This is a genomic window from Thermomonospora echinospora (genome assembly GCF_900108175.1).
GTDB lineage: Bacteria > Actinomycetota > Actinomycetes > Streptosporangiales > Streptosporangiaceae > Thermomonospora > Thermomonospora echinospora.
The window spans coordinates 111024-341709 of the sequence record NZ_FNVO01000004.1 but is presented as its reverse complement, the minus strand read 5'-3'; the positions used below and the strand labels follow the sequence as shown (position 1 = coordinate 341709).

The window sequence follows — 230686 nt, the reverse complement described above, 5'->3', positions numbered from 1 at the left end:
CGTCCACCGGGATGATCTGGTCGACGCCCTTGGTCACGCAGTAGGAGTCCCAGTACGGGCCGCCGCAGTTGGAGCAGGCGCCGAACGAGATGACGTACTTGGGCTCGGGCATCTGCTCGTACAGCCGCCGGATCGCGGGCGCCATCTTGTCGGTCACCGTGCCCGACACCACCATCAGGTCGGCCTGGCGGGGGCCGGGCGCGAACGGGATCACGCCCAGTCTGATGAAGTCGTGCCTGCTCATCGAGGTGGCGATGAACTCGATCGCGCAGCAGGCCAGGCCGAAGTTGAACACCCACAGCGAGTAGCGCCGGCCCCAGTTGAGCACGAACTTGATCGGCTTGGGGGCCAGCCGCGACATCGGCCCGACGCCGGGGGGCGGCAGATCCACGGTGCTCACTACTGCATTCTTACAGCCCCGCCGCCGTCCCGCCGAAGCCGGACTTCACCGGGGGCGGGGCGGGCCCGCTCAGACCCAGGAGAGCACGCCCTTGCGGCCCGCGTAGACCAGGCCGGTGAACAGGAACCCCAGGAACACGAACATTTCGACCAGTGTCGTCGTCCCAAAGCCGGGGGCCGCGAACACCGTGGCCCACGGGAAGAGGAAGACGGCGTCGACGGCGAAGACCACGTACAGGTAGGCGAAGACGTAGTACCGCACGTACGACTGCGCCCAGCCCTCACCGACCGGGTCGACGCCACACTCGTAGGTGGTCAGTTTCTCCTCGGTGAGCCGGTGCGGACGCAGCAGCCGGTTGGCCGCCAGGCCCCCGCCGACGATGCCGCAGCCGAGCAGGAGGAGCACCACGACGACCAGGTACGAACCGAAGTAATCATCCATGGCCCACCTCCAGTCCGTCCGCGGCGCCCACGGACATCGCTCCCCATGCCTTCCGGGACGTCACGGTCAAGTATCGCCAATGGCGCGGAGCGGCGGGGGGCCTGCCTCCGTCCAAAGATGTATAGAGCAGAATGTCCGTCCTTTGCGCCACACTGAGGGTGCATTGCGGCAAGTCCGCCCTGGAAGGAACGCGCCTCGATGAGTAGCCCCCCGCCACCTCCCGGCTGGAATCCGCCTCCCGGCGGTCCCGCGTGGCCTCCGGCCGGGCCGCCCGGACCGCCCGGAAACACACCGCCGCCGTTCGTCCCGCCCGGCGGCACACCGCCGCCGTTCCCGCCGCCCGGGGGCACACCGCCGCCGTTCGGTCTGCCCGGACCGCCCCCGCCGCCGCGCCGGTCCAACGCCGGGGCGATGCTGGCCATCATCATCGGCGGCGGGCTCGTGGTGATCCTGATCATCGCCGCGGCGTTCTTCGTGCTGCTGGGCAACAACGACAAGTCCCCCACTGAACGGCTGGCCGCCGCCGCCCGTTCCCTGTCGTCGGCGCGCGCGCTGACCCTGAAGGGCACCTTCGGCACCGAGCGGATCGAGGGCGAGGTCAAGGTCACCGCCTCCGGCCGGGTCACCGGCCCGGTGACCTGGTCCGGCGACCGGGTGACCCTGCTGTCCACCGACGGCAACCTGTTCGTCAAGGCCGACCGGTCCTACTGGTCCAAGAACCTGACCACGACGGACGTCGACGACCTGCCCGGCAGCGGCGAGCACTGGGGCAAGGTGGAGCCCACCAAGCTGACCTTCGACTTCAAGCAGTACGCCACGCCCTCCGCGCTGGCCGCCAAGATGCGCTCGATCACCAAGTTCAGCGTGCGCTCCGACGTGGAGACCACCCTGCGGGGCCGCGACGTCATCAAGATCACCACGCTGAGCGGCACCTACTACCTGTCCGCCGACGACGACGAGCTGCTGCGGGTGGAGAGCATCAGCCCGGCCGTCAACGCCGACGTCACCGCGCAGACCGGGTCGGCCGCCAGTGCCACGGTGAACGAGCTGCGCACCCGGATCGGCGAGCTCAAGGACGCGTGGGACGCCACCAAGTCGCCGCGCCTACAGAAGATCGACGGCTGCAAGAACGAGAGCGCCGCGGGCTGCACCGTCCGCGTCCAGCTGTGGACCTCCGGCGCGTCCGGCGGCACCACGCAGGTCAACGTGTACGTGTGGATCACCGCGACCACCAAGACCGGGCGCAGGCTCGGCGACTGCACCGCCACCGCCACCACCACCGGCCTCACCTCGGTGTGGACCCAGTGCCGGGTGTCCGGTCCGCAGTGGCGGAGCTTCTACAACACCCAGAACACGACCCTGCGCTGGTGGATGCAGGGCATGCCGGTCGCCATCGGGGCCACCCAGAGCGAGATCCAGGCGATGCAGGCCGCCCTCGACCGGGAGTGAGCCGGGTGTGAGCCCGCAGTGAGCACGGCTACAGTGCCGGACGAGTCCGCCACACGCGAGCGGTTCGTCCGGCACTGTCGTGTCGGAGCGCCATGGGGTTTCCGGGCGGGCGGTCGGGCTGAGATCCTTGCTTGCCGGTCCCCGGGGCCGAGCGAGCCCCGGGCCGGTCGCGGTCCCGGCTCCGGCCCCGGTCGCCCGTGACCCCATCGCGGTGCCCCTGACGGGCTCCGACCAGCACGCAGCAGGAGGAACGTCGGCGGTGAGCTCTTCCCAACCGTGGCCGTCCGGGCAGCCGAGCCCTCCGACGCCCCAGCCCCCGCCCGCCGACGGCTCCTCGGCCCGGCGCCCGCGCGTCCCCAAGCCGGTCGTCGCGGGCCTGGCGGTCACGCTGCTGGTCGGCGCGGTGATCGCGCTCGGCGCGCTGTGGGGGGACGGCCCGGACGAGGGCGCACCGGCCGGGGCGCAAACCAGCAGCCGCCCGGCCGCCCCGCGCTGGACGGCCAAGGCCGCCGCACGGCTGGAGACCCTGCCCGCCCTGCGCTACACCGGCACGTTCACCTCCAGCGGGCGGCGCGTCCAGGCCAGGCTCTCGGTGACGCGGGCCGGCTCGGCGGTCGGCACGCTCACCTGGAACGGCCGGCAGGCACAGCTGGTGAGCGTGAACGGCACGACGTACCTGAAGGGCGGGCCGGTCTTCTGGGCGTCGGCGGCCGGCCCGACCGCCCGGCCTGAGGACTTCGCCGGGCGGTGGTCCAAGGCACCCGTCACGGTGCTCGGCTTCGACGTCAAAACGTTCCTGTCCCCGTCGTCGATCGCCGAAAAGGTGCACGACTCGGCGGCCGGGGACGCCCCCGGCCGGGTCGGGGGGCGCCCCGCGCACCGGGTCGAGACCCCGCTCGGCGTCTACTGGCTGTCAGCCGCCGAGCCGTACGAGCTGCTGCGCGTGGAGGGCGCGTCGGACGCCGGCTTCGACGTCGTGACGCTGCCGGACGCCGCCGGGGTGCTGACCGAGCTGCGCACGCGGGTGGCGGCCCTCGGCGGGGCCCGCGACCCGGGGGTGCGCTTCGAGCACGGCGAGCTGAAGTTCGTCAACTGCAACGAGAACGTCAGCGGCTGCACGGTGAGCCTGCCGGTCTCCACCCAGACGCCGGCCGTGGCGGACGGCTCGGCCGGGCCGGGCACGGGCGGCGGCACGTCCATGCGCGCCGTGCTGACGGCCACGATCAGCGCCGACGGTCGCGCGCTGGGCTCCTGTACGGCCGTCCAGCCGCTGGGACCCGCCCGGAAGGCGACGCTGAGCTGCACGGTCACCAGCGCGGGCTGGAAGGCGTGGATGCGGCGGGCGCGGGACGTGCCGGGGCGGCACGAGTACACCGCCCAGGCCCGGGTGGTGGCCGAGGCGGTCTCCCCGGGTCAGGTCGCCGACCTGCTGAGGAGCGTGGACCGGGAACGGGCGGGCTCCTGACGCCAGGGCGGTGGCCCGTACGGAAATCGGCGTAACTATAGTTCCGCCTGTGAACGCCAAGTCGCCAGGGTGGCCGGCCGCCTCCGCCGTTCCGTCCCTGGCACCTCTCGCACTTCTCGCGCTGGTCCGCCGGTTGCACGTGGACCTGTGCCGGTTGGCGAGCTGCCTGTGTCCCTCTTGAACCGCCTCAAGGGTGAACGCCGCGCATCGTCCGCGTCGTACACCTTGCATGGAGGCGCGCCCTAATCGCCCACCGGCCGCGGGCACCATGTCAACCACCGGTCGATGTGATACGTCCTGTGTCAGGGTCACGGCACCCAGGACGGGCTGTCGCATCACGGGTCGGACGCCATGGCGCAGACCGGTCGCACCGGGCGAGGGGCGGCCCATCGGCGCCCCATGTCCACCGGAATATCCACCACTGCCCGGACGTAACATGAAGGTAAGCCTAAGTAGCATCACGGTTCCGGACGCCTCCCCCGGTCCCGATGCTGCGCGTCGAGGAGGTCTTCCTCTGTGACCAAACAGGTCCAGCAGCTCGACCGCGTCATCATCCGCTTCGCCGGTGACTCCGGCGACGGCATGCAGTTGACCGGTGACCGCTTCACCCAGGAGACGGCGTCGTTCGGGAACGACCTGTCCACGCTGCCCAACTTCCCCGCCGAGATCCGCGCACCGGCGGGCACGCTGCCCGGGGTGTCCAGCTTCCAGCTGCACTTCGCCGACCACGACATCCTCACTCCGGGTGACGCGCCCAACGTGCTGGTGGCGATGAACCCGGCGGCGCTGAAGGCCAACATCGGCGACCTGCCCCGCGGCGGCGACCTGATCGTCAACACCGACGAGTTCACCAAGCGCAACCTGGCCAAGGTCGGCTACGCGACCAACCCGGTCGAGGACGGCTCGCTGGCGGAGTACCGGGTCCACGCGCTGCCGCTGACCTCCATGACGGTCGGCGCGCTGACGGACTTCGACATCTCCAAGAAGGACGCCGAGCGCGCCAAGAACATGTTCGCCCTCGGGCTGCTGTCGTGGTTGTACCACCGGCCCACCGAGGGGACGCTGGCGTTCCTGGAGCGCAAGTTCGCCCGCAAGCCCGACATCATGAAGGCCAACATCGCGGCCTTCCAGGCGGGCTGGAACTACGGCGAGACCACCGAGGCGTTCTCGGTGCAGTACGAGATCAAGCCGGCCGTCCAGCCGGCGGGCCTGTACCGCAACATCACCGGCAACGTCGCGCTGTCCTACGGGCTGGTGGCGGCGGGGGTGCGCAGCGGGCTGCCGGTGTTCCTGGGCTCGTACCCGATCACTCCGGCCTCCGACATCCTGCACGAGCTGTCCAAGCACAAGCGGTTCGGGGTGCGCACGTTCCAGGCCGAGGACGAGATCGCTGCGATCGGCGCGGCGCTGGGCGCCTCGTTCGGCGGGTCGCTGGGGGTGACCACCACCTCCGGGCCGGGCATCGCGCTCAAGAGCGAGACCATCGGGCTGGCGGTCTCCACCGAGCTGCCGCTGCTGGTCATCGACGTGCAGCGGGCCGGGCCGTCCACCGGCCTGCCGACCAAGACCGAGCAGGCCGACCTGCTGCAGGTGATGTACGGGCGCAACGGCGAGGCGCCGGTGCCGATCATCGCGCCGCAGTCCCCGTCGGACTGCTTCGACGCGGCGCTGGAGGCCGCCCGGATCGCGGTCAAGTACCGCACCCCCGTGGTGCTGCTGTCGGACGGTTACCTGGCCAACGGCTCGGAGCCGTGGCGGATCCCGGACGTGGACTCGCTGCCGACGATCGACCCCGATTTCGCCGCCCCCGGCCAGGAGGGCTTCCAGCCGTTCAAGCGCGACCCCGAGACGCTGGCCCGTCCCTGGGCCGTCCCGGGCACCGCCGGGCTGGAGCACCGGATCGGCGGTCTGGAGAAGGCCGACGGGTCCGGCAACATCTCCTACGACCCCACCAACCACGACACCATGACCCGGCTGCGCCAGGCCAAGATCGACGGCATCGCGAACGACATCGCGCCGCTGACGGTCGACGACCCGTCCGGCCAGGCCCGGGTGCTGGTGCTCGGCTGGGGCTGCACCTACGGCTCCATCGCCGCGGCGGTACGGCGGGTGCGCAGCGCCGGGGGGCACATCGCCCAGGCCCACCTGCGCCACCTCAACCCGTTCCCCGCCAACCTCGGCCAGGTGCTGCGCTCCTACGACAAGGTCGTGGTGCCGGAGATCAACCTCGGCCAGCTGGCCCTGCTGCTGCGCGGCAAGTACCTCGTCGACGTGATCGGCTACAACCGTATGCGCGGGCTGCCGTTCAAGGCCGAGGAGCTGGCCGGTGTGATCCAGGATGTGATCGACAGTGAGTGAACTCCACAACGGAAACGGCCACGGCGCGCTGTCGCTGGTGCCCAAGACCGACGTCCGGCAGACCGCCAAGGACTTCAAGACCGACCAGGAGGTGCGCTGGTGCCCCGGCTGCGGGGACTACGCGATCCTGGCCGCCGTCCAGTCCTTCCTGCCCGAGCTGGGGCTGCGCCGGGAGAACATCTGCTTCGTCTCCGGCATCGGCTGCTCCTCGCGGTTCCCGTACTACATGAACACCTACGGGTTCCACTCGATCCACGGCCGCGCCCCGGCCATCGCGACCGGGCTGGCCGCCTCCCGGCCGGACCTGTCGGTGTGGGTGGTGACCGGTGACGGGGACGCGCTGTCGATCGGCGGCAATCACCTGATCCACGCGCTGCGCCGCAACATCAACCTGAAGATCCTGCTGTTCAACAACCGGATCTACGGGCTGACCAAGGGCCAGTACTCGCCCACCTCCGAGGTCGGCAAGATCACCAAGTCGACCCCGATGGGCTCGCTGGACGCCCCGTTCAACCCCATCTCGCTGGCGATCGGCGCCGAGGGCACCTTCGTGGCCCGCACCATCGACTCCGACCGCAAGCACCTGCAGTCGGTGCTGCGGGCGGCGGCCCAGCACAACGGCACCGCGCTGGTGGAGATCTACCAGAACTGCAACATCTTCAACGACGGTGCGTTCGACCCGCTCAAGGACCCCGAGGTCCGCGACGACGTCACGATCCGGCTGGAGCACGGGCAGCCGATCGTGTTCGGCGCCGACGGGGGCAAGGCGCTGCGCCGCTCGGGCTTCGGCGCCTTCGAGGTGGTGAACGTGGCGGACGTGGACCCCTCGGAGATCGTGGTGCACGACGCCCACCACCCGGACCCGTCCCTGGCGTTCGCGCTGTCCCGGCTGGACTCCCCGGCGTTCGAGCACACCCCGATCGGGATCTTCCGGCAGGTGGAGCGCCCGTCCTACGACGAGCAGATGCGGGCGCAGCTCGACGAGGCGGTCACCGGGCAGGGCCCGGGCGACCTGGCCGCCCTGCTGGCCAGCGGCGACACCTGGCGCATCGACGGCTGAGCGCCGTCCGGCACGGGGCCCCGGCCTCCCTTCGGGGAGGCCGGGGCCCTTCCGTTTCCGGCCATACGATCTTGCGGAGACCCGGACGGTGGCGGTATCCCAGAGGGCACTGCCAGACTTGGGCCACGCCCAGCGGGGAGGTGGGGATGCGAGTCGTACCGCGCCGCGGCAAACGACGTGCCGACACTCCGGCGAAGGACGCCAAGGGCCGTCCTTCCGCCGCCGACCGGCCGCCCGTCCCGCCGCCGCCGGACTCCCCGGAAGCCTCCGAGAACGCTCCCGGCTCCCCGAAAGCCTCCGGCAAGGGTCCCGGCTCCCCTGAGGTCGCCGGTAAGGGTTCCGGCGTCTCCGGCAAGGGTTCCGGCTCTCGGAACGTCCCCGAGAAGGCTCCCGACTCCCCGAGCGCCTCCGGCAAGGGTCTCGACTCCCCGGGCGCCTCCGGCAAGGGTCCCGGCTCCCCGGGCGCCTCCGGCAGGGGTCCCGGCGCTCCGGGCACCTCCGGCAAGGAGTCCGACTCCCCGGACGCCACCGGCAAGGGTTCCGGTGGGGACACCGCGACCCGTCCGCTCGACCGTCGTGCGGCCGAGCGGGCGCGCCGGGCGGACGCCCTGCGCCGCGTTCAGGAGCAGCGCCGGGCCCGCGCCGGACGGGGTCGCCACAAGGCGGCCCGGTCGCGGCCGGCACTGCTCGCGCTGGTCATCACGCTGGGAGTGCTGATCGCGGCGGTCGCGGTGACCGGGACGCTGATCGCCACCTCGCGGGAGGAGAAGCCGATGCCGCTGGCCGCCCCGCTGCACGTCTACCCGGTCACCCAGGTGGTGTCCGGGGCGTGCCCGGCCGGCACCCAGGGCATCACCGGCCAGACCGTCTCCGGCCCGGCCTGCTACCAGCTCAGCAGCGGCATCGCGATCCGGCGGGTCACCGAGCTGCGGGTGCAGCAGGGGCAGGCCGCCGGCACCCACGACGTCGCGATCAGCCTGTCGGGGACCGACCGGCAGGCGTTCGCCGGCATCACCCGGCAGACGGTGGGCCGGACGGTGGCGTTCGTGGTGCGCGACCAGTTGGTGACCGCGCCGCGGGTGGACATGCCGATCACCGACGGCAAGGTGGTCGTCACCGGACGCTTCACCAAAAGCGACGCCGACCGTCTGGTCCGCACCCTCAAAGGCTCCTGATGGCCGCGCCCCCGCCCGGGTTCGCAGGAGCGCCGGGCTTCGGGCCGTATCCGCCGACGGCGCCGCCCCAGGGACCCCGCAGCGGCTGCTGGCGATCGTGGTCGGCGGCCAGGTCCTGTCCGCCCCGGAGGTGCAGCAGGCGCTGACCACCGGGGACGTCCAGATCAGCAGCCCCGCCGGCTCTCGGCGGCAGACCGAGGACATGGTCCGGCGGATCCTCGGATCGAACTGACCGGCTACGGGACCGCCGTGGGGTCCTGACGGGGCCCGGCGGGCCCGGCGGCCTCGGCAGCCTCGGCAGCCTTGACGGCCTCGGTGTCCTCGGTGGCCTTGGGAACGGGGACGGCCTCGGCGGGCTCGGGAACGGGGACGGCCGAGGTGCGCAGCGGCAGTTCCCGGAGCGCGAGGGCGCCCGCCAGGGCCACCAGCGCCAACGGTACGCAGACCAGGAAGGCGGTCTGCAGCGCGTCGGTGAACGACTCCAGCAGCAGGCCCTGGAAGGGCTCGGGCAGGTCGTGGATCTCCTCGGGGGTGCCCAGCTCGCTGCCCGCCCCGTTCGGCACCGGCAGATGGGCGGCCCGCAGCCGTTCGGTGAGCTCGGTGGCGAGCCTGCTGGTGAGGACGGCGCCCAGCGCGGCCACCCCGACCGCGCCGCCCAGGCTGCGGAAGAACGACACACCCGAGGTCGCGGCGGCCATGTCGGCGTGCGGCACGGCGTTCTGCGTGGCCAGGACCAGGATCTGCATGCTCATGCCCAGGCCGACGCCGATGACCGCGCAGTCGACGCCGATCAGCACCAGCGGAGAGTCCACGTGCAGCCGCGACAGCAGGAACATCCCCAGGGTCAGCAGCGCCAGCCCGGCCACCGGGTACGCCTTCCACCGCCCGGTCCGGGTGATGAACTGCCCACACAGGGTGGAGGCCAGCATCTGACCGATCACCAGGGGCAGCGTCATCAGCCCGGAGGCGGTCGGGCTCATCCCCCGCACCAGCTGGAGATACTGCGGCAGGAAGATCAGCGCGCCAAACATGACCACGCCCACCAGCAGCAGGGACGCCGCGCTGAGCACAAAGGTCCGGTCGCCGAACAGCCGGGGCGGCAGGATCGGCGCGGCGGCCCGCCGCTCGGCCACCACCGCCAGGACCAGCAGCAGCACGCCCAGCGCGACCAGTCCGTAGGTCCACGGGGAGTGCCAGGCGAACTCCTTGCCGCCCAGCGACAGCAGCAGCATGATCGCCGTGGCCCCGCCGGTGATGGTCACCGCCCCGAACCAGTCGATCTTCGGTCGGGGTGCGTTCCGGCCGGGCCGCGGCAGCCTCAGCACCTTCCAGATGATGAGGGAGGCCACCACGGCCAGCGGCACCGAGACGAAGAAGCACCAGCGCCAGCCCAGCCCGGGGGTGTCCACCAGGAAGCCGCCGACCAGTGGGCCGGCCACCATGGACACGCCGTAGGCGGCGCCCAGGTAGCCGGAGTACCGGCCGCGCTCGCGGGGCGGCACCACGTCGCCGAGGATGATCTGGGTGAGCGACAGCACCCCGCCGGCGCCCAGCCCCTGCACCGCACGGGCCGCGATGAGCCCGCCGATGTCCTGGGAGAACCCGGCCGCGAGCGAGGAGACCGCGAACAGCACCACGGCGGCCTGGAACATCGCCTTGCGGCCGAAGAGGTCCGACAGCCTGCCCCACAACGGGGTGGCGACGGTCATGGTCAGCAGCGGGGCGCTGGCCACCCAGGCCAACTGCTCCTGGCCGCCGAGTTCGCCGATGATGGTGGGCAGCGCGGTGGCGATCACCGAGGTGGAGATCATCGCGGTGAGCATGGCCATGATCAGCCCGCTCAGGATCTCCAGCACCTGCCGATGGGTGTACCCCGTGCCCGCCGCCCCGCTCCGCGCCACTCCGCCCCCTGATGACCGTTATATACACGAGTATGTATACGCGCGTTTACATGTCAAGGCGCGATACTGGCACGATGCGACTGGAGCAGACGTCCGGCCGTCCCGCCGAACGGCCCAAGCGCGACCGTGCGGCGACCCGGCGGCGGCTGCTGGAGGCGGCCCGCGACCTGTTCTCCGAGCACGGCTACGACCAGGTGACGGTACGGATGATCGCCGGCCGGGCCGGCGCCAACGTCGCGCTGGTCAACCGGTACTTCGGGTCCAAGTCCGCGTTGTTCGGCGAGGTGCTGGCCAGCGAGTCGGTGCTGCCGCACGTCCTGGAGGGCGGTACGGCCGACCTCCCCCGGCGGCTGGCCGAGCACGTCATGCGGCAGACCCACCCGGCCTCGGCCAGCCCGGTGTCGTCCATCCTGGACCGCTCGCAGGGCAACCCGGAGATCCAGCCGATCATCCGCCGCCATCTGGAACGGGTCCTGATCGACCCGCTGACCGGCCTGCTGGACGGCCCCGACGCGCGCCTGCGGGCCACCGCCGCGGCGTTCGTCCTGCTGGGCAGCGGCTCGGTACGGCGCGTCCTCGGGCTCGCCGACCTGCACGAGGCCGACCCCGCCGAGCTCACCGACCGCCTGATCACCATGTTCGAGGCCGCCCTGGCGCCTCGACCACTCCCCACGAGCCCCGAAGGCGAAGGCCTCTGACCGGGCGTTCCCGGGACAGGCCGTCCGGGAAGCCGCCGTTTCACCGGGCGCGAGACGGAACGGCTCACAGTTGGAGAGGCGGGACATCTCGCGCCCGTAGAGTCGGGAGCATGGAAATCGGGGGTGCGCTCCGGCGTCGTGGAGCGGCTTTCAGGAGGCTGGGCGGGGTGCCGAGACGGTGGGCGATCACCGCGGCGGCCGGGGTGCTGGCCGTGGGCGGGGGCTTGGTGTGGGCGGCGGCCGACGACGCCCCGCCCGTGCGGGTCGAGCACCACCGCATCCAGGTCGTGGACGGCCCGGACGACGACCAGCGGGTCACCCTGGACGCCTCGTTCTTCCCCCCGGTCGGGCACCGCAGCGCGCCCGCGGTGATGCTGGCGCACGGCTTCGGCGGCTCCAAGGACGACACCCGGGCCGAGGCCGAGGAACTCGCCCGCGCCGGGTACGCCGTGCTGACCTGGTCGGCGCGGGGCTTCGGCCGTTCCACCGGCGAGATCGCCCTCGACTCCCCCGACTACGAGGTCAAGGACACCCGGCAGCTGATCGACTGGCTGGCCCGCCGTCCCGAGGTGCAGCGCGACCCGGGCGCCGCCGACCCGAGGGTGGGGATCGCGGGCGAGTCCTACGGCGGCGCGATCGCGCTGCTGACCGCCGCCCACGACCCCAGGGTGGACGCCATCGCCCCGCAGCAGACCTGGAACGACCTGGCCGCGGTGCTGTTCCCCAACGCCACTGGGGCGCAGCCGCGGACCGGGGTGTTCAAGAAGCTGTGGGCCGGGATCTTCTTCACCGCCGGAAGCCCCGACAACGGCCCCGGCCCGGCGCCGTCCACAGCCTGTGGACGGTTCCTGCCGTCGCTGTGCGAGATGTACCAGGAGGTCGCCGAGACCGGCCGGCCCACCGACGAGGCCGTGCGGGTCCTGCGCCGCTCCAGCCCCGCCGCGTACGCGGACCGCATCAAGGCGCCCACGCTGCTCGTGCAGGGGCAGACCGACTCGCTGTTCCCGCTCGACCAGGCGGACGCCGGCGCCCGCGCGATCGCCCGCAACGGCGTCCCGGTGTCGGTCGCCTGGATCCAGGGCGGCCACGACGGCGGCGACCAGGAGACCGGCCGGGTCCGCGGCCTGGTGCGCGACTGGTTCGACCGCCATCTGCGCAGGAACGGGCAGGCCGCGCCGCCGGCCTTCGCGGTGTCACGGACGGGCGGCATCGACTCCTCGACGCAGGAGGTCGTCATCCAGGCGGCCACCGCGTCCACCTATCCGGGGCTGCGGGCGAACGTACGGGACGTTCCGCTCGCCGGGCGGGAGCAGACGGTCTTCAACCCGGCCGGCGGCACCCCCGCCTCGGTCTCGGCGCTGCCCGGCCTGGGCGCGCTCGGCGCCCTCGACGGGCTGGGCGCGGGCGGCATGCTGCCGTCCGACATCCCCGGCCAGGCGGCGACCTTCGACTCCCGGCCCCTGGACCGGCCGCTGCACCTCACCGGGGCGCCCACCGTCCGGATCCGGGTGTCCGGTGACGAGGACGCCGCCCTGTTCGCCAAGCTGTACGACGTCGCACCCGACGGCCGAGCGGCCCCGGCGCGACGCCTGGCCGCCCCGCTGCGCGTCGAGAAGAGCGGCGAGGTCACGGTGACGCTGCCGCCGATGGACTACCGCTTCGACCGGGGCCACCGGCTGCGGCTGGTGCTGAGCACGACCGACATGGGCTTCGCCACCTCGCCCAAGCCCGCCGCCCACAAGGTCGCGGTCGTCTCCGGGCTGAGCGTGCCCACCGTTCCGGCGCTGCACACGCCGGGCGCGCCGCTGCCCGGCTGGGTGTGGGGACTGCCGCTGGCGGCACTGGCGCTGGCCGCCGGGCTCCTGGTGCAGGGGCGCCGCCCGCGCCGCGACTCCCCCGACCCGGCGCTGGCCGACGTACCGCTGCAGATCACCGGGCTGACCAAGAGGTACCGCAACGGCCACCTGGCCGTGGACGACCTGTCGCTGCGCGTCGAACAGGGGCAGGTGCTCGGCCTGCTCGGCCCGAACGGGGCGGGCAAGACCACCACGCTGCGAATGCTGATGGGCCTCATCCATCCGGACGCCGGCGAGATCCGCATCTTCGGGCACCGGGTGCGGCCGGGCGCGCCCGTGCTGGCGCGGCTGGGCTCGTTCGTGGAGGGGCCGGGCTTCCTGCCGCACCTGTCCGGCCGCGACAACCTGGACCTGTACTGGCGGGCGACCGGCCGCCCGGCCGCCGACGCCCATCTGGACGAGGCGCTGGCCATCGCCGACCTCGGCGCCGCGCTGGAGCGCCCGGTGCGCACGTACTCGCAGGGCATGCGGCAGCGGCTGGCCATCGCGCAGGCCATGCTCGGCCTGCCCGACCTGCTGGTGCTGGACGAGCCGACCAACGGGCTGGACCCGCCGCAGATCCGCGAGATGCGCGACGTGCTGGTGCGGTACGCGGCCACCGGGCGCACCGTCATCGTCTCCAGCCACCTGCTCGCCGAGGTGGAGCAGACCTGCACGCACGCGGTGGTGATGTCGCGCGGGCGGCGGGTGGCCGCCGGGCCGGTGGCCGAGATCGTCGGCACCCGGCAGCGGCTGGAGGACGCGTTCCTGGAGATCATCGGAGAGGGCACCTGATGGGCACGAGGACCCGGCTGAACGGGGACGGCCCCGCCACCGCCGCCCGGCGGGAGACGGTCCCCACGGTGCGCCGCACGCTGCCGCTGCGGGTGGAGGCGGTCCGGCAGTTGCGACGGCGGCGGACCCTGGTGGCCTTCGCGATCCTGCTGGTGCTGCCCTGGGTGCTGGTGGCCGCCTTCCAGATCGGCGGCGACCCGGGCCGGGAGGCGCCCGGCCTGGTGACCGTGGCGACCGCGAGCGCCATGAACTTCGCGCTGTTCGCGCTGTTCGTGTCGGCGGGGTTCCTGCTGGTGGTGGCGGTGGCGCTGTTCTGCGGCGACACGGTGGCCGCCGAGGCGGGGTGGTCGTCGCTGCGCTATCTGCTGGCCGCCCCGGTGCCGCGCGCCCGGCTGCTGCGGCAGAAGCTGGTCGTGGCGCTGGGGTACGCGGCCCTGGCGGTGTTCAGCCTGCCGGCGATGTCGCTGCTGGCGGGCACGGTGGCGTTCGGCTGGGGGGCCGTGGAACTGCCCACCGGCGGCACCGTCCCGGCCGGCACCGCGCTGGGCCGGATGGCGGTCATCGTCGGTTACGCGCTGGTCTCCCAGCTGGTGGTGGCCGCGCTGGCGTTCCTGCTGTCGGTCACCACCGACTCCCCGCTGGGCGCGGTGGGCGGGGCGGTGGGGCTGGTGATCGTCAGCAACATCCTGGACGCCGTCACCGCCCTGGGGGGCGTGCGCGACTTCCTGCCCACCCACTGGTCATACTCCTGGATGGACGCGCTGCAGCCCCAGATCCAGTGGACGGGGATGGCCAAGGGCACCGCGATCTCGGTCGCCTACTCGGTGGTACTGCTGGCGCTGGCCTTCCGCCGCTTCCGCGGTAAGGACGTGGTCTCCTGACCACAGCCGGACACGCCGTCCTCACCTGCGGGTACGCCAGGAATTCGGTCGAAACCGGGCGATGGGGTCGCATAGGCTCGCCAACTCAGGGCAGTGAGCCCGCGTCATCTGAGATCGACGGATCAGCTCGATCGGCGGATTAAGCTCCGCCGAGAGGGGGGAGATGATCACCATGGCACGGCAGCAACTCATCAGACGCCCCAGGCCCCCACGTCAGCCGACCCCGACGGACCTCCGGACGCCATCCGGGCGGATCCTGCCGTACTGATCCCCACTGACCTGCACCGAGGCCGCGGACAGGGCGCCCACCAGGCGCCCCACCCGCGGCCTCGCCGCTTCCCCGGCACCGTCCGCCTGCTCGGCACCGTCCGCCTGCTCGGCACCGTCCGCCTGCTCGGCACCGTCCGCCTGCTCGGCACCGTCCGCTTGCCCGGCACCGTCCGCTTGCCCGGCGCCACGGCTGGCCGCATCGGTGCCCGTTCGTGGGGTAGGGCGTTCGCATGGACGACAGGCAGCAGGCCGACCACGGCCTCGTCGAGGAGCAGGGGGTGAACGCCGGGCCCGCGATCGACGAGGAGCCGGGACCGGCACCGGCCGGAGCGGACCGCGAGGGGCCCGAGCCGCCGGACGAGCCGGGGGCCGGCACCGCCCTGTCGGAGGAGATGGCCGGTCTTCCCGAACAGCGGCCGGGGTATCCCGGCCAGCAGAACTCCGTCGACACCGGCTGACCGCACCGGCCGCCGGTGCGCGGACGGCCTGACGGCGCAGGGCCGGCACCCCTACGGGTGCCGGCCCTGCGCAGATCGGGTCCGGGTCAGCTCTTGCGCGCCGCGTGCCTGGGAGCCGCGTGCTTGGGCCCGGCGTGCTTGGGCCCGGCCGGCGCGACCTGGGGCGCCTGCGCCTCGCCGTCCACAGCGGGCGGCTTGGCGGTGGCCAGGTCCAGGGTGCCGCGCAGGGTGACCGACTTGAGCGCCAACGCCGCGAGGATGCTCACGACCCCCAGGGCGGCGGAGATCAGGAAGATGTGGCCGGTGGCGTCGCCGTAGGCGGCCCGCACGACCAGCTGGACGGGAGGAGGCAGCGCGCCGATGTCCAGGCTGCCGGTGGCGTTGCCGGAGGAGCCGGCGCCCATGCCGGCCGCGGCCAGCTTCTCGGTGATGGTCGAGGAGACCTGGTTGGCCAGCACGGCGCCGAGCACCGACACCCCGATCGTCCCGCCGAGCGAGCGGAAGAACGTCACCGTGCCGCTGGCCGCGCCCAGTTCCTTGAGCGCCACCGAGTTCTGCACGATCAGCACCAGGTTCTGCATGGAGCCGCCGACGCCCACGCCGACCAGCAGCATCCCGACGCCCAGCAGCACCAGCGAGGTCTCGTGGTCCATGGTGGACAGCACCGCGAAACCGGCGGTGAGTACCACGGTGCCGAACACGATGAACGGCTTGACCTTGCCGGTCGTGGTGGTCAGCCGTCCGATGATGGTGGAGGAGAACAGCACCCCGACCATCATCGGGATGGTGAGCAGGCCCGCCTCGGTGGGGCTGTAACCGCGGCCGATCTGGAAGTACTGGCCGAGGAAGACCGAGCCGCCGAACATCGCCGACCCGACGGCGACGCTGGCGACGATGGCCAGCGCGGTGTTGCGGCGTACGACGATGGGCAGCGGCACCACCGGCTCGGCCGCCCGCGACTCGACCCACACCGCCGCGGCCAGGATGAGCAGCCCGCCGCCCACCATGGCCCCGGACTGCCACGACAGCCAGGCGAAGGAGTCGTCCACGAAGGTGACCCAGATCAGCAGGATGCTCACGCCCGCGGCGATCAGGGTCGCACCCAGGTAGTCGATCTTCACGTCCGCCCGCCGGATCACCGGCAGGTGCAGGGTCTTCTGCAGCAGCAGGAAGGCCAGAGCCGCGATGGGCACCCCGACGAAGAAGCACCAGCGCCAGCCCAGCCAGGAGGTGTCCACGATCAGTCCGCCCAGCAGCGGGCCCCCCACGGTGGCCACGGCCATCACGGCGCCGATGTAGCCCATGTACCGGCCGCGCTCACGGGGCGGGATCATCGCGCCGATCACGATCTGCACCAGGATCTGCAGGCCGCCCACTCCCAGTCCCTGGAACGCGCGGGCCGCAATCAGCTGCTCGGTGTTCTGTGCGAAGCCGGAGATCAGCGAGCCCACCGTGAAGATCGTGATGGACAGCTGCACCAGCCGCTTCTTGCTGTACAGGTCGGCCAGCTTGCCCCAGATGGGGGTGGTGGCGGTGGAGGTCAGCAGGGTCGCCGTCACCACCCAGGTGTACTGCGACTGGTTGCCGCCCAGCGCGCCGATGATCCGCGGCAGCGCGGTGCTGACCACGGTGGCGCTGAGCATGGCGACGAACAGCACCAGCATCAGGCCGCTGAGCGCCTCCAGCGTCTGCCGATGGGTCATCGGCGCCGGTGAGGACGAATCCGAAGTCAAGTACTGCCTCCCAGGGATGCGGCGTGGAACCACGGGACCGGTGGACCAGGGGGGTGAACGTCCGGCCGCGAGCAATATATTCCCGGTGGGCAAATTTACCCAATGAGCAACTTCACACGATCCCCGCTATGGTGAGTGCCGTGGGAACCATGCCCGGCCTGCGCGAGCGCAAGAAGGCCGCCACCCGGCAGGCGCTGCACGAGGCCGCGATGCGGCTGGCGGTCGAGCACGGCCTGGAGCAGGTCACCGTGGAGGCCATCGCCGACCTGGCGGGCGTCTCCCGCCGGACGTTCTCCAACTACTTCGCCGGCAAGGAGGACGCCCTGCTCTACGGCGACGAGGAGCGGCTGCGCACCCTGGTGGACGCGTTCGCCGTCCGGCCGCCCGACGAGCCCTCCTGGACCGCCCTGCGCCACGCCTTCGACGACCTCTACTCCCGCCTCGGCCGCAGCCCCGACCCCGAATGGGCCCAGCGGGTCCGCCTCGTCAAGAAGCACCCCTCGCTGCTGGGCCGCCAGATGGCCAACTACGCCACCACCGAGCAGCGCCTCGCCGAGCTGATCGGCCAGCGCGACGGGACGTCTCCCGGCTCCACCAGGCCCCGCATCATGGCCGCCGCCTTCCTGCACGGCATCCGCATCGCCTCGACCCTCTGGGTGGAGGAGCAGCCGCCGCGCCCGTTCGAGGAGATCGCCCACGAGGTCATGGACGAACTCGCCCGCCCCTTCCACTGACCGACCCCGGCATTGCCGGGCCGGGGTCAGCCCCTTGTCACCATCCGGCTGCCTCGCTCTTCGGGCCGTAAGTTTTATTCTGAATGCATGTCCGAACTCGTCATCGCCCTGGTCATCGCGTACCTCTTGACCCATTGACACCGGGACCGCCAAGCCCCGGTAAAGGTCACCCGTCCCCGTTCCCGACCCCGATCCGTTCCGCCGCGACCGACCCTCGGCGCGGACACCCTCACCACCGCTCCGAGCTGCCGCGAGCCGGGTCAACGACGCCCCGTCTCGCCCGGTCCCCCGACCGGTCGGCGGCCGGAAGGATCACGCACATCGAAAGATCGCCGCTACGGAATCACACCTCCGTCATGACCGCCCATCAGGCCCACGACGGAAATCTCGCCCTGCCCCGATAACGGGCCCCACCGGCGTCACCGAGTTCCGCCGCAGTTCTCATCGGCCTCGGCAGAGCCGTTTTCTGGAAATACCGCTTCCTCGGGACATGGTTCCCAAGCCGGCCGTCTGGTTTCATCGCCGTCACCGCCCCGCACGGACTTGTGACTTAATCCGCACTCGGCATCTGGATAGCCTAAAGTCCACAATCCAACACCCTGCGTTAGCTAGCAGGTCGGTGCCATCGCGTGGTGGCCCGGCTCTGCCGGCGCGGGGAGGGGCCGGGCCAGGGAGGTGGTGTGATGCCACCGTCAGGAAGCCGCGACGCGATGCTGATCGGGGCGGCCACGGAAAATCGGAAGGGCGCGGACTTCGAGGGCAAGAGCGCGGCGGCGGGGCCATGGACGGTGCGCCGTTCCTACACCCAACCCACCTCAGGCTGGCCGGTGGCCACGTTCGCCGAGTCCACCGCAGGGCCCGACATCGGCAGGCGCGCCTCGGTCTGGAGCGCGAAACCGCCCGTCACCGCGGTGTCGTCCCGCTCCCTGGACGCGCGGATCCGCTCGTTCCTGCGCTCCATCCCCAAGAGCCACCCCACGTTCGTGACCATCTGGCACGAACCCGACGCGAAGATCAGGCGGCGTCTGTTCACCCTGCGGGAGTACAAGGCCGGATTCCGCCGGTTCTGCCAGTTGGTGCGCGAGGTCCAGGCCGAGGGGTGGCACCGCCTCTACACCTACCAGTGCGTCACGAGCTGGGCGGGCCAGCGTCCGCGGCCCGGAACCACCTACGCCGAGATGTGGCCGGGCGACGGCCTCGTCGACGTGTTCGCCGTGGACGGCTACTCGTCGGTCGGTACGACGGGAGGGCTGTGGGGGCCGGCACTGGAGTTCGCCCGCTCCAAGGGGGTGCCGTGGGCGATCGCCGAGATCGGCTGGTCGTCGCCCGAGACCGCGACCCCCGCATGGCTGCGGGACCAGGCGGGTTACGCCGCGAGCCACGGGTCGGGCGGGCGTTCCCGCTGTGCGTTCATGTGCTTCTTCGATGTGGCCGGCCCCTTGGGCGGCATCCCCACCCCGGGCGACGACGCCGCCGGCCAGGCCGAATGCCGCCGGATCTCCGCCGCCTACCACAGCGACTACCGGCGTTTCGTCCTGTGAACGGCGGTCCAAGGCGCCACCATTCCGTCTCTCCCAGCCCCTGATCCGGACAGTAGCCGCCGTAGCAAAGAGCCCATTCCACCCCGGCTCGTGACTCTGCGTGGCCGGCGCCGGGCCCCCTGGCCCTGCCGTGGAAGCGGCCGGACCCGCAGGCCACGGCGTCGGCCCGGACACGTCCGGTGGCCCGTTGACCGACCAGGACGGCACGTTGGAAAGAACTCAGAGTACGACTAGCCCGAATATCGGCGCCGTCAGGAATTTCATTATCGGATGCACTTTCGTGCCAGGTGAGGTCGATATCGCACACCGGTCACATTGTTGATCTTTTGAACGTCTTGCCCTGGGCGACCAGGAGGGATAGTGATGAAACCGTCTGCCACTGACCGTCCTCTTCAGCCAAGTGGGGTCATATGACAACGAGCCTCCCGCCCTTCCCCGCCGCAGACGAAAAGCCGCTCGACACCTACATCCGGCTGCGGGAGATCGCTCCCGTGGTCGAGGTGGAGTTCCCCGGAGGCGTCCCCGCCTACCTGGCGCTGACCCACAACGCCGTACGGGAGATCCTCGCCGGGGACAACACGACCTTCCTACGGGATCCGCAGCGCTGGCCCGCCCTGTACGACGGGTCGGTCCCCGAGGACTGGCCGCTGCGCACCGTCACCGAGGCCAGTCACCTGTCCACCAAGGACGGCGACGACCACCGGCGGCTGCGCGGCCTGGTCGGCAAGGCGTTCACGCCCGCCCGGGTACGGGCGCTGGAGCCGCGCGTCCAGCAGATCGTGGACGGTCTGCTCGACGACGTGGTGGCCGCCGGGGACGGTGTCGACCTGGTCCCCGCCTTCACCGAGGCGCTGCCGATGTGGGTGATCTGCGAGCTGTTCGGCGTACCCGCCGAGGAGCGGCTCCGGCTGCGCGACTGGACGTCCGCGTTGCTGGCGCACACCACTTCGTCGGAGGAGGCGTTCGCGACGCAGCACGCCTTCCAGGGCTATCTGCACGAGCTGGTGAAGCGCAAGCAGCGGGACCCGGGCGACGACCTCACCTCCGGCCTGGTCCAGGCCCGCGACGAGGGTGACCGGCTCACCACCGACGAACTGGTCGGCGTGCTGTGGCTGATGCTCCTCGCCGGTCATGAGACCACCGTTCACCTGCTCGGGCACGCCATCGTGGCGCTGGCCCAGCACCCCGACCAGCTCGCCCTGGCCAAGGCCGAGGACCGCTGGGCCGACGTGGTCGAGGAGACCCTGCGCTACCGCAACTCGGTGATGATGACCGGCTTCCGCTTCACCGCCGAGGACGTGACCATCGCCGGGGTGCACATCCCCAAGGGCCGCGCGGTCGGCGTGGTCTACCAGACGACCGGCATCGACCCGGCGCAGTATGGCGAGGGCGCGGACCGGTTCGACATCACTCGGGAACAGACCGGCCACCTCGGCTTCGGCCACGGCCCCCGCTACTGCATCGGCGCCCCCCTGGCCCGCCTGGAGAGCCGTCTGGCCCTCGCCTCCCTGTACCGACGACTACCAGAGCTCAGCCTCGCGATCGCCCCGGACGACATCCCCTACTCCCCGTCCTTCTTCACCGTCGGCCCACTCTCCCTGCCGATCACCCTCGGCACCGTCAAGCCCTGACACCTCACCCCTGGCCCGGCAGCCCGAGGCCAGGCCACTCCCCCTACCCCTCACAGGCGGGTGGGGCGTTGGTGGATCCGGTGTTGGTGCTGTGCGGCGTGTGTCGGCCAGAACTCCAGCGCCCCGCGGATCTGCATGCGCAAGTCCTCGGATCGAGTGGCTTCCAGCAGCCGCCGGCCACCGGCCACCGAGACCCTCGCCCGCCACTGGCCGGAGGTCAGCCCGAACCACACCGCCACGCCAGGGAAATCGTTGCCGAACTCGCGGCGGGCCAGCAGCCAGGCGTGCTGGAGGACCTCGGCGCTCCCAGACGGCTGTGCGCAGAACCAGGCTACGAGCCCGGAACCCGAGGCGAATCGCTGAGGATCAGATCGGCCATCCGGACCAAGCGTGCGACATAACCGTGTCCTTCTCCGTGACGAAGGCGCGGCAGAAGATCTCTGAGAGCACGGGCGCAGTCGTCCAGCACGAGCCGCTGGTGGTCGCTCAACCGGCCGCCCACGTAACCGGTCACGCACCCGGCCGTATAGGCGTCGAGCAGCGCGACCGGTTCTCCGTGGATCTCCACTCCCTTGAGATCGTCAGGGAAGGCCAGCCCAAGATGCTCCGCCCACAGAACCGAGACCTCGTCGGAGGTCGCCCAGCTCACTCAGCCGGAGCGACGCCGACCGGGCAGGAGACGCCGAGGCCGCAGTAGCCGTTGGGGTTTTTATTGCTTGACAAGTACCACTGGTGGCCATGGTCGCTGGGCATGATCGCCCGGTTCATGCCGCTGGGGCGCGAAGCTGGACGACGAGCTCGGCGCCGAGGGCGTTGGCAAGGCGTTCGAGGACGGGCAGTGTCGGAACGGTGCCGCCGGCCTCGAATCTGGCCACGGCCGACTGCGTCATCTCGGCTGCCTCGGCCAGCCGGGTCTGGCTCCAGCCACGCTCCTCGCGCAGGGCCCGGACGGTACGCCCCAGTTCATAGGCCAGCCGAGTGGCCGCGTAAGCCTCGGCGGCCCCGGGCTCGGCCATGCGGCGCTCCCGCAACGCACCCCAGTCGGACCGCTCTCCCATCGGCCTCACTCCTCCTCCGCGTCCACCGTATGCACTTCAGCCATGCACAGCCGCAGCGCTCGGCGAGCCCGCTCGACCTCTCGATCTTCCCGCATGCGCGTCTTGTGGAACACCGTGAGCAGGATGATCCGTCTGCCCGGAGCTATCCAGTACGTCACGCGCACGGCCTCGCTGCCCAGATGAAACCGCAGCTCTCGCAGCTTGCCGTCGAGCTGCCGAGTGTACGGTTCGCTCAGCAGCACCCCTTGATCGGCGAGCAGATCGATGTAGAACGCCGCGGCGGCGAACTGCGCGGTCGGCAGGCGCTCCAGCCATTCCCGTACCTCCGGTTCAAGCTCCACGGTACCCCAGCTCATAGCATCGATGCTATAAAGCGGGCCACACATCCAGCCGGGCGTTCACCGGATCAAACCGCAGTGAAGTGTCAGCCGTCCGCAGGCGCGATGCCCACGGGGCAGGAGACGCCGGTGCCGCCGAGGCCGCAGTAGCCGTTGGGGTTCTTGGCGTCGGACAAGTACTGCTGGTGGTAGGGCTCGGCGTAGTAGAAGGGGGTGGCGGGGGTGATCTCGGTGGTGATGGGGCCGTGGCCGGCGGCGGTGAGGGAGCGCTGGTAGGCGTCGCGGGAGGCTTCGGCGGTCTTCTGCTGGGCGTCGGAGTGGGTGTAGACGGCCGAGCGGTACTGGGTGCCCACGTCGTTGCCCTGGCGCATGCCCTGGGTGGGGTCGTGGGACTCCCAGAAGACGCGCAGGAGCTGCTCGTAGGTGACCTTGGCGGGGTCGTAGACGACGCGGACGGCCTCGGCGTGGCCGGTGCGGCCGCTGCAGACCTCTTCGTAGGTGGGGTTGGGGGTGTAACCGCCCTGGTAGCCGACGGCGGTGGTGATGACGCCGGGGGTCTGCCAGAACTTGCGCTCGGCGCCCCAGAAGCAGCCCAGGGCGAAGTCGGCGATCTCGCTGCCCTCGGGATAGGGGGGCGTGAGCGGGGTGCCCAGCACCTCGTGGGCGGGCGGGACGGGCATCGGGGTGTCACGGCCGGGCAGGGCCGCCTCGGGAGAGACCATCTCGGTCTTGAAGAAGCCGAACACCTCTTCAGAGTATCCGGCGGTCCGGGCGACCCACAGCGTGACATTAACGTCATATATTTTCGGTGATTACCGCTGATACGGTGACCGGCGTGACCGATCGGCGTGGCTTGGTGTCCGGAATCGCGGCGTACGTGTTGTGGGGACTGTTCCCGCTCTACTGGCCGCTGCTGAAGCCCGCCGGGGCCGTCGAGATCCTGGCGCACCGGGTCATGTGGTCGTTGGCCGCCGTGCTGGTGGTGCTGGCGGTGCTCCGGCGCTGGCGCTGGATCCGCGCACTGTCGCCGCGCCGGCTGGGACTGCTGGTGGTGGCGGCGACGGTGATCAGCTTCAACTGGGGCACCTACATCTACGCGGTCAACACCGGGCACACCATCGAGGCCGCGCTCGGATACTTCATCAACCCGCTGATCAGCGTGCTGCTCGGGGTGCTGGTGTTCCGGGAACGGCTGCGGCCCTGGCAGTGGTCGGCGGTCGGGCTGGGCGCGCTGGCGGTGGTGGTGCTGGCCGTGGACTACGGACGCCCGCCCTGGATCGCGCTGGTGCTGGCCTGCTCGTTCGGGACGTACGGGCTGGTCAAGAAGTTCGCCGACATGCCGTCGGCGGAGAGCCTGGCGGCCGAGACCGCGGTGATCTTCCTGCCCGCGCTGGGGTACGTGCTGGTGCTGGAGGCCCATGGCACCGCCGCCTTCGCCCACGAGGGCACGGTGAACGCGCTGCTGCTGGTGGGCGGCGGGCTGGTGACGGCGGTGCCGCTGCTGCTGTTCAACACGGCGGCGGTCCGGATCCCGATGAGCACCCTGGGGATGCTGCAGTACCTGGCGCCGGTGCTGCAGTTCCTCATCGGGCTGCTGGTGCAGCACGAGCCGATGCCCGCCAGCCGGTGGATCGGCTTCCTGCTGGTATGGGCCGCCCTGGCGATCCTGACGTTCGACGGGCTGCGCGCCGCACACCGCAGCAGGCTCCCCGCCACCCCCGAGAAAGCACCAGGGAACGCCCCGGGGAACGCGCCCGAGGGCACGCCGGGCAGGCTCAGCCCCGCCGGCGAGACCCCCTAGTAGGGCTCGGTTAGGTGGGGACTGGTCTGGCGTGCCGGTGCAGGTGGGCGCCGCAGGTGGGGCAGCGCCCGGCCCAGGAGGCCAGGAGGGCTTGCAGTTCGGCCACCAGCTGGAACGCCCCGCAATACTGCCAGGCCACCCTCCACCCCCCGCAGCAGATCGGGACATACACACAAAAACCACCCCACCTAACCAGGCCCTGCTAGCGCACCGACCGGGCGGCCGACTCCCTGTCCGCCGCCATCCGGGAGCCGCAGGCGCGCCGCGCCGCGCGGCGCAGGACGACGGGCGCGACGACCATGCCCGCCACCGCCCACGCCACCGGCACGCAGACCGCCTGCCAGGTCCGCCAGGAGCCGCCGATCTCCAGCACCGCCGCGGCGTCCGGCAGGAACGCCGAGCGCATCCCGAGCCCGACCCAATACACCGGGAACAGTTGCGCGACCGCCCGGACCCAGCCCCACAGCGCGTCCATCGGCAGGAGGACCCCGGAGACCCCCGCCAGCGCCAGCACGGGGAGCAGGCCCCACGTCCCGACCCGCTGCGGGCCGGACGCCAGCGACCCGATGACGATGCCGACGGGCATCATCGCCGCCAGGCCGAGCGCGGTCGCCCACAGGACTGTCAGCCAGCCGGCCGCCCCGCGCGGCGCCACGCCGTCGAACAGCAGCAGGCTCGGCCCGAGGATCACCGCGAACATCGGGAAGACCTGCATGGTCTGCAGGAGCACCTGGCCGGCGACGTAGCCGGTGACACCGTGCGGAACGGCCCTGGCGCGCAGCAGCGTGCCGTCCTCGCGCTCCACGGCCAGCGCGTACGCCGGGCCGGTGACCGCGCCGAAGGCGACGAGCATGGCGAGGATGCCCGGCAGCGCGGCCGACGGCACGGGCAGCGAGGTCCCCGCGACCTCGTCGTCGCGGTTCCAGAACAGGTAGAGCAGCACCCCGGCGGCCACGAACAGGTAGAAGCCGAGATCCTGCGGATTCTTGAGGCCGAGCCTGAACTCCGTCCAGCCGCGTGCGACACCGACGCGGACCGCGTGCGCCCGGTGGCCCGTCATACAGCCCCCTCCTCGTGCTGCCGCACCAACGCGAGGTAGGCGTCTTCGAGGCCGGGACGGCGAACGTCGAGGTCGGTGATCTCCTCGCCGTGCCGGGCGAACAGCCCCCGAACGAAGGCGGCGGCGTCCGGCGTCGTGCGGGCGAAGTGCTCGCCGCCCCGGCTCCAGCGCACCAGGGCGACGCCGATGGTCCGCCGGACGAGGTCGTCGGCGACGCCGTCGGCGACGATCCGTCCCCCCGCCAGGACCAGGATGCGGTCGGCGAGCCCGGCGGCCTCGTCGAGGTCGTGCGTCGTGAGCAGGATCGTCGTCGCCTCCTCGGCGACGAGTCGGCGCACCAGGTCGTGGAACTCCCGCCGCGCCAGAGGGTCGAGGCCGGCCGTCGGCTCGTCGAGGAACAGCAGCTCCGGCCGGCCGACGATCCCGGCGGCCACGTCGAGTCGACGGCGCTGCCCGCCGGACAGCAGGCGGATCGGCCGGTCCGCCCGCCCATCGAGCCCGACCATCCCGATCAGCTCGTCCACGTCGCGGGCACGGCCCCGGCCGGGGTCGGCATAGGGCGCGTAGTAACGGCCCAGATGGCGTAGCAGCATGCGCGGCGTCCACCTGCCGTGGTCGCGCCACGACTGGAGCACGACGCCGATCCGCGCCCGCCATTCCTCACCCGCGGTGGACGGATCGGCCCCGAGCACCTTGACGTCTCCGGCCGAGCGCTCGCGGAAGCCCTCCAGGATCTCGACCGTGGTGGTCTTGCCGGCGCCGTTGGGGCCCAGCAGGCACACGATCTCCCCGCGCCGGACCTCGAACCCGACGCCCCTGAGCACGTCGTCCGTGCCGTACCGCATGTACAGGTCCCGCACCGAGACGGTGGTGTCAGCGCGCACGGCGGCCTCCGTCAGATCCCCCGCAGGCGGGTGATGAGGGCGTCGCGGTCGACGCCCGCGATCGCCAGCGCGCGCGGGACCGTGCCCAGTTCCGCCTGGAGGAGGCCGATCAGCAGGTTCCGTTCCGCACCCCGCGTCCGGCCGATGCCTAGTTCGGCGTTCTTGAGTGCGGCCTTCGCGGACGCGCCCCAGCCCGGACGCGACTGGCGCGGGCTCGCGACGAGCCGCTCCTCGTCCACCGGGCCGATGCCGGCGACGGCCAGGCTCTGCACGTGCTCCTCTCGCAGGGCGGCCTCGGTCGCCTCGTAGTCCAGACCGGCTTCGGCGAGCACCACCGTGACGGCCGGCGGGCCGTCGGCCGCCAGGGCGAGCAGCAGGTGCTCCGCCTCGACCGTCGCCGACCCGCGCCCGCGGGCCTCCTCGATCGCGCGTTCCAGCACCGGACGCAGCGACGTCCGCGACGCCGTCTCAGCCATTGCGCCTCCTCAGTTCGATGCCCGCGGCGACGAGCCGCCGCAGGTGCTTCTTGTGCACGGCTTGGCGGGTCACTCCCAGCGCCTCGGCGACCTGCGTCCACGACCAGCCCGCGCGCATGGCCCGCTCGACCGCCGCGTCCTCCAGCCGGTCGGCCAGTTCACGCAGGGCGACCACGGCGGCGAGTTCGTCGGCGAGGCCGCCGGTCGGAGGGATCTCTTTCGGGCTCATATAAGCAACTTAGATTGCTTATATGAGCTTGTCAATCTCAGTTGCTTATCTTGCGGTGAGGTCCCGCGGGGACGGCACCGCCCGGGACGCATCCCTGCACCACTGCAAGGTCGAGTGCACCACCGCAGCGGCCGTTCGGCATCGACGGCGGGTGGCATGCGGGGTGGCATGGCGATCAGGGGCGTGGCCGACTGCCCGAACTCACGCCCGAGGCCATGGCGAATTCACGACTGCGCCCGGGGCTGCTCCTGCGCCGCCGTCGGTACCCCACGTCGGCGACGAGCGGGGCCGCGGGCTCGCATGCCCTGATGGCGCAGGTTCCGCTCGCGTGTTCCGGTGAGGATCTGACGGCGCCCAGTCCGGGTGGCGCGGGTCTGCTGGGCCGACGTCAAGATCGGCGAAGACACGGCGGTCACGAGACCCCGGCGAAGGTCCGCGGCCACCGCTACGGCCGGGGCGGCCCTGCCAGGAGCCGGCCGTCCCGGCCGATCAGCCCGTCCGGGACACCACGTAGTCGCACAGGCCCGTGAACGCGTCGCGGGCGGGGATGGCGGGCAGGGTGAGCAGCTCGGCACGGGCGTCGTCGGCCCACCGCCGCAGATCGGCACGGGCCCGCTCCATCGCCGGATGGGCGCGCAGCAGCGCCAGCGCCTCGGCGTGCAGGGCGTCGTCGGTCAGGTCTCGCCCCAGCAGGTCGCGCAGCCGCGCGTCCGCCGGGTCGGTGGACGACAGCACGTGCAGGACCGGCAGGGTGCGGATGCCCTCGCGCAGGTCGGTGCCGGGGGTCTTGCCGGACTGCTCGGACTCCGAGGCGACGTCCAGGATGTCGTCCGACAGCTGGAAGGCCACACCGATCTTCTCGCAGGCCGAGGTGATGGTGTCGACCTCGTGCGGGCGGGCACCGGCCAGCAGCGCGCCCAGTTGCCCGGAGACCGCGATCAGCGAGGCGGTCTTGTCGGCCACCACCTGCAGGTAGTGCTTGAGCGGATCGGCGTCGGGGCCCGGCCCGGAGGTCTCGGCGATCTGCCCGCGCACCAGCCGGGCGAACGCGCGGGCCTGGATCCGCACCGCCTGCGGACCCAGATCGGCCAGCAGGTCCGAGGCGCGGGCGAACAGGTAGTCTCCGGTCAGGATGGCGACCGTGTTGGTCCAGCGGGTGTTGGCCGACACCTCGCCGCGCCGCATGGTCGCCTCGTCCATCACGTCGTCGTGGTAGAGCGTGGCCAGATGGGTCAGCTCGACCACCACCGCCGCGGGCACCACGCCCGCGGCGGCCGGGTCGCCGAAGTGGGACGCCAGCAGCACCAGCGCCGGGCGGAACCGCTTGCCGCCCGCCTCCACCAGATGCCGGGACGCCTCGGTCAGCAGCGGATCGTCGCAGACGATCGACTCCGCCAGCAGCCCCTCGACCGCCGTCAGGCGCTCGCGCATGTCCGCCGCGAGCGCGTCGTCGACCGGCAGCCCGAACGGCACGCCACTGTTCACCGAGAACCCCCTACGGACGGGCACCCGCGGGCGGCCCCCGTCAACGAACGAACATCTGGGAGGCGGCGGTCCCGGCCAGGTCGAGCACCGGCTGGGGCAGCACGCCGAGTACCACAGTAACCGTCAGGCCGAGCGCCACCGCAGTCGCGGTGGCCGGGCTGACCACCACCGAGGGACCGTCGGCCTCCGGGTCGCTGAAGAACATCACCACGATCACCCGGACGTAGAAGAACGCCGCGATCGCCGAGGCCAGCACGCCCACCACGACCAGCGGGGTCGCCCCGCCGTCCACCGCCGCCGAGAACACCGCGAACTTGCCGGTGAACCCGCTGGTCAGCGGAATCCCCGCCATGGCCAGCAGGAAGAAGGCGAACACCCCGGCGATCACCGGCGAGCGCCGGCCCAGCCCGGCCCAGCGGCTCAGGTGGGCCGCCTCGCCCCCGGCGTCGCGCACCATGGTGACCACGGCGAACGCGCCGATCGTGGTGAAGCCGTAGGCGGCCAGGTAGAACAGGGTGCCCGACAGGCCCTGCCGGGAGGTGGCGACCACCCCGGTCAGCAGGAAGCCCGCGTGCGCGATCGAGGAGTAGGCCAGCATCCGCTTGATGTCGGTCTGGGTGATCGCGACGACCGCCCCCACCACCATGGTGATGATGGCCACACCCCACATCGCCGGCCGCCAGTCCCAGCGCAGCGTCTCGAACCCGACGTAGTAGACCCGCAGCAGCGCACCGAACGCCGACACCAGCGTGCAGGACGCCATCAGCGCGGTGATCGGAGTCGGGGCCCCCTGGTAGACGTCCGGCTTCCACATGTGGAACGGCACCGCACCCAGCTTGAACAGCAGCCCGACCGACAGCAGCGCGATCCCGGCCAGCAGCAGCGTCTCGCCGCCGGCGCCCTGCCCGGCCTGCGCGGAGATGTCCGACAGCCGCACCGACCCGGCGTAGCCGTACAACAGCGCCGCCCCGTACAGGAAGAACGCCGAGGAGAACGCGCCCAGCAGGAAGTACTTGACCGCCGCCTCCTGCGACAGCAGCCGCCGCCGGCGGGCCAGCCCGCACAGCAGGTACAGCGGCAGCGAGAGCACCTCCAGCGCCACGAACATGGTCAGCAGGTCGTTGGAGGCCGGGAACATCAGCATCCCGCCCACCGCGAACATCATCAGCGGGAAGATCTCGGTCTGCGTGATGCCCGCCGACATGCTCTGCTGCTCGGCCTCGCTGCCCGGCAGCGCGGAGGCCTGCGCGGTGAAGTGGGCGGCGCTGCGCTCGGCGATCAGCAGCAGGCTGACCAGCGCCAGCACCAGGATGGTGCCCTGCAGGAACAGGGTGGGCCCGTCCACCCCGAGCGCGCCCATGGCCGCCACGTGGAACGGCTCGTGCCGCCAGGCCAGCACGATCGTCCACACGAACGCGGCCAGCAGCCCGGCAAAGGCCAGCGGCACCTGGATCCGGTAACGCCAGGGCCGCCCGGCGAGCGCCTCCACGAGCACGCCGAGCACGGCCACTCCGAAGACGATCAGCATCGGGGCGAGCTGGCCGTACTCGATGTGCGGCGCGGGGATGTCCCCGGGAGCCGCGATGATGTGCACTCCGGCGCTCACGGACGAGCCCCCTTCTCGGCGACGGTGGGCGTGGGATCGGTCTGCTGCACCACGCTGAGCGTGTGCTTGACCGACGGGTTGATCACGTCGAGCACCGGCTTGGGGAAGAAGCCCAGCGCCACGACGATCGCCAGGATCGGGGCGACGGCGGCCAGCTCACGCCGGGACAGGTCCTTGAACCCCGCCACCGCCTCGGTGGTGGGCCCGTTCATGGTGCGCTGGTAGGCCCACAGGATGTAGACGGCGGCCAGCACGATGCCCAGCGCGGCGATCACGGCGGCGACCTGGTAGCGGCTGAACGTGCCGACCAGCACCAGGAACTCCGACACGAACGGCGCCAGGCCCGGCAGCGACAACCCCGACAGCCCGGCGATCAGGAAGGCGCCGGCCAGCAGCGGCGCCACCTTCTGCACCCCGCCGAAGGCGTCGACGCGGGCCGAGCCGCGGCGCACCAGCAGGAACCCGACGATCAGGAACAGCGCGCCGGTGGAGAACCCGTGGTTGACCATGTAGAGCGCGGCGCCCGACTGGCCCTGCGAGGTCATCGCGAAGATGCCCAGCACGATGAACCCGAAGTGGGAGATCGAGGTGTAGGCGACCAGCCGCTTGAGATCGACCTGCCCGATCGCCAGCACCGCGCCGTAGATGATGCTGATCACCGCGAAGGTGAGCACCACCGGGGTGGCCCACTTCGAGGCGCCCGGGAACAGCTCCAGGCAGAACCGCATCATCCCGTAGGTGCCGACCTTGTCCAGCACGCCGACGATCAGCACCAGCGCGCCGGCCGGGGCCTGCCCGGCGGCGTCCGGCAGCCAGGTGTGCAGCGGCACCATCGGCGCCTTGATCGCGAACGCGATGAAGAAGCCCAGGAACAGCCACTTGGCGACGGTCGGGTCCAGGTTCAGCCCCTGCAGGTCGGCCAGCAGGAAGGTGTTCGGCCCGTACACGTACAGGGCGATCACCGCGACCAGCATCAGCAGCCCGCCGAACAGTGAGTACAGCAGGAACTTGACCGCCGCGTACGAGCGCTGCGGACCGCCGTAGGCCCCGATGAGGAAGTACACCGGGATCAGCATGGCCTCGAAGAACACATAGAACAGGAAGACGTCGGTGGCCGCGAAGACCCCGATCATCATCGCTTCAAGGGCCAGGACCAGCGCGAAGTAGGTCTTGACCGACTTGGCCGGGGCGCTCTCGCCCTCGGCGACCACGCCGCCGAACCGGTCGGCGTCGGTCCAGGAGGCCAGGATCACCAGCGGGACCAGGATCACCGACATCAGGATCAGCACCAGCGCGACGCCGTCCACGCCGACCGCCCAGTGCACCCCGAACGCGGGGATCCAGTCATAGGTCTCGGCGAACTGGAACCGCGACCCGCCGGTGTCGAAGCCGGCCGCCATCACGAAGGTGAGCACCGCCACCAGCGCCGAGACGCCCAGCGCCGCCTGCTTGGCGAGCGCGTCCCTGCCGCGCGGCAGCAGCGCCACACCCAGCGCGCCCAGGGCGGGCAGCGCGATGAGGACGCTCAGCCAGGGAAAGTCGTTCATCAAACGTTCACCACCAGCAGAGCGGCGACGACGACCGCCGCGCCGAGGAACATCGAGAGGGCGTAGGAGCGGACGAAGCCGGTCTGCAGCCGCCGGACCCGGCCCGAGGTACCGCCGACCCCGGCGGCCAGGCCGTTGACGAGGCCGTCCACACCCTTGTTGTCGAAGTAGACCGCCAGCCGGGTCAGCCACTGGCCGGGCCGCATGATCAGCGACTCGTTGATGGCGTCACCGTAGAGGTCCTTGCGGGCGGCCACCGTGAGGAACGAGCCCGCCGGGGCCTCGCGCGGCACCTTGCGGGCACCGTACTGCCGCCAGGCGATCGCCACGCCGATGACCATCAGCACGAACGCGGCGATGCCGGGGGCGGTGATCAGGTGGAACCCGTGGGCCTCGCCTCCGCCGACCACCGGCTCCAGGAAGTGCCCGAACGAGCCGAGCACCAGGAAGCCGCCGGCGAACAGCGAGCCGAGCGCCAGCAGCATCAGCGGGACGGTCATCACCTTGGGCGACTCGTGCGGGTGCACGTCCTCCTCCCAGCGGCGCTCGCCGTAGAAGGTCATGAACATCACCCGCGACATGTAGTAGGCGGTGATGGCCGCGCCCAGCAGCGCGCAGCCGCCGAGGATCATGCCGGAGGTGCCGCCCTTGTCGAAGGCGGCGGCGATGATCCCCTCCTTGGTGAAGAAGCCGGACAGGCCCGGGAAGCCGATGATCGCCAGGTAGCCGAGCCCGAAGGTGGCCCAGGTGATCACCATCATGGTGCGCAGCCCGCCGTAGTGGCGCATGTTCACGTCGTTCTTCATGCCGTGCATGACGGACCCGGCGCCCAGGAACAGCCCGGCCTTGAAGAAGCCGTGCGCGATCAGGTGGGCGATGGCGAACACGTAGCCGGCCGGGCCCAGGCCCGCCGCCAGCACCATGTAGCCGATCTGCGACATCGTCGAGCCGGCCAGCGCCTTCTTGATGTCGTCCTTGCCGCACCCGATGATCGCACCGGCCAGCAGGGTGGCCGCGCCCACGATCGTCACCGCCAGTTGGGCGTCGGGGGCCAGCTCGAAGATCGGGCCGGACCGGACGATCAGGTAGACGCCGGCGGTCACCATGGTGGCCGCGTGGATCAGCGCCGACACCGGGGTCGGGCCCTCCATCGCGTCCAGCAGCCAGGACTGCAGCGGCAGCTGGGCCGACTTGCCGCAGGCGCCGAGCAGCAGCAGCAACCCGATCGCGGTGGCGGTGCCCTGGCCGACCTGCTCGACCATGCCCAGGTGGTGGGCGCCCTCACCGAGGATCTGGGTGAAGCTCACCGTGCCGAACGTGGCGAACATCAGCGAGATCGCGATGACCATGCCCAGGTCGCCGACCCGGTTGACCACGAACGCCTTCTTGGCCGCCGTCGCCGCCGACGGCTTGTGCTGCCAGAACCCGATCAGCAGGTACGACGCCAGGCCGACGCCCTCCCAGCCGATGAACAGCCCGACGTAGTTGTCGGCCAGCACCAGCAGCAGCATCGCCGCCACGAACAGGTTCAGGTAGGCGAAGAACCGCCGCCGGTCATCGTCCTCGGCCATGTAGCCGATGGAGTAGATGTGGATCAGCGAGCCCACACCAGTGATCAGCAGCACGAAGCTGATGGACAGCGGGTCCACCAGCAGCCCCATGTCGAGCTTGAAGTGCCCGACGGTGAACCACTCGTACAGGTGGATCGTCCGCCGCCGCTCCTCGGGGTCGTACCCGAGCATCTGGACGAACATCGCCAGCCCGACGACGAACGCGCCCAGCGACATGCCGGTGCCCAGCAGGTGGCCCCACTTGTCGGTGCGCCGGCCGCCCAGCAGCAGGATCGCCGCACCCGCCAGCGGGAGGGCGATGAGAAGCCAGGCGACGGCCTGGATGCCTTCGGCCTTCATGCTCCATCGCCTCTCAGTACTTCAGCAGGTTGGCGTCGTCCACCGACGACGACCTGCGGGTCCGGAAGATCGTCATGATGATCGCCAGCCCCACCACGACCTCGGCCGCGGCGACCACCATCACGAAGAAGGCGATGAGCTGGCCGTCGAGGTTGCCGTGCATGCGGGCGAACGACACGAACGCCAGGTTGGTGGCGTTCAGCATCAGCTCGACGCACATGAACACCACGATGGCGTTGCGGCGCACCAGCACGCCCACCCCGCCGATGGTGAACAGCAGCGCCGACAGCACCAGGTAGTGTCCGGGGCTCATTTGCCTGCCTCGCCTTCGCTCGGGCCGGCGGCGCCGCCGGCGGCGGGGGTGCCCGCCTTGGCCTCGCGGGTCTCGGCGTCGGCGTCGCGGGCCGCCTCGGTGACGGCGCGCACCGCCGCCACGTCACGCTCCACGGCCTGCTCCTCGGTCTGTCCGTGCAGGTCCATGTGCATCCGGGCGGTGCCGGAGCGCTGCGCGATGACCGGGTTGATCGACAGTTCCGAGACGCTGCCGTCCGGCAGCAGCGCCGGCATGTCCACCGCGTTGTGCCGGGCGTAGGTGCCGGGGCCGGGCAGCGGGGTCGGGTGGCCGCCGGGCCGGAACCGCCGCTTGGACAGCTCCTTCTGGGTGGCCTTGGGAGAGTGGCGCTCGCGGTGCGCCAGCACCATCGCGCCCAGCGCCGCGGTGATCAGCAGCGCGCTGGTCACCTCGAACGCGAACACGTACTTGGTGAACAGCAGCCGGGCCAGCCCCTGGATGTTGCCGCCGGACTCGGCGTTGGCCGCCGTCAGCCCGATCGACTCCGACAGCGCCGCGTTGCCGAGCCCGGCCACCACCAGCACCGCGAAGCCCAGCCCGGCGATCGCCGCCCACAGCCGCTGCCCGCGGATGGTCTCCACCAGCGAGTCGGTGGAGGCCACGCCCACCAGCATCAGCACGAACAGGAACAGCATCAGCACCGCGCCGGTGTACACGATCACCTGCACGAACGCCAGGAACGGGGCGTCCTGCACCGCGTACAGCACCGCCAGCGACAGCATCACCGTCGCCAGCATCAGCGCCGAGTGCACCGCCTTGCGCAGGAAGACCATGCCCAGTGCGGCGGCCACGCTGACGATCGCCAGCAGCCAGAACACCACCGGCTCGCCCGCCTGCGTCTCGGTCTGGGCGAGCACCGGGGTCACCGATTCGATCACTTCTTCTCACCGCTCTCGGCGCGCACCGCCGCGTCGATGCTGGAGCGCCGGCCGCCGTCCTGGGACGGACTGGCCGGAGCCTCCTCGGCGCCGGCGAGGCCGAGGCGGTAGTAGTCCTCCTCGGTCTCGCCGAGCCGCATCGGGTGCGGCGGCTGCTCCATGCCCTCGCGCAGCGGCGCCAGCAGCATGTCCTTGGTGTAGATCAGGCTCTCGCGGCTGTCGTCGGCCAGTTCGTACTCGTTGGTCATCGTCAGCGCCCGGGTGGGGCACGCCTCGATGCACAGCCCGCACAGGATGCAGCGCAGGTAGTTGATCTGGTAGACGCGGCCGTACCGCTCGCCCGGCGAGTAGCGCTCGGTCTCGGTGTTGTCGGCGCCCTCCACGTAGATGGCGTCCGCCGGGCAGGCCCAGGCGCACAGCTCGCAGCCCACGCACTTCTCCAGCCCGTCCGGCCACCGGTTGAGCTGGTGCCGGCCGTGGAAGCGGGGCGCCGTGGGCTTCTTCACCTCCGGGTACTGGACGGTCTCGCTCTTGGTGAACATCTGGTGGAACGCGACACCGAAGCCCTTGACCGGGTTCAGGAAGTCAGTGAGACCCACTGGCCACCTCCTTGTGCGCAGTGACGTCGGCGCCCTCGCGAGCGACGCCGTGGTAGTGCGGGGCGTCCAGCGGCGGCACCGGGAAGCCGCCGGCGGCCTCCGGCGCGGCGCCCCCGTCCAGGTCCGGCACGATCTCGCCGCCGTCGCCACGGCCCCGGCCCACCAGGTCCCACGCGATCGACAGCAGCAGCACCGCGCCGATCACGACGGCCGCCCAGATCGCCACCTGGGTCATGTCGTGGCCCTCGTTGCGCAGCCCCCGGATGGTGGCCACCAGCAGGATCCAGCCGAGCGAGAACGGCATCAGGATCTTCCAGCCCAGCTTCATCAGCTGGTCGTAGCGCACCCGCGGCAGCGAGCCGCGCAGCCAGACGAAGAAGAAGATGAACAGCCACAGCTTGGCCAGGAACCACAGCACCGGCCACCAGCCGGAGTTGGCGCCCTCCCATACCGTGGAGATCGGCGCCGGGGCCCGCCAGCCGCCCAGGAACAGGGTGGTGGCCAGGGCCGACAGGGTGGCCAGGTTGATGTACTCGGCCAGGAAGAACATCGCGAACTTCAGCGACGAGTACTCGGTGTGGAAGCCGCCGACCAGCTCGCCCTCGCCCTCGGGCAGGTCGAAGGGGATCCGGTTGGACTCGCCCATCATGGTGACCACGTACACCAGGAACGACGGCAGCAGCATCACCGCGAACCAGCGGTCGGCCTGCGCGTTGACGATCCCGGTGGTCGACATCGTGCCGGCGAACAGGAACACCGCCACGAACGACAGGCCCATCGCGATCTCGTAGGAGATGATCTGCGCGGCCGAGCGCAGCCCGCCCAGCAGCGAGTAGGGCGACATCGACGACCAGCCCGCCAGCACGATCCCGTAGGCGCCCATCGAGGCCATCGCCAGCACCAGCAGCACCGCCACCGGCAGGTCGGTGCCCTGCAACGGGGTCTGGTGCCCGAAGATCGACACCGTCGGCCCGAAAGGGATGATGATGAACGACACGAACGCCGGGACCGCCGACACGACCGGCGCCAGGACGAACACGACCTTGTCGACCTGGCGCGGGACGATGTCCTCCTTCAGCGCCAGCTTGACCCCGTCGGCCAGGCCCTGCAGCAGGCCGAACGGCCCGGCCCGGTTGGGCCCGACGCGCAGCTGCATCCGCCCGATGATCCGGCGCTCCACCCACATGGACAGCAGCACGGTGAGCACCAGGAACACGAAGATGGCCAGCACCTTGCCGCCGATCAGCCACCACGGGTCCTGTCCGAAGGACTGCAGGGTGGGATCGGGGGCGGCCAGGGGCACGCTCATGCGGCACCTCCACTGTTGCCGTCGGCGGAGGCGATCGAGACGATCGCGCCCGTGTCGGCGCCCAGGTCGCGGTAGAGGGCGCAGCCCTGGGAGTTGGTCGGCAGCCAGACCACCCGGTCGGGCAGGTCCGGCGTGATCTCCAGCGGCAGCGTCAGCTTTCCGCCGCCGCCGGTCACGGTCACCGCCTCCGTCGCGCCGATCTCGGCGGCGGTGGCGGGCGACAGGCGGGCCACCGCCGGCTTGGCGGTGCCGGCCAGGTAGGGCTCGCCGTCCTGCAGGCGGCCCCGGTCCAGCAGCTGCCGCCAGGTGGCCAGCAGCGCCTCGCCCTCGGCCGGCTCCGGACGGATCCCGGCGGTGACCGCGGGCGCGGCGGGCCGCTCGCCCCGGTGGGCGCCCAGCGCGGCCAGCTCGCGGCGGGCCGCCTCCGGGCCGGGCAGCGCCAGGTGGACGTCCATCTCACCGGCCAGCGTGTCCAGCACCCGCAGGTCCGACAGCCGGCCCGGCACCCGCAGCGCCACGTCGAAGGCGCGGCCGCGGCCCTCCCAGTTGACGAACGTGCCGGCCTTCTCGGCGACCGCGGCCACCGGCAGCACCACGTCGGCGCGGTCGGTGACGGCACTGGCCCGCTGCTCCAGGCTCACCACGAACGGCGTCGCCTCGATGGCGGCCAGCGCGCCGGCCGGGTCGGCCAGGTCGTACGGGTCGACCCCGCCGATCAGCAGCGCGCCCAGCTCTCCGGCCGCGGCGGCGGTCAGGATCTGGGCGGTGTCGCGGCCGGGCGCGGCGGGCAGGTCGGCCACGTTCCAGGCCCGGGCGACCTCGGCGCGGGCGGCCGGGTCGGTGACCGGGCGCCCGATCGGCAGCAGGCCGGGCAGCGCGCCCGCCTCGACGGCGCCGCGCTCACCGGCCCGCCGCGGCACCCAGGCCAGCCGGGCCCCGGTGACCTGGGCCAGCCGCACCGCGCTGGACAGCGCGCCGGGGCTGGCGGCCAGCCGCTCACCGAGCAGGATCACCGCGCCGGGCGCCTTGAGCTCCTCGGCCACCGGCTCGTCCCCGGTGACCAGCGCGCCGAGCACCTCGGCCTCGGCGCCGGGCAGCGCCCGCAGCAGCGTGCCGCCCATCTTGGCCAGCCCCCGGGTGGCGAACGGGGCCACCGAGTAGACCTTCAGGCCCTTCTTGCGGAACGCCTTGCGCAGCCGCAGGAAGACGATCGGCGACTCCTCCTCCGGCTCGAAGCCGGCCAGCAGCACCACCGGGGTCTTCTCCAGGTCGGAGTAGGACACCTCGATGTCGTGGCCCGCCACCGAGGAGGCCAGGAAGGCGGCCTCCTCGGCCGAGTGCGGCCGGGCTCGGAAGTCGATGTCGTTGGTGCCCAGCGCCGTCCGCGCGAACTTGGCGTAGGCGTAGGCGTCCTCCAGGGTGAGGCGCCCGCCCGGCAGCACGCCGACCCGGCCGCGGGCGGCGGCCAGGCCCCGGGCGGCGACGGCGAGCGCCTCCGGCCAGGAGGCGGTCTCCAGCTCGCCCCGCTCGTTGCGGACCAGCGGGTGGGTCAGCCGGTCGGGCTGGGTGGCGTAGGTGAACGCCCACCGGCCCTTGTCGCAGTTCCACTCCTCGTTGACCTGCGGGTCGTCACCGGCCAGCCGCCGCGTCACCTTGCCGCGGCGGTGGTCGGTGCGCAGTGCGCAGCCGGACGCGCAGTGCTCGCAGGCGCTCGGCGTCGACACCAGGTCGAACGGGCGGGAGCGGAACCGGTAGGCGGCCCCGGTGAGCGCGCCGACCGGGCAGATCTGCACCGTGTTGCCGGAGAAGTAGGACTGGAACGGCCGGTCCTCGGCCGCCCCGACCTGCTCCTTGGCGCCCCGTTCGAACAGGTCGATGAAGGCGTCCCCGGCGATCTGGTCGGAGAAGCGGGTGCAGCGGGCGCACTGGATGCAGCGTTCCCGGTCCAGCAGCACCTGCGACGACAGCGGGATCGGCTTGGGGAAGGTGCGCTTGGTGTCGCGGAAGCGGGTCTCGCCCCGGCCGTTGGACATCGCCTGGTTCTGCAGCGGGCACTCGCCGCCCTTGTCGCAGATCGGGCAGTCCAGCGGGTGGTTGATCAGCAGCAGCTCCATCACCCCGTGCTGGGCCTTGTCGGCCACCGGGGAGGTGAGCTGGGTCTGGACCACCATGCCGGGCATCACCGTGGTGGTGCAGGAGGCCTGCGGCTTGGGCATCCCGCGGCCGTTGCCGGCGTCGGGGATCTCCACCAGGCACTGGCGGCACGCGCCGACCGGGTCCAGCAGCGGATGGTCGCAGAACCGGGGGATCTGGATGCCCAGCAGCTCGGCGGCCCGGATGATCAGGGTGCCCTCGGGCACCTCGATCTCGAACCCGTCGATGGTCACCGGGACCATCTTCGGCTGCTGCTCGACCTCTGCGGAGGTCTTGTCGGTGACCGTCACTGCTCACCTGCCCACACGGTCGACTTGGCGGGGTCGAACGGGCACCCGCCCTGGGTGAAGTGCGCGATGTACTCGTCGCGGAACAACTTGATGGACGAGGTCACCGGGCTGGTGGCGCCGTCGCCGAGCGCGCAGAAGGACCGGCCGAGGATGTTGTCGGACAGGTCCAGCAGCGTCTGGAGGTCCTCCTCGGTGCCCTGGCCCGCCTCCAGCCGCTTGAACACCTGCTTGTACCAGTAGGTGCCCTCACGGCAGGGGGTGCACTTGCCGCACGACTCGTGCGCGTAGAACTCCGACCAGCGCTGCACCGCGCGCACCACGCAGGTGGTCTCGTCGAAGATCTGCAGCGCCCGGGTGCCCAGCATGGACCCGGCCGCGCCGACGCTCTCGAAGTCCAGCGGGACGTCGAGGTGCTCGTCGGTGAACAGCGGGGTGGACGAGCCGCCCGGGGTCCAGAACTTCAGCCGGTGCCCCTTGCGGACGCCCCCGGCCATGTCCAGCAGCTCGCGCAGCGTGATGCCCAGCGGCGCCTCGTACTGGCCCGGCCTGGTGACGTGCCCGGACAGCGAGAAGATCCCGAAGCCCTTGGACTTCTCGGTGCCCATCGAGGCGAACCAGTCGGCCCCGTTGGCCACGATCGAGGGAACCGAGGCGATCGACTCCACGTTGTTGATCACAGTGGGGCCGCCGTAGAGTCCCGCGACGGCAGGGAAGGGAGGCTTGAGCCTCGGTTGGCCGCGGTATCCCTCCAGCGAGTCCAGCAGCGCGGTCTCCTCGCCGCAGATGTAGGCGCCGGCGCCGGTGTGGACCACCAGTTCCAGGTCGTACCCGGTGCCGAGGATGTCCTTGCCGAGGTAGCCGGCTTCGTACGCCTCGGCGACCGCCTGCTGCAGGCGGCGGATGACGTGCAGCACCTCACCGCGCACGTAGATGAACGCGTGGTTGGAGCGGATCGCGTAAGAGCTGATGATGACGCCCTCGACCAGCACGTGCGGGTTGGCCAGCATCAGCGGGATGTCCTTGCAGGTGCCCGGCTCGGACTCGTCGGCGTTGACCACCAGGTAGCGCGGGTTGGGGCTGCTGGGCGGCAGGAAGCCCCACTTCATCCCGGTGGGGAAGCCGGCGCCGCCGCGGCCGCGCAGGCCCGAGTCCTTGACCGCCTGCACGATGGCGTCCGGCTCCATCCCGAACGCCGTGCGCATCGCCCGGTAGCCACCCTCGCGCTCGTAGGCCGCGAGGGTGAACGAGTCCGGCTGGTCCCAGGTGCGGGACAGGACGGGGGTGAGGGTCGTGCTCATTTGTGGATGTCCCCTCGCGTCTGCGAACCCGCCGCCGGGTCGTCCGGCTCGGGCCGTGCGGCGTCCGCCGGCGGAGCCTCCCAGCCGCGCTGCTTGGCCAGCTCCAGGCCGACCAGGGTGGGCTCCCCGGCCTGCGGGCCCTCGCCCGCGCGGCCGTCGGGGAACCCGGCCAGGATCCGCGACGCCTGCTTCCAGGTGCACACGCTGTTCGGCCCCCGGGTGGGGGCGACCTCCTTGCCGGCGCGCAGGTCGTCGACCAGCTTCTTGGCCTTCTCGGGAGTCATGTTGTCGAAGAACTCCCAGTTGACCGTCATCACCGGGGCGAAGTCGCAGGCGGCGTTGCACTCGATGCGTTCGAGGGAGATCCTGCCGTCCTCGGTGGCCTCGTCGTGACCGACGCCGACGTGCTCGCTGAGCTCGTCCCAGATCTGGTCGCCGCCCATGACCGCGCACAGCGTGTTGGTGCACACGCCCACGTGGTACTCGCCGACGCGGTCGTGCTTGTACATGGTGTAGAAGGTGGCGACCCCGGTGACCTGCGCCGGGGTGATGCCCAGCTGCTCGGCGCAGAACTCCACGCCGTCGGAGGTGATGTGGCCGTCCACCGACTGCACCAGGTGCAGCATCGGCAGCAGGGCCGAGCGCGGCTTGGGATAGCGCGCGATGATCTCCTTGGCGTCCCGCTCCAGCTGGGCGAGCGTCTCGGGTGCGTAGCTCATCGGTCCACGCCTCCCATCACGGGGTCGATGCTGGCGACTGCTGCGATGACGTCAGCCACCATGCCGCCCTCGCACATGGCGGCCGTCGCCTGCAGGTTGGTGAAGGACGGGTCCCGGAAGTGCACGCGGTAGGGGCGGGTGCCGCCCTCGCTGACCACGTGGACGCCGAGTTCGCCGCGCGGCGACTCGATCGCCGCGTACGCCTGGCCGGCCGGCACCCGGAAGCCCTCGGTCACCAGCTTGAAGTGGTGGATGAGGGCCTCCATGGAGGTGCCCATGATGTGCGCGATGTGCCGGGGCGAGTTGCCCATCCCGTCGGTGCCGATGGCCAGCTGGGCGGGCCAGCCGATCTTCTTGTCCTCGATCATCACCGGGCCCTTGACCGTGCTCAGCCGGTCCAGGCACTGCTCGATGATCTTGAGGGACTCCTCCATCTCCTGCATCCGCACCAGGTAGCGGCCGTAGACGTCGCAGGTGTCCTGGGTGGCCACGTCGAACTCGTAGGTCTCGTAGCCGCAGTAGGGCTGGGTCTTGCGCAGGTCCCACGGCAGCCCGGTCGAGCGCAGCACCGGCCCGGTGATGCCGAGGGCCATGCAGCCCTGCAGGTCCAGGTAGGCGACGTCCTTGGTGCGGGCCAGGTAGACGGGGTTGGCGTCCATCAGCTTGCGCAGCTGCTGGATGCGGCCCGGCATCCGGTCCAGGAACTCGCGGACCTTGGTGAACCCGCCGTGCCCGATGTCCTGGGCGACCCCGCCCGGCCGCACGTAGGCCATGTTCATCCGCAGGCCGGTGATCTCCTCGAACACGTCGAGGGCGTACTCGCGCTCGATGAAGCCGTTCAGCATCACCGTGGTGGCGCCCAACTCCAGCCCGAAGGTGGCGATCGCGACCAGGTGCGAGGAGATCCGGTTGATCTCCATCATCATCACCCGGATGATCTGGGCCCGCTCGGGGATCTGGTCGGTGATCCCCAGCAGCTTCTCGACCCCGAGGCAGTACGCCGTCTCGTTGAAGATCGGCGCCAGGTAGTCCATCCGGGTGCAGAACGTGGGGCCCTGCGCCCAGGTGCGGAACTCCATGTTCTTCTCGATGCCGGTGTGCAGGTAGCCGATGCCCACCCGGGCCTCGTTCACCGTCTCGCCGTCGAGGGTCAGGATCAGCCGCAGCACGCCGTGGGTGGAGGGGTGCTGCGGGCCCATGTTGACCACGAGCCGCTCGTCGGAGGAGTCCTCGGCGGCGGCCACGACCTGGTCCCAGTCGCCGCCGTCGACGTTGAAGACCTTGCCCTCCGTCGCCTCCTCGGCGGCGTACGCGTCGTACTCGGTGTACTTGGTGGAGCTCATCAGAGGTACGACCTCCGCTGGTCGGGGGGCAGCAGGAACAGGTTTCCGCGCCGCGGTCCCATGACGGCGGGCCGCATCCCCGGGGCGAACCGATGTTGGAGCCTCATGTGTACGACCTCCGCTGGTCGGGGGGCGGGATTTCCGCTCCGCGGTATTCGACCGGGATTCCGCCAAGGGGGTAGTCCTTGCGCTGCGGGTGGCCCACCCAGTCGTCGGGCATCTCGATGCGGGTCAGCGCCGGATGGCCGTCGAACACGATCCCGAAGAAGTCGTAGGTCTCCCGCTCGTGCCAGTCGTTGGTCGGGTAGACCGGCACCAGCGACGGGATGTGCGGGTCCTCGTCGGGGCAGGTGACCTCCAGCCGGATCCGCCGGTTGTGGGTCATCGACAGCAGGTGATAGACGGCGTGCAGCTCGGCGCCGGTGTCGGCCGGGTAGTGCACGCCCGACACGCCGGTGCACAGCTCGAAGCGCAGGTCGATCTGGTCCCGCAGGGTCTGCGCGAGCTGCGGCAGGTACCGGCGGCGGACGAAGAAGGTGATCTCGCCACGGTCCACCACGACCCGCTCGACCGCCTCGCCGAAGTCGGGGAAGGCCCGTTCCAACGCGTCGGCGACCTCGTCGAACTCGCCGTGCTCACCGCCGCCCTCTGGCCCGCCGTAGGGGCGGGGGCTGGAGACCTTGGGGCTCTGCCGGATGACCAGCCCGCCGTATCCGGAGGTGTCGCCGCTGGTCTTCGCGCCGAACATGCCCCTGCGGACGACCGGCTGCGCCAGCCGGTCCTGGGGCGCCTGGGCGGGCAGCCGGTCGGCGGCCTGCTCGGCCTGCTGCTCGGGGTTCTGGCTGGACATCTCTAGATCGCTCCCTGCTGTCCCAGCAGCGGCAGCCGGCGGCGCTTGGCCTCTTCCAGCTCCTGGATCTGCTTGCGGCGCTGCGGGCCCAGCTTGGTGTTCTGGATCTTGTCGTGCAGCTTGAGGATGGCGTCCAGCAGCATCTCCGGCCGCGGCGGGCAGCCGGGCAGGTAGATGTCCACCGGGACGATGTGGTCCACGCCCTGCACGACGGCGTAGTTGTTGAACATGCCGCCGGAGGAGGCGCACACGCCCATGGCGATGACCCACTTGGGCTCGGTCATCTGGTCGTAGATCTGGCGGAGCACCGGCGCCATCTTCTGGCTCACCCGGCCCGCCACGATCATCAGGTCGGCCTGTCGGGGGGTGGCCGAGGCGCGTTCCATCCCCCACCGGGAGAAGTCGTGCCGGGGGTCGCCGGCGGCCATCATCTCGATCGCGCAGCAGGCCAGCCCGAAGGTGGCCGGCCACACCGAGCTCTTGCGGGCCCAGCCCGCCACCTGCTCGACCGTGGTCAGCAGGAACCCGCTGGGGAGTTTCTCTTCAAGTCCCATGTCAGTCCCACTCCAGACCACCGCGCCGCCAGATGTAGGCGTACGCGACCAGCACGGTGACGATGAACAGTGCCATCTCGACCAGGGCAAAGATCCCCATGCTCTCGAAGGCGACCGCCCACGGGTACAGGAAGATGATCTCGATGTCGAAGACGATGAACAGCATCGCCGTCAGGTAGTACTTGATCGGGAAGCGGCCGCCCCCGACCGGCTGCGGGGTGGGCTCGATGCCGCACTCGTAGGCCTCCAGCTTGGCCCGGTTCCAGCGCTTGGGGCCGGTGAACGCGGCCATCAGCACCGAACCGGCCGCGAAGGCGAATGCCAGCGCTCCCAGTACGACGATCGGAACATAGAGATCCATGGGTCCCTACACCCCCTTCTCGGTTCGTACGGCGTTGTACGGGGCGGACGCCGCCGAGAAGTTCGCCTCCAGCGAGGCTCGGGGCGGGCGCACCATCGTGGCGTGACGCATCACACCGACATGACATCGGTCATGGTCACGGGTCGCCACCTTAGTCAGGGTGGTCATCTCAGCATCCCCCCGGGGGGTGACCCCACGTTCGTCGATCGCGCTCATGCCGCTGGGGCCACCTTCGACATGGCGTTGATGATCCGGTCCATCGCGTCACCGTCCCGCGGGTCGGTGAGGTTGGCCATCAGTTTGAGGGCGAACCGCATCAGGGTGGGATGGGGCAGGCCGTGCCTGGTCAGGAACTTCATCACCTTCGGGTCGCCGATGGCCTTGACGAAGAGCCGGCCGATGGTGAAGTAGCCCCCGTGCTCATCCTTGAGGATGCGCGGGTACTCGTAGAGCGCGCGTTCCCGCTGGGCGGCGGTGGGGCGGGCGAGCGCCTGCACGATGGTCTCGGCGGCCAGCCGGCCGGACTCCATCCCGTAGTCGATGCCCTCGCCGTTGAACGGGTTGATCATGCCGCCGGCGTCGCCCACCAGCAGCAGCCCGCGGGTGTAGTGGGGCTGGCGGTTGAAGCCCATGGGCAGCGCGGCGCCGCGGATCGGGCCGGTGGCGTGGTCCTCGTCGAACTGCCACTCCTCGGGCATGCCGGCGGTCCAGCCGCGCAGCATGGCGCGGTAGTCCACGTTCTGGAACGCCTTGCTGGTGTTGAGCAGGCCGAGCCCGACGTTGGACAGCCCGTTGCCGAGCGGGAACACCCAGCCGTAGCCGGGCAGCAGCCGCTGGCCGTCCCACAGCTCCAGCCACGACTCCAGGTAGTCGTCGTCGTGGCGCGGGGTGTGGTAGTAGCGGCGGACCGCCACGCCCATCGGCCGGTCCTCGCGCTTACGCAGCCCCATGGCCAGCGACAGCCGGCTGGAGTTGCCGTCGGCGGCGACCACCAGCGGGGCACGGTACTCGACCTCCTCGCCCTGGTACCTGGCGGTGACGCCGAGGATGCGGCCGGTGCGCTCGTCGAGGATCGGGCCGGTGACGTTGCAGCCCTGCTGCAGCCGGGCGCCGGACTTGGCGGCGTGCTCGGCCAGCAGCCGGTCCAGGTCGGTGCGGGCGCGGGCCATGCCGAAGTCGGGGAAGCTGGCCAGCTCGGGCCAGGGCAGCTCGATCTTGACGCCACCGCCGTAGATGCGCAGGCCCTTGTTGCGGATCCAGCCGGGGTCACCGAGGTCGACGCCCATGGAGATCAGCGCCCGGACCGCGCGGGGGGTGAGCCCGTCGCCGCAGATCTTGTCGCGGGGGAAGGTGGCCTTCTCCAGCAGCAGCACGTCCAGCCCCGCCTGTGCCAGCCAGTAGGCGGTGGACGAACCGGCGGGTCCCGCCCCGACGATGATGACGTCGGCCTGTCCGGAGGAGTCGGTCACGGCGATGTTCCTTAGCTCGTTCGCTTGTGAAGTACTTCACAAGGATCCGTGGGGGAGTCTATTCCTTCGGCGGGAGTGATGGGTACCTAGCGACCCGCCGACTTTGGACCGGTCCGGGAGGCTTTGCCCGGATCTTCCGAGGCGATTGACCCGGTTTGCCCGATCGTCCGGGGCCTACCCAGGGTTGACGGCGTGGTGCATGGCCGCTACGCCGAACGTCAGGTTCCGCCAGCGGACCGAGTCCCAGCCCGCCTCCCGCAGCCGCCGTGCCAGTTCCTGCTGGCGCGGCCAGGCCAGCGTGGATTCGGCCAGGTAGCGGTAGGAGTCGGGGTTGGAACTGACCTTCGCCAGCAGCGGCAGGCCGTATCGCAGATGGAGCCGGTGGCCGAACGCCGTCAGCATGTTCGGCGGATGGCTGACCTCGCAGACCAGCAGTCGGCCGCCCGGCCGGGTCACCCGACGCAACTCACGCAGCGCCAGATCGGTGTCGGCGACGTTACGCAATCCAAACGAGATGGTCACGGCGTCGAACGCGCCGTCCGCGAACGGCAGCCGCAGCGCGTCGCCGGCCACGAACCGCGGCCGGCGCCCGGCCGGCAGGTCCCGGGTGCGCCGTGTCCCCACCGACAGCATGCCGAGTGAGAAGTCGCAGGCCACGGTGTGCGCGCCGGCCTCGGCGAAGGGCAGCGAGGAGGTGCCGGTGCCGGCCGCCAGATCCAGGATCCGCTCACCGGGCCGGGCATCGACCGCCGCCACCACCGCGCGCCGCCACCGCCGGTCCAGCCCTCCGGTCATCAGGCTGTTGAGCAGGTCGTACCGCTCGGCGGTGCCGTCGAACATGGCAGCGACGTCGGCGGGCCGCTTGTCGAGAGAAGCGCGGGTCATGCACCCAACCCTATGAGCCGCCGGGACGGGCCCGGTCCCCAGGTGACCTCCGGCCCGCCGGCGGTGGTCTCGGGCATCGCGGCGGCACGAAACCGAGGTGGCGCGAGGTGACGCGAGGCGGTACGAGCCCGTTCGAAGGCGCGGGGCGCCGGGCGGTGCGGACGTCCCGTCAGTCCTCTTTGGAGCGGGACTCCTCGAACTTGTGGCGGCGCTTACCGATGCCGGTGACCACGGCCGACGACACCGCGTCGCGCAGGCCGGTCAGCAGCACGTAGCTGACCACGCCGCTGATGATCACCGACAGGGCCAGGATCAGCAGCATCGACTCCGGCTTGCTGTGGTCCAGTACGGGCAGCAGGTACAGGACGGCGAAGGTCGCGGCGAAGATGGCCAGCCTGGCCGCGGTGTAGGCGAGTACGGAACGCATGACGAGGCCGAGTCTATGCGAGGACCTCGGCGAACAGCGCGGGGTCCACGTTGCCGCCCGACAGCACCGCCACGTACGAGGACACCGACGGCAGCTCGTCGCGGTGGAACAGGTAGGCGGCGGTGGCCACCGCCCCCGCGGGCTCGGCGACGAGCCGGACCTGCCGAGCCAGCCGCCGCATCGCCTCGCGGATCTCCTCCTCGCGCACCGTGACGATGTCGTCCACGTACTCCCTGATGTGCGCGAACGTCAGCGCGCCGAGCCGCTGGGCGCGCAGCGCGTCGGCGATGGTCCGGCCGGTGTCCTCGGCCGTCCAGGCCACCCGCCTGCCGGTGCGCAGCGAGGCGCGGGCGTCGGCGGCCAGCTCCGGCTCGACGCCGATCACCTTGGCCTGCGGGCGCAACGCCCTGACCGCGGCGGCCACGCCGGAGATCAGGCCGCCCCCGCCGACCGGCACCAGCACCGCCCCGACGTCCGGGGCGTCCTGGACGATCTCCAGCCCGACGGTGCCCTGCCCGGCGATCACGGCGGGGTCGTCGAACGGCGGGATCAGCGTGAAGCCGTGCGCCTCGGCCAGCCGCCCGGCGGTGGCCGTGCGGGCCTCCATGGTGGGCTCGACGTACACGATCTCGGCGCCCAGCCGCCGGCAGGCGTCCACCTTCACGCCCGGGGTGGTGTGCGGGACGACCAGCACCACCGGGATCCCCAGCCGGCGCGCGGTGTAGGCGACGGCCTGCGCGTGGTTGCCGCTGGAGTGCGTGACCACCCCGCGGGCGCGCTCGGCCTCCGGCAGCCGGGCGATGGCGTTGTAGGCGCCGCGCAACTTGAACGCGCCGACGGGCTGCAGGGACTCGGCCTTGACCAGCAACGGCGGGTCGGCGAGCGGGTACGGGACGAGCGGAGTGCGCAGGCACACCCCCGACAGCCGGGCGGCCGCCTCCTCGATGTCCGCCAGGGTCACCGGCTCGGGGCCGGGCGCCCCGCGATGCCTCCCCGGCGTCGCCGGCTCCCGCCGGGTCGCCTCATCGTGTCGGGTCACTCGGGACATGCGGACGAGACTATGCGTTCGGGCGTGACGGGGCGGAAGAAGGCATAATGGCCGGTCCTGGGCGGGGCGGGGCGGACACCCGCAGGCCCCTGTGACCGGTGTGACCCAAGCTCATGTTTACTTCCCGTCATTTCTGCAGCTCGTCCCATTACTCACGGTGATGTTTTGCGAAAACAAGGGAGAAATCGGTCCCCGCCCGGCACACTAAGAATCTGTCCACCCGCACCGAGAGCGGGACAAAGGGGGAGAGAACAACGTGGAAAGTACCAGCGAGCGCCTGCTGACCCCCGGAGAGGTGGCCGCGCTCTTCAGGGTCGACCCCAAGACGGTGACCCGGTGGGCCGCGGCGGGCCGGATCAGCAGCATCCGCACGCCCGGAGGCCATCGCCGCTTCCGCGAGTCCGAGGTGCACGCGCTGCTGCGCGGGGAAGAGCCGCTGGCCGAGCACTCGGGCCGCTGAGCCGGCTCCCGGCCGCCCGCCGGGACCCCGATCTTCTCGGGGGGAGGACCCCCAGGCCCCCCGGGAGATCACCTGGTACACCGCGGGCGCGTCCGGAGTTTTTTGTAACGGTCCAAAGTACGGTTCCCCGGCCGGGTGCCGCCGGGTGCTAGTCCTCCGCCTGCGTGGCCTTCCATTCCTCAAACTCACGGAGCAGGGCCTCGTCCCCCTCCCGCCACCCGCGTCGCTTCTCCTCCAGCTCCTCCTCGGTCAGCGACTGGCGAAGCAGCCGGTCATAGTCGGGATCCCCCGGACCGACCTCCACATACCCCTGGCCGATGATCCGTCCGTCGTCCGTGGTCGCGCTCGTGGGTACGCGCAGGGTGCCGTCGGGAAGCCGGATCACGTACACCGTCGATCACCTCGGCTAGATTCCGTATCTGCGGTTGAAGAACAGCATCACATCGAGCGCCAGCCGGATGTCGCCGCCGAGCATATCCACCAGGGCGGGCCGCTGCCGGGCCGAGATCGCAGCGAACGCGTCCGCGAAAAACTCCCGCCGCCCCAGCTCGGCCGGCTGGCGGTGGAAGTCGCTGGCCAGATGCGGCAGGCACCGGTCGTACAGCGCGCGGAAGGCGGCGCTGTCGGACTGCCAGTGCCCGCCCTGCCCGTCGAGGTCGTCGAGGGCGTGCCCCACCTCGTGCATCATCACGTCCGGGGTCGGCGACGGCCGGTCCCCCACCACGATCTTGCGGTCGCCGTAGGCCCCCGCGCAGATGTCCCAGGTGGCCCGCCCCGACGGCAGCGGGCGGCCGGCCAGGTGCCCCATGTCGTCGAGCTGCGGCACGCCGCCACGGCCCACATAGATGCCGTCCAGACCGGCCGCCAGCCGCTCCTTGAGCGGCTCGGGCAGCGCGGCCAGGCTCTCCACCGCCCGGACCACCTCGGGGGTCGGCGGACCCTGGTCGGCGTCCCACTGCCGGTAGAGGATGTCCTCCAGCGGACCGCAGTGCCGCCGGCCGTCTCCGAACGAGGGCGTGCCGGGGGCGTGCGGGGCGGCTCTGGGCAGGTCGGTGTCGAGCTCGAAGTCCCGCCAGCTAGGGCCGGTGCGCTGTGCCTCGGACGGCCGTCCCCGGGCCCCGGCAGACCGCCGGTCGGCGGCGCCCTCTGGTCCGCCGCCGGTGTCGGCGGGCGTCCGCAGCGCGAAGTCGTCGTCCCGGCCGCCCTTGCGGAACCGGCCCCACCGGTCGCGGGGCTGGCTGCTGCGGGGACGGGTGGGCGCCCACCGCTGCCCGCGCTCCGGCGACGGGGACTGCTCGGGCGGGGAAGGCGCGAAGCCCTCGTCGGGCCGCTCGCGGGACCTACGGCGAATACCCCTGTACCGCATCCACCCGCCTCTCAGGAACGTCCGGCACACCCGAACGCGGCACGCCGCCGCCGGACCTGACTCTGGCAGGGTAAGCCGCGAGCCGATGTCCAGTCGACAAGCGGTCAGTGTCCAAGTCACGGGTTACGCTCAAAGCATGCTGTATGTCGTGCTCGGCCTGATCATCGTTGGCGTTTGGCTGTTCTGCCTCTTCGACGTGCTCACCACCGACGAGACCGAGGTACGGCTGCTGCCCAGGTTCGGCTGGTTCCTGGTCGTCCTGCTCGGTTTCATGCCGGGCGCGGCGCTGTGGCTGCTGCTGGGCCGTCCCCGGGAGGCCGCGGGCCATCCGGGCGCCCCCTGGTCCCCGTCCGGCAGCCCGGCCGCCCCGCGTCCGCCGGTGCCGAAGGGCCCCGACGACGACCCGGAGTTCCTGCGCAGCCTGGACCGGCGGATCCGGGGCGAGGACTGACGGCGAAGGGGGCCCGAGGCGATGCCTCGGGCCCCCTTCTCCTGGACTTCCCGCGACGGCAGGGCGCCGGTCAGCCCGCGTAGGAGTGCAGGCCGGAGAACATGTAGTTCACGCCGAAGAAGTTGAACAGCAGGGCGGCGAAGGCCACCAGGGAGATGATCGCCGCCTTGCGGCCCCGCCAGCCCGCGGTGGCGCGCGCGTGCAGGTAGCCGGCGTAGATGACCCAGGTCACGAACGACCAAACCTCCTTGGGGTCCCAGCCCCAGTAGCGGCCCCACGCCTCGTCGGCCCAGATGGCGCCCGCGATGATGGCGAAAGTCCAGATCGGGAACGCGAACATGGTGATCTTGTAGGCCAGCCGGTCCAGCGTGTCGGCGCCCGGCAGCAGGGCCAGCGCCCCGCCGCCCTCGGTGCCGCGCTCCTGGCGGCGCGACTGCAGCAGGTAGAGCAGGGTCGCCGTGCCGCCGACCGTGAACGCGCCGGTGGCGACGATGGCCGCGCTGACGTGGATGGCGATCCAGTACGACTTCAGCGCCGGGACCAGCGGGCCCACCGGGGTGTACAGCCAGATGGTGGCGATGCCCAGGGCGATCACCGCGGCGACCATCACGAACGCGCCCAGGAAGCGGGCCTTGTGGCGCACCAGCACCACCAGGTAGGCGGTGACGGCCGCGAACGCGATGGCCGACAGGAACTCGTACATGTTGCCCCACGGCCACCGCTCGGCGGCCCAGCCGCGGGTCACCAGCATGCCCAGGTGGGCGCCCCAGCCCAGCACGTTGATCAGGACCGCGAACCGGCCCCAGTCGGTCTCCCGGCGCCGGCCGCCCTCATCGGCGTCGGCGTCGGCGGCGTCACCGGCGTCGGTGCCGGCGTCCACCGCCTCGGCGCCGGCGGAGCCCACCAGCACCTTGGCGGGAGCGGCCTGTTCGGCCTGTTCGGTCTGTTCGGTCTGCCGTCGGCGTAGGCCGAAGCCCAGGTCGAGCGCGTAGCCGACCATCGCCACGACGTACAGCAGCACGGTGCCCAGCATGAGCTGGTCACTCAGGTTCGCGAGGTCGCCGTCGGCCACGCTCGTCACTCCTCGGTCTTGTCGTCGGCACCGGCCGGGGCGTCGCCGGGGCCGGTCGGGGGGACGTCACGGCGCAGCGCCGTCACCAGGTCGTCGAATTCCGCGGTCGGGTTGCCCAGCGTCAGCCCGCCGACCTCCACCACGGTACGCCCGCCCTCGCCAGGGGTCGCACGCACCCACACCCGGCGGCGCCGCACCATGAACGAGGCGACGATGCCGGCGATGGCGGCCACCGCGGCGGCCAGCGCGGGCACCCGCCCGGGGTCGTGGTTGACGGCCAGGCTGATCCACTCCTTGGTGCCCTCGAAGGTGATCGAGCCGGCCCCGCCGGGGATCTGGAAGGTCTCGCCCTGCCGCAGCAGCTTGGAGCCGTCCCGGACCGGCTGGAGCGTCTTGCCGATGCCCTCGATCCGGTACACCGACTGGGGGATGCCGGAGTCCAGGCCCAGGTCGCCCTTGAACGTCATCAGCGAGACGGTCGGGTTCAGCGGGGCCGGGAAGGCCGACACCACCTGGGCGTTGCGGGTGTCGGCGACCGCGGTGGGCCAGAACACCGCTTGGAAGGCCAGTTGCTCGGGCCGGGCGTCGGGCGCCTTGATGACGCCTTCAGAGGTGAAGTTGCGCTGCTCGATCGGCAGGAACGGCATCGCCCCCCGATAGGCGACGTTCCCCTGGCCGTCGCGCACCGTGAACTCGGGGGCGTAGCCGTGGCCCAGGATGTAGATCTTGGCGCCGCCGACCTCCAGCGGATGGTTGACCCGCAGGTCGTACGGCTTCTCCGGGGAGTCGGCGCCCTCCCGGTAGTAGACCTTGGCGGAGAAGTCCAGCGGCTGGCCGCGCCGTTCGCCCTCGGTGACGTACTCGGCCCGGAAGTCGGCCAGCCGCATCGAGAACGGGGCCAGTTGGTCGGGGCTGAACTGCCGGCCGGGCGTGAACTGGTCGTAGTAGGTCAGCGAGTTGGCGAAGGCGCCGCCTTCGGTCAGCACGATGTTGCCGCGGTAGCCGAACAGCGACCCCGCCGCCACCGCGAACAGCAGCACCAGCAGCGCCAGGTGGAAGACCAGGTTGCCGATCTCGCCCAGGTAGCCCTTCTCGGCCGCGACCGAGGCCGTCCCGTCCGCGACCCGGAACCGCCTGCCGCGCAGCAGCCGCCGGGCCGCGGCCAGCACCTCGCCGGCCTCCCGGTCGGTCTCGAACGACGCCGACTGCGGCAGCCGTGCCAGGTTGCGCGGGGCGGCCGGCGGCTGCCCGCGCATCGCCCGCCAGTGCTGCCGCGAGCGCGGGATCACACAGCCCGCCAGCGACACGAACAGCAGGATGTAGATGGCCGCGAACCAGGGGGCGGCGAACACGTCGAACAGCGAGAGCCGGTCCAGCCAGGGCCCGAGGGTGCGGTGCTGCTCCAAGTACTCGGCGACCCGTTCCGGCGCCTGGCCCCGCTGCGGCAGGATCGACCCGGGCACCGAGCCGAGCGCCACCAGGAACAGCAGGATCAGGGCGGTGCGCATGGAGGTCAGCTGCCGCCATCCCCAGCGCAGCCAGCCCAGCGGCCCCATGCCCCTGGGCTTCGGCCCGCCTGCCTGGGGAGCCGGCCGGGCCTCGGTGGCCTCGGTGGTCCCGGTGTCGGCCCGCTGTGTCTTGGTCATCTCAGATCACCGTCTCGAAGCCGCCGATCCACGACTTCAGTCCAAGGGTCGCCTCGCCCCACAGGCCGGTCACCAGCAGCAGCCCGATCGCCACGAGCATCCCGCCGCCGATCCGCATGACCAGCCGGTAGCGGCTCTTGATCGCGCCGAACGCGCCCAGCGCCCGCCGGTAGGCCAGCGCCGTCGCCACGAACGGCAGCCCCAGCCCCAGGCAGTACGCCAGCGACAGCAGGGCGCCGCGTTCCGCGCTGGCCTCGGTGAACGACAGCGTCTGGACGGCCGCCAGGGTGGGGCCGATGCACGGCGTCCAGCCGAGCCCGAACAGCACGCCCAGCAGCGGCGCCCCGGCCAGCCCGGCGGCCGGCAGCCGTCCCGACTTCACGGTGCGCTGCAGCCCGGGGATCAGCCCCATGAAGGCCAGCCCGAACACGATCGTCACCGCGCCGAGCACGCGGGTGATCGGGTCGGCGTACTCCAGCAGCCAGCGGCCGAGCCCGCCGAACGCCAGCCCGGCGCTGACGAACACCACGGTGAACCCGGTGATGAACAGCGCCGCCCCGGCCACCAGCCGCCCCCGGTGCTGCCGTTCCAGGTCGACGCCGGACATGCCGGTGACGTACGACAGGTAGCCGGGCACCAGCGGCAGCACGCACGGGGAGGCGAAGGAGACCAGCCCGGCCAGCACCGCCAGCGGCACCGCCGCCAGCAGCGACCCGCTCGCGACCGTCTCCCCGACCCCCGCCAGGATCACCGCCTCCCCCGTCGGCACCACGCGGTCACCGCTCCGCGGCGATCTGGGTGATCAGCGGGTTGAGCTGCGAGTAGGTGGTGGGGCCGATGATGCGGGCGGCGATCCGGCCCTGCCGGTCGAAGATCAGGGTGCTGGGCACCGCGCTCGGCGGGACGTCGCGGAACTCCAGCATCAGCCGGCCGTCGTGGTCGTACAGGCTCGGGTAGGTGACCTGGAAGGTGCGTTCCATGGCCCGGGCCGGCTCCTTGAAGTCCTTGAAGTTGACCCCGACGAACTCCACGCCCTTGGGCTTGTGCTCGGTGGACAGCTTCTGCAGCGTGGGCGCCTCGCCCCGGCAGGGACCGCACCAGGAGGCCCAGAAGTTCAGCACCACGACCTTGCCGCCGAGGTCGGCCAGCCGCAGCGGCTTGTCCTCCAGCGTGGTGCCCTCCACGCGCGGGGCGGCCCTGCGGTCGGTGGCCTTGATGACCTGCGCCGTGCCGTCGCCGGCGATGAAGCGGTTGTCGCCGCTGCCCGGACCGGTCTGCGCGCCCTGGGTGCCCGCGCATCCGGCCAGCAGCGCGCAGGCGGCCACGGCACCCGCGGCGACGACCCTGACTCGGGCCATGGGAACTCCTCTACTACACGACGTAGTACATCACTGTAGTGCGGGGTTCAGGCGCCCGGGACCGTGGGGCGCTGCACCAGCCCGGCGGCGGGCTCGTGGTAGGCCACCTCGACCAGCCGGGTGCCCTCGAACGTCAGGCTGGTCACGCTGGCCAGCTCGCACTGCCGCCGCCTGGGGTGGTGCCACATCCGGCGGTGCTCGGCGAACCGCCGCAGCGTCCAGATCGGCAGCTGGTGGCTGACGCACACCGCCTCGTGCCCGCGGGCCGCATCACGGGCCGCGATCACGGCGGCCTTCATCCGCGCCGCGATCTGCCGGTACGGCTCGCCCCACGACGGCCGGACCGGGTTGATCAGGAACGGCCAGTGCGCGGGCCGGCGCAGCGAGCCCTGCCCCACCCCGAACGTCATGCCCTCGAAGTGGTTGCCGGCCTCGATCAGCCGTTCCTCCACCGTCACCGGCAGGTCGAACAGCTCCGACATCGGGGCGGCGGTCTCCAGCGCCCGCTCCAGGGGCGAGGAGAACAGCGCGGTGACGTCGTGGTCGGCGAACCATTTGGCCACCTCCTGCGCCATGAGCACGCCGTTCTCACTGAGGCGGTACCCCGGCAACCGCCCGTACAGAATTCCCTCGGGGTTGTGCACTTCACCGTGCCGCATCAGATGAACGATCGTCTTCTCACTCATGGCGGACGCCAGACTACCCGCGGACCGGGGCGCGCCCGTCCCCGGCCCGTTCCCGCAGGCGGACGCGGGGCGCCACGGAGCTACGCCGGGGCCGCCACGGCCGGCCGGGCGGACACGCGCAGAGCGTCGAGGGCGGCGCAGATGGCCGGACGGCGGGCGGCCTCCTCGCGCCAGACGGCGTAGACGCGGCGGCTGAGGCTGTGGCGCAGGGAGACGATGCGGACGCCCTCGGGGACGTCGCAGCGGCCCAGGCGGGGCAGGATGATGTTGCCGAGCCCGGCGGCGACCAGGGCGAGCTGGGTGGCGAACTCGTAGGCCATGTGGTCGATGCGCGGCTCGCTGTCGAACGAGCGCAGGGTGTGGGTCAGCCAGTCGCAGCAGATCGAGCCCGGCGTCGAGCTGATCCAGCGGTCCCCGGCCAGCTCCTTGAGGTCGACGACCTCGCGGTGCGCCAGCGGGTGCCCGGCCGGCAGCGCGACGTCGGCCACGTCCTCGCAGATGGCCCCCTTGACCAGGCCCTCCAGCACGGGGATGGGCTCGTTGTTCCAGTCCTGGACGATCGCCAGGTCGACGTCGCCCCGGGTGACCAGCGGCAGGCTCACCGACGGGTCGTACTCCCTGATCAGCACCCGCAGCTCGGGATGGGCGGCGCGCAGCGAGGCCAGCGCGGCCGGGATCAGGCCGCGGATCGCGGTGGGGAAGGCGGCCACCGACAGCTCGCCCACCACGACCCCGCGGTGCGCCTCCAGGTCGGCCTCGGCCCGCTCGACCAGGGACAGGATGCCCTCGGCGTGCGTGACGAGCAGGTGCGCCGCGTCGGTCAGCCGCACGCCCCGGCCGTTGCGCTCCAGGAGCTTCTGGCCGGTCTCCCGCTCCAGCTTGGCCAGTTGCTGGGAGACTGCCGAAGTCGTCACGTGCAGGGCCTCGGCGGCGGCGCTGACCGATCCGTGGGTGGCCACCGCGTGCAGGGCGCGCAGCCGATCCAGATCAAGCATGAAGCAAATCTAAACCGGAATATGCGCCGCTTCCACCACTCTCTTAACAGAATCTCTCCAGATCGATGAAGGATCACTGAAGGGTTCCCTCAAGAAATTCTTGCTTGTGCTTAACATTAGGGGGCGTCAGCATCGGAGGATGCGACCTCGTGACGTGCTGCTGGCCACCCTGATCGCGGCCATCTGGGGGTTCAACTTCGTGGTGATCGAAGTGGGCCTCGACAGCTTTCCGCCCCTGCTGTTCGCAGCGCTGCGGTTCGTGGCGGCGGCCGTCCCCGCGGTGTTCTTCCTGCGCCGGCCGCGCGTACCGGTGCGGTGGCTGTGGCTGGTCGGACTGCCGCTCGGGGTCGGGCAGTTCGGGCTGCTGTTCCTGGGGATGCGGATGGGCATGCCCGCCGGCCTGTCGTCGCTGGTGCTCCAGACACAGGCGCTGTTCACGATCGTCTTCGCCGGGCTGCTGCTGCGCGAGCGACTCGGTCGCCGCCAGGCGGCGGGCATGCTGGTGGCCTTCGGCGGCGTCGCGCTGATCGGACTCGACTTCGGGCAGGGCGGCCCGCTGCCGGCGTTCGTGCTCTGCGTGGTCGGCGCGTCCATGTGGGGGCTGGCGAACGTGGCGATGCGGCGGATGAACCAGACGGCCGCCGAGCCGGTGGACGCGCTGGCGTTCATGGTGTGGATGTCGCTGGTGCCGCCACTGCCGCTGCTGGCCCTGTCGCTGGTCTTCGAGGGGCCGGCCGCGGGCCTGCGGGCGCTGACGCACCTGACCCTCACCGGGGTGGGCTCGCTGGCGTACATCGCCTACCTGTCCACCCTGGTGGGGTTCGGGCTGTGGGGATGGCTGATGCGGCGGTACGAGGCGGGGACGGTGGCGATGTACTCCCTGCTCGTACCGCCGTTCGGGATCGTGTCGGCGATGCTGGTGCTGGGCGAGCGGGTCGGCGCGGTGCGCTGGCTGGCCGCCGTGCTCGTCATCGGCGGCGTGGCCGCCGGCAGCGTCCGGCGGTCGCGGCCGGCCCCGCCGCCCCCAGCGGAGCACCGGCCGGACGGGGACCGCCTGAGCCGTGTCGCGCGGGTCTGAGGTCCGGCGTGTGCTCAGGCGGCCCCGACCGGGCCCGGCGAGAGGCTCAGTCGCCCACCTCGGCGGCCGCCCGGGCCGCGCCGGGCATGGCCGACACGACACGGTCCAGCGCCGCGTCGTCGTGAGCCGCCGACAGGAACCAGACCTCGTAGGCCGACGGAGGCAGGTAGACCCCCTGGTCCAGCGCCGCGTGGAAGAACGCCGCGTAGGCCTTGGCGTTCTGCCGCTGGGCGGCGGCGAAGTCGAGGACCGGCTCGTCGGTGAAGAAGATCGAGAACAGGCTGCCGGCGACCTGCAGGCGGTGCGGGACACCCTCCTTGGTCAGCGCCTCGGTGGCGGCGCGGGCGACCACGGAGGCGGCGCGGGCGATGCCCTCGTAGACCTCCTCGGTGGCGTTGCGCAGGGTGGCCAGGCCGGCGGCGGTGGCCAGCGGATTGCCCGACAGGGTGCCGGCCTGGTAGACGGGGCCGGCCGGGGCCAGGTGGTCCATGACATCGGCGCGCCCGCCGAACGCGGCGGCAGGCAGGCCGCCGCCCATCACCTTGCCGAAGGTCATCAGGTCGCCCGGCACGCCCTCCAGGCCGTACCAGCCCGAACGGGAGGCGCGGAAGCCGGTCAGCACCTCGTCCAGGATGAGCAGGGCGCCGTACCGCTCGCACAGCGACTTCAGCAGCCGGTTGAAGTTGGGCTCCGGCGGCACCACGCCCATGTTGCAGGGGCAGGCCTCGGTGATGACGCAGGCGATCTCGTGGCCGTGCTCGCCGAACGCCAGCTCGACCGCGGGCACGTCGTTGTAGGGCAGCACGATCGTGTCCGCGGTGGTGGCGCCGGTGACGCCGGGGGTGTCCGGCAGCGCCAGGGTGGCCACCCCGGAGCCGGCGGCGGCCAGCAGAGCGTCCACGTGCCCGTGGTAGCAGCCGGCGAACTTGACCACCTTGCCGCGCCCGGTGAAGCCCCGCGCCAGCCGGATCGCCGACATGGTGGCCTCGGTGCCGGAGTTGACCAGGCGGACCTTGTCGACCGGAGTGCGGGCCACGATCTCCTCGGCCAGCTCCACCTCGCCCGGGGTGGGGGCGCCGTAGGAGGTGCCGCGCTCGGCGGCCCGCTGGACGGCCTCCACCACCGCCGGGTGGGCGTGGCCGAGGATCATCGGCCCCCACGAGCAGATCAGGTCCACGTACTCGTTGCCGTCGACGTCGGTGAGGTACGGGCCGCGCGCGGAGGCGATGAAGCGGGGCGTGCCGCCCACCGCCCGGAAGGCGCGCACCGGCGAGTTGACGCCGCCGGGCACCACCTCACCGGCCCGGTCGAAGAGCTGCTGGGAGAGATCGATGCCAGTCACTCCGCCAGTCTCTCAGTCGCAATCCGGTGAAGGCACTTGACCCGGGCGGCGAGGGGCCGATATCCACCCAATACCGATACGGGGTTCGCCGTCGACGACGGCCGCGATGTCCGGGCCTGTGGCCGATTGCCGGGCCGCACGAGCCGGAGGGAAGACGGAGAAAGTGGTGGACGGCTGGACGGTCCCGGGCTTCACGCACGTGGAGGAACTGGGGCGCGGCGCCTCCGGACGGGTGATGCTGGCCGTCGATGACATCACCCGGACCAAGGTCGCGATCAAGTACCTGGACGAACGGCTGGCGGCGGACCCGTCGTGGCTGACGGAGTACCGGGCGCTGGCCCGGCGGCTGTCGCAGTTGGAGGACCCCGGCATCGCCGAGCTGTACGACTTCGTGGAGGGGCCCGGATCCTCCAGCGCGGTGGTGATGCAGCGGATCGAGGGGGTCAGCCTGCGGCGGGTGCTGGACACCCAGGGCCCCACCGGCCCGCTGGCCGCGCTGGCCGTCTTCGGCGGCTCGCTGGCCGGGCTGGCCGCCGCGCACGCCGCCGGGGTGGTCCACCGGGACTTCAAGCCCGCCAACGTGCTGGTCGAGGCCGACGGCGAGGTCCGGATCACCGACTTCGGGATCATCCCGCCGCGCCACGCCAGGGCCGGTGAGGAGCCGCCCGGCACGCCCGGCTACCTGGCGCCCGAGCTGTGGGACGGCGCCCCCGCCTCGCCCGCCTCCGACCTGTACGCGGCGACCGTGCTGTTCTACGAGTGCCTGACCGGCCGCCGCCCGTACGACACCGGCGGCACCGGCGGCCGGGCGCTGGCGGCGCTGGCCAGGGCGCACCGGGAGACGCCGGTCCCGATCGAGACGGTGCCGGGGCCGCTGCGCGGGCTGATCGCGGCGGGGCTGGCCAAGGACCCGGTCACCCGCCCCGCCTCGGCGGAGGAGTTCCTGGCCGGGCTGGAGGAGGCCGCGGTCGCCGCCTACGGGCCCTCCTGGCAGGCCCAGGGACGCGGCAGGCTGGCGGAGATGGCCGCAGCGGCGGCGGCGGCCCCGCCCCCCACCGCGCCCTCCAGGACGGACTCCGACGGCTCGCAGCGGCCCGCTGGGAGCGGCAGGCGGCGGCTCGGGCCCGTCGTGGGGGCCGCCGCGGCGGTCCTGGTGATCGCCGCGGCGCTGGGCGCCGTCGCGATCAACTCCGCGGGCGGGGACGACGAGGGCGCGTCCGGCCGGCAGACCGCCTCCCCGACCCCGCCGACCGCCACCGGCAGCCCGCAGCCGACCCCGTCGGCCACCGCGCCCGCCACGGGCGCGGGCACGGCGCTGGCCGCGCGGATCGAGCGGACGGCGGCGCGGCGGCCCAGCGCGTCCTTCTCCTTCCGCCGGACCGGCTGCTGCGGCCCGGCGGTCAGCGCCAGGGGCCAGCTCCGGCTGCTGAACGGCCGCGATCCCGCCTACTCGATGCTCGTGTCGGGCGCCACCCCGCAGACTCGCCGCGCGGCCCGCACGATCCTGCTGGGCGAGACCGCCTACGTGCGGATCGGCGCGGACTGGCGGCCGGTCTCCTCGGCGAGCACGCAGCGGCAGGGCTACGCGCCGCTGGCGGCCGAGGTGCGCCGGAGCACCTCCGTGACGAGCGTGACCGCGCTGGTGAAGGAGAGCACCACACTGCGTCGGTCCGGGCACGTCTACCGGGGCGTCGCGCCGGTGGCCGAGCTGACCGACGGGCCGCTCTTCGGCGACCTGGGCCGCGCCACCGGGGCCAAGGAGGTGAGCTTCGTGCTCGCCCTCGACTCGGCCGGACTGCCCCGCCAGATCCGGATCACCGTCGGAACGGGCGCCAAGAGCGTCGTACTGACCACCAGCTATGCCGGCTGGGGCAAGCGGGTCTCGATCAAGGCCCCCCGCTGACCGGGGCCCGGGGGCGCGCCCCGGGCCGGTCGCGGCGTCAGGAGGCCACGGCCTCGCAACTGTCGGAGAGGATCTCCAGCACGCGCACGGGGTCGGGCAGCGGCGAGCCGTCCGGCGGGCGCAGCCAGGAGACCTCCCCTCCCGGCAGCACGGACGGGGGCGCGACCACGTAGCTCTCGCGGCAGTGCCAGCGCAGGCCGGGCGAGTCGGCGATGGTCTCCGGGGAGCAGTCCAGATGGCACGACCACCACTCGTCCTCGTCCTCGGGCGCGCCCCGGGTGGCCACGAAGAACAGGTGACGCTCCCCGCCCACGGCGGCGACCGGCCCGACCGGGCTGGTGGGGCCGGGGGCGGTGTACCGCTCGGCGATCCGCTCCAGCGCCAGGGCCCCCGCCGCGGCCGGCACGTCGAAGACGTCGAACACCCGCCCGGTCGGCAGGATGACGTTGGCCCGCGGGTCGTCGGCCCACCAGCGTTTGACCGCCGCCGGGTCAGTGGTGGCCTGCAGCGCCCAGGTCGCCGACACCGGATGCGCGCCCGGGGCGGGGCAGCCGATCCGGTCGCACGAACAGGCCCGGTCCCCATCAGCCGGCGCGTGCGCCCCCGGCGCGCACGCCCATCCCAGCGTCACGTACTCCTTGGCAGCGGCGCCGAGGCGGCTGCGCGCCCGTTGCCGCCTGGCCGAAACCGCCAGCATCATGGCTCCCCCCAGTTCGGCGGGCCGCCGGACGGTGGTCGCCTCCAGGGGCCCGCGAATGCCGGCGCGCGCGCCGGTGCCTCCGTCCTCCGTTACCCGATAATGGCCGCCGCCATTTCGAGCGGCCGCACCAACCCCGGGAAACGACACCAAGTGACTAGGTGCGCATGATCCTCACGGGACGGAGGTGACGATCCCCGGCGGGCGTCCCGGACCCCAGGCGCCACGCGCTCAGGACCCCAGGCGCCGGGCGTTCAGGACCCGAGGCGCCGTGCGACCTCGGTGGCCCAGTAGGTCAGGACCAGGTCGGCGCCGGCCCGGCGGATGCCGGTCAGCGACTCCATGATCACCCGCTCCCGGTCCACCCAGCCCTGCGCGGCGGCCGCCTCGACCATCGCGTACTCGCCACTGACCTGGTAGGCGGCCACCGGCACGTCGACGGCGTCGCGCACCCGGCGGACGATGTCCAGGTAGGGGCCGGCGGGCTTGACCATCACCAGGTCGGCGCCCTCGTCGAGGTCGAGCATGACCTCGCGCAGCGACTCGTCGGCGTTGGCCGGGTCCTGCTGGTAGGCCGAGCGGTCCCCGAACTGCGGCGCGCACTCGGCGGCGTCCCGGAACGGCCCGTAGTAGGCGGAGGCGTACTTGGCCGAGTACGCCATGATCGCCACATCGCGGTACCCGGCCTCGTCCAGCGCCGTGCGGATGGCGCCCACCTGGCCGTCCATCATCCCGCTGGGCGCCACCACCTGGACGCCGGCGGCGGCCTGCGCCACCGCGATCGAGGCGTACCGCTCCAGCGTGGCGTCGTTGTCGACCTCGCCGGACGGGGTGAGGATGCCGCAGTGGCCGTGGTCGGTGTACTCGTCCAAGCACAGGTCGGCCATCAGCACGGTGGCCTCGCCCAGATCGGACGACAGGTCACGCAGCGCCCGCTGGACGATGCCGTCCGGGTCGTCGGCCGCCGTGCCCGTGCCGTCCTTGACGGCGGGGACGCCGAACAGCACCAGCCCGCCCACCCCGGCGTCCACCGCCTCGTGCGCGGCCTTGCGGAGCGAGTCGGGGGTGTGCTGGACGACCCCGGGCATCGAGGCGACCGGCTGCGGCTCGGCGATGCCCTCCTTGACGAACATCGGCAGGATCAGGTCGGCCGGGGCGAGCCGGGTCTGGGCCACCATCCGGCGCATGGCCGGGGTGCGCCGCAGCCGGCGAGGCCTGGCGACGGGGAAACGAGCTGTCATGGTGTCTCGTACCTTCGAAATCCGGGGGGGTGCGCCATCACCTGCGTCTGCGGGCGCCGCGGCGCATCTGGCTCGGCTTGCGGAGCGGGTCGCCCGCCTCGATCTGGGCGGCCCTGCGCTTGGCACCGTACTCGGCCAGCGCCTCGGCCAGCGCCAGCGCCGACGGCCGGTCGGCCATCACGTCCACCCGCAGCCCGTACTCCTGCGCGGTCTTGGCGGTCTGCGGGCCGATCACCGCGATCACCGTGACGTTGTGCGGCTTGCCGGCGATGCCGATCAGGTTGCGGACGGTGGAGCTGGAGGTGAACAGCACCGCGTCGAACCCGCCGCCCTTGATCGCCTCGCGGATCGGCTGCGGCGGCGGCGCGGCCCGCACCGTCCGGTAGGCGGTGACGTCGTCGCACTCCCAGCCCAGCTCGGTCAGCCCGGCGATCAGCACGTCGGTGGCGATGTCGGCGCGCGGCAGCAGCACCCGGTTGATCGGGTCCAGGTCCTTGTCGTAGGGCGGCCAGACCTCCACCAGCCCCTCCCCGGACTGCTGGCCGGTGGGTACCAGGTCGGGGGCGACCCCGAACTCCACCAGCGCCCGGGCGGTCTGCTCGCCGACCGCGGCCACCTTCAGCCCGGCGAACGCCCGCGCGTCCAGGCCGTAGTCGTCGAACTTCTCCCGGATGGCCCGCACCGCGTTGGTGGAGGTGAACACCACCCACTCGTACCGCCCGGTGACCAGGCCCTTGACGGCACGGTCCATCTGCTGCGGGGTGCGCGGCGGCTCCACCGAGATGGTCGGCACCTCCTCGGGCACCGCCCCGTAGGAGCGCAGCCGCTCCGACAGCGAGGCGGCCTGCTCCTTGGTGCGCGGCACCAACACCCGCCAGCCGAACAGCGGCTTGGTCTCGAACCACGAAAGCCGGTCCCGCCAGCCCGCCACGTCCCCTACGATGATCATCGCGGGCGACTCCATCCCCTTGGTGTCGGGGACCAGGCGCTGCAGCGTGGAGACCACGGTCTCCTGCTCGGTGGTGGTGCCCAGGCTGGTCATCGCGGCCGGGGTGGAGTCGGGGCGGCCGGCGGCGATCAGCCCCTTGGCCACCTCCGCGACCATGCCCTCGGCGCCGAGGATCACCAGCGTCGCGTCCGGGGAGGAGAAGTCCTCCCAGTCGACGCCGCCCGCGGACGCGTCGATCACGCGGACCTCACGGGTGCGCGCGTCGGTCAGCGGGATGCCCGCGTACCCGGGCACGCCGGTGACCGAGGAGACGCCCGGGACGATCTCGAACGGCAGCCCGGCCTCGGCGCACGCGGCCGCCTCCTCGGCCATCGTGCAGGCCAGCCCGGGGTCGCCGCGGAACAGCCGGACGACGTTGCGCCCGGCTCGGGCGGCCGTGGCGACCTGTGCGACGGGGTCGCCCTCGGTGGCCTCCAGGACCTCCACGTCCTGGCGGCAGTGCGACAGCAGCCCGGCGGGACAGGCCGCGCGGGACACCACGACCGTGTCGGCCTGGCCGAGCTTGGCCGCGGCTCGCAGGGTCAGCAGTTCGGGGTCCCCTGGGCCCATCCCGACGAACGAGACGGTGCCCGGCGCGGTACCGCCGGTGCTGGTACTAGCGGGGCTCAATGTGACGCTCCCCCATCAACTGATCGGCCCCCTGGGCGAGCAGCCGGGCCGCCAGCTCGCGCCCGACCTCCTCGGCCCGCTCCGGGTGGCCGCTTGCGGAGAGCCGTACCTGGCGGCTGCCGTCGACGGCGACGACGCACGCGGTCAGGCGCAGGCTCTGTTCTACATCCGTGGTGTCCTCGACGGTGGCGTAGGCGCCGACCGGGGCCGAGCAGCCCGCCTCCAGCACCGCCAGCACGGTGCGCTCGGCGGTGACGGCCGCCCTGGTGGCCGGGTCGTCGACCGTCGCGAGCAGCTCGATCAGGTCGGCGCGGTCGGCGCGGCACTCCAGCGCCAGCGCGCCTTGGCCGGGCGCGGGCAGCATGGCGTCGGGGTCGAAGACCTCCGCGACCGCCTCCCGCCGGCCGATCCGGCCCAGGCCCGCGTACGCCAGCACGATCGCGTCCAGCTCGCCGTCGGTCACCTTGCTCAGCCGGGTGTCGGCGTTGCCGCGGATGGGGACCACCTCCAGGTCCCGGCGCAGCGCGCGCAACTGGGCGACGCGGCGCGGCGAGCCGGTGCCGACCCGGGCGCCGTGCGGCAGGTCGGCCAACTTGGCCGGGCCGCACAGGGCGTCGCGGGGGTCGTCGCGCCGGTAGACCGCGGCCAGCGCGATCCCCTCGGCGGGTCCAGTGGGCAGGTCCTTCAGCGAGTGCACGGCGAAGTCCACCTCGCCGGACAGGATCGTGTCCCGCAGGGCGCTGACGAAGACTCCCGTGCCGCCCATCTGGGCCAGGTGGGCCCTGGAGACATCACCTTCGGTCGTTACCCCGACCAGCTCCACGGCATGCCCGGTGAGCCGGCTCAACACGTCGGCGACGTGTCCGGACTGGGTGGTCGCCATCAGGCTCTTGCGGGTGCCCAGGCGCAGTGCGGTCATGATGCGGGTCCTTCGATATCCGGGCGGGCCACGGCCTCGGGCGCCTTGGGATCCAGGTCGAACAGCTCGCGCAGGGCGACGGCGTAGGTGTCGCCGCCGGGCGCCGCCGCCAGTTCCTTGACGCGGACGGTCGGCGCGTGCAGCAGTTTGTCGACCACCCGCCGTACGGTCTGGGCGATCTCGGCGCGGTCCCGCTCGTCGAGGGCGGGCAGTCGTCCCGTCAGCCGGGTCAGCTCGGCCTCGACCACCTCGGCGGCCTTGCTGCGCAGCGCCACCACGGTGGGCGCCACCGCGGCGGCGCGGGCGGCGTTCAGGAACGCGGCCACCTCGGCGGCCACGATCCGGCGCACCGCCTCGACCGCCCGGGGGCCGACCGCCTGGGCGGCCTCCTCGGCGGTGCGCAGGTCGTCCAGCCCGGCCAGCGCCACGCCGGGCAGGGTACGAACGGCCGGGTCGACATCGTGCGGCAGCGCCAGGTCCAGGAAGAAGCGCCGTTCCCCCGTCGCCGGGACCTGCTCGGCGGTGATCACCAGGCCGGCGGCGCCGGTGCAGGAGACCACCAGGTCGGCCTCGGCCAGCGCGGCCGTCAGGTCCGTCAGCTCGATCGCCCGGGCGGGCACCTCGGCCGCGGCCGCCAGCCGCTCGGCCCGCGCGTAGGTGCGGTTGGCCACGACAATCTCGCCGACCCCGGCGCGGGCCAGGGTGGCCACCGCCAGGCCGCTCATGGACCCGGCCCCCACCACCAGCGCACGCCGTCCGGTCAGCTCGCCCAGGTGGCCCTCGGCCACGTTCAGGCCCACGCTGACCAGGGACGCCCCGGCCTGGTCGACCCCGGTCTCCGAGTGCGCCCGCTTGCCGACCCGCAGCGACTGCTGGATCAGCTCGTGCAGGTCACGGCCGACGGTGCCCTCGGTCTGGGCCAGCTTGAACGCCTCGCGCATCTGGCCGAGGATCTGGCTCTCGCCGACCACCATCGACTCCAGCCCGCAGGCCACCGAGAAGGCGTGCTGGACGGCGCGGTCCTCGTAGTGCACGTACAGGTGCCGGGCCAGGTCGTCCAGCGGCAGCCCGGAGTGCCGGGCCAGCAGCTCGGAGATGTCGGAGACGCCGCCGTGGAACTTGTCCACGACGGCGTAGACCTCGACCCGGTTGCAGGTCGACACGATCAGCGCCTCGGCCACGTGCGTCGACTCGTGCACCTCGTGCAACAGTTTGTTCAGTGCGTCACCGGTCGCGGCCGCACGTTCGAGCATGGCCACCGGCGCGCTCCGGTGGCTGAGCCCGACCACCAGGATGGTCATGCCTCAACCGCCTCTATGTACTGCTTGGTACCCGGGGGCCCTTCCCCCCGCGGCCGGTCGCCGGGGCCGTCCAGTTCCCCCGCCCAGCCTCCCTCGCCCGGTCCGCCGGCCTTGCGTTGCTCGTGGAACGCGAGGATCTGCAACTCGATCGACAAATCGACCTTACGCACGTCCACACCCTCCGGCACCGAAAGCACGACGGGGGCGAAGTTGAGGACGCTCGTCACGCCCGCCGCCACTACACGATCGCACAAACTCTGGGCCGCCGCCGCCGGCGTTGCGAGCACGGCGATGGAGACCCCCTGCTCGGCGACAACGCTTTCCAGGTCGTCGATATGCCGGACGGTCAGCCCGGAAATGCGTTCGCCCACGACGGACTCATCGGCGTCGAGCAGGGCCGCCACCCGGAAGCCGCGGGAGGCGAACCCCCCGTAGCCGGCCAGCGCGCGGCCGAGGTTGCCGACCCCGATGATGGCCACCACCCAGTCCTGGGTGAGGCCCAGCTCACGGGAGATCTGGTAGACGAGGTACTCCACCTCGTAGCCGACGCCCCGGGTGCCGTACGAGCCCAGGTGCGACAGGTCCTTGCGGAGCTTGGCGGAGTTGACGCCGGCCGCGGTGGCGAGCTCCTCGGAGGAGACGGTGGCCACTCCCCGTTCCTGCAGGCTGTGCAGCGCACGCAGGTAGACCGGCAGCCGTGCCACCGTGGCTTCGGGAATCCCGCGCTCGGCGCGGGTGCGGTTGTGTCGACGTGTCACGGCCTGCTCTTCGGGGCTTGACGCCAGGACTGTGTCTGACCAGGCCCGCCATGCCGGCGGTCCGGCCGGACCCTGCGACCCGGCCTGGCCGCCCCGGGCCGTCCATCAGATTAAGCCTTTGTGAACACGCGCACAAAGTCCGCCCCGGCCGCCCCACCCTGGCGGCAGCCGGTACGACAGGACGTCTCCGCAGGTCAACCGGGGTGCGGAGGGATCCGGACAGAACAGGAAAGGGTTAAACATCCAGGCATGAATGTGACCCACGGAACACATTCCCGGCTCCGGGCGAGCCCGGACCGGCCCGTCAGCGGCCGCGCCGGGCCTGCTCGACGGCGGCGCGCAGCCGCCGCTCGTCCACCCGCCAGAAGTCGTGCTGGACGCCGTTGACCAGAGTGACCGGGATCTGCTCCCAGTACCGCCGGGTCAGCTCGGGCGACCGGGTGATGTCCTCCTCCTCCCAGGCCACGCCGAGGTCGGCGGCCACCCGGACGATCACCTCGCGGGCGTCGTCGCACAGGTGGCAGCCCGGCTTGCCGAGCAGGGTGATGGTCACCGGAACGGAGTCGGTCACGGGTAGTCCTGGACGGTCGGCGCGGGCAACGACACGACCTTGCCCGCGGTCAGGCTGAGCTCGATCACGTTGGTGGCCGCCACGTAGGGCCGGGACTCGGCGGCGAACCGCTGCACGTGCGGCAGCCGCTGGTGCTCGGCGAACGCGGCCTGGTCGCGGAACAGCCGGTAGACGATGCGCTGGGAGGGCGCGCCCGGCACCTCGTGGCAGGTGAAGATCAGGATGTCCGGCTCGGCCTCGCGGGCCGCGCGGACCGCCTCGGCCGCCAGCCGGTCGAACGCCTCGCCACGGCCGTCCATCAGCGTGTAGACGGTGATCTGCCCGCACAGCGGCGTGCCCGGCCGTTCCCCGGCGGGCAGGCGGGCACCGGCGGGCATCGCGGGGGGCATCGCAGGGGGCGGCGGCTGCTTGGCCTGCGGGGGCACGGGTGGCCGGGCGTGCGCCGGAGGCTGCACCTGGGTGGCCGCCGGGTCGGCGTAGGGCTGCTCGTCGTAGCCGGTCGGGATCTCGTAGCCCTGGTCGGCGGGGGCGCGGTCGTGGTAGCCGTCGTCATAGCCGGCGGCGTACTCGCCGTCGTACTCGCCCTCCTGGTACTCCTCGTCGTAGCCGTCCTCGTCCGTCCCGGTCTCCGGCAGCATGCGGGTGACGCCGAACCACACCAGCCCGGCGGCGCCGGCCAGCGCCAGGGCGGACAGGAAGCCGGGCAGGAACCCGCGGGTGCCGCTGACCACCAGGACTCCGGCCAGCGCCACCAGCGCCACCGGCATCAGCAGTTCGTAGGCCGCACGGTCCTGCTTGCCGGCCCGCAGCGCGATCACCACCAGGCAGGCCACCAGCGCGATCACCGCGACCCCGTGGGCGACGTCGATCAGCAGCAGCGGCAGCGAGTCGTAGTGACGGCCCGGATTCGGCAGCGACTTGTCGAAGGAGCCCTTGAGCGGATCCAGCAGCAGGATCACCACGGCCACGACCGAGTAGGAGGTGCCGAACAGCCAGCAGGCGAACCGTAGTTGCATCACCCCGGCGATCAGCACCGTCATCCCCAGCGCCAGCCAGACCGGGGCGATCAGCGCGCCCCCGACCTCCATCAGCCGGAACAGGAAGCCGCCGAAGCCGACCAGGAAGCCCAGGGTCATCCCGATCAGCGCGACGCTGATGCCGCCCATCGTCAGGCACCAGGCGATCAGATATGGCAGCCGTTCTTTCTTGGCGCGAAGGATCAGCAACCCGGTGGCCGCCAAGGCACCAAGGGTCGCCAGCAGCGCCGGGATACCTTGAACCATCGCGCCCTATGGTGCCCGATCCAGGGGGGTACCGCGTACCGGCGCGGTGCGCACCGGCCGCGCCCCCCGCACCCGGCGGGCGTCTGACGGGCGAAATCCGCCATCGAAGAGCCATACCCACCGGGACGACATCATTGCCTCCGTACCCGCCGGTATCTAGAGTGGCCATTCCTGCCGGAGGTCGCATCTGCCCGAGGAGAACTGCATGCGCAGCGTGCCCCTCGAAATCCCACCCCCCGCGATCTCCTGGCCGTCCCCGCTGATCGGCGCGCTCCCGCGCCGCCGCGTCGGCCGGCCGGCCACCCCCGGCACCGCCGACGACGAGATCAAGGCCCTGGTCCTGCGCGCCCGCGACGGCGAGGCCGACGCGTTCGGCGCCCTCTACGACCACTACGTGGAACTGGTCTACCGGTACGTCTACTACCGGGTCGGGTCGCATCCGCTCGCCGAGGACCTGACCAGCGAGACCTTCCTGCGGGCGCTGCGCCGGATCGGCGACTTCAGCTGGCAGGGCAAGGACTTCGGCGCCTGGCTGGTCACCATCGCCCGCAACCTGGTGGCCGACCACTTCAAGTCCAGCCGGTTCCGGCTGGAGGTCTGCACCGCCGAGTTGCTGGAGCCGGAGGGCGCCGGGCCCGACCGCAGCGCCGAGGACCCCGAACGGCGGGTGCTGGAGGCCATGACCAACCGGGCGCTGCTGGCGGCGATCCGGCGGCTGAACTCCGAGCAGCAGGAGTGCGTGGTGCTGCGGTTCCTGCACGGGCTGTCGGTGGCCGAGACCGCGCTGATCATGGGCAAGAAGACCGGCGCCATCAAGGCCCTGCAGTACCGGGCGGTCCGCTCGCTGGGTCGGATGCTCCCCCGGGACCTGCGCACCTGACCCGCCTCCGGACACCCCGAACCCCGTTCGATCCCCACCCGTAACCCGGGCGGCCCCACGCTCGTTCTTGCGGGCAAGCGAGCAGGAGGGAGCCGACATGAGGTGCAGGCTCCGCCACCGCCGGGACGCCGTGGACCCGCTCTCCCGGCTGCCCGCCGCCCGGGTGGCTCCCGACCCGGCCTTCCGGGCGGCCCTCCGGGAACGGCTGGTGTCCACCGCCCCCTGCCGGTCCCCCGGCGGGCCCGTACGCGCCCCAGAGCGGCGACGCCGGGCGTTCCGCCGCCCGGGGGTGTTCGGTGGCCTGATGATCGCGGTGGTGCTGCTGTGCGCGCACCTGGCGGCCTGCGGGTAGGAGGGGGCCGGGCGGTCGGTCGTCCCAGCCGGAGCCCCGCGACACGCCGAACCCGATCATCGCGGCCCGCTCGCCGACGGACCGTGATGACCTGGTCGACGGCGGGTGAGCGGCAGCGCGTTCGGGGACCGAACGCACGGCGCGCCGATCTACGTTGATTAGGCTTCGGGCATGCGGCGATTCTGGCGGCGCACCGAAACGGATCATGTGAGCGCGGGCGAGGTGGCCGCCGCGGCGGCCGAGCCGCACGCGCTCAGGCCCGAGCCGGACCCCACGGCAGCGGCCTTCTTCGACGTGGACAACACCATGATGCGCGGTGCGTCCATCTACTACTTCGCCCGCGGCCTGGCCGCCCGCAAGCTGTTCACCATGCGCGACCTGGCCATGTTCGCCTGGGGGCAGGCCCTGTTCCGGGTGCGCGGCACCGAGAACGCCGAGCACATCGGCACCGCCAAGGAGGCGGCGCTGGCCTTCGTGGCCGGGCAGAAGGTCGAGGACCTGGTCCGGCTCAGCGAGGAGATCTACGACGAGGTCATGGCCGACCGGATCTGGCACGGCACCCGGGCGCTGGCCCTGCAGCACCTGGACGCCGGCCAGCAGGTCTGGCTGGTCACCGCCACCCCCGTGGAGGTGGCGCGGGTCATCGCCCACCGGCTGGGCCTGACCGGGGCGCTGGGCACCGTCGCCGAGACCAAGGACGGCGTCTACACCGGGCGACTGGTCGGCAACCTGCTGCACGGCCCGGCCAAGGCCGAGGCGGTGCGGGCGCTGGCCCAGCGGGAGGGCCTGGACCTGGCCCGCTGCTCGGCCTACAGCGACTCGGTGAACGACCTGCCGATGCTGGGCACCGTCGGCCACCCGCACGCCGTCAACCCCGACTCGGCGCTGCGCGAGCACGCCAAGGCCAACCGGTGGCCCGTCCACGACTTCCGCACCGGCCGCAAGGTGACGATGGTCGCCCTGCCCGCCGCGGCCGGCGCCGGCGCCCTGGCCGGCGGCGTCGCCGCGGGCATAGCCCTGCGCCGCCACTACCGCGCCTGAGCCGGCCGCGGCTTCGCGGACGGGCGCGGCTCGGCAGGGTGTCAGAACGCGGGGCCGCGTTCCAGGAGGGTGTCGTAGAGCGTCTGCTGGATGGTCTCGCGGACGTGGTCGGTGAGATTGAACACCGTCATCGGGTCGTCGGCGTCCTCGGGGCCGTAACCGTCCATCGGCATCGGCTCGCCGAAGCGGATCAGCCACTTGGACGGCAGCGGCACCAGCCCCAGCACCCCCAGCAGCGGGAACGTCGGGGTGATCGGGAAGTACGGCAGGCCCAGCAGCCGGGCCAGCGCGCGCAGGTCGGCGATCTTGGGATAGATCTCCTCGGCGCCGACGATCGCGCACGGCACGATCGGCGCCCCGGCGCGCAGCGCGGTCTCCACGAAGCCGCCGCGGCCGAAGCGCTGCAGCCGGTAGCGCTCCCGGAACGGCTTGCCGACCCCCTTGAAGCCCTCGGGGAAGACCCCGACGAGCTCGCCCTTGCCGAGCAGGCGGGCGGCGTCGGCCGGATGGGCCAGGGTGTGGCCGGCCTTGCGGGACAGGTGGCCGAGCACCGGCACCTGGTAGACCAGGTCGGCGCCCAGCAGCCGCAGGTCGCGCCCGACGTGGTCGTGCACGGCGACCTGGAGCATCAGGCCGTCGATCGGCAGTGTCCCGGAGTGGTTGGCGACGATCAGCGCGCAGCCGTCGGCCGGGACGTTCTCCAGGCCCCGCAGCTCGACCCGGAACCAGTGCTCGTAGAGCGCGCGGGCGAGCGGCAGCAGGACGCCGGCGGCCAGTTCGGGGTCGTAGCCGAACTCGTCGACCTCGTAGTCGCCGGCCAGCCGGCGGCGCAGGAACGACAGCCCCGCGGCGAGCCGGTCCTCCAGCGAGCCGTTCCCGGGCGGCGGCTCGCCCGCCCCGGTGTTGAGCGGGATGACCGGGGCCATCGGCTGCTCCTCGGCGAACTCGCCGAACCCGTGCTTCATCGCCCGGCCCCGTTCTCGTGCGGGGCGGCCCGCGGGCCGCCGAAGCGGGGACCGGACCGCCCGTGGCTCGTGGTGGCCGGGCTCCGGCCGCCCAGCGCGCCGACGAGCCGGTCGAAGACCTCCAGCGAGGGGTTGTGCCCGCCCCCGGCGGCCCGTACGAAGTCGGTGAACGCCGACTCGGCCGAGTGCTCGGGACGCCAGCGCAGCTCGGCCGCCAGCTTCGAGCAGTCGATCACCCGGCCGTACATCAACCAGCGCAGCAGTTCCGGGGAGAATCCCGACAGCCCGGCGAACCGCCGGCCGAGGTCGCCGAACACCTGCATCGACGCCTCCGGCACCGGCACCGACGGCCGGCCCGCCCGGCGCAGCGCCTGCGACAGCAGCAGCACGCCGTCCCCGGCGACGTTGTAGCAGCCGGGATGGTCCTCGACCGTCATCCGGCGCACCACCTCGGCCCCGTCGCCGGAGTGGATGAACTGCAACCTGGGGTCGAAGCCCAGCACGGTCGGCACCACGGGCATCCGCAGGTACCGGGTGAGGGGGGAGTCCACGTCCGGACCCAGGAAGTTGGCGAACCGCAGCACCGAGACCGTCAGGTCCGAGCGGCGCCGCAGCAGCCCCCGGACGTAGCCCTCCACCTCCGTCACGTCCTTGGCGTACCCGGAGGAGGGCGCCTCCATCGGCTCGTCGGTCTCGGCGAAGACCGCCGGATCGCGCGGCGAGGAACCGTACACCGCGGCCGACGAGCGCACCACCAGCTTGCGCATGTCGGGTGAGCGCTGGCAGGCCGCCAGCAGCTGCATCGTCCCGATGACGTTGAGTTCCTTCATCTTCGGCCGCGGGCCGATCTGGGAGGTCACCAGGTTGAGGTGGACCACCGTGTCGACCCGCTCCGAAGAGATCACCTTGGCGATGCCGGGCGTGCGGATGTCGACGCGCACGAACTCGGTGCGCCCGAGCGGCGTCGTCGGGGGGACCGTGTCCACGCCGATGACCCGGTCGATGCCGGGTTCGGCCTGCAGGGCGCCCGCCACACGGGCCCCCAGGAACCTGGACACCCCCGTGACGAGGACGACACGGGCGGTGGCGGAGGGCATAGCGGACACAGTGCACCCCACCCTTCGGCTACGTGGCCGGTTCGTTCTACTTCTTGTTGCGGCGCTGAACGCGAGTCTTCTTGAGCAGCTTGCGGTGCTTCTTCTTGGCCATCCGCTTACGACGCTTCTTGATGACAGAGCCCACGTGACCTCACTCGTCCGGGTGATGTGCAGGAGACGGACCCAGGGCGCACAGCGGCGAAGGCGTTGGCGCACGGGCCGAAGGTCAAGAGTACCGCTGCCCGGCCATATGGCATGCCGCCACCCGCCCACCACCCGCCCCACGAGGCGGGCGGTGGCCGGTTGTCCCGGCGTGCCGGACATCGGACGGCCGGCCGCCGTGACACCGGCCGTCCGGGCGGGGGCGCCGGTCGCCCGGCCGGCCCCCGCCGGTCTCGTCCCGTCGGACCCGATGGCCCACCATCGGGTCCTCCTGTCCGTGGCCCCCGTGCCGCCGACCACCGCACGACCCGGATACCGGTCCCGCGAAGCTTCATGAGCCCCGCGGTACCCGGCTATCCCGCTTCTATGAACGCGTCGCGCAGATAGTCGTGTACTGCCTGCTCGGGTACCCGGAACGAGCGGCCCACGCGTATCGCGGGCAGCTCTCCGGAGTGGACGAGGCGGTAAACGGTCATCTTGGACACCCGCATCACCGCCGCCACTTCGGCCACTGTCAGGAACCTGACCTCACTGAGAGGTCTCTCGCCTGAGCTCATCGGACGCCCTCTTCCACACGTGCCGCGCACCGGCCCTTCAGGTGACTTTGATCACGCACGTGTTCTTCCCCCAGCGTAAATCGTGCAACCACAGTCGCAAGAGGGGAGTTCAGGCAATCAGGCCCGCATGGGACATCAGGTACGCCGTCAGCGGCGCGTAGTACGCCGGGAGCACGCCGTCGTCAAGCGGCACGGTGACCAGAATCCGCCCCTCCACCTCCCCCGCGAACAGGGCGGGGTCATTGCAGTCCGCGAACCCGACGGTGTCGATCCCGGCCTGTCCGGCCGCGCCGGCCCAGCCGTGGTCGGCGATGGCCAGATCCGGCCAATTTTTGGAATCTCCTGCGGAGGACCCGTCCAGGGCGGTGGGATTCGCCGCCAACTCGGCAAGCATCGCCTCCATGGGGAACGCGTCGTGCGTGTGGTGCGCGCGCCCATCATCGCCGTCCAGCGCGGCGACCATGCCCTCGTGGTAGCGGATCTGGCGGCGCTGCGACGCGCCCGCACCCACCTCTGCCTGGTAGGCCCAGCCCGCCGCCGGGGTGAGCACGGTGCACCCCCGCTCGCGCAGCGCCTGGCCCACCGCCAGGTAGATCGGCATCAGCGTCGCGGGGTGCCCAGTGGCCAGCACCACCCGTTCGCGGCGCCGCGCCGCCTGGCCGATCCGCTCGGCCATGCGCTCCAGCGCGCCGATGGTCTTGTCCGGGTCGATGGTGTCGTCCCCGTACAGGTGCGCGCGGTCCGGGACGACCCCGCACAGCTCGACCATCATCTCCAGCACGTCCCGCTCGGTCCACTGCCGCTTGAGGTCCAGGCCGAACCGGTAGTACGGGTTGCCGGCGGCCATCCGCCGGTAGTGCAGCAGGTTGTTCTGCCGGGGTGTGGCCACCTCGCCGGCGATCATCCTGTGGACCAGGTGCTCGCGCAGTTCCTCCCGCGTCGGAACGGTCAGGGCTCGGTCAGCGGATCCAGCCCGTGCTCCGGGAAGACCGCCCGGCGGGTCGCCCTGATCGCCTGGTCCACTGGATTGGCCGGATCGAAGCCGCTCCCCCACGTGTGCACCTCCACGGTGTCGGCGCCGCCGGCTCGGTCCTGCGGCGCGTCGGTCATCTGGCGCGGCGGCTCGCCCATTACGCCGCCCGAACCCACCTCCCGCGTCCGCCGCTTGGCGAACTCACGCCAGGGCTCCGGAGTGGCCAGGCGCGGATCCAGCGGCCGGCCCGCCGCCTCGGCGAGCAGGTGCGTCCAGGCGCGCGGTACCACCTGGACGAGCTCGTAGCCGCCGCCTCCGGTGACGATCCAGCGTCCGCCCGCCGTCTCGTGCGCCAGCCGGTGCAGCGCGGCGTAGGCGGTCCGCTGGCCGTCCACGGTCAGCATCAGGTGGGCCAGCGGGTCCAGGGTGTGGCTGTCGCAGCCGTGCTGGGTGAGCAGAACCTGCGGCTTGAAGGCGCGCAGCAGCGGCGGCACCACGGAGTGGAAGGCCCGCAGCCAGGCGGCGTCCCCGGTGCCGGGCGGCAGCGCCACGTTGACCGCCGTGCCCCTGGCCTCGCCGGAACCGGTCTCCTGCGGAAAACCGGTGCCCGGGAACAGCGTGCGCGGCGTCTCGTGCAGGCTGATGGTCAGCACCCGCGGGTCGTTGTAGAAGGCCGTCTGGACACCGTCGCCGTGATGCACGTCCACGTCCACGTAGGCCACCCGTTCGGCGCCGTGCTCCAGCAGCCAGGCGATCGCGATGGCCGGGTCGTCGTACACGCAGAAGCCGCTGGCCGCCGCACGCATCGCGTGGTGCAGCCCGCCGGCGATGTTGGCGGCGTGCGCGCAGCGGCCGGTCCACACCGCCTCGGCCGCCGCCACGGACGCCCCGGTGACCAGCGCGGACGCCTCGTGCATGCCGAGGAACACCGGGTTGTCGGGAGTGCCGAGGCCGTGCCGCGGCTCGGGCAGCCCGGTCGCGCCCGCGTGCCGCACGGCGGCGATGTAGGCGGGGTCGTGGATCAGCTCCAGCAGCACGTCACCGGCGGTCTCGAACGCGGCGACCTCGACGTTGGCATGGTCCAGCACCCCGTACTCGCGGGCCAGCGCCATGGTCAGCTCCACCCGGACGGGGTTCATCGGATGGGTGGGGCCGAAGTCGTAGGAGGTGAGCCTGTCGTCCCACAGGACCCGGAGATCGCAGGGGCCCGGACGGTCGGAGGGCGCGGCGCTGCTCATGCCCTCACGCTATCGTCCTGCGCCGATCGCGTACCCGGTCAAGGGGACGAAGAAGTTCCGAAGAGGTTCGAACGTGAATTATCCGCAAATCCGGGCATCTAGTTAACACGCAGGAAACATAGTCATGTGGGGTGCCGATGGAACCGAGGAAACCGGAACCTTCGGCGGCGTACCGGCCCGGCGGGGCCGTCGCCACCGACACGGTCGCGCTGAAGGCAGCGCTTGGATCACCGACGGACCGGCGCCCCAGCATGCAGAGCGCCGTGATCTCCCGCGCGCTGCGGTTCGGGCTGCGGCCCATCGTGCACCGGCTGCCCGGCCATCCGATGGGCATCCGCACCGCCCGCACCGCCGTGGAGGCGGCCTCCCTGCTGGTCGGCCAGCACCCTCGGACCCGGATCGAGGGCGTGCACGCCCCGCTGGAGGGCCCCGGCGGCACCCGCCACCTGGCGGGCGAGATGCTCGTCCCCGAGAAGGGGCGGGTCACCGACGCCGCCGTCCTGTACCTGCACGGCGGCGGCTACATCATCTGCTCGCCGCGCAGCCACCGGCCGATCACCTCTCGGCTGGCTGTCGAGACCGGGCTGCCGGTGTTCGTGCCGCACTACCGGCTGGCGCCCGAGCACCCGTTCCCCGCGCCGCTGGAGGACGCCCTCGACGCCTACCGGTGGCTGATGAACGAGGGCTACCCGGCGTCCCGCATCGTGATCGCCGGAGACTCGGCGGGCGGCCATCTGGCCGCGTCGCTGACCGGCGAGATCTGCCGCACCAAGCTGCCGACCCCGGCCGGGCTGGTGCTCTACTCGCCGTGGGTCGACCTGACCTGCGAGCTGTCGACCGAGTGCGACCAGCGCACCCGCGACGCCTACATCAGCGCCCACACCGCCCGCCGGATCGGCCAGCTGGTGATGGGCCAGGCCGAGCTGGCCGACCCCCGGCTGGCGCTGCTGGAGTGCTCGTGGACCGGGGTGCCGCCGGTGCTGATCCAGGTCGGTGGCGCCGAGATGCTCCGCCCGGAGGCCGAGCGCCTGGCCGAGGCCCTGACCGAGGCGGGCGCCGACTGCCGCCTGCAGGTCTGGCAGGGCCAGATCCACGTCTTCCAGTTGCTCAACCGGGTCCTGCCCGAGGCCCGCGCGGCGATGAGGGAGAGCGCCCGCTTCATCACGTCCGTCATCGACGGCTTTCCCGCAGCGGGCTCCGGCGCGGTCGCCTGAGCCCGCGTCTCCGGCGGCGGCCCAAAATCCGGCTCGGAGTCCGGCTCGGAGTCCGGCTCGGACGCCACTCGCCGCCGCGGTCGCCCGGGCCCTGCCGGGCGTCCGCGCACGTTGAGCCCCGCCAAGGGGGCGCGTACGCCCGAGTCCCGCCGAGGCCGCACGTGGACCCTTGGGCGACCCCGGTCGTCAGAAGGCGCCCGCCCGGTCGGGGGCCCCGGACGGGGAGCGGTCGTCGGAACGCGCCGGCAGCAGCATCCCGGCGAGCGCCGCGAGCGCCGCCACACCCTCGCCGACCAGGCTGATCGTCTTCTCGGTGTACCAGGCCGGGTCGTACATCTGCGGCAGCGGCCCGAGCGGGCCCACGTCGACGTAGTAGTACAGCAGCAGGGCGCCGACCGCGCTGGCCGCCACCAGGAACGCGACCGCGTACGTCCACCGCCGCGCCCACACCACCACCAGCACCGCCGCGATCGCGGCGAGGATCGCCTGGGCGCGGAACAGGTCGTCCCCGGCGATGCTCCCGCCTTCGACGAACGCCATGTCCGACGCGAACACCCAGTGGACGACCGCGTCGGCGGCCAGCCCGGCGGCCACGAGCACTCGAAGCAGAATTCCCATGCCCTTAACACGGACACAGAACCCGCTCCGGATCAACCGGAACGCCGGGGATTTGCGGGCGGAGTCCCCGCCGTCAGCCTTCGGCCAGCTCACGGCCGCGGTTACGGGCCGCCTCAATGGCCTCGATGACCGCCGCCCGCACCCCGTGCCGCTCCAGCTCGCGGATGGCGGCGATGGTCGTCCCGCCCGGCGAGGTGACCGCCTCGCGCAGCAGCACCGGGTGCTCGCCGGAGTCGCGCAGCATGACCGCCGCCCCGACCGCCGACTGGATCACCATCTCCAGCGCGGCGGCGCGCGGCATGCCCAGCAGGATGCCCGCGTCCACCATCGCCTCGACCAGGTAGTAGAAGTAGGCCGGCCCGCTGCCCGACAGCGCGGTCGCCCCGTCCTGCAGCGACTCGGGAATGCGCAGCACCCGGCCGACCGGGGACAGCAGCTCCTCGGCCACCCGCAGGTGCTCCTCGGCGGCGTGCGAGCCCGCCGACACCACGCTCATCGCCTCGTCCACGTGCACCGGCGTGTTGGACATGACCCGCACCACCGGCAGCCCGGCGGGCAGCCGCTCCTCGATGAACCCGGTCGTGATGCCCGCCGCCATCGAGATCACCAGCCGGCCGGCCGGGACGTGCGGGTGCAGCTCCCCCAGCAGGGTGCCCATGTCCTGGGGCTTGACCGACAGGATCAGGGTGTCGGCCCGCTTGGCGGCCTCGGCGTTGGTGACGACCTCGACCCCGTACCGCTCGCGCAGCAGGGCGCCGCGCTCCTCGCGGCGGGTGGTCACCAGCAGCTCGGCGGGACGGCGGCCGGCCCGCAGCACGCCCGACAGCAGCGCCTCGCCCATCTTGCCGGCACCGAGAATCGCGATCAGTTTGCCCACGACGTCCAGCCTAGCGAGGCGCCCGGCGGGCTCATGACCTGGTCGCGAACGAGCGCAGCACGAAGGCCAGGTTGGCGGGGCGCTCGGCCATCCGCCGCATCGCGTAGCCGTACCACTGCCCGCCGTAGGGGACGTACACCCGTACCTGCGCGCCGAGACCGACCAGGCGGCGCTGCTCGGCGGGGCGGATCCCGTACAGCATCTGGTACTCGAAGTCGCCGGGGGCGCGGTCGTGGAGCACGGCCAGCGCGCCCGCGATCTCGATGAGGCGCGGGTCGTGGGTGGCCAGCATGGGGTGGCCCTGGCCCGCCATGAGCACCCTCATGCAGCGCACGTAGGACTTGTCGACCTCCTCCTTGGAGGAGAAGGCGACGTCCTCAGGGGCGGCGTAGGCGCCCTTGCATAGGCGTACCCGGGATCCCTGGTACGCCAGGTCGGCGCAGTACTGCTCCGCACGGCGCAGGTAGGACTGGATGACCGCGCCCGTGCTGGGGTAGTCGCGCCTGAGCTCACCGAGGATCCGCAGGGTGGAGTCGACCGTGGTGTGGTCCTCCATGTCCAGGGTCACCGTGGTGCCGGCCGCCTTGGCCGCCGCGCAGATACGGCGGGCGTTCTCGACGGCGAGGTCCTCGTCGAGGGCCTGGCCCACCGCCGACAGCTTCACCGAGGCCTCGGCCCGGGTGCCGAGCCCGGCGGCGGAGATCCGCTCCAGCAGCGCCAGGTAGTTCTCCACGACCGCCTTGGCCTGGCCCGCGTCGGTGGTGTCCTCGCCGAGGTGGTCCAGCGTGACCGACAGCCCATCACCGATGAGCCGCTGCGTGACCTCCAGCGCGTCGTCCACCGTCTCCCCCGCGATGAACCGGCGCACCGCCCCCCGGGAAAAAGGGGCGGTCTCCACCGCCTTACGGACGCCATCGCTGCGGGAAGCGGCCAGCAGGACCTGACGAAGCACGGTGCAACCCCTTTTCCGACGGGACCGCGCCGTCCCGCCACGTCCAGGTTATGCGGGTACCGAAAGGCACCTCCGCGGGCTCATGGGGCCCTGGGGACGCCTCAGGAGACCTTGCCGACGCTGTTGGCGCCGCCGTGCTCCTTGACGTACTCGGCCACCTCGGCGCCGCGCACGGCCTCGTACAGGAGCTTGGCCTTGGCGTCGTCCAGCAGCACCACGCTCTGCCGGCCGCGCGCCGCAGGGCCCTTGTTGGGGACGGTCATGAAGGTGATGTCCGAGCCGCGCACGTTGCGCATGCTCAGCGCCAGCGACCGCAGGTCGCCCGCGGACACCGACTCGTCCACGCTGATCGACTTGGTGAACGCCGACAGGAACCGGTCGAGCTTGAGTGGGTTGGTGACCGTCCCGCCCTCGGCGGCCTTCTGGGTGACGGCCCGCAGGAACGCCTGCTGGCGCTTGATCCGGTCGAAGTCGCCGTTGGGCAGGTTGTAGCGCTGCCGGACGAACAGCAGCGCCTTGTCGCCGTCCAGATGGTTCTTGCCGGCCTGCCAGGTGATGTTGTTCTTCGGGTCGCTGACGGTCTCGGCGATGTGCACGTCCACCCCGCCGAGCGCGTCGGTCATGTCCTTGAAGCCGTTGAAGTCGATCGCGCCGAAGTGGTCGATGCGCACCCCGGTCAGCGACTCCACGGTCTGGATCAGCAGCGGCGGCCCGCCGTAGGAGAACGCCGCGTTGATCTTCTGGGTGCCGTAGCCGGGCACCGGCACCCACGAGTCGCGGGGGATGGAGATGACGTACGCCTTGTCCCGCTCGGCCGGCAGGTGCAGCAGCATCAGCGTGTCCGAGCGCTGCTGCCCCGGCTTCCACAGTTGCCCGCCCTCGCCGGTGGTGTGCGCCTCGACCCGGGTGTCGGAGCCCACCAGCAGCCAGTTCTCGGTGCCGACCACGTTGGGGCCGGGACGGGGGCCGGTCGGCATCGTGCCGGGCAGCCGGTCGATGTTGCCGTTGTAGGACGCCTGCCGCTGCCACAGCAGGCCGCCCAGGCCGAGCGCGATCAGCACCACGAAGACCAGCACCGCCAGCAGCACCCGGCGCCGCCGCTGCCTGCGCCGCGCCCGGGCCGCCTGCTCGGGCGGCTCGGCGATCGCGGTGCCCTCCCCGGTGTCGGGTCCGTCGCCGGACGGCCCGGCACTCGCGGAGGATTCTTGGGGGGACCGGGTGCTCATGGCGCGGAGTTTACAATCGGCGTCCCGCATATCAGCGCCCTTTGTACACACTCGACCTTTTTGCGACCTGCGTGCCGGTCCGCCGTTCAGGGGGTCCGCCGTTCAGGGGGTGCGGCGGCGGAGGGTGGCGGCGCCCAGCCCCAGGGCCAGCAGCGTGCAGCCGGCGATCACCGCGATGTCCGCCAGCAGCGTGCCGGTCACCCCGGACTCCTGGGTGACCTGCTGCATCGCCTCCACCGCGTACGACAGCGGCAGCACGGCGGAGATCGCCTCCAGCCAGCCCGCCATCTGGTCGCGCGGCACGAACAGCCCGCACAGCAGTGCCTGCGGCAGCACGAACGCGGGCATCAGCTGCACCGCCTGGAACTCCGTCCGGGCGAACGCGCTGGCCAGCAGCCCGAGCGCCACGCCGAGCAGCGCGCACAGCACCGCTGCCGCCACCAGCACGCCCACCGGGCCGGCCAGGTCCAGGTCCAGCCAGGTCAGCGAGAGGGCCAGCACCACGCCCACCTGCAGCAGCGACACCAGGCCGAACGCCAGCGCGTAGCCCAGCAGCAGGTCCAGCTTGCCCAGCGGCATCGTCATGAGCCGCTCCAGCGTGCCGCCGGAGCGCTCGCGCAGGGTGCCGACGCTGGTCACCACGAACATGATGATCAGCGGGAACACGCCCAGCAGCATGGGGCCCACCCGGTCGAACATCCCCGGCTGGTCGAGCACGTACCGCAGCAGGATCATCAGCAGGCTCGGCACCCCGACGATCAGCCCGACCGTCCGGTGGTCGTGCCTGAGCTGGCTCAGGATGCGCCGTGTCGTCGCCAGTGTCACGCCCACGCTCATGATGCCGCCTCCACGTGCTGCGAGATCAGCCGGAGGAAGACCTCCTCCAGGTCGTCGGCGCCGGTACGGGCGCGCAGCGCGTCGGGGGCGTCGTCGGCCAGGATCGCGCCCTCGCGCATCAGCAGCAGCCGCCGGCATCTGGCCGCCTCGTCCATGACATGGCTGGACACCAGCAGCGTGGTGCCCCCGGCGGCCAACTCGCCGAACAGCTCCCACAGTTCCTGCCGCAGCAGCGGGTCGAGCCCGACGGTGGGCTCGTCCAGGACGAGCAGCTCGGGGCGGCCGAGCAGGGCGACCGCAAGGCTGAGCCGGCTGAGCTGCCCGCCGGACAGCGTGGCGGCCACCTGGTCGCGGTGGCGGCCGAGGCCGACCTCGTCGATGACCCGCCGCACGTCGCCGCGCGGCGCGCCCAGCACCGAGGCGAAGTAGCGCAGGTTCTCGGTGACGGTGATGTCGGTGTACACGGCCGGGTTCTGCGTCGCGTAGCCGACCAGGCGGCGCAGCTCGGGATGACCGGCCGGGCGGCCCAGCACCGTGACGGTGCCGCCGCGGACGATCTGCACGCCCACGATCGCCCGGATCAGCGTGGTCTTGCCGCAGCCGCTGGGCCCCAGCAGCCCCACCACCGAACCGCGCGGTACGTCGAACCCGATCCCGCGCAGGACGTCCCGGCCGCCCCGCCGTACCCGCAAGTCGCGCACGCTCACCGCCGTCGGCGGGGGGTCCGCCGCAGTAGAATTCATCATGCGTTGAATTTAAGCGGACGCAAAGACGCCGTCAAGACACTCCTGGAGACACGCGGCGGCCACGGCACGGTGCGGTGCGGGACCGCCGCCCGGGATCCGGGGAACTCCGGCCGGACGGCCGGACGGGCTCAGCCCTCGTCGAAGTGACGCTGGAGGGTGGGCGCGAGCAACTCCACCAGCTCCTGCCGGGTGGCCGAGGCGATCGGCTCGACACCCAGCACGTACCGCAGCATGGCCACGCCGATCAGCTGGCCGACGGCGGCCTCGACCCGGATCGGCGCGATGCCGAACGCCTCGGTGACGGGCCCCAGCAGCGCGGCCGACACGAACTGCCGCATCATGGTCGCGACCTGCTCGTTCGTCATGGCCGAACGGAGCATCGCCAGCACCGGCACACGCCTGGCCGGGTCCTCCCAGATCTCCAGGAAGACCTCGGCCAGCGCCACGCCCAGCTCGTCCCGCGACCGGGTGCCCGCGACGCGCGACAGGATCGCCTGCGGGTCGATCGGGAAGCGCATGGCCTCGATGAAGACGCCCTGCTTGGTGCCGAAGAAATGGTGCACCAGCGCCGGGTCCACCCCCGCCTCACGGGCGATGCCGCGCAGCGAGGCGCCGTCGTAGCCCTTCTCGGCGAACAGCCGGCGGGCGCAGTCCAGAATCTTCTCCCGCGTCTCGGTGGGTCCGGGACGCCGCCCGGGCCGGCCGGGCCGGGTAGAGGCGTCGGCGGCCATCAGCCCATGCCCCGGCGGGACACCTCTCCGGCCGGGGTGACCTCCCAGGTGCGGTCGGCGGCGGCCAGGTGCAGCCGGGTGAACGCCAGCGCCTCGGCCAGGTCCTCCAGCCGCTCGCCCCGGCTCGCCGCCCGTCGGGTGTTGACCTCCAGCACGATGTGCCCGCCGAAGCCGTCCCCGGCCAGCTTCTCCAACATGGCGTCGCAGGGCTGGTTGCCCCGGCCGGGCACCAGATGCTCGTCCTTGTTGGTGACCCCGACGCCGTCGGCCAGATGGACGTGGCGCAGCCGGTCGCCGAGACCGGAGGCCATCTCCAGCGCGTCCGAGCCCGACACCGCGGTGTGCGACAGGTCCAGCGTCACGTAGGGGAAGTCCTGGTCGACGGGGTTCCAGTCGGGCAAGTACATGCCCACCTCGGCGCCGCGCGCCCGCACCGGGAACATGTTCTCCACCGCGAACACCACGTCGGTCTCGTCCTGCATGCGCGCCAGCCCCTCGACGAACTCCCGGGCGTACTCGCGCTGCCAGCGGAACGGCGGGTGGACGACCACCACCTCGGCGCCCAGTTCCTCGGCGACCTCCTTGGAGCGCACCAGCTTGCCCCACGGCTCGCGCCCCCACACCCGCTGGGTGAGCAGCAGGCAGGGCGCGTGGATCGACTTGATCGGCACCTGGTGGTAGTCCGACAGCCGGCGCAGCACGTTGAGGTCCTGCGAGGCGGCGTCGGTGGCGACCATGACCTCGACCCCGTCGTAGCCCAGCGCGGCGGCGATCTCGAAGGCGCTGGGCACCTTCTCCGGATAGACCGAGGCCGTCGACAGCGTCACCGGGGCGTCCGGCAGCCGCAGCCCCGCCGGTACCGCATCGTCGTGCCGCGCGGTCACCGCTGTCCCGCCTGAAGATCGCTCATTGGTCACCTCGTGAGCACCGGTCGGCCTCGCGCCGAATGGAACCCGGCCGGCCCGGCGCCGCATCGAACCCGGCCGGCCTCATGCCGCACGAAATCCGGTCGGCTCGGGCCGCGTCGGACGATGCCGCCCGCCGCACCGGCGCCGTGCAACGAAAAGCCTATGCGGTGTGTCGCGGATTCCGTCCGCCCGGTATAGCCGACCCGCGCGGCATCCTCCGGATACGGCTACCCTCGGCGACCGTGGCCGAGATCGCGGCGGGCGCCGTGCCCAGCCCCAATATTTGGAACTCCCCGCAGGTCTACGAGATCGAGAACCGCGCCGTGGACCCCGACGGGGTGCTGGAGTCGGCGCTGCGCCGGATCCGGCCGTGGGCCGGGGCGACCGTGCTGGACCTGGGCTGCGGCACCGGCTTCCACCTGCCGATGTTCGCCCGCGAGGCGTCCCGGGTGGTCGGGGTGGAGCCGCACGCGGGCCTGGCGGCGGCGGCCCGCCGGCGGGTGCGCGACTTGACGAACGTCACGGTGCGGGTGGGCGCCGCCCAGGCGATCCCGCTGCCGGACGCCTCGGTGGACGTGGTGCACGCGCGGTGGGCCTACTTCTTCGGGCCGGGCTGCGAGCCGGGGCTGGCCGAGCTGCGCCGGGTGGTGCGGCGCGGCGGCGCCGCCATGATCATCGACAACGACGCCACCCGCTCCACGTTCGGCGGCTGGTTCCGCCGCTGGCTGCCCTCCTACGACTCCGGGGCGGTGGAACGGTTCTGGGCGCGGCAGGGATTCGCCCGGGAGCCGCTGACGTTCCGCTGGTCGTTCGGCTCCCGGCAGGACCTGGCCGCGGTGCTGCGCATCGAGTTCCCGGCCGAACTGGCGGAGGCGTTCTTGGCCGAGCATCCCGGCCTGGAGGTCGACTACGCCGTCAACCTGTGGTGGCGCCGCTACTGAATCTGTCCCCGGCTGCCAATACCGTCTAGGTCATGGCGAAGGCGAAGACCCCCAAAGCGGCCTACCGCTGCTCCGAGTGCGGCTGGCAGACCTCCAAGTGGGTCGGGCGCTGCGGGGAGTGCCAGGCGTGGGGCACCGTGGGCGAGGCGGGGTCGGCCGCCCCGCCGCGCGTGGTCACCGCCGGCCCGGTCACCTCCCCGGCCCGGCCGATCGGCCAGGTGGACGTACAGTCGGCGCAGACCCGGCCGACCGGCCTGGACGAGCTGGACCGGGTGCTCGGCGGCGGCATGGTGCCCGGCGCGGTGCTGCTGCTGGCCGGCGAGCCCGGCATCGGCAAGTCCACCCTGCTGCTGGAGGTCGCCGCACTGGCCGCCGCGCGCACCCCCGTGCTGTACGTCACCGGCGAGGAGTCGGCCGAGCAGGTGCGGCTGCGCGCCGACCGGGTGGGCGCGGTCGCCGACGCGCTGTACCTGGCGGCCGAGACCGAGCTGTCGGCCCTGCTCGGGCACGTGGACGCCGTCGAGCCGAAGCTGCTGGTGGTCGACTCCATCCAGACCATCGGCGCCGCCGAGGTGGACGGCGCGCCCGGCGGCGTCACCCAGATCCGCGAGGTCACCGCCAACCTGATCCGGGTCGCCAAGGAGCGCGGCATCACCACCGTGCTGGTCGGCCACGTCACCAAGGACGGGGCGATCGCCGGCCCCCGGCTGCTGGAGCACCTGGTCGACGTGGTGCTGTACTTCGAGGGCGACCGGCACAGCCGGCTGCGCATGATCCGCGCCGTCAAGAACCGCTACGGCCCCACCGACGAGCTGGGCTGCTTCGACCTGTCGGAGGTCGGCATCGTGGGGCTGGCCGACCCCAGCGGGCTGTTCTTGACCCGCCGGGAGGAGCCGGTCCCGGGCACCTGCGTGACCGTCACCCTGGAGGGCCGCCGCCCGCTGGTCGCCGAGGTGCAGGCGCTGGTGGCCAAGTCGTTCCTGCCGGCCCCGCGCCGCGCCACCTCGGGGCTGGAGTCGGCACGGGTGGCGATGGTGCTGGCGGTGCTGGCCCGGCGTTGCCAGATCTCCATGCACGACCAGGACGTGTACGTCTCCACGGTCGGCGGGGTACGGCTGTCGGAGACCTCCGTGGACCTGGCCGTGGCGCTGGCCGTCGCCGGGTCCACCGTCGAGCAGGCGCTGTCGGGCAACGTCATCGCGCTGGGCGAGGTCGGCCTGGCCGGGGAGGTGCGCGCGGTGCCCGGCGTGCAGCGGCGACTGGCCGAGGCGGGCCGGCTGGGCTTCAAGGCCGCCGTGGTCCCCAAGGGCTCGCTGGAGCTCGGCGAGGACACGCCGCTGCGCCGGGCCGAGCTGCGGGCGATCAGCTACGAGGGCATGCGGGTCATGGAGGTCGACAGCCTCAACCAGGCGCTCCAGGTAGCCTTCACGGCGCCGTGACCGGCCACGTCACCTGTGAGTATTAGTTCACAGATCCGTGGTTCGGACCTGCGGAGGAGTCGATCACGGAAACGGCTCGGTAAACTGAGCGCCGTTCAGCGACCTCCGGGGGTCCAGTGGGAGTCATACACGACAAGGGTCATGACGAGAGGCGCCGCGCCACGCTGGCCGCGGTCGCACCCGGCACCGCGCTGCGCGACGGGCTCGAACGGATCCTGCGGGGCCACACCGGCGGCCTGATCGTCCTCGGCTACGACCCCGTCGTGGCGGAGCTGTGCTCAGGGGGCTTCGAGCTCGACGTGGAGTTCTCCGCCACTCGGCTGCGCGAGCTGGCCAAGATGGACGGCGCGATCGTGCTGGACATGGAGCGTTCACGGATCGTCCGGGCCGCCGTGCACCTGGTGCCCGACCCGACCATCCCCACCGAGGAGTCCGGCACCCGGCACCGCACCGCCGAGCGGGTGGCCAAGCAGTGCGGGTTCCCGGTGATCTCGGTCAGCCAGTCGATGCGGATCATCGCCCTCTACCTGGACGGCACCCGCTACGTGCTGGAGGACTCGGCGGCCATCCTGTCCAAGGCCAACCAGGCGCTGGCCACCCTGGAGCGCTACAAGCTCCGCCTCGACGAGGTCTCCGGCACCCTGTCCGCGCTGGAGATCGAGGACCTGGTCACCGTCCGCGACGTCACCTCGGTCGTACAGCGGCTGGAGATGGTCCGCCGCATCGCCGACGAGATCGAGGGCTACGTGGTCGAGTTGGGCACCGACGGCCGGCTGCTGTCGCTGCAGCTCGACGAGCTGGTCTCCGGGGTGGACGTGGACCGCGAGCTGATCGTCCGCGACTACCAGCCGCCGGAGACCCCCGCCCGGGTGGTCGGCGAGGTGCTGGACGCGCTGGACGCGCTGAGCGCCAACGAGCTGCTGGACCTGACCACGGTCGCCGAGGTGATGGGCTACTCGGGCCCGGACGCCCTGGACATCCCGGTCAGCCCCAAGGGCTACCGACTGCTGGCCAAGGTGCCCCGGCTGCCCGGCCTGATCGTGGAGGACCTGGTCGAGCACTTCGGCGGCCTGCAGAAGCTGCTGGCCGCCGGCATCGACGATCTGCAGTCGGTCGACGGCGTCGGCGAGTCCCGCGCCCGCAGCGTCCGCGAGGGCCTGTCCCGGCTGGCCGAGTCCTCGATCCTGGAACGCTACGTCTGACCGGGGACCGGGCACCGGCCCCGCGGCCGGCCACGTCCCCGCCCAGCCACGGGCCAGTCGCGAGCCGGTCGCGAGCCGGTCGCGGGCCGGTCGCGGGCCGGTCGCGGGCCGGTCGCGGGCCGGTCGCGGGCCGGTCGCGGGCCGGTCGCCGCGAGGACCGCATCGGCGGGGTGACCTTCCCGCGTCCCTGTCCGGCTGCGTCCCCGTCCGGCCGCGTCCCCGCCGGGCGGCGGGCCGGTCACCGGAGCCGGAAGACCAGCCTGCGCGTCTTGACGCCATCGCCCCGCAGCTCCGCGACGTAGGTGCCCGGCCGGGCGGCCGGGCGCAGCCGCGGGCAGCCCTCCGCCGAACGCCTGCGGTCCCAGGTGACCGTCCGGACCTGGGGGACGCCCCGGCGCAGCCGGACGGGCGCGCCCGCTCCCCTGACGCAGTGGTCCGACGACCAGATCCGGTCCTGGCCCGAGGTGATCAGGATCCGCAGCGCGCGCGGGTCCGTGCGGAAGGCGCAGGTGCGTTCGCCGGTGTTGACCACCGACACCCGGAACTGCGGCAGCGTCCCGCGCGCGTAGTCGTCCCCGTCCATCGAGAAGCCCGCCACCACGTCGCCGCGCTCGCAGGCGTCCTTGTCCTTGGGTATGTCCTTCCTGGGCGCGGCTCCCGTCTGTGCCTTCGCCGGGGCCTTCGTCGTGGTCTTCGCCGTGGGCGTGGGCGTGGCCGCGGTCTTCGCCGTGGCCGTCACCGTGACCGTAGGCGCCGCCACCGGAATCCTCCCGGACGGCTCCGGGGACGATGAGGGCGACGGGGTGCCGGCCGCCCCGGCAACGCCGCTCCGCCGGTCGTCCCCGCCGCCGCACGTCCAGACGAGCAGGCCCACCACCGCCAGCAGCCCGGCAAGCACCAGCGCCCGGCGGCGCCAGTACGGCGGCTCCTCATAATCACTTTCCGTTACTGAATCCATGCGCTCAGTATGCTTTTCGGGTCACCGCCGGGCGTGGCGGCGCGCCGTGGCAGGATGGCGAGTTGCCATGACCGCAGCCCCACCGAACGCCGCCCGCTACACCGAGCCGATCCTCGGCTGGTACGACGAGCACGCCCGCGACCTGCCCTGGCGCGCTCCCGGCGCCACCCCGTGGGCGATCCTGGTCAGCGAGATCATGCTTCAGCAGACGCCCGTCGCCCGGGTCCTGCCGGTCTGGCAGCAGTGGATGGAGCGCTGGCCCACCCCCGCCGCGCTGGCCGCCGAGCCCTCCGGTGAGGCCGTCCGCGCCTGGGGCCGGCTGGGCTACCCGCGCCGTGCCCTGCGCCTACACGCCTGCGCGGTGGCCATCACCGAGCAGCACGGCGGCCAGGTCCCCTCCTCCTACGACGTCCTGCGCGCGCTTCCCGGCATCGGCGCCTACACCGCCGCCGCCGTGGCCAGCTTCGCCTACCGGCAGCGTCACGCCGTCCTGGACACCAACGTCCGCCGCGTGCTGGCCCGCCTGCTCACCGGCGTCGAGTACCCGCCCAAGTCCCAGACCGCCGCCGAGGTCGCCCTCGCCGAGTCGCTGCTCCCCCACGACCCGCCGACCGCCGCCCGGTGGGCCGTGGCGGTCATGGAGTTGGGCGCCCTGGTCTGCACGGCCCGCACCCCCCGCTGTGTGGACTGCCCCGTCCTGTCCTCCTGCGCCTGGCACCGGGCCGGCCGCCCCGCCTACGACGGCCCGCCCCGCCGTGGGCAGACCTACGCGGGCACCGACCGCCAGTGCCGGGGCCGCCTGCTGGCCGTCCTCCGCCACGCGGACGGTCCCGTGGACAAGCCCGCCCTCGACGTCGTCTGGTCCGACCCCGTCCAACGCGAACGGGCCCTGGACGGCCTCATCGCCGACGGCCTCGTCGATCCGCTCGACGACGGCCGCTACGCCCTCCCCTCCTGACCGGCCTTCCCGACGAGCCCTCTTGAGGGGCCGGGGGGATTCAGCCGCGCAGGTAGCGGGTCAGGCCGGTGGCCAGGGACTGGGCGGCGCGCTGGCGCCACGTGGGGTTCTTCATGCGGGCGGCGTCGGTGGCGTTGCGCATGTTGCCGCACTCGATGAAGACCTTGGGGACCTTGGACAGGTTAAGGCCGCCGAGGTCGGTGCGGACGTCGATGCCGTTGCGGCCGGCGTAGTCGGCGTACGGCTGGCCGGTGCCGTCCCGGAAGGTGTTGCGGATCCGGGTGCCCAGCCGGCGGGAGGGCGCCACGATCGGTTCGGTGTAGCCCTTGACCAGGCCCGGCACGATCACGTGGAAGCCCCGGCGGGCGCTGGGCGCACCGTCGGCGTGGATCGAGACGGCCGCGTCGGCGCGCAGCCGGTTGGCGATCGCGGCGCGCTCGTTGATGCAGGGCCCGACGCCGCGGTCGTCGGGCCGGGTCAGCCGCACCTTGGCGCCCCGGGCCCGCAGGATCTTGGCCAGCCGGACGGCCACGTCGAAGTTGTAGGCGTGCTCGGCGTACCCGGAGTTCGTGGCGGTGCCGGTGGTGTCACAGGCCTTCTTGTTCGGCCCGGCCGGGACCGGACGGTTGATCTTCCCCGGGTAGCGGTAGTTGAGGCCATTGTGGCCCGGGTCGATGACGATCACCTTGCCGGTCAGCGGCAGCGGCGCGGCGGCCGTCACCGGAGCGGCCACGCCCACCGCTACGAGACCGGCGGCGGGCAGGACGAGCATCGCCGAACACAGCGCACGCTTGCCCATGCGGTCTCCTCAACGTGATCGCAGGCGGAAAGGGCACAACCCTAACAAGCGCGGGTCCACCGTGTCCGGCCGAAAGAGGCCACCCGCCCCTACGGCCTGAACGCCTCGGGAGACCCCCTCGCAGACCGCGTGCGCCCGGATCCCCGGCGGGGATCCGGGCGCACGGCCGGGCCTCAAGGGGTCAGGCGGACGGCGGGATCAGGCCCGCCAGGGAGAGCAGCAGGGACTTGACCTCGGTGGCGGCATAGGTGTCGCGGTCCAACGGCTCGGAGCACATCAGGACCGGGCCGTCGTCCGGGGTGGCCGGGATGCGGCCGTGGCTGCCCCGCACCAGGGACGGGTCCAGGGGGACAACCTGCATCGTGTAGCGGAAACCCAGCTGCTTGCGGGCCAGCGCCAGCCCCGCCTTGGCCTTGACCAGCGGGTCGGACGGGTCCATGAACAGCTCCGCCGGGTCGTACCCGGGCTTGCGGTGGATGTCGACCATACGCGCGAAGTCGGGGGCGCGGGCGTCGTCCAGCCAGTAGTAGTACGTGAACCACGAGTCGGGCTCCGCCACCGCGACCAGCTCGCCGGAACGGGAGTGGTCCAGGCCGTGGGCCGCCTTGCCCGCCTGGTCGAGGACCTCGTCCACCCCGGGCACCTCGGCCAGCATGTCGCGCACCTTCGGCAGGTCGGCGGGGTCCTTGACGTAGACGTGGGCGAGTTGGTGGTCGGCGACGGCGAAGGCCCGCGAGGTCCACGGGTCGAGGTACTCCATGCCCGCCTGGCGGTAGACGTCCAGCAGGCCCGCGCGGCGCAGCACCCGGTTGATGTCGACCGGGCGGGACACGTTGGTGATGCCGTACTCCGACAGCACGACGGTGACCGCGCCCTGGGCGTCCGCGTCGGCCAGCAGCGGGGCCAGCTCGGCGTCGATCTCCTGGGCGGCGGCCACGGCCTCGGGCCCCTCCGAGCCGAACCGCTGCAGGTCGTAGTCCAGGTGCGGCAGGTACACCAGGGTCAGGTCGGGCTTCTCGCGCCGCAGCAGCAGCCGGGACGCCTCCACGATCCACTTGCTGGAGGCGATGCCCGCCTTCGGCCCCCAGTAGCTGAACAGGGGGAAGCGCCCCAGCTCACGGGTCAGGTCGACGCGCAGCTCAGGCGGGTTGGTGTAGCAGTCCGGCGACTTGCGGCCGTCAGCGTGGTAGATCGGCCGGGGCGTCACGGTAAAGTCGGTCGCCGCGCCCATCGCGTACCACCAGCAGACGTTGGCGACCTTGTAGCCGGGGTACACCCGGCGCGCGGCGTCCCACACCTTCTCCCCGCCGACCAGCGCGTTGTGCTGGCGCCACAGGAACACCTCGCCCAGCTCGCGGAAGTACCAGCCGTTCCCGACGATCCCGTGCTCGCTCGGCAGCGCCCCGGTGAGCAGGGTGGACTGCACCGAGCAGGTCACCGCCGGCAGCACCGTCCCCAGCGTCGCCTCGGCTTTCATCGCCTTGGTCAGGTTGGGCATGTGGGCGAGCAGGCGGGGGGTCAGGCCCACGACGTCGATGACGACGAGCGGGCGGGGCGAGGCGGTGGACAAGATCAGTTCTCCTCTTTCAGTCCGAGCCGGACGAGCTGGTCCCGGGTCCAGGCGAGCTCGGCGGCGATGCCCTCGATGAGGGCCTCCTTGGTCAGGGAGCGGCCCGGCAGCACGTCCCAGGTGTAGGTCTCGACCTCCACGTGGTCGGTCAGCGCCCGGTCGCCGCCGAACAGGGTCTCCAGCGTGTCGGTCAGCACGGGACGGGTGGTGCGCAGCGGCCCGGTGTACTCGGCGTGCAGCGGGACGTGGAAGTGGACGCGCCACTCGTGCTCGCCGGGCAGCCCGCCGTCGAGGGCGGCGTCCAGGTCGTCGGTGCCGTACGGGACGCCGCGTTCCCGGGTCTGGTGCAGGAAACGCGGCTCGACGAAGGCCGCCAGCGCCTCCCGGGTCGCCGGGTCGGCGGGCCGGTCGGCCTGCAGGGCGCAGGACGCCTGGAGCTTGACCACCGGCAAGTCGGCGGCGGCCAGCCGGTCGAGGGCGGCGGCCGGCTCCTCGAAGGCGACGGCCAGGTGGCAGGCGTCCAGGCACACCCCCAGAAAGCGGGCGCCGCCCATCAAGTGCTCGGCGGCCTGGGCGGTGGTCTCCACCAGGCAGCCGGGTTCGGGCTCGAAGGCCACCCGGATGGTCTTCCCGGTCGCCGAGGCCAGGGCGGTCAGCTCCCGGTTGAGCCGGTCCTGGCGCCGCTGGGCCATCGCGTCCTGGGCGCGCGACCAGGGCTCGCGCCAGGCCAGCGGCAGGGTGGAGATGCTGCCCCGGGTCACGTCGTCGGGCAGCAGCCGGAGGAGGATCCGCGCCAGGTCGAGGGTGTAGCGCATGCGCTCCGGCTGGGTCCAGTCCGGGTGGTAGACGTCGTACTTGACGACCTCGGTCTGGAAGCCCTGGTACGGGAAGCCGTTCAGCGTGACGACCTCCAGCCCGGCCTTGTCGACGGCGCGGCGCAGCCGCAGCAGCTCGCCGGGGTCGGCGGTCAGCGTGTCGGCGACGGAGCGGGCCAGCCACAGCCCGACCCCCAGCCGGCGCACCCCCAGCCGGTCGCGGATGGGACGCGCGTACCGGGTGAACTGGGCGATCACCCCGTCCAGGTCTTCGGCCGGGTGGACATTGGTGCAGTACGCGACGTGTACCAGGGTGCCGTCGCGATGCCTGAAGCGCATGTCATCCGCCTCGCTTGATGGTGTTGCCGGCGTAGAACTCCGCGGGGTCCGCCTCGGCGAGGTCGAGCCGGCCGCTCTGCCCGTAGAAGGCCACCGGGTTGTCCCACAGGACGGTGTCCACGTCTTCGGCCGTGAAACCCGCCTTCAGCATGGCCTCACCGACCTTGCGGGTCTTGAGGGGGTCGCTGCGGCCCCAGTCGGCGGCCGAGTTCACCAGGACGCGTTCGGTCCCGTACTCCTTGAGGATCGTCACCATCCGATCCTCGTCCATCTTGGTGTCGGGGTAGACGGAGAACCCCATCCAGCAGCCGGCCTCCTTGACCATCGCCACGGTCAGCTCGTTGAGGTGGTCGATCAGCACCCGCTCGGACGCCAGCCCGGACTCGCGGACGACGTCCAGGCTACGGCGGGTGCCGGTGGCCTTGTCGCGGTGCGGGGTGTGCACCATCGCCGGCAGGTCGGCCTCGATCGCCAGCGCCAGCTGGGCGGCGAAGACCTCGTCCTCCTCGGGGGTCATGGAGTCGTAGCCGACCTCGCCGACCGCCACCACGCCGTCCTTGGCCAGGTAGCGCGGCAGCAGGTCCAGCACGCCCCGGCAGCGCGGGTCGTTGGCCTCCTTGGGGTTCAGCGCGATCGTGCAGTGGTGGCGGATGCCGAACTGGGACGCCCGGTACGGCTCCCACCCCAGCAGCGAGTCGAAGTAGTCGGCGAAGGTGTCGGGGGACGTGCGCGGCTGGCCGAGCCAGAACGCCGGCTCCACCACCGCCCGTACCCCGGCCTCATACATGCGCTCGTAGTCGTCGGTGGTCCGCGACGACATGTGGATGTGCGGGTCGAAGATGCGCATGTCAGCCGATCCTTTCCGGCCGGTGGACGTCCTGCCGTCCCCGGTCCTGCATTACCTCCGGATGCCGTTCCACGACGGGCCAGACGTCCTGCGGGACGTCCCGGCCGGCGACGGTCCGCTCGCGGGCGTAGTCGGCGAGCATGCGCGCCAGTTCCCGGTCGGCCCGCCGGTCCAGCCCGGCCACCGCGCTCAACGGCACTCCGACGAACACGCACTTGAGCACCGCCTGCCGGAACTCGTCATCGGCCAGGTGCCCGGCGGCGTACGGGCCGACCGCCGCCTCGATCAGCCGGGTGTCGTTGGTGCGCAGCGCGTCCCGGACGATCGGCAGCCCGTGCCCGCCCAGCCGCCCGCCGGGCGCCCGGCCGCCCTCAGCCAGGTCCGCACCGCCCTCGGCCGGGTCCGCGCCGTCCAGCACGGCCAGCGCCTTGAGCACCGCGATGCGCTCGGCCGCGTCCCCGTACCGGTAGACGTCGAAGAGCAGCTCGCCCAGCGGGGCGCCCTCCTGCGGGAGGGCCAGCAGCAGCCGGGCGCGCGCCGCCTGGTCCACGGTCCAGCCGGGCATGCCGGGCAGCGGCCCGCGCCCGCAGGAGCGTCCCGCCGCCGGAAACACCTCCAGGACCGCCTGACCGCGTTCCGCGACACGGCCGATCGCCTGCTCCAGCCAGCGCCGGCCGCGCTCGTCCAGCGTCCCGTCGAGCGCCGCCTCCAGCGTCCGCACCGGATCGGTCGTCGAGGTCATCGCTTCGCCTCCTTGGTGATGCCCGCCTCGGCGGCCGCCGCGCGCAGGAAGCCGATCGAGTGCTCCGCGACGGCCGGGGCGGCATGGCTGTGCCGGGGCAGTTCCACGCCGACCAGGCCCCGGTACCCGGACTCGGCGAGCGCGGCCAGCACCGGCGGGAAGTCGATCTCGCCCCGGCCGAACTCCAGATGCTCGTGCACCCCGCGTCGCATGTCCTCGATCTGCACGTTCACCAGGTGCGGCGCGGCCCGACGGACGCAGTCGGGCACCGGCTGCGGCTCCAGGCAGCGGCAGTGCCCGATGTCGAGGGTCATGCCCAGCGCGGCCGGCGCCCCCAGCCGGGCGTGCAGTTCCTCGAAGCCGGCGATGGTGTCGACGAACATCCCCGGCTCCGGCTCGAAGCCCAGCCTGACCCCGTACCGGTCGGCCTCCGCCACGACCTCGGCGACCCCCGCGGTGAGCCGCTGCCAGGCCAGCTCGGGGGACACGTCCGGCTCGGCGGTGCCACTCCAGAACGACATCGCCTCGGCGCCCAGGTCGGCGGCCACCCGGACGGCCCGCAGCAGCAGGTCGATCCGGCGGGCGGCGTCCTCGGGCGCACTGAGCAGGGTCGGATGGTGCTTGCGGCGGGGGTCGATCACGTACCGGCCGCCGGTCTCGACGACGACGCCCAGCCCCAGCTCGGCCAGCCGCGCGGCGACCTTGCCGACCTGCTGCGCCAGGTCGCCGTCGTACGGGTCGAGGTGGCCGGAGTCCAGGGTCAGCGCCACCCCGTCGTACCCGAGGTCGGCCAGCACGGCGAGGGCGTCGTCCAAGCGGTGGTTGGCGAACCCGTTCGTCCCGTACGCGAACCTCATGTCGGGGACACCTTGCGGGACAGGGCACGGGCCGCCGGATGCACCGCGGCCAGCGCGGCGGCGGTGGCCAGGCGGCCCCTGCGGGCGGTGAACGCGGCCTGCAGGGGGAGCATCCCGAGAATGCCGGCCCCCACGGCCGCGCGGACGGACGGGGCGTCGCCCCGCCTGGCCGCCCGTACCTGGGCCCGCCCCACCAGCCCGGCGTAGGCGGCGGTCAGCCCCAGCCGGGCGATCCGCGCCGCCCGACCCTCGCCGGGGGCGGGAAGCGCGGAGACGGCGGTCGCCACCGTGGTCGCGGCCAGCGCCCCGCCGAGGAGGGCGGGGCTCGCACCGTGGACCTCGCCCCGGCTGAGCGTGGTGATCCCCCACGTGTGCACGGTGAGCGCGGCGGCGGCCGGTACGGCGCCGGGCCCGCCGCCGAGCAGCACGTCCAGCCCGCGGGCGGCGGCCATCGCCGCTGGGCCTGCCGGGGTGTCCTTGAGCTTGAGGTCGTAGGCCCACACGGCCGCCGCCAGGGGCAGCGCGACCGCCAGCCGGCGGCGGCCCCCGGTGACGGCGGCCAGCGCCAGGCCCGCGCCGGTGAGCCCGGTGGCCAGCGCCAGGGCCTGGCCGGGGGCGACCCGCCCGGAGGGGATTGGGCGCTCGGGGCGTTCCTTGGCGTCCAGCTCGCGGTCGGCGTAGTCGTTGAGGGCCATCCCCGCCCAGTACAGGCAGACCGACGACACCGCCGGGCCCAGGTTCTGCGCCCCGCCCGCCAGGGTGTCGCCCGGCACGCTCAGCGCGGCGGGGGCCCGCACCAGCTCGGCGAGGTCCTTGAGGGTCGTCATGCTCCGGCTCCCAGTTCCACCGCCCAGGCGCGCAGCAGCTCGTACTGGGCGGTCAGCCGGTGCTCGCTCGATCCGATCGGGTCCTTGAAGAAGAAGCCCAGCTCCGGCAGCGGCCCGAAGCGCCCCGCCTGGTGCGCGCGAGCGGTCAGCCGGGCCAGGTCCAGCACGAGCGGGGCGGCCAGTGCGGAGTCGCAGCCCTGCCAGGTGAACTGCAGGGTCATCCGGACCCCGAGGAAGCCCTCGAACATCACGTGGTCCCAGGCGGTCTTCCACTCGCCCATGTGCGGCACGTAGTCGATGTGGGTCTGGCCCTCGACCCTGCGGTCGAGGATCTCCGACAGCGCTCGGTCCTTGGAGACCTTCTTGCTCTCCCCCGCCGCCGGGTCGGCCAGGGTGGCCCCGTCGCCGCCGCCCAGCAGGTTGGTGCCCGACCAGGACCGCACCGCCAGGGCGCGGGCCGCGAACATCGGCGCCAGCGCGGTCTTGACCAGTGTCTCCCCGGTCTTGGCGTCGCTGCCCCCGTAGGGAACGCCCATCCGGCGGGCCAGCTCGTCCAGGGCGGGCAGCCGCGCCCCGGTGGACGGGGTGAAGTCGATGTACGGGCAGCCCGCCCGCAGGGCCGCGTACGCGTAGACCGAGCTGGCGGGCAGCACCTCGCCGGGCTCGGCCATGGCACGCTCCAACGCCTCCAGGCCGGCGTGCTCGGGGCGTCGCTCGAACGGCGGCTCGGTCGAGGCCACGTTGATGACGACGACGCGGTCCAGCTCCCGGCGGTCGCGGAAGGAGACCAGGTCGCCGATCAGCCGGTCGGCCCGCTCGCGCAGCGTGCCGGCGTCGGAGCCGCCGCCGAGCCCCTCGCGGATCTCCCCCTCGGCCTCGTCCAGCTCACCGGTCACCGCGGCCGGCAGCAGCGGCGGAACGACCCCGTCGCGGGCCAGCTTCTCGGCCCGCTTCACCAGCGGGACGTCGGCGATGTCGTGGCCGCCGAACACCAGGGCGTCCAACGGCGGCAGCTCCGCGCCGGCGAAGTCCGGCGTCTCGGTGACACATCCCACCGGCGGCATCAGCCCCGAGCGGATCGCCGCCGCCCCGACGACCACCGTCGTCGCTACAGAGCCCCGGGCTCCTACCAGCCAGACACCGACCCTCACCGGCCCTCCCCACTCGTACGGCGGCCCTCCGACATCAAGGCACCACGCACGTCCAGTCCCATCTGTACCGTTCTGTGAGGAAGGTTACGCTTCTAGTCGACGGACTTCATCATGTTGATCGACATAAATCTCATGTTGTCCGACAGAAGGGTGCCGGCGGTGGGCGGCCTCCGCCACGGCCCGCCGGCCACCCTCGCCGTCCTTCCTCGTCCGCGGCCGTCCCCGGCGGCGCCGGGCGCGGCTCTCCCGCCGGAACCGGCCCGGACTCCGCGTCCGCGCCCGTCCCGGCGGGAGTCACTTACGCCCGCACGCGGACCAGTTGGCCGGCTCCGCTGCCGATCCCGTTGTTGGCCACATAGATCTGACCCTTGGGACCGACCCCCAGACCGGTGGGGAAGAGCAGCTTCCCGCCCGTCGGGATCTCCGACTTGGCCTTGGTCTTCAGGTTGATCCGGTAGAGCGCGCCAGGCTGGGGCCCGTTCTGGCCGAACCCGGTGGTCATGGTGAGCGCCACCAGGTTGCCGCGGCCGTCCAGCGCCAGGTCGGCGACGGCGGTCAGGCCGGAGGCGAACACCTTCGGGCGGTGACCGGGCACGATCCGCCAGATCCGCGAGGCGCCGGGCGCGAACCCGCCCAGCTCACCGACGTAGAGCGCGCCGTCCGGGCCCTTCACGACGCCAGTCGGCACGGACTGTACCGGGATCCCTCCCTGGACCGCCTCCCCCGGCCCGGCGATCGCCCGCAGCAGTTGCCGGGCCTGCGGCGAGGCCGCCGCGGTCTTGGGCGCCGGCGCGATCTCGTTGTGCGGGAAGATCGCCTCGGTGTAGGTCTTGCCCCCCGAGACCCGCAGCAGGTCGTTGCCGCCCGCGTCGGTCACGTAGACGCCGCCGGCGGCGGAGGCGAACCGCCACGGGTTGGCGTTGACCGACGGCTCGCCCGGGTCGGTGCGCGGCAGCACCCAGTCCGGGTCCAGCCGGGTCTCGTGCGCGACCAGGTCGCCGTAGATCTTGCCGCCCCGGACCCGGTACAGGGTGCCCATCCGGCGGGCCTTGGAGCCGAACTTGGCCCGCTGCGCGGTGCCGCCCCCGAAGCCGTTCAGCACGATGTAGTCCTTGCCGGACACGGCGACGTCGACCGGCCCGATGGCCTCACCAGGCCCGCCCACCGACGGCAGCCCCGTGACGACCCGGCCCTTCTTCGCCCCCTTGACCCGGTACACCGAGCCGGTGGCGCCGAAGCACTGCCTGCCCTCCCCCGAGCCGACACAGGGCCCCTTCCCGCCGGTACCGGACTCGGCCACCAGGATCGTGCCGTCACCGAGCACCGTGATCCCTCGCGGGTTGTTGAGCTTGCCGGCTATCACCTGGAGCGACGGCGCACCCTGCGCCGCCACGGCCGTCCCGGGGACGAGCCCGACGGTGACGCCGCCGGCGACCGCGACCGCCAGACAGGTCCCCGCCCAGGACTTGCGTGATCTCGACATGATCTCTCCCTCGTCGTGACGCGGGTGATCGATCCGCGCCACGACGAAGATCCCAGCAAGCCCGTCCCGGGAGCATGGGGCCGAGGTCCGGCCCGCCGGCGGCACCGGGACACCGGTACCCGGCGGGTCGGGACGGCGAATGAGGCAACAGTCCCGACCCCGGCCGTGCGGAGAACGGGCATGCCGGGCCCGGCCGGGCACGCCCGATGCCGGCCTGGTGATCGAAGGACTGCCGCCCCACGGTCAGGGCTCCACGCGCACCAGCTGGCCGGCACCGTTGCCGATGCCATTGTTGGCTACGTAGATCTCGCCCTCACGGCCGATGCCCATGCCGGTCGCCATCCGCAGCCGCCCGCCGGTGGGAATCTCGGACCTGGCCCTGGTCTTCAGGTCGATCCGGTACAGCGCGCCGGGCTTGGCCGCGCCACCGGAGCCCGCGGCCTCACCCATGCTGAGCGCCACCAGGCCGCCGCGCCCGTCCAGCGCCAGGTCGGTGAGAGAGGTCATGCCGGAGACGAACACCTGCGGCCGGTGGCCGGGCACGATCCGCCAGATCCGGGCCGCGCCGGGCTTACGCCCGCCGAGCTCCCCGACGTAGTAGGCGCCGTCCGGCCCCCGTACGATCCCGGTAGGCACCGACTCCGCCAGTTCAGGCGCCCGGCTCCCACGGGCCCGCAGCTCGCTGTGCGGGAAGACCAGCTCGGTGTGGGCGGGACCGCCCCGGGCCGTGCGGATCAGGTCGTTGGCGCCCGCGTCGGTCACCAGCCAGTCCCCGCCCGCGGCCACGAACCGCCAGGGGTTGGAGTGCAGCGGCTCCTTGCCGGGACCGGTGGGCGGCAGTACCCCGTCCGGGTTCAACCGCGTCTCGTGCTCCACCAGATCGGCGATGACCGACCCGTGCCACCGGCCCCCGACGTGGTACAGGGTGCCCATCCGGCGCGCCTGTGCGCCGAACTGGGCGCGCTTGGCGCTGTTCAGCGCGGCGCCGCTCAGCACGAGGTAGCCGTCACCGGACACCACGACGTCGACCGGCCCCGCCGCCTCCCGGCCGGCCGGGTCGCTGATGGACGGCAGGTTCCGTACGACCCGGCCCTGGTGCTTCCCCCTGACCCGGTAGATCGAGCCGGTGTTGCCGAAGCACTTGCGGGTCTCGCTCGCGCCGGTCGACTTCGTGCACGGGCCACGCCCGCCCGTCCCCGCCTCGGCCACCAGGACGGTGCCGTCACCGAGCACCGTGACGCCCCGGGGACTGTTGAGGCCCTCGGCGACCACCCGGACCGTCGGCGTCCCCTGCGCCGCCTGACCCGACCCTGGAACGAGCGCCACCGTGACCCCGCCCACGGCCGCCAGACAGGCCGCGATGCGGGGCATGCGTGATCTTGACATTTCCCTCCCTCGTGTTCGGGTGCGGATCGGCAAGATCCGCGCCACCGGGGAAGGTGCCCAGCCTTGATCGACGCCCATTTCGTCCGGCGCGGCAAACGGGCCGATCGGTCAGGACACGGCCAAGCGGTCGTCGGCCGGGCCTGTGCGACCCGTCCCGGATCGGCCCGGAAACAGCAAAGGGCCCGCACCGGACGGTGCGGGCCCCTGCGCTGTCGGTTGCGGAGTGATCAATCCTTGTTGAAGTTGACCGCACCCTCGACCGGCGGCGGAGTGTCGGGGACGGTGGACGGCTTGGGCACACCCTTGAAGGTGAACTTGGCCGTCTCGCCGGAGCCCTCGACGCCGACGATCACGATCTGGCCGGCCTTGAGCTCGCCGTACAGGATCTTCTCCGACAGGTTGTCCTCGATCTCCCGCTGGATCGTGCGGCGCAGCGGCCGGGCGCCCAGCACCGGGTCGTAGCCGCGCTCGGCCAGCAGGTCCTTGGCCTCCTGCTTGAGCTCGATGCCCATGTCCCGGTCACGCAGCCGCTCGTCCACCCGGGCGATCATCAGATCCACGATCTGGATGATCTCCTTGGGGGTCAGCTGGTGGAAGACCACGATGTCGTCGACACGGTTGAGGAACTCGGGCCGGAAGTGCTGCTTGAGCTCCTCCTGCACCTTGGCCTTCATCCGGTCGTAGTCGCCCTGGGTGTCGTTGGCGCGGGTGAAGCCCAGCGACTGGCCCTTGGAGATGTCCCGGGTGCCCAGGTTGGTGGTCATGATGATGACGGTGTTCTTGAAGTCCACCACCCGGCCCTGGGCGTCGGTCAGCCGACCGTCCTCCAGGATCTGCAGCAGCGAGTTGAAGATGTCCGGGTGGGCCTTCTCGATCTCGTCGAACAGCACGACGGAGAAAGGCTTGCGGCGCACCTTCTCGGTGAGCTGGCCGCCCTCCTCGTAGCCGACGTATCCGGGCGGGGAGCCGAACAGCCGCGAGACGGTGTGCTTCTCCATGAACTCGGACATGTCGAGCTGGATCAGCGCGTCCTCGTCACCGAACAGGAACTCCGCCAGAGTCTTGGACAGCTCGGTCTTTCCGACGCCCGAGGGGCCGGCGAAGATGAACGAGCCGCCGGGGCGCTTGGGGTCCTTCAGCCCGGCGCGGGTGCGCCGAATGGACTGGGACAGGCCCTTGATGGCGTCTTCCTGGCCGATGACCCGCTTGTGGAGCTCCTCCTCCATGCGCAGCAGGCGGGAGGTTTCCTCCTCGGTCAGCTTGAAGACCGGAATGCCGGTGGCCGTGGCGAGGACTTCGGCGATCAGTTCCTCGGTCACCTCGGCGACGACGTCCATGTCGCCGGCCTTCCATTCCTTCTCCCGCTGCGCCTTGGCGGTCAGCAGCTGCTTTTCCTTGTCCCGCAGGGCCGCGGCCTTCTCGAAGTCCTGCGCGTCGATCGCCGACTCCTTCTCCCGGCGCACCTCGGCGATCTTCTCGTCGTACTCGCGCAGGTCCGGCGGCGCGGTCATCCGGCGGATGCGCATCCGCGAGCCGGCCTCGTCGATCAGGTCGATCGCCTTGTCGGGCAGGAACCGGTCACTGATGTAGCGATCGGCCAGCTGGGCGGCCGCCACCAGCGCGCCGTCGGTGATCGAGACGCGGTGGTGCGCCTCGTACCGGTCGCGCAGGCCCTTGAGGATCTCGATGGTGTGCGACAGGGACGGCTCGGCGACCTGGATCGGCTGGAAGCGGCGCTCCAGCGCGGCATCCTTCTCCAGGTGCTTGCGGTACTCGTCCAGGGTGGTGGCGCCGATGGTCTGCAGCTCGCCGCGGGCCAGCATCGGCTTGAGGATGCTGGCGGCGTCGATCGCGCCCTCGGCGGCGCCCGCGCCCACCAAGGTGTGCAGCTCGTCGATGAACAGGATGATGTCGCCGCGGGTGCGGATCTCCTTGAGGACCTTCTTCAGCCGCTCCTCGAAGTCACCGCGGTAGCGGGACCCGGCGACCAGCGCGCCGAGGTCGAGGGTGTACAGCTGCTTGTCCTTGAGGGTCTCGGGCACCTCGCCCTTGACGATCTTCTGAGCCAGGCCCTCGACCACGGCGGTCTTGCCCACGCCCGGCTCGCCGACCAGGACCGGGTTGTTCTTGGTCCGCCGCGACAGCACCTGCATGACCCGCTCGATCTCCTTGTCCCGGCCGATCACCGGGTCGAGCTTGCCCTCGCGGGCGGCCTGGGTCAGGTTGCGGCCGAACTGGTCCAGCACCAGCGACGTGGAGGGGGCCGACTCCGAGGGGCCGGCCGCCGCGGGCTCCTTGCCCTGGTAGCCGTGCAGCAACTGGATCACCTGCTGGCGCACCCGGTTCAGGTCCGCGCCCAGCTTCACCAGCACCTGGGCGGCCACGCCCTCACCCTCGCGGATCAGACCCAGCAGGATGTGCTCAGTGCCGATGTAGTTGTGCCCGAGCTGCAGCGCCTCACGCAGCGACAGCTCCAGCACCTTCTTGGCCCGCGGAGTGAACGGGATGTGCCCGGAAGGGGCCTGCTGTCCCTGGCCGATGATCTCCTCGACCTGCTGCCGCACCGCCTCAAGGCTGATCCCCAGGCTCTCCAGGGCCTTGGCGGCGACGCCCTCACCCTCGTGGATCAGGCCCAGCAGGATGTGCTCGGTGCCGATGTAGTTGTGGTTGAGCATCCGGGCCTCTTCTTGGGCCAGGACGACGACCCGCCGCGCGCGGTCGGTGAACCTCTCGAACATCTCGTCGCTCCTCATAGAGCGGTTGGGCGGATCCGGCTGCCCGGTCCCGTCCATCCGCGTACTAGCCCGCCCCGAGGAGGCCACCCGGTGCACTCCCACCAGGAGACGTTCCCCAGCTAAGCGCTGTTCATCCCCATCCAACTACCACGTGGGCGCGGCATGTTCCCGCTACGCCCCAAGCGAACGGCTTTCACCCGGCTTGATCAACGATCTCAAGCCGGGTGGGCGGGCCCCGCCGAGACCCCTCTGACCTGGGCGTTTCCCCCTGAATTACGGGGTTTGCGGGGATGTGAGGCGGGGTAGTGGGGCCCTTCGGGCGGGAAGTCCGCGGACCGGCACTTCGCCGCAAGCGAACGGCCCGCCCGCCGTGCGGCAGGCGGGCCGCCAGTCGGCGATGCGATCAGTGAGCCGCCTCGTACTGTTCCACGACGGTCGCCGGGATACGGCCGCGCTCATTGACCTTGATGCCGCGCGCCTTGGCCCAAGCGCGGATGTCCGCGCTGCGCTCCCGACTGGACGCGCCGCGGGTACGGCGGCGCCGAGCGGCGCCCGCCTTACGGGCGTGCTCCACGAACGGCTGCAGTGAATCCCGCAGCTTCTTTGCGTTGTCGCCACTGAGGTCGATCTCATAGGAGGCGCCATCGAGCGCGAACGACACGGTCTCGTCCGCCTCGCCACCGTCGAGGTCGTCGACGAGAAGCACCTGAACCTTCTGTGCCATGGGGACAGACCTTTCCGCCGGAGCAAACTACATTCGGTTTCCAAAGATATACCGAAGCGCTTGCGGATGACAATTCAGCGCGGCCCGGCGGAGTTTCCCTGCCCGCCGGTAACTCCGCGTAATCAGGGGAAGCGATTCCGCTATGCCCGGCTTACTCGGCGAGCCGGGCCGGCCACCGCCCCACGGCGGTGGGAATTGTCCGTGCCGCGCCTCGCGGCAGCCCGCCCCGGCACGGGGGTTTTGCGCCCAGCCCGGCCACCGGCGGCGGCAGTCCCGGCGACCTCGATCATGGCCGCCCGGGCGAATCGAAGCGCTGCGGGAAAGCCCGGGGCCGACACGCGCGGTAACCCCAAGGGACGGTCAAGAAGAAGATACGGGAGAAATAGGTCCAGTACCACCTTAACGGGGCGGCCCCAACCGCCCCGGCACCATCGATTAGCCCCAGGGTAACGACACTAACCCCTGCGAGGGCTACGGAATGAGGTGGGGCCGTCAGGCCCGGTGGCATCGGCCTTCCGCGCGCCCGCGGGGGGCCGGCGGCGCGGCGCGGCCACGAAATCCGCAGCGGCCCACGGCGGCGGGTGGTTATCGCCTCACCGGCACCGGATAGGGCAGAAAAGTACCGGGACCCGCGGAGCCGCCGCCAATGCTAAACACCGCCGTCGGGCACCACCTCGGGCCGCGCCTCGGGCTGCGGACGGCGCACCACGAGGGTGCCGGCGAGCCGGTCGTGCAGCGTCTGCCGCCGCGTCCCCTCCAGCAGCAGCCCCGCGTTCGCCACCCAGAACAGGCCGGCCGCCACCCCCAAGAAGGGCACCGGCCGGGCCGCGATCGGCAGCGCGTACGTGGCCGACCGCAACAGCGCCCGGCCGAGGCCCAGCCCCCGGCCGTCCCGCCGGGGCTCGGCCACCACCTCAATGCCCGCGAAGCGTTTACCGAGCGTACGGCCCCACAGGGCGAGCTGGACCCACTCGTAGACCAGCAGCAGACCCGCCAGGATCGGCACGGTGACCAAGTCCGCCGTCGGCGGGGACAGCCCGACGGCCTCCGAGCGCGCCACCAGGGTCACCGGCAAGCCCACCACGAGGGTGTCCACGACCCTGGCCACCAGCCGCTGTCCCGGCTCCGCCAGCGCGCCGTCATCAGGCATGAACGGATTTATTCGTCGTAGTGGTAGTGGTCGTCCTCATGGCCGACCCGGTCGTCGACGACGACCGTGTGGGCGAAGCGGTCGTGCATGGCCTGATGGAGCGGCTGGTCCCAGATCGCCCACAGATAGGCCATCAGCATGCCGATCGTCACCAGCAGCAGCCCGTAGGCGGCGTACTCCCAGACCATCACCGCCAGGATCAGGAAGAAGAACAGGCCGAGCTGGTAGCCGATGTTGTTGATGGCCGCCCGCCAGGCCGCCTGGGAGACCGGCATCGCCTGGCCGTCCACCCGCACCACGCTCATCCCGAGCACACGCTTGCCGAGCGTCTGGCCCCACATCGACAGCTGGACCGCCTCGTAGAGGAAAGGCAGGATCGCCAGCACCACGAACAGCGTCGTGATGATCGGCCAGTTCCACACTCCGCCCTCGGTGCGCGTCTTGCTGCCCGGCGCGTCCAGGCCGATCACGCCGAACGCGATCGGCAGCACAAGCGCGAATCCGAACACCGCCACCAGGGCGTTGTCCATCAGCCGGGCGGCGGCCCTGCGGTGAATGGGGGCCAGCGGCAGGTCCGTGGCCACCGGGTCGTGATAACCGCCGTATGCCCCGGTCCCCTGGTGCGCGGGCGCCTGCCACTGGCCCTGTGCGGGCGGCCGCTGCCACTGTCCGGGAGGGCTGCCGCCCTGCCAGTGCGGGTTGTACGGTTGCCCCCCGCGGTACGGGTCGCTCATCGCTACGGTCACTCCTCCAGGCGAAGCAGCATCCTGGTGTTGCCCAAGGTGTTCGGCTTCACGCGGTCAAGGTCGAGGAACTCGGCCACGCCTTCGTCATAAGAACGCAAGAGCTCTTCGTACACCTCGGGCGACACCGGTGTGCCCAGAATCGGCCGGAAGCCGTGACGCGCGAAGAACTCCACTTCGAAGGTAAGGCAGAAGACCCGTCGCACGCCGAGTTCCCGGGCGGTTTCCAACAGCCGGCTCACGATACGGTGCCCGATGCCCCGGCCGCCACATCGCCCGTCCACCGCGACCGAGCGGACCTCGGCCAGGTCCTCCCACATGACGTGCAGCGCGCCGCAGCCGACGACGCCGAGCTCGGCGTCGTCGGCGACCCAGAACTCCTGAACGTCCTCGTAGAGGGTCACGGTCGACTTCCGCAGCGTCCGCCCGTTCCCCGCATAGGTGTCGATATACCGGCGGATCACCGGGACATCGGCCGTCCGCGCCCGCCTGATCGTGACCTCCACAAACAGCTGAGCGTATCGGTCCGCGGCACTACCGGTCATATCGCCCGCCCCGATACGGTCCGTGTCGGCGAGCTGCGACTTCCCGGGTTCCGGTTGGCATCGCCCGCAGACTTCGTTAGTCTCCCTCGCTGACGTCAGCAGCGAGTAAAGCGCTGAACCGCCGAGTCCGCGGGCGCAGCCGGCGTCCGAGGAACCGGGGACCCATCTTCAATTCCCCTGGGCAGGCAGGAGCAGAGCGGCTCCGTCGGACCCAATGGAGGGTGCTCCCGGGGTGAATCCGTTCCGGCGCGTCTCCGACGCGCCGGCCGCGGTAGGGCTGCTCCTTGCCCGAACCCGTCAGCTAACCCGGTAGGCGGACCAGGAGAGGAGACACCGAGTGGAGTCCACCCGCCCCGAACCCGATCCGGTGACCTCCCGGACGGGCCGGCCGGCCGGACGGCGCCGCGGGCGTCCCACGCGGAGCCGGGCGCGGGCCGCCCTGCTGACCGGGGCCGTGCTGGCCGCGTCGGGGCTGCTGCCCGCCGCGCCGGGGCACGCCGACCCGGACCCCTCCACCAAGGAGCTGACCAGCCAGGCCCACAAGCTCGCCGACCGGCTCGAACAGCTCACCGAGCGCTACAACGGCCTGAAGGTGCAGTTGTCGCAGGCGCAGCGGGCCGCCAAGGTCGCCGCCGCCAACGCCGCCCGGCAGGAGGAGGCGCTGGAGTCGGTCCGGGAGAAGGTCGGCAGCCTGGCCGCCACCAGCTACATGCAGAACGGCGTGGATCCGGCGGTGGCGCTGGCGACCGGCGGCGACCCGCAGGCGCTGCTCGACCAGGCCGCCACGCTGCGCTACTTCGCCGAGCAGGACGGCACCAAGGTGCAGGGGCTGGTGCAGGCCATGCAGGCCGCCCAGCGCGCCCGCAAGTCCGCTGAGGACCGCGCCGAGCAGGTCACCAAGCTGCGCACGCAGCTCGATGACCAGCGCGAGGAGGTCACCGAGCTCTACGAGAAGATCCGCGGCAAGATCGTCAAGCGGGATCCCAGCGCGCTGGCGGACCTGCCGGTCATCGGCACCGGCAAGGCCGCCCAGGCCCTGCGCTACGCGATGGGCAAGCTGGGCCGGCCGTACGTGTGGGGGGCCGCGGGGCCGAGCACCTTCGACTGCTCCGGGCTGACGATGTGGGCCTACAAGCAGGTGGGCATCAACCTGCCGCACTACACCGGCAGCCAGTGGAACGCCGGCACGCACATCTCCCGCAGCCAGCTCAAGCCGGGGGACCTGGTGTTCTTCCACTCCGACCTGCACCACATGGGGATGTACGTCGGGGACGGCAAGTTCATCCACGCGCCGCAGACCGGTGACGTGGTCAAGATCTCACCGCTGGACGGCCGTCCGTACGCCGGAGCGGTCCGCGTGGCCTGACACCGGGCGCGTCCGGCCGGACTGGGAGGGGGCCAGGCCGGCTTTCCCGGCCCGGCCCCCTCCGACGTCCGTGGCACGCCGCCGTTCGACGTCACGCCCCCGTGTTCCGACATGACGTCACGTCGTACGCCGATCGATGCCCGCCGTACGGCGATGCCCGCGGAGTGCGCCGGGGATCCCACCGCCGGTGCGCACGCCGGCATCGCATGCGCGCCTGCGGCGCTCGCGGATCCTAGATCAGCTGCCTCCGGGCCGCCCACACGACGGCCTCGATGGGGGTGTTCACGTCGAGCCGGTCGCAGATGGTCCGCAACCGCCGTCGCAACGTCCGCGCGCTCAGTTCCAGCCTGCGTGCCGCGACGTCGGCGGTGACGCCGCTGGCGATCTGGGCGAGCAACCGGATGTCATCCTCACTCAGGCGCGGCTCGTCGGTGCCGCGGCGTGCGAGTGTGGCCTGTTCCACTCCGTCCTCCCTCGTCCGTGGTGATGACCGCGGGGATGCGGCGCTGTGCCGCACAGGTACGGGTAGGCCTGGATCGGTACGCGCTTGGTTGCGGGGTGAGGGAGTGTCGACCGGCCCACAACAGCCGACGGTCGCGCGTATGGGGGTTGTCGGAGACCGGCCCACCGGTCTCCTCGCCGTGCCGGTGCGCCGGGAGAGGCGATGGTCGCCCGGGTGGCCGAATTCGGCCGATGCCCTTGAGAGGTGGCGCACAGGGGGAGGCATGGGTAACCATTCAGGAGTCGGCCCGCACCAATCCGGCTCGGCCCACCGGCCGCCGGACGTGCCCCGAACGGGGTTCGGCATCTGCCGGACCCTCCGGCGAGTGCTGCCACGAACGCCGGGACGGGGGGAAACATGTCCGGAATGGGTCATGATCGAGCCTCTTCCGCCCATCCCTTCTCATGTCCCCGACCATCCGGCAGCGATGATCGTGAATCGTTATGGTGCGCTACGGCACGGAACGCTAGGCGGCCAGGTCTGGACCGTCAAGCGCGTAAAGATAACGGTGCGTAGGCATATGTGCATCCGCAGTCACGCCCCGTCTATCATTTCCCGCGGCCGGCTCGTTGACCTGCGGGAACGGCCCGGTTCCAGGGGGTGACGGCCCTGTGCGGGGCGGTGTCCACCGGATCACGGAGGGGGCCGGAGGCCGGAGTTGGGACCTTTACGAATGTCCCAAAATAGTCAAGTTTCGTGACCGAAGCGGGTAGAGCGGTTTACTCCGCTCTACCCCGCAACGGTCGCGCGGACCCGGTGGAGAGGATCTTGCGGCCCCTTCGGAAGGTTCCAACCCGCTATTTCGGACATCGGTGTCCGGTGAGCGGACGCTCCGGGCGCGTTACCGGGCGCCCGGCCGCCGCCCTCACTCCGGCCGGACGAGCGGGAACAGAATCGTCTCCCGGATGCCCTTGCCGGTGAACGCCATGATCATCCGGTCGATGCCGACGCCCACCCCACCGGTCGGCGGCATCGCGTACTCCAGCGCGCGCAGGAAGTCCTCGTCCAGTTGCATGGCCTCCGGGTCGCCGCCCGCGGCCAGCAGCGACTGCTCGGTCAGCCGACGGCGCTGCTCGATCGGGTCGACCAGCTCCGAGTAGGCGGTGCCCAACTCGGTGCCGAAGCCGATCAGGTCCCACTTCTCGGTCAGCAGCGGCTCGTCGCGGTGCTGGCGGGTCAGCGGTGAGGTCTCCAGCGGGTAGTCCATCACGAAGGTGGGCTGCACCAGGGTGTGTTCGACCAGCTCCTCGAAGATCTCCTGGACGATCCGGCCCTGTCCCCACTTGGGGTCCCACGGGATGTCCCGGGCGTCGGCGTGCTTGCGCACCTGGTCGATCGGGGTGTGCGGGGTGATCTCCTCGCCGAGGGCCTGCGACACCGCGCCGTACAGGGTGATCCGCGGCCACTCGGGCAGCCCCAGGTCGACCTCCTGCCCGTCGTGGTGGACCACGGTGGTGCCCAGCGCGGCCACCACGGCCCGCTGGTACATCCGCTGGGTCAGCGTCGCCATGTCGTGGTAGTCGAGGTAGGTCCCGTACGCCTCGAGCATGGTGAACTCGGGGTTGTGGGTGGAGTCCGCGCCCTCGTTGCGGAAGTTGCGGTTGATCTCGAAGACCTTGTCGATCCCGCCGACCACCAGCCGCTTGAGGTACAGCTCGATGGCGATCCGCAGGTACAGGTCCATGTCGTAGGCGTTGATGTGGGTGACGAACGGGCGCGCCGCCGCCCCGCCGTGGATCGGCTGCAGCATCGGGGTCTCGACTTCGAGATACCCCTCCTCGTGCCAGAAGTCCCGCACCGCCCGCACGGTGTCGCTGCGCAGCCGGGCCATCCGCCGGGCCTCGTCGTTGACGATCAGGTCCACGTACCGCAGCCGCACCCGGGCCTCGGGGTCGGTCAGCCCGGCGTGCTTGTCCGGCAGCGGGCGCAGGCACTTGGCGGTGATCGCGTAGCTGTCGGCCATGATGGACAGCTCGCCGCGCCGGGAGCTGACCACCTCGCCCTGCACACCGATGTGGTCGCCGAGGTCCACGTCGCGCTTCCAGGCGGCCAGCGCGTCCTCGCCCACCTTGGCCAGCGACAGCATCACCTGGATCTCGCCGCTGCCGTCGCGGATGGTGGCGAAGCACAGTTTGCCGGTGTTGCGCAGCAGCATGACGCGCCCGGCGACGCCGACCCGTTCGCCGGTCTCGGCCCCCGGCTCCAGGCCCGGGTGGCGTTCGCGCACCTCGGCGAGGGTGTCGGTCCGGGGGAAGTTCACCGGGTACGGGTCGATTCCGGCCTCCCGGAGCCGGTCGAGCTTCTCCCGGCGCACCCGCATCTGCTCCGGAAGGTCGTCGTAGTCCTGCTGCTGCTCACTCACGCACGTCAGGCTACCGACCCCGTTCGGCTGCCCGCGAACGACTCCGCGGGCCGCCGAGCGTGTCCGGCCGTACGCCGCCGGGAGCGGCGGACGGGTCAGCTGCCGCCAATGTTGCGCTCGTAGATCAGGCGCAGGCCGATCAGGGTGAGCCAGGGCTCGAAGACGTCGATGCTGCGGGCCTCGTCCAGCACCAGCGGGGCCAGGCCGCCGGTGGCGACCACGGTCAGGTCGTCGGGGTTGGCGGTCAGCTCCTCCGACATCCGGTCCACCAGCCCGTCCACCTGGCCGGCGAAGCCGAAGATGATGCCCGACTGCAGGGCTTCCACGGTGTTCTTGGCGATCACGCTGCGCGGGCGGGCCAGCTCGACGTTGTGCAGTTGGGCGCCGCGGGCCGACAGCGCGTCGATGGAGATCTCGATGCCGGGGGCGATGGCGCCGCCGACGTACTCGCCCTTGGCGGAGACCGCGTCGAAGGTGGTGGCGGTGCCGAAGTCGACCACGATGGCGGGCCCACCGAACAGGTGGATGGCCGCCAGCGCGTTGACGATCCGGTCGGAGCCGACCTCCTTGGGGTTGTCCATGCGGACCGGGACGCCGGTCTTGACCCCGGGCTCCACGATCACGGCGGGCACGTCCCCGTAGTAGCGGCGGCACATCTCCCGCATCTCGTGCAGCACCGAGGGCACCGTGGAGCACAGCGCGATGCCGCTGATGTCGGTGTCGGCCAGTAGCGGGCTCTGGCTGATCAGGCCCTGGAAGACGACCGCGATCTCGTCGGCGGTGCGCCGCGCGTCGGTGTTGATACGCCAGTGTTCGATGACCTCCTCGCCCTCGAAGAGGCCAAGGACGGTGTTGGTGTTACCGACGTCGATGGTGAGCAGCATCAGGTCCCCGCTGATTCAGGAAAAGTCAAGGCCGATGTCGAACGCGGGCGCCGAGTGCGTCAGCGCCCCCACGGCAAGGTAGTCCACACCGGTCACGGCGACGTCTCGGGCCTGCTCCAAAGCGAGCCCGCCGCTGGCCTCCAGCTCGGCCCGGCCCGCCACCAGGCGCACCGCCTCGGCCAGCTCGGCGGTGCTCATGTTGTCGAGCAGGATCGAGGTCACCCCGACCGCCAGGGCCTCGGCCACCTGCGCGAGGGTGTCGCACTCCACCTGGACGTGCAGGGACGGGTACATGTCGCGGACGGCCTGGTACGCCTTGGTCACCGAGCCGGCCGCGGCCACGTGGTTGTCCTTGATCAGCGCGGCGTCGTGCAGGCCCATCCGGTGGTTGACGCCGCCGCCGCAGCGCACCGCGTACTTCTGCAGGGCGCGCAGGCCGGGCAGGGTCTTGCGGGTGTCACGGACCCTCGCCCCGGTGCCCTCGACCGCGTCGGCCCACCGCCGGGTGAGGGTGGCGACGCCGGACAGGTGGGTGAGCAGGTTCAGCGCGACGCGCTCGGCGCGCAGCACGGCGCGGGTGGGGCCGGTGACGGTCATCAGCACCCGCCCGGCGGCGACCCGGTCCCCGTCGGCGGCGTGCAGGGTCGTCTCCAGGCCGAGCAGCCCGCAGACCACGGCCGCGACGGGCAGCCCGGCCACCACCCCGTCCTGGCGGGCGGTGAACGCCCCGGTGGCGGTCTCCTCCGGCGCGAAGATCGGCTCGCTGGTGACGTCCACCTCACCGTCCTCGGTCAGCGCCGTCCGTGCCAGGTCCGCTACGGCCCGGGGATCGAGCCCCGCACCCGCCAGCAGCCCCTCAAGCTCCGGTGTCATCGATGTCCTCTCCCCTTCACGCTCCCCGCCCCGCTGATCTTGACGCCGTCGTGCTCCGAACGCGATTCCGGCAACGCCGGCGTCGGGAGCCGCGCAGGTGCGGCGGTCACGGTGCCGGTTCCGCCGCGACCGGGCGGTCCAGCGGTTCGAACCTCGTGGTGAGCCGGCCGCCGGCCGAGCGCGTCACCAGGTGCCCCAGCCAGCGGGCGTCGTCCCGGTCGGGGTGGTCCTCCCGCCAGTGGCTGCCCCGGGTCTCCTCGCGCCGCCGGGCGGCGGCGACGATCGCGGTGGCCACCGCGTGCAGGTTGGTCGCCTCCCACGCCTCGACGCAGGGCTCGGCGCCGGTCTTGTCGCCCAGCGCGGCCAACTCCCGCTCGGCGGTCTCCAGGCCCTGCGCGTTCCGCAGCACTCCGACGTACGTGGTCATGATGCGCTGGACGTCCTCACGTACCTCCGGCTGCAGCAGCCCGCCGTCGTCGTCCGCCGGGACGTCCAGCGGCGAGGGGTCCGGGCCCACGGGGATGGCGGCGGCTATGCGCTCGCCGAAGACGAGGCCCTCCAGGAGGGAGTTGGAGGCCAGACGGTTGGCGCCGTGCACTCCGGTGCAGGCGGTCTCGCCGCAGGCGTACAGGCCGGGCACCGAGGTGCGGCCCCAGGCGTCGGTGCGGACGCCGCCACTGGCGTAGTGCGCGGCGGGCACCACCGGGATGGGCTCGGTGACCGGGTCGATGCCGTGGTCGCGGCACTTGGCCAGGATGGTCGGGAAGCGGCGCTCCCAGGTCGGGGCGCCCAGGTGGCGGCCGTCCAGGAAGACGCAGGACGCGCCGGTCTCGCGCATCCGGCTCATGATGCCCTTGGCGACCACGTCGCGGGGGGCGAGTTCGGCGAGGTCGTGACGGCCGACCATGAAGCGCTCGCCGGAGGCGTCCACCAGGTGCGCGCCCTCGCCCCGCACCGCCTCGGAGATCAACGGCTGCTGGCCGCCGGCGCCCTCACCCAGCCACAGCACGGTGGGGTGGAACTGGACGAACTCCAGGTCGGTGACGGCGGCCCCGGCGCGCAGCGCCAGCGCCACCCCGTCGCCGGTGGACACCTCGGGGTTGGTGGTGGCCGAGAACACCTGGCCGAGCCCGCCGGTGGCCAGCACCACGGCGTTCGCCCGGACCGCGCCGACCCCGTCCCGCTGCCCCTCCCCCATCACGTGCAGAGTGATCCCGGCGGCCCGGCCGGCACCGTCCAGCAGCAGGTCCAGGACGAGGGCGTGCTCGATGACCTCGATCCCGGCCTGCTTGCGGGCGGCCAGCAGGGCGCGGCTGATCTCGGCGCCGGTGGCGTCGCCGCCCGCGTGCGCGATGCGGCGGCGGTGGTGGCCGCCCTCGCGGGTCAGCGCCAGCGCGCCGTCGGCCTCCCGGTCGAAGTCGGTGCCCAGGTCGATCAGCCGGCGCACCGCGTCCGGGCCCTCGGTGACCAGGGTGCGGACGGCGGCCGCGTCGCACAGGCCCACCCCGGCGGTGAGCGTGTCGGCCAGGTGCGCCTCGGGGCTGTCGCCGGGCGCCAGGGCGGCGGCGATCCCGCCCTGCGCCCAGCGGGTCGAGCCGGCGTCCAGCAGGGCCTTGGTGACCAGCAGGACACGGCCGCCGCCCGCCCGCCGACCGGCCACGGCCAGTGCGGTGACCAGCCCGGCGATGCCGGAGCCGACCACCACCACATCGGTGTCCACCGTCCAGCCGGGGGCGGGCGCGCGCAGACGTCGAGGGATCATCTGCCCTCCTCGGGGTTTTTCGTCACTATGACATTAACCGGAGGAGGGCATCGCTCGTTCCCCGGGGTGGCGGGTCAGCCGACCGGGAGTTCGTCGCCGCGGCGCTGGTCGCTGCCGGGGACCGGCTCGGCGGGGTCACTGCCCAGGGAGACGATGCGGTTCGCGCGGTCCACGTGCACGACCCGGGGTTCGAAGGAGCGGACCTCCTCCTCGCTCATGGCGGCGTAGCTGATGATGATGACCAGGTCGCCGGGGCTGACCAGGTGGGCGGCGGCGCCGTTGATGCCGATCACGCCCGAGCCGCGGGGCCCGGCGATCACATAGGTCTCCAGCCGGGCGCCGTTGTCGATGTCCACCACGTGGACCTGCTCGCCGGGCAGCAGGTCGGCGGCGTCCAGCAGATCCGCGTCGATGGTGATCGATCCGACGTAGTGCAGGTCGGCCTGGGTGACGGTGGCGCGGTGGATCTTCGACTTGAACATCGTGCGGAACATCAGCTCTCCCGGGGCTCGATCGCGAGGGGAACGTTGTCGATCAGGTGGGTGGTGCCGACCTTGCCGGCGACCACCAGCACGGCCTCACCGGCGTGCGACTCGCCGACCGGGTCGAAGGTGGCCGGGTCGACCAGTTCGAGGTAGTCCAGGGCCAGCGGCGGATCGGCCTCGACCGCCTCGTCCAGGACGTCGCGGGCGGCCCGCAGGACGGCCGCCGGGCCTTCACCGGCCGCGGCCTCGCCCGCGTACAGGGCCCGGGACAGCGACAGGGCGGTCTTGCGCTCGGCGTCCGACAGGTAGCGGTTGCGGCTGGACAGCGCCAGGCCGTCCGGCTCGCGCACGGTGGGGCCGGACACCACGCGCACCGGCAGGTCCAGGTCGGCGACCATGCGGCGGATCAGGGCGAACTGCTGGGCGTCCTTGGCGCCGAAAACCGCCACGTCGGGGCGGACCTGGTTGAGCAGCTTCAGCACGACGGTGAGCATCCCGTCGAAGTGGCCGGGGCGGGCGGCGCCCTCCACGACCGTGCCCATGCGCCCGGAGCTGACCCTGACCTCGGGATCGGCCGGGTACATCACCTCGACGGCCGGCGCCCACACCAGGTCCACGCCCTCGGCCGCGCACGCCTCGACGTCGGCCGCGAACGGCCGCGGGTAGCGCTCCAGGTCCTCGTGCGGCGCGAACTGCAGCGGGTTGACGAAGATGCTCACCGCGACCGTGTCGGCCAGCTCCCGCGCCCGGCGGATCAGCGACCGGTGCCCCTCGTGCAGCGCACCCATCGTCGGCACGAGCGCCAGCGTGCCGGTGACCCCGGAACGGGCGGCGGCCAGTTCCTCACGGGTCCGGGCGATGACCGGTGTCATGGCAGGTTCTCCCCTTTCACCCATGGCGACGACCACGGGGGACGGCAGGACGGGGTCAGGAGTCGGCCAGCACTTCCAGCAGCCGCTCGGCGTCCTCGGGCTTGAGCAGGCCGGCGGCCAGGGCCCGGTCGGCGGTCAGCCGGGCCATCGCCACATAGGCGCGCACGCCCTCGGGCGAGACCTTCGCCAGCTCCTCGATGTGCCCGGCGACGGTGCCGGCGTCGCCGCGGGCCACCGGCCCGGTCAGGCCGCTCATCCCCAGGCGCAGCCCGTTGTCGAGCGCGGCGCCCAGCAGCGGACCCAGCATCGCGGCCGGGTCGTCCACCCCCGCGGCGCGCAGCAGGTCCATCGCCTCGACGACCAGGGTGACCAGGTGGTTGGCGCCGCCCGCCAGCGCCGCGTGGTAGAGGGTGCGGCGCTCCTCGGGGATCCACACCGGCTCCCCGCCCATCTCCACCACCAGCGCCTCGGCGACCGGCCGCAGCGGCTCGGGGGAGGTCACCCCGAACGAGATCCCGGCCAGCCGGTTCAGGTCGTCGGGACGGCCGGTGAAGGTCATCACCGGGTGCAGCGCCAGCGGCAGCGCGCCCGCCCGCGTCACCGGGTCGAGCACCCGCGTCCCGTACCGGCCGCTGGTGTGGACGATCAGCTTGCCCTCCACCGGGACGCCGGTGACGACCAGCCCGGCGGCCAGTTCGGGCAGCGCGTCGTCCGGGACGGTCAGCAGCACCAGGTCGGCGGCGGCCACGACCTCCTGCGGGGTGGCCAGGGCGGCGCCGGGCAGCCGTTCGGCGGCGCGGCGGCGGGAGGCCTCGGAGACCGCGGTGGCGGCGGTCACCCGGTGACCGGCCAGCGCGAGCGCCGAGCCGAGCGTGGCGCCGACCCGTCCCGCGCCGACCACGCCGACCGACAGGCGGGCGGGGCGGTCCTCGGGCGCGGCCGGTGACGGCACGGCATGTGGATCCATCGTCGTTCCAGTCCTCAGTGGGGTACCGGACGGTCTCGCACAGGGTACCCCCTGGCGTCCGCCGCCGTACCCGGGGGCACGGCGGCGGACGCGAGGTGCTCAGCCGTGGCTGAGGGACTCCACGACGGACGTCCTGGCCGCCCGGCGGGCCGGCAGCACCGCGGCCAGCAGGCCGGCCAGCCCGGCCAGCGCCATCAGGCCGACGATCTGGCCGTACGGGAGGGCGAAGACCGAGGAGTCGGCCATCGACTCGGTGGCCGCCCAGCCGAACGCCACGCCGAGCACCACCCCGGTCAGCGCCCCGATGATCGCCATGATCACGGCCTCCACGGACAGCATCAGCCGCAACTGGCCGCGGGTGATGCCCAGCGCGCGCAGCAGGGCCGACTCGCGGGTGCGCTCCACCACCGACAGGCTGAGGGTGTTGGCGATGCCGAACAGCGCGATGATCACGGCCAGCCCCAGCAGCCCCCCGAAGATCATGAGCATGGTGTCGAAGGCGCTGGTGAACTGCTCCTTGACCGCGGTGGCCGAGGTCGCCTTGACGGTCGGGTAGGGCTGGGCGACCTGTTCCACCGCCCGCAGCGCGCGCTCGGGGTCGGTGCCGGGACGGACGTTGACGTAGATCGTCCAGGGGCCCTTGGCGCCGAAGTACCGGGTGAAGTCGCTCTCGGGGACCACGTACGACGACAGCGAGGTCTCCCCGCCGAACACGGCCACCACCTTCAGCGGCACCTGGCCCCGTCCGGTCCCGATGCGCAGCGTGTCACCGACCGCGAGGCCCTGGTGCTTGGCGATCGTCTCGTTCACGGCGACGGTCCCCGTCTTCAGGTCGGCCAGCGAGCCGCTGCGGACCGGAGGCTTGAGCAGCCTGCCGAAGGCGGCCGGGGTCGCCGTGCCGACCTCGACTTCGTCGCCGCCGACCCGGGCCTCCTGCCGCCGCATCTCGACCACGCCGGTCAGCTCGGACCGCGCGCGCAGCCCGGCCGCCAGCGCCGGCGGCAGCTCGGGGTCGGTCTGCGCGCTGCTGAACTGCGTGTGCAACTGGAAGTCGACCGGGAACTGTTCCTCCAGGTTGGCGACCACGGTGGCCTGGCCGCTGGCCGCCACCACCGCGAACAGGCTCATCAGGCCGACCCCGATGGTCAGCGCGATGGTGGTGGTCGCGGTGCGGCGCGGCGTACGGCGGGCGTTGGCCACCGCCAGCCGTCCGGGAACGCCCGTCAGCCGGGCGGGCAGTGCGCCGGCCGCTCCGCCCAGGGGGCGCACCAGCGCGGGCATCAGCGCGATCACCGCCAGGAACAGCAGGGCACCCCCGGCCGCGACCACGAACATCGCGGTCTCGCCCTTGTCCATCGACAGCGAGCCCAGCAGGGCCAGCCCCACGCCCAGCACCCCGAACAGCACCGTCAGGATCCGGCGCGGCCAGCCCAGCCGGAACCGCCCGCCGCCCGGCTCCAGTTCCGACCGCAGCGCGGCGACCGGCGCGATCCGGGTGGCCGCGCGGGCCGGCAGCAGCGCCGACAGCACGGTCACCACAATGCCGACCGTCAGCCCGACGGCGACGGCCGTCGGGGTCAGGGTGAGCCTGTCGGTGGGGATCTCGGCGTTCATCCCGCCGACCAGCGCCAGCAGCCCCGCCGCCAGCACCACACCCAGCGCCAGCCCGGCCAGTGAGCCGGCCAGGCCGACCACCGCCGACTCCAGCAGCACCCCGCCGAACACCTGCCGGCGGGTCGCGCCGACACAGCGCAGCAGCGCCATCTCCCGCATCCGCTGGGCGATCAGGATCGCGAACGTGTTGTAGATGACCAACGCGGACACCAGCATCGACACCACACCGAAGATCAGCAGCCCGGTACGGATGATCTTGGTGTCGGCCCCCGCCGCGTCCGCCAGCCGGTCGCCCAGCGCCCGGCTGGTCAGCACGTCGTACCGAGCGCCGGCCACCGCGGCGACCGCGTCCCGCAGCGCGGCCTGGTCACCGCCGAGCACGTCGATCTCGACGGGGTCGCGCTCGCCGGTCATCCGCACGGCGGTGGCGGGGGTGAAGCCGACCCCTCCGTAGAACCCGACCTCCGAGTCGACCCCGAAGTCGGCCAGGCCGGTCAGGGTGAACCGGTGCTCGGCGCCCTTGGCGTCCAACACCCTGATGACGGCGCCCACCTTGAACCCGTTGCGCTTGGCGGTCCGCTCGTCCAGCACCGCCTCGTCCGGCGCCACCGGGGCCTTGCCCGCCACGATGTCATAGCGCTGCAGCGGGCCGTCGGTGACCGACAGGCCGCGGGTGGGGCTGTCTCCGTAGACCTTGCCGTCCTTGCCGATCAGCGGGGCCTCGCCGCGGACGAGTCCGTGGACCGCCGTGACGCCCGGCAGCGCCCGGATCTTGGTGAGCAGGTCCGCCGGCACCCGGTCGCCGCCGGGGCCCTCCTCGGGCAGCACGTCCACCTTGCCCTTCTTGGGCAGCACGGCCACGTCCACCTTGCTCGCCGACCCGGCGAACTTCTTGTCGATGCCCGCCTGCATGGTGTCGGTGAGGACGAACGTGCCGGCGATGAACCCGACGCCGAGCATGATGGCCAGCCCGGTCAGCATCAGCCGCAGCCGATGCGCGCGCACCCCGGCCAGGGAGACCTTCAGCACCGCCTCAGCCCCCCAGCGCCTTGAGCTGGTCGAGCACCGCGTCCGGGGTGGGCCGCGCCAGCTCGGAGACGATCCGCCCGTCGCGCAGGAACACCACCCGGTCGGCGTAGGAGGCCGCCACCGGGTCGTGGGTCACCATCACGATGGTCCGGCCCATCTCGCGGACCGAGGACCGCAGGAAGCCCAGCACCTCGGCCCCGGAGCGGGAGTCGAGGTTGCCGGTGGGCTCGTCGGCGAAGATCACCTCAGGCCGGGACACCAGCGCCCGCGCGCAGGCCACCCGCTGCTGCTGGCCGCCCGACAGCTCCGCGGGCCGGTGCGAGAGCCGGTCGCGCAGCCCCACCACCTCCACCACCTGGTCGAACCAGTCCCGGTCCGGCTTCTTGCCGGCCAGTTCCAGCGGCAGCAGGATGTTCTGCTCGGCGGTCAGCGTGGGCACCAGATTGAACGCCTGGAAGACGAAGCCCACCCGCTCACGGCGCAGCAGCGTCAGCCGCCTGTCGCCCAGCCCGGTGATCTCCACCTCGCCCAGCGTGACCCGCCCGGAGGTGACGGTGTCCAGCCCGGCCAGGCAGTGCATCAGGGTGGACTTGCCGGACCCGGACGGCCCCATGATCGCGGTGAAGGCGCCCTTGGCGAAGGACACGCTGACCCCGCGCAGAGCGTGCACCGCCGCGTCCCCGGACCCGTAGACCTTGGCGACCTCGGTGGCGACGACGGCGGGCGGGGCCGGCGGCGCACCGGCGCCGGAACCCGGTGGTACGGGGGTGAACGTGCTGGTCACGGTGGACTCCTCGATCTGCTTCGGTGATCGGGATCCACGCTAGGGACGGCCGTTCCCGCCGTCGTCGGCCCTGCGTCCACGGTCGCCGTGCGCGTCGCGGGCTACCCGCCCGCCGCCGTACGACCTGAGTCGTACCCCCGCGGTCAGCCCCCGGTGCGACCCGCGCCCGGGGTCAGCCGTCGTTGTGCTGCCCGCTCCTGACCAACCCCGTCTCGTAGGCGAAGACCACCGCCTGGACCCGGTCGCGCAGCCCCAGCTTGGTCAGGATCCGGCCCATGTGGGTCTTGACCGTCGCCTCCGAGACGTACAGCCGTCCGGCGATCTCGGCGTTGGACAGCCCGCGGGCCACCAGGTTCAGTACCTCGCGCTCGCGCCCGGTCAGCGTCGCCAGCGCCCCGTCGGCCACCTGCTGCTCCTTGTCGGGCAGGTGCACCGCGAACCGGTCCAGCAGCCGCCGGGTGGTGCTGGGCGCCACCACCGCATCCCCCGAGTGCACCGCCCGGATCGCCTCGATCAGCTGGGCCGGGCCGGCGTCCTTGAGCAGGAACCCGGCGGCCCCGGCCTTGATCGCCGCGAACGCGTACTCGTCCAGGTCGAAGGTGGTCAGGATGATCACCTTGGGCTGCCGGTCCGGCGGCAGGGCGCCGATCCGCCGGGTGGCCTCGATGCCGTCCATCCGGGGCATCCGCACGTCCATCAGCACCACGTCCGCCGTGACGGCCCGCAGCGTGCCGGCGACCTGGGCACCGTCGGCCGCCTCGGCGACCACCTCGATGTCGGGCTGGGCGTCCAGCACCATGCGGAACCCGGCGCGCACCAGTTCCTGGTCGTCGACCAGCATCACCCGGATCACGTGCTCCTCGCCTCCTCTCGCAGCGGCAGCCTGGCCACGACCTCGAAGCCGCCGCCCGCACGGGGCCCGGCCCGCACGCTGCCGCCGTACACCGCGGCCCGTTCCCGCATCCCGGCCAGCCCGTGGCCGAGCCCGTCGTCGCGGGCCGCCGCGCCTCGCCCGTCGTCGGCGACCGTCACCTCGATCGCCTCGTCACCGTAGTGCAGCCGCACCCGTGCGCTCGCCCCGGGACCGCCGTGCTTGAGGGTGTTGGTCAGCGACTCCTGGACGATCCGGAAGATCGTCAGCTGCATCCCCGGGGGCAGCTCCACCGGGACGCCCTCCACCCGGAAGTCCAGCGGCAGCCCGGAGCCGCGGATCTGCTCCACCAGGTCGGTGAGCTGCGCCACGCCCGGCTGTGGGGCGTAGGAGCCGGCGTCGTCCCCCTCCCGCAGCACGCCGAGCAGCCGGCGCATCTCCGCCAGCGCCAGCCGGCCGGTGGCCGAGATCGCCTCCAGCGCCCGCCGGGCCCGCTCGGTGTCGGTCTCGATCGCGAACGAGGCCCCGTCGGCCTGCACGACGATGACGCTCACGTTGTGCGCCACCACGTCGTGCAGCTCGCGGGCGATCCGCGCCCGCTCGGCCGCCATCGCGATCTGCACCTGGGTGTCGCGCTCGCGTTCCAGCCGGGCCGCCCGCTCCTCCAGCGAGCGCAGGTAGGCCCGCCGGGTGCTGATGTAGACGCCGAGGATCCAGACGCCGGCGACCACGGCCGACAGCATGACGACCGTGTACTTGCGGGCGCCGGGCTCCACCGTGTACCGCAACGCCGCCAGCACCGCGCCCAGCTCACCGATGAGGCCCGCGGTCACCATCCACCGGAACGAGCAGTTGGCCGCCACCGTGTACATGGCGATCAGCACGCCCATGTTGGCGAGGATCACGGTGACGTCGAACAACCACTGGCCGAACGACACCGCGGCGATCCACAGGAACACCTGCACCGGCCAGCGCCGCCGCACCACCAAGGGCAGCAGCAGGCCGGCCACCAGCGCCGCGTACACCGGCTCGGGGATCGGGCCCGCAGGGGCGCCGTGGGGCGGAGCGGTGTAGGCGGAGACGCTCAGGACCGAGACGAGCAGCAGCGGCGCGACGAAAACGAGATCGACCAGCGCCTTATGGGCACGCCACCACGCCCATGCTCTCCTGACCATGGGGTTCAGAGTACGTTCGGGCCGTGGACGGCCCATCAGACCTAGGTCGGACGACCCCTACGACCTGCGGTTGGGAGTAGCGTCCCAGTCGTGGAGCGGTGGGTGACGTGGCGAACGGCGATGCGGCAGGCCCTCTATGGCGAAGGAGGCTTCTACCGCCGGGGTGAACGGCCCGCTGCGCACTTCCGCACCTCCGTGCACGCCTCGCCGCACTACGCCGAGGCGCTCGCCCGCCTGTTGGCCCACGTGGACGAGGCGCTGGAGCATCCGCCCCGGCTTGACCTGGTCGACATCGGCGCGGGCTGCGGCGGGCTGATCACGCGGATCTTTGAGACGGCCGCCCCCGGCCTGGCCGGACGCCTCAACCCCGTCGCCGTGGAACTGGCCCCCCGCCCCCCGTCCATCCCCGGCCCGATCGCCTGGCGCACCTCGCTGCCCGACGCCATCACCGGCCTAGTCATCGCGAACGAGTGGCTGGACAACATCCCGCTGGACGTGGTGGAGCTGACCCCCGACGGGCCCCGCACAATCCTCGTCGACCCCACCACCGGCGCCGAACGCCCCGGCCCCACCCCCTCCGAGGAAGACCTGGCATGGCTGGACCGCTGGTGGCCGCTGAAGGACCCCGGTGACCGCGCCGAGGTCGGCCATCCCCGCTGCGCCGCCTGGTCGGCCGTGCTACGGCGCCTGGAGCGAGGGCTGGCCGTCGCCGTCGACTACTCCCACGTCCGCGACGCCCGTCCCGCCTGCGGCACGCTGACCGGCTACCGCGACGGCCACGCCGTCCCGGCCGTACCGGACGGCTCCTGCGACATCACCGCGCACGTCGCCCTCGACGCCTGCGCCACCGCCGGCACCGGCTCGGGCGCCACCGCCTCGTCCCTGACCACCCAGCGGCAGGCCCTGCGCGCCCTGGGCCTGACCGGGATCCGCCCACCGGTCGCCCTGGCCCACCGCGACCCCCGCGGCTACGTGGCCGCCCTCTGCCGGGCCGGGGAGGAGGCCGAACTGATCGACCCGACCGGCCTGGGCGGCTTCGGCTGGCTCGCCCAGACGACCGGCATCCCCCTGCCGGACCCCCTGGCCGCCGCCGGTCGGTGCGGCTAGTCGAGTTCGGAGGTGTCCAGGGTGAACGAGAACGGCTCCGGCAGGTCCAGCGGCTTACCGAAGATCACCTGAGTCACCTGGAGGTAGTCCTCCTTGCCCGCGTCGCTGCGCGGCTCGCTGAACAGGCTCACCATGCGCCGTTCGCGGTCGATCAGCAGGTAGAGCGGGATGCCGCCCTTGGCGTAACAGTGCCGCTTGTCCCTGCGGTCCCCGTCCGGACGCGAACTCGTCACCTCGACGACGAGGGCCACTCCCTCAGGCTCCATCCACGGGTCCGCCTCTCGGAGGAGGTCCAGTTCGTGGGGAATGAAGACACCGTCAGGAATGATGTGGTTCTTCGGGCACCGACCACCACGCCTCAGCTTCAGGCCCTTGTGGCCGGAGTAGTCCATCCGCGCAGACGAGTGCAGGGTCACCTGGCGTACTAGACACCAGAGATCCATCTCATGGGCACCGCCGGGGGGTGGCGACACGACGATCTCTCCCTCTATCAGCTCGGCCCGGAACCCTTCGGGGGTCTCCAGGTCGTGGAAGCTCTCGAGGAGGATCTCGGCGGCCCGTGTCGGCGGCTCGTGCACCATGGCGGTCATCCCCACACCTCGTCTCCGCGTTGGCTTCCAGCATACGGACCATGCTCTTGACACTCCGGCAACCAGATCGAGTAATGGAGACACTACGCCAGGTAATTTCCGTTCGTCTGGGGAACGGACGAAATCAGCGGGCCCAGCGGGTGGGGTCGGAGCCGCCTTGGGCGCGGGCCAGGCGGGCGCGTTCGGCGGTGGACTCGACGATCAGGCGGGCCTCGTCCAGGTCGCGGTCGGCGGCGGCGACCCGGACCGGGCCGGGCGGCGCGTCCACGTGGACGGTGCCCAGGCCGAACAGGCGCTGCAAGGGGCCCGAGGTCAGCCGGACGCTCTGTGCCCGGGCGTGGGCGATCACCTCGGTCCGGCGGCACAGCATCCCGCGGCGGGCCACGAAGATCACCTCATCGGTGCCGGCGGCGGCGAACCGGTCAGGCGACAGGCCCTTGGAGGCGGCCGGCAGCAGCCGTACCGAGTCGACGCCGGCGCCCGGGAAGACCTGCGCCACCAGGGCGACCGCGACCGCGCGCGGCGCCACCGGCAGCAGCACCGACGACAGCGCCTGGCGCTCGCCCGCGTACCCGGCGACCGTGACGTCCACCCGCGCCCATCCGCGCTGCCGCCACAGCACCGGCTCGACGATGCTCACCGCCTGCACCCGGCCCGGCGGAACGGTCTGCATCCGGGTCTCCAGCAGGCCGTAGCGCAGCCGCAGGCCGTCCGGCGAGGTCGCCACGGTGAAGTTGCCGTACATCACCAGCGGGGCGATCACCGCGCGGATCAGGCCCAGCAGGGCGGGGATCGCCGCGCCGAGGACGCCCGGCTCCAGGAACAGCACGCCCGTGATCAGCAGTGCGCAGAACAGCAGCCCGGTGCCGATCACGGGCAGCCTGATCAGCAGCGAGCCGAACAGGGCGCCGAACGGCACCCGCCAGAACGGCCGTTCCGGCGCCTCGGGGGTGTGGCCGGGCAGTCCCGCGGCGCGGGCGAGCAGTTCGGCGCGCAACTGCTGGGCGGCCCCGCGCCCCAGGCAGCGCAGCGTGATCTCGTTCCGGTCGCCGCCGGCCAGTTCCACCCGGACCTCGGCCAGCCCGGTGATCCGGGCCATCAGCGGCCGGACCACGTCGATGGCCTGCACCCGCGACAGCGGGATCAGCCGCCTGCGCTTGCGCAGCAGCCCGGTCTCCACGGCCAGGTCGTCGCCGGCGATCCAGAACCGCAGCGCCAGCCACCCCCAGACGCCGACCGCCACGGCGGCGATCGTCATCGGGATGGACACCAGCGCGAACCGCCGGACCGCCGCCGGCTCCATCAGGACGACCTCGTCGCCCCGCTGCGTCAGCAGCAGCGGGAAGCCCAGCAGGACGAAGTAGACGACCAGGAACACGAACGCCCGCAACAGCGCGGTGGCCGGATGCAGCCGGTGCACGCCCTCGGAGAAGCGGACCGGCGGCGGGCCGTACCCGTACGGCCCGAGCCCCGGCGGCCGCTGCCCCGGTTGGGCGGGCGGACCCGGTGGCCCGGACGGACCCGGTGGCCCGTACGGGGACGGCGGCCCGTACGGGGACGGCGGCCCGTACGGGGGTCCGGACGACGGTCCAGATGGCGGGCCGGACGGCTGCGGGTACGGGCCGGGCGGCTGATAGGGGCCGGGCTGCCCGTAGGGACCGGTCATCGGGACGCCCTCCACCGGGTGAACGCCGTTGCGGTGCTCGCCGTCACAGGCCCACGTTCCTCGCCTCGCCCTTCTGCGCGAGCCGGTCGCGCAGCCGGGCGGCCTCGTCCGCGGGCAGGCCGGGGATGCGGGCGTCGGTGGCGGCCGCGGCGGTGTGCAGCCGTACGGTCGCGACGCCCATCCACCGCTCCAGCAGCCCGGCGGTCACGTCGACGAACTGCATCCGCCCGTACGGGACGACCACCAGCCGCCGAACGAACACCCCGCTGGTGACCACCAGATCGTCGGGGCGTTCGGCATACCCCAGCGACCGGTACGCCAGTTCGGCGACGATCCAGCCCAGCCCGCAGCACGCCACCACCAGGACCAGCCAGAGCACCACCCCCAGAGTCCCGCCGCCCTGCGACACCCACAGAGCCCCGACGAGCGCGGCCGGCACCGCGCCGAGGACCATCACGATCCGCCGGTGCCACGGCAGGCGACGGGACACCCGGCTCCAGCCGAGCCCGCTCGGCGGCCCGAACGCCCCGCCGTCCGGCCCCGGAGAGTGCCCGTAGGAGGGGTTCGCGGACGGCCCGGACCCGGGCTGCGGGGGTCCGGCGGCCGGGGTGCCCGGCTGGGCATACGGCGCGGGCGGCGCGGGCGGCGGCCCTGAAGGGCGGCCATGGCCCTGCTCCGCCGGGGAGGGGCCGGGTTGCGGCTGACCGAGGGGCACGTTCATCGTGCGCCCAAGTCAACCCGAAGCACCGTGAATCCCGCGACCCTCCGCCACGGAATGAGGTGGCACGATAGTGAAAGTGAGCACCCAGGAGACCGTACGCACCGTCGGGATCGGGGCCGGGGCCAAGGAACTGGCCACCGAGGACATGACCCTCAACATCGGCCCGCAGCATCCCTCCACGCACGGCGTGCTGCGGCTGCGGCTGACGCTGGACGGCGAGCGCATCTCCAGGGCCGAGCCCATCGTGGGGTACATGCACCGCGGCGCCGAGAAGCTGTTCGAGGTCCGCGACTACCGGCAGCTCATCGTGCTGGCCAACCGGCACGACTGGCTGTCGGCGTTCGCCAACGAGCTGGGCGTGGTGCTGGCGGTGGAGCGGATGCTCGGCATGGAGGTGCCCGAGCGCGCCGTGTGGCTGCGCACCCTGCTGGCCGAGCTGAACCGGGTGCTCAACCACCTGATGTTCCTGGGTTCCTATCCGCTGGAGGTCGGGGCGATGACCCCGATCTTCTACTCGTTCCAGGAGCGCGAGCAGTTGCAGCGGGTGATGGAGGAGATCTCCGGCGGCCGGATCCACTACATGTTCAACCGGGTCGGCGGGCTGAAGGAGGAGCCGCCGGCCGGCTGGACGGACCGGGCCCGGCGGGCGGTCGGCGAGGTCCGCGGCCGGATGGGGCGGATCTCCGACCTGATCATGGGCAACGAGATCTTCCGGGCCCGCACCCGGGGGGTGGGGGTGCTGTCGCCCGAGCAGATCCGCCAGTACGGGGTGTCCGGGCCGATCGCCCGCGCCTCGGGGGTGGACTTCGACCTGCGCCGCGACGAGCCGTACCTGGCCTACTCCGAGCTGGACGTACGGGTGGTCACCCGCACCGAGGGCGACTGCCTGGCCCGCTTCGAGTGCCTGCTCGACCAGGTGCACGCCTCGCTGGACCTGGCCGACGCCTGCCTGGACCGGCTGGCCGAGCTGCCGCCGGGCCCGATCAACCAGCGGCTGCCCAAGGTGCTCAAGGTCCCCGAGGGCCACACCTACGCCTGGACGGAGAACCCGCTCGGCATCAACGGCTACTACCTGGTCTCGCGCGGCGAGAAGACCCCGTGGCGGATGAAGCTGCGCTCGGCGTCCTACAACAACGTCCAGGTGCTCACCGAACTGCTGCCCGGCAACCTGGTCGCCGACATGATCGCCATCCTGGGCTCGATGTTCTTCGTGGTCGGCGACATCGACAAGTGACGCGTGACGGCTCAGCCGGGCAGGCCGTCGAGCAGCAGGTCCAGGTAGTACGCGTGCTCCTCGGGCGACAAGCGGGGCACGTCGCCCGACGCGTCGTCCCGCCAGCCCAGCTCCCGCAGCCGCCGCAGGGCCTCCCGCAGCCTCCGCAGGGATTCGGCCGACGGGTGCGGGCAGGAGGTCAGCGCCCTCTTGGCCGCGCTCAGGTACAGCCGGTGGACGTCCGGAGCCGCCAGTGTCGTCCACAGCCGCTCCAGCGCGCCCGGGTCGCCGAGACTCGCCAGCCGGGCCAGGGAGTGCCCCGCCACGCGGACGTTGCCGTCCTCGGTGTAGGGCCTGAGCGCCGCGTCCACCAACGGCCAGTGCCGCTCCTCCAGATCCGAGAGACAGGCCAGGCGCTCTGCCGCCTCACCTCGCACCCGCTGGTCCGGGTCGTCGCGCACCGCCCGGCCCAGCGCCGTCACCACCAGCGGGATCAGCTCGGGGAACCTGCCCGGCTCATAGCCCCACCAGCCTTCCAGCCCGATGAACGCCCGGACCGCCGTTCGGCGCACCTGTGCGTCGGGATCCTCGATGAGCGCCCGGACCAGCCACTCCACCAGCTCCAGCGTGGCAGAAGGGCTGCTTCCCTCGTCGGCAAAGTACTCCAGGCCCTCCACCGCCCCCGCCCGTACCTGCGGGAGGGGGTGGCCGACCATCGCCCGCAGGGTCCGCACGGCCGGTGGATCCGGCATGTACCTGCCGTAGATCGGCAGCGCCGCGGCGAGGATGTCGGTGTCCTGGTCGAGGCGGCACAACCCGGGCAGGACGCGCACCGCGTGCTCCCGCACGCCGGTGCGGTCGGCGGGGATCGGTATGAGGTCCAGCAGTTCCAGCGCGTAGCGGATCTCCTCCTTGGAGCCGCTTTCGCAGACGTGCAGCGAGTACGCGGCCAGGGCCTGAAAGTCCTCGGACCCCAGCCCGGCCCGCAGCCCCATCCGCTCCTCCGCGGGCGCCCGGAACTGCTCGGCGAACATCGCCGCCGCGTCCGCCTCACCGGGAGGCAATGCGTCGTTCGGGTCCTCGCTCGCCATCTGTCCGGGGGTTCACCATGGGGACAGGCGGCTGATCAGGATCTTGAGGTAGTCGTCGCGGGCCTGCGGCGACCAGTTCGGCTCGTCCGTCGGCGCGTTGGCCCAGCCCTGCTTGCGCAGCCGTTTGAGCTCTCCGCGCAGCCGCCGGCGGTCCCGACGCGAGGCGTCGCCCCGGTAGGAGACGAACAGCTCCGTGGCCGCCGACAGGTACTCCCGGTGAACGTCCGGGGCGGCCAGGACCGTCCACAGCCGGTCCAGCGCGGCGGGATCGCCGAGGCACGCCAGCCGGGCCAGCGCCCACGCCGCCACGTACGGGTCGCCGTCCCCGATGTACGGGCGCAGCGCCTCGGCGGCCTCGGGCCTGGCCGCCTGCCACGTCTGGGCCAGGTTCTTCGCCGCCGCCCTGCGCACCGCCGGGTCCTGGTCGACGCCCACCGCCCGGGCCAGCGCCGCCACCATGTGGTGGACCCAGCCCACCTGAAAGCCCGCCCAGTTCTCCATCATGCCGAACGCCTCGGCCACGGCCAGCCGCACCTGGGCGTCGGGGTCCTCGGCCAGCATTCGGGCCAGCCGTTCCGCCAGGTCCATCGTGGCTGGGGGGAATGTGCCTTCGTCGGTGAAGTACTCGATGCCGTCCACGGCGCCCGCCCGCACCCGTGAGTCCGGATGGCCGCTCATCGCCAGCAGGACCTGGGCCGCCGACGGCCCCGGAACATGGGCCCCGTACAGCGGCAGCGCGGCGGCGAGCACCTCGACGTCCTGGTCGGGCCGGCACAGCCCGGTCAGTACGCGCACCGTGTCCGGCAGCAGTTCGGGGCACTCCTCGGCGATCGCCACCGCGTCCAGCACTTTCAGTGCCAGCAGGATCTCCTCGGTGGAACCGCTGTCGCAGACATGCAGCGCCTGCGCCACCAGCGGTCGCATGTCCTTGTCGAGCGCGTCGTCCAGCAGTTCGCCCCGCGTCGCCGCGGGCGCCCGCAGCAAACCGGCGAACGCCTCCGGATCACCGAGCGCCGCCAGATCGACGAGCGTCCCAGGAGCGTCCGGCCCGCCGTGGGCCGCCGACTTCCATACCTGCCCGTCCATGCCTCGTACCTCCGCCGCCTTCACGGACCCAGCCTGCCGGGAGGGGTGTCCCACCGGCATGGGACGGCGGTCACCTCATGGCCGGGAGATGCCGTCCAGAGCCGTTCAGGGCCGTCCAGAGCCGGTCAGGCGCGGGAGGCGCCCGGGTCGCGGTCGTCGGGCCCCTTGGGGACGCGGCAGGCGTACTCCAGCCAGACGGCCGTGCCGACCAGTGCCAGCGCCGCCAGGGCCGTACCGACGCTGACGAAGAAGTCCTGCCGCGGCACGACCTTCTCCATCTGCGACGACAGGTACAGCGCGAACCCGGCGAAGACCCCGGCGATCACCGCGCCGGCATGGGCGCTGGCCTTGGCCAGCACCGCCATCCGGGCCACCATCAGCGGCTCCACCGGCCGGGTGCCGGGCCGCCGGCGGATCCGCCGCCACAGGTTGTAGGCGGTGAACCCCTCGCCCAGACCGAGCAGCAGCAGCGTCGGCACCATCGTCCAGGGCAGCTTGGGCAGCGACTCGTACAGCGCCTGCAACAGCGCCCAGGTGACCAGGCCGAGCCCGACCACCAGGGCCGCCAGCAGCGCCGGGCGGGTGGGCCTCACGCGGGCTCTTGGAGGGTCAGGTCGTCCCTGCGCCGCACCACGTCCGGGCCGCCGGCGCGCAGCGCCGCCGCCGCCAGGTCGGCCACCCTGCCGTGTCCGGGCAGCAGCACGTCGGGCTCGACGTCCGCCCACGGAACCAGCACGAACGCCCGCTCGTGCGCCCGCGGATGCGGCAGCGTCAGCCGGGGGTCCTCGGAGGTGACGTTGCTGAACACCACGATGTCGATGTCCAGGGTGCGCGGCCCCCACCGCGTCTCGCGGACCCGGCCCAGCGAGTTCTCGATGCTGAGCACCCGGTCCAGCAGGGTCTCCGGCGCCAGCCTGGTGTCGGCCACCACCACCACGTTCAGATAGTCGTCCTGCGGGGGGATCTGGCCTTCCGGCCCGCCGTACGGGGCGGTCTCGTACACCGGCGACATCGCCACGAACCTCAGCCCGGGCGCGTCGAACAGCGCGTCGATCCCCTCCTGCAGGTTGCTCAGCCGGTCGCCCAGATTGCTGCCGAGCGACAGCACGGTGCGGTGCTGGACGAGCATATGGCTACCGGTGGGGGTCCGGTCGGGCGAAGTCATGATCGGCTCCTGTAGATCTTCACGGCCACGTCGGTGAACACCTGCCGCACCGGGGCGCCCGGCTTGTGCACCGTGACGTGGACCTGCTGCACCGTCGGGTCCTGCAGGCAGACCTCGGCCAGCCGCTCGGCCAGCGTCTCGATCAGGTTGACCGGCTCCCCCTCGACGACGGCCACCAGCCGGTCGGCCAGGGATCCGTAGTCGACGGTACGCGACAGGTCGTCGCCCGCCGCCGCGGGCCGGGTGTCCAGGCCCAGCGCCACGTCGACGACGAACTCCTGCCCCAGCTCCCGCTCGGCGGGCAGGCAGCCATGCCGTCCCCGGGCCCGCAGCCCGGTCAGTTCGATCAGATCCGGCCCGCCGGGGATCACTCGCTCACTCCTCGTCGTCCTCCGCCTGGTTCAGCACCGGTGACCCGTGGTGGTGCAGCAGCCGCCATCGCCCCTCCACCCGCAGGAACAGGTTGGTGGCAACGATGCTCCCACCGGCCAGCCCGCCGGGGGCGTCGGCGCTGTCGTCTACGGTGATGATGTTCTCCGAGCAGGTCACCAGGGCCTGGTCGCCGTACACCACGGTGTGCAGGTCGGTCAGCACGAACTGGATGTAGGGGGTGTTGGCCATGATCAGCGCCCAGGACCGCAGCACCTCCTCCCGGCCCCGCAGCAGCGGCCAGCCCGGATGCACGCAGCCCACGTTCGGGGCGTGCGGGCCGTCGGCCCACACCGCCGACATGCGGTCCAGGTCCCCGTTCTCGAACGCGGCGTAGAACTCGGCGTTGGCCTCTTCGACCTTGGCCAGATCGGCTTGCTTCACGCCCTCACCCCCGTCCCGCGGCACGCACCGCGGCGGCGACGCGCACGGCGTCGGCGTTGGGACGCACCCGGTGGACCCGCACGCACCAGGCGCCGGCCGCCGCCGACAGCGCGGTGACGGCCACCGTGGCGTCGTCGCAGTCGGTGAACGGGCGGGGATGCCCGTCCGGCTCGGTCAGCAGCCTGCCGAGGAACCGTTTGCGGGACGCCCCGACCAGCACCGGCAGGTCGCCGGACAACTCGCCGAGCCGGGCCAGCAAGGTCCAGTTGTGGTGCGCCTTCTTGGCGAAGCCCAGCCCGGGGTCCAGCACGATCATCGAGGGGTCGACGCCCTGGGCGACCACCGCGTCCACCCGCTCGTGCAGCTCGGCGCGAACCTCCGCGACGACATCGGCGTACTCGGCCCGGTGGTCCATGTCCCTGCTGTGCCCGCGCCAGTGCATGACCACGTACGGGATCCCGGCGCCGGCCAGCATCCGCGCCATGTCCGGATCGGCCAGCCCGCCGCTGACGTCGTTGACCAGCCGGGCCCCGGCCCCGATGGCGGCCTCGGCCACCTCGGCGCGCATCGTGTCCACGCTCACCGGGATCCCGTCGGCGGCCAGCGCCTCGATCACCGGGACCACCCGGCGCAGCTCCTCGGCCAGCGACACCCGCTGCGCCCCCGGGCGGGTGGACTCGCCGCCGACGTCGATCAGGTCGGCGCCCTCGTGCACCAGGTCGTGCCCGTGCCCGATCGCCTTGTCGGGATCGAACCAGGCCCCGCCGTCGGAGAACGAGTCCGGGGTCACGTTCACCACGCCCATCACGAGACATCGCCCTGGCGCGGGCAGCCCGGGAACAGCACTGGTCATGAAGTCAGCCTATGTCCTGATCAAGGTTGTCCGCCGCAGCCGCCCGGCGAACCGCCCGCCATCCCCGCGATCCGGACGGCGCGATGGCCTCGTGACCGGGGACGTTTCCCGCCGAACGCGGGTCAGGAACCGCCGAGGATCAGCGACATCGCCTCGGCGCGGGTCTCGGGATGGTCGCGGAAGTCACCGCGGACCGCCGAGGTGACGGTCTTGGCGCCGGGCTTGCGGACCCCGCGCATGGTCATGCACAGGTGCTCGGCCTCGATCACCACGATCACGCCGCGCGGCTCCAGGATCTCCATCAGGGCGTCGGCCACCTGGCTGGTCAGCCGCTCCTGCACCTGGGGGCGGCGCGCGTACACGTCCACCAGCCGAGCCAGCTTGGACAGCCCGGTGATCTGGCCCTTCTTGTTGGGCGTGTACCCGACGTGCGCCACCCCGTGGAACGGCACCAGGTGGTGCTCGCAGGAGCTGTACACCTCGATGTCCTTGACCAGGACCATCTCGTCGTGGTCGGCCTCGAACACCTTGTTGAGGACGTCCTCGGGGTGCTGCCGCAGCCCGGCGAACTGCTCGGCGTAGGCGCGGGCGACCCGGGCGGGGGTCTCGCGGAGCCCGTCGCGGTCGGGGTCCTCCCCGATCGCGATCAGGATCTCGCGGACCGCCCGCTCCAGCCGTGCGTGGTCGAAGTCCGGGAGTTCCGCCCTCAGCGGGGCCCCGTCCTCGTCATAGGGAAGTGCCAAGGTCAGCTGCTCTCACCGGGCGCGGGGTCGGCCGGCTGCTCGGCACCGCTGCTCTGGCCGTTGCCCTTGGCCAGGTCGGCGCCGCCGGGCAGGTCCTGGACGTCCTTGGGACCCATCAGGGCGAGCTCCTTGGGCGTCAGGACGGGCGGGCGCTCCGACGGCAGCCGCTTGCCGTAGCCGGTGTAGGAGTTCTGCTTGGGCCGCTTGCGGATCGGCGCGAAGATCTGCAGCACCTGCTCCTTGGAGAGGGTCTCCTTCTCCATCAGCTGCAGCACCAGGTCGTCCAGCACGTCGCGGTACTCGACCAGGATCTCCCAGGCCACGTCGTGGGCCGACTCGATGAGCCGGCGGACCTCGTCGTCGATGGCCGAGGCGATGTCCTCGGAGTAGTCGCGCTCATGGCCGACGTCCCGGCCCAGGAAGACCTCGCCCTGGCCGGTGCCGAACTTGCGGGCGCCCAGCCGCTCGCTCATGCCGTACTCGGTGACCATGTTGCGGGCGATGGCGGTGGCCTTCTCGATGTCGTTGGCCGCGCCGGTGGTCGGCTCGTGGAAGACCAGTTCCTCGGCGGTCCGGCCGCCCAGCAGCATGGCCAGCTGGTCGGTCATCTCCGAGCGGGTGGTGAGGAACTTGTCCTCCATCGGCAGGGTCATGGTGTACCCCAGGGCCCGGCCGCGCGGCAGGATCGTCACCTTGTGCACGGGGTCGGCGTTCGGCAGCGCGTGCGCCACCAGTGCGTGCCCGCCCTCGTGATAGGCGATGATCTTCTTCTCCGACTCCGACATGACCCGGGTCTTGCGCTCCGGCCCGGCCATCACCCGGTCGATGGACTCTTCCAGGGTCTCCATGTCGATCAGCTTGCGGTCGAACCGGGCGGTCAGCAGCGCCGCCTCGTTGATCACGTTGGCCAGGTCGGCGCCGGTGAACCCGGGGGTGCGGCGGGCGATCACGTCCAGGTCGACGTCCGGGGCGAACGGCTTGCCGCGGCCGTGCACCCGCAGGATGCCCTTGCGGCCCTCCAGGTCCGGGCGGTCCACGGTGACCTGCCGGTCGAACCGGCCGGGACGCAGCAGCGCCGGGTCCAGGATGTCGGGCCGGTTGGTGGCGGCGATCAGGATGACACCGCCCTTGACGTCGAAGCCGTCCATCTCGACCAGCAACTGGTTGAGGGTCTGCTCGCGCTCGTCGTGGCCGCCGCCCAGGCCCGCGCCGCGGTGCCGGCCGACCGCGTCGATCTCGTCGATGAAGATGATGGACGGGGCGTTGGCCTTGGCCTGCTCGAACAGGTCGCGCACCCGGGAGGCGCCGACGCCGACGAACATCTCCACGAAGTCCGAGCCGGAGATCGAGTAGAACGGCACCCCGGCCTCCCCGGCGACCGCGCGGGCCAGCAGGGTCTTGCCGGTGCCGGGCGGGCCGAACAGCAGCACGCCCTTGGGGATCTTGGCGCCGATGGCCTGGAACTTGGCCGGGTTCTGCAGGAAGTCCTTGATCTCCTCAAGCTCCTCCAGCGCCTCGTCGGCGCCGGCCACGTCGGCGAAGGTGGTCTTGGGAGTGTCCTTGGTGATCAGCTTGGCCTTGGACTTGCCGAAGTTCATCACCCGCGAGCCGCCGCCCTGCATCTGGTTCATGATGAACAGGAAGATCAGCACGACCACGATGATCGGCAGCAGGCTGAAGATCAGGTTCAGGAAGAGGCTCTGCTTGGGGACGTCGACGTTGTAGCCGCCCGGCAGCTGGTTGGCGTCGGCCTTGGACTGCAGCAGCTTCTGCAGTTCCAGCCCCTGACCACTGACCCAGGAGGCCTTGAGCTGCTTGCCGTCCTTGAGGGTCACCTCGATCCGCTGATCCTTGTCGACGATCTTGGCGGACTTGACCTGGTTGCTGTTGATCGCCGAGATGACCTTCGAGGTGTCGGAGGCCTCGTACTGGTTGCCCGGGTTGACGCCCCACATGACGACGGCGACCAAGAGACCGAACAGCAGGATCCACAGCAGCGGCCCGCGGAAGTAGCGCTTCACGTCCATTTAACCGGCAACCCCTTCGCGAGGTTCCGTCCCTCCTGACCAGCGTCTGCAAGACCCCATCGGACGGATCACCCGATGAGGCGGTCTCCCTCAATGCGGCGGCCCCGAGCACATGCCCGGAGACACCGACGGTACACCGGTATCCGTCGGAGTCGCAGCCTGCGCGCTCCTCTGGCTCCGCCGGTATACCTACCGTCCAGTCTTGCAACGTACCGCTTGGTCCCTATGTTCCCTTGTGTCCTGTCGGCCGCCGACCAGCCCCGGACCTGCCCCTTCTCCGCCCGGCCCTACTCCCGGCCTCCGTAGACATGCGGGGCGAGGGTGCCGACGAACGGCAGGTTCCGATACTTCTCGGCGTAGTCCAGCCCGTAGCCGACCACGAACTCGTTGGGAATGTCGAACCCCACGTAGCGCACGTCGATCTCGGTCTGCGCCGCCTCGGGCTTGCGCAGCAGGGCGCAGATCTCCAGCGACGCGGGGTTGCGCGACTGCAGATTGCTGACCAGCCACGACAGCGTCAGCCCGGAGTCGATGATGTCCTCGACGATCAGCACGTGCCGGTCGCTGATGTCGGCGTCCAGGTCCTTAAGGATCCGCACCACCCCGGACGAGCGGGTGCCCGAGCCGTAGGAGGACACCGCCATCCAGTCCATGCTGACCGGCGCGTGCAGCGCCCGGGCCAGGTCGGCCATCACCATGACCGCGCCCTTGAGCACCCCGACCAGCAGCAGGTCCCGGCCGTCGTAGTCGGTGTCGATCCGGCCCGCCAACTCCCGGATCTTGGCCTGTAGCCGGTCCTCCGGGATCAGCACGTTGGCCAGGTCAGCGCCCAGGTCCTTGTCGTCCACTGCTCTACCGCACCTCGAAACTCGGTCACTGTCGCCGCCCGTCGGCGGCGGTCCCACGCCGGCGAAACAGCAGCTTTCCATATCGCCGCAAAGCGCGTACGCCCCCGGGCAGGTCAACGTGGTGTTGCCCGCGCCAGGCCGTCACCAGCCGATCCAGTTCGTCAACGTGGACGGCCGCGAGCGTACCCGCAGGGCCACCCGCCTCGATCGCCGCCCTGCGCAGCACCCGAGTCCGCACCGCCCGTGGCAGCGCCTCCAGCGCCGCAACGTCCAGCCCGCCCCCCTCGCCGTCGAGGACATCGGCGTAGGCGCGGGCGGCGAGGGCGTCCAGCGCCTCCGCGTCGTCGCGCAGCAGCCGGGCCGTGCGCGCCAGAGCCGCGGCCACACCGGGGCCGAGGGCCTTCTCCAGCGCGGGCAGCGCCTCGTGCCGCAGCCGGACGCGCGTGTACGCCGGGTCCTCGTTGTGCGGGTCGTCCCAGGGCTCCAGGTCCATGGCCAGGCACGCCCTGCGGGTGGTGGCCCGGTCCAGTGCGAGGATCGGCCGTACGTAACGAATCTCACCCCGCCGGAAGTCCGGAGGCATCCCCGCCAGCGACCGTGCTCCCGAACCGCGGGCCAGGCCGAGCAGCACGGTCTCGGCCTGGTCGTCGAGGGTGTGGCCCAGAAACACCACCGCGCCGAGCCGTCCGGCGGCCTCGTCCAGGGCGGTGTAGCGGGCGTGGCGGGCGGCGTTCTCCGGCCCGCCGTGCGCGCCCACGGTCACCGCCACCGACCCGGCGGGGTCGAGGCCGAGGTCACGCATCGTCCGTACGACGGCGTCGGCGACCCGGGCGGAGCCCTCCTGCAGCCCGTGGTCGACGGTGACGCCGCCCGCCTCGCGGCCGGCGCGGGGCGCCTCGAAGGCCACGGCCGCGGCCAGCGCGAGCGAATCGGCGCCCCCGCTGCACGCCACGAGCACCCGCGCGCCGGCGGGCAGGTCGTTCAGCGCCCGCCGTACGGCCACCCGCACGGTGGCGACGGCCGGATCAGGCCCCATGCACCCCACCTCCCGGTACGGGCGCAAGAGTACGCCGGGCGGGCGCGCTCGCCGGGGCTCAGCCTTGACCGGCCTCCGGGGGCGGGGCGGCCTGCAGCGACCGGGTGCCGACGACCCGGGCGATCCAGGCGGTCGGCTCCTTGATCTCGGCGTGGGTGGGCAGGGTCTCCGGGGAGGTCCACACCTTGTTGAAGCCCTCCATGCCGACCTCGGCGACCGTCCGGCGGACGAAGCGGGAGCCCTCGGCGTACTGCCGCATCTTCAGGTCGATGCCCAGCAGCCGGCGGATCGCCTTGTCCAGCCGGGAGCCCCCGTCGCGGCGGCCCTGGAAGCGGGCGCGGATCTCCTTGACCGACGGGACGACCTCGGGGCCGACCGCGTCCATCACGTAGTCGCCGTGCCCCTCCACCAGCGTCATGACAGCGGTGAGCCGGTCGAGGATCTCCCGCTGCTGCGGGGTCTGGATGGCGTCGATCAGCCCGGGGCGCGGGTTGTCGGGGTCCTCGTCGCCGCCCCGGATGGCATCCACGACGGCCTCGGCAGTCTGCCGGAGCCGCTCCATCATGGCCGCCGGGTCCACGTCGGAGGCCAGCAGGAACTCCGTCATCTGGTCCTGCACGTAGGAGCGCAGCCAGGGCACCCCGGTGAACTGGGCGCGGTGGGTCTCCTCGTGCAGGCAGACCCACAGCCGGAAGTCACGGGTGTCGACGCCGAGCTCCTGCTCGACGTGGACGATGTTGGGGGCGACCAGGGTGAGCCGGCCGGTGGGCGCGTTGCCGGACGGGTCCGGCGGCAGGAACAGCTCGTACTGGCCGAGGACCCGGCTGGCCATGTAGGCCAGCAGCGCGCCCATCTGCACGCCGGTCACCCGGGAGCCCACGGCCTGGATGACCGCGCCACCCGGTCCGCCGCCGAGGCCGCCCCGGCGCTCGGCCAGCCGGTCCATCAGCGGCTCCAGGACGACCCGGAAGCCGTCGACGTTGGCCCGGATCCAGCCCGGCCGGTCCACGATGGTGGCCTGGGTCGCCTCGGTGCCGACGGCCTCGATGCCGGTGAAGTCCCGCACGTGTCCCTCGGCGAGCCGGGCGAGCCGGCGCAGCTCATCGACGACCTCGTAGGCCTCCTCCTGGCTGATCTGCGGCCCCGGCCGCACCAGCCGGGTGCCCGTCTGGACGGCGACATTCCAGTCGATCATCTGGGCGCTCATGTGCACCACCGTAGTTTCCGACCCGGCGCTGCAGCGCCCTTGCAGGGTGTTCAACGAACAGCCGCTTTGGTTATCTCCCCATATGTCCAGGTCCACACCCCGGATCGGCTCGTCCCGAACCCACGGCGGGGGGCCGTCCACAAACCGGTGCCCAGCCCCCCTGCGACGTCACGGTCAGGGTCCGGTCCGGCAGCCGCAGGCGGCGACGGCCGCGGCCAGCAGGTCGAGGCGGCCGCGGTCCACCGGGCCCTCGCCGTCCCCCAGCATGAACGCGAACGCCAGCAGCCGCCCGTCGGCGTCCTGGACGAGCCCCGCCAGCGTGCTCACCCCCGACAGGGTGCCGGTCTTGGCCCGTACGACCCCGGCGCCCGCCGCCGTCCCGGGGCCGGTGTAGCGGGGGGCCGACAGCGTGCCGGTGAAACCGGCCACCGGCATCCCGGTGATCGCCGCGCGCAGTTCGGGGTGCGCGCCGGAGGCGGCCAGGGAGGCGATGCGGGCCAGCGCCAGCGGGGTGATCCGGTTGCGGGTGGACAGCCCGCTGCCGTCGTTGACGCGCACGCCCTCGGCGACCCCCAGCCGCGCCAGTTCCGCCATGACGGCCTGCGATCCGCCCTCGAACGAGGCGGGCCTGTTCCGTTTGACGGCGACCTGGCGGAGCAGGGCCTCGGCCACGTCGTTGTCGCTGACCGTCATCAGATGCTCGACCAGCGCGGACACCGGCGGTGACTGCACCGCGCCCAGCGTGGGGGCGGCCCGCTCCGCGACGGTGCGCCGTCCCGCCTTCGCCGGTACGCCGTGGCGGTCCAGCATCCGGGCGAACGTCCTGGCGGCGGAGGCCGCCGGATCGGAGACCCGGGTCTGCTCGCCCAGCCTGGTACGGCCCTCGTCCACGGTGAGCGCGCTCATCGGTGCTACCTCGCCGTCGGGAAGGTAGTTGGGCTTCCACCCCTCGGCGGTGCTCCCGCCCTCGTACAGCGAGGTGTCGTAGTCGACGCGGATCCGGGCCACGCCGGCCTTCTTGAGCGCGTCCGCCGTCTGGCGGGCCAGGTCGTCCAGCGAGGCGTACTGCGGGTAGGCGCCGTACGCCGGGGTCCGGGCGGTCAGCGTCGGGTCACCGCCACCGACCAGCACGACGGCTTCTTCGGTGCCGCCCCGTACGACCCTGGTGGTGATCCGGTGGTCGGGGCCGAGCGCGGACAACGCCGCCACCGAGGTGACCAGTTTGGTGGTGGACGCCGGGGTCGCCGGGCGCCGGGCGTCCCGGTCGAACAGCGTCCGCCCGGTCTCGGCGTCGATCACCACCGCGCCGATCTTTGGCCCCGGCCCGTCCGCCAGCGCCGCCAGCCGTTCGGTGAGAACGGCCGCGGAGGGCACCGGCGCATCCGGATCCGTGCCGGGCATCGGCGCGGTGACCTGTACGGGCGTCCGGGCCGCCACCGCCGGGGGCCGGGGCGCCACGCGGTGGCGCGGTGTGAGGTCGATCACCGCCACCCCGGCTCCCGCGGTGCAGACCTGCAGGAGGCACAATGTGATCACGGCAACGATCCGCTCGCGCCTGGGCACCCGATCTCCCCTGCTCTGGCCACCCCGGTACGCGGGGACGTGCGACATCCTTGTATAAGGGAACACCTATGAGCGGGAGCACGGCGGCCCCCGCTCACCCCCTGACACTAATCACTGCGGCTGCGACCACGCGGGGAGCGGAGGACATCTTGGATTTCGACGTCACCATCGAGATCCCGAAGGGGCAGCGGAACAAGTACGAGGTGGACCACAAAACCGGCCGGATCAGGCTGGACCGGATGCTGTTCACCTCGACCCAGTATCCGGCCGACTACGGGTTCATCGAGGACACCCTCGGGGAGGACGGTGACCCGCTGGACGCCCTGGTGCTGCTGCAGGAGCCGACGTTCCCCGGATGCCTGATCCGCTGCCGGGCGGTGGGCATGTTCCGGATGACCGACGAGGCGGGCGGCGACGACAAGGTGCTGTGCGTGCCGTTGACCGACCCCCGGATGGAGCACATCCGCGACATCCACCACGTGCCGGAGTTCGACCGGCTGGAGATACAGCACTTCTTCGAGGTCTACAAGGACCTGGAGCCCGGCAAGTCCGTGGAGGGCGCCAGCTGGGTGGGCCGTGTCGAGGCCGAGGCCGAGATCGAGCGGTCCCGCAAGCGCGCCGCCGAGCTGGTCCACGACCACGACCACGACCACGGGCACGCCGAGCCGGCCGAGTAGGCCGGCAGTCCCCTCCCCGGATGTACGCGGCCTTCCGGGGCGCGCCCGATAGCGCGCCCCGGTGCCCGTCCGCCGGGCGGCGCGACCGTCAGGCGGCGGGACGGGTGGCGCCGATGAGGCCACGGCGCCAGATCGACGAGATACGGACCCGGGCGCCGGTGTAGGGCGCCTCCACCATCTGGCCCCGGCCGACGTAGATGCCCACGTGATGGATGGTGTCGGGGTTGCGCGTATCACGCGCGAAGAAGACCAGATCCCCCGGGCGCAGCATGTTGAGCGGGATGTGCGGGCCGGAGGTCCACTGGGTGCCCGTCCAATGGTCCAGCCTGACCCCCACCTTGGCCCATGCGTGGAGTGCGAGGCCGGAGCAGTCGAACCCCTTGGTGCCCCTGCCGCGGCCGATTCCGTAGCTGGGGCCGTTGGCGTTGCCGCCGCCCCACGAGTAGGGCGTGCCGAGCCATCGCAAAGCGGACTGCACCACCACGGCCGCCCGGCTGGAGCCCTGGAGCAGCGCGGACGTTCCGCGGCCCGCTCCCAGTGACCGCCGGCGGGAGAGCTTGGTCACCGACGACCCGCGGAGTCTGGTCTCCAGAGCCTCCCGGCGCTTGCCCTCCAACCGCCGTGCCTGCGCCTCGGCGGCGCTGAGCAGCCGTTCGGCGCGCTCCTTGTCCTCGTTGAGGCGGGTCATGGACGCGTGCTGCCGGTCGACGGCCTCCTCGGCGGCGCGCTTGGCCGCCTCCGCCCGCTGCAGGGCATCCTGCTGCCCGCGGAACGCGGCGGTGGCCCGTCCCCGGAACACGTCGGCGACGTCGCGGGCGGCCCGGGTCTTCTGGAGGGCGCCGGTACGGTGGCGTTCCATCATCTCGACCAGTCCGGCCCGGTCCATGGCGTTCTGTGGCCCGCCCCGGCCGGTGATCATGCCCGCCCAGGAACCCGTCCCGCCCTCGGTCCGGTAGGCGGTGGCCGCGAATCCGGCCAGCTCGGTACGGATGGTCTCGTAGCGCCGTTCGGCCTCTGCGAGCCTGTCCTCGGCGGCCTGCTGCTCCTGGCGGGCCCGGTCCAGCATGACCAGCTCGCCGTTGTAGCGCTCCACGGCCGTCTCGGCGCGGATCGCCAGCTCCTCCAGTTCGCCGTCCGCAGTGGCCAGCTGCGCCTTGAGCCGCCCGACCTCGACGGCCCGGTCCCGTACCTGCTGCTTACCGCGCGCCACCTCGCCGGCGCTGGGCACCGGCTCGCCGGTCGCCCGCCCCGCCAGGCCGAAGGCCCCTGACGACACGCCGAGCGCGGCCACCACGAGCATCGCCCCGGCCGACCGCACGACGCGGCGCCCGTCTCTGCTCTCCACCACGGCGTCCCCCGACGCCGGCCCCCGGCGGAGGGCGCATACGGACCGACCCATGTCCCAACCCCTCAACAGCCCGGCGCGCACCATTCGCGACGGGAGATGTCACCACTGGTCACATTAGGAACTTCAGTCCCTGTAAACCCAGCGGTAACCACCCACCCGACGATCATGGTCGGTCCCGTTTTCCGCCAAGCCGGGCGCGGGTCGTGTCAGCTCTGGCCCCAGATCAGGTCTGGGGCGGTTCAGCTTCGGGGTCGGGGCCGGAACTCGGCGGGGGTTCCGAGGGACCGGGCTCCGGCGGATCCGATGGCGCCGGATCGGGCGGCGGCTGCTGCGTCGGCGGCTCCGGTGGCGCGGAGTACGGCTCGGAGTAGGGCGCGTCCGGGTCCCGGTCAGGGCGGCCCGGCGGGAGGCTGGGTGCCCTCTCGGGGGGACGGCCCGGTGCGGACGGCCCCGGGGGAACGGGAACCGGACGGGGCTCGCCGGCCGGTCCCGGACGCCAGGTGACGACCACCTGGATCCCGCTGGGCTGGAAGGTGATCGCGCCCTGGCCGCTGGAGCCCGGCCGGCGGGTCACCGTCAGCCAGAGCAGGACCGGCCGCCCGGCGTACAGCCGCCCCGACGTGCGGCCCAGCCGGACCCGGCCCGAGGTGTGGGCCTGCCAGTCCACCGGCCCGCCCTCGGCCAGCAGTTCGACCGCGCCGTACAACCTGCCGCCCAGATCCAGATAACGAGGCGAGACCGCCAGCGCACCGGAGCCGCCCTCCGGCCGGTCGGGGCGCTCGGGCGTGCCGGGCTTATGGCCGCGTTCCGCCGGTGGCGTGGGCCGGGCGGTGGGCGGCGCGGACGAACGCCTGGCACCCAGCGGCCAGGTGGGAGACGCCGGCAACGAGTCGACGGCCCACTTTCCGGGGAGCTTGTGGTCCGGTACGGCGAGGGGCTGCGGCGGCGCGGCGGGGACGGCCTGGCCGCCGACGGCCCGGTCGTCACCGTGCAGGACCGAGCTCAGCGTGGCCGCCAGCAACACCAGGCAGGCGCCCGCCGCGGTGATCAGGGCCACCCGCCTGCCCGTCCGGTCGGCGCCGTCGTCGGCCGCCGCCTCGTCCGGGCCTTGCCGCTCGGGGAGCGGGTGCCGGACGTCGAGGCCCACGGCCCGGCGGGCCTGCTTCGGGTCCTTCAGGTCCTTGGGGTCCTTCGGGTCCTCGAAGGAGACCAGCATCCGGGCGTGCAGCGAGGCCGGGGGCTCCGCCTCGGGTAGCAGTCCGTAGACCTTGACCGGCGAGACGGCGCGCCGCCGGAAGGGGCCGCAGGTCGTGCACTCCTGGGCGTGCCACACCAGCAGCCGCCGCATCGGGGCGGTCAGTTCGCCCTGGCGTTCCCGCAGGATCGCGGCCCGGCCAGGGCAGTCGTACGGGCCCTCCTCGGCCAGCAGTTCGGCGGTGACCGCCTCCTGCAGGTCGGCGTTGGCACGGGCGAGGACGCGCCGCGCGTCCCGTACCGGCAGGTCGAGGACGGCGCCGAGGTCGGGCACCGGCAGCCGGTGGCGCACCCACAGGTCGAGGACCTCCCGGCTCAGCGGGGGCATGCCCCGGACCGCGCGCCAGGCCAGGATCCGCTGGTCCACGTCGGCCTGGTCGTGGGCGGCGACCGGGGGGACGGGGGGCATCCCGTCCCCGGTCTCCCGGCGGTCGCATTCCAGCCGGGCCGTCGCGTACAGCCAGGGGCCCAGGCGGCCGGCGTCCCGCAACCCGCCGATGCGCGTCCTGGCCGCGGCGAACGTCTCGCGCAGCGCCGCCTCGGCGGCGTCATGGTCGTGGAGCCGGAACCAGCAGTAGTCGTACAGGCGGGGGGCGTAGGCGTCACAGAGCGCGGCGGGCGCCCCCGGCTCCCGCGAACCCAGGGCTTTGACCAGGGTGTGGTCATCCATGCATTCGAAGGTAAAGGCTCCAATCGCCTTTCACGCGCCATTCGAATGAATCAGGATAGGCGATTCGAGACCATCGTCCAACGCCTTCGAAAAATGTCCCGAACGCCGAGTGCATTCCCGTGTGCCGGAAAGACTCCTTTTGTCCGCCACCCTGACGACCCGGAACATCTCGCTTTTCCGGGCTTTTCCGGATCGTTCACCGGCGTCACCCGCGCAGGCCGCGGGCGCCCTGCGCGACGGCGTTCAGCATCGGCGGCAGCACCCGCTCGGCGGCCGCGGCGATGGCCGCGACCTGGGCGCCGGTGAGGACCACCGGGCATTCCTCGACGAAGCCCGGCAGCCGGGCCGCCTGCTGGAAGATCGCGCCCCGGTGCTCCAGTCCCTCGTCCGGCAGGCGGGCCCCGTGCACCGCCACGATCGCGGACACCGGCACCTCCTGGCCGAGTTCCGCGCCGAGCAGTTCGCCGACCGTGCGGGCGATCCGCACCGCCGCGACGGGCAGGGTCGTCACCGGCCGCCGGCCCGCCCACATCCGGCGGCGGTCGGCCCACAGCCTGGTGCCCGGCCGCCACCGCCGGCTGACGATGGCGTGCACCCCGGTGGGCCCGATGACGAGATGGTCCAGGTTCGTCGCGGGGGTGCCCGGCAGCGCCCGGTCGTGCAGCACGCGGTAACCGCGGCCGAGACGGGCCAGCCGCCGCCCGGTCCGGCGCTCGGCCAGCGCGCCGCGCCGCCAGCCGGTGACGGGGCCGGGCCGGTACCGCGTGTGCGCCAGGTGCGCGACGAACGCCAGCGCGGCCGCCGTCACGCTCGCCCGCCACCCCGCCAGACCCAGGACGATCACCGCCACGGCGGCCGTCAGCACCAGGCGGACGGCGATCCGCTGCCGCCGGTACTCGCCCGCCAGCATGCGGTAGCGCGCCCGGGCCGAGGCCCCGGCCTGCGAGGCGCCGCCTCCCGCCCTGCGACCCGGCACTGCTCAGCCCCCTCCGTCCGCTCCAGGTCAGCGTGCTGTCCGCACCGCTGATCGTTCAAGGATTCCGGCCGGTCAGCGTGATCTCCACCTGTTCCGGCCGTTCCGAACATTGACACTGTCACTATGACAGTGTCACCATCGTCTCATGGAACCGCACTGGACGATCACCGAGCTGGCCGCGGCGGCCGCCGCCGCGCTCGGAGACGAGCCGGTACGGGTGAACGGCCGGGTCCGCGACCTGCCCAACGAACGCCTGATCCGCTGGTACACCACGATCGGGCTGGTGGACCCGCCGTCCGGCCGGCGTGGCCGCACCGCCCTGTACGGCGAGCGCCATCTGCTGCAACTGGTCGCCGTCAAACGACGCCAGGCGGCCGGCCGCACCATCGCCCAGATCCAGACCGAGCTGCTCGGCGCCACCGACACCATCCTCCGCGAGATCGCCGGACTGCCCGCCCGACCGCGGCCCACGCCTCCAAGCCCCCCGGCCGGCCGGCCGGACGCTCCCCCGCGGGACGCTCGCGACGCCCGCGCCCCTCGACCAGCCGCACCTGCGCAGCGCGTCCCCGCACCGGACGCCGACCGGTCGGACCCCCTCCTCCAGACCTCCCGCACACCGCGAACGGACACGCCCCCGCAAGGCTCCGCCACGCCCGACGTCAGCTGGTCGGAGGCTCCCGCCCCACGGCCGGACACCTCCGCACAGGGCTCCCCGGTGCCGGACGTCAGCTGGTCGAACGTTCTCGACGAGGGTCCCGGGCCGCAGGAGGAGCATGGGGCGTCCGGTGCGCGTGGCCGGTTCTGGGCGCAGGTCCCCTCCACCGGCGAGAGCGGTGCAGCACCACCGGCGCACCAGGGCGGCCTTCCGGCGGTGCGGCCGGTTCCGGTGTCCGGTGTCCGGCTCGCTCCCGGAGTGACGCTGCTGCTCGAATCGGCCGCGCTCACCCAGGCGGATCTGGAGGCCATCGGCAGGGCGGCCGAGCCGCTGCTGGCCGAGCTCCGGCGGCGCGGCCTCTTCTCCGATCCCCGCCTGATCGACGACCCCGCCTCACCCACCGACCTCAATGGGAGGCAGCCATGAACGTACGCATCGCACCACTGCCCGGTGAGGCGCCGCCGATCCCCGACGCGGGCCTGGGCGCGCTGACCACCGAACGGGGCAACCTCCCGCTCGACGCCGTCGACGTCCATGCCGCCGTCACCGGCCTGGTGGCGCGCATCGAGGTGAGCCAGGGCTTCCGCAACCCGTTCGACGTCCCCCTGGAGGCGACCTACGTCTTCCCGCTGCCGGACCGCGCCGCCGTCACCCGGATGCGGATGGAGGCCGCCGACCGGGTCGTGGAGGGGACGCTCAAGGAGCGCGGGCAGGCCCGCGCGGACTACGACGCGGCGGTCGCCGCCGGACAGCGCGCCGCGATCGCAGAGGAGGACCGGCCCGACGTCTTCACCATGCGGGTCGGCAACATCCTGCCCGGTGAGCGGGTCACCATCCGGATGACGCTCGACCAGCCGCTGCCGTACGAGGACGACGCCGCCACGTTCCGCTTCCCCCTGGTCGTGGCGCCCCGGTACATCCCCGGCGAGCCGCTGCCCGGCGAGCAGGCGGGGGACGGGACCGCCGCCGACACCGACGCCGTGCCCGACGCCTCCCGCATCAGCCCGCCGGTCCTACTGCCCGGCTTCCCCAACCCGGTGCGGTTGTCACTGACCGTGGACATCGACCCCGGCGGTCTTCCCCTCGGCGAGATCCGCTCCAGCCTGCACGTGGTCGCCCGGGACGGCGACGACTCCGGGCACACGACCGTGCGGCTGCACCCCGGCGAACGACTCGACCGCGACTTCATCCTGCGCCTGGCCTACCCGCGGCCGGAGACGACCGCGGCCGCACTGACGCTGACCCCCGACAAGGAGGGCGGGTCCGGGACGTTCGCCCTCACCGTGCTGCCCCCGTCCGGCCGGGGGGCGTCCCGGCCGCGGGATGTCGTCCTGCTGCTGGACCGCTCGGGCAGCATGGGCGGCTGGAAGATGGTGGCGGCCCGCCGGGCGGCGGCCCGGATCGTGGACACCCTCACCGACCGGGACCGGTTCGCGGTGCTGTCGTTCGACCACGAGGTCGCCTGGCCGCCGAGCCTGGGCTCCGGGCTCAGCCCCGCCTCCGATCGCAACCGGTTCCGCGCCGTGGAGCACCTGGCGGGTTTGCAGGCCCGCGGCGGCACCGAGATGCTGGCCCCGCTCCAGCAGGGCACCGCGTTGCTGAACGGCGACGACGCCGCGGGCCGGGACCGGGTGCTGGTCCTGATCACCGACGGGCAGGTCGGCAACGAGGATCACATCCTCGCCCGCGTCCAGCCGTCCCTGGCCGGGCTGCGGGTTCACACGGTCGGCATCGACCGGGCGGTGAACAGCGGTTTCCTGGGCCGGCTCGCCCTGGTCGGCCAGGGCCGCTTCGAACTGGTGGAGTCGGAGGACCGGCTGGACGAGGCGATGGAGCACATCCATCACCGCATCAACGCCCCGCTGCTGACCGGACTGTCCCTCGACTGGTCCGGTGTGGAGGTCGAGCCCGGCACGCTCGCCCCGCACCGGCTGGGCGCCCTCTTCCCCGGTGTCCCCCTGGTGGTGGCGGGCCGCTACCGCCGCGCGGACGACGGCTGCTCCGTCTCCGTCCGCGCCATCTCGTCCGACGGCACACCCTGGCGGCACGAGGCCACCGCGTCGGTCGCCGACCAGACCGGTGCCGCCACCGCCATCTGGGCCCGCGCCCACCTGCGCGACCTGGAGGACCAGTACGCCGTCAACGGCCTGCCGAACCTGGAGCGGCAGATCGTGGACACCTCCCTGCGCTTCAACGTGCTGTGCCGCTTCACCGCCTTCGTCGCGGTGGACAGCCGCGTCGTCGCCGAAGGCGGCCCCGCTCACCAGGTCGTCCAGCCGATCGAGCAGCCCTCCGGCTGGCAGATGCCCGCGCCCGTCGCGCCCATGAGCATGCCCATGGCGGCATCGCCGCCCCCCGGAGCCGCCCCGCCCACCGCCACCGGCGGCTATGGAATGCCCACCCCCGCCGGTCCGCTGCCCACCGGAACGCTGGCCGCGGAGTCCCTGGACAGTGCGATGCCCTCGCCACGCCAGCGCCGTGGCGCGAGGTCGCGACCGGGCGCCGCACCCGCCGCGCCCGCCGCGCCCGCTGTGCCCGCCGCACCCAGTGCGCCCGAGCCGGTCGGCGGCGCCGCCTCCCCCGGCCTCCCCACCGTCCGTACCCTGCTGCAGCAGGAGCTCGACCGGCTGGAGGCCCTGGCCGCCGCTCCCGGCCCCGAGCGCTGGCGGCACCTGTCCGACCTGCGCACCAGGCTGCTCGGCCTCACCGAGGCCGTCCGGCGCGAGGGCCTGCCGGCCGACCGGCTGACCGCCTTGGCCGAAGCCCTGGAGGTCACCGACGACCCGTCCCAGCAGTCCCGCCTGGACGAGCTGTGGTCGCTCACCGTCCGCGAACTGACCGCCCTCACCACCGGCACCGGCCGGCCCGCGCCCCAGGGCCGCCGCTCCTTCTGGAAGAGGCGCCCCTGACACCCCTCACCTGACCGGGGCGTACCGGACCACCAGTCCGGTACGCCCCATCAGAGGCCCGGCACTTCCACCGGGCGACCACCCCGCCGCCAGCAGGCCCAGCACCAGGGCTTCCCAACCAACCGGAATCCCTCCAAAGCAAGATCGGCTCAGCCCACGGCGATCTCACCGCGCCATCCGGCGGGGACTCCGCACTGCGGTGGTGAGACCGCCGCCACCTGACTCAAGCCGGCGCCCATGCATGGCGTACAGCGGCCACCCCTCCCGCTACCGCGGTGAAGAGGGCCACCACGCCCGCCTTCACACGAAGTGGCCAGCAGGGACGGCAGGGACGGCAGAATTGTCCATCCCCTTCGACTCGTGGAAACCGCGCGCTCGCCGACGCCGGTGGGGAGCGTGTCCGGCCGACGGTGGAGCCGACCTGCCACTGGAAAAGTTCGTCCAGGTGAACCTGTGCCGCTTGGCTCCGGTCACCGACGCTCCCACCGGATGTCGGCCTTGCCCCCGATGGAGCAGAGTCGGGCGGAATCCAGGAGCGTCGATAGTACGGAACGCCCATCGAAGAGACCTCACGCTCGCCGACACCGGCGGAGCAAAGTCGGGCGGAATCCAGGGATCGTCGACAGTACGGAATGCCTTGCCCCGGCTCGCAACAGAAGTGGGGCGCGTTCAATTCGCCGTGGTGGCAGGGCCGGGGAGACGGCGGGCAGAGCATAGTCACGGGCGGACGGCCGGGATCCGCGGACGGCTGAGGTCAGGGTTCCGGGATCGGGTTCGGTGGTCGACGGTCGCCTTGCCGGGATCGTCAGGTCGGTGGCCTGTGGGAGGTGCGGTGGTGCCTGAGCCCGCGGTGCGGGGACGTCGTTGTCCCGCGCCTCCGCGGGTGATGCTCGCTAGTGGCGGTCCCGGAGATGGTCGTCGAAACCGTCGCGCACATCGGTGTGCAGCCGGTGGACGACTCTGGGCTCGCGGGCACCGAGCAGGAATCGCCGCGCCGCGTCCTGCGGCTCGGGCAGCAGGCCGCCGCCCAGGTAGGCGGCCCCGGCCAACTCGGTGCGCTCACCCTGGCGGCCCGTGACGAAACGCCCCGCCCGCAGGCCGGTCTCCTCGTCCCACACCACAGCCTCGGTCTGCCCACCCGGCCGTTGCAGGACGATGGTGGCGTCTCTGGGATCGATCGGGTCCAGCCAGGCCGCCGAAATGCGCACCCCGTGTCCGGCGAGCGCATCCATCAGCGAGGCGATGTAGTGCTCGGTGAGGTTCACCCAGGCGACCGGGTGGGTCTTCAGCTCGGTCCTGTCGCGCACAGCGAAAACTCCTCTCTGCAGGCACCGAGCCCCATCGTGCCAGAAAAGAGATTGTTCGTCCATTTTGAATGTGTCATATGACGCATTCTCATTGCATCTGAGCAGGACGGAGCCGCCTCACCTCCTCCTACTCGGGATAGGCGTGACTGGTGTTGCCATTGTGGTCGCACCGCCGATTCCGGCGCCTCGCCGGACCGGGCGGACGATGAGCGGGCCGAAGAGCTCGGGTGAAGATTTTCTTCCAGGTGCACCCGGGCGGCTCCCAGCCGTCCAGCCCGGCCGCACGGCCGGCCGAGGGCCGGCGATCTGGTGGCGCCCGGTTCTCATACCGCTACGGCCGTCACTTCCCGGGCAGCGCCGCCGGCATGGCCCGTTCGGCCTGCTCCAGCGGCTCGCGCCTCAGGATGTACACGCCCGCCGCACGACGGGCGCGACGCGCGCCGGCTTTGTCCGCGGTGGGGATGGTCAGCGAGTCGCGCCGGCTGACGAGGGCGAAGCCGATCAGACAGGCCACGCACACCAGGAAGACGGCGAGTACGGATGCGAAGAAGATGATCAGGATCATGGATGGCTCCTCTGCCGCGGGCTCCTCCCCGGAAAGGGAATCGTGGCCCCGACCCGCAGGTCAGGGCGTTGTCCTCAGCGCCGATCCCGTCCATGCGGTCCAGACGTTCGGCAAGTGTGGCAACTGGCATGCTCCCACTGATCTCACCTGCTAGTCTGATGACATCCAGTGTGACCATTGGATTCATACCAACCTTTCAACCGAGACGGTACTTACCCACTTATGGACTCTTAAACACGATTGGAAGTGTTTGATCCATGTATCCGTTTGGATAGATCTGATGGGTAGCAGGCAGAACCTGGGTACGTAGCTCATAGCTGTCAGGTGGAGAGGAGACCACGATGGCCGCACCCCGCTTCCGGCAGATCGCCGAGGAGCTGATCCGCCGGATCGACAACGGCGCCTATCCAGAGGGCACCCAGCTGCCGACCGAGGTCCAGCTCATGGACGAGTTCGACGCCTCGCGCAACACCATCCGGGATGCGGTCAAGCTGCTCATCGGACGTGGGTTGGTGCATACCTCACCGGGACGCGGCACCTTCGTGCTCAGGGCGGTTGAGCCGTTCGCGCTCACCCTGGCCTCCGTGGGCACGGCGGGACAGACCAGTGAGAGCGAGGCCTACCGGTTCGAGGCCCGGCTGCAGGGCCGCGAGGCCAATGTCAGCGACCCCCGGGTGGAGATCAAGAAGGCCGCCGGCAGCGTGGCCCAGGCGCTGGGGATCGAGGCGGGGCAGCGCGTGGTGATCCGCCACCAGGAACGTCGCATCGACGGCCGCCCGTGGTCGTTGCAGACCTCCTGGTATCCGATGGCCTACGTGACTCAGGGCGCGGACCGCCTGATCGACGCCGAGGACATCCGCGAGGGCGTGGTCAAGTACCTCCAGGAGGAGCTCGGGGTCGAGCAGGCGGGCTACCGGGACAAGATCACCGCCCGGGTGCCCAACGCCCACGAAGCGTCCTTCTTCAACCTCCCCGACAGCGGCAGCACCGTGATCGTGCACGACCGGATCGCCTACGGCCGCGACAAGAAGCCCATCCGGCTGACCAACACCGTCTATCCGGCCGACCGCAACGAGCTCTACGTCGAGGTCGGCGACGTGCCGCCGCGGACGGGACCGACGCCGACCGTTCCGGTGGAGGGCGACGACGCCATCTGACGCCCGCCCCATTCGCCGCCCCCGGTCGGGCTAGCATGAACAACTTTCCTCATTGCCATCAGGGACCGGCCGACACCTGGGGCCTACCTTTTCAACCCCAGGCCTATTCACGCGTTTTCGGAGAAATGTCCATCCAAGAATTCATTGTGTACCGTGCCACTGCGGGCCCGGACGTGGACACCGTCATTGGGCTCATCGACGAGGCGTCACAGTGGCTGCGGCTGAAGGACACCGATCAGTGGGCGCGGCCATGGCCCGACGAGGAGTCCCGCCGGCAGCGGATCCTCGACGGCCTGCGCACCGGCACCACCTGGATCGTCCGGGACGGCACCGTCCCGGTGGCCACGGTGTCCATGACGGACGAGGGTAACCCGCTGCTGTGGCGTCCCGACGAACTGGCCGAACGCGCCGTCTACCTGCACCGGCTGGTGATCAGCCGCAAGTACGCCGGCCATGGCCTGGGCGCCGCCCTGCTGGAGTGGGCGGCCCAGGAGGGCCGCCGCGAATACGACGCAACGCTGCTGCGGATCGACGTCTGGCGGGACAACCTGGACCTGCACGCTTATTACCGCAGGCTCGGTTTCCGCCCGCCGAACGGCTCGGCTGAACCGGAGATCCGGGTCGACAAGGAACGCTGGCCGTCCGGCGCCGTCTTCCAGCGCCGCATTCCGGACGCCCGCACGTACCGGAAGAACCAGAAAATCCGCTTCACCCTGGTCGAGAACGCATCGCAGGCGCCGGACGCCGAGAGACCGATGGAATCGCCGCGGCATCCGTCCGGCACCCGTCCCGAGCCGATTCTGGCCATGGCCACGGGAATGCTCCTGACCGCCGTCAATTTGCTTCCCCTGATATCCCGCCACCCAGGCACCTGAACTCGGCCTGTCAGCCCTGCGGGGCCGATGCCGGACCGGTGGGCATCACCCGGGGCGAGCAGCCGGAGCCGCAGGTCACAACGTCGGTCTGGCTATCGCCGAACGGTCAGAAGACCCATTGCGGCCGATGGCTGTCCCAGGCCGCACCGGCAGCCGGTGAAACCCGTCAGGTCCGGCTACCGCGGCATCCCGTGTTCCGGCCGGCACCCTGCCGCCGTCCGCTTCCTTCCGCGAGACGAGCGGCGGCACGGCTCCGCCGGCAGGTCGTCGTCCACGTGTCCGGACGTCAGGCGACCTCGTCGGCGTCCCAGCCTCTCGCATCACCGCCGACGCCTTCCTTCACCGGATACGGCCGGGTCACACCGGGCCGGGGCGGAGACGGACGAAAGTAGGTCCACGCCAGGATCCGCTCCCCTTGGGCGACCAGCTTGATCGGCCGGTACATCTCGGGCTCGATCAGCAGGCCCGGCTCCCGGAGGACCTCCGCGTACACCTGGTCCGACGCGATGAATCCCAGTTCGGCGCAGTTGTCCGCACAAGCGCCGGCGAACTCTGCCGAATCCACGAGCGCACCTGCCAGCTGAACGGCGCGTCCCGCGGGCCCCGCCGGATCGAAGCAGACGATGCCCATGTGCACGGCCATCCGCATCCGCAGCCAGGCCGACTCGTTGTGCAGCCGGTTGTGCGCGCGAATCCCCGCGGCCAGCCCGGTGATCAGTGGCTCGGCCGACGCCTGCGGCGGTGTCTGCGCGGGTACCAGCACCAGCGCGCCGTTCCCCCGAGCCTGGACGAGACAGGACTGCCAGCCGATGCCGGCGCCGTCGAACGCGCTCTGCATGACCTTGTAGGAGGCCTCGCGGAGGTACATGGTCACCTTGTTGCTGCGCCATCCGTCGGGCGGAGTGGGCTCGATCACGACGAGTTGCCCGTACTCCTGGCCTGTCGTAGGCCAGGGCCGGGTCGGCGGCCAGTGGTCTGCCATGGTGCTCTCCCTGGTCGAGGCCGCGGGGCGGCTGGTCTCCAGGTCCGGGGCCCGGACATACCTGCTGAGCACCCTGACCATTCCGAAGGGTTGGCAGAACCACCGTTTAGCCTGGTTCTATTCGTCCCAACCTTTCATCCTTTACTATCGCCCGCTCGGACCGACTCCAAACCCGATCAGAGGCGATAAACCGATGAACAGTTCAAGGAGACTCATCGGATTGGTTGGGATGTTTGGTATCTGAGGGTAAGCAACCCCCCACTGACCAGCCAGAACATCGCCCGGACCCGGCGGACGTCCCGAACGCCCGGCCAGCTGGCCGGATTCGGCTCTCCGGATGCGTACCGGGTGGAGGCCCGTCGGCAACGGAGGCCGGTCGTACGTGGGCTCCGAGCCAGGGCCGCCCGGCAAGGTCATCGAGCAGGACGTCCTCGTCCAGGCCGAGGCCCGCCTTCCGCAGAGTACGCCTCTCCTGCGTGAACTCCGCCGAGGAGAGGCCATGGCGCTGCTCTGCCGGGGACCACCACTCAGAGTCCGGTGCGCATGACCCGTCTGCTCGCCCGATCAGAGGGTCAGCCTCTCATGGCGTAGACCACGAGGTTGCCGGAGCGGCCGGTCGAGTGACGATCGAACGCGCCGGTGCAGGTGATGAGCGCCGGTCGAGGCGGCTCCAGTGGAGTGAGCACCGACGCAGGCAGTCGCCGTTGGGGTGGGCGCGCCGGGCCGTGACCCGGTGATCGTGCGCCCGACCGTCGACGCTGCGGATACGAGCCTGGCTGCCCAGTGGCAGGCGTACGAGTGAGAACAGGGCTCCCGGCTCCTCCTCGACGGTGTCCACATGCCCGGCGACGACCACCGTGCCCTGTGCGGAGCCGGGTCCGGCTCCGCCTCGCCACCAGCCCAAGCCGCGCGGAGAGGAGGGAGTCTCTAGAGCCCTGTCGGGCCGGACGCCGACAGGACGTACCCGGGCCCGGAGCCGGAGGGCAGGGATCTCCGGTTCGACCGACGGGACTTGTTACCGGATACGCCGGTCGTCTCATTGAGGTGTGGCGGTCTCATGCGCACCGCGGCGGGGCGTGCCGCGTCCCTGTTGGCGACCGACAACACCATGGCCGGGCGCCGGAGGCGGTCAGGCGGGATCGGCCTTCCGTTCACGGAAGGCCGATCTTTCCTCTTCGCCAGTTCTGGTCGCCGGCCCCCTTCGCCGGGCCCGCACCGAGAACCCGACCGTCACACTTCGATCAGGGGCGTTTCCGGCCGGTCGGCCCTCGGGACCGTGCCGGCGTCCACGGTCTGCGGGGGTACCGCTGCGGTGAGAGGCACGGCCATGCCTGCACCACAGAAGGTGAGCGTCATGCCGGGCAGGACGCTCACCGCACCTGTGTGATCCTCAGCGCTTTCGCAACGCCCGGCGCCGCCACAGCAGGAAGCCGCCGACGGTGACGGGGAGGCCTGCGGCGAGCAGACCGTAACCGAGTGCAGGAGACCGCCGGTTTTCTGCGGTCTCCCCCTGGCCAGTGGTCTCCGCCCGGCCACCGGCTCCGGCCTGAACCGCCTGCGGCGTTCCGGTCGCCCTCTGCGCCTGCGGCGTTCCGGTCGCCCTCTGCGCCTGCGGTGTTCCGACCGTCTTCTGCGCCTGCAGCAACTCCTGCAGGTGCCCCTGGATCACCGGCGCGCTGGACGTGGCGACCTGTTTGGCCTCGGGTGTGACGCCCGCCCGCAGTTCCTGCTCACCGGCGGCGATGGCCGTCCGGTGCTCGCGGATCATGAACTCCAGCCAGGCCCGGTCGAACGCCGATCCGGACAGGGCGTTCACCCGGTCATATTCGGCCTGCTGCTTCTGCGTCGGCCGCATGGGCAGCGAAACGCCCAGTTTCCGCGCCGCGTCCTGGACCGCCGTGTCGAGCCTGGTGTGGTCCGTCACGAAACGCTGGCCGATCGCACGCACGACGCTCGCCTGCGCCTTTTGCTGTGCGGCCTTGCCCGCCATGATCTCCGTCAGATTTCCCTGATGGGCCGCTATCAGAAATCCCCTGTCCTGGGCCGGCACCCCCGGCCGGGCCGCGGCGGGCGACATGGCCCCGGCCGAGAAGGCGATGACCGCACCGGCGGTCAGAACGGCACGCAAGATCGACATCATTACCTCCACAGTGCACCCGAACCGAGCGGGCGACACCGCGGATCCTTCCCCAGGGCACCCCGGTCTATGATGTCGGTCATACCACCCTGAAACCACCATTGCCGATTCATGGATTATTGCGGCGTCATCCGACGTACATATGACTCATCCACTGCCGGCAATTCCCCCTGGCGACGACAGACTGAACTCCCCCGAATTGGACACATTTCCGGACAATGCCCACAGACGTACACGACTCGAAGGCAGCACCCGGGAGGAAGCACTCCCCGTTTTCGCAGCCATGCTTCAGGCCTCTCCGGAGCCGCATTGTCCCGAGGCGACACGCCGGACAGCGCGGCCCGACCCTCCGTGTCGCTACCAGTAGTCGCGGCGATCACGGACCCTGACGAAGTCGGCACCGCCAAGGGTGGCACGCCAGACGTTCCGCCGTCCGGGCTTGAGCCGGCGCGCTCCCCGCCATCCTCCGGTCTCGACCTTCGAGCGGCCTCTGTACAGCGCTCGCTCGATCGCCGGTTCCATGTCCGTGTCGTGTGATGCGAGGATCACCACGTCGTAGGTGCCCTGCTGGGCGAGGTCGACGACGTCCAGGGCGACAAGAACGTCGACGCCCTTCTCGCGTGGGCGTTCCTGGCACCAGGACTCGCCCCAGTTCGCCGGATACCGCAACGTCCTGGAAGTGATCTCCACCCTTGGGTCCCTCGACCAGTTGGCCGCCTGCCGCTGGTTGGCGCTGTAGAGCCGGGGCTCTCGCTGGTTGCTGGGGTGCACCCCGGTAGACCTTGACCGCTTGCAGCCGAGCGTTCTTCTGCTCGGGGATCTGCTGACGCTCGGCTCTGACCTCCACCAGCCTCTCGGCGAACGCCAGCGGGTCAACGAGCGTGTCCCTGGTGTCGGTGCCGGAGGGGCGAAGAGATCGCGGGCGGTCAGATGGATGTTCTGATAGTCGATCAGCACGACTACGGAGGGTTCGTCGGGCACCGCTCCACTCTGCCCGATCTACAAAGCAAATGCCCGCCAGTTCCGGAGAACGGCGGGCAGCAACATTGACTGACTTTACCCGCTCTGCCTAAGGCTGTCTACAGGCTCGTACGACTTTCATGATCACGTTGCCCGCTGCGCCGTCGACACGGCGCGCCGGGACCGGGCGGAACAGGCCGCATGCCCGGCACCCTGGAGCGGCACCGCAGGCCCTGCGGCAGCACCTTGGCCTCGGCTGGTGCGGTGGTGGCACGTTGTGGTCAGGCATTGTGTCTGAGTCGCCGGGACGGTTGGTGGTGGTCGGCGCGAGGATGTTCGGTTATGGCGGGTGTGGGTCGGTGGCTGTGGCGGGTGCTGTGGGGGTTGGGGCTGGCCGCGGTGGGGGCGCTGGCGGTGGCGTGGCTGACCGATCGCAAGCTGGTATGGCTGGCGGGGATGGTCGGGGCGGTCACGGGTGGGTTCGCGCCCACGGTGTTCGACTGGCTCAAGGAGCGTGCCGTCACCCGTGAGGCGTTGGGCGAACTGGAGGAGTTGGCCGGGCCGGTCGGGGGGCCGGCGGGGTTGTTGGATCCGCGGCGTCAGGTGGTGGAGTTCGTCGGCCGTGATGATGAGCTGACGGGGTTGATCGCCTGGTGTGAGGACGTCTTGGCGGGGCGGGTACGGCTTTTGACCGGGCCGGGTGGGATGGGCAAGACCCGGCTGTCGGTGCAGTTGTGCGTGCGGATGGCCGAGGTGGGGTGGCGGTGCGTGCGGGTGGCCGACGGCGCCGAGGACACCGCGCTGTCCGCGCTGCGAGCCGGCGTGGGGGGCCGGGTGCTGCTGGTGGTGGACTATGCCGAGACCCGGGTGGGGCTTTCGGCCTTGTTGCGGCAGGTGGCCGCCGATACCGGCACGGTGCGGGTGCTGCTGCTGGCGCGCAGTGCCGGTGAGTGGTGGGACCGGCTCAAGGCCACCGAACCCCAGGTGCGGACGCTGATCGCCGGGGATGCGGTGCGGATGGAACTGGGCGCGGTGCTGGATGCGCACCTGTCGGACGCGCAGGTGGTGGAGCGGGCGGTTCCCAGGTTCGCGGCCGCGTTGGGCGTGGAGCATCCGGTACGGGCGCAGGTCGAGGACGAGGGACACCGGGCGCGGGTGCTGGATCTGCACGCGGCGGCGCTGGTGGCGGTGCTGCGCGCCCTCCAGGCCCAGCAGCAGGGGCAGCCCGCCCCGGGGGTGGTGCGGGTGCGGCTGGCCGATGTGCTGGGTGAGCTGCTCGGTCATGAGGAACGGTACTGGCTGGGCAGTGCGCAGCGGGCGGGCCTGCTGGACGGACCGCACGCGATGACCCCGGCGGTGCTGCGGCAGATCGTGGCGGCCGGGTGCCTGCTGGGAGCGGCGACCAAAGACGAGGCGCTGCGGCTGCTGGAACGGGTACCGGACGCAGTCGCCACGCCGCGGGTGACGGCCTGGCTACGGGAGCTGTACCCGCCCGCGACTTCCCCTCAGGGGACAGGTGAGTGGCTGGGGTCGTTGCAACCGGACCGGCTGGCCGAACACCACACCATCGCCGAACTGTCAGCCGCACCCGATCTGGCCGAGGCATGCCTGACGGATTTGGACGATCGGCAGGCATTGCGGGCGATCACACTGCTGGGGCGAGCCTCGGTCGACCTGCCCGAGGCGGCGCCGCTGCTGGAACGGCTGCTGGGGCTGGTGGAACGGATCGTGGCCGACCTGCCCGCCGATCTGCCTCTGCTGACCGCCATCGCCAACGCCATCCCCTACCCGTCCCTGGTGCTGGCCGAGACGGACGTGGCGATCACCCGCCGCATCCTGGACACCCTGTCCGACCGGCCCACCCCCGAACGCGCCTACTGGCTGGATACCCTCGGCGTCACCCTTTCTCAGACCGGCCGACCCGCACCCGCCCTGCCGGTCACCCAGGAGGCGGTGGCGATCTACCGGGAGCTGGCCGAGTCCCGCCCCGACCGCCACCGCTCCGACCTCGCCCGATCCCTGTCCAACCTCGGTGTCCGCTTCTCGGCGCTGGGCCGCCCGGCCGATGCCCTGCCGGTCGCCCAGGAGGCGGTGACCATCTACCGGGAACTGGCCGAGGCCTACCCCGACCGCCACCGCCCCGACTTCGCCACCTCCCTGTCCAACCTCGGCATCACCCTCTCGGAACTGGGTCGTCCCGACGAGGCAGAGAACGCCCGGTTGGAGGCCGAAGCCCTCCGCAGGGATTCCTAGCCCTGACGCCGAAAGCCGGTCCGGCCGGGCCGGGACCGGCCCGGAGAGGCCGCACGCCCGGCCCGGCCAGACCGGCCGGCGGCGCGTAGCGGCGCCCTTGAAAACGTAGAGAAAGTCCTAATCAGGGCTGGTGGGTGGCCCAGGCCGGTTGCTGATCTCTCGGGTTGGGCTGGATGTAGTCGCAAGCTGCTCGGGGCCGGCGGGCGTCCCCGTCCACATGGTGGCCACCCGGCTGGGCCACGCCGACCCGGCGATCACACTTCGGGTCTACGTCCATGTGATCCGGTCCGCCGAGGTCGCTGCGGCGGATGTCTTCGCCAAGGTGATGAGCGGGGCGGCGTAGCCCCTGTTAGCAGACCTGTTAGCAAAGGGCCCCTTGCGGAAGATCGCAAGGGGCCCTTGACCTGGGAGCCGCCTATCGGAATCGAACCGATGACCTATTCATTACGAGTGAATCGCTCTGCCGACTGAGCTAAGGCGGCGTGCCGTATGGAGGCGGCGGCAGAGAGTCTACCGGGTCTGAGTGGGTGCGTGCATCAGCGGCAGACGGTGCCCTTCTTGGGTGGGGTGCCGGTGAGCAGGTAGTGGTCGGTGGCCTTGGTGATGCAGGGAGGGCCGCCGAGGTAGGCGGTGTGGCCGTCGCCGTCCAGGGTGAGGAGGGTGCCGGAGTCCAGCTGGGAGGCCAGGGACTGGGCCCAGCGGTACGGGGTGGCCGGGTCCCGGGTGGTGCCGATGACGAGGATGGGGGCGGAGCCCTTGGCGGAGATGGCGTGGGGGGCCTTCTTGGTCTGGACGGGCCAGTAGACGCAGGGCAGACCGCCCCAGGCGACGTAGCTGCCGAAGTGGGGAGCGACCTTCTCGGCCTTGTCGACCTCTTTCTGGTAGGCGGCGGCGTCCGGCGGGTTGGGCTTGTCGACGCAGTTGACGGCCATGTTGGCCTCCATCTGGTTGCTGTAGGTGCCGTCGGGACGCCGCTGGAGCATCTGGTCGGCCAGAGCGAGCAGGAGGTCTCCCTGGTCCTTCTGGATGGCCTGGGCCAGAGCTTGGCGGAGGGTCGGCCAGAAGCCCTTGTTGTAGAGGGCGGCGGCGATGCCGGTGGTGACCCAGGTCTCGTTGATGGGGCGGCTGTCGCCGCGGACGCTCTTGAGTGGGGCGCTGTCGGTCCGGCGCTGCAGTTCGGCGATCTTGTTGAGGGCCTGGCCGGGGTCGGAGCCCAGCGGGCAGTTGGGGGCGGCGGCGCAGTCCGCGGCGAAGGCGCGCAGGGCGGTCTCGAAGCCCTTGGCCTGCTCGATGAGCGTCTCGGTGGAGGACAGCCTGGGGTCGACCGCGCCGTCCAGGACGAACGTGCGGATGTTGCGGGGGAACTGCTCGGCGTAGACGGCGCCCAGGTAGGTGCCGTACGAGAAGCCCATGTAGTTGAGCTTGGCGTCGCCCAGGGCGGCACGGATGACGTCCATGTCGCGGGCGGCGTCGACCGTCCCGACGTGCGGGAGGATCGGACCGGACCGGGTCTTGCAGCCGTCGGCCAGGGCCTGGCTCTCGGTGCGCAAGGCGGCGAGCTCGTGGGAGTTGTCCGGGGAGCTGTCGGTGCCGAAGAAGCGGTCGAGCTGGGGGCCGTCCAGGCAGCTGACGGGGTCGCTCTCGCCGACGCCGCGCGGGTCGAAGCCGACCACGTCGAAGCGGTCGCGCACGTCCCGGCCGAAGAGGCCGCCGGCCTGGCGGATGAACTCCACGCCGGAGCCGCCGGGACCGCCGGGGTTGGTCACCAGGGAGCCGATGCGCTCGGAACGGTCCCTGGCGGGCAGCCGGACGATCGCCAAGCCGATCTGCTCGCCCTGGGGTCTGCCGTAGTCGAGCGGCACCTTGACGGTGGCGCACTCCAGGCCGTTCCCGCACCCGCGCCAGGACGGTTTCTGGTCGTAGTACTGCTTCAGGCCGCGCGGGGTCGGCGGGGTCTCCTCGCTGGTGCCGGTGGTGCATCCGGCCACCAGGGCGGCCGAGGCCGTCAGCACCGCCATGAGCCGGCGGACGGCCGTGGCGGGCCGCCGTGCCGTGCCGTATCCGTTCAACGTCCACCCCGTCTTGGTCGCGCGGGCCGCCCGGTGCGGTCTCACTGCGTGACCACCCATAGTCGTACCTATTGCACGCCTGAGAACAGGGGAAACGCAGTCTGTGGACAAGCCGTCCAGCGGAGGCGGGCGGAACGCAGAAATAGCCGGGCCCGGCGCGGTGTTGGCGCGGGCATGAGCACTGAGCGCGGAGTACGGATCGAGCCCGGCACGAGGCGGGTGCGCGTGTATCTCGGCGGTGAGGTGGTCGCCGACACCACCCGCCCGTCTCTGGTGTGGGAGGTGCCCTACTACCCCACCTACTACTTTCCGCTGGAGGACGTCCGGACCGACCTGCTGACGCCCGACGGGGAGACCAAGCGCTCACCCAGCCGGGGCGAGGGAAGGCTGTTCACGGTCAAGGCGAACGGAGCTCAGGCGGCGGGGGCGGCGCTACGGTACGAGGACTCCCCGATCGAGGCGCTGCGCGACCTGGTGAGGTTCGAATGGGACGCCATGGACGGGTGGTTTGAGGAGGACGAGGAGGTGTTCACGCACCCGCGTGACCCCTACCACCGCGTCGACGTCCTGGCGAGCTCACGGCACATACGGGTCGAGGTGGACGGGGTGACGGTGGCCGAGTCCGCCAGCCCGAGGCTGCTGTTCGAGACCGGGCTTCCGGTCCGCTACTACCTGCCCAAGACGCACGTCCGGATGGACCTGCTGGAGCGTACCGACACGGCCACGCACTGCCCCTACAAGGGCGAGGCCGAGTACTGGTCGGTACGCGTCGGCGACAAGGTCCACACGGACGTGGTGTGGTCCTACCGCCTGCCCCTGCCGGAGAGCCAGAAGGTCGCGGGACTGGTCTCGTTCTACAACGAGAAGGTCGACATCTACGTCGACGGGGTCAAGCAGGAACGGCCGAAGACCCAGTTCGCCTGATCACGCGCCTGCCCGGAGCCGCTTCGGCTGACCACGCGCCTACTCGGGGGAGGCGGGGCGGCCGTAGGCGGCGTCGTGCTGGCGGCGGGGGGAGCAGACCGACGCGGACGGACATGAGCAGCGGCGGCCTCCGTCCAGGCGGACGGTGACCTCGTCGGCCGGGACGTTGCGGGCGACCACCTGGCCGCTGCCCTCCGGGGTGTCGACCCGCTGGCCGAGCCTGGGCATCCTCTGGTGCGCCTCGACGTACAGCGGGTGCTCGTACTTGAGGCAGCACATGAGCCGGCCGCAGGCGCCCGCGATCCGCAGGGGGTTGACCGGCAGGTCCTGCTCCTTGGCCATCCGTACGGAGACGGGCTCGAAGTCCTTGAGGAAGGTGGCGCAGCACAGGTCGCGGCCACAGGGGCCAATGCCGCCCTGGAGGCGGGCCTCGTCGCGGGGCCCCACCTGGCGCAGCTCCACCCGGGCCTTGATGGTGCGGGCCAGGTCCCGCACCAGGGCGCGGAAGTCCACCCGGTGCGGGGCCGAGAAGTACACCTTGAACACCTCGTCGGCGTCCAGGTAGTCGACCCCGATCACCTTCATCGGCAGACCGTGCTTGCGGATCAGGCGCTTGGCGACGCTGCGGCCCTCCGCCCGGCGGCGCCGGTTGGCCTCGTCGCGCGCCAAGTGCTCGTCGTCGGCGAGGCCCGCGCAGACCGGCAGCCCGTCGATGTCCTCGGAGACCCACTGCGGCGCCCACACGCACTCGGCCACCTCCGGGCCGGAGTCGGTGGGGACCAGCACCTTGTCACCCACCCTGGGCGAGTGCGGGCCCGGATCGAGGTAGTACAGCCGCCCGTATCGGGTGAAGCTGACGGCCATCACCATGCCCATGGTCCGGACCCCTTCGCCGCTCCTGGTGTCCTCACCTTACGTCGTACCTCACGGGGACGAACGTGAGCCAGGTCACCAGGCCACGTCGGCGTAGCCCTCCGCGGGAACGCCCCGGACGCCCTTGCCCGGGACGGCGTAGACCAGTTCCTCGGTGCCGGCGGCGAGCACGTGACCGCCCTCGGAGTGCCGGGTCAGCCCGGACAGCTCCCCGGACCGGCCGGCCTCGCGGGTCCACAGCACCTTGGTGCGCCGGCCGGTCGCGGCGGAGAACTCCTGCAACGACAGCCCCGACGCCGCCCGGACCCCGGCCACGATGGTGGTGCCGTCCCCGTTCAGGACGGCGGCGGTGCCGCCCTCCGGCAGCATGAGGACGGGCTTGCTGACCCGCAGGTCCGCGCCGGCGGCCGTGGTGTCGAGGGTACGGACCTGACGGCGCACGGCGGTGCCGCGGACGGTGGTCCACACGAACGACAGCGTGTCGCCGGCCCAGGACAGGCTGCTGACCCGGCCGGGCGAACTGGCCGCCCACTGCCGCCGGTCCGCGGCCTTGGCGGAGGCGATCTCGATGCGGCCGACGCCCCCCGCGCCGTAGGCGACGTAGGCGATCCGCTTGCCGTCCTCGCTGACGGCCATGTCGGAACGGGCGGCGGACGACGCGCCGCGCACCGCCAGGCCGGGGATCTGGGCCAGCTTCCGGGGCGCCCCGTCCTCGGACAGGGTGAGCCGGTAGAAGGTGATCCGCCCGGGCGAGTAGGCCGACAGCACGTACGACCCGTTCCCGGCCGAGGCCACCTGGTGCCAGCGCTGCCCCTGCGGGGCGGCGGCGTCCACGCCCACGTTCGCGCCGGTCCGCGCGTCCCGGATCGACACCGCCTCACCGGCGCGGCGGATGGCCACGACGTGGCGGGGCGGCGCCGCCTCCTTGTCGTTGCCGACCGTCTTGGCGACCTTCTCGGCCGGCTTCTTGCCGTCGGACCCGCCGCTCTGCCGGTCGTTGACGAAGTCGACGGCGCCGGCGACCAGCACGGCGAACGCCACGGCGGTCGCCACCGGGCCGAGGCTGCCGACCCGTAGCAACGGCCTGTCGGACCGGGACCTCCCGGAACCGGCGGCCTCCGGGGCCGGTCCCCCCGGGCGGGGGGATTCCTCGTGTCGCTGTTCGCGCCTGTCGTCCATCAGGTCCGCCGCACCGACCTCTCCATGTCGCGGCCTATCGGTTCTGCTCATGGCCCGTCCGGTCCCGGCGTCCCGGCCCCGCCGCCCGCCGAGCAGGCCCAGGGCGGCGACGACGGCCAGTGCGGCCAGCACGGCGACCACCAGCGCGACGCCGTCCTGTCGCCGGGACGCGGCCCGACGGTCGCCGGCCCCTTCGTGTCGTCCTGCACGTCTGCCGTCCACCGGGCCCGCCGCACCGACCTCTCCATGTCGCGACCAGATTGTCTTATCTCATGACCAAGATCCACAATCCCGGGCTCCCCGAAAGTCGCCCCCGCCTCAGCCGGACGCGCGCAGCGCAGCCCGCGCGGCCTCGACGACGGCACCGCGGTAGGAGGATCCGAACAGCGCCACGTGCACCAGCAGCGGATGCAACTGGTGCAGGGGAATCCGGGCCCGCCAGCCCGGGGAGAGCGGGCTCGCCTCCTGATAGGACGCCAGAATACGGGTCATATGCGGCGCACCGAACAGATTCAGCATCGCCAGGTCGGTCTCCCGGTGGCCGCCGTGCGCCGCCGGATCGACCAGCCAGGCACGGCCTGCCGACCACAGCACGTTGCCCGACCACAGGTCACCGTGGATGCGGGCGGGCGGCTCGGCGGGCCCGGCCAGCGTCTCGATTTCTGCCATCACCCGTTCGACCAGCCGGGTCTCCGCCGGGTCCAGGTATGGGGCGGCCAGCCGGAGATAGGGGGCGATCCGGCGCTCGGCGTACCAGTGCGGCCACCGGTCGGCCGGGGTGTTGTCCAGGGGAAGCCGCGCGATGAACCCCGGCCAGGAGGCGCCGAACGATGGGGCGCCGACGGTGTGCAGGGCCGCCAGCTCGCGGCCGAAGCGCTCGGCGACTCCGGGCGAGGGCGGCTCGGACGGCAGCCAGGGCAGCACCAGCAGGCGGTCGTCGGCGGCGACCACCTCGGGCACCGGCCCGTCCGCCAGCCAGCGCAGCCCGGCGGCCTCGGCGGCGAAGACCCCGGACCGTTCGTCGGCGGCCTTGACGAACACCTCCCGGCCGTCGGCCAGCACGACCCGCCACAGTGACCACGCGTGGCTGGTGCCCAGGCCGGTGACCTCGGCCGCGGGCACGCCCAGCAGCTGCTCCAGCCGCGCCCGGTCCATCGCTCAGCGCTCCTTGAGCCCGTCGCGGTCCTTGAGCGCGTTGCCGACCTCGTCGAGCAGGCCGGGGACGGCCGCCTCGATCAGCTCGCGCACGTGCTCGAAGTCCGTCCGGCCGCCGTAGTACGGGTCGGGCACGTCCAGCTCGCCGCCGGCGTCCGGGTCGAACTCCCGCAGCAGCCTGATCTTGTCCCGGGCGGCGGCGTCCGGCGCCATCGCCCGCAGCTCGCGCAGATGGCCCCGGTCCAGTGCGATGATCAGGTCGTAGTGGTCGAACCAGGCGGCCTCGAACTGCCGCGCCTGGTGCGCCGACCGGTAGCCGCCTTGGGTCAGCGTCCGCACCGTCCGGTGGTCGGCGTCGTCGCCGACGTGCCAGCCGTCGGTCCCGGAACTGTCCACCTCCACGTCCAGCCCGGCCTCCGCCACATGGTGGCGGAGGATCCACTCGGCCATCGGCGAGCGGCAGATGTTGCCCGTGCAGACGAACGTGACGCGATACGGCATGCTCCCCATCCTGCCCGAGCCGTCCCGGTGCCCGGCCCGGCCCGGCCCTCAGCCGGTACGCCCTTCAGCCAGTACGCCTTTCAGCCGGTACGCAGGGCCAGCGTCATCGCCTCGACCGCCAGCAGCGGGTTGACGTTGGCGTCCAGCCGGCCGCGGCACTCCATGATCGCCTCCAGCCGCCGCAGCGTCTCCTCCGGGGTTCCCGCCGACGCCACCGAGCGCAGTTCGGCGGCGCGGTCGGTGTTCACCAGGTCGACCGCGGAGCCCAGTTGCAGGGCCAGGACGTCGCGGTAGTAGGACGCCAGGTCCAGCAGGGCCCGGTCCAGGGAGTCGCGCTTGACCCGGGTGGCGCGGGACTTCTGGCGGTCCTCCAGCTCCTTGAGGGCGCCGGCCGTGCCGCGCGGCATCCGGCCCTTCTCGCTCTCCCCCAGCGCCCGCCGCAGTTCGGCGGTCTCGGTGGCGTTGAGCTCCTCGGTGGTGGCCTTGGCGTCGGCCTCGGCGGCGGCCACCAGCGCGGCGGCGGCGTTCACCGCCGGGGCGACCCCGGTCAGCCGTCCCGGCAGGGCCAGCATCTCGCCGCGCCGCCGGCGGGTCTCCTGGTCGGTGGCCAGCCGGCGGGCGCGGCCGATGTCGCCCTGGGCGGCCCGGGCGGCCGCCTCGGCGGTCTCGGGGTCGATCCCGTCCCGGCGGATCAGCACGTCGGCGACCGCCGAGGCCGGCGGCGTCCGCAGGGTGACCAGCCGGCACCGGGACCTGATCGTCGTCACCAGGTCCTCCGGGGACGGCGAGCACAGCAGCCAGACCGTCCTGGGCGGCGGCTCCTCGATCGCCTTCAGCAACGCGTTGGCGGCCGCCTCGGTGGCCCGGTCGGCGTCCTCGAACAGCACCACCTGCCAGCGCCCGCCGCTGGGCGAGGACGCGGCCCGCAGCACCAGCTCCCGGGTCTCCTTCACGCCGTAGGACAGCCCCGTCGGCCGCACCACCTCGATGTCGGCGTGCGTGCCCTGCAACGCCTGGTGGCACGACGCGCAGTGCCCGCACCCCCGCGGCGCCTCCCGGCACTGCAGCGCCGCCGCGAACGCCCGCGCCGCGGTGGACCGCCCCGACCCGGGCGGCCCGGTGAACAGCCACGCGTGGGTCATCCCTGCGGCGGCCCGCTCGTCCCCCGCCAGCGCACCGGCCCCCGCCTCGGCGGCCGTGGCCAGCTGCTCGACGACCGGCCCCTGCCCCACCAGGTCATCCCAGACGCTCATGGCCCCTAAGGCTAGGGCGTCCTCAGTCCGCGATGGCCGGGAACGTGCTGGTGATGTCCTCGGTTCCGGCGGGAACGGGGTCGGGCAGGATCTCGCGGACGCGGTCGCGGATCAGCCGGGTGATCTCCTCCTGCGGCAGGCCGGCGTCCACCACCAGGTAGTGGTCCGGGTCGGCCTCGGCCAGCTTGCGGAAGCCGCGGCGCACCCGCTCGTGGAAGTCCATCGGCTGGGACTCCATCCGGTCGGCCGGGGAGGCGAACCGGCCGAAGCCGGTCTGCGGGGAGACGTCCAACAACACCGTCAGGTCGGGCCGCAGCTCCCCGGTGGCCCAGCGGTTCACCTCGGCGATCTCCTCGGGCGGGAGCTGCCGCCCGTACCCCTGGTAGGCCAGTGAGGAGTCCACGTACCGGTCGGTGACCACGATCGCGCCGCGGTCCAGCGCGGGCGCGATCACGTTGGCCACGTGGTCGGCGCGGTCGGCCGCGTACAGCAGGGTCTCGGCCCGCGGCGACAGGCCGGTGGTCTCCTTGTCCAGCAGGATGGCGCGCAGCCGCATGCCGACCTTGGTGGCGCCCGGCTCGTTGGTGGTCACCACGTCGTAGCCGTGGTCGCGCAGCCAGATCGCCGTCAGCCGCGCCTGCGTGGTCTTGCCCGCGCCCTCGCCGCCCTCGAAGGCGATGAAGACGCCCCGGTAGCGGTCGGCCTGCGGGTCGGCGCCGGGCGGGACATACGGGACGCCGCGCAGCGCCGCCGACAGCTCCCCGGCCAGCGGCACGCCGCGCCGGTCGTCCAACTGCCGGTAGGCGACCAGGCCGGTCAGCAGCGTCACCAGCGCGACCGCCAGCAGCACGGCGTTGGTGCCGTCGAAGGAGTAGGCCGACCCCCCGGCCGGCTCGAAGCGGTGCCGCCCGATCGCGCCGGCCAGTACCGGGGCGACGACCAGGGCCACCAGCAGGACCACCCGCACCAGCGACTGCAGGAACGTCTGCGCGGGCCCGCGCGCCTCCTCCTCGGCCTCGGCGTGGACGACGGTGCGCGCGGTGGCCCAGGCGACCCCGGCGATCCAGCCCAGCACGGCGGTCAGCACGACCAGCACCACCAGATTGTGGATCAGCGCCGCGGCGGCGGTCACCAGCCCGGCCGGCACCGTCGCCAGGCCCAGCAGCCGGCGGCGGCTGAAGTCGCCCAGCATCCGCGGCCCCTGGAACAGCCCGCAGGCCAGGCCGGCGAACGCGGCGCACACCAGCGTCCCGAACCCGGCGTCGCCGCCGTGCAGAGTGGCCACGTAGATCTTCGCCACGCCCAGCACCGCGCCGCCCGCCGCGAACACCCCGGCCAGCGCGACGGCGAGCCCGCGCCGGGCCGGGAAGGCGCCCGCCGCACGACCGCCGGCGGACGCGGGCGCGTCCGCCGGCCTGCCGGGGACGGCGCCCAGGGCGAAGACCGCGGCCCCCGACACCAGGAAGATCGCGGCGTTGACGTACAGCGGCAGGTCGGCGCGGGCGTCCCCGCTGAGGACCGCCCGGGCCAGCAGCGCCAGCAGCGCGAACAGCGCGGCGGCGCCCAGGGCGCTGCCATGGGCCGTCCGCACGGCCAGCCGGTGCGCGTCGGCCGCCCGGTCCGGCGACGCCAGGTCACCGATCGCGGCCGTGGCGGACGCCCGCCACAGCACCGCCAGGCACCCGGTGACGAACGCCGCCGGCAGCAGCCACTCCAGCCGCCCCACCAGCGGGACCGACAGCAGCACCGCGAACCGCAGCGCGTCGGCGGCGACCATGGCCGTCCGCCGGTCCAGCCGCTCCACCAGGGCCGCCGCCGCGCCGGCCGGCAGCGCCGTGGGCAGCGCCCGCAGGAACAGCACGGCGCCGACCGCGTAGGACTGCAGGGCGAACCCCTCGTCCGAGGTGACCGCCCAGGCCAGGGCGGTCAGCGCGAGAAAGCTCAGCCAGTCGCCGAGACTGGACAGCGACAGCGCCGTCCACATCCGTCGCAGCGGTCCGATCGACAGCACACCCGGCTGCGCGGCCACGCCCGTTCTGGTCATGTTGGTCAGCGTATCGACGTGACCGTCCCTTCGGGAGCAGACCGCGGCAGGCCGCCCGGCCGGTTCAGGTCCCGGACTTGGCGGAGGTCTTCTTCGCCGGGGCCTTCTTGGCGGTCGTGGCCTTCTTCTTGGCCGGCGCCCGCCGGGCGGGGGCCTTCTTTCCGCCGCCGGCGGCCACCTTCTCGCGCCGTTCGGCCAGCAGCTCGGCAGCCCGCTGGATGGTGATCGACTCGACCTCGTCGCCCTTGCGGAGGCTGGCGTTGGTCTCCCCGTCGGTGACGTACGGGCCGAACCGGCCCTCCTTGACCACCACCGGCTTGCCGCTGGCCGGGTCGGCGCCCAACTCGCGCAGCGGCGGCGCCGCCGCGGCCCGGCCCCGGCCGCGCTGCTTAGGCTGCGCGAACAGTGCCTGGGCCTGCTCCAGGGTGATGGTGAACAGCTCCTCCTCCGAGCCCAGCGAGCGGCTGTCGGAGCCCTTCTTGACGTACGGGCCGAACCGGCCGTTCTGCGCGATCACCGGCTCGCCGTCCAGCTCGCCGAGCGTGCGCGGCAGCGCCAGCAGCTTCAGCGCGTCGTCCAGAGTGACGGTGTCCAGGCTCATCGACTTGAACAGCGAGGCGGTGCGCGGCTTGGGCGCGCCCTTCTTGCGACGCCCGGACGCGGTGGTGGTCAGTTCCTCCGGCAGGATCTCGGTCACGTACGGGCCGAACCGGCCCGACTTGGCCACGATCGGGTGCCCGGTGGCCGGGTCGCGGCCCAGCTCGCGGTCGCCGCTGGGCTGGGCGAACAGCTCCTCGGCCTTCTCCGGGGTGAGCTCGTCGGGCGCCAGGTCCTCGGGGATGTTGACCCGTTCCTCGGTGCCGTCCGGCCCGGTGCGGATCAGGTACGGCCCGTACCGGCCGACCCGCGCGGTGATGTCGCTGCCGGCGATCGGGAATGAGCTGACCCCGATGGCGTCGATCTCGCCGAGATCGGTGACCAGGTCCTTGAGCCCGATCTCGCCGTCGCCGTGCCCGTCGCCGTGCCCGCCGCCGTCGCCGAAGTAGAAACGGCGCAGCCACGGCACCCGCTCGGCCTCGCCCCGGGCGATCAGGTCGAGGCTGTCCTCCATCCGGGCGGTGAAGTCGTAGTCGACCAGGTGGCCGAAGTGCTTCTCCAGCAGGTTGACCACGGCGAACGCCAGGAAGGACGGCACCAGCGCGGTGCCCTTCTTGAACACGTACCCGCGGTCGAGGATCGTTCCCAGGATCGAGGCGTAGGTGGAGGGCCGGCCGATCTCCCGCTCCTCCAACTCCTTGACCAGGGTGGCCTCGGTGTAGCGGGCGGGCGGGCGGGTGCTGTGCCCCTGCGCCTCCAGCCGCTCGGCGGTCAGCGGGTCGTCCTCGCTCAGCGCCGGCAGCCGCCGCTCACTGTCGTCGGCGTCGGTCTCCGGGTCGTCGGCGCCCTCCACGTAGGCCTTCAGGAAGCCGTAGAAGGTGATCGTCTTGCCGGTCGCGCCGAACTCGGCCTCCTCGCCGGCCGTGGAGGTGCCGACCACGCGCACCGACACCGACTGGCCGGCCGCGTCCTTCATCTGGGACGCGATCGTCCGCTTCCAGATCAGCTCGTACAGCCGGAACTGGTCGCCGGTCAGCCCGGTCTCGGCGGGGGTGCGGAAGGTGTCCCCGGCGGGCCGGATCGCCTCGTGCGCCTCCTGGGCGTTCTTGACCTTCTTGGCGTACGTGCGCGGCTTGTCGGCGACGTACTGCGCCCCGTACAGCGCGGTGGCCTGGGCGCGGGCGGCGGCGATGGCGGTCTCCGACAGGTTGATGCTGTCGGTACGCATGTAGGTGATGAAGCCGTTCTCGTACAGCTTCTGCGCCACCTGCATCGAGTACTTGGCGGAGAAGCCCAGCTTGCGGCTGGCCTCCTGCTGCATGGTGGTGGTGCGGAACGGGGCGTACGGCTTGCGGGTGTAGGGCTTGCGCTCGACGGACTTGACCGCGTACGGGCGGCCGGCCAGCCGCGCCGCCAGGCCGCGCGCCGCCTCCTCGTCCAGGTGCAGCAGGTCGGCGGACTTCAGCTCGCCCCGGGCGGAGAAGTCACGGCCCTGGGCGACCCTCCTGCCGTCCACCCCGACCAGATGCGCGGTGAACGAGCGGGGGCCGTCCTCGGCGGTGCCGGCCGTGGCGAAGTCGGCCTCGATGTCCCAGTAGTGGGCGGAGACGAACGCGATCCGCTCCCGCTCGCGCTCGACGACCAGGCGGGTGGCGACGGACTGCACCCGGCCGGCCGACAGGCCCTGCATGATCTTGCGCCACAGCACCGGGCTGACCTCGAACCCGTACAGCCGGTCCAGGATGCGCCGGGTCTCCTGCGCGTCCACCAGCTTCAGGTCCAGGTCGCGCGGGTTGGCGGCGGCGTTGCGGATCGCCTCGGGGGTGATCTCGTTGAACACCATCCGGTGCACCGGGACCTTGGGGTTGAGCACCTCGCGCAGGTGCCAGGCGATCGCCTCGCCCTCCCGGTCCTCGTCGGTGGCCAGGTAGAGCTCGTCGGCCTCCTTCAGCGCCCGGCGGAGCTTGGCGACCTGGCTCTTCTTGTCCGGGGTGATCTCGTAGTACGGCTCGAAGTCGCGTTCGACGTTCACGCCGAGCTTGGCCCAGGGCTCGTTCTTGATCTTCTCGGGCATCTCGGCGGGCCGCGGGATGTCGCGGATGTGGCCGATACTGGACTCCACCACGTATCCGCTGCCCAGATATCCGGCGATCGTCTTCGCCTTGGCGGGCGACTCGACGATCACCAGGCGGGTGCCCGTGCCGCCGGACGCCGCGGCCCGGCCGCGGCCACGCTGTGCTGTGCCGTTCTTGGCTGGCACGATCGCTCCAACCCTCGCTGTCTTCGTCCGTCATGTACGGCGGATGCCCGGATGCCTGCTACCAGAACCCGGCCGTCCTCCGGGGGACAACAGGAAGGACTCCGCAACCCTTCCATCGCGTCGGCATCCCCGTGAGTTCCCTGCGCCGCGAACCCCCGACAGGATGACACGTCCCCACCGGCGTCGCAGACCTGGACCGCCAAGGATTCCCCGCGAACCGCCCGCGGACCCTCCCCACCCGGCGTTCACCGGGCCATAATGGAACGTAATGGCGGAGTACACCTACCTCGTCCTGAAGCTGCCCCGCGGTACCAGCCGTGACGCGGCCCGGCAGCTCATGACCGAGCACGCCGAGTACGGCGGGTGGGAGCTCCACCGTCTGCGCCTCTACCCTGACGGTAGCCGCCGAATCCAGCTCCGCCGCAAGATCATCCGTCAGGTCCGCACGCTGTGAGCCGGGCCCACCCGCCCCGATCTGCGGGTTTCGCCCGGGTGGCGGCATTGGACGTTGGTGAAGTCACATGAGGTGATTTGACCTCGGCACTACAGGAGCCTTGCCCGCCCCGGTCCGCGCCCCCGGGACGGGCAAGGCCGTTCACGGACCCGCCCGGCCCACCGGCGAACGTCCACCGGCGGACCGAACGGCCCAGACCTCGTGGCGGCTAGGCGCGACCCACCGGCTTCGCCATGGACCCGTCCGGCAGCCGGACACCGTCCGTCCCGCCGGCGCCGGAACCAGCACGCTCATCCACCCCACCGGCCCCCAAGGCCACCAGCCCGGAAACACCCTCGGCCACCTGACCGGCCCTCTCCAGCACCCGGCCCGCCGCACCCGGCACCCGGCCCGGAACGCCCTCGGCCGCCTCGGCCACCTGACCGACCTCCTCCAGCACCCGGTCCGCCGCACCCGGCACCTGACCGGGAACGTTCTGGGCCGCCTCGATCGCCTGCCCAGCGGTCTCCCGTACCTGACCGGCGGAACCGGACAGCTCACCGGCGGGCTCGAGCACCCGGCTGGGGGCGTTCTGGGTGGCCTCGGCCGTCTGGCCCGTCGTCCTGAGCGGGTGGGTGGTGATCTCCGGGACTCCGCCGGACAGCCGGTCGGCGGAGATCTGGTACTCGGGCTCGCCGATGCCGCCGTTGATCGGCGGCTTCGGCAGCTCCGGCAGGCCGGGCAGCGACAGCCGGGGCGTCCCCGCCGTGGTGACCTGGACCGGCGTCCGCGGGAAGAGCAGCCGGTGCGCGGTCGTGCCCGGCTGCGACAGAGCCGGGTCGATCCGGTCCGCACCCTTGAGCGGCGTGTCCGGACGCGCCGGAAGCCGGATCAGGGCCGAGGACGGCAGGGCCGGCAGGACGTCCGGCCGCACCGGCAGGTGGCCGGTCGGCGGGAGGACGACGGGGCCGAGGTGCGAGTCACCGCCGGACTGCACCGTCTGCGGCATCGAGCCCATGTGCTCGGGGGCCCGTCCCGCGGAGTGCGGGCCCTTGGGCTTCGGGCCGACCCGCAGCCCGCCGGTCAGGTTCCCGGGCAGCTCGGGGGCCTCCACCCCCGGCAGGATCTCCAGGCCCTCGACGTCGAGGATCTCCAACTCCTCCACGTCGATGATCGCGGGCGTCTCGGGGATCCGGATCTCACTCGGGTGCCCGGGAACGTTCGGAATCCGCAGGCCGTCCGGTCCGGCAGGGAGCTCGGGCACGTCCAGGACGTCCTGCGAGTCCTTGGCGGCCTGCGGGAGGGTGGGCGTCGCGGCGTGCGGCGCCGGGGTCGCGGGCCTCGGCAGCGCGGGCAGCTCGTTCCTGGTCAGGGAGCCGGCGCCGTGGGCCTCGCCGACCGAGACGCTGTGGTCGCCGACCTCGACGGTGGCGGAGACCGGGGGGACGTTCCGGTCTCCGATGATCAGGTGCAGGTCGGTGTCGGCGTGCGCGGCGTCGGGGAACACGGTGCCGGCACCGAAGGCGGCAAAGCCCGCGGTGAGCATGACGGCACGAGCACTGACCTTGACCCAGGTACGCATGGTCGCTCCATTCCACAAGGGGATCGATGAGATGAACTGAGGGAACGAGACCCTCGAGCCGGCCCGTCCGCGCCGCGGCCTGCCGTTTCCGCCGGACCGCGGGCCGTCCCGCCGCGACCGCCGGAGCCCGCGGGTCACCGGGTCACGGACTGGTCCGCGACCGGGGAACGCCACCACCGGGAACGTCACGGGCATGGACCGCCCGGCCCGCACGTCGTCGGGCACAGGTCGCCAAGCCGCAAGGAGCTGATCGGCCCGTCTCGAGGGGCGACGCGCCACAGCCGGAGGGCGGCGCGTCCCGGCCCCGCTCATCGCCGAGCGGGGAGCCGGAGATCAGGCAGGGAGATCAGTCAGGCGCGAAGAACGGCTCGTCCACGGCCGTTCGCACCACGGGCGCGTCCACGCCCGGACGGGAGAAGGGCACCGGCGCAGGCCGTTCCGCCTGGACGGCCTGGCCGAGATAACCGCCCAGCGGCCCGCCGACGCCCGCGGAAGCGGACTCGGCGGCCGGGGGCAGCCAGTCGCCGCCCATCGGCGGGTGGTCCTCGTCGGTCAGGCCACGGCTCGTCCGGTCCTCATCCGCGCGAGGGCCGCCATCGGTGAGCGTCCCGGTCCCCAGGGTCGTGCCCGGCCCGGAGAAGCCGATGCGCGCGGTGTCGTCGGCGCCGGTGTCCCGGTCGTGCTCGCGGCGCGGGGACTCATCGCCGGGATCGGCCGGCACCGTCCGCCCGGACGGGCCGGGCTCCGTCCGTTCCCGCCCGCCGGGAGGATCCACGACCTCCGGCAGGCGTTCGGACAGCAGATCGCCGATCCGCCCCAGGACGCGGGGGTCCGGCAGCGCCGGACCGCCCTCCGCCGTCCGCGGCCTGTCCGGCAGCCCGGACGGCGGAGCGGCGGGGAACACGCGTTTCACGGCGGCGGGCTTGCGGACCTCGCCGCTGAAGGCCGAGCACGGCGACGAGACGTCCGCGTGGGCGGTCCCGGCGAGGCCGCCGAGCAGCCAGCCGGTGACGACCAGGCCGCCGAGAACGAGCAGCCTGCGAATCATCGGATGAGCGGCCACGACACGAAGCGATCGGACGGAAACCGTCCGTACCCGTGCCAGGCCGTGCGTCACAGACCCTCCTCGCCTGATGATTCCGAGAGGAGCGGACCCGGTCCGCTCCTACGCATGGTGACCGTACCACCACGGACTGCTCGGATCACAGCCTTCCCGGCAATGTTCTTCGGAGTTCCCTAGGCGCGGTCCAGGAAGCGATCCAGGACCCGCACACCGAAGCGCAGGCCGTCCACCGGAACCCGCTCGTCCACCCCGTGGAACATTCCGGAGAAGTCCAGCTCCGGCGGCAGCCGCAGCGGCGCGAAACCGAAGCACCGCATTCCCAGCCGGGCGAACGCCTTGGCGTCGGTGCCGCCCGACAGGCAGTAAGGCACCGGCAGCGCCCCCGGGTCCTCCGAGGTCAACGCCGCCTCCATGGCCGCCACCAGCGCACCCTCGTACTCGGTCTCGATCGCGTGGTCGTGGTGGACGAACTCCCGGGTGACGTCCGGCCCGAGAAGCTCATCCACGGTCGCGAAGAACTCCTCCTCATACCCCGGCAGGAATCTCCCGTCCACCTGAGCGGACGCCTCCTGCGGAATGACGTTCACCTTGTATCCGGCGTCCAGCCTGGTCGGATTGAGCGTGTTGCGAAGGGTCGCCCCGATCATCCGGGCCAGCGGCCCGATCTCGGCGAGGCACTTCTCCGGATGGTCCGGATCAAACTCCACCCCGTACGCCAGGCACGCCCGCTCCAGGAACGCCCGCACCGTCTTGGTCAGCCGCAGCGGGAACTCGTGCGACCCGAGCCGCGCCACCGCCGCCGCCACCGCGGTGACCGCGTTGTCGGGATGCACCATCGACCCGTGCCCGGCCGTCCCGCGCGCGGTCAGCCGCATCCAGCCGATGCCCTTCTCGGCCGTCTCGATCAGGTACATCCGCCGGTCCCCCGGCACGGTCAGGCTGAACCCGCCGACCTCGCCGACCGCCTCCGTGCACCCCTCGAACAGCTCCGGATGCTCGTCCACCAGCCACTGGGCGCCCCACCTGCCCCCGGCCTCCTCGTCGGCCAGGAACGCCACCACCACGTCCCGCGGCGGCCGGCGCCCCTCCCGTAGCCGTTCCCGGACGACCGCCAGGATCATGGCGTCCATGTCCTTCATGTCGACCGCGCCCCGGCCCCACACGCACCCGTCGGCGATCTCCCCGCCGAACGGGTCGCGCGTCCAGTCCTCGGCCCGCGCCGGCACCACGTCCAGATGCCCGTGCAGCAGCAGCGCGTCCCGCCCCGGATCCTCTCCCTCGATCCTGGCGATCACGCTGGTCCGCCCGGGGTGCGACTCCAGCACCACCGGCTCCAGCCCCACCTCGGCCAACTTCCCGGCCACATACTCGGCCGCCACCCGCTCCCCGGGCCCGGAGTGATCCCCTGGGTTGCTCGTGTCGATCCGGATCAGCTCCTGGCAGAGGCCGACGACCTCATCCTCAGCACCGCGCCGCCCATCCATCACTTCCACCTCCACGCCGTCACCTCCCACCCCGTCCATCGTGCCCCGCGATCGACTTCGCCGCGAGTCAGGACCTTTGGTATCGTTGGCACGCGCCGCGCGCTGATGCGTGCGTACGCAGGTCCGGGTGGCGGAATAGGCAGACGCGCTAGCTTGAGGTGCTAGTGCCCTTCACGGGGCATGGGGGTTCAAGTCCCCCCTCGGACACGCACTGTTACCCCATGGCAGGGATCATGAGGGGTCAGTTGATCCGGGTCGATTCTGGTTTCGACCCGGATTTCCTGTTTCCGGGGCTCGTAGGTGAGCCGGATGCCGAGCTGGCGGTAGACGTCCTGGCGGTCCTGGGGTTCGGCGTCTTGTAGGGCTTGGACGAGGCCGCCGCAGGCGGTGATCAGTGCGTCGATCTGTTCGGGTGTCAGGGCGGGTTGCCGGTCGGTGGGTGTGTGGGCCTGGGATTCGGCGATCTTGAGTTCGGTGTTGGTCTCGGCGATCCACTGGGCGATGGTGGCCGGGTCGGCGCCCGCTTCGAGCGCGGCGCGGTGCCGGGCGAGCTTGGCGTGGCATTCGGCGATCTTCGCCTTGGCTCGTAGGGCTGTGTCGTCCATCTGGGGCGCTGTCTGGGTGTCGGCGATGAGTTCCTTGAGGCGGTGCGGGGTGAAGGTCTTGCCCAGCCAGGTGTCCAGGAGCGCGGTCACCTCGCGTTCGCGGACGAAGATGTTGCGGGGGTGGTGGACCTTGTTGGCCAGGGCGTACTGCTCGGGGTAGCGGCAGCGGAAGTAGATGTACTCGCGGTAGGTGTGGGCCTGCATCTTGCGGTTGCACAACCCGCAGTACAGCAGCCCGCGTAGTGCGTAGGAGCGCTTGGTGCGCTCGCGGGCCTTGGTGCCGCCGGTCTGGTTGCGGCGGGCTGTGAGTCTCTGCCGGACAAGGTTGAAGGTGGCATCGTCGACGATCGGCGGGTGGACGACCTGCTCGGAGAAGATCCAGGTGTCCTGGTCGTTCCACCGCAGCTTGGTGGTGTGCCCCATGGCGACGTCATCGACGTCGATGAGGACCTCGTCTTTTCGCTGCTTGTTCCATACCTGGCGGCCGGTGTAGCGGGGATTGGTCACGATCGCGCGTACCGCGCTCTTGCACCAGGCGGCTCCTTCCCGGTGGCGGTTGCGCGCCCGGTCGTGCGCCGATGGGCAAGGGATGTTGTCTCGGGTGAGCCCTTCGGCTATCGCGAACAGCCCCTTTTCGATGCCGCCGTCGAGGCCGAGGAACTCGCAGAAGATCCTGCGCACCACCGGAGCCGCAACCGGGTCCAGTTCCAGCTTGCGCAGGCGTTTTCCGTCGGCGGCCTTGGCGGGGTTGGGGTGGGGTCCGGCGTCTGCGAGCCGGTAGCCGTAGGGTGGACGTCCGCCCAGGTAGCGGCCTTCGGTGGCGGTGATGGCGGCCATGGCGGAACGGACGCGGATCTTGATCCGGTTGCGTTCGCCCTTGGACAGGCCACCGAACACGCCCATGATCATGTCGTGGGCCTCGTTGGCCGGGTCGATCGGCCCGCCGACCTCGGGCACCCACAGCGGCACGCCGAAGTGTTCGAACAGCGGGAAGGTCAGCGAGTACTGGTTGCCGTAGAAGGCCCGGTGCGGCTCCCCGATCACCACCGCATCGAACTCCCGCCCCGGGTTCTTGAGCTGCTCGATGAGCGCGGAGGCGTGCGGACGCCGCGCCCACGGGATCGAGCGCGACTTGTCGACATCGAAGAACTCGGCCACGATCTGCCCGCCCCGGCTTTCGATGAGGGCGTGGGCGCGGCGCAGCTGCCAGGCGCGGGAGGCTTCGGGGTCCTGGTTGTCTTCGGTGGACACCCGGCCGTAGAACGCGAACCGCATGCTCACTTCTCCCCTGCCTGCTCGTCGTCGACTGCTGAGCCGATCACGGGTCCGTGGGTGCCTCCGAGTCGTTGGGGTGGCTCGAAGACGGGCATCCACAAGGGGATGCGAAAGAGCGGGAAGTCGGGGTCGAACAGGGCGTGGGCCTCCTTGTGCGACAGCCCGAACACCACCGCGTGGAAGGTGTGCTCCCTCCGCGTGAGCATGTCGATCAACTCGCATGCCTGCGCGCAGTCCGACCAGTGGATCGATGGTGAGGTGTCGATGTCGAAGAACACGGCCGCGATGTCTGCGCCGCAGGGCTTGAGCAGCGTCCAGGCCCTGCCGAGCTGCCGTGGGTAGGAGGGGCCGTTGAACGCCTGCCGTCCGTAGAACGCGAACCGCGTCCTCGACGGCTTGGACCCCTTCAGTTGTTCTTCGGCGGGTGGCTTGTGTTGCATGATTCGATCCCTTGCTCGTCGTGTGGTCGTGATGCCTGAGCAGTGGCCTTGAGCAGGATCCGCAGCAGCATCCCGGCCGCACCCGGGGTGAGCCGTGGCGGCTCGTCCGGCGTGACCAGGCGCAGCTTCCTGCCCTGGCCGGTCACCGCTCCCCCGCAGGACAGGCGGTGCCCGGCCACCGTCCGGCCGACCGATCCCGTTCCGGGACCGGGACACCCGACCGGCGGCCCCCATATGCACGCTCGACTCGGCGTCCAAGGTCCAGTCCACGCACTTGACGGACCTGCGGCGGTGGCACGGTGACGGGCGGGGCGATGAGCTGAGGCCGGCCGGCGGGGGTGGTCAGGTGCCAGGAGGTCCCGCAGCGGTAGGCGCGCAGCCTGGTCCCGGGTGCGGCGATGCGTGCTGCCCGGCGTGCTTCGCGGCGGGACAGGTAGCGGGCCCGGCCGCATCTGCCGCACGTCCCGAGCTGAAGCCAGGCCAGCAGTTCCGTAGTCCTGTCTCCGCCGGTCCGCCGCGCCTGGCGGTGCTGGGGCGTCATCGCCCGCCTCCCGACACGTCGCGGGCCCGTTGGAAGATGAGGAGGTCTTCGTGTGCGGTGACGCAGGCGGGCATTCCTCGCTCGCGTACCCGGTGGGTTTCGAGCATCTGGAAGAACGAGGCCCTGGTGACCAGCCCGCCATCCCGCAGCCCGCACAGCAGCGCGGCGAAGCGGTCGGTCAGAACGAGCCCCGCCCGCCCGGCGGTCTCGATCACACGGCCGGGAAGGTCGACCAACTCGCCCTTGACGCGGATCGGGCGAACCGTGACGGCCAGCACACCGCCCGGTCGTAGGAGTTCGGCGCTGCCGCCCAGGATGCGGCCGACCCCGTGCAAGAGGTCGTCGATGCCTTGGTGGGCGAGGTTGCCGCGGTCGTGGGAGTAGCGGTGATCCTGCTTGAGGAGCTTTCCGCCGCCGTTGTCGCGGCCCGAGCGCACATGGCCGTGAGTGTGAGAGCCGTACGGCGGTGAGGTCAGCACCAGCGCCACGCGCCCACACAGCCCCGACAGGGTGGTGGTGACGGTGTGGGCGTCCCCGCACACGACCTCTGCCGCCCCGGTCGCGCCTTGCCCTTGAGCATGGCGGACGTTGTCGGCGGCCATCCGCGCGAAGTCGCGTTCGTACTCCATGCCCGCGGCGTTGCGGCCGAGGTGGATGGCTTCGACCAGGGTGGTGCCGATCCCGCACATCGGGTCGAGCACGTGGTCCCCGGGCCTGGTGTAGGCGGAGATCACCTGGGCGGCGATGGCGGGCAGCATCTTGCCCGGATGCCGCATCGACTCCGCCAGATACCGGCCCCGGCGCTGCAGGCGAGAGGGCTGCTGTCCGGTCACCAGGACCGAGGCCAGCGTCTCGTCCCGGTGTCCGGTGGTCTGGTCGTTGGCAGTCACCGGTCACCGTCCCGACCCACAGGGAAGGGTTTGGTGAACAAGCACACGTCCGCGTGCACCTTGGCCACCGGCGGCAACGCCCTGGACCGGACATCCCGCAGTTCGGCAAGGCCACGCGGTTCGGCCTGGACGACGAGCGTGTCCCCTTCGACGGGTACTCGGACCGCGATGATGTGCTGGACGTAGCGGAACCGCAGCCCGGCCGCCTCACGGATGATGCGCGGCGCGGCGTCCACGAGCCGTCCGTGCTCGTGGCGGGCGGTGGTGATGACGGCCAGACGCCCACCCGGCCGCAGCACCTGCCAGGCCGCCGCCATGAACGACCGGAAACGCTCCTGGCTGTTCATCCAGAACCCGGTCCGGCACACCGGGCACCGGTGGTCCCCGGCAGAAGCCCTGCGCGTTTGACCGTCGTGCCGGTACGGCGGTGGCGCTGCGATGACCAGCTCTACCTGGCCGAGATGGTCGGCCAGCCCACGGGCCATCTGGTCGGGACGGCACGGCCGCATCGCGGCCAGGGCCGCCACTTCGTGAGGCAGGGCGGCATCAAGACGGGCACGGATACGCCGGGCGAGCGGGAAGTCCGGCACGCAGGCCACCGCCCGCCGGCCAAGCCCAGCAGCAGCCGCAAGCGTCGCCTCGCTCGTGGTGTAAGCCTCGGCGACCAGATCACCCTCCCGCGTGCAGGCCGTGATCAGATGCCGGGCCAGCTGATGGCCCACGGTCCGCCGGTGCAGCGGGCAGTACTCGCCCTCTGCGCTGCCGCCACCGTGACTCTGGCCGCTCGTCTTGGCCGTGGCGCTGGTGTCCGAGCACAGCCACACGGTCAACGGCAGCAGCCGTCGCACCTTGGTTCCGGAGCCTGGACTGTGCCGGTCGGCGCCGGAGGCTTCCGGAGTGGAAGGTGTGTCGTTCATTTGCTGGATGACCCATGACGGTCACCTGGTCCCCATGCACCTATGAAGAACCGCCGAGCACGCCGTCTTGGCGGCAGTCCCGGTAAAGGCTCCGCAAGCCGGTGAACGAGTGGCCTTTGATCAGGCCGTGCCCGCAGGGGCGGGCTCCTACGCGCTCACGGGGGGTGAACTAAGCGCCGAGCGCATCCGTTCTCAGCAGGTCGCCGATGCCTATCGAGCAGGCGACATGAGGGGACGTGCTCGGTCGATGAATTCCCGTACCTCGGGTGAGCGTCGGTGTGGGGTCAGGTGGTCGACGAGATGGGAGAGGTGGCCGAGGCAGCGGGCGGAGTCGACTTCGCCGGTCAGGGTGTCGAGGGCCTGGTGGGCTTGGGCGAGTCCGGCGTCGAGGTTGGGGTGTTCCTGCTGCACGTAGCTGGTGGCGAGGAGGACCCGGCGCAGGGCTCCTTCGCGGGAGTAGCCGGCGCCCTGGAGTCGTAGCCCGCTGCGGAGGTGGGCGCGGGCGCGGCTGTGGTCGCCGAGGCGTAGGTAGCAGTAACCGGCTTGGGCGTGGGCGTGGGCTTCGTCCATCCAGTACGCCCAATCGGGGTGGCCTGTTGAGGCCGGGGCGCCTGTGAGGGTGTCGAAGGCGGTGTCGATGGCGCGGCGGGTATCGGTGGCCGCATGGTCGTTGGCGTAGGCCTCGGCCTTGCGCAGCTCCAGGATGGCGGAGACCTTGGGGCTGGCACCCGGGTATCCGGTGCGGGCGGTCTCAGCGAGGGTGATCGCTTCGCGGATCTGTCCGATGTCTTTCGCCTGACAGGACCAGAATCCGAGGATGTTGGCGCCGAGTGCGCGGTCACCGGCGGTGTGGGCGGCGTGCAGGGCGGTGACCCAGTATCGCTGGGCGCGGGCGTGCAGCCCGGAGTCGAAGCAGATGAATCCGGCCAGCCTGAGCAGTTCGGCGGCGGTGGCGTGGAGTCGGCGGCCGACGGTGTCGCTGTAGCGGCGCTCGTCGAGCAGGCCGGTGACGTACCGCAGGTGTTGGTGGACCAGGGTGAGCAGCTGCCCGCCGCCGAGTTGGTCGTCCATGCGGCGCAGGTGACCGGCGATCTGGTCGAGGCGGTCGGCGACCTCCAGTGGCACCGGCGCGCCGGAGGCCCGGCCGGTGTCGCCGACCTGGCGGGCGATGAGCCACTCGTGTGCCGGTGAGGTGGCTGCGGCCCCCAGCAGCATCAGGAACAGGCGCCGATCCATGGGGCCAGCGTCGGTGACGGTGCGCAGCCCGCGCAAGGTTCCAGATGTAGTCCAGGGGACCTGGAGCCCTGTGATCGCCGACACGCACTGCAGATCGTCCTCCGGCCAGCCCAGTTCGGCAGTGGTGACCGGGCGTTGGAGGGCATCGCTGAGCAGGGCTGCGGTCAGTGCCCGCCACGGTGAGCGTGGTGTCTCTCCGCGTACCCATTTGTAGGGCGTCTTGGGGTGGAGCCGCTCGGGGCGTCCCTGCGCTTGGGCGAACGCGTTGAGACCGCGTGCCAGCCGGTCCCCGTTCCAGCCCACCAGGGCCATCAGCTGCGCGAGCGGTGTGCGTGGCTGGAAGGTCGAGTCGGCCATCCGGTTCTCCGTGGTCATCGCCCACGCAACGGTGTGGTGGTCCCCTTTCGCGCACGGTAACGCGCCTCGCCAAGGGTCGTCAGGCGGTCGCACCGCCTCGCACCAACCGCACCGTACGGCACTGACCGCACCGCGGCCCGGGGGCGCTGCCTGGGGTCTCCTGGGTGGCGAAGGCGTTCAAGCTCAGGCCACATCCGAGACCGAGGAGGAGCAGGCATGACTGTGATGGCAGAGCGCCCCGCGAAGGCGGCCGGCGCAAAGGATCCCAGGGAGCTGGTCGACCCGAAGGTGTTCGACAAGCTCGTCGGCTACGTCATGGAGCACGAGTCCGTCACCCGCCCGTACGCCGAGGGCGTGATCGGCCAGACCCTGGTCTTCCTGAAGGCCGTCGTCGACAACCCCCACGTCAGGCTCGCCATGGACGAGACGGTGGACCCGGGCTGGCACGCGTTCATCCTGCACTCGGCCGAGTACACCGAGTTCTGTGACCGGCTGGCCGGAAAGTACCTGCACCACGTCCCGCCCCCGCCCGGCGCCGCCATGGACGACGACGCGGTGGCTCGTACGCTCCCGGCGCTCCGCGCCACCGGGTACCGGGTGCAGGAGGAGTTCTGGGTCAACCGCAGCCCGTGCTGCCCGCCCAACCCGTGCATCGCCGGCTGACGGACATCGGCTGACGGACATCGACTCAAGGACACGGCCCCGACCTGCCCACGGGCGGTCATGATCCGCTGGCAGGCTCTCCGGCATGGAACGAGTGGAGTGGGAGAGCCTGCCACCGGCGGTCCGGGACGCGGTCCAAGAACACATCGGCGCCGTGGTGAAGATCGAACCCATCCCTGAAGGCAAGAACTCCGCCCTCGTCGCGGTCGCGCACACCAGCACCGACCGTGTCTTCCTCAAGGGCGCCCGAGCCTGCGAGCCGGCCAAGGCCGCCCAGCTCGAACGGGAAGCGGCCATCAACCCCTACGTCACCGCCATCGCACCGGCCCTGGCGTTCGAGGCCGCAGAAGACGGCTGGCACCTGCTCGGGTTCGAGTACGTCTGTGGCCACCGCGCCGACTACGCCCCAGGCTCACCGGACCTGCCGAAGGTCCTGGAGACGCTGGATGCCCTCGACCGGCTCCCCTGCCCGCAGGGCGGCGTCCAGTTGCCCTGGTTCGAGGCCCGCCTGTCCAACTACGCCCCACCGCAGCACCTGCGCCACTTCACCGGCCGGGCACTGCTCCATACCGACCTCACTCCCGGCAACATGCGCGTCACCCCGCAGGGCGCCATGCTCGTGGACTGGGCAACCGCCAGCCGCGGAGCCGACTGGGTGAACCCCGCCGACCTGGTGCTGTGCCTCATCGCCTGCGGCCACACCCCACGAGACGCCGAGGCCGCCGTCACCGACGTGACCTCCTGGCGCAACGCCGACCCCGAGGCCATCAATGCCTACGCCCGCACCACGGCCGCCACCTGGCTGGAGCTGTACTTCACCGCCACCCACCCCTGGGCACGGGCGGCCGTCAAGGCCGCCCAGCAATGGGCGATGCACCGCTGGGAGACCTCATGACCGCCTGTCACTGGCACGGCTTCTCCAACCGGATGCCGGCCGCCGACACCACCAAGTACTCCTTCACGATCTTCGAGAACCTGCCTGCAGGCTGGCCGCCCCGCGTCGTACGCGACTGGCTGCGCCACCCACCCTCGGTGGTGAAATGCCACGCCGACACCCCCGAAGAAGCCGTAGCGTGGCTACGCCGCGAATACGAGGACAGCGAAAACCCACTCGACTCCGTCGCCCACGCCACCCCCAAGCAGGAACGCTTCACCCGCGCCCTGATCTCGTTACGCGGTGGCGATGACCTCTGCTGGGGCTTTTGGATCGGCACCCACACCTACCTGACCCTCGCCCTCATCGGCATGGACCAATGCCCCAACCCCTGACCCCACCAACACAGCAGGCACCGGTGACATCGATACGGGCCGATCCGTTCGCGACGTTCCGTCTACTCCAGACGGTCTCGTCCGGACGTCTTCGTCATCAAGGTCCTCCGCCTGTGCAGCTTCCGAACGGACCTGCGCTGTGCCGCATACTCTCGGTTCTCGCGAGGATCGGTGATCGTTTCCCTGTACCGCAGTCGGCCTCGCTGGGAGCAAGGAGCGCGGAATGGCCAGAACGACCCAGTTGCGCGTCTACACGGTGCGTGAGGGGCTGCTGGACGAGTGGGCCGACAAGTGGCGGGAGCTGATCGTTCCGTTGCGGCTGGAGTTCGGCTTCGAGATCCATGGGGCTTGGCTGGACCGGGAGAAGAACCAGTTCGTCTGGGTGCTGTCGTATGCGGGCCCGGAGGGCTTCGCCGAACGTAACGCCCAGTACTGGGCGTCGCCCAAGCGTGAGCAGATGGAACTTGATCCCAAGGACTACCTGCTGGAGACCGAGAAAAGGGAGGTGGACTCCGTGCTGTGATCAGGGGCTCGGGGGCAGCAGGTGGCTGCGGCGTTCATCCTCGGTGAGCGAGCGGAAGACGCGGTTGCGGGCGGTGGCCTGCAGGCGGGCGAAGTCGGGATCGGCCGGCCAGATCCTGGCGGTGCCGTCGAAGGAGGCGGTGAGCAGCCGCCGCCCGTCTGAAGACCATGCCACCGAGGTCACCTTGTCCTGGTGAACGCCGGCCACGACGATCTCTTCCCGGGTGATGGCGTCCCAGACGCGTACGGTCCGGTCGTCGGAACCGGTGGCGATCCGGGAGCCGTCCGGCGACCAGGCGACCGCGCGCACCCGACCCTCATGACCACGCAGAACGCCGACCTGCCGACCGGTTGCGGTCTCCCAGATGCGGGCGGTCCAGTCGGCCGAGCCGGTGACGACATGTCGCTCGTCGGGTGACCAGGACACGTCGTCGACCCAGTTCTCGTGGCCGCGCAGCGTCGTCAGCTGCTCCCCGGCGCTGATGTCCCAGATCCGGCAGGTCCGGTCGTCGGAGGTGGTGGCGATCATGCGTCCACTGGGTGACCAGGTGGCGCTGACCACCCAGTCCTGGTGGCCGGTCAGTGCGGCGAGCCGAGTGCCGTTGTCGGCGTCCCAGATCCGTACGGTGTGGTCGTGGCCGCCGGTGACGATGCGGGAGCCGTCCGGTGACCAGGTGACGGCCTCGACGGCCGAGCCTTCGTGGTCGAGCACGACGCCGCGGGAATCGCTCCAGACTCGGGCGGTCCCGTCCTGGGAGCCGGTGGCCACCCGCGAGCCGTCGGGTGACCAGGCGACCGTCCATATCCGGTCCGAGTGCCCGCCGAGGGTGGAGATCGCCTCTCCGATGGCGGCGTCCCACAGCCGGATCGTCCGGTCGTCGGAGACGGTGGCCACGCGCCGGTCGTCGGGTGACCATGCGGCCTGGTTGATCTGCTGGCCGTGTCCGGCGAGCAGGGCCGTTTCGGCGCCTCGGGGTCGTACGTCCCAGATCCGCGCGGTGCCGTCCTCGGATCCGGTGGCGATGCGGGAGCCGTCCGGTGACCAGGTGACTCCCCAGACGGTGTCGTCGTGGCCGCGGAGCACGGCGAGCGGTTCGGCGTCCTGGGCGTCGAAGATCCGGGCTGTTCGGTCGGTGGACACCGAGGCGATGCGATGTCCGTCTGGGGACCAGGCGACGTTCCACACCTGGTCGGCGTGACCTCGGATGAGCAGCCGTTGCCGACCGGTGCCGGCATCCCAGATCCGGATGGTGTGGTCTCCGGAGGACGAGGCGAGGCTCTGCCCGTCCGGGGACCAGGCGAGCCCTTCGACGAGGTCGGTGTGGCCTTCCAGGACCATGGCGGGTGTGCCGGTCTCCCTGTCCCACACGATCACCGTCCGGTCGTGGGAGGCGGTGGCCAACCTCCCGCCGGGTGACCAGCCGATGCCGAGCACGTTGTCCCGATGGCCTCGCAGGGCATGCCGCAGTTCGCCGGTGGCCGCGTCCCACACTCGTACGACCAGATCACGTGAGGCACCGGCGATCAGTCGTCCGTCAGGTGACCAGGCGACTCCGCGGACGACATCGGACGCGCCGGTCAGCGCCCTCACCTGTGCGCCGGTGATGGCATCCCACAGTCGGATCGTGTGGTCGCGGGAGGCGGTGGCGACCTGGGCGGAATCCGGTGACCGGGCGACCATCTCCACCATCGCCCCGTGTCCGGACAGCACCTGCTCGCAGTGCCCGGAGGCGGCGTCGAAGATCCGTGCCGTGCCGTCCCGGGAAGCGGTGGCGATCCGGGTGCCGTCCGGTGACCAGGCGAGATTGCGGACGGTGTCGGTGTGGCCGGTCAGCACCGTCCGCAGGTGGCTGAACGACAGGGCCGCCATCAAGGCGCGCTGGGCGGCGGGGGTGGTGGCGCATTCGCCGAGTGCGGCCAGTGACAGCAGGATCGACAGCTCCGGGTATCGCTCGGCGTTGGCGAGTACGTACCGGCCGATGCCCTCCGACACCCGGCGCAGGAATGCCAGGTCCCGGCGCAAAGAGACGTCGACCAGTTCGCGGACCGGTTCGGAGGCCTGGCCGCTCTCCTCCAGCGCGGCGAGCCATCGCTGAGCGAGGGTCAGCCGTTCTCCGGTGAGCAGGTAGTCGTCGCTGCGGCCGGACCGCTGCCAGTCGGTCGCCCACCGCTCCAGTTCGGCACGCTGGCGTAGTTGCTCGGCCCGCGTCTCGACCTCCTGGCGGAGGGGAGGCCACTGCCGGAACAGCGCCTCATGCGCTACATGGGCGTACGGCTGCCCGTTGTCGGCGTCGGTGACCAGCAGCCTCGCATCGACGAACGCGTCCACCACACGACGTTCACCGGCCGACAGATCCGCCAGCGGGACCCGGCGGCGGGTGGCCTCCTGGCCCTCCACCGTGACGAACTTCAGCAGAACGGCGAAGACGGCGTCGGCATCTCCCTCATCCCGCAGTTCGGTCATCACCTGGTCGGCCTGGCGCGACAGCGCACCGGCGACCCCGCCCAACGCGCGGTAGCGCTCCAGGGTGACCGTGGCTCCCGGACCGGCGGCGAAGTACAGCTCTTGGAGCAGGTAGGCCAGCAGCGGCAGTGCGTCACTGGTTCCGGCGTCATCGACGATGGTCTCGACCAGGCCGGGGGCGAACGCCATGCCCACCAGTTCCCCCGGCTGCCGGACCGCCTGCAGCAGTTGAGGTCGGCCGATCGCCCCGATCGCCACCGGACTTTGGAACAGCTCGGCCTGCGCCGTCTCCAGCAGGTCCCGAAGGAACTCGATGCGGACGGTGCCGACTACCCACAGCCGGGAGTCCTGGGCGACGGCTTGGGAGAGAGCTTCCAGAAACGCGGCGCGGTCCCGTTCGCCGGCCAGGGTCAGCAGTTCCTCAAGCTGGTCGATGACCAGCAGCATCCGCCTGAACCGGTGTCCTTGCCGGTGGCGCACCTCCCTGAGCAGCGCGGGCAGCGCCTGCGGTGATCTGCGCAGCCGCCGCAGGATCGCAGCCTCGTCCTGAGCGCCGTCGACCTGGGCGAGAACATGGGCCAGGGCACCGAACGGGTTGGTGCCCGGAGTCAGCACAGGCAGCACCGTCCAGCGCCGTTCCCGCAGCCTCGGGATCACCCCGGCCTGCACCAGTGACGACTTCCCGCTCCCCGAGGCACCGACCAAGGCGACGAACCGATCCACGGGCCGGGCCGGTGGCTCCTGCAGCCTCCGCACCAACTCGGCGATCTGGGCCTCACGGCCGAAGAACACCGCCGACTCGTCCTCGGTGAATGCGTCCAACCCGGGATAGGGAGTGCGGGAGCGATCCCAGGACCGCCGGGGAGGTGCCGGGCTCTCCAGCCGGTACACCACCACATGCCCGGCGATCAGAACGACGATCAGCACCGCGATGCCGGGCACCGCGACCTTCTGCAACAGCTCGAGGTAGAGCGGGGTGTCCTCGGCGTTGGTCGCGTAGTTGGTGACGATTCCCAGCAGGCTGGCCACCAACACCAGCAGGACCTGCAGTAACAGCCCCAGATGCCGACGACGCCTCATGCGGTCTCGCCGACACGGAGCCAGGGCATCCCGACCGTCTCCCGACCACGTTGGACGACAACGACCCGCGCACGGCGGAGCCGCACGCCGCGCTCGGACAGCGGCCTCATCATGTCCGCTGAACACCCGGCCGACAAGACCACGGACCGGAAGAGGACAGTGCCCTTCGGCTTACCCGGCCATGAACGCCTGTATCGGCCGCCCACTGCCAACCGGCCAGAGCCGGTCCAGCGACGTGCTTCCGTACGAGCCACGGAGATCTTTACGAAGGAATCCCGTACCCGGCGAACGGCGAGGTCGCGGCCGATCTCGGCAGCCATCCCGGCTTTACCATCCGCACCTTTCGGCGGGCTGCTCTTTAGATTTTCGCAGGTCAAAGCCATTATGAGCAGATTTTCGGCACTGCCGTAGGCGCGTCGGCCGCTTACGTCCGTGCCCATGAACTGCCCAGGCCATGGCGGATACCTGGCGGCATCGATTCGCCACGACCTTCCGGGGGCTGCCATGACCAACCGCAAAACCGGTGACCGGGTAACTCACGTCGCCGATGTTCTCGACACCAGGCGCACCGGCGAGCGGGCCGGCAACGCGCTGGCCATCGCCGAGAGGACGTTTCATCTCCTGATCGCGGGGCCTCGCCCGCTGGCGATCGACGGCCGCAAGGTCGGGCATGGACTGCCCGCACGGGCCGTCGATCTCGGGGAGCTGAGGACACGGCTGCTGGACCGTGCCGCGTCCGACGCGCTCAAGGACGCCGCCTGGGCCGAGTTGGTCCGGCTGGCGCGCACGGGTGATCCGGCCTGGGTGGTCGGCTGTGTGGGGGTGGCCCTGCCGGGGCTGAAGAACGTCGCCGCCCGAGTCATCCGGACCAGCCCCGCGCGGTTGGCCGATGACATCGTGTCGGAGCTGTTGACGGAGTTCGTTGCGCAGCTGGCGCGGATCGACACCGGCCGTCCGCGTATCGCGGCCCGGCTGCTGCTGTGGGCGCGTAAGGGAGCGTTCCGGGCTCGTGGACGCGAAACCCCTTACGTCTCCTGCGACCCGGACAGACTGTCGGTCAATGGGCCGGGTCTCGATCCCAACGCGATGAGCCTGGTGGTCGATGCGGTGAAGCAGCAGGTCATCAGCCCGGACGCCGCCTCCCTGATCATCGCGACTCGGCTGGACGGGGTGTCCCTGCAGGACTTCGCGCGGGAGCGGGGGGTTCCGGCCGATCGGCTCTACAAGCGGCGGCGGGCTGCCGAGGCGCGGCTGGGGGCGGCGCTCCGGAACGGTCACGTGTGGGCGGTGACCAACGACTGGATTTCCAAGCCGGGCCTGTGACGCGGTGCTTCATGTCTGTCAGGCGAGGTACGGACGGGCGGCGGCTCGGACGGACGGTCCATCCGGTCCCCACCGCATCCACCATCCATCTGAGTTCCTCGGAGGAGGACACCCAGAGTCCGGGACGCCCTCGTCCGCCTCGCCTGGCACCCGAAGCCAAGGACCTTCGCAATGCCTCGGGAGGCCATGCCATGCCCACCCATCCCTCATCCCCTCGCCTACCCGGCCGTAGGCGTTCCGTCGGTCGAGGCCGGTTGGCCGGTGCTGTCTGTCTGTGGTCGGCCGGGGTCGCCGTGAGCGCGCTCACGGTGCCCGGTATCGCCGAGGCGGGAACGCGTCTGGCGGAGGTGGCCTCGTTGGAAGAGGTCATCACCAATCTGCGGGATGTCATCGTCGGGCTGCTGGTCGGGCTGGCGACGTTGTTCGCCACGATCGGCGGGGTCCGTTACATCCTGGCCGGAGGTGACCCCAGCGAGGTTGAGGCGGCCAAGAGGACGCTGCGGTATGCGGCGATCGGGTACGGCGTCGCGATGCTGGCGCCGCTGCTGGTGGGGATTCTCCAGCGGATCGTGGGCGTGAAATGAGCACGCGTCTCCGCAGTCTTCTCATGCCTCGGCGGTTGGCCGTGCTCGGTGTCTGCGCTGGAGTGGGTGCGCTGATCGGGGCTGTGCTCATCGCCGGGCCGGAAGTGCGTTTGGCCAGGGCGTTCTCACCGGCGGATCCGCCGCCTCCTGCCGCGTCGCCGACGACGCCGGCCTGTTCGGGGAGGGTGAAGGCCGCTCCTTGGCGGCCGGGGGAGCCTCCCAAGCTGATGTGCGAGGTGGCGCCTGGCCGGTGGGTGGAGGTCGATCCGCGTCGTCCATCGCCGTCTCCGTCCTCCTCCGCGTCACCCTCCGCATCGCAGTCACTGTCCCCTTCTGCGTCGCCGTCATCGTCTGAGCCACCGTCGCCCTCTGCGCCATCGGCGCCGCAGAAGTGCCCGGAGGGGCGGAAGACGGTGACGGTGCCTGGGTCGCCGTTGCCGAAAGTCCTGTGTGAGGTCGAGCCGGGCAGGTGGGTGCAGGTCGCCTCTCCGTACGCGGAGGCGCTGGAGCACAAGGGCCCTGGATGCGGGCTCGGTGATCTGGGGTGTATGGCCAAGCAGGCGGTCAACGGCTGGTTTCAGGATCTGGTCACCTCAGCTGCCAAGCCGGTCTTCGGGTTTCTGGGCGCGACGGTGCTCGGTACGCCGGAGATCGACTCTGGAGGCATGGCGCGGGCGCGTCAGTTATGGGGTGCCTCGCAGGTGATCGCTAACACCTGCTTCGTCCTGGTGGTGTCGATCGCGGGTGTGCTGCTCATGGCCGGACAGTCTCTGCCCGGCCAGGTGTCGCCCAAGGAACTGCTGCCCCGGGTGGTGCTGGCGTTCGGCGCGGTGAATTTGAGCCTGACCTTCATCGGGTACGGCATCTCGTTCGCCAACGGGCTGGCGCAGGCGTTCCTGTCCTCCGGGCCGAGCAAGGTCGACGCCGGTGTGGTCGCCGACACCCTGGGCGCGAGCATCGCGGCGACGGCCCTCACCGGTGGGGTCTTCATGCCGATGGTGGCGCTGGCGGTGATCGTGCTCGCGCTGGTCGTCACGTTCATCTACATCGTTCGCCTGGCTATCACGATGGTGTTGATCGCGGCGGCCCCGTTGGCGCTGATGTTCCATGCCCTGCCGATGACCGATGGGCTGGCCCGGCTGTGGTGGCGGGGCATCACCGGGATCTTGGCCATTCAGGTCTGCCAGGCTCTCGCGCTGGTCACCGCGTTCCAGCTGCTGTTCAGCGAGGTCACCGACAGCAGCGGCTCGGTCGTGGGTGTGCCGACCAGGACCGATCTGACGGACCTGCTGGTGGCGATAGCCCTGCTGTGGGTGATGATCCGCATCCCTTCGTGGGTGGCTCGTACCGTCTGGCAGCCGGCCCAGCCGCGCCTGCTCGGTCAGATGTTGAAGACCTTCGTCCTCTACCGCGGCATCGGCGCGCTCATGAACAAGACCGGGAGGTCGGTACCAGCAGGCGCCGGGACCAAGCCCGATCAGGGCCGTCACCGTCCACCATCGGGCAAGCCGACGCCTCGCCCCACGCGTCCCCGGCGACAGCCGACTCGGCTCCAGCCGACTCACGAGGTCGTTCACAGGCAGCCTCGGCCGCCGACACCACCTGAGCCGCCAGAGCCGCGCAGGCCGCCGCAGGCCGCTCCGCCGGGGTGGAACGTCTCTGCTGACAGCGATACGGGGGTGGCTGGGCGGGCGGTGCAGCTCGCACTGCCGATCTCCGTACGACCCAAGCCCGGCACGGCCCGGCCGGCGCAGTTGGCCTTGCCGATACCGGTCACTCGGGTACCGCGCCCACCGGCTCCGCCGCCTGTCAGCCAGGGAAGGCCGCGTGTTCGTTCGCGGCAGCTCATGTTGCCCGGTATGCCCAGGCGTCCGGTGCCGCCTCGTCAGCTCGCGCTACGGCTTGAGCTGCCCAAGCAGCACGGGAGGAAGGCGTGACGCGCGACGACGAGGCGTTGACCGCCAAGATCCCCGCCGACATCGAGCAGCCCGACAAGATCATGTACGGGCTGACCGCGCGGCAGGTCGCCATTCTCTCCGCTACCGGGCTGCTGGCCTCGTGGGGCTACATGGCCATGGCGGATCGGCTTCCGTTCACGGTGATCGCCGCGGTTCTGCTTCCGGTCATCGGGGGCGGGGCGGTGCTGGCCTTGGCGCGCCATGACGGCATGGGTCTGGATCGCTTCGCGCTCGCCGCGCTCGTCCATCTGCACTCGTCCAAGGCGAGGGTCGAGGCGCCGGAAGGGGTGCACGCCCCGCCCGCTTGGTGCCGGGTGCGAGGACGGCTGCCCGCTCCGTTGCGGCTGCCCGTGCGGGCGGTGCGCGAGGACGGGATCATGGAGCTGGCCGACGGCGGTACGGCCGCCGTGGTGCGGGCGGGAACGGTGGCGTTCGGGCTGCGGACGGCCGACGAGCAGGCCGCGCTGGTCGCGGCGTTCGGGCGGTGGCTGAACTCGCTGGAAACACCCGTGCAGATTCTCGTACGGGCTCGGCCGGTCGATCTGTCCGCGATGGTCGCCCAGCTGATCGATACCGCCCCGCGCCTGCCTCATCCGGCGCTGGAGCAGGCGGCCCGTGACCATGCCGCCTATTTGGCCGACCTGGAGGCCTCGCGCGAACTGCTCACCCGCGAGGTTCTGATCGTCCTGCGGGATACGGCGCGCGAGCAGCAGAGCGCCGCCGCGTTCCCCTGGACCAAGGGCAAGGCGCGTCGGGTGCTGCGAGACGCCGGGGCGGTCGTGGTCGCGCGCCGAGCCGAGGAGGCCGTTCGTTCGCTGGCCGTCCTCGGTGTCACCGCCGAGGTACTGGACACCACCGCGTGCACGGCGGTGCTGGCCGAGTCGCTGTCCCCGGCGGACGCCCGTCTTCCCGAGGTCGCCGGCCCCGGGGAGCTGATCAGCGCTCAGGAGGGTCCGCGATGAGATTCCCGTTCACCCATCACCCCGAGGTCAGCCGGTCCCAGGAAGACGAGCAGACAGAAGACACGTTCGGGCCCTCGGCGTTGCGGGTCGGTGCGAAGTCGCTGGAGTTGCCCGGTGGGGTGTGCGCCTCCTTCGCCGTGGCCGGCTATCCACGAGAAGTCGGCGCGGGATGGCTTGAGCCTCTGCTCACCTATCCCGGGCGTCTGGATGTGTCCCTGCACGTCGAGCCGATCCCGCCGCTCGTCGCGGCGCAGAGACTGCGTCGACAGCTCGCCCGGTTGGAGGCCTCGTCCCGCTCCAATGCCGATCACGGCCGCTTGGCCGACTTTTCAGCCGAAGCCGCCGCCGAGGACGCCGCCAACCTGGCCGCATCGCTGGCGCGAGGGCACGGCCGCCTGTTCCGGATGGGTCTGTATCTGACCGTCCACGCCGCCGACGCCGAGGAGCTGGAGGCGGAGGTGCAGCGGGTACGGGCGCTGGCCGCGTCGTTGCTGCTGAACGCTCAGCCCACCACCTTCCGGGCGCTGCAGGGGTGGGTGGCGACGTTGCCGCTGGCCACCGATGCCGTGAAGCTGCGGCGCGCGTTCGACACCAGCGCCTTGGCCGCCTCGTTCCCGTTCACCTCACCCGACCTTGAACCGCGTCTCGGGCGGACGCCCGTGCTGTACGGGCTGAACGTCTACTCGGCTGGGGCGGTGTGGTGGGACCGGTTCGCCTGCGACAACTACAACTCCGTGACCATCGCCCGGTCTGGTGCGGGCAAGTCCTACTTCACCAAGCTGGAGGTGCTGCGGCTGCTGTTCCACCAGGTCGAGGTGGCCGTGGTGGACCCCGAGGACGAGTACCGGCGCCTGGCGTCGGCGGTCGGTGGTACGCACATCGGCCTCGGTGCGCCCGGGGTGTGCTTCAACCCGTTCGATCTGCCGGACGGGCAGGACGATGACACCTTCATCCGGCGGGCGCTGTTCATCCAGACGCTGGTGGCCGCGATGCTCGGCGAACCGCTCGCCCCCGCCCACCGCGCCGTCCTGGATCGCGCCGTGGTCGCCACCTATGCCGAGCACGGGATCAACTCCGATCGCCGCACCTGGAGGCGTCCCGCCCCGCTGCTGGCCGACCTCGCCGCCCAGCTCGACCGCGACGGCAGCGCCGAGGCCGCCGACCTGTCCGCGCGGCTGGCCCCGTACGTGACCGGCTCCTACCGGGGCCTGTTCGCGGGACCGACCACGACGAGGCCGGACGGGCATCTGATCGTGTTCTCGCTGCGGGACCTGCCCGAGGAGACCCGACCGGTCGGGATGCTGCTCGCCTTGGATGCGATCTGGCGACGCGTCGCCAACCCCGCCGACCGACGCAGACGGCTGGTCGTGGTCGATGAGGCATGGACGCTCATGCAGGAAGGTGAGGGCGCCCGGTTCCTGTACCGGCTGGCCAAGTCGGCGCGTAAGCACTGGGCAGGGCTGGCCGTGGTCACCCAGGACGCCGCCGACCTGCTCGCCTCGGACCTGGGCCGCGCCGTGATCGCCAACTCGGCGACACAGCTCCTGCTGAGGCAGTCTCCGCAGGTCATCGACGAAATAAGCACGGCGTTCAACCTCACCGGCGGGGAGAAGGCGTTCCTGCTGGCCGCCGGTCGAGGCGAGGCCCTGCTGTGCGGCGGGGCCGGCAGCGACCGGGCCGCCTTCTACGCGGTGGCCGGCCCGCAGGAACACGACCTCGCCACCACCGACCCGGCCGAACTCATCGAGCTGGACGTCGCCCGCGGCCACGCCGAGGAGGTGGACCCGCTATGAGCCTGTTGTCAGTGGCCGGCGGCTGGGCGGACCTCTTGCAGGACCCGGAACGGCTCGTCTCCTTGGTCGCCGAATACGGTCCGCCGCTTGCCGTGCTCTCCCTTGCCGGGGCGGTGCTGTTCGCCTGTGCGCGGTCGCTGCTGTGGAAGTGGCGTAACCGCCGTTTCGCGGTGGGCGCGCGTCTGGTCGAGGTGGCGGTGCCGCCGCATGTCGAGAAGGGCAGCGCCGCGGCCTGGTGGACGCATCTGGTCGGTCTCACCGCCCCGGCCTGGAAGCGCGCCGTCTACGGGCAGCCGCACGTCAGCTGGGAGTACGTCGCCGACACCACCGGCCTTCGCGTTCAGATCTGGGTGCCTGGGATGATCCCGCCTGGGCTGGTGGAGAAGATGATCCGGTCGGCATGGCCTGGTGCGACCATCACCACCCGCCCTGTGTCGGCTCCGGTCCCGCTCACCGCGTCCTCGGCCGGGGGATGTCTCGTCCTGGCCCGCCCCGACCACTACCCGCTGACGCACCAGCACGACGCGGACCCCTTGCGGGCCCTGCTCGGCGCTGTCTCCGGGCTGCGCAGTGGTGAGTACGTCGCCGTTCAGGTGCTGGCCCGTCCGGTCACGGGGCGCCGCCTGCGCCATGCCCACCGAGCCGCCTCGGCGCTGCGCGGTGGCCGTTCGGCCGCGTCTCAAGGCAAGGTCTTCGATCTGGTCACTCCCGGCGGGTCCGGGCACGCGCGCCCAGGTGAGCTGGCCCGGACGTTCCCTGAACGTGCCGAGCAGGTCCGCGCGATCCTCGGCAAGGCCGCGCAACCGCGGTTCGAAGTGCAGATCCGCTATGCCGTGGCGACCAGCCACCGCAGCGACGAGGCCGCCCGAGGGTGGCTGCGCGGCCATGCCCACGAGGTGGCCTCCACGTTCGCGCTCTACTCCTCCGGTCACCAGTACCTACGCCGCAAGCGTCTAAGCATCCCGGCGGTCCGGTTGGCATCGCGCCGTCTGGACTGGGGCTATCTGCTGTCGGTGCCCGAGTTGGCGGCGGTTGCGCATCTTCCCTACGACCTGGGCGCACCGGGCGTCACCCGTGCGGGTGCCCGGCCGGTCGCCCCGTCCCCGGCGGTGTCGGCGCGCACGGTGGGGCCGGTGCGGGTACTCGGCGATGCGGACGCCGGTTACCCCCGGCCGGTCGCGCTGACCGTCGCCGGTGCCCGCCAGCACCTGCACGTGCTCGGGCAGACCGGCGTCGGCAAGTCCACCTTCCTGGCCAACCTGATCCTCACCGACGCGTACGCCGGACGAGGTGCGCTGGTCATCGACCCCAAGGGCGACCTCATCGCCGACGTGCTGCAACGGCTCCCAGAGCGGGCGGTCGGCCGGACGGTGGTGTTCGACCCGTCCGAAGAAGGCCCGCCGCCCTGCATCAACGTCCTGGCCGGAGCCGATCCGGCGTTCGCGGTGGACTCGATCGTCACCATCTTCCGCCGCTGCTTTTCCACAGCCTGGGGACCGCGGTTGGACGACCTCATGCGCTCGGCCTGCCTGACCCTCGTACGGGCTCACGGACCAAGGGCCACCCTCGCCGAGGTCCCGAGGCTGCTCACCGACAGCCCGTATCGAGCCCGGGTCATGGCCAAACTCGGTGACGAGCTGCTGCGCGGCTTCTGGGCCTCCTATGACGAGCTGTCACCCGCCGCCCGCTCGGCCGTGATCAGCCCGGTGATGAACAAGCTGCGGGCGGTCCTGCTGCGCCCGTTCGTCCGTGACGCCCTGTCCGGCAGCGCCTCGACCGTCGATCTCGGCCACATGCTCGACCACGGCGGGCTGATCCTGGCCCGCCTGCCCAAGGGCGTGCTCGGCGAGGACGCCGCCCGCCTGTTCGGCTCCCTGCTGCTCGCCCACACCTGGCAGGCCGTCACCCCGCGCGCCAAGGTGCCCGAGGACAGCCGGCCGGACGCCGCCGCCTACGTGGACGAGGCCCACAACTTCCTCAACCTGCCCGGCTCCATCAGCGACGTCCTCGCCGAAGCCCGCGCCTACCGCTTCAGCCTCGTCATCGCCCACCAGCATCTGTCCCAGCTGCCCAAAGACCTCCGCGAGGCCGTGTCGGCCGACGCCCGCAACAAGATCTACTTCACCGCCTCGCCCGAGGACGCCACCGACCTCGCCCGCCACGTCGCGCCCCTGCTCACCCCGCACGACCTGTCCCACCTGGGCGCGTACCAGGCCGCCGGACGACTCGTCACCGAAGGCGGACTGTCGTCGGCCTTCACCTTCCGCACCCGCCCTCTGCCCGAACCCGTCCCCGGACGCGCAGAAGCCGTACGGGCCGCTTCTCGAGAGAGGTACGCGGCCCGGAAGCAGCAACGCCCCAGCGCTCGGCAGCCGTCGACCTTGACCGATCCACGCACCGCCACACCACGGAGGCAAGCCTGATGACCCGATCCAGCAAGACCGCTAACCGTATGCGCGGAGCCCACGGCCACCGGCCGAGGATGTCCCCAGAGCTGATCGCCGACCTCGCGTACCGGCTGACCGGACGAGACCGGAAGATCCTCGAACTGGTCTGGGAACACCGCGTCCTCACCACCGACCAGCTCACCGCCATCTTCTTCCCGAGCCTGGTCAGGGCCCGCCAACGACTACGGCAACTCCGCGAACTCTTCGCGCTGGTGCGGTTCCAACCATGGACGTCGGTCGGAACGTCTCCCCAGCATTGGATACTCGGCCCGGCAGGCGCCCACGTCCTGGCCGCACAACGCGGGATCAGCCTCCGCAACCTCGGATACCGCCAGGACAACGCCATGGCGATCTCGCTGTCACCCAAGCTCGGCCACCAGGTCGGCGTGAACGACTTCTTCGCCCACCTGCACGCCTACGCCGGGCGGCGAGGCGACGGCACGGCCCTCGCCGAATGGTGGTCCGAACGCCGATGCGCCTCCCTGTGGGGCGACCTCGCCCACCCCGACGCCTTCGGCCGATGGACCGAACCCCAGGAGATCGGACCGTCGGCCACCATCGACTTCTTCCTTGAGCACGACACCGGCAGCGAACCCCTCTCCCGCGTGGCCGCCAAACTGACCGGCTACGCCGCGCTCGCCGAGTCCACCGGCATCGCCACTCCTGTGCTGTTCTGGCTGCCCAGCGCAGCGCGGGAGGCCAACCTCCACGAAGTCCTCGGCACCCCGGATGTGCCGGTGGCCACCGCCGTCCACACGCCCCGGGCGGCCGTCGACGGTCCGGCCGGGCCGGTGTGGCTCCCGGCCGGAACGACCGGCCCACGATGCCGGTTGGTGGCGCTGGCGGACGCATGGGGCCCACACGACCGGCAGCACGGGACCGGCCCCGGGGCGGCTTGATGCTGCTGGCCATCGGCGTTCCGGTGGCCGCCGTGTTCGTCGTCCTGGCCGTCTTCGTCGGAACCCTCGGCGCGATCCTTCCCGGTGGCGGTGACGCCGCCTGCCAGACGGCACCCGGCCGGACGGCCCAGGCCGACGTACCGCCCGCCTACCTGGCGCTCTACCTGAAGGCCGCAGCCCAGTACGGCATCCCGTGGAACGTCCTGGCCGCAATCGGTGACGCCGAGTCCGACCACGGCCGGGGCACCGGACCCGGCATCACCTCCGGCACCAACCACGCCGGTGCGGCCGGTCCCATGCAGTTTCTACGAAGCACCTGGGCGGCGTTCGGCGTCGATGGCAACGGCGACGGACGCAAGAACATCTACGATCCCACCGACGCGATCCCGGCCGCCGCCAGGTACCTCAAACACAACGGCGCACCCGCCCACCTCGAACGCGCCCTCCACCGCTACAACCACGCCGACTGGTACGTGAAGAAGATCCTGCGACGAGCCGCCGAGTACGGCGAAGGCGGCAGTGCCTGCCCGGACGTACCGATCGCCGCAACCGGACGCGCGGCCATCGCGGTCAAGGCCGCCCTCCGCTGGCTCGGCACCCCCTATTCCTGGGGCGGCGGCGGGCTCAACGGCCCCACCCGAGGCATCGCACGAGGTGCGGGCATCGTGGGCTTCGACTGCTCAGGCCTCACCCGCTACGCCTGGCACCAGGCCGGGGTCACCATCCCGCGCATCTCCCAAGACCAGTGGAAGACCCTGCCGCACGTCCCGGCCGGCCAAGAACACCCCGGCGACCTCGTGTTCTTCCGAGGCTCCGGCGGGACATCCGGCAGTCCCGGCCACGTCGGCCTGGTGATCGGCAGAGGCCGGATGGTCGAAGCCCCCCGCACCGGCCTCAAAGTCCGGATCAGCAGCATCCGCAACCGGTCCGACCTCGTCGGCTACGCCCGCCCCACCTACCGCCGCTCCTGAACGCAGCCCTGACAGGCCACGCCGCCACAACCGAAACGCCCAGGAGACAGCAGGGCGGAGAATCGTCAGAGACCAGACGGGTGGTTGGAGAGCCAGTCGGCATACCGATCACGGAGCCGGTCCCTTTCTTCAGACGTGGGAAGAAAGACGTCGGCACCACCGTCGTAGGGATGATGAATGCGCTGCATCCGAGTGTCGGTGATGAGGACGTCCGCCACCCTCTCATCAGCGACATCGCGCAGCAGGTCATCGATGCACCCCCGCCGCCAGGGCAGTCGAGTGACGAAGAGGTGGTAGTAGGTGCGGAACTCCGGGTCGGGGTCATCCGCCACGAGGAGGCTTCGCCAGTAGCCCGTGCTCAGTCGACCGGCGGGAACATCAGGCTCGGTGGTCCACACGGCAGTGATCACGTACACGTCCGTACCCGCGAACAACTCGTCGAGGACGGAGTTGTAGCGCTCCAGTACGACGGCGTACTCGGCCTCATCCTCGGCGTACCGCTTCGACTCCGGCAGGCTGTGGAAACGCACCCACACATCCCGGTACGGCCCACGGAGCTTGTGCCCGACAGGGTCGCAATCAGGCCAGCGCTGCCGCCACAGCCCTGTCAACGCCGCCCATCTGCTTTCAGGCACCTGAAGCACACTTCCTCTCGCACACGGACACAACCCAGCGGACCACGATGCCCGACAGCCCACCTATCAAAGGGAACGTGGTCTTGACTCTGGACGCATCCCCCACGAGTTCCCAACGTGCCGTGACGACTCCGATGCGCCGGAACAGGGCAGGACCGGTGCCACCCAAACCAGGCCATCAGCCCGCGATACGACCGCATGAACGCTGAGCGGGACACCCGCCATCACATCCCAGACGTCCACACACCGAACCCTGTGGGGTGCCGGGGTGCGCCCTACCGGGGCCCAACGCGCCATAGGCCCCACCGATCACGTGGGGTCAGTGGGGCCTCGGCGTTCCGCGTCGACGTCCCGATAGATGCCCTGTGAGGCGCCTGACGTGCCGTGATGGCCCCAAAGCTGTCGGAGGCGGGACCGTTGCCGGTCCCGCCCCCGATCGGGCTGTCAGGCGTCCTATGACACGTCGCCGTCACCGGCCGCCGTGCCGGTGGCGGCCGTGCCGGTGGCGGTGGTGGTGGTGGGGGCGGTGTAGCGGGCGGGACGTTCGCTGGTCAGCACGGCCTCACCGTTCTTGGCCAACGTCTCCAACGCGTTGGCCACCGCCCCCGACGACCGTCCCAGCACCTTGGCGATCTCGCCCGGGGTGAACTCCTTGCCGGGGTGCGCGCTCAGGTGCGCGACCACCTCCGGCCGCAACGGCCGGGGCGCGGCCCGGTCGGCGCGGACCGCCCCGGTCCCCTTCGCACCGGTGCGGACCGGGCCGACCTTGGACGCCTTCCGCACGTTGTTCGCCTCGGCGTAGATGCGCTCCAACCCGGCCACGGTGGCGACCTGGTCACCGGCGACGACGGCCGCGTACGCGGTGGTGACGGCCGCCAGCAGGTCCGCCAGCGCCCGGCGGGTGTCCTCGGCGGTACGGGCCCTGGCCAAATCGGCCAGGACCTTCGCCCGCCGCGCCTCCTCCTCAGCCATCGCCTTCTGAAGGTCGGCCTCAGCCGCCGCCCGCCGATCGGCCTCGGCTTGCATGATCCGCATCGCCTCCGCAATCGCCTCCGCCGTCACCGCCGGGGCCTGCGGGACGGTGGCCTCAGCGGCATCGGCGGTCGAAGCGGTGGCCGTGTCGATCGTCGTGTCCGGGGCCGGTGCCCACGTGTCCGGCAGGGCACGCCCGTTGTCGCCGCGCCCTCCCGGCGTGCACACCACCCGCCCCGACGTGGCCAGCGCGATCAGCTCGGCCTTGGCCACCGCACGGGCCACCCCCGCCGCGTTCGCGATGACCGGCACCGTCCCGCCGGGGTTGGCCGTCACCGCGTCCCACACCACCCCAGCCGGGCCGTCCGGGCGGGCGGTGGACGCCGGGGCGGTGGTGGTGTCCGGGGTGGCGGTGGTGGTGTCCGGGGTGGCGGTGGCGATATCAGCGGCCGGGGCGGCGGGAGCGGTGACCGTGTTCTTCTTCGCGGCCATTTCATGACTCCTTTTCGGTGGCGGCTGCGGCGGGGATTTCCGTCGCCGCATTTCGTTGTCGTGACACCACGATTTCTCGACCAGCCATGGATCTCAAGCCCGAATACGCGTTTCCCATATCGCCGGAACGGCTGGGAAGGCTTACCTCTCCAACCTCAGAGCAATCACATTTTTTGCGATTTCCCGCATCGGCGCACTTGACTTCCCGGTCACCGACGAACGGATGCAATCCGAGCCGCAGACACCTCAAGGGCGGGTCGCGGGCCGGCACGCGATGCGGGCGAGCCTCGTCGCCGTGGCGGCTGCCGCCGGCTCGGCCGTCACCGCACGTCTCCTCGGGGGCAGGTCAGCGGGATGGGGTCCTGGCGACGCAGCTCGCAAGGTCGGAGCTGGGCACGCTTCCTGCCCGCCTGATGTATTCGGTGTTGTCGCCTGGGATGGCGAGTCGGGGCCACCAGCAGCAGACCCGACAGGTTCCCGACCTGCAAGAACGCCACGACAAGGGGGTGCCGCTCATAAGGAGAAGGGCGAACAGAACCCGGAACGATAGACCCTTCAAGTGACCGCGAAGCCCCCCGAGCATCCGCGCCCTCACGCCCATACTGCCTTGGCGCGGAGAAGACGATAGGCATCCGAAGCCGCAAGGCATCTTCCGAAGCGGCGAAGGCCCCACCCGCAACCCCGTGGAGGAATGCGGGCAGGGCCTCGGCGTCAGGCTCGCCTATCGTGGACCGCAGGGACCAGCCCGCTACCACCGGGCTGGTCCCCCCTGCGGCTATGACGACAGCACCGCCTGCAGGTCGGGACGAGTGCCGGTCTCGGCGCACAGGTCCAGGTCCGCCCAGACGGTGTGCCCGCCGTCACCGCTGCCATGGATGCCCAGCGCCATGGCCAGCTTGGACACCGCCCGCAGCCCCCGCCCGTACTCGGTCATCGGCTCATCCGGCAGCTCAGGCAGCACGACCGGCACGCCCCCACCTCCCTGATCGGTCACCCCGACATAGGCCACGTCATCGAGCACCACCTCCAGCCCGAACCAGCCCCCGCGATGACCGGAGTAACTGTGACGGACCGCGTTGGAGGCCAGCTCGGTGACGATGAACCCCACCTCGTCCTCATACCCGGTGCCCGCGAACAACGACACCGCGAGCCGGCGCGCCACCGTCACCTGATCCAGCCGCCCCGGATACGTCCGCCGCCACCGCAACGGCTCCGGCGACCGCAACCACTCGGCGGCCGACTGGTACCCGGTCCTGCAATTGCCCATGGTCGATTCCCCCATTCGGTGATTCCACCCGCCGCCGGAACACCGGCTATGACCGTCACGGGCGGTCCGGCCACCATCAGGAATCACCTCATGCCAGATGGTCAAGTCATCCGCAGATGCTCACCGAGACATAGGCTCTCTCGAAATAGGAGAAGGCCGCACGGCGAAGAGGCCGCGCAGCCTTCTCCTCCGCCCGGTCGAATGTAGCTCGCTCCGCAGTCTAGGTTGCGGGGAACACCGAGCAGAGACGGTCCAAAGCCTACTGCCCTGCACGCCAATCAAGCGAACCCTCCACAAAGGAGAGACCGAGAGCATGAGACATGGCCAGACCGAACGCTTACCAGCGCCAACCGTCGTGCAGGTACATCGCACGCCCTGCCTGAAGGCCCTCCAGCGCCGCTTGCACGCGTCGCCATACATAGGGCCGGAGCCGTTCGGCGGCCTGCCCCTCGTCGCAGAAGGCAAAGGCTGCCAACTCGCCGTCCAGCATCTTGATGTCATCTATCCGGTCATGGCCGAGTATGCCGCCGTCGAAGATGAACATCAACGAATCGTCCCATGGTCCGTGCGGAGACACCCAGTCAACACACAGCAGCGGTCCGGGGCGGATGTCGAGGCCGAGTTCTTCCTTCAGCTCGCGACGTACCGTGTCGGCCGGTGGCTCGTTCGCCTCGCTCATGCCACCGGGCAGGTCCCAGTCCGGCTTGTACTTCGGATCGACCAGGAGCAGCCGGCCGCTGTCGTCTCTAACAAGTGCGTCGGCGCCAACGCGTTTGCGGGGTTGGGTGGCGTTGCCCTCGGCCAGATGCGCCCGCCAGGCTTCAGGATCTCGCTCATAGAGCGGCTTTTCTGGACGCATCCGTCCTCCCCGGTGCGTCATCGGACGACGCTGCCGCTGGTCAGCCATCTGTAGAGGCCGACCCTCCGATGGACGGCCTGTTCCAGCCAGGGTAGGAACTCCGCAACGGCGGGACCGGTGCGGTAGGGCTCCAACAGCGAGCGCAGCTCATCCAATTGCTGCGTCACCAGGTGGGAGCTGAGTGCCTGCGTCGCCTCAAGCACCTCGTACGCAATGGCGCATGCCTCCTCGGGCTTGCCTTGGGCGATGAGCACGTTCACCAGGAGGAGTTGCGCAAAGGCGCGGCTGCGGGTGTGGCCGCCTGCTCGTAGTTCCATGACCTGCCGGGCCTGGCGTTCGGCCTCATCGAGGTGGCCGAGCCGGCGCATGCACCGGGCGGCTTCGCTGGCCAGCGAACCGGCGTCGAACGGGCTGACCCACGGCGATGGCTCCTCGGCGGAAGATCGCTCCAGCGTCTTCTCCGCCTGGAGCAACGCCCCCGCACAGGCAGCCGAGTCGTCCAGTGCCGCCAAGCCCCGCGCTTCCATGGCCAGTAGGCGAGCCGACAGCGCAGGCATGGGCGGTGCCGCCGTCAGCACCGAGTGTCCCTGCCGGGCACGGTGGATGGCGTCCCTCGGCTTGCCCAGGTGCAGGAACAGATGGCTCAAACTGGCGTGGACATGCGCGCTGAGCTGGGCATCACCGCCCATCTGGGCGAGGTCGAGCGAGCGGTGGAAGTGCCGACCGGCCACGCTGTCGTGCCCGGCGTCGTGCGCCATCCATCCGGCCATCTCGGTGAAGCCGCCTGCTGCTGTGAAGTCGTCCGCGCCGTTGTTGGTCCCTTGGGCGCCGAAGAGCCGCGGAGCGATGGCCGTCTGCAGGTAGCTCGTCACCGTGGCGTAGAGATGGCCGCCACCGACCTGGCGGTCAGCCGCCCGGAATGCGTACAGGGCAGCGACGTCCGGGGTGTCCCCGAGCATCGGCGTGACACCCGCCAGCGGCATCACCGTCGAGTGCTGAACGGCTGTCGGTGGAGACGGGGCTGAAGGCTGTCTCGGGCGTGGAACGTTGATGGAGGCGTGTTCCTGGCGATCTTCCGGGAGCTTGAACCAGAGCAACCGCGACGGGATGCCCAGTACCCGGGCCCAGGAGATGAGTCGATTCAGGTCGGTGATGGGCGGTCCGCTTTCGACGCGGCTCAGGTAGGCCTGCGTGACGTTGAGCCAGCGGGCGACCAGGTCTTGAGACAGCGGCCGGGGCCCGTGCAGCGGGTGATGGCGATAGGCCCGGATGACATGCCCCATATGCCACGACTCAAGGGCTGCGCGGATCGGTCCGGTTTCCCAGAAGTCCGAGGGAACGGCAGGCGGGATCGCGAACCGATTCCGGGCTTTTGCCTGACATGGTGCGCACTGGGCGGCTCGGTTGTCCCGGGCGAGACGGCCGCCGCAGGAGCAACAGAAACGCGCTTCACCTCGTGCGTCCATGCCGACGGTTACCCCTCCGGATCAGTCGGTCGCCGCCAGTGTAGAACGCCTGGTCCAAGCATGTCCGGACGGTTATTCATCCCGGTCATAAAGATCATGCGGGACTGGAATGACCCAGCGCCGACGTACGCCTGCACGCTGGTCACCCCAGCGAAGCCGCAATGACCCGACCGACCTGAAGACCATGCCGACAAGGTGGCCGCCTGCTTCCGCCAGGCGGATATGGGGCTGGGGCGGACCTTATCGGCATGCCGACGGCAGGGCCGGCGCTACGCCGAGTCTCCTCCTCCCACCCCCCTTGGGAGTCCCCGAGAGGCTGGCGCCGGTGCCGGCCCTGCCTCCACTCCCAAGCGATGGGTGGCGATGATGGATGTACGGCGGCACCACAGCCTCTGCGCTTCTCTGCGCTCCGGCGATGGAAACGACGCGGACTCCGCAAGCCCGTCGTCGACACGTCTCATCGATTCCCGGTTCGAGAAGTGGGATGTGCCCATCAGCGACCAGGCCCCGGGCCAGGTGCGCCGATGGGCCGCCGACCTCCTCACCCGGTGGGGAGCCGCGGACGCGGTCGAGGACGCGGTGACCGTCCTGACCGAGTTGGTCACCAACGCCTGCCAGGCCGGGGCGAGCAGGGTGATCGTGTCGATCGAACCGGACGCAGGCCCGAACGTCATCGAGGTCTGCGTCTGGGACGACGCCCCCGGCGTACCGCAAAAGCACGAGCCCGACCTGAGCGCCGAGCGGGGCCGAGGCCTGTTCATGGTCGACGCCCTCGCCGCCCGGTGGGGCCACCACGCTTTGCCGCTCGGCCCCGGCTGTTCCGGCAAGGTGGTCTGGGCGGACCTTGCCGCCCATGGCGCCGGGAGCGGCGATGGAGCCTGACCAGATCGCCGCCGCCTTGGAGCGAGCCCACCCCGGATGGGCGGTCATCCCCGGTTACTACACCGGCTGGTTCACCGCCATCCCAGGGCCGTCTTACCCCTACCTCGACAGCGGAATGATCACCGCCATCGACCCCACCGAACTGCAACGCCGCATGGCGTTGGTCGAAGCGTCCGGCAAGAACACCACCGGCCAGGCCAGACCCGCCCCCGTACCGCCCGCGCCGCCACCGCCATCGAACCCGCCCAAGTCAGGTCGGGAGCAGCCCCCTGATCAGCCCCGGAGTCATCCGGCGCATGGTGACGGCCCCCACCCACCCCGTGGGGGACCACCCCGGCCCAGTACGCGCTGGTGACCCGCAACCCCAAGCCCGGGACGGCGCCCGACGGGAGCGGTTCGGGCGCCGCCCCGTCCCCACCCCCACCACTCGACCGCAGAAGGAGATCCCCTTTGATCCGACGGCGCCGTAACCGGCCTCCCGGAACTTCGTGTGAACTCTCATGATCAGTGACGACACCCACAGCGCATGCGATCAGGTACGGGCCTGGCGGCGGGCCGCCTACACCTACCTGCGCCGGTATGCGGCCATCGGCTGGACGATGCGCCTCGGCGAGGACGGCTGGAACCTGACCACACCCCCTGCCCTGAACGACCTGCCGCCGAGCAAACGGCTGCGCAAGCACGCCCGTCAGGAGGCTGAACGGCTGTCGCTGGCCCACCAGTACCTGCTGTGCCCTCTCACCACCGCCACGGCGGTAGCGGCCGGCGCGCACCTGCGCGAGGACAGGCACACCCACGCCCAGACCCAGGCCGGACGGCCCAACGTGGTCGACACCGCCGGTATCACCCCGCCCACGCCGTTCGGGTTCGTGTGCTGGCAAGACCCTTGCGGCATCGGCTACAACCTTGGCGGCGCCCCGATCCTGGCCTGCCACTGGGGTCGTCTACCTCGCCAAGAAGGCACCTGGCTGGCCTGGTGGGCCGACGGGCGCGCCACCCTCCACGCCATCAAAACCACCGACCCCGCAGCTCGCCAAGACAAGCCGTGGGCGAGGGCCGCCTCCACCGTCGGCTGGTGGACGCACATAGGGCCGCTGTACTACGACTACCAGCAACTCCTACGCCCCCACGACCTCTCCAAAGCCCCAGGCAAGACCAGGCACGACAAGGCCGACCAGACCGATCCGAGTAGTGAGGAGGGCATCGCCGCGCCGGACGTCGCGCTCATCTACACCACCGTCGCCACCTGGCAGCTACTGAACGACTCCGCGACGGTACACCTGACCGAATACCCGCCCTCACCCGCCGAGGCAACAGCCGACCTCACCGCCGGACTGACCCCCCGCCCCCTCACCCTCGCCGCCTTCCCCAACCAGCCATGACCACCCGCCCCAACACGGCAACACCAGACGGCGAGAGGAACGCCGCAGCGGTCGGCAGCGAGGCCGACTCGGGGAGCTTGCCGTCGGAGCGGCTCACCAACTCCCGGTTCGAGAAGTGGGACGTGCCCGTCAACGACCAGGCCCCGGGCCAGGTGCGCTGGCGGGCCGTCGGCCTCCTCACCCCAAGATGCTCTGAACCGATGGGCACAGCGGCATGGATCCCGCTTCCCACAGATCGATTCACTGGGGATGGGCGCCAAAGATCCTGGGCCAGAGAGAAGGCAGCCCGGCGGGTGTCGACCCCATGATCCCGGATGACCTGCTGAAGATCGTCATCTGTATCGGCCTGGGGCACGTCATCACGCTGGCATTCGGCCTGCTGTGCGGCTTCGCCCTCGGCCTCGACCGGGCCGCAGATCTGGCCAGGTGCCGCTGCAAGGACCCCGCATAGACCCCGCTCGTTGGTCTCTTCGAAGACCCACCTCGCGGGAATTTACAGGATCCCTCAGACTTCCCGGCAAACCTCTCAATTGTCATCAGTCTGCAGCTTCAAGGCATGTCAAGCACCTCCTCGCACCGCTTGGGCACACTTTAATTACTCATGTGCCAAGCTTTTCCTTGGCGCCGATGCATTGAGACGCGAAGTCGCGCCTGTGGGATTACCATCACCCGGAGCCCCGCAACGACTCGCAAAGCTCAAACTCCACGAGTGCGACCGGGGCGCCCGCTTCGCGTTCAGTTGTCCGGAGGTGTCGGCTTGAGCGGAACTGGCCAACGCTCGTTCGCGTCCGTGCGTCTGTGCTGGCTTGGCGCTGCGGTCGGCATGGCGTGCGGAGTGTTGCTGGCCGGTTGTAGCGAGGAAAGCCCCACGGTCGCCCTGCCGACGCAGACCGGCTCGGCTTTGGCCGTACCTTCCTCCTCGCCTCCCTCGACGTCGCCCGAGTCCGAAGCTGAGGTGATCAAGGATGCGTATGAGCAGTTCGCAGCGCTGCTGGATCGCGCTCACACCTTGCCGGCGGCCAGCCGCAGGCAGCACTTGTCCACGTACATGACCGATCCACAGCTTTCGCGGGTGCTCGATCGTATCGAGAAGCTTCGAGCGGACGGTCTTGTCGCATACGGAACGACGGTCGTTCACATCAAAAGCGTTCTGATCGACGGAAACGACGCGACCGTGCACGACTGTCAAGACACCAGAAACGCCGGACTCATGCGCGCGGACACGCACAAGAAGATCAGTCGGGGAGTCAAGGAAGAGAACATCAAATCGTACATGCTCAAGGGAGCCGATGGGCGATGGCGCATCAGCAAGTCAGTTGCATTGGGCGAGGGCTGTTGAATCGTCTGATCATTGCTTCCGCAAGCTCTTTCGCCTGTGGCGTGGTACTCAGTCAACCAGCCGCAGCAGCACCGCCATCGCAGCGTCCAAAGCCGCCGTCTGTCAACGGCCGGACATACGTATTCGGAGCGCACCAAGACGGCCGCCCCGGAGGGGCCCCGGGCGGCCAGGGCCCGCGTGCACAGAGGGCTTTGAGCGGTAGCGCACCCAAGAAGTCCCTGCCGACCTTGTGTAGCTGGTGGCGGGGAGGCGTGGCGGTATGCAAGCCGATCTCGGTCCCCGACGACAAGCCAGAGGGCAAGCCGAAGGTGTCGCCGGCGGAGCTGGCGATTACGGAGTGGAGGCGGTTGCCGGTTCCGGCGCCGGTGGTGCGGACGGCTCCGCCTCGGGGGCGTGATGGCCTGGTGGGGTTGCCGCACTGGTTCTGGGTGGCGAACTGGCGGCCGTTGACCGGTCGTGCCGAGGCGGGCGGGGTGTGGATCGAGGTCACCGCCCGGCCGCAGAACTTGACGATCGAGCCCGGAGGTGGGCAGCGGCCGGTGCGCTGCTCCGGGTCCGGCACCGCCTATGACCCGTCGCGACCTGCGGTCTCGCAGCGGACGGACTGTTCTTACACCTTCACGCGGTCATCGTTCAGGCGGCCGGGAGGTGCGTATCGGGTGCGGGCAACGGTGGTGTGGGGCGGGACGTGGACCGGCTCCGGTGGAACGGGCGGGGTGTTGCCGCCGCTGAGTCGTTCGGTGAGCTTCCCGGTCCGGGTGGTCGAGGCGCAGAGCTTGTACAGGTGAAGGCGGGGATCCGATGGCATCGACCGACAGGAGACCACCCACGGTCCCGGGGCCGAGGGAGGCAGGGGATGTTGCGGTAGGACGCGGGCCGTTGCGGCGGCCGTCCGGACGGTTGGCGCGGCAGCGGCGGCCGGGGTGGATCGCGGCCGGGGTGACGCTGACGGTCCTGGCGGTGCTGACGAACGTGTACCTGTTCCAGAGTGCCGGCCATCGGGTGTCGGTGGTGCGGGTCGCTCGTGATGTGCCGGTGGGGCAGCAGATCAGCCGCGCTGACCTGGACGTTGCCCAAGTGGCGGTGGATGCGGTGCAGACGATCCCGGCCCACCAGCTGGATGAGGTGGTGGGCCGCCAGGCGGCGGTGGGGCTGCGCAAGGGGACGCTGTTGGCGACCTCGCAGGTGACGGCGCAGGTGGCCCCCCAGCCTGGGGAGGCGTTGGTGACGGTGCCGCTCAAACCGAGCCAGGTGCCGGCTGGGCTGGCTCCGGGCTGGCGGGTGCGGGTGGTCTTCACCCCCGGCAGCAACGGCGGCCATGACGCGACCGCCAACGGTTCCCCGAGGCGTGCGGGCTCGGGTGAGGTTCCGGCGGTCGTCGACCAGGTGGGCGAGCCGGACACCGAAGGCACGGTGTCGGTGTCGCTGCTGGTGGCCGATGCCCACAGCAGCACGGTGGCACGGCAGGCGGCGGCCGAGCTGGTGGCGCTGGTGGTCACCGCGAGGAGGGGCTGAGCATGGCGTTGTACTGCCTGATCTCCCCCGGCGGAGCGCCCGGGGTGACCACGACGGCGCTGGGGCTGGCGCTCACTTGGCCGGGCAAGGTGCTGCTGGCCGAGTGCGATCCGGCGGGACGCCGCGTCCTGCCGGGCTTCATGGCCGAGCGCCTGCGGCAGGCACCGGGACCGGGGCTGCTCGGGCTGGCGATGGCGATGGAGCCCGATCCCCACGCCGCCGCCGCGTCCTTGGCCGAGTACGCCCTTCCTCTGGGCGACGGCGAGGCGGAGCTGCTGCACGGGATCCGCGATCCCCGCCACGTCCAGCAGCTCGCGTCGTTGTGGCGACCGCTTGCCGAGGCGTTCACGGCCGTCGAGGGAGATGTGATCGCCGACCTGGGGCGCGTCGGCGGCCCGGACACTCCGGTCGCGTTGCTGGCGGCGGCCGATGCGGTCGTGGTGGTGCTGCGCCGCACCTTGGCGCAGGTGGACGCCGCCGTCCCGCGGTTGGAGGTGCTGCGGGGCCTGGTCGGTGAGCAGGTGCCGGTCGGGTTGTGCGTCATCGAGGACGGCTCCTACAGCATTGCGGACGTACGGCGCGTGCTGGAACTGCCGGTGTTCGCCGAACTGCCGTATGCGATGGCCGACGCCCGGGTGTTGTCCGATGGCGCGCCGCCACGCCTGACGTTCAAGACCTCACTGCTGATGCGGGCGGTGGACGGCCTGGGCAAGCGCATGCGCAAGGCCGTTGCAGAACGCCTCGTCCCAGACGGGGAACCGAGCACGTCAGCCCCGGTGACGTTGGGAGGCGGCCGGTGACGGGTTACGGCTGGGCCGGGCTCGATGCCGTCGGCCACACCCTTTCCGATTCCCTCGCGGCCAACGGGGACGGTGCGTCTACCGGACCGGTGGATGTGTGGGCGGCGGTGCGTCAGGTCGGCCAGCAGCTGGCGGACGTGCTCGGCGACGACGTGGACCGGGACGAGGCCCGGCAACTGATCGCCGCTCAGGTGCAGATGTGGGCGCACGAGCAGATGGTGGCCGGGCGCCGGTTGCTGTCGGCCGAGGAACAGCGGCGGATGGCGCAGGCGGTGTTCGACCACCGGTTCGGGCTGGGGCCGTTGCAGCCGTTCCTGGAACGTTCGGACGTGGAGAACATCGTCGTCAACGGCTGCCGGCAGACCTGGATCACCTACACCAACGGCGCCAAGGAGCCCGGCCCGCCGGTCGCCGCCACTGACGAGGACTTGGTGGAGTGGATTCAGCTGCTGGCCCGGCGGGGCAACAGCGGTCGGGAGTTCTCCCACGCCAACCCGTTGCTGGACGTGGCGTTGGTCGATGGGGTGCGGCTGGCGGTGGTGCACTGGGTGTCGCGGCATCCGCATCTGGCGATCCGTGTGCACCGGCTGGTGGACATCGCCCTTGAGCAGCTGACCGGCCTGGGCACGTTGACCGGGCCGCTGGAGCAGTTCTTGCGGGCGGCGATCCGGGCCCGGCGCAACGTCATCGTGTGCGGGGAGGTCAACACCGGCAAGACCACCCTCGTCCGGGCGCTGGCCAACGAGATCCCGGCCGATGAGCGGATCATCACGCTGGAAAGCGACTTCGAGCTGTTCCTCGACGATCCGCGGCTGGCGCATCGGCACCATGACGTGGTCGCTTTGGAGGCGCGGCAGGCCAATGCCGAAGGCGCCGGCCAGGTGCGGCTGCAGGACCTGGTGCCGGCCTGCCTGCGGCTGAATCCGGATCGGGTGATCGTGGGTGAGGCCCGGCACGGGGAGCTGGCGCCGATGCTGGAGGTGATGTACAGCGGGGCGCGCGGCTCGATGTGCACGCTGCACGTTCACCGCCCCGAGCATGTCTTCAACCGGGTCGTCCAGCTCGGCCGCCGCGCCGACCTCGGGCTCAGCCCTGAGGACCTGCATCTGATGTTCGGGCTTGCCGAACCGCTCGTCGTCTACGTCCAGCGCGATCCGGTGACCAACGCTCGGTATGTGTCGCAGGTGATGGAGGTCCGCCCTCCGGGCGACTCGGTGGAGCCGGCCCGTAACCACATCTTCGTCCCCGGCCCTGGCGGTCGGGCCACGCCGAGCGGCGGGCACATCAGCGCCGAGCTGCTGGCCGAGCTGTCAGCGTGTGGGTTCGATCCCGCGTTGTTGGCTCCTGATGGCGGGGGCTGGGCCTGATGGTGCTGCTGGCGGTATGCGCGGGAGGTTGTGCCGCTGTGGGTCTCCTCGTCCTGGGAGCGGGCATCGCGGGTGTCACCCCACAGCCACGCAGCGGCCGTCCACCATCCCGGTTACGGCTGTGGATACGCGGCGCGGCATCACCGGCACGGCGTAAGCGGCTGGCCGGGGCGGTGGTGGCCGGGCTGGCGGTGTTGCTGGCCCTGCGGTGGCCGGTGGCGGCCGTGGCGGTCGGGGCGGCCGGGTACGTGCTGCCGCCAATGCTGTCGGGGCGGGAACCGCAGCAGCGGATCGCCCGGCTGGAGGCGTTGGCGGCATGGGCGCGGCGGCTGGCCGAGGTGATGGGTGCCAGCCGTGGGTTGGAGCAGGCCCTTGCCGACAGTGCCCGGGTCGCTCCGCAGGCCATCAGGGAGCCGGTCGGGATACTGGCTGATCGGCTCAACAACCGCGCCAACACCGAGCAGGCGCTTCGCGCGTTCGCCGATGACCTGGACGACCCGATCGGGGACCTGATCGCCTGCGCTCTGGTCCTGGCCGCCAAGCGCCGCGGGCCGGGTACCCGGGAGGCGTTGAGCCTGCTGGCCGACGCGGTGGAACAGGAGGTCATCGTCCGCCGCCAGGTTGAGGCCGAACGCGCGAGCCTGCGTACGACGCTGCTGGTCATCGTCTTGTCGATCGGGGCGTTGAGTGCGCTGTTCATCATGTCGCAGACGCTCGCCGCGCCCTATGGGACGCCGTTGGGGCAGGCGGTGCTGGGCGTGGTCGCCGGGATCTACGCCGTGGGGTTGTGGTGGATGCGGCGGCTGTCGGCACTGTCTACCGGTGCCCGCTTCCTGCGGGGCGACCGGGCGGAGGCTGGGCGGTGACCGCGCTCGCCGTCGTGGCCGGTCTCCTGACGGCCTGCGGGATTCTCATCGTCGTTCGGGAGTTGTGGCCGGGACCGCCGCGTCTGGAGGCCGCGCTCGCTCGGATCCAGGCCACGCCGCTGCCCTCGGCTCCGTCGCGTCCTGCCGGTGGGTGGGAGGACCTGGGCCGGTGGCTGGCCGATCATCTGGCTCGGCCTGCGGGGATGCTGGCCGTACCGCGTGGTGACCTGGCGTTGCTGGACCGCGCGGTCGAGCGGTTCATGCTGGACAAGCTCGCCTTGTTCTTGACCGGTCTGGTCATGCCGTCGGTGTTCTTCGGGCTGGTGGCGCTCGTCGGTGGCGCGGTGTCGTGGACGCTGCCGGTGCTGGCCAGCCTGGCGCTGGGCGTGGGGCTGTCGTTCGTTCCGGACTGGAACGTACGGTCGGAGGCTCGCCGGCGCAGGCGGGACTTCCGGTATGCGTTCACCTCCTATCTGCAGCTCGTCGTGCTGGAACGGGAGTCGGGCGCGGCCCTGAACTCAGCCTTGGAGGATCCGGCCAAGGTCGCCGATGGGTGGCCGTTCCAGCGGGTGCACCAGGCGTTGACCCGGGCGCGTCACGCCCAGCAGCAGCCGTGGCGGGCGCTGGCGCGGCTCGGTGAGGACATCGACGTCCGGGACCTGATCGATCTGGCGCACACGGCCGAGATCGCCGGCGGCGAGGGCGCCAAGATGCATGACGTCCTGGTCGCCAAGATCGCCTCCATGCGGCACGAGGCCTCGGCTGCCGCCCGGTCGGAGGCCAACTCCCGTACGACCGCCATGTGGGTGCCGACCTCCCTGCTGATGCTCGGCTTCGTGATTCTGGTCGGCTTTCCGTTCTTCTCCCGGCTTCTGGGCTCGGGCTGATCTTTCTTGGAGGCGTCTTCGATGCGACGGCTACGCATGCTCCCCTACGCCGCGGCGGCGGTTGTCTCGTCGTTCTGGGCGGACCGGGTGGCACGTACCCGGCGAGATCTGCGTGAGGACTCTGCACGGGGCTCCAATGTTGTGGAGACCATCATCATCGTGGCGGGCTTCGCCGGCCTAGCGTTCACCATCTACCTCGCCGTCTCCGGCAAGGTGCAGAACTGGATCAACAAGATCCCCGGGTGAGCATGGCCATGACCTGGCGGCCTGACGACCGGGGCTCGTCTTCGGTGACCATCGCCATCATCTTTCCGGCGATCGCCACGCTGTTCCTGGCGCTGGCGCAGGCGGTCATGGTGTCGGTCGCCCGTGACGTGGCTCAGGCGGCGGCCGAGGAAGGGCTTCGGGTCGCGCGAGCGCATCGGGGCTCGCACGCGACGGGGCGGGCGGCGGCCGGTGGCTTCGCCCGCCGGGAGCCCGTGCTGTTGAACCCGGCGGTGTCGGTCAGCGGTGCGACCACCATTACCGTTCGCGTGACCGGGCACGCGCCGACCGTGCTGCCCGGGATGCGCATCGCCGTGTCCCGGACGGCGCGAGGTGCCCGTGAACGCTTCACCACCCCGCAGCAGCCATGACCGTGCCTGCCATCTGTCCGCGCCGACGTGTCCGGTGCCGCGATGACGCCGGGAACGCGGTCGTGGAAGCGGCGATCCTGGCGCCGCTGTTCGTGCTGTTCCTTGCCGCGTTGCTGGTCGCGATGCGGATCCAGCACGGGAGCGCGGTGGTCAGTCAGGCCGCCGCGGATGCCGCGCGTCATGCGTCCATCGCCCGTACCGCTTCTCAGGCGCGAGCCGACGCGACCGCCAGTGCTCTGGCCACCCTGCGGGACAAGGGGCTGCACTGTACGCCGCAGGTCGCCCTTGACCTGTCCGGCTTCGCCCGTCCGGTGGGCAGGGAGGGGACGGTGGCCGCCCGGGTCCGCTGCGTCGTCGCACTGAGCGACATCGCGCTCCCGGGGATGCCCGGATCTCGGACCGTCACCAGAACCCACCGTTCTCCTGTCGATCCCTATCGAGGGCGGTGACGTTCATGCGGTTACGGCAACGATGGGATGCGGTACTGGCGCGAGACGCGTCAGATCGAGGCGCGTTGAGCGTGTTCGCCGTCATCATCTCGCTGGTCGTGCTGGTGTTCTTCGGCGCGGTGGTCGACTTCGAACGCAAGCTGGAAGCCCGCCATGACGCCGGCATCGCCGCCCAGGAGGCGGCCCGCGCCGGCGCCGGACAGGTTGACCTCGACCGGGCGTACGGAGGCGGGCGCTTCGTCGTCGACCGGCAGGCGGCGATACGTGCCGCCCAGCGGTATCTCCGCGCCGGAGGTTATTCGGGCGCCGTCACCGTGGCCGGGCCGAGAGCCATCCGTGTGCACGTCACGGTGACCAAGTCGGCTCTTTTCCTGCCGGTCATTGGTGTCTCGACCCTGCGCGCCGAGGCTGAGGCGGTCGCCGACCTGACCACCGGAGTAGAAGGAGCCCGCCAGCCATGACCCGCCCGCGAACTGCTCGTGCTTCCGACGTCTGGCGCGGTCTGGGTGCGCTCGCCGCCTTGGCCGTGCTGTTCGTCGCCGTGCCAGTCGGCCTGTACGTCGTGGGCGGGTCACCGATTCCAGACGGCCTGCCTACCTGGTCGCAGGTGTCGGGCGCGTTGATGCGGCCGGACACTGATCACAGCCTGTTCCTCGGAGTGATCCGGCTGATGGGCTGGGCGGCCTGGCTTTTCCTGGTCGGTCTCGTCGCTGCGGAAGTGGTCGGCTACCTGGCGGGTCGCCCCGTGCCGCGTCTACCCGGGCTGGCCCGCCCGGTGCAGTACCTGGCACGCGACCTGGTGGCCATGGCCGCCCTGCTCTTCGGAACGACCGCAAGCCTCACCGGTCCGTCCGCAACACCGGTCGCGCACGCCGTACCCATCACCGTCGACCAGACAGGCATTCCGTCTGCTGGCTCGGCGCAGGAGTCGGCGGCTCCTGTGGCACCGACCACAGGTGAGGAGTCACCGCGGCGCTGGCGCACGCGCGTTGTCAAGCGAGGTGACACGCTGTGGAGCATCGCCCGCCGTGAGTACGGCGCGGGTCGGCTCTACCCGCGCATCTTCCGGGCCAGCGAGAACCTCGACCAACCGCAGGGACTGTCGAAGCTGACCGATCCGGACCGCATCCACCCCGGTCAACGAGTTCGTATCCCCTATCCAGTAGACGACACGCCCCCGCCCCGCCGGGACGTTCAGCGCACCACGCCACGCATCGACCACCCGCAGGAACGGACCACCGGGGCCACCCCGACAGACCAGGCCACGTCTCCGGACGCAATCCCCCCGGCTCAGTCACCGTCCCCGCAGCGTCCCGACCGTCCGTCAACCACCCGGCCGTCCACCTCGGTGGCATCCACGCCCCCGCAGTCATCCACCGGCCATGGCCACGCACCCACACCCGCACCGCGACAGACGACCAGCGAGCGCAACAACGCCCCGCCGTTCACCGTCACCCTGCCCACCGGCACACACGTAGGCATCGGCCTGGCCACCGCGATCAGCATCGCCATAGCCGCCACCCGCCTACAACGCCGCCGCCGACGCACCTACGGCACCACCTGGCCTGACCAACCCGCACCCAACCCCACACCACCTGCAGCCGCAGCCAAGGTCCGCAAAGCCCACCTCGACACCTACGCCGAACAAGACCAGCCGATCCCCACCGACGCCGAACTCATCGAACAGGACCTCGCTCTACCGGCACCCGACCGACTCACCCTCGGCATCCGCAACGGCCAAGAGGTAACCGTCCCACTGCCAGGTCTAGGGCTAGGCCTCACCGGCACGGGAGCCCCCGACGTCGCCCGAGCCATCGCCACCGAACTACTCGCCACCTCACACCGTGACCGCGCCGAACTCGTCATCCCCGAACCCGTGGCCCAAGTGCTGTTCCCCAAGACCGACCTCACCGCCCTGGCAACAGCCAAGCCCGGCCTCATCATCACCCCCACACCGGCCGCGGCCATCACCCACCTGGAAACCGAGACCATCCACCGCGCCCGGCTCCTCGACAACGCCGACCAACCCGACGTCCCCGCCCTACGCACCACCGACCCCAGCGAGCCCTTCCCCAGTCTGGCCGTCATCACCACCGAGCCCAGCCAAGCCCTACACACCCTCATCCAGCTCGGGAGCCGCTACGCCATCGCCGCCATCGTCCTCGCCCCCTGGCCCGCCGCAACCACCCTGCACATCACCGACGACGACACCACCCACGCCCAAGGCCCCCACGCCGACGCCCTCACCGGTACCCGCCTGTTCAAGGTCACCGGGCCCGACACCCACGACCTACTCCAAACCCTCCGCACCGCCCACATCCCCGACGACGAACCAGTCCCCATCTCCACACCCAGAGCCCCAGAACCCGGCCACCCCGAACCGGCACCGCCCAACCCCCTCCAGGCCAGCGAACGCCTGGTCAAGCTCCATGTCCTCGGCCCCGTACGCCTGGAGGCCGCCGGCAACCCCATCGACACCGGCCTACGCCGCAACGCCCGCGAACTCCTCGCCTACCTGGCCCTGCACCTCAACGGCGCCACCCGTGAACAAGCCACCACCGCCCTCTGGCCCGACCACACCCCCAAAGCCGCCACCACGACGCTCCACACCGCCATCAACAACATCCGCAAGACACTGCGCCAGGCCACCGGCCTCCGCGAACCCATGTTCGTCATCCATGCCGGCACCCGCTACCGCCTCGACCCCCACCTCATCGACGTAGACCTCTGGCACCTGGAGGCCACCCTGACGCAGGCCCGCCAAGCCCCCGCTGGCCCCGCCCGCCTCAAGGCTCTACAGCCCATCCCCGCCCTCTACACCGCGGACTTCGCCACCGACCTCGCTCACGACTGGGCCGAAGCCCACCGCGAGCATCTACGCCGCACCGCTATAGATGCCTTGATTTACCTAGCCAACCTCACGCAAGCGGACCACCCCGATCAGGCCTTGACCATCATGGAACAGGCACTCAAGCACGACCCCTACTCCGAGCCCCTCTATCAATCAGTCATGCGTCTACAAGCCGATCTCGGCCGCCCTGATGCCGTCCGCCGCACTTACCAACTCTCCGTCACTCGCCTAGCCACCCTCGACACTGAACCCGCCCCCGAAACTTACCAACTCCTAGTCGATCTGCTGCGCCACCTATCGCTTCACGACTCCCAAAAATGAACACCCATAAGAACCCTATAGACAGATCATTCAACTTGCCTACAGGGAAATAGACCAAGAATATCCAGCCACGAAATAATACCCTAAGCAAAATTCTCATCCACTCTCAATCGCTATTCGCGCCAGAAGCTTGAGAAGCGGAAGATCCGCTGCAACAGCATCAGCATCCATCCCAAACTCTCTCACCATTATGCCTTCCTTGCCATGAGCAAGCCTGTTCCGAAAGCCATACAACCAATCTGCCACATCAACTCCTGCGGTACGCAAGGATTCAATCCTTCCCAGCGCCTGCTCGCGGTAGACATCAAACACATTTATCTCTGGCTGGTCAGCCGCCGGTCCAATCGGTGGCGAAATTGTCCAAAGCTCCCCGAAATCATAGTCATGAATCAAGTCCAAGTACATCCCAATGAAAGTTTTTCCGTTCTTTCGATCCGCCCACTCTGCGATGCGATACAAGAAAAGATACTCTGCAAGAACATCTACTTGGCGTATCGCCATAGCGTAGAGCCCAAGCGGCTCCCCCTTCCCATCGAAACGCTGCTTGAACCTAGTCAGAGGATCTCCCTCCTCGGAATATCGCACCTGAAGAGGATCACTAAATCTGAGTTGGGTGACTTGATCGGCAGCCATCTGTAGCACTTCTAGATAGCCCTGCCCCGAATTTCGCCAGGGCACATGTGACCCAATAGGCTCATAAGGTGCATGCAGATGGGACTGTTCAAAAAACGGCAACACTACTGTTGGGAGGTCATGATCAAACGATAGGCAGTCCGCCAAAAACCGAGTGCTGTCAAAGTCTGCAGCTTCACCATTTAGATATTTTGGCTCACCGTCACCGAGTCGCAGTGGAACCAGCACGCCCAACTCAGAGATGTGCCACAACACCCACTCTCGATCCACTTCCACTTCCACAGGAAAGGAAAGATTGAAGATTCTAATCACATGACTTGCTTTTGAGTAATCAATCACAGAGTCATAGTATCAGAAAATCTTCAATCAAAGATCACTTACTCAGGTCAAAGGCCAAATCCTCAGAGGTAATCAGCGAGGCTCGCTCGAGGCCAGCTATCACTGGGTGCCACCGAGAGCGGCATAGGGCGCGGTCGTCATCACACCTAGATCCCAGAGAAACCTGAGGATAGAGCACACTAACATTGCCTGAGTCGAGTGGTGACAATATTCCTTGAGGAGTCTGCGACACTTCGCAGCTAGTTATAAGCACAACCGTCATACCTAGCCGGCCAAGGATGCTGGTGGGGCATGTCCCACTACTCCCGGAGACGATGCGAGCCGGTACGCACGGAACCGTCAGGCCTCAATAGGCCCACCCACTAAGTCAGGGATGGACAATACCGCTGGCGAACCAGTCACGGGCCACAGGTTTAGCCTCAGGTGGCAGGTCGGTCAGAAAGACGACAGCGAGGCGCTGTCGGGCACGTGAGCAACACACATAGAAGAGGTTTCTGGAGCGCTGCCTACGCGACTCGATGTCGGAGCCCGCCAGCATCTTACCCATATTGTACTGGTTCCAGACCCCGTCGTCGATAACAACAACTACATTATCAAACTCGTCACCTTTGACGCCGTGCTGGGTAGAGAAGGGCGTACGTTCGTTCTTGAAGTGCATGTACGCGATCACCTCCTGGTAGGAAATATCGCGCAGCTTCTGTGCGAACTCCGTGTCCCGCTGAGACCGTCCGTCGAGATTACTAGAGCCGATACTCCGCTCAATTTCCCTGATCTCCCTGGGCTTGCTCAGCAATCCACTACCGTGCACCGCGTCGAGCACCTCGCCGATTTTCCCGGTTTTCCTCATCACGAGGATGTCATGAAGAGACTGGGCAATCTCAGCTTTTTGGGAGTGCCGGATAATTGGCCTGGATCCCAACCCCAGCAACTGGGACAGCTCCGCATAGTTCTTCGCCTCGTAGCTGCCGCAAAGGGCCTCTATCTGCAGTATATACTTAACGAAGAGCTCCGTACCTTCCATCAGATCGTCACGACCATAAGGGCCACGCTCGCGATAAATCTTGAGCAGGCTCGGATAGTCCAGTGTGTCGGCGATACCTCGATGCGTAAGCATCAGGTATTTGATGTCCTCATGTGGCCAGCTCAATGCTGCCAAGGTTGCTCGAGCGGATTCCAGTCGAGCGGAGCCCGGCGGGTGGCCCGCGTTCAAAAATAGGTGGACCTCACCCTCCTGCCGTCCCCCAACCGCCTGCTGCGGAAGTTCTGGTCGGATTTTGTTGAGCACATCCACGATCGGCTTGGCGGAACGATAGTTCTCGTGCTTAGTGATACGAGTGAGCTTCGAGTCCAGTACGACGCCTACTCCATGTCGGTAGATCTGCTGCATCGAATCGCCGAAGAGACCAATCACGCAACGGTCGGGTCGAACAGCAGCGAGATGATCCAGTAGCAGCCTAATGGTCAGGGGAGCCGTGTCCTGGTACTCGTCAACAAAGATCACAGGATATCGATCCGCGATAATCCGCGCTAGCTTGGGACGGCGCGAGACGAGGCGATAGGCAAGTTCGAGGACGTCGTCATGGGAGATCCTCCCATCCCGAAGACGACGCCCGCGATCGCTGTACACGATCTGGATATCCGCTGGCCAATCCGTGAGATCCTCGGGTTTGCGGAGAGAGTTGTTGTAGTCCGGAATCTCCTCGCGGAGTTGCTTCTGAAATCCCTCAATAGCACTCCACAAAAATTCGTGAATCGTGCCGACATAGACCAATGGGTCGTCCGCGATACGCTCGATGATCTGTTCTTTCGCCACATTGGTGTACGTGATGCAAGCGATCTTTCGACCTTCCCAGGCCAGCTTGCTCCGGCGGTTTCCGAGAAGGTACTGCAGAGCCTGAATTAGAGTATGCGTCTTTCCAGAGCCAGCACCTGCTTCCACCAGGAAGCTACGCCTCGCGTCGATTTCTTGCGCCACCTGGGCGGCAGCACTCAGCTCAGCCACTCCAACCCCTCACGGATGTAGAGTGGCACGACCCAGTCATCTAGAAGCATGATATCGAAGGCGAAATCAGTTTTCTCTCCAGTGAGCTTCTGCGCGATCTCGGCCGCCCTGTCCGCGATCTCCTCTGCGGTCAGAGAGGCACCCACCTCGTCGGTGAACTTGGCCTTCAGCGCAAGTTGATCGATCTTCTTCGCCAAAGTGGCGGCGTTGGCGATGATGAAGGCCTCTTCGAAGCTACGGCCACATCGTTTCCCAGCATTCTCGGGAACCTGATAGGCGACCCGTACTCGGCCGCTCACCTTTGCGGCATCCTCCGCATCCAGTAGAGCGCTGATCTGCTCCTCACCCGGGAGCCAGTCTTTGAGAGTCGCGTTGGAGGTGACGGCGCCGACGGAGTCCGGTAGGCAGGCCTTGCGACGGTGCGCGGGATCGACGGAGTCGATATCAGTAATGATCAGCGTAGGCACACCGATGAAGGTGAGAAGTTCTTTGAAGCGGCGGGCATAGGCGTCACCCGCCACGATCACAGAGACGTACTGATGCTGGAGTCGGCCGGCGCACTTAAGGATCATTTGAGGTAGCAGCAAACGCTCCGTCTCCCCTTCGACGATAATTACCTTATCGGCGAAGAACATGTCACAACGGTGCAGCGTCATATATTGCCGGAGGAAGCGCAGAGTTTCCGCACCCTGCACGTTACGGCCGACTACGTGCTGAAACGCAGAGAGGTCTTTGACGACGACACCTGCATCAGAGCCGGTGAAATACCGCACGGACTCAAAACCGCTGCTCGCCACGATATGGGAGGAGTGCGTAGTGACGATCGCCTGCACTCGCCAGCCCTGACGACACTCGATGAAACCTCGGATGTTCCGAATGAATACTTCCTGCATCTGTGGATGTAGATGAGCTTCAGGCTCTTCGATAAACAGCAACTGGAGAGCAGGCCGGGGTGTGCACCGTCGATAGGATTGGTAGAAGTCGAGGATCTGGACGATCGTGAAGATGAGTTTACTGTAGCCTAGGCCGTTGTGCCCCTCGGGGAGCGGGTGTTCGCTCTCTCCGGATACGTACTGAATGCGGGTACTGCCGCGCAGAACGCCAGCACCCTCGATCTCGGATACCAGACGGAGCTTTTGCACGGGCGGCATGGTTCCCACGCCGAAGGTCGGCAACTGATCGATAATGTCGGTGAACATCTCGGCGAGGTTCCGGTTTACCTCCTGCGAGGCAGACGTCAGGGCACGCTCGAGCTCTGCAACGTTACGGTGGTGGCCGTCATCACTGTTGGCCTTGTAGTAGGCCTCGAACGTCTTGGACAGGTTCCTGGTCCGGTCGGCAGAGGTGTCGTCGAACTTCTTCTGCGCGTAGATGAACTTAACAGACAGGATCCGCTGTGCGGTCGTCTTGGAGATCTCCGCACGCTGGGGCGACTCTGCATCCACCCTGATGGCGTGGAAACCGACGGCGAAGTAGGCGCCGAAACTCCGGCGCAAGTATCTGTCCACGTCGAGGCCGTCGCGCCGGGTCGACGCTTCCCACCCGTCCTGAAGAAAATCCAGCGGACGTGTCACTCTCAGGGAGGCTTCAAGCTTGGCCTCATAGCAGGTCTCATCAAGGTCGAGAATCAAAGCACTGATCGGTGCCAGATCATCCGTATCCGCATAAGAGATCGTCAGCAGGAGCCTGATCGCCGGCAACAGTGCGAGCGCTTGACCGGTTAGCCTCTCTGCGGCATCTGGGTCGTCTCCTGCCGCTTTCTTCTGCGCCTCACCATAAAGTGAGATTGCCTGCTTCATGTCAGCAATGCGCGGTACCGAGAAGTCCTCTAGGACGAATCTTGCGTCGTCCTCACCAAAGAATTTCTCGAAGATGCTGACCAATGACGTCTTGCCGCTGTTGTTCCGGCCAACGATCAGAGTCGCACTTTCGTCGAATCGAACTGTCGCTTGCTGCAGGGCACGGAAATTGATCACCTTGGCCTGGGTCAACCTCATCGTGCCTCCTGGGGTGTCGGTTTGAGCTAATGCCGCGTCCGGGTTGTGACGCATGGGACTTCGCAGGGGCTTTACATCTTATGATGCCAAGGAGATCAATGTGACAGTTCGAGTAAGGGTGGCCATCATCACGCCAATCGAATCCAACTCATGCGGACAATGAGGCTGTGAAGGGACATCACGGTCATCTACGAGAGATGGTGATAATTTCCACGCGGGCGTTCATGGCGCGCAGGCGGTGGACCGCCTGCAGGAGCGACACCTGGGCGAACGCGAAGAGGGAGTCGACGGCGATCTTCTGGCCGTCCTTGAGGAGGATGCCGTAGACCAGGGTGAGGGCTCCCAGGTCCTCGGCCACCGGGTGGCCCGGGGCGCGCTCGGCCAGAGCCTCCAGGAACTTGCGGCGTACCTCCCGGTCGTTGCGGAGCACCTCCACCGCGACCGTTCCCTGAGCGAAGAGGTGGTTGAGCGGCGCGGTCTGCTTCGCGGCCTGCTTGACACAGATCAGCTGGTCGTCCGGGCCGAGGATGTCGCAGATCTCCAGGCCTCCGCCCTTGAACTTCTTCGTCACGACCGTGTTCTTGTCGAAGAAGGTGTAGCCATCCTGCTCGGCGACCTTGGCGTTGTAGTCGGCCTCGACATTCTTGCCCGTCAGCTCCCTGGGCCAGGGAGGCAGAGTGACGCTCGCCGGCCGGTTGAACAGTTCGGTGAGCTCTTCCTCGATCAAGGCTAGATACTCGGCGCCGATCTCGTACCAGCTGCCCTGGTAGTAGAAGTAGCGTCCGGGGCCGGCGGACACGTCGGCGGTGAGCCAGCGGTGTCCGGACACCCTGGGGCTGACCGGGTTCTCGCAGGCGGCGTCGCTGAACATCTGCACCCGGACCCGCTTGAGCATGCGGAGACGGCTCCCAGGCGGCTGATCGCCGACGAAGTGCAGCAGCGCGTCCAGATCCAGGTCTGAAACCGTCACGGACTGGTTGCCTTTGCTCACCTGGAAGGTCTGGGCGCTGGTGAAGTCGTCCATGCACTCGCTCGGGACGCTGAGCGCCAGCCGGGTGCTGGACGGGTCGGAGATCAGCTCCTCCAGCTTGGCCTCCAGATGCTGAACGATCTCGGACTTGCCGGGCAGGGAGCGGATGCGGTCGATGAACTGCAACTCGGCCAGCGGATTCGGCTGGGAGCACACCTTTTCGATGGCCAGCAGGTCGGTGCGGAACTCGGCCGGAGTGGTGGCCAGCGGAAGCTGGATGGAGCTGTCCCGGCACGCGACGCGCACCGCACGGCGCCGGCCCCCGCTGGTGTAGGTGAGAGAAAGCGTGGACACCAGGCCGCTGATCTTGGTGACGATGGCCCCGACGCGCTCGATGCCGAAGTCCTCGATGCGTTCACCGCGGGTCGTGGCGTTCTCGTCGGTGCGGCCACGCGCGTCCATGATCTGCCGACGCACCAGCAGGATGCCGTCCTGGTCGAGGCAGCGGGTGGCGAACTGCAGGCCGAAGCCGGAGTCGAGGCGGAACGGGTCGATCATGTGGCGCCCCACGCCGTAGGTGAGGGCGTAGGTCGCCTGCTCGGTCCGCACCAGCAGGACTCCCACCGCGGAACGGTTCTCCTCCTGCACCGCCACCCCGGTGAGGCGCTCGACCGCGGCACACCAGTCGGCCCGACCGCGGGCGATGGTGCCAGTGACCATCAGCCCCGACAGTCCCTGCACCTCGAAGGGCTGGACTCTGTAGCCCTCACGCTCGAGGTGGCCCTTGCGGAGGAACCTGCGCAGGTCGACGTCCGGCCCTTCGTCCTCACGGGTCTTGAGCCTGTAGAGGGAGCTCTTCCAGGTCTCGGGCGGGCTCTGCGGATCCTTGGGTGAAGCCATGGTGATGCCTCTCGCGTATCGAGTGCGGTCACAGAGCCCTGAGCGCGGGACGCGTGGGCGCCACCAGCAGACCGGCTCCGTCGTGGTGCGGAGCGCATCTCACTCCGCAAGCAAGTCCAGTGGAGCAGGTCCGTGAAAGCATTGTCAAACTAGTAAATGCTCAAGAGGCTGTGTAAGCTGGAGATCACCAGCCGCCTACGAGACCAGGAACACCATGGCGACGCCGTCCGTGCAGGTCACCGCAGCCGAGATCTCCCGCATCGCGGGAGTCACCCGCGCCACCGTCAGCAACTGGCGCCGGCGGCACGACGACTTCCCCGCTCCGGTCGGCGGCACCGACACCCGCCCGCTCTACGACCTGCACGCCGTACGTGTCTGGTTGAAAGCACGTGGACTGGTGGCCACCGCAGCACCGTCCGAGGAGTTGCGCACCGCCTTGCGCACCTACCCCGGAGGTAGTGCGCTGGGGACCAGGCTGATCCCTCTCGTTCTCGCGGCTGCCCGCATCGGCGCTGACGAACTCACCGCAAAGCTCGAAACACTCACCGAGACCGACCTCGTAACGGGCGCGCAGAAGGCGGTGCTCCACCTGTCTGAAGCCATCCCGGGCGCCGGCACCATCCGCTACAGCACCGAAGACGCCGAGCCGTTGCGTGCCCTGTTGCACTGCGTACGAGATGAGAGCGCTCAGGCAGCTCTGGACGTGCTGGCCGAAAGGGAACTGGAAGACAGCGCATCCACCGGCACCTACGGCACTCCCCAGGAACTCGGCGACCTCATGGCGCGCTTGCTCCAGCCCCGTACGGGCACCTATCCCGGTCGAGTGCTCGACCCTGCCTGTGGTGGTGGCACCCTACTGGCCGCTGCGGCCCGGCACGGTGCCTCAACGCTGGCCGGACAGGACCGTCTGCTCGTCCAGGCACAGCGCAGCACCGTACGGCTGCTGCTGGATTCGCCCGAGGTGGACGTCACAATACGCGCAGGCGACAGCCTGCGCGCCGACGCGTTCGCGGGCGTCGCCGTAGACGGTGTTCTGTGCAATCCCCCCTACGGTGATCGCGACTGGGGGCACGACGAACTCGCCTACGACCCTCGCTGGGAGTACGGGCTTCCCCCTCGCAACGAGTCTGAGCTGGCCTGGGTCCAGCACGCGCTGTCCCATCTCACCCCCAGCGGGTACGCCGTGATGCTGCTCCCGCCCGCCGTTGCCTCCCGGTCCTCAGGGCGGCGTGTACGAGCAGAGCTGCTGCGGAACGGTGTGGTACGGGCCGTGATCGCCTTGCCGCCTGGCGCGGCCACTCCTCTCCATATCGGCCTGCACCTATGGGTTCTCCAGCGGCCTGACCCGTCGGCCACGGTCTCGGACACCATGCTGTTCGTGGACACGGCCGAGGGCTCCGACGCCGACACTGGATCACGAAGCACACTGGAGGCGCCCCGCAGTCGACGCGAAGCGATCGACTGGGCGGAGCTCAGTACAGCAACGCTCACACCTTGGCACGCATACACCGAGGACCCCGCAGGATTCGCTGCAGAACCGGGCACCGCGCGGGCCGTCCCCATCATCGACCTGCTGGACGAGTTTGTTGATCTCACGCCCGCACGCCGTGTCCGCGCCGCAGCTCTCCCAGCCGACCCCGTGGCGACCGCTCGTCAGGCCGCCGAACTAGCCGATCGGCTGGCCGCAACCGTCGATGCGTTGTCCGCCGCGAGCGCAGTCGGAACCTGGCAGGCCGCTGATGGCCGTCGCGAGTGGCGCACGGCCACCGTCGCCGACCTGACCCGCGGCGGCGCCCTCACGCTGCATCGCGCCGTCCGATCACCGCAGGACACCGAAGTCCCAGCCGAGCATGCCGAACGGGCCGTCTTGACAGGACACGACCTAGCCACAGGCAGCCGGGCCACAGGTAAGGCCGCCGAACTCCGAGCAGGCCCGCACATCGTCATCGAGGTAGGAGACGTGCTGCTCCCCGCCCTACTCGGCTCACACGGCGCGGTGTCGCGGGTTGCCGACGAAGAGGACGCTAACTGCCTACTGGGACCGTATGTGCATCTGCTGCGCGCCGATCCCGAACGTCTGGACCCTTGGTTCCTGGCGGGATTCCTCGCCGCCGCCGATAACGTGAGCCGTGCCACCACAGGCACCTCGTCCATGCACCTGGACGCACGTCGGCTGCGCGTGCCGCTCCTGCCGCTGAAGGAACAGCGTCGCTACGGTCAAGCCTTCCGGCATCTGTACGACCTTCGTACCGCCGCCCGCCAAGCTGGCAAGGCCGCCACAGCGGCAACCGACGTACTATCCACGGGCCTTACCGCAGGGGCACTGCTCCCTCCGGATCCCGATTCCCCGTAACCCCGGCGACGCCATCACGCGTCGACAACACTGAGTCCCACCGGCCCCTCGCGCACCCCCAGGAAGGGAACCCTTGGACACCAGTAAGCACACGGAGCTGGCCAACCACGCCTGGTCCGTCGCCGACCTGCTGCGCGGCGACTACAAACAGTCCGACTACGGCAAGGTGATCCTGCCGTTCACCGTGCTGCGACGGCTGGAGTGCGTACTGGAGCCCACGCGGAACAAGGTCCTGGAGACGGTCGAGCGCTTCAAGGGCCAGGACATCGACACCGACCGCTTCCTGCGGAAGGCGTCCGGTCACCGCTTCTACAACGCCAGTGCCTACCGGCTCAAGAAGATCACGGGCGACCCAGTGCACGTGGCCAAGTATCTGAACGAGTACGTAGCTGCGTTCTCGCCGAACGCTCGCGAGGTACTCGCGAAGTACGAGTTCGCTCGACAGGTCAAGCGGCTGGACAGCGCGAACCTGCTCTACCAGGTAGTCGGCCGGTTCGCCGACCTGGACCTGCGTCCCGAGGTCGTGTCCAACCACCAGATGGGCTACATCTTCGAGGAGCTGATCAGGCGGTTCGCCGAGCAGTCCAACGAGACCGCCGGTGAGCACTTCACCCCGCGCGAGGTCATCGAACTGATGGTGAACCTCCTGGTCGCACCGGACGCCGACGCGCTGAGCACCCCCGGTGCCATCCGCACGGTGCTGGACCCGGCCTGCGGCACCGGCGGCATGCTCAGTGCCGCCGAGGAACGCATCACCGCCTTCAACCCCGACGCCACGGTCAAGGTGTACGGGCAGGAACTCAACCCCGAGTCGTGGGCCATCTGCCGGTCCGACCTGATGATCAAGGGCCAGGACCCAGACAACATCGTCTTCGGCAACTCCTTCAGCAAGGACGGCCACCAGAACGCCACGTTCGACTACCTCCTGGCCAACCCGCCGTTCGGCGTGGAGTGGAAGAAGGTCAAGGACGACGTCGAGTGGGAGCACGAGCACCTCGGCGACTCCGGCCGCTTCGGAGCCGGCCTGCCCCGCATCAACGACGGCTCGCTGCTGTTCCTCCAACACATGTGGTCGAAGCGGAAGCCGGTCGGCAACGGCGGCAGCCGCATGGCCATCGTCTTCAACGGCTCCCCGCTGTTCACTGGCGCAGCCGAGTCCGGCGAGTCGAAGATCCGCCAGTGGATTCTGGAGAACGACTGGCTGGAGGCGATCGTCGCCCTCCCCGACCAGCTGTTCTACAACACCGGCATCTCCACCTACTTCTGGATCCTCACCAACCGCAAGGCCCCCGGCCACGCGGGCAAGGTCATCCTGCTGGACGCCCGCGACTACTGGCAGAAGATGCGCAAGTCCCTCGGCGACAAACGCAAGATGATCGCCCCCGACCAGATCGGCGAGATCACCCGCCTGTACGGTGAGGCCCTCGCCGTCGCCGAGGACCCCAATCACCCCCTGCACGGCAAGGTGAAGGTCTTCCGCAACGAGGACTTTGGATACCGCCGCATCACCGTCGAACGCCCCCTCAGGCTCCGCTTCGAACTCACCGAGGAGACGCTGGCGGCCCTGGCCTCCGCCAAGCCCGTCCAGAAACTGGACCAGCCCGAGCAGTTCATCGAAGCCCTCCGCCCTCTCCTCGGCTCCACTTGGCCGACCAAGGCGGAGGCGTTCAACGCCCTCATGGACGCCGTGGTCTCCGCCGGCCTGCTGTGGCCGTCCGGCACGCCCTTCACCAAGGCCGTCCGCGACGCGATCGGCGTCCGTGACCCCGAGGGTGAGGTCCAGCGGGACCGCAAGGGCAACGCCGAGCCCGACCCCGACCTCCGCGACTTCGAGAATGTCCCCCTGGACGAGGACACCGAGGACTACCTCAAGCGCGAGGTCCTCCCCCACGTCCCCGACGCTTGGATCGACCACGCCAAGACCAAGATCGGCTACGAGATTCCCTTCACCCGCCACTTCTACATTTACGAGCCGCCCCGTCCGCTGGCCGAGATCGACTCGGAACTGAAGGCCTTGGAGGCGGAGATCCAGACGCTGCTGAGCGAGGTAACCGAGTGACCGAAATTGCTGGCCTGGGAAGCATCCCGAATTCATGGAAGACGGAACGCGCTAAGTGGTTGATCAATCGCCAGCGCCGACCGATTCGGCCAAACGACTTCGTAGTCACTGCCTTTCGTAACGGCGACGTCACGCTACGCACCAACCGGCGCACCGAAGGCTTCACTGAGGCCATCCAGGAGATCGGATATCAAGGAGTTCGGGTCGGCGACTTGGTCGTCCATAGCATGGACGGGTTCGCTGGAGCAATCGGTGTATCCGACTCCGATGGCAAGGCCTCCCCCGTCGTACATGTCTATACACCACAACCGAATGTCGATGCTCGCTATCTGGCATATGTCCTCAGGCGCATGGCACTGAGCGGGTTGGTAGCCTCTTTGGCCAAAGGAATCAGAGAGCGATCAACCGCCTTCGACGCAGCGACTCTAGCCGACCTACAGCTACCTCTACCACCCATGGAGGAGCAACGGAGAATTGCTGATTTCCTTGATGTCAAGACCGCCCACATCGACAAGTTGCACGCGTTTCGCGGACAGCAGCTCCGGGATCTGGAAGAGCGAGAACTAGCCATTATCGCCGATATGCTCTCCGGCGGTGCCACCAGCGAGGACGGCCGCCCCACAGGCTGGCCGTGGCTCCCGCACATCCCGCAGGATTGGTCCATTGGACCCGTTTATGCATACTTCTACACCGAACTGGGGAAGATGCTCAACCCAGACCGGTCGCGCGGCTCCAACCAACGCCCCTACCTACGGAATGCCAATATCCACTGGTACGAGATCGACACTAGCGATGTCGCCACCATGCACTTTGACCCAGATGAGGTCAAACGTTATTCACTCTCCCCCGGAGACCTGCTCGTGTGTGAGGGCGGTGCAGGCGTGGCTGAAGCGGCAATTTGGGATGGCAGGATAGCGGAATGCTTCTTCCAGAAGTCGCTGCACCGCGTCCAACGCTCCGGAAAGGTTCCCGTGGAGTGGCTCATGTATTGGCTACGGTTCGCAAAATCCTGCGGTGTCTTCGAAGCAGGAGGGAACATCGCCACGATCCCGCACCTCACAGGCGAGCAGTTGCGTCAGTACAGAATCCCGATCCCGAACAACGGCGAAACGCTCATACGTAGGACCGAGCAGACCATCAAAGCCATGGCCAAGGTGCGTATGGCGCTGAACCAAGCGCAGGAACTGCTCGCGGAGCGGAGGCAAGCGTTGATCACTGCAGCGGTGACCGGCCAGTTCGATGTGGCCTCGGCCTCAGGTCGGGGAGTTGTGGAGTAGTGCGATGAGCCCGATCTATCACGAGGCCGTGTTCGGGAACGCGATCGTCGCAGCCATGGTCGAGCGGGGCTGGAGCAAGGGAAGTCCCAGCGACTACCGGGCCGAACTGGGGCTGGACACCAAGGAGCTGTTCACCTTCATCGGGGCCACGCAGGCCGACGAGTGGAACGAGCTGGTGGCCCTGTACGGCGGTGATCCGGATGCGGCGCAGGCCGGGTTCGCCAAGCGCCTGGACCAGGCCATTGCCACTGACGGGCTGCCGGCCGTGCTCCGCAGGGGGGTGAAGGATCATGGCGTTCTCATCAGGGTCGCGTTCTTCAAGCCGAACCTGGTGGAGTCGGATGCGGTGCTGGACGACTACCGGGCCAACCAGCTGACCGTCGTCCGGGAGCTGGAGTACGCGACCAAGCCAGCCGACCAGGGCAACCGGCTGGACCTGACACTGTTCCTGAACGGGATCCCGGTGGCCACGG

At 71.1% G+C, this 230686-nt stretch carries 213 protein-coding genes, 2 tRNA genes and 1 riboswitch (2 of these 216 only partly in view); of the genes, 71 read left to right on the top strand and 144 right to left on the bottom strand.

All coding sequences use genetic code 11. The features are described 5' to 3' along the window. Both nuoB and C4U03_RS11795 read right to left on the bottom strand, forming a co-directional pair. A protein-coding gene (gene nuoB, locus C4U03_RS43130) for an NADH-quinone oxidoreductase subunit NuoB (protein WP_327372606.1) crosses the window boundary here: on the bottom strand, positions 1-400 show its start. 803 nt of this gene lie to the left of the window's left edge; only the first 400 of its 1203 coding nucleotides appear in the window; its start codon is at positions 398-400; the stop codon falls past the left edge of the window. A 69-nt stretch (positions 401-469) separates the two neighbouring features. Next, positions 470-841, bottom strand: a complete 372-nt coding sequence (locus tag C4U03_RS11795; RefSeq protein WP_103937763.1) for an NADH-quinone oxidoreductase subunit A — start codon at positions 839-841, stop codon at positions 470-472. 411 nt (positions 842-1252) lie between these two features. Between C4U03_RS11795 and C4U03_RS39880 the strand changes: the two genes are divergently transcribed. The 7 genes from C4U03_RS39880 to C4U03_RS42460 all read left to right on the top strand — a co-directional run bounded on the left by C4U03_RS39880 (position 1253) and on the right by C4U03_RS42460 (position 8580). Beyond that, positions 1253-2290, top strand: a complete 1038-nt coding sequence (locus tag C4U03_RS39880) for a hypothetical protein (protein WP_146087342.1) — start codon at positions 1253-1255, stop codon at positions 2288-2290. Between the two features lie 259 nt (positions 2291-2549). Further along, the gene (locus C4U03_RS11785) at positions 2550-3755 is read left to right on the top strand and encodes a hypothetical protein (RefSeq protein WP_103937762.1); all 1206 of its coding nucleotides are present in this window, start codon (positions 2550-2552) and stop codon (positions 3753-3755) included. A 10-nt stretch (positions 3756-3765) separates the two neighbouring features. Next, the gene (locus C4U03_RS42940; protein ID WP_407701425.1) at positions 3766-3936 is read left to right on the top strand and encodes a putative leader peptide; all 171 of its coding nucleotides are present in this window, start codon (positions 3766-3768) and stop codon (positions 3934-3936) included. Positions 3937-4271: 335 nt separating this feature from the next. Beyond that, complete coding sequence (locus C4U03_RS11780; RefSeq protein WP_103937761.1) at positions 4272-6113, top strand: 2-oxoacid:acceptor oxidoreductase subunit alpha; 1842 nt, start codon at positions 4272-4274, stop codon at positions 6111-6113. Next, entirely contained in the window at positions 6106-7173 is a 1068-nt protein-coding gene (locus tag C4U03_RS11775) for a 2-oxoacid:ferredoxin oxidoreductase subunit beta (protein ID WP_103937760.1), read from the top strand. Before C4U03_RS11780 ends, C4U03_RS11775 begins: the two co-directional genes overlap by 8 nt. Before the next feature lie 146 nt (positions 7174-7319). Beyond that, complete coding sequence (locus C4U03_RS11770) at positions 7320-8348, top strand: SecDF P1 head subdomain-containing protein (protein ID WP_103937759.1); 1029 nt, start codon at positions 7320-7322, stop codon at positions 8346-8348. Positions 8349-8445: 97 nt separating this feature from the next. Next, positions 8446-8580: a hypothetical protein gene (locus C4U03_RS42460; protein WP_268817503.1), complete on the top strand. Its 135-nt coding sequence runs from the start codon at positions 8446-8448 to the stop codon at positions 8578-8580. Positions 8581-8584: 4 nt separating this feature from the next. On the opposite strand, the gene C4U03_RS11765 is transcribed toward C4U03_RS42460, so the two are convergent. After that, positions 8585-10249 (bottom strand): MDR family MFS transporter, encoded by a 1665-nt coding sequence (locus C4U03_RS11765; protein WP_235017788.1) that lies wholly within the window; start codon positions 10247-10249, stop codon positions 8585-8587. 74 nt (positions 10250-10323) lie between these two features. On the opposite strand from C4U03_RS11765, the gene C4U03_RS11760 reads away from it, so the two are divergent. The 4 genes from C4U03_RS11760 (at position 10324) to C4U03_RS11745 (ending at position 15186) form a co-directional block, all read left to right on the top strand. Further along, a complete protein-coding gene (locus C4U03_RS11760) occupies positions 10324-10947 on the top strand; it encodes a TetR/AcrR family transcriptional regulator (RefSeq protein WP_103937758.1) in 624 nt (207 codons plus the stop codon). Positions 10948-11114: 167 nt separating this feature from the next. After that, on the top strand, positions 11115-13577 hold the full coding sequence (locus C4U03_RS11755; RefSeq protein ID WP_235017787.1) for an alpha/beta fold hydrolase: 2463 nt from the start codon (positions 11115-11117) through the stop codon (positions 13575-13577). Further along, the gene (locus C4U03_RS11750) at positions 13577-14458 is read left to right on the top strand and encodes an ABC transporter permease (protein WP_103937756.1); all 882 of its coding nucleotides are present in this window, start codon (positions 13577-13579) and stop codon (positions 14456-14458) included. Before C4U03_RS11755 ends, C4U03_RS11750 begins: the two co-directional genes overlap by 1 nt. Before the next feature lie 500 nt (positions 14459-14958). Beyond that, the gene (locus C4U03_RS11745) at positions 14959-15186 is read left to right on the top strand and encodes a hypothetical protein (RefSeq protein WP_103937755.1); all 228 of its coding nucleotides are present in this window, start codon (positions 14959-14961) and stop codon (positions 15184-15186) included. 86 nt (positions 15187-15272) lie between these two features. On the opposite strand, the gene C4U03_RS11740 is transcribed toward C4U03_RS11745, so the two are convergent. Further along, positions 15273-16889: an MDR family MFS transporter gene (locus tag C4U03_RS11740; RefSeq protein ID WP_103937754.1), complete on the bottom strand. Its 1617-nt coding sequence runs from the start codon at positions 16887-16889 to the stop codon at positions 15273-15275. A 179-nt stretch (positions 16890-17068) separates the two neighbouring features. Between C4U03_RS11740 and C4U03_RS11735 the strand changes: the two genes are divergently transcribed. From C4U03_RS11735 to C4U03_RS11725, 3 genes are all read left to right on the top strand, one after another. Further along, the gene (locus C4U03_RS11735) at positions 17069-17653 is read left to right on the top strand and encodes a TetR/AcrR family transcriptional regulator (protein WP_235017823.1); all 585 of its coding nucleotides are present in this window, start codon (positions 17069-17071) and stop codon (positions 17651-17653) included. Between the two features lie 683 nt (positions 17654-18336). Further along, positions 18337-19194, top strand: a complete 858-nt coding sequence (locus C4U03_RS11730; protein ID WP_146087341.1) for a glycoside hydrolase family 26 protein — start codon at positions 18337-18339, stop codon at positions 19192-19194. A 410-nt stretch (positions 19195-19604) separates the two neighbouring features. Further along, on the top strand, positions 19605-20825 hold the full coding sequence (locus C4U03_RS11725; RefSeq protein ID WP_103937751.1) for a cytochrome P450 family protein: 1221 nt from the start codon (positions 19605-19607) through the stop codon (positions 20823-20825). Between the two features lie 50 nt (positions 20826-20875). On the opposite strand, the gene C4U03_RS11720 is transcribed toward C4U03_RS11725, so the two are convergent. From C4U03_RS11720 to msrA, 5 genes are all read right to left on the bottom strand, one after another. Continuing rightward, complete coding sequence (locus C4U03_RS11720) at positions 20876-21064, bottom strand: hypothetical protein (RefSeq protein WP_103937750.1); 189 nt, start codon at positions 21062-21064, stop codon at positions 20876-20878. Positions 21065-21156: 92 nt separating this feature from the next. Further along, positions 21157-21474 carry a hypothetical protein gene (locus C4U03_RS11715; RefSeq protein WP_103937749.1) on the bottom strand — a complete coding sequence of 106 codons (318 nt, stop codon included), beginning with the start codon at positions 21472-21474 and terminating at the stop codon, positions 21157-21159. Positions 21475-21589: 115 nt separating this feature from the next. After that, positions 21590-21883 (bottom strand): helix-turn-helix domain-containing protein, encoded by a 294-nt coding sequence (locus C4U03_RS11705; protein WP_103937748.1) that lies wholly within the window; start codon positions 21881-21883, stop codon positions 21590-21592. A 5-nt stretch (positions 21884-21888) separates the two neighbouring features. Next, entirely contained in the window at positions 21889-22239 is a 351-nt protein-coding gene (locus C4U03_RS11700; protein ID WP_103937747.1) for a type II toxin-antitoxin system RelE/ParE family toxin, read from the bottom strand. Between the two features lie 68 nt (positions 22240-22307). Then, entirely contained in the window at positions 22308-22967 is a 660-nt protein-coding gene (gene msrA / locus C4U03_RS11695; protein WP_103937746.1) for a peptide-methionine (S)-S-oxide reductase MsrA, read from the bottom strand. An 80-nt stretch (positions 22968-23047) separates the two neighbouring features. Here msrA and rarD point away from each other — a divergent pair, with 80 nt between their 5' ends. Continuing rightward, on the top strand, positions 23048-24022 hold the full coding sequence (gene rarD, locus C4U03_RS11690) for an EamA family transporter RarD (RefSeq protein ID WP_103937745.1): 975 nt from the start codon (positions 23048-23050) through the stop codon (positions 24020-24022). A 10-nt stretch (positions 24023-24032) separates the two neighbouring features. Here rarD and C4U03_RS42455 read toward each other — a convergent pair whose 3' ends face one another. The 24 genes from C4U03_RS42455 to C4U03_RS11575 form a co-directional block, all read right to left on the bottom strand. Next, positions 24033-24161 carry a hypothetical protein gene (locus C4U03_RS42455; protein ID WP_268817502.1) on the bottom strand — a complete coding sequence of 43 codons (129 nt, stop codon included), beginning with the start codon at positions 24159-24161 and terminating at the stop codon, positions 24033-24035. Between the two features lie 63 nt (positions 24162-24224). After that, the gene (locus tag C4U03_RS11685) at positions 24225-25082 is read right to left on the bottom strand and encodes an ABC transporter permease (protein WP_103937744.1); all 858 of its coding nucleotides are present in this window, start codon (positions 25080-25082) and stop codon (positions 24225-24227) included. Then, the gene (locus C4U03_RS11680; RefSeq protein ID WP_103937995.1) at positions 25079-25927 is read right to left on the bottom strand and encodes an ABC transporter ATP-binding protein; all 849 of its coding nucleotides are present in this window, start codon (positions 25925-25927) and stop codon (positions 25079-25081) included. Before C4U03_RS11680 ends, C4U03_RS11685 begins: the two co-directional genes overlap by 4 nt. 50 nt (positions 25928-25977) lie before the next feature. Beyond that, the gene (locus C4U03_RS11675; RefSeq protein ID WP_103937743.1) at positions 25978-26442 is read right to left on the bottom strand and encodes a Clp protease N-terminal domain-containing protein; all 465 of its coding nucleotides are present in this window, start codon (positions 26440-26442) and stop codon (positions 25978-25980) included. Then, on the bottom strand, positions 26435-26671 hold the full coding sequence (locus tag C4U03_RS11670) for a helix-turn-helix domain-containing protein (protein WP_103937742.1): 237 nt from the start codon (positions 26669-26671) through the stop codon (positions 26435-26437). Before C4U03_RS11670 ends, C4U03_RS11675 begins: the two co-directional genes overlap by 8 nt. Positions 26672-27160: 489 nt before the next feature. Continuing rightward, complete coding sequence (locus C4U03_RS11665) at positions 27161-28102, bottom strand: polyprenyl synthetase family protein (protein WP_103937994.1); 942 nt, start codon at positions 28100-28102, stop codon at positions 27161-27163. Between the two features lie 94 nt (positions 28103-28196). Then, complete coding sequence (nuoN, locus tag C4U03_RS11660) at positions 28197-29762, bottom strand: NADH-quinone oxidoreductase subunit NuoN (protein ID WP_103937741.1); 1566 nt, start codon at positions 29760-29762, stop codon at positions 28197-28199. Beyond that, positions 29759-31309, bottom strand: a complete 1551-nt coding sequence (locus tag C4U03_RS11655) for an NADH-quinone oxidoreductase subunit M (RefSeq protein WP_103937740.1) — start codon at positions 31307-31309, stop codon at positions 29759-29761. Before C4U03_RS11655 ends, nuoN begins: the two co-directional genes overlap by 4 nt. After that, complete coding sequence (nuoL, locus tag C4U03_RS11650; RefSeq protein WP_103937739.1) at positions 31309-33219, bottom strand: NADH-quinone oxidoreductase subunit L; 1911 nt, start codon at positions 33217-33219, stop codon at positions 31309-31311. Before nuoL ends, C4U03_RS11655 begins: the two co-directional genes overlap by 1 nt. A 13-nt stretch (positions 33220-33232) precedes the next feature. Beyond that, complete coding sequence (gene nuoK, locus C4U03_RS11645) at positions 33233-33532, bottom strand: NADH-quinone oxidoreductase subunit NuoK (protein ID WP_103937738.1); 300 nt, start codon at positions 33530-33532, stop codon at positions 33233-33235. After that, entirely contained in the window at positions 33529-34449 is a 921-nt protein-coding gene (locus C4U03_RS11640) for an NADH-quinone oxidoreductase subunit J (RefSeq protein WP_407701424.1), read from the bottom strand. Before C4U03_RS11640 ends, nuoK begins: the two co-directional genes overlap by 4 nt. Further along, positions 34446-34991 carry an NADH-quinone oxidoreductase subunit NuoI gene (nuoI, locus tag C4U03_RS11635; RefSeq protein ID WP_235017820.1) on the bottom strand — a complete coding sequence of 182 codons (546 nt, stop codon included), beginning with the start codon at positions 34989-34991 and terminating at the stop codon, positions 34446-34448. Before nuoI ends, C4U03_RS11640 begins: the two co-directional genes overlap by 4 nt. Before the next feature lie 43 nt (positions 34992-35034). Further along, positions 35035-36357, bottom strand: coding sequence for an NADH-quinone oxidoreductase subunit NuoH (gene nuoH, locus C4U03_RS11630; protein ID WP_103937736.1), 1323 nt, complete (start codon positions 36355-36357; stop codon positions 35035-35037). Beyond that, a complete protein-coding gene (locus C4U03_RS11625) occupies positions 36354-38801 on the bottom strand; it encodes an NADH-quinone oxidoreductase subunit G (RefSeq protein ID WP_103937735.1) in 2448 nt (815 codons plus the stop codon). The genes nuoH and C4U03_RS11625 overlap by 4 nt, the downstream gene beginning before the upstream one ends. Then, on the bottom strand, positions 38798-40099 hold the full coding sequence (gene nuoF, locus C4U03_RS11620) for an NADH-quinone oxidoreductase subunit NuoF (protein ID WP_103937734.1): 1302 nt from the start codon (positions 40097-40099) through the stop codon (positions 38798-38800). Before nuoF ends, C4U03_RS11625 begins: the two co-directional genes overlap by 4 nt. Then, entirely contained in the window at positions 40096-40818 is a 723-nt protein-coding gene (gene nuoE / locus C4U03_RS11615; RefSeq protein ID WP_103937733.1) for an NADH-quinone oxidoreductase subunit NuoE, read from the bottom strand. Before nuoE ends, nuoF begins: the two co-directional genes overlap by 4 nt. Next, on the bottom strand, positions 40815-42161 hold the full coding sequence (locus C4U03_RS11610; protein WP_103937732.1) for an NADH-quinone oxidoreductase subunit D: 1347 nt from the start codon (positions 42159-42161) through the stop codon (positions 40815-40817). Before C4U03_RS11610 ends, nuoE begins: the two co-directional genes overlap by 4 nt. A gap of 103 nt (positions 42162-42264) precedes the next feature. Beyond that, positions 42265-43011 carry an NADH-quinone oxidoreductase subunit C gene (locus tag C4U03_RS11605; protein WP_103937731.1) on the bottom strand — a complete coding sequence of 249 codons (747 nt, stop codon included), beginning with the start codon at positions 43009-43011 and terminating at the stop codon, positions 42265-42267. A gap of 2 nt (positions 43012-43013) precedes the next feature. After that, the gene (locus C4U03_RS11600; RefSeq protein ID WP_103937730.1) at positions 43014-43565 is read right to left on the bottom strand and encodes a NuoB/complex I 20 kDa subunit family protein; all 552 of its coding nucleotides are present in this window, start codon (positions 43563-43565) and stop codon (positions 43014-43016) included. Position 43566: 1 nt separating this feature from the next. Then, entirely contained in the window at positions 43567-43926 is a 360-nt protein-coding gene (locus C4U03_RS11595; RefSeq protein ID WP_103937729.1) for an NADH-quinone oxidoreductase subunit A, read from the bottom strand. Positions 43927-44138: 212 nt separating this feature from the next. Continuing rightward, positions 44139-45395, bottom strand: a complete 1257-nt coding sequence (locus C4U03_RS11590) for a geranylgeranyl reductase family protein (RefSeq protein WP_103937728.1) — start codon at positions 45393-45395, stop codon at positions 44139-44141. A 174-nt stretch (positions 45396-45569) separates the two neighbouring features. After that, a complete protein-coding gene (locus tag C4U03_RS11585; protein WP_103937727.1) occupies positions 45570-46280 on the bottom strand; it encodes a demethylmenaquinone methyltransferase in 711 nt (236 codons plus the stop codon). 169 nt (positions 46281-46449) lie between these two features. After that, positions 46450-46707 carry a DUF4229 domain-containing protein gene (locus C4U03_RS11580; protein WP_103937726.1) on the bottom strand — a complete coding sequence of 86 codons (258 nt, stop codon included), beginning with the start codon at positions 46705-46707 and terminating at the stop codon, positions 46450-46452. A 13-nt stretch (positions 46708-46720) separates the two neighbouring features. After that, positions 46721-47755, bottom strand: coding sequence for a threonine ammonia-lyase (locus tag C4U03_RS11575; protein ID WP_103937725.1), 1035 nt, complete (start codon positions 47753-47755; stop codon positions 46721-46723). 256 nt (positions 47756-48011) lie between these two features. Here C4U03_RS11575 and C4U03_RS11570 point away from each other — a divergent pair, with 256 nt between their 5' ends. After that, entirely contained in the window at positions 48012-48215 is a 204-nt protein-coding gene (locus C4U03_RS11570; RefSeq protein WP_103937724.1) for a BldC family transcriptional regulator, read from the top strand. A 148-nt stretch (positions 48216-48363) separates the two neighbouring features. On the opposite strand, the gene C4U03_RS11565 is transcribed toward C4U03_RS11570, so the two are convergent. Together C4U03_RS11565 and C4U03_RS11560 are read right to left on the bottom strand one after the other, a co-directional pair. Further along, positions 48364-48606: a hypothetical protein gene (locus tag C4U03_RS11565; RefSeq protein ID WP_103937723.1), complete on the bottom strand. Its 243-nt coding sequence runs from the start codon at positions 48604-48606 to the stop codon at positions 48364-48366. A gap of 15 nt (positions 48607-48621) precedes the next feature. Beyond that, the gene (locus C4U03_RS11560) at positions 48622-49581 is read right to left on the bottom strand and encodes a hypothetical protein (protein WP_103937722.1); all 960 of its coding nucleotides are present in this window, start codon (positions 49579-49581) and stop codon (positions 48622-48624) included. Positions 49582-49717: 136 nt separating this feature from the next. Between C4U03_RS11560 and C4U03_RS11555 the strand changes: the two genes are divergently transcribed. Beyond that, positions 49718-50032 (top strand): PLDc N-terminal domain-containing protein, encoded by a 315-nt coding sequence (locus tag C4U03_RS11555; protein WP_103937721.1) that lies wholly within the window; start codon positions 49718-49720, stop codon positions 50030-50032. A gap of 70 nt (positions 50033-50102) precedes the next feature. Here the strand turns inward: C4U03_RS11555 and ccsB are convergent, their stop codons facing one another. The 6 genes from ccsB to C4U03_RS11525 form a co-directional block, all read right to left on the bottom strand. Next, a complete protein-coding gene (ccsB, locus tag C4U03_RS11550) occupies positions 50103-51104 on the bottom strand; it encodes a c-type cytochrome biogenesis protein CcsB (RefSeq protein WP_235017786.1) in 1002 nt (333 codons plus the stop codon). Positions 51105-51109: 5 nt separating this feature from the next. Then, positions 51110-52750: a cytochrome c biogenesis protein ResB gene (resB, locus tag C4U03_RS11545; RefSeq protein WP_103937720.1), complete on the bottom strand. Its 1641-nt coding sequence runs from the start codon at positions 52748-52750 to the stop codon at positions 51110-51112. 1 nt (position 52751) lies between these two features. Then, positions 52752-53522, bottom strand: coding sequence for a cytochrome c biogenesis CcdA family protein (locus C4U03_RS11540; RefSeq protein ID WP_235017785.1), 771 nt, complete (start codon positions 53520-53522; stop codon positions 52752-52754). A gap of 4 nt (positions 53523-53526) precedes the next feature. After that, on the bottom strand, positions 53527-54108 hold the full coding sequence (locus C4U03_RS11535) for a TlpA family protein disulfide reductase (RefSeq protein WP_103937719.1): 582 nt from the start codon (positions 54106-54108) through the stop codon (positions 53527-53529). A gap of 47 nt (positions 54109-54155) precedes the next feature. Next, positions 54156-54794, bottom strand: coding sequence for a histidine phosphatase family protein (locus C4U03_RS11530; RefSeq protein ID WP_103937718.1), 639 nt, complete (start codon positions 54792-54794; stop codon positions 54156-54158). An 80-nt stretch (positions 54795-54874) separates the two neighbouring features. Further along, the gene (locus tag C4U03_RS11525; protein WP_103937717.1) at positions 54875-55789 is read right to left on the bottom strand and encodes a LysR family transcriptional regulator; all 915 of its coding nucleotides are present in this window, start codon (positions 55787-55789) and stop codon (positions 54875-54877) included. 139 nt (positions 55790-55928) lie between these two features. On the opposite strand from C4U03_RS11525, the gene C4U03_RS11520 reads away from it, so the two are divergent. Continuing rightward, positions 55929-56867 carry an EamA family transporter gene (locus tag C4U03_RS11520; RefSeq protein WP_103937716.1) on the top strand — a complete coding sequence of 313 codons (939 nt, stop codon included), beginning with the start codon at positions 55929-55931 and terminating at the stop codon, positions 56865-56867. Positions 56868-56913: 46 nt separating this feature from the next. Here the strand turns inward: C4U03_RS11520 and hemL are convergent, their stop codons facing one another. Next, on the bottom strand, positions 56914-58209 hold the full coding sequence (gene hemL / locus C4U03_RS11515; protein WP_103937715.1) for a glutamate-1-semialdehyde 2,1-aminomutase: 1296 nt from the start codon (positions 58207-58209) through the stop codon (positions 56914-56916). A 166-nt stretch (positions 58210-58375) separates the two neighbouring features. Between hemL and C4U03_RS11510 the strand changes: the two genes are divergently transcribed. Continuing rightward, complete coding sequence (locus C4U03_RS11510; RefSeq protein ID WP_160146969.1) at positions 58376-60112, top strand: serine/threonine-protein kinase; 1737 nt, start codon at positions 58376-58378, stop codon at positions 60110-60112. A 37-nt stretch (positions 60113-60149) separates the two neighbouring features. Here the strand turns inward: C4U03_RS11510 and C4U03_RS11505 are convergent, their stop codons facing one another. The 8 genes from C4U03_RS11505 to C4U03_RS11470 all read right to left on the bottom strand — a co-directional run bounded on the left by C4U03_RS11505 (position 60150) and on the right by C4U03_RS11470 (position 68500). Continuing rightward, positions 60150-60809 carry a bifunctional DNA primase/polymerase gene (locus C4U03_RS11505; RefSeq protein WP_103937990.1) on the bottom strand — a complete coding sequence of 220 codons (660 nt, stop codon included), beginning with the start codon at positions 60807-60809 and terminating at the stop codon, positions 60150-60152. Between the two features lie 254 nt (positions 60810-61063). Further along, positions 61064-62050, bottom strand: coding sequence for a porphobilinogen synthase (hemB, locus tag C4U03_RS11500; protein WP_103937713.1), 987 nt, complete (start codon positions 62048-62050; stop codon positions 61064-61066). Between the two features lie 37 nt (positions 62051-62087). After that, positions 62088-63668, bottom strand: a complete 1581-nt coding sequence (locus C4U03_RS11495; protein ID WP_268817501.1) for a bifunctional uroporphyrinogen-III C-methyltransferase/uroporphyrinogen-III synthase — start codon at positions 63666-63668, stop codon at positions 62088-62090. Beyond that, positions 63655-64587 (bottom strand): hydroxymethylbilane synthase, encoded by a 933-nt coding sequence (gene hemC / locus C4U03_RS11490; protein ID WP_103937712.1) that lies wholly within the window; start codon positions 64585-64587, stop codon positions 63655-63657. Before hemC ends, C4U03_RS11495 begins: the two co-directional genes overlap by 14 nt. Continuing rightward, positions 64584-65888, bottom strand: a complete 1305-nt coding sequence (locus C4U03_RS11485) for a glutamyl-tRNA reductase (protein WP_103937711.1) — start codon at positions 65886-65888, stop codon at positions 64584-64586. The genes hemC and C4U03_RS11485 overlap by 4 nt, the downstream gene beginning before the upstream one ends. Then, on the bottom strand, positions 65885-66646 hold the full coding sequence (locus tag C4U03_RS11480) for a redox-sensing transcriptional repressor Rex (protein WP_103937710.1): 762 nt from the start codon (positions 66644-66646) through the stop codon (positions 65885-65887). The genes C4U03_RS11485 and C4U03_RS11480 overlap by 4 nt, the downstream gene beginning before the upstream one ends. Positions 66647-66950: 304 nt before the next feature. Next, entirely contained in the window at positions 66951-67217 is a 267-nt protein-coding gene (locus C4U03_RS11475; RefSeq protein ID WP_200827197.1) for a glutaredoxin family protein, read from the bottom strand. Beyond that, on the bottom strand, positions 67214-68500 hold the full coding sequence (locus tag C4U03_RS11470; protein ID WP_103937709.1) for a putative quinol monooxygenase: 1287 nt from the start codon (positions 68498-68500) through the stop codon (positions 67214-67216). Before C4U03_RS11470 ends, C4U03_RS11475 begins: the two co-directional genes overlap by 4 nt. A gap of 205 nt (positions 68501-68705) precedes the next feature. Between C4U03_RS11470 and C4U03_RS11465 the strand changes: the two genes are divergently transcribed. From C4U03_RS11465 to C4U03_RS11455, 3 genes are all read left to right on the top strand, one after another. Beyond that, on the top strand, positions 68706-69380 hold the full coding sequence (locus C4U03_RS11465; protein WP_103937708.1) for a sigma-70 family RNA polymerase sigma factor: 675 nt from the start codon (positions 68706-68708) through the stop codon (positions 69378-69380). A gap of 97 nt (positions 69381-69477) precedes the next feature. Beyond that, the gene (locus C4U03_RS11460; protein WP_103937707.1) at positions 69478-69732 is read left to right on the top strand and encodes a hypothetical protein; all 255 of its coding nucleotides are present in this window, start codon (positions 69478-69480) and stop codon (positions 69730-69732) included. 171 nt (positions 69733-69903) lie between these two features. Further along, positions 69904-70773 (top strand): HAD family hydrolase, encoded by an 870-nt coding sequence (locus C4U03_RS11455; RefSeq protein WP_103937706.1) that lies wholly within the window; start codon positions 69904-69906, stop codon positions 70771-70773. A gap of 41 nt (positions 70774-70814) precedes the next feature. On the opposite strand, the gene C4U03_RS11450 is transcribed toward C4U03_RS11455, so the two are convergent. The 6 genes from C4U03_RS11450 to C4U03_RS11425 form a co-directional block, all read right to left on the bottom strand. Continuing rightward, positions 70815-71738, bottom strand: coding sequence for a lysophospholipid acyltransferase family protein (locus C4U03_RS11450; RefSeq protein ID WP_235017783.1), 924 nt, complete (start codon positions 71736-71738; stop codon positions 70815-70817). After that, positions 71735-72835, bottom strand: a complete 1101-nt coding sequence (locus C4U03_RS11445; RefSeq protein ID WP_103937705.1) for an NAD-dependent epimerase/dehydratase family protein — start codon at positions 72833-72835, stop codon at positions 71735-71737. Before C4U03_RS11445 ends, C4U03_RS11450 begins: the two co-directional genes overlap by 4 nt. Before the next feature lie 46 nt (positions 72836-72881). After that, positions 72882-72980, bottom strand: a complete 99-nt coding sequence (locus C4U03_RS11440) for a 30S ribosomal protein bS22 (RefSeq protein ID WP_012854759.1) — start codon at positions 72978-72980, stop codon at positions 72882-72884. A gap of 370 nt (positions 72981-73350) precedes the next feature. Next, the gene (locus tag C4U03_RS11435) at positions 73351-73554 is read right to left on the bottom strand and encodes a helix-turn-helix domain-containing protein (RefSeq protein WP_026414196.1); all 204 of its coding nucleotides are present in this window, start codon (positions 73552-73554) and stop codon (positions 73351-73353) included. 109 nt (positions 73555-73663) lie between these two features. After that, the gene (locus C4U03_RS11430) at positions 73664-74506 is read right to left on the bottom strand and encodes a phosphatase (protein WP_103937986.1); all 843 of its coding nucleotides are present in this window, start codon (positions 74504-74506) and stop codon (positions 73664-73666) included. Beyond that, positions 74503-75765 carry an acetoin utilization protein AcuC gene (locus tag C4U03_RS11425; RefSeq protein WP_103937704.1) on the bottom strand — a complete coding sequence of 421 codons (1263 nt, stop codon included), beginning with the start codon at positions 75763-75765 and terminating at the stop codon, positions 74503-74505. Before C4U03_RS11425 ends, C4U03_RS11430 begins: the two co-directional genes overlap by 4 nt. A 251-nt stretch (positions 75766-76016) precedes the next feature. Here C4U03_RS11425 and C4U03_RS11420 point away from each other — a divergent pair, with 251 nt between their 5' ends. Further along, entirely contained in the window at positions 76017-76979 is a 963-nt protein-coding gene (locus tag C4U03_RS11420; protein ID WP_235017782.1) for an alpha/beta hydrolase, read from the top strand. A 186-nt stretch (positions 76980-77165) separates the two neighbouring features. On the opposite strand, the gene C4U03_RS11415 is transcribed toward C4U03_RS11420, so the two are convergent. From C4U03_RS11415 to C4U03_RS11380, 8 genes are all read right to left on the bottom strand, one after another. Continuing rightward, on the bottom strand, positions 77166-77597 hold the full coding sequence (locus C4U03_RS11415) for a hypothetical protein (protein ID WP_146087340.1): 432 nt from the start codon (positions 77595-77597) through the stop codon (positions 77166-77168). Between the two features lie 73 nt (positions 77598-77670). Continuing rightward, positions 77671-78465 carry a pyrroline-5-carboxylate reductase gene (gene proC, locus C4U03_RS11410; protein WP_200827212.1) on the bottom strand — a complete coding sequence of 265 codons (795 nt, stop codon included), beginning with the start codon at positions 78463-78465 and terminating at the stop codon, positions 77671-77673. Between the two features lie 40 nt (positions 78466-78505). Further along, positions 78506-79426, bottom strand: a complete 921-nt coding sequence (locus C4U03_RS11405; protein WP_103937701.1) for a proline dehydrogenase family protein — start codon at positions 79424-79426, stop codon at positions 78506-78508. 101 nt (positions 79427-79527) lie between these two features. Then, positions 79528-80652: an LCP family protein gene (locus tag C4U03_RS11400; RefSeq protein WP_235017780.1), complete on the bottom strand. Its 1125-nt coding sequence runs from the start codon at positions 80650-80652 to the stop codon at positions 79528-79530. A gap of 102 nt (positions 80653-80754) precedes the next feature. Continuing rightward, the gene (locus C4U03_RS11395) at positions 80755-81489 is read right to left on the bottom strand and encodes an ABC transporter permease (RefSeq protein WP_103937699.1); all 735 of its coding nucleotides are present in this window, start codon (positions 81487-81489) and stop codon (positions 80755-80757) included. Further along, positions 81486-82235 (bottom strand): ABC transporter ATP-binding protein, encoded by a 750-nt coding sequence (locus C4U03_RS11390; RefSeq protein ID WP_235017779.1) that lies wholly within the window; start codon positions 82233-82235, stop codon positions 81486-81488. The genes C4U03_RS11395 and C4U03_RS11390 overlap by 4 nt, the downstream gene beginning before the upstream one ends. A 128-nt stretch (positions 82236-82363) precedes the next feature. Then, the gene (locus C4U03_RS11385) at positions 82364-82966 is read right to left on the bottom strand and encodes a TetR/AcrR family transcriptional regulator (protein WP_103937698.1); all 603 of its coding nucleotides are present in this window, start codon (positions 82964-82966) and stop codon (positions 82364-82366) included. Then, positions 82966-83850 carry a sugar phosphate isomerase/epimerase family protein gene (locus C4U03_RS11380; protein WP_235017778.1) on the bottom strand — a complete coding sequence of 295 codons (885 nt, stop codon included), beginning with the start codon at positions 83848-83850 and terminating at the stop codon, positions 82966-82968. Before C4U03_RS11380 ends, C4U03_RS11385 begins: the two co-directional genes overlap by 1 nt. 266 nt (positions 83851-84116) lie before the next feature. Here C4U03_RS11380 and C4U03_RS11375 point away from each other — a divergent pair, with 266 nt between their 5' ends. The 3 genes from C4U03_RS11375 (at position 84117) to disA (ending at position 87456) form a co-directional block, all read left to right on the top strand. Further along, positions 84117-84815 (top strand): class I SAM-dependent methyltransferase, encoded by a 699-nt coding sequence (locus C4U03_RS11375; protein WP_103937696.1) that lies wholly within the window; start codon positions 84117-84119, stop codon positions 84813-84815. A gap of 32 nt (positions 84816-84847) precedes the next feature. After that, positions 84848-86254 (top strand): DNA repair protein RadA, encoded by a 1407-nt coding sequence (gene radA / locus C4U03_RS11370; protein ID WP_103937695.1) that lies wholly within the window; start codon positions 84848-84850, stop codon positions 86252-86254. Positions 86255-86370: 116 nt separating this feature from the next. Continuing rightward, positions 86371-87456, top strand: a complete 1086-nt coding sequence (disA, locus tag C4U03_RS11365; RefSeq protein WP_200827196.1) for a DNA integrity scanning diadenylate cyclase DisA — start codon at positions 86371-86373, stop codon at positions 87454-87456. A 238-nt stretch (positions 87457-87694) separates the two neighbouring features. Here the strand turns inward: disA and C4U03_RS40370 are convergent, their stop codons facing one another. Continuing rightward, positions 87695-88414, bottom strand: coding sequence for a hypothetical protein (locus C4U03_RS40370; RefSeq protein WP_160146968.1), 720 nt, complete (start codon positions 88412-88414; stop codon positions 87695-87697). 67 nt (positions 88415-88481) lie between these two features. Here C4U03_RS40370 and C4U03_RS11350 point away from each other — a divergent pair, with 67 nt between their 5' ends. Continuing rightward, positions 88482-89372 carry an HhH-GPD family protein gene (locus tag C4U03_RS11350; RefSeq protein ID WP_103937692.1) on the top strand — a complete coding sequence of 297 codons (891 nt, stop codon included), beginning with the start codon at positions 88482-88484 and terminating at the stop codon, positions 89370-89372. Positions 89373-89412: 40 nt separating this feature from the next. Here C4U03_RS11350 and C4U03_RS11345 read toward each other — a convergent pair whose 3' ends face one another. The 15 genes from C4U03_RS11345 to C4U03_RS11275 all read right to left on the bottom strand — a co-directional run bounded on the left by C4U03_RS11345 (position 89413) and on the right by C4U03_RS11275 (position 106085). Next, positions 89413-90171: an N-acetylmuramoyl-L-alanine amidase gene (locus C4U03_RS11345; RefSeq protein ID WP_103937691.1), complete on the bottom strand. Its 759-nt coding sequence runs from the start codon at positions 90169-90171 to the stop codon at positions 89413-89415. A gap of 181 nt (positions 90172-90352) precedes the next feature. Beyond that, complete coding sequence (locus C4U03_RS11340) at positions 90353-91741, bottom strand: alkaline phosphatase family protein (RefSeq protein ID WP_103937690.1); 1389 nt, start codon at positions 91739-91741, stop codon at positions 90353-90355. 2 nt (positions 91742-91743) lie between these two features. Next, positions 91744-92895 carry a metabolite traffic protein EboE gene (gene eboE, locus C4U03_RS11335; protein WP_103937689.1) on the bottom strand — a complete coding sequence of 384 codons (1152 nt, stop codon included), beginning with the start codon at positions 92893-92895 and terminating at the stop codon, positions 91744-91746. 1 nt (position 92896) lies between these two features. Then, positions 92897-93742, bottom strand: coding sequence for a TatD family hydrolase (locus C4U03_RS11330; protein ID WP_103937688.1), 846 nt, complete (start codon positions 93740-93742; stop codon positions 92897-92899). Between the two features lies 1 nt (position 93743). Then, positions 93744-94484, bottom strand: a complete 741-nt coding sequence (locus C4U03_RS11325; protein ID WP_200827195.1) for an EboA domain-containing protein — start codon at positions 94482-94484, stop codon at positions 93744-93746. Beyond that, entirely contained in the window at positions 94481-95341 is an 861-nt protein-coding gene (locus tag C4U03_RS11320) for a sugar phosphate isomerase/epimerase family protein (protein ID WP_103937687.1), read from the bottom strand. The genes C4U03_RS11325 and C4U03_RS11320 overlap by 4 nt, the downstream gene beginning before the upstream one ends. Continuing rightward, on the bottom strand, positions 95338-96168 hold the full coding sequence (locus C4U03_RS11315; protein ID WP_103937686.1) for an SCO3242 family prenyltransferase: 831 nt from the start codon (positions 96166-96168) through the stop codon (positions 95338-95340). The genes C4U03_RS11320 and C4U03_RS11315 overlap by 4 nt, the downstream gene beginning before the upstream one ends. Then, complete coding sequence (locus tag C4U03_RS11310) at positions 96165-97319, bottom strand: inositol-3-phosphate synthase (protein ID WP_103937685.1); 1155 nt, start codon at positions 97317-97319, stop codon at positions 96165-96167. The genes C4U03_RS11315 and C4U03_RS11310 overlap by 4 nt, the downstream gene beginning before the upstream one ends. Before the next feature lie 298 nt (positions 97320-97617). Next, complete coding sequence (locus C4U03_RS11305) at positions 97618-98802, bottom strand: ScyD/ScyE family protein (protein ID WP_146087339.1); 1185 nt, start codon at positions 98800-98802, stop codon at positions 97618-97620. A gap of 243 nt (positions 98803-99045) precedes the next feature. Next, a complete protein-coding gene (locus tag C4U03_RS11300) occupies positions 99046-100173 on the bottom strand; it encodes a ScyD/ScyE family protein (protein ID WP_235017776.1) in 1128 nt (375 codons plus the stop codon). Between the two features lie 242 nt (positions 100174-100415). Beyond that, positions 100416-102926 (bottom strand): ATP-dependent Clp protease ATP-binding subunit, encoded by a 2511-nt coding sequence (locus C4U03_RS11295; RefSeq protein WP_103937682.1) that lies wholly within the window; start codon positions 102924-102926, stop codon positions 100416-100418. A gap of 400 nt (positions 102927-103326) precedes the next feature. Further along, a complete protein-coding gene (locus C4U03_RS11290; RefSeq protein ID WP_103937681.1) occupies positions 103327-103647 on the bottom strand; it encodes a histone-like nucleoid-structuring protein Lsr2 in 321 nt (106 codons plus the stop codon). 649 nt (positions 103648-104296) lie between these two features. Beyond that, complete coding sequence (locus C4U03_RS11285; RefSeq protein ID WP_103937680.1) at positions 104297-104797, bottom strand: RDD family protein; 501 nt, start codon at positions 104795-104797, stop codon at positions 104297-104299. Positions 104798-104805: 8 nt separating this feature from the next. Next, positions 104806-105531, bottom strand: a complete 726-nt coding sequence (locus tag C4U03_RS11280; protein ID WP_103937679.1) for an RDD family protein — start codon at positions 105529-105531, stop codon at positions 104806-104808. Between the two features lie 8 nt (positions 105532-105539). Next, positions 105540-106085: an amino-acid N-acetyltransferase gene (locus tag C4U03_RS11275; RefSeq protein ID WP_200827194.1), complete on the bottom strand. Its 546-nt coding sequence runs from the start codon at positions 106083-106085 to the stop codon at positions 105540-105542. Between the two features lie 109 nt (positions 106086-106194). Further along, positions 106195-106417: riboswitch (cyclic di-AMP (ydaO/yuaA leader) on the top strand. 5 nt (positions 106418-106422) lie between these two features. Here C4U03_RS11275 and C4U03_RS11270 point away from each other — a divergent pair. Further along, a complete protein-coding gene (locus C4U03_RS11270) occupies positions 106423-107451 on the top strand; it encodes a C40 family peptidase (RefSeq protein WP_103937678.1) in 1029 nt (342 codons plus the stop codon). A gap of 232 nt (positions 107452-107683) precedes the next feature. Here C4U03_RS11270 and C4U03_RS11265 read toward each other — a convergent pair whose 3' ends face one another. The 12 genes from C4U03_RS11265 to C4U03_RS11210 all read right to left on the bottom strand — a co-directional run bounded on the left by C4U03_RS11265 (position 107684) and on the right by C4U03_RS11210 (position 121631). Then, positions 107684-107914: a LuxR family transcriptional regulator gene (locus tag C4U03_RS11265; RefSeq protein WP_103937677.1), complete on the bottom strand. Its 231-nt coding sequence runs from the start codon at positions 107912-107914 to the stop codon at positions 107684-107686. Positions 107915-108818: 904 nt separating this feature from the next. Beyond that, positions 108819-110315 carry a bifunctional lysylphosphatidylglycerol synthetase/lysine--tRNA ligase LysX gene (gene lysX / locus C4U03_RS11260; RefSeq protein ID WP_103937676.1) on the bottom strand — a complete coding sequence of 499 codons (1497 nt, stop codon included), beginning with the start codon at positions 110313-110315 and terminating at the stop codon, positions 108819-108821. Positions 110316-110410: 95 nt separating this feature from the next. After that, entirely contained in the window at positions 110411-111199 is a 789-nt protein-coding gene (locus C4U03_RS11255; protein ID WP_103937675.1) for a type III pantothenate kinase, read from the bottom strand. A 15-nt stretch (positions 111200-111214) separates the two neighbouring features. Then, positions 111215-112072, bottom strand: coding sequence for a carboxylating nicotinate-nucleotide diphosphorylase (nadC, locus tag C4U03_RS11250; RefSeq protein ID WP_103937674.1), 858 nt, complete (start codon positions 112070-112072; stop codon positions 111215-111217). Between the two features lie 106 nt (positions 112073-112178). After that, complete coding sequence (locus tag C4U03_RS11245) at positions 112179-113834, bottom strand: L-aspartate oxidase (RefSeq protein ID WP_103937673.1); 1656 nt, start codon at positions 113832-113834, stop codon at positions 112179-112181. A 74-nt stretch (positions 113835-113908) separates the two neighbouring features. Continuing rightward, entirely contained in the window at positions 113909-114328 is a 420-nt protein-coding gene (panD, locus tag C4U03_RS11240; protein WP_103937672.1) for an aspartate 1-decarboxylase, read from the bottom strand. Further along, the gene (gene panC, locus C4U03_RS11235; protein ID WP_103937671.1) at positions 114328-115191 is read right to left on the bottom strand and encodes a pantoate--beta-alanine ligase; all 864 of its coding nucleotides are present in this window, start codon (positions 115189-115191) and stop codon (positions 114328-114330) included. Before panC ends, panD begins: the two co-directional genes overlap by 1 nt. A gap of 55 nt (positions 115192-115246) precedes the next feature. Next, complete coding sequence (locus C4U03_RS11230) at positions 115247-116158, bottom strand: Rossmann-like and DUF2520 domain-containing protein (RefSeq protein WP_103937670.1); 912 nt, start codon at positions 116156-116158, stop codon at positions 115247-115249. A gap of 99 nt (positions 116159-116257) precedes the next feature. After that, a complete protein-coding gene (locus tag C4U03_RS11225) occupies positions 116258-118801 on the bottom strand; it encodes an ABC transporter permease (protein ID WP_103937669.1) in 2544 nt (847 codons plus the stop codon). A 4-nt stretch (positions 118802-118805) separates the two neighbouring features. After that, positions 118806-119585: an ABC transporter ATP-binding protein gene (locus C4U03_RS11220; RefSeq protein ID WP_103937668.1), complete on the bottom strand. Its 780-nt coding sequence runs from the start codon at positions 119583-119585 to the stop codon at positions 118806-118808. A gap of 172 nt (positions 119586-119757) precedes the next feature. Beyond that, the gene (locus C4U03_RS11215) at positions 119758-120438 is read right to left on the bottom strand and encodes a response regulator transcription factor (RefSeq protein WP_235017775.1); all 681 of its coding nucleotides are present in this window, start codon (positions 120436-120438) and stop codon (positions 119758-119760) included. Further along, on the bottom strand, positions 120435-121631 hold the full coding sequence (locus C4U03_RS11210; protein ID WP_103937667.1) for a sensor histidine kinase: 1197 nt from the start codon (positions 121629-121631) through the stop codon (positions 120435-120437). The genes C4U03_RS11215 and C4U03_RS11210 overlap by 4 nt, the downstream gene beginning before the upstream one ends. A gap of 102 nt (positions 121632-121733) precedes the next feature. Here C4U03_RS11210 and C4U03_RS11205 point away from each other — a divergent pair, with 102 nt between their 5' ends. Beyond that, positions 121734-122738 (top strand): SAM-dependent methyltransferase, encoded by a 1005-nt coding sequence (locus tag C4U03_RS11205; protein ID WP_235017773.1) that lies wholly within the window; start codon positions 121734-121736, stop codon positions 122736-122738. Here C4U03_RS11205 and C4U03_RS11200 read toward each other — a convergent pair. The 3 genes from C4U03_RS11200 to C4U03_RS11190 form a co-directional block, all read right to left on the bottom strand. Continuing rightward, the gene (locus tag C4U03_RS11200; protein WP_200827193.1) at positions 122735-123328 is read right to left on the bottom strand and encodes a Uma2 family endonuclease; all 594 of its coding nucleotides are present in this window, start codon (positions 123326-123328) and stop codon (positions 122735-122737) included. The two genes, C4U03_RS11205 and C4U03_RS11200, sit on opposite strands and share 4 nt — an antisense overlap. Before the next feature lie 124 nt (positions 123329-123452). After that, entirely contained in the window at positions 123453-124994 is a 1542-nt protein-coding gene (locus tag C4U03_RS11195; protein ID WP_103937665.1) for a PH domain-containing protein, read from the bottom strand. A gap of 43 nt (positions 124995-125037) precedes the next feature. Beyond that, complete coding sequence (locus tag C4U03_RS11190; protein ID WP_103937664.1) at positions 125038-125715, bottom strand: PH domain-containing protein; 678 nt, start codon at positions 125713-125715, stop codon at positions 125038-125040. A 76-nt stretch (positions 125716-125791) separates the two neighbouring features. On the opposite strand from C4U03_RS11190, the gene C4U03_RS11185 reads away from it, so the two are divergent. After that, the gene (locus C4U03_RS11185) at positions 125792-126949 is read left to right on the top strand and encodes an NADH-quinone oxidoreductase subunit D (protein ID WP_103937663.1); all 1158 of its coding nucleotides are present in this window, start codon (positions 125792-125794) and stop codon (positions 126947-126949) included. Positions 126950-126960: 11 nt separating this feature from the next. Here the strand turns inward: C4U03_RS11185 and C4U03_RS11180 are convergent, their stop codons facing one another. The 13 genes from C4U03_RS11180 to dacB all read right to left on the bottom strand — a co-directional run bounded on the left by C4U03_RS11180 (position 126961) and on the right by dacB (position 139360). Beyond that, entirely contained in the window at positions 126961-128019 is a 1059-nt protein-coding gene (locus tag C4U03_RS11180; RefSeq protein ID WP_103937662.1) for a HEAT repeat domain-containing protein, read from the bottom strand. A 12-nt stretch (positions 128020-128031) separates the two neighbouring features. Next, on the bottom strand, positions 128032-129105 hold the full coding sequence (locus C4U03_RS11175; protein ID WP_160146966.1) for a HEAT repeat domain-containing protein: 1074 nt from the start codon (positions 129103-129105) through the stop codon (positions 128032-128034). Between the two features lie 125 nt (positions 129106-129230). Further along, entirely contained in the window at positions 129231-129698 is a 468-nt protein-coding gene (locus C4U03_RS11170) for a DUF3180 domain-containing protein (protein WP_103937660.1), read from the bottom strand. Beyond that, positions 129695-130270 (bottom strand): 2-amino-4-hydroxy-6-hydroxymethyldihydropteridine diphosphokinase, encoded by a 576-nt coding sequence (gene folK / locus C4U03_RS11165; RefSeq protein ID WP_103937659.1) that lies wholly within the window; start codon positions 130268-130270, stop codon positions 129695-129697. The genes C4U03_RS11170 and folK overlap by 4 nt, the downstream gene beginning before the upstream one ends. Then, positions 130267-130641 carry a dihydroneopterin aldolase gene (gene folB / locus C4U03_RS11160; RefSeq protein WP_235017772.1) on the bottom strand — a complete coding sequence of 125 codons (375 nt, stop codon included), beginning with the start codon at positions 130639-130641 and terminating at the stop codon, positions 130267-130269. The genes folK and folB overlap by 4 nt, the downstream gene beginning before the upstream one ends. 4 nt (positions 130642-130645) lie before the next feature. After that, positions 130646-131083, bottom strand: coding sequence for a nuclear transport factor 2 family protein (locus C4U03_RS11155; RefSeq protein ID WP_103937978.1), 438 nt, complete (start codon positions 131081-131083; stop codon positions 130646-130648). A 4-nt stretch (positions 131084-131087) separates the two neighbouring features. Next, on the bottom strand, positions 131088-131936 hold the full coding sequence (gene folP / locus C4U03_RS11150) for a dihydropteroate synthase (RefSeq protein ID WP_456119800.1): 849 nt from the start codon (positions 131934-131936) through the stop codon (positions 131088-131090). Positions 131937-132058: 122 nt separating this feature from the next. Then, entirely contained in the window at positions 132059-132679 is a 621-nt protein-coding gene (gene folE / locus C4U03_RS11145; protein ID WP_407701423.1) for a GTP cyclohydrolase I FolE, read from the bottom strand. A gap of 2 nt (positions 132680-132681) precedes the next feature. Continuing rightward, on the bottom strand, positions 132682-134706 hold the full coding sequence (gene ftsH, locus C4U03_RS11140) for an ATP-dependent zinc metalloprotease FtsH (RefSeq protein ID WP_103937657.1): 2025 nt from the start codon (positions 134704-134706) through the stop codon (positions 132682-132684). 287 nt (positions 134707-134993) lie between these two features. Continuing rightward, a complete protein-coding gene (gene hpt, locus C4U03_RS11135; protein WP_103937656.1) occupies positions 134994-135554 on the bottom strand; it encodes a hypoxanthine phosphoribosyltransferase in 561 nt (186 codons plus the stop codon). Positions 135555-135579: 25 nt separating this feature from the next. Continuing rightward, a complete protein-coding gene (gene tilS / locus C4U03_RS11130) occupies positions 135580-136590 on the bottom strand; it encodes a tRNA lysidine(34) synthetase TilS (protein ID WP_103937655.1) in 1011 nt (336 codons plus the stop codon). A 58-nt stretch (positions 136591-136648) separates the two neighbouring features. Beyond that, a complete protein-coding gene (locus tag C4U03_RS11125) occupies positions 136649-137797 on the bottom strand; it encodes a zinc-dependent metalloprotease (RefSeq protein ID WP_235017771.1) in 1149 nt (382 codons plus the stop codon). A gap of 174 nt (positions 137798-137971) precedes the next feature. Then, on the bottom strand, positions 137972-139360 hold the full coding sequence (gene dacB, locus C4U03_RS11120; RefSeq protein WP_200827192.1) for a D-alanyl-D-alanine carboxypeptidase/D-alanyl-D-alanine endopeptidase: 1389 nt from the start codon (positions 139358-139360) through the stop codon (positions 137972-137974). 149 nt (positions 139361-139509) lie between these two features. Here dacB and C4U03_RS11115 point away from each other — a divergent pair, with 149 nt between their 5' ends. Then, the gene (locus C4U03_RS11115) at positions 139510-140037 is read left to right on the top strand and encodes an inorganic diphosphatase (protein WP_103937652.1); all 528 of its coding nucleotides are present in this window, start codon (positions 139510-139512) and stop codon (positions 140035-140037) included. Positions 140038-140125: 88 nt separating this feature from the next. Here the strand turns inward: C4U03_RS11115 and C4U03_RS11110 are convergent, their stop codons facing one another. The 3 genes from C4U03_RS11110 to C4U03_RS11100 all read right to left on the bottom strand — a co-directional run bounded on the left by C4U03_RS11110 (position 140126) and on the right by C4U03_RS11100 (position 144285). Then, positions 140126-141382, bottom strand: coding sequence for an NlpC/P60 family protein (locus C4U03_RS11110; protein WP_235017770.1), 1257 nt, complete (start codon positions 141380-141382; stop codon positions 140126-140128). A gap of 226 nt (positions 141383-141608) precedes the next feature. After that, entirely contained in the window at positions 141609-143309 is a 1701-nt protein-coding gene (locus C4U03_RS11105; RefSeq protein WP_103937651.1) for an RNA polymerase sigma factor, read from the bottom strand. A 205-nt stretch (positions 143310-143514) separates the two neighbouring features. Continuing rightward, positions 143515-144285 carry a nuclease-related domain-containing protein gene (locus C4U03_RS11100; RefSeq protein ID WP_103937650.1) on the bottom strand — a complete coding sequence of 257 codons (771 nt, stop codon included), beginning with the start codon at positions 144283-144285 and terminating at the stop codon, positions 143515-143517. A 145-nt stretch (positions 144286-144430) separates the two neighbouring features. Between C4U03_RS11100 and C4U03_RS41760 the strand changes: the two genes are divergently transcribed. Then, positions 144431-145366 (top strand): helix-turn-helix domain-containing protein, encoded by a 936-nt coding sequence (locus C4U03_RS41760; RefSeq protein ID WP_235017769.1) that lies wholly within the window; start codon positions 144431-144433, stop codon positions 145364-145366. After that, entirely contained in the window at positions 145363-147849 is a 2487-nt protein-coding gene (locus tag C4U03_RS11085; protein ID WP_103937649.1) for a VIT domain-containing protein, read from the top strand. Before C4U03_RS41760 ends, C4U03_RS11085 begins: the two co-directional genes overlap by 4 nt. Before the next feature lie 893 nt (positions 147850-148742). On the opposite strand, the gene C4U03_RS11080 is transcribed toward C4U03_RS11085, so the two are convergent. Together C4U03_RS11080 and C4U03_RS11075 are read right to left on the bottom strand one after the other, a co-directional pair. Continuing rightward, positions 148743-149156, bottom strand: a complete 414-nt coding sequence (locus C4U03_RS11080) for a DUF6292 family protein (RefSeq protein WP_103937648.1) — start codon at positions 149154-149156, stop codon at positions 148743-148745. A gap of 340 nt (positions 149157-149496) precedes the next feature. Beyond that, positions 149497-149721, bottom strand: coding sequence for a hypothetical protein (locus C4U03_RS11075; protein ID WP_103937647.1), 225 nt, complete (start codon positions 149719-149721; stop codon positions 149497-149499). Positions 149722-150062: 341 nt separating this feature from the next. On the opposite strand from C4U03_RS11075, the gene C4U03_RS11070 reads away from it, so the two are divergent. Both C4U03_RS11070 and C4U03_RS11065 read left to right on the top strand, forming a co-directional pair. Then, positions 150063-150878 carry a GntR family transcriptional regulator gene (locus C4U03_RS11070; RefSeq protein ID WP_103937646.1) on the top strand — a complete coding sequence of 272 codons (816 nt, stop codon included), beginning with the start codon at positions 150063-150065 and terminating at the stop codon, positions 150876-150878. Between the two features lie 173 nt (positions 150879-151051). Next, positions 151052-151753: a GNAT family N-acetyltransferase gene (locus C4U03_RS11065; protein WP_160146965.1), complete on the top strand. Its 702-nt coding sequence runs from the start codon at positions 151052-151054 to the stop codon at positions 151751-151753. Positions 151754-152039: 286 nt separating this feature from the next. Here the strand turns inward: C4U03_RS11065 and C4U03_RS11060 are convergent, their stop codons facing one another. The 3 genes from C4U03_RS11060 to C4U03_RS11050 form a co-directional block, all read right to left on the bottom strand. Next, on the bottom strand, positions 152040-152735 hold the full coding sequence (locus C4U03_RS11060) for a hypothetical protein (protein ID WP_146087338.1): 696 nt from the start codon (positions 152733-152735) through the stop codon (positions 152040-152042). 1390 nt (positions 152736-154125) lie between these two features. Beyond that, positions 154126-154875, bottom strand: coding sequence for a DUF4142 domain-containing protein (locus tag C4U03_RS11055; RefSeq protein ID WP_160146964.1), 750 nt, complete (start codon positions 154873-154875; stop codon positions 154126-154128). 354 nt (positions 154876-155229) lie between these two features. Then, a complete protein-coding gene (locus C4U03_RS11050; protein WP_327372550.1) occupies positions 155230-155643 on the bottom strand; it encodes an NYN domain-containing protein in 414 nt (137 codons plus the stop codon). Positions 155644-156174: 531 nt separating this feature from the next. Here C4U03_RS11050 and C4U03_RS42450 point away from each other — a divergent pair. Together C4U03_RS42450 and C4U03_RS41750 are read left to right on the top strand one after the other, a co-directional pair. Next, positions 156175-158085, top strand: coding sequence for a tetratricopeptide repeat protein (locus tag C4U03_RS42450; protein WP_103937641.1), 1911 nt, complete (start codon positions 156175-156177; stop codon positions 158083-158085). A 148-nt stretch (positions 158086-158233) separates the two neighbouring features. Beyond that, positions 158234-158428: a hypothetical protein gene (locus tag C4U03_RS41750; RefSeq protein ID WP_235017768.1), complete on the top strand. Its 195-nt coding sequence runs from the start codon at positions 158234-158236 to the stop codon at positions 158426-158428. Positions 158429-158494: 66 nt separating this feature from the next. Here C4U03_RS41750 and C4U03_RS11035 read toward each other — a convergent pair. Next, positions 158495-158567, bottom strand: a tRNA-Thr gene (locus tag C4U03_RS11035). Positions 158568-158621: 54 nt separating this feature from the next. Further along, positions 158622-160154: an alpha/beta hydrolase gene (locus C4U03_RS11030; RefSeq protein ID WP_235017767.1), complete on the bottom strand. Its 1533-nt coding sequence runs from the start codon at positions 160152-160154 to the stop codon at positions 158622-158624. Positions 160155-160328: 174 nt separating this feature from the next. Between C4U03_RS11030 and C4U03_RS11025 the strand changes: the two genes are divergently transcribed. Further along, positions 160329-161078, top strand: coding sequence for a DUF427 domain-containing protein (locus tag C4U03_RS11025; RefSeq protein ID WP_103937640.1), 750 nt, complete (start codon positions 160329-160331; stop codon positions 161076-161078). 39 nt (positions 161079-161117) lie between these two features. Here C4U03_RS11025 and C4U03_RS11020 read toward each other — a convergent pair whose 3' ends face one another. The 7 genes from C4U03_RS11020 to topA all read right to left on the bottom strand — a co-directional run bounded on the left by C4U03_RS11020 (position 161118) and on the right by topA (position 170940). Then, the gene (locus C4U03_RS11020; protein ID WP_235017766.1) at positions 161118-161954 is read right to left on the bottom strand and encodes a PSP1 domain-containing protein; all 837 of its coding nucleotides are present in this window, start codon (positions 161952-161954) and stop codon (positions 161118-161120) included. A 72-nt stretch (positions 161955-162026) separates the two neighbouring features. Further along, positions 162027-163004: a hypothetical protein gene (locus C4U03_RS11015; protein WP_146087337.1), complete on the bottom strand. Its 978-nt coding sequence runs from the start codon at positions 163002-163004 to the stop codon at positions 162027-162029. Between the two features lie 444 nt (positions 163005-163448). Then, positions 163449-164285: a fructosamine kinase family protein gene (locus C4U03_RS11010; RefSeq protein ID WP_103937638.1), complete on the bottom strand. Its 837-nt coding sequence runs from the start codon at positions 164283-164285 to the stop codon at positions 163449-163451. 3 nt (positions 164286-164288) lie between these two features. Continuing rightward, positions 164289-164786, bottom strand: a complete 498-nt coding sequence (locus tag C4U03_RS11005) for a low molecular weight protein-tyrosine-phosphatase (protein ID WP_103937637.1) — start codon at positions 164784-164786, stop codon at positions 164289-164291. 80 nt (positions 164787-164866) lie between these two features. Beyond that, complete coding sequence (locus tag C4U03_RS11000) at positions 164867-166039, bottom strand: DNA polymerase III subunit delta' (RefSeq protein WP_103937636.1); 1173 nt, start codon at positions 166037-166039, stop codon at positions 164867-164869. 22 nt (positions 166040-166061) lie between these two features. Then, a complete protein-coding gene (gene tmk, locus C4U03_RS10995; RefSeq protein ID WP_103937635.1) occupies positions 166062-168083 on the bottom strand; it encodes a dTMP kinase in 2022 nt (673 codons plus the stop codon). Between the two features lie 64 nt (positions 168084-168147). Next, entirely contained in the window at positions 168148-170940 is a 2793-nt protein-coding gene (gene topA, locus C4U03_RS10990) for a type I DNA topoisomerase (RefSeq protein WP_103937634.1), read from the bottom strand. Positions 170941-171208: 268 nt separating this feature from the next. Between topA and C4U03_RS10985 the strand changes: the two genes are divergently transcribed. Then, complete coding sequence (locus tag C4U03_RS10985) at positions 171209-171394, top strand: DUF5703 family protein (protein ID WP_103937633.1); 186 nt, start codon at positions 171209-171211, stop codon at positions 171392-171394. Positions 171395-171602: 208 nt separating this feature from the next. Here C4U03_RS10985 and C4U03_RS10980 read toward each other — a convergent pair whose 3' ends face one another. The 3 genes from C4U03_RS10980 to C4U03_RS10970 form a co-directional block, all read right to left on the bottom strand. Next, entirely contained in the window at positions 171603-172955 is a 1353-nt protein-coding gene (locus C4U03_RS10980) for a hypothetical protein (RefSeq protein WP_103937632.1), read from the bottom strand. 346 nt (positions 172956-173301) lie between these two features. After that, complete coding sequence (locus C4U03_RS10975) at positions 173302-174003, bottom strand: hypothetical protein (RefSeq protein WP_146087336.1); 702 nt, start codon at positions 174001-174003, stop codon at positions 173302-173304. 188 nt (positions 174004-174191) lie between these two features. Continuing rightward, entirely contained in the window at positions 174192-175502 is a 1311-nt protein-coding gene (locus C4U03_RS10970) for a M20/M25/M40 family metallo-hydrolase (protein WP_103937973.1), read from the bottom strand. A 121-nt stretch (positions 175503-175623) separates the two neighbouring features. Between C4U03_RS10970 and C4U03_RS10965 the strand changes: the two genes are divergently transcribed. Continuing rightward, positions 175624-175709: transfer RNA gene (locus tag C4U03_RS10965), tRNA-Leu, on the top strand. Here the strand turns inward: C4U03_RS10965 and C4U03_RS10960 are convergent. From C4U03_RS10960 to C4U03_RS10940, 6 genes are all read right to left on the bottom strand, one after another. Next, the gene (locus tag C4U03_RS10960; RefSeq protein ID WP_103937630.1) at positions 175691-177382 is read right to left on the bottom strand and encodes a recombinase family protein; all 1692 of its coding nucleotides are present in this window, start codon (positions 177380-177382) and stop codon (positions 175691-175693) included. The two genes, C4U03_RS10965 and C4U03_RS10960, sit on opposite strands and share 19 nt — an antisense overlap. Positions 177383-177384: 2 nt before the next feature. Further along, complete coding sequence (locus C4U03_RS10955) at positions 177385-177822, bottom strand: hypothetical protein (RefSeq protein WP_103937629.1); 438 nt, start codon at positions 177820-177822, stop codon at positions 177385-177387. Beyond that, on the bottom strand, positions 177789-177968 hold the full coding sequence (locus C4U03_RS41745) for a hypothetical protein (RefSeq protein ID WP_146087335.1): 180 nt from the start codon (positions 177966-177968) through the stop codon (positions 177789-177791). Before C4U03_RS41745 ends, C4U03_RS10955 begins: the two co-directional genes overlap by 34 nt. Before the next feature lie 391 nt (positions 177969-178359). After that, positions 178360-179253 (bottom strand): TRM11 family SAM-dependent methyltransferase, encoded by an 894-nt coding sequence (locus tag C4U03_RS10950; RefSeq protein ID WP_103937628.1) that lies wholly within the window; start codon positions 179251-179253, stop codon positions 178360-178362. After that, positions 179250-180170: a hypothetical protein gene (locus tag C4U03_RS10945; protein ID WP_146087334.1), complete on the bottom strand. Its 921-nt coding sequence runs from the start codon at positions 180168-180170 to the stop codon at positions 179250-179252. The genes C4U03_RS10950 and C4U03_RS10945 overlap by 4 nt, the downstream gene beginning before the upstream one ends. A 210-nt stretch (positions 180171-180380) precedes the next feature. After that, positions 180381-181781, bottom strand: a complete 1401-nt coding sequence (locus C4U03_RS10940; protein WP_103937626.1) for a hypothetical protein — start codon at positions 181779-181781, stop codon at positions 180381-180383. Between the two features lie 198 nt (positions 181782-181979). On the opposite strand from C4U03_RS10940, the gene C4U03_RS10935 reads away from it, so the two are divergent. The 4 genes from C4U03_RS10935 (at position 181980) to C4U03_RS10920 (ending at position 184218) form a co-directional block, all read left to right on the top strand. Beyond that, the gene (locus C4U03_RS10935; RefSeq protein WP_103937625.1) at positions 181980-182426 is read left to right on the top strand and encodes a glycine-rich domain-containing protein; all 447 of its coding nucleotides are present in this window, start codon (positions 181980-181982) and stop codon (positions 182424-182426) included. A gap of 85 nt (positions 182427-182511) precedes the next feature. Then, a complete protein-coding gene (locus tag C4U03_RS10930; protein WP_103937624.1) occupies positions 182512-183321 on the top strand; it encodes an aminoglycoside phosphotransferase in 810 nt (269 codons plus the stop codon). Beyond that, the gene (locus C4U03_RS10925) at positions 183318-183695 is read left to right on the top strand and encodes a hypothetical protein (RefSeq protein WP_103937623.1); all 378 of its coding nucleotides are present in this window, start codon (positions 183318-183320) and stop codon (positions 183693-183695) included. The genes C4U03_RS10930 and C4U03_RS10925 overlap by 4 nt, the downstream gene beginning before the upstream one ends. A gap of 223 nt (positions 183696-183918) precedes the next feature. Beyond that, positions 183919-184218, top strand: coding sequence for an NIPSNAP family protein (locus C4U03_RS10920; protein ID WP_103937622.1), 300 nt, complete (start codon positions 183919-183921; stop codon positions 184216-184218). Here C4U03_RS10920 and C4U03_RS10915 read toward each other — a convergent pair whose 3' ends face one another. Next, positions 184219-187761, bottom strand: coding sequence for an NACHT and WD repeat domain-containing protein (locus C4U03_RS10915; protein ID WP_103937621.1), 3543 nt, complete (start codon positions 187759-187761; stop codon positions 184219-184221). It lies immediately after the preceding gene. 504 nt (positions 187762-188265) lie between these two features. Between C4U03_RS10915 and C4U03_RS10910 the strand changes: the two genes are divergently transcribed. The 8 genes from C4U03_RS10910 to C4U03_RS10875 all read left to right on the top strand — a co-directional run bounded on the left by C4U03_RS10910 (position 188266) and on the right by C4U03_RS10875 (position 198698). Continuing rightward, complete coding sequence (locus C4U03_RS10910) at positions 188266-189084, top strand: hypothetical protein (RefSeq protein ID WP_103937620.1); 819 nt, start codon at positions 188266-188268, stop codon at positions 189082-189084. Positions 189085-189377: 293 nt separating this feature from the next. Next, entirely contained in the window at positions 189378-189668 is a 291-nt protein-coding gene (locus tag C4U03_RS10905) for a pilin (RefSeq protein WP_103937972.1), read from the top strand. 548 nt (positions 189669-190216) lie between these two features. Further along, positions 190217-191605: a type IV secretion system protein gene (locus C4U03_RS10900; protein WP_146087332.1), complete on the top strand. Its 1389-nt coding sequence runs from the start codon at positions 190217-190219 to the stop codon at positions 191603-191605. Further along, positions 191602-192588 (top strand): PrgI family protein, encoded by a 987-nt coding sequence (locus C4U03_RS10895; protein WP_103937618.1) that lies wholly within the window; start codon positions 191602-191604, stop codon positions 192586-192588. The genes C4U03_RS10900 and C4U03_RS10895 overlap by 4 nt, the downstream gene beginning before the upstream one ends. After that, positions 192585-194381, top strand: a complete 1797-nt coding sequence (locus tag C4U03_RS10890; RefSeq protein WP_103937617.1) for a VirB4 family type IV secretion system protein — start codon at positions 192585-192587, stop codon at positions 194379-194381. Before C4U03_RS10895 ends, C4U03_RS10890 begins: the two co-directional genes overlap by 4 nt. Beyond that, positions 194378-196804 (top strand): type IV secretory system conjugative DNA transfer family protein, encoded by a 2427-nt coding sequence (locus tag C4U03_RS10885; RefSeq protein WP_103937616.1) that lies wholly within the window; start codon positions 194378-194380, stop codon positions 196802-196804. Before C4U03_RS10890 ends, C4U03_RS10885 begins: the two co-directional genes overlap by 4 nt. A gap of 59 nt (positions 196805-196863) precedes the next feature. Next, on the top strand, positions 196864-197727 hold the full coding sequence (locus tag C4U03_RS10880) for a replication-relaxation family protein (RefSeq protein ID WP_160146961.1): 864 nt from the start codon (positions 196864-196866) through the stop codon (positions 197725-197727). Next, complete coding sequence (locus C4U03_RS10875; RefSeq protein WP_160146960.1) at positions 197727-198698, top strand: C40 family peptidase; 972 nt, start codon at positions 197727-197729, stop codon at positions 198696-198698. Before C4U03_RS10880 ends, C4U03_RS10875 begins: the two co-directional genes overlap by 1 nt. Before the next feature lie 65 nt (positions 198699-198763). On the opposite strand, the gene C4U03_RS10870 is transcribed toward C4U03_RS10875, so the two are convergent. From C4U03_RS10870 to C4U03_RS10850, 5 genes are all read right to left on the bottom strand, one after another. Then, on the bottom strand, positions 198764-199333 hold the full coding sequence (locus C4U03_RS10870; RefSeq protein WP_200827191.1) for a DUF3885 domain-containing protein: 570 nt from the start codon (positions 199331-199333) through the stop codon (positions 198764-198766). Positions 199334-199786: 453 nt separating this feature from the next. After that, on the bottom strand, positions 199787-200797 hold the full coding sequence (locus C4U03_RS10865; protein WP_103937612.1) for a hypothetical protein: 1011 nt from the start codon (positions 200795-200797) through the stop codon (positions 199787-199789). Between the two features lie 775 nt (positions 200798-201572). Beyond that, on the bottom strand, positions 201573-202064 hold the full coding sequence (locus tag C4U03_RS10860) for an ATP-binding protein (protein WP_160146959.1): 492 nt from the start codon (positions 202062-202064) through the stop codon (positions 201573-201575). 337 nt (positions 202065-202401) lie between these two features. Next, positions 202402-202923 (bottom strand): NUDIX domain-containing protein, encoded by a 522-nt coding sequence (locus C4U03_RS10855; protein ID WP_103937610.1) that lies wholly within the window; start codon positions 202921-202923, stop codon positions 202402-202404. A 17-nt stretch (positions 202924-202940) separates the two neighbouring features. Beyond that, positions 202941-204206: a helix-turn-helix domain-containing protein gene (locus C4U03_RS10850; protein ID WP_103937609.1), complete on the bottom strand. Its 1266-nt coding sequence runs from the start codon at positions 204204-204206 to the stop codon at positions 202941-202943. A 669-nt stretch (positions 204207-204875) separates the two neighbouring features. Here C4U03_RS10850 and C4U03_RS40365 point away from each other — a divergent pair. The 15 genes from C4U03_RS40365 to C4U03_RS42445 all read left to right on the top strand — a co-directional run bounded on the left by C4U03_RS40365 (position 204876) and on the right by C4U03_RS42445 (position 217683). Beyond that, positions 204876-205271, top strand: coding sequence for an ATP-binding protein (locus tag C4U03_RS40365; RefSeq protein ID WP_160146958.1), 396 nt, complete (start codon positions 204876-204878; stop codon positions 205269-205271). Beyond that, positions 205261-205626 (top strand): hypothetical protein, encoded by a 366-nt coding sequence (locus tag C4U03_RS39865; protein WP_146087330.1) that lies wholly within the window; start codon positions 205261-205263, stop codon positions 205624-205626. The genes C4U03_RS40365 and C4U03_RS39865 overlap by 11 nt, the downstream gene beginning before the upstream one ends. A 145-nt stretch (positions 205627-205771) precedes the next feature. Next, a complete protein-coding gene (locus C4U03_RS10840) occupies positions 205772-206653 on the top strand; it encodes a hypothetical protein (protein ID WP_103937607.1) in 882 nt (293 codons plus the stop codon). Positions 206654-206957: 304 nt separating this feature from the next. Beyond that, positions 206958-207104 carry a hypothetical protein gene (locus C4U03_RS40360; protein WP_160146957.1) on the top strand — a complete coding sequence of 49 codons (147 nt, stop codon included), beginning with the start codon at positions 206958-206960 and terminating at the stop codon, positions 207102-207104. Between the two features lie 306 nt (positions 207105-207410). Then, complete coding sequence (locus C4U03_RS10835; RefSeq protein ID WP_146087329.1) at positions 207411-207992, top strand: hypothetical protein; 582 nt, start codon at positions 207411-207413, stop codon at positions 207990-207992. Between the two features lie 939 nt (positions 207993-208931). Beyond that, on the top strand, positions 208932-209507 hold the full coding sequence (locus C4U03_RS10825) for an SAF domain-containing protein (protein ID WP_160146956.1): 576 nt from the start codon (positions 208932-208934) through the stop codon (positions 209505-209507). Positions 209508-209509: 2 nt separating this feature from the next. Next, positions 209510-210307, top strand: a complete 798-nt coding sequence (locus C4U03_RS10820; RefSeq protein ID WP_103937603.1) for a hypothetical protein — start codon at positions 209510-209512, stop codon at positions 210305-210307. 107 nt (positions 210308-210414) lie between these two features. Next, on the top strand, positions 210415-211674 hold the full coding sequence (locus C4U03_RS10815; protein ID WP_160146955.1) for a CpaF family protein: 1260 nt from the start codon (positions 210415-210417) through the stop codon (positions 211672-211674). Positions 211675-211712: 38 nt separating this feature from the next. Beyond that, a complete protein-coding gene (locus C4U03_RS10805; protein ID WP_160146954.1) occupies positions 211713-212540 on the top strand; it encodes a type II secretion system F family protein in 828 nt (275 codons plus the stop codon). Beyond that, positions 212537-213427 (top strand): hypothetical protein, encoded by an 891-nt coding sequence (locus C4U03_RS10800; protein WP_103937599.1) that lies wholly within the window; start codon positions 212537-212539, stop codon positions 213425-213427. The genes C4U03_RS10805 and C4U03_RS10800 overlap by 4 nt, the downstream gene beginning before the upstream one ends. 21 nt (positions 213428-213448) lie before the next feature. After that, complete coding sequence (locus C4U03_RS39860; RefSeq protein WP_146087325.1) at positions 213449-213673, top strand: hypothetical protein; 225 nt, start codon at positions 213449-213451, stop codon at positions 213671-213673. 2 nt (positions 213674-213675) lie between these two features. Continuing rightward, positions 213676-214062 carry a pilus assembly protein TadE gene (locus C4U03_RS10795; RefSeq protein WP_103937598.1) on the top strand — a complete coding sequence of 129 codons (387 nt, stop codon included), beginning with the start codon at positions 213676-213678 and terminating at the stop codon, positions 214060-214062. A gap of 62 nt (positions 214063-214124) precedes the next feature. Then, positions 214125-214511 (top strand): pilus assembly protein, encoded by a 387-nt coding sequence (locus tag C4U03_RS10790; RefSeq protein WP_160146953.1) that lies wholly within the window; start codon positions 214125-214127, stop codon positions 214509-214511. Positions 214512-214516: 5 nt separating this feature from the next. Next, positions 214517-214972, top strand: a complete 456-nt coding sequence (locus C4U03_RS10785) for a pilus assembly protein TadG-related protein (protein WP_235017813.1) — start codon at positions 214517-214519, stop codon at positions 214970-214972. Between the two features lie 65 nt (positions 214973-215037). Beyond that, complete coding sequence (locus C4U03_RS42445) at positions 215038-217683, top strand: BTAD domain-containing putative transcriptional regulator (protein ID WP_268817504.1); 2646 nt, start codon at positions 215038-215040, stop codon at positions 217681-217683. Between the two features lie 96 nt (positions 217684-217779). Here C4U03_RS42445 and mauJ read toward each other — a convergent pair whose 3' ends face one another. From mauJ to C4U03_RS10765, 4 genes are all read right to left on the bottom strand, one after another. After that, a complete protein-coding gene (mauJ, locus tag C4U03_RS39855) occupies positions 217780-218655 on the bottom strand; it encodes a methylamine utilization protein MauJ (protein ID WP_146087324.1) in 876 nt (291 codons plus the stop codon). A gap of 367 nt (positions 218656-219022) precedes the next feature. Beyond that, the gene (locus C4U03_RS10775; protein ID WP_103937594.1) at positions 219023-220657 is read right to left on the bottom strand and encodes a UvrD-helicase domain-containing protein; all 1635 of its coding nucleotides are present in this window, start codon (positions 220655-220657) and stop codon (positions 219023-219025) included. Beyond that, entirely contained in the window at positions 220645-222654 is a 2010-nt protein-coding gene (locus C4U03_RS10770; protein ID WP_103937593.1) for an ATP-dependent nuclease, read from the bottom strand. The genes C4U03_RS10775 and C4U03_RS10770 overlap by 13 nt, the downstream gene beginning before the upstream one ends. Before the next feature lie 184 nt (positions 222655-222838). Then, entirely contained in the window at positions 222839-224524 is a 1686-nt protein-coding gene (locus C4U03_RS10765; RefSeq protein ID WP_103937592.1) for a DUF6119 family protein, read from the bottom strand. A gap of 214 nt (positions 224525-224738) precedes the next feature. Between C4U03_RS10765 and C4U03_RS10760 the strand changes: the two genes are divergently transcribed. From C4U03_RS10760 to C4U03_RS10745, 4 genes are all read left to right on the top strand, one after another. Further along, the gene (locus tag C4U03_RS10760) at positions 224739-226877 is read left to right on the top strand and encodes an N-6 DNA methylase (RefSeq protein ID WP_103937591.1); all 2139 of its coding nucleotides are present in this window, start codon (positions 224739-224741) and stop codon (positions 226875-226877) included. A 73-nt stretch (positions 226878-226950) separates the two neighbouring features. After that, complete coding sequence (locus C4U03_RS10755; protein ID WP_103937590.1) at positions 226951-228936, top strand: type I restriction-modification system subunit M; 1986 nt, start codon at positions 226951-226953, stop codon at positions 228934-228936. Then, positions 228933-230213 carry a restriction endonuclease subunit S gene (locus C4U03_RS39850; RefSeq protein WP_146087323.1) on the top strand — a complete coding sequence of 427 codons (1281 nt, stop codon included), beginning with the start codon at positions 228933-228935 and terminating at the stop codon, positions 230211-230213. Before C4U03_RS10755 ends, C4U03_RS39850 begins: the two co-directional genes overlap by 4 nt. A 4-nt stretch (positions 230214-230217) precedes the next feature. Further along, on the top strand, positions 230218-230686 hold the start of the coding sequence (locus tag C4U03_RS10745) for a type I restriction endonuclease subunit R (protein WP_103937588.1). Its footprint extends 2696 nt past the window's final position; only the first 469 of its 3165 coding nucleotides appear in the window; its start codon is at positions 230218-230220; its stop codon lies beyond the right edge, outside the window.

What these genes read in the sequence shown, in the direction of transcription:
- nadC (WP_103937674.1), bottom strand. Translation starts at nt 112,072, where the DNA reads ATGACACCGGAGCTTGAGGGGCTGCTGGCGGGTGCGGGGCTCGATCCC.
- C4U03_RS11330 (WP_103937688.1), bottom strand. Translation starts at nt 93,742, where the DNA reads ATGCGCATCTTCGACCCGCACATCCACATGTCGTCGCGGACCACCGAC.
- C4U03_RS10885 (WP_103937616.1), top strand. Translation starts at nt 194,378, where the DNA reads ATGAGCCTGTTGTCAGTGGCCGGCGGCTGGGCGGACCTCTTGCAGGAC.
- C4U03_RS11350 (WP_103937692.1), top strand. Translation starts at nt 88,482, where the DNA reads ATGACCGCAGCCCCACCGAACGCCGCCCGCTACACCGAGCCGATCCTC.
- C4U03_RS11760 (WP_103937758.1), top strand. Translation starts at nt 10,324, where the DNA reads ATGCGACTGGAGCAGACGTCCGGCCGTCCCGCCGAACGGCCCAAGCGC.
- folP (WP_456119800.1), bottom strand. Translation starts at nt 131,936, where the DNA reads ATGACCAGTGCTGTTCCCGGGCTGCCCGCGCCAGGGCGATGTCTCGTG.
- C4U03_RS11730 (WP_146087341.1), top strand. Translation starts at nt 18,337, where the DNA reads ATGCCACCGTCAGGAAGCCGCGACGCGATGCTGATCGGGGCGGCCACG.
- panD (WP_103937672.1), bottom strand. Translation starts at nt 114,328, where the DNA reads ATGTTCCGCACGATGTTCAAGTCGAAGATCCACCGCGCCACCGTCACC.
- C4U03_RS11525 (WP_103937717.1), bottom strand. Translation starts at nt 55,789, where the DNA reads ATGCTTGATCTGGATCGGCTGCGCGCCCTGCACGCGGTGGCCACCCAC.
- C4U03_RS10865 (WP_103937612.1), bottom strand. Translation starts at nt 200,797, where the DNA reads ATGGCCGCGAAGAAGAACACGGTCACCGCTCCCGCCGCCCCGGCCGCT.
- C4U03_RS11700 (WP_103937747.1), bottom strand. Translation starts at nt 22,239, where the DNA reads ATGAGCTGGGGTACCGTGGAGCTTGAACCGGAGGTACGGGAATGGCTG.
- C4U03_RS10900 (WP_146087332.1), top strand. Translation starts at nt 190,217, where the DNA reads ATGGCCAAGCAGGCGGTCAACGGCTGGTTTCAGGATCTGGTCACCTCA.
- C4U03_RS40360 (WP_160146957.1), top strand. Translation starts at nt 206,958, where the DNA reads ATGATCCCGGATGACCTGCTGAAGATCGTCATCTGTATCGGCCTGGGG.
- C4U03_RS11325 (WP_200827195.1), bottom strand. Translation starts at nt 94,484, where the DNA reads ATGACCTCGACGACCGATCCGGTGCGGACGCTGGAGGCGGCGCTCGAC.
- C4U03_RS10925 (WP_103937623.1), top strand. Translation starts at nt 183,318, where the DNA reads ATGACCGCCTGTCACTGGCACGGCTTCTCCAACCGGATGCCGGCCGCC.
- C4U03_RS11285 (WP_103937680.1), bottom strand. Translation starts at nt 104,797, where the DNA reads ATGCCTGATGACGGCGCGCTGGCGGAGCCGGGACAGCGGCTGGTGGCC.
- C4U03_RS10955 (WP_103937629.1), bottom strand. Translation starts at nt 177,822, where the DNA reads ATGCAACACAAGCCACCCGCCGAAGAACAACTGAAGGGGTCCAAGCCG.
- C4U03_RS10840 (WP_103937607.1), top strand. Translation starts at nt 205,772, where the DNA reads ATGATCAGTGACGACACCCACAGCGCATGCGATCAGGTACGGGCCTGG.
- C4U03_RS10860 (WP_160146959.1), bottom strand. Translation starts at nt 202,064, where the DNA reads ATGGGCAATTGCAGGACCGGGTACCAGTCGGCCGCCGAGTGGTTGCGG.
- ftsH (WP_103937657.1), bottom strand. Translation starts at nt 134,706, where the DNA reads ATGGACGTGAAGCGCTACTTCCGCGGGCCGCTGCTGTGGATCCTGCTG.
- C4U03_RS10960 (WP_103937630.1), bottom strand. Translation starts at nt 177,382, where the DNA reads ATGCGGTTCGCGTTCTACGGCCGGGTGTCCACCGAAGACAACCAGGAC.
- C4U03_RS11210 (WP_103937667.1), bottom strand. Translation starts at nt 121,631, where the DNA reads ATGGTCAGGAGAGCATGGGCGTGGTGGCGTGCCCATAAGGCGCTGGTC.
- radA (WP_103937695.1), top strand. Translation starts at nt 84,848, where the DNA reads ATGGCGAAGGCGAAGACCCCCAAAGCGGCCTACCGCTGCTCCGAGTGC.
- C4U03_RS11200 (WP_200827193.1), bottom strand. Translation starts at nt 123,328, where the DNA reads ATGACCGCCATGGTGCACGAGCCGCCGACACGGGCCGCCGAGATCCTC.
- C4U03_RS11445 (WP_103937705.1), bottom strand. Translation starts at nt 72,835, where the DNA reads ATGCCCTCCGCCACCGCCCGTGTCGTCCTCGTCACGGGGGTGTCCAGG.
- C4U03_RS11390 (WP_235017779.1), bottom strand. Translation starts at nt 82,235, where the DNA reads ATGATGAATTCTACTGCGGCGGACCCCCCGCCGACGGCGGTGAGCGTG.
- C4U03_RS10980 (WP_103937632.1), bottom strand. Translation starts at nt 172,955, where the DNA reads ATGCGTACCTGGGTCAAGGTCAGTGCTCGTGCCGTCATGCTCACCGCG.
- C4U03_RS11555 (WP_103937721.1), top strand. Translation starts at nt 49,718, where the DNA reads ATGCTGTATGTCGTGCTCGGCCTGATCATCGTTGGCGTTTGGCTGTTC.
- C4U03_RS11415 (WP_146087340.1), bottom strand. Translation starts at nt 77,597, where the DNA reads ATGGGAATTCTGCTTCGAGTGCTCGTGGCCGCCGGGCTGGCCGCCGAC.
- C4U03_RS10940 (WP_103937626.1), bottom strand. Translation starts at nt 181,781, where the DNA reads ATGACCACGGAGAACCGGATGGCCGACTCGACCTTCCAGCCACGCACA.
- C4U03_RS41760 (WP_235017769.1), top strand. Translation starts at nt 144,431, where the DNA reads ATGGAACCGCACTGGACGATCACCGAGCTGGCCGCGGCGGCCGCCGCC.
- C4U03_RS10875 (WP_160146960.1), top strand. Translation starts at nt 197,727, where the DNA reads ATGCTGCTGGCCATCGGCGTTCCGGTGGCCGCCGTGTTCGTCGTCCTG.
- C4U03_RS10855 (WP_103937610.1), bottom strand. Translation starts at nt 202,923, where the DNA reads ATGCGTCCAGAAAAGCCGCTCTATGAGCGAGATCCTGAAGCCTGGCGG.
- C4U03_RS11795 (WP_103937763.1), bottom strand. Translation starts at nt 841, where the DNA reads ATGGATGATTACTTCGGTTCGTACCTGGTCGTCGTGGTGCTCCTCCTG.
- C4U03_RS11610 (WP_103937732.1), bottom strand. Translation starts at nt 42,161, where the DNA reads ATGAGCTCCACCAAGTACACCGAGTACGACGCGTACGCCGCCGAGGAG.
- nuoH (WP_103937736.1), bottom strand. Translation starts at nt 36,357, where the DNA reads ATGAGCGTGCCCCTGGCCGCCCCCGATCCCACCCTGCAGTCCTTCGGA.
- C4U03_RS11245 (WP_103937673.1), bottom strand. Translation starts at nt 113,834, where the DNA reads ATGATCCCTCGACGTCTGCGCGCGCCCGCCCCCGGCTGGACGGTGGAC.
- eboE (WP_103937689.1), bottom strand. Translation starts at nt 92,895, where the DNA reads ATGCGCTTCAGGCATCGCGACGGCACCCTGGTACACGTCGCGTACTGC.
- C4U03_RS11230 (WP_103937670.1), bottom strand. Translation starts at nt 116,158, where the DNA reads ATGGATCCACATGCCGTGCCGTCACCGGCCGCGCCCGAGGACCGCCCC.
- C4U03_RS42450 (WP_103937641.1), top strand. Translation starts at nt 156,175, where the DNA reads ATGGCGGGTGTGGGTCGGTGGCTGTGGCGGGTGCTGTGGGGGTTGGGG.
- C4U03_RS11020 (WP_235017766.1), bottom strand. Translation starts at nt 161,954, where the DNA reads ATGGGCATGGTGATGGCCGTCAGCTTCACCCGATACGGGCGGCTGTAC.
- C4U03_RS11180 (WP_103937662.1), bottom strand. Translation starts at nt 128,019, where the DNA reads ATGGCGAGCGAGGACCCGAACGACGCATTGCCTCCCGGTGAGGCGGAC.
- C4U03_RS10760 (WP_103937591.1), top strand. Translation starts at nt 224,739, where the DNA reads ATGGCGACGCCGTCCGTGCAGGTCACCGCAGCCGAGATCTCCCGCATC.
- C4U03_RS11295 (WP_103937682.1), bottom strand. Translation starts at nt 102,926, where the DNA reads ATGTTCGAGAGGTTCACCGACCGCGCGCGGCGGGTCGTCGTCCTGGCC.
- C4U03_RS40370 (WP_160146968.1), bottom strand. Translation starts at nt 88,414, where the DNA reads ATGGATTCAGTAACGGAAAGTGATTATGAGGAGCCGCCGTACTGGCGC.
- tmk (WP_103937635.1), bottom strand. Translation starts at nt 168,083, where the DNA reads ATGACCAGAACGGGCGTGGCCGCGCAGCCGGGTGTGCTGTCGATCGGA.
- C4U03_RS10765 (WP_103937592.1), bottom strand. Translation starts at nt 224,524, where the DNA reads ATGGCTTCACCCAAGGATCCGCAGAGCCCGCCCGAGACCTGGAAGAGC.
- C4U03_RS11575 (WP_103937725.1), bottom strand. Translation starts at nt 47,755, where the DNA reads ATGTCCCGAGTGACCCGACACGATGAGGCGACCCGGCGGGAGCCGGCG.
- C4U03_RS11505 (WP_103937990.1), bottom strand. Translation starts at nt 60,809, where the DNA reads ATGCTGGCGGTTTCGGCCAGGCGGCAACGGGCGCGCAGCCGCCTCGGC.
- nuoK (WP_103937738.1), bottom strand. Translation starts at nt 33,532, where the DNA reads ATGAGCCCCGGACACTACCTGGTGCTGTCGGCGCTGCTGTTCACCATC.
- C4U03_RS10770 (WP_103937593.1), bottom strand. Translation starts at nt 222,654, where the DNA reads ATGAGGTTGACCCAGGCCAAGGTGATCAATTTCCGTGCCCTGCAGCAA.
- resB (WP_103937720.1), bottom strand. Translation starts at nt 52,750, where the DNA reads ATGACCAAGACACAGCGGGCCGACACCGGGACCACCGAGGCCACCGAG.
- C4U03_RS11675 (WP_103937743.1), bottom strand. Translation starts at nt 26,442, where the DNA reads ATGGCTGAGACGGCGTCGCGGACGTCGCTGCGTCCGGTGCTGGAACGC.
- C4U03_RS11425 (WP_103937704.1), bottom strand. Translation starts at nt 75,765, where the DNA reads ATGAGCAGCGCCGCGCCCTCCGACCGTCCGGGCCCCTGCGATCTCCGG.
- C4U03_RS11055 (WP_160146964.1), bottom strand. Translation starts at nt 154,875, where the DNA reads ATGATGTCGATCTTGCGTGCCGTTCTGACCGCCGGTGCGGTCATCGCC.
- C4U03_RS11060 (WP_146087338.1), bottom strand. Translation starts at nt 152,735, where the DNA reads ATGGCAGACCACTGGCCGCCGACCCGGCCCTGGCCTACGACAGGCCAG.
- tilS (WP_103937655.1), bottom strand. Translation starts at nt 136,590, where the DNA reads ATGGGGCCTGATCCGGCCGTCGCCACCGTGCGGGTGGCCGTACGGCGG.
- C4U03_RS11280 (WP_103937679.1), bottom strand. Translation starts at nt 105,531, where the DNA reads ATGAGCGACCCGTACCGCGGGGGGCAACCGTACAACCCGCACTGGCAG.
- C4U03_RS11085 (WP_103937649.1), top strand. Translation starts at nt 145,363, where the DNA reads ATGAACGTACGCATCGCACCACTGCCCGGTGAGGCGCCGCCGATCCCC.
- C4U03_RS11255 (WP_103937675.1), bottom strand. Translation starts at nt 111,199, where the DNA reads ATGCTGCTCACCATCGACGTCGGTAACACCAACACCGTCCTTGGCCTC.
- C4U03_RS11075 (WP_103937647.1), bottom strand. Translation starts at nt 149,721, where the DNA reads ATGATCCTGATCATCTTCTTCGCATCCGTACTCGCCGTCTTCCTGGTG.
- nuoF (WP_103937734.1), bottom strand. Translation starts at nt 40,099, where the DNA reads ATGAGCACGACCCTCACCCCCGTCCTGTCCCGCACCTGGGACCAGCCG.
- C4U03_RS11435 (WP_026414196.1), bottom strand. Translation starts at nt 73,554, where the DNA reads ATGAGCTCAGGCGAGAGACCTCTCAGTGAGGTCAGGTTCCTGACAGTG.
- C4U03_RS10975 (WP_146087336.1), bottom strand. Translation starts at nt 174,003, where the DNA reads ATGATTCGCAGGCTGCTCGTTCTCGGCGGCCTGGTCGTCACCGGCTGG.
- C4U03_RS39880 (WP_146087342.1), top strand. Translation starts at nt 1,253, where the DNA reads ATGCTGGCCATCATCATCGGCGGCGGGCTCGTGGTGATCCTGATCATC.
- C4U03_RS11535 (WP_103937719.1), bottom strand. Translation starts at nt 54,108, where the DNA reads ATGGCCCGAGTCAGGGTCGTCGCCGCGGGTGCCGTGGCCGCCTGCGCG.
- C4U03_RS10985 (WP_103937633.1), top strand. Translation starts at nt 171,209, where the DNA reads ATGGCGGAGTACACCTACCTCGTCCTGAAGCTGCCCCGCGGTACCAGC.
- C4U03_RS11290 (WP_103937681.1), bottom strand. Translation starts at nt 103,647, where the DNA reads ATGGCACAGAAGGTTCAGGTGCTTCTCGTCGACGACCTCGACGGTGGC.
- C4U03_RS10880 (WP_160146961.1), top strand. Translation starts at nt 196,864, where the DNA reads ATGTCCCCAGAGCTGATCGCCGACCTCGCGTACCGGCTGACCGGACGA.
- C4U03_RS10850 (WP_103937609.1), bottom strand. Translation starts at nt 204,206, where the DNA reads ATGGGGCATGTCATCCGGGCCTATCGCCATCACCCGCTGCACGGGCCC.
- C4U03_RS11750 (WP_103937756.1), top strand. Translation starts at nt 13,577, where the DNA reads ATGGGCACGAGGACCCGGCTGAACGGGGACGGCCCCGCCACCGCCGCC.
- C4U03_RS11665 (WP_103937994.1), bottom strand. Translation starts at nt 28,102, where the DNA reads ATGCGCGAGCGCCTGACGGCGGTCGAGGGGCTGCTGGCGGAGTCGATC.
- C4U03_RS11345 (WP_103937691.1), bottom strand. Translation starts at nt 90,171, where the DNA reads ATGGGCAAGCGTGCGCTGTGTTCGGCGATGCTCGTCCTGCCCGCCGCC.
- C4U03_RS11175 (WP_160146966.1), bottom strand. Translation starts at nt 129,105, where the DNA reads ATGGACGGGCAGGTATGGAAGTCGGCGGCCCACGGCGGGCCGGACGCT.
- hemB (WP_103937713.1), bottom strand. Translation starts at nt 62,050, where the DNA reads ATGACAGCTCGTTTCCCCGTCGCCAGGCCTCGCCGGCTGCGGCGCACC.
- C4U03_RS11070 (WP_103937646.1), top strand. Translation starts at nt 150,063, where the DNA reads ATGGCCGCACCCCGCTTCCGGCAGATCGCCGAGGAGCTGATCCGCCGG.
- C4U03_RS11010 (WP_103937638.1), bottom strand. Translation starts at nt 164,285, where the DNA reads ATGGACCGGGCGCGGCTGGAGCAGCTGCTGGGCGTGCCCGCGGCCGAG.
- nuoL (WP_103937739.1), bottom strand. Translation starts at nt 33,219, where the DNA reads ATGAAGGCCGAAGGCATCCAGGCCGTCGCCTGGCTTCTCATCGCCCTC.
- C4U03_RS10945 (WP_146087334.1), bottom strand. Translation starts at nt 180,170, where the DNA reads ATGAACGACACACCTTCCACTCCGGAAGCCTCCGGCGCCGACCGGCAC.
- C4U03_RS11395 (WP_103937699.1), bottom strand. Translation starts at nt 81,489, where the DNA reads ATGAGCGTGGGCGTGACACTGGCGACGACACGGCGCATCCTGAGCCAG.
- C4U03_RS11455 (WP_103937706.1), top strand. Translation starts at nt 69,904, where the DNA reads ATGCGGCGATTCTGGCGGCGCACCGAAACGGATCATGTGAGCGCGGGC.
- C4U03_RS11605 (WP_103937731.1), bottom strand. Translation starts at nt 43,011, where the DNA reads ATGTCCAGCCAGAACCCCGAGCAGCAGGCCGAGCAGGCCGCCGACCGG.
- C4U03_RS39860 (WP_146087325.1), top strand. Translation starts at nt 213,449, where the DNA reads ATGCGACGGCTACGCATGCTCCCCTACGCCGCGGCGGCGGTTGTCTCG.
- C4U03_RS11740 (WP_103937754.1), bottom strand. Translation starts at nt 16,889, where the DNA reads ATGACCCATCGGCAGACGCTGGAGGCGCTCAGCGGCCTGATGCTGGTG.
- C4U03_RS11420 (WP_235017782.1), top strand. Translation starts at nt 76,017, where the DNA reads ATGCAGAGCGCCGTGATCTCCCGCGCGCTGCGGTTCGGGCTGCGGCCC.
- C4U03_RS11465 (WP_103937708.1), top strand. Translation starts at nt 68,706, where the DNA reads ATGCGCAGCGTGCCCCTCGAAATCCCACCCCCCGCGATCTCCTGGCCG.
- C4U03_RS11125 (WP_235017771.1), bottom strand. Translation starts at nt 137,797, where the DNA reads ATGAGCGCCCAGATGATCGACTGGAATGTCGCCGTCCAGACGGGCACC.
- C4U03_RS11745 (WP_103937755.1), top strand. Translation starts at nt 14,959, where the DNA reads ATGGACGACAGGCAGCAGGCCGACCACGGCCTCGTCGAGGAGCAGGGG.
- C4U03_RS11105 (WP_103937651.1), bottom strand. Translation starts at nt 143,309, where the DNA reads ATGGATGACCACACCCTGGTCAAAGCCCTGGGTTCGCGGGAGCCGGGG.
- C4U03_RS11450 (WP_235017783.1), bottom strand. Translation starts at nt 71,738, where the DNA reads ATGAAGCACGGGTTCGGCGAGTTCGCCGAGGAGCAGCCGATGGCCCCG.
- nuoI (WP_235017820.1), bottom strand. Translation starts at nt 34,991, where the DNA reads ATGTTCACCAAGAGCGAGACCGTCCAGTACCCGGAGGTGAAGAAGCCC.
- C4U03_RS10820 (WP_103937603.1), top strand. Translation starts at nt 209,510, where the DNA reads ATGGCGTTGTACTGCCTGATCTCCCCCGGCGGAGCGCCCGGGGTGACC.
- C4U03_RS10930 (WP_103937624.1), top strand. Translation starts at nt 182,512, where the DNA reads ATGGAACGAGTGGAGTGGGAGAGCCTGCCACCGGCGGTCCGGGACGCG.
- C4U03_RS11400 (WP_235017780.1), bottom strand. Translation starts at nt 80,652, where the DNA reads ATGAGCACCCGGTCCCCCCAAGAATCCTCCGCGAGTGCCGGGCCGTCC.
- C4U03_RS11195 (WP_103937665.1), bottom strand. Translation starts at nt 124,994, where the DNA reads ATGACCGGTCCCTACGGGCAGCCCGGCCCCTATCAGCCGCCCGGCCCG.
- C4U03_RS11560 (WP_103937722.1), bottom strand. Translation starts at nt 49,581, where the DNA reads ATGCGGTACAGGGGTATTCGCCGTAGGTCCCGCGAGCGGCCCGACGAG.
- C4U03_RS11685 (WP_103937744.1), bottom strand. Translation starts at nt 25,082, where the DNA reads ATGACGGGCCACCGGGCGCACGCGGTCCGCGTCGGTGTCGCACGCGGC.
- C4U03_RS10785 (WP_235017813.1), top strand. Translation starts at nt 214,517, where the DNA reads ATGCGGTTACGGCAACGATGGGATGCGGTACTGGCGCGAGACGCGTCA.
- C4U03_RS11580 (WP_103937726.1), bottom strand. Translation starts at nt 46,707, where the DNA reads ATGCGTTCCGTACTCGCCTACACCGCGGCCAGGCTGGCCATCTTCGCC.
- C4U03_RS11005 (WP_103937637.1), bottom strand. Translation starts at nt 164,786, where the DNA reads ATGCCGTATCGCGTCACGTTCGTCTGCACGGGCAACATCTGCCGCTCG.
- hemC (WP_103937712.1), bottom strand. Translation starts at nt 64,587, where the DNA reads ATGACCGCACTGCGCCTGGGCACCCGCAAGAGCCTGATGGCGACCACC.
- C4U03_RS11315 (WP_103937686.1), bottom strand. Translation starts at nt 96,168, where the DNA reads ATGACGACCCTCAAGGACCTCGCCGAGCTGGTGCGGGCCCCCGCCGCG.
- C4U03_RS11305 (WP_146087339.1), bottom strand. Translation starts at nt 98,802, where the DNA reads ATGTCGAGATCACGCAAGTCCTGGGCGGGGACCTGTCTGGCGGTCGCG.
- C4U03_RS11000 (WP_103937636.1), bottom strand. Translation starts at nt 166,039, where the DNA reads ATGAGCGTCTGGGATGACCTGGTGGGGCAGGGGCCGGTCGTCGAGCAG.
- C4U03_RS11585 (WP_103937727.1), bottom strand. Translation starts at nt 46,280, where the DNA reads ATGACCCGCGCTTCTCTCGACAAGCGGCCCGCCGACGTCGCTGCCATG.
- C4U03_RS10935 (WP_103937625.1), top strand. Translation starts at nt 181,980, where the DNA reads ATGACTGTGATGGCAGAGCGCCCCGCGAAGGCGGCCGGCGCAAAGGAT.
- C4U03_RS11530 (WP_103937718.1), bottom strand. Translation starts at nt 54,794, where the DNA reads ATGAGTGAGAAGACGATCGTTCATCTGATGCGGCACGGTGAAGTGCAC.
- nuoE (WP_103937733.1), bottom strand. Translation starts at nt 40,818, where the DNA reads ATGAGCTACGCACCCGAGACGCTCGCCCAGCTGGAGCGGGACGCCAAG.
- C4U03_RS11300 (WP_235017776.1), bottom strand. Translation starts at nt 100,173, where the DNA reads ATGCCCCGCATCGCGGCCTGTCTGGCGGCCGTGGGCGGGGTCACGGTG.
- C4U03_RS11025 (WP_103937640.1), top strand. Translation starts at nt 160,329, where the DNA reads ATGAGCACTGAGCGCGGAGTACGGATCGAGCCCGGCACGAGGCGGGTG.
- C4U03_RS11705 (WP_103937748.1), bottom strand. Translation starts at nt 21,883, where the DNA reads ATGGGAGAGCGGTCCGACTGGGGTGCGTTGCGGGAGCGCCGCATGGCC.
- C4U03_RS11725 (WP_103937751.1), top strand. Translation starts at nt 19,605, where the DNA reads ATGACAACGAGCCTCCCGCCCTTCCCCGCCGCAGACGAAAAGCCGCTC.
- C4U03_RS11460 (WP_103937707.1), top strand. Translation starts at nt 69,478, where the DNA reads ATGAGGTGCAGGCTCCGCCACCGCCGGGACGCCGTGGACCCGCTCTCC.
- C4U03_RS10910 (WP_103937620.1), top strand. Translation starts at nt 188,266, where the DNA reads ATGACCAACCGCAAAACCGGTGACCGGGTAACTCACGTCGCCGATGTT.
- C4U03_RS11520 (WP_103937716.1), top strand. Translation starts at nt 55,929, where the DNA reads ATGCGACCTCGTGACGTGCTGCTGGCCACCCTGATCGCGGCCATCTGG.
- C4U03_RS11770 (WP_103937759.1), top strand. Translation starts at nt 7,320, where the DNA reads ATGCGAGTCGTACCGCGCCGCGGCAAACGACGTGCCGACACTCCGGCG.
- C4U03_RS11385 (WP_103937698.1), bottom strand. Translation starts at nt 82,966, where the DNA reads ATGGCCGCCGACGCCTCTACCCGGCCCGGCCGGCCCGGGCGGCGTCCC.
- panC (WP_103937671.1), bottom strand. Translation starts at nt 115,191, where the DNA reads ATGACACCGGTCATCGCCCGGACCCGTGAGGAACTGGCCGCCGCCCGT.
- C4U03_RS11670 (WP_103937742.1), bottom strand. Translation starts at nt 26,671, where the DNA reads ATGAGCCCGAAAGAGATCCCTCCGACCGGCGGCCTCGCCGACGAACTC.
- C4U03_RS10920 (WP_103937622.1), top strand. Translation starts at nt 183,919, where the DNA reads ATGGCCAGAACGACCCAGTTGCGCGTCTACACGGTGCGTGAGGGGCTG.
- C4U03_RS11275 (WP_200827194.1), bottom strand. Translation starts at nt 106,085, where the DNA reads ATGACCGGTAGTGCCGCGGACCGATACGCTCAGCTGTTTGTGGAGGTC.
- C4U03_RS11735 (WP_235017823.1), top strand. Translation starts at nt 17,069, where the DNA reads ATGCCCGGCCTGCGCGAGCGCAAGAAGGCCGCCACCCGGCAGGCGCTG.
- C4U03_RS10890 (WP_103937617.1), top strand. Translation starts at nt 192,585, where the DNA reads ATGAGATTCCCGTTCACCCATCACCCCGAGGTCAGCCGGTCCCAGGAA.
- C4U03_RS11190 (WP_103937664.1), bottom strand. Translation starts at nt 125,715, where the DNA reads ATGAACGTGCCCCTCGGTCAGCCGCAACCCGGCCCCTCCCCGGCGGAG.
- C4U03_RS11680 (WP_103937995.1), bottom strand. Translation starts at nt 25,927, where the DNA reads ATGCGGTACGGCACGGACGACGTGCTCAGGGGCGTCGGGTTCGAGGTC.
- C4U03_RS11655 (WP_103937740.1), bottom strand. Translation starts at nt 31,309, where the DNA reads ATGAACGACTTTCCCTGGCTGAGCGTCCTCATCGCGCTGCCCGCCCTG.
- folK (WP_103937659.1), bottom strand. Translation starts at nt 130,270, where the DNA reads ATGACTTCGCCCGACCGGACCCCCACCGGTAGCCATATGCTCGTCCAG.
- C4U03_RS11470 (WP_103937709.1), bottom strand. Translation starts at nt 68,500, where the DNA reads ATGGTTCAAGGTATCCCGGCGCTGCTGGCGACCCTTGGTGCCTTGGCG.
- C4U03_RS11320 (WP_103937687.1), bottom strand. Translation starts at nt 95,341, where the DNA reads ATGAGGTTCGCGTACGGGACGAACGGGTTCGCCAACCACCGCTTGGAC.
- C4U03_RS10970 (WP_103937973.1), bottom strand. Translation starts at nt 175,502, where the DNA reads ATGGATGGGCGGCGCGGTGCTGAGGATGAGGTCGTCGGCCTCTGCCAG.
- C4U03_RS10795 (WP_103937598.1), top strand. Translation starts at nt 213,676, where the DNA reads ATGGCCATGACCTGGCGGCCTGACGACCGGGGCTCGTCTTCGGTGACC.
- C4U03_RS10915 (WP_103937621.1), bottom strand. Translation starts at nt 187,761, where the DNA reads ATGAGGCGTCGTCGGCATCTGGGGCTGTTACTGCAGGTCCTGCTGGTG.
- C4U03_RS11600 (WP_103937730.1), bottom strand. Translation starts at nt 43,565, where the DNA reads ATGGGACTTGAAGAGAAACTCCCCAGCGGGTTCCTGCTGACCACGGTC.
- C4U03_RS11595 (WP_103937729.1), bottom strand. Translation starts at nt 43,926, where the DNA reads ATGGATCTCTATGTTCCGATCGTCGTACTGGGAGCGCTGGCATTCGCC.
- C4U03_RS39865 (WP_146087330.1), top strand. Translation starts at nt 205,261, where the DNA reads ATGGAGCCTGACCAGATCGCCGCCGCCTTGGAGCGAGCCCACCCCGGA.
- C4U03_RS11485 (WP_103937711.1), bottom strand. Translation starts at nt 65,888, where the DNA reads ATGACCATCCTGGTGGTCGGGCTCAGCCACCGGAGCGCGCCGGTGGCC.